We start from the raw sequence: 228,399 nt of genomic DNA, 5'->3' as shown, positions 1-228,399 counted from the left end.
CCTGGAACGCTCGGTCAACGGCACACCGGGCCTGGTGGCCCGGAGCGGGGGCACCGTCCTGACGGTCGCGTCGTTGGAGATCGCCGACGGCCGCGTCACCCGCCTGTGGGTGGTCCGCAACCCGGAGAAGCTGCGCCCCTGGCTGCACGACGCCTGAGGGAGGGCTCGCGTCAGACGGCCCCGATGGCGGTGAGCTGCTCGGCCAGTTTGTCGACGGACTGGAAGGTCGCGCCGATCAGTGCCACGTGCTTCCACCTCAGCACACCGTCCGGGCCGATGAGGAACACCGAGCGGCGCACCCCGATACCGGGCGCGGCGACCCCGTACGCGCGGGCGACCGCGCGGTCCGCGTCGGCCAGCAGCGGCATCCGCAGCCCCCGGCCGCGGGCGAAGCTCTCGTGACTGTCCACACCCTGTGGACTGATTCCCCAGACGTCCGCGCCGAGCCCCTCGAAGACCTCCAGACCCGAGGAGTACGAGCAGAGCTGCCGGGTGCAGACCGCCGTGTTGTCGCCGGGATAGAAGGCGAGGATCAGCGCCCGGCCCGGCGCGCTGTCGCGGAAGTAGTCCCGGCGCACGAACTCCTCGCCCACGAGCTCCCCACCCGGGAGGGTGAACTCCGGTGCCGGGGCGCCGATCTGAGGACCTGATGCCATGATGTCTCCTTCGTCCGGGGAATGTTCGCGGCGAGGTGCCCGCCGCGCAGGGGTTCCTACGAGAATGTGCCCAGGTGCTCCGCACGAGCATGCTCCTCGTAAGGGCGAACCGTCCCACCACCCAGGAGGTGCGCGTGGCCCCGCAGATGCCCTCGGCAGCGGTGCTCGTCCTGCACGGCGGCCGGGCCAGAGGGACCGAGCCGCCGCCGCCCGGCCTGCTCAACCTCCCCGGCCTGCGGATGTGGCCGTTCATCCGGTCCCTCGTCCGGGCGACCGGGGAACGCGCGAGCGGGGAACCGAGGACCGGAGAACGGCCGCCCGGCGAACACGCGACCGGCGAACCGGCGATCGGCGGGCGCCGCGGTGACGGGAGCCCCTGGGGCCCCGTACTGGTGCGCCGGGTGCGGTACGGCCACCGGGGGTGGAACGGCGAGCGGGACGACGCCTTCCACGACGCGGTGCAGGCCCTGGACGAGCTCCAGGACGAGGCGGGTGACCTGCCGGTGATCCTGCTCGGCCACTCCATGGGTGCCCGCGCCGCCCTGCGCGCCGGAGGCCACCCCCTGGTCCGCGGGGTCGTCGGGCTCGCCCCCTGGTGCCCGCCCGGCGACCCGGTCACCCAGCTCGCCGGGCGGGACGTGGTCCTCCTGCACAGCACCCGCGACCGGGTCACCAGCCCGCAGGCCACCCAGTCCCTGGCCACCCGCGCCCGGCGCGCCGGAGCCCGTACCTGCCTGATCACCGTGCGGGGCAGCGACCACGCGATGATCCGCCGCGCCCCCGCCTGGCACCGCACCACGACCGCGCTCGTCACCGGACTGCTGGGCCTGACCCCGGTGCCCCACGCGGTCGCGGAGGTCCTGCGGCTCCCCGTGAGCGCGGAGGCCACGGCCGGAACGCTGGACTTCGACGGACTCCCCGCCCGCTGACCCCCGGGCCCGGGGGCCCCGCGTCTGCGGATGCGGGGCCCCCGGGCGCGGCAGACGATGGTAATCCGGCAGGCCACGAGCGAGCGGGCGACGACGGCGGGAGATTCCGGTGGAGGGCAGAACCGACGAGCGACCGCCGCCCGAGCCTCCCGGGGGCCCCGGCCCGGATGCGGTCGCCCCGGCCGGCCTCGACGCCGTGGCCGCCTTCGCCGGAGGCTCCCCCGCCGGGGTGGCGGTCTTCGACACCCGTCTGCGGTACGTCTACGTGAACCCGGCCCTCGAAGCGTTCAACGGCCTCTCCGCCGCCGCCCACCTCGGCCGCACGGTCCAGGAGGTGCTGCCGCAACTCGACGCCCGCGACCACGTCATGCGCCTCGTCCTCCGGGACGGGAAGCCCCGCACGTCCATGACCCAGGGCCAGTCCTGGGGCGTCTCCCGGCACGAGGAGCGCTACTGGCAGGCCGCCTACCACCGGCTGGAGCAGAACGGGGCTCCGATCGGTGTCCTGTGCGTCCTGGTGGAGATGAGCGAGGTCAAGAACGAGGAACGGGATCTCGAACGCGCCCGCAGGCACCTCACACTCCTCTCGACGGCCGCCGTCAACATCGGGACCACTCTCGACATGGACACCACCTGCCAGGAACTCGCCCGCTTCGTCGTCCCCGCGCTCGCCGACTTTGCCGCGGTGGAGGTCTTCCCGCCCGACATCGGGCACACCGTCCGCCAGGCCCCGCCCGGCGTCCTGCGGATGCGGCGTGCCGGTTTCGCCGCCGCCCCCGCCTACCAGGGCGGAGCCGCGGTCTTCAGCAACACGGGCGAGTACATCGACTACGCGGAGGACGCGACCGTCTCCCGGTGCCTGGCCGCGGGCGAGCCCGTCGTCATGGACCTCGGGGAAGGGAACGAGTTCGGCCGGGCCGACGCCCGAGCCGACCTGATCGCCGCCTACCGGGCCTCCGGCCTGCGCACCGCCCTCGTCGTCCCGCTCGCCGCCCGGGGCGTGTCCCTCGGGGCACTGAGCCTGGTCCGCTCGAAGGAGTCGCGGCCCTTCGACGACGAGGACGTGCTCGTCGCCGTGGAACTCGCCGGCCGGGCCGCCACCGACCTCGACCACGCCCGCCGCTACGCCCGCGAACACACCATCGCCCGAGAGCTCCAGGCCTCCCTGCTCTCCGAACCGCGCGGAGCCCACCCGCACGTGGAGGTCGCCACCCGTTATCTGCCCGCCGACCGGGGCGCGGTGGTGGGCGGCGACTGGTTCGACGTCGTACCCCTGCACGACGGGCGCCACCTCAAGGCGATGGGCGACGTCATGGGCCACGGCGTGGAAGCCGCGGTGGCGATGAGCCACTACCGCTCGCTGCTGCGGCTGCTCGCGGGCGAGGACCTGCCCCCGCACCGCATCCTGGAGCAACTCGACGCCATGGTGCAGCGATCGGGCCTGGACCGGGCCGCCACCTGCCTGCTCGCCGTGGTCGACCGCTACGCCGGGATGTGCGAGGTGGCGAGCGCCGGACACCTCCCGCCCGTCTTCATCGACCCCGGCGCGAACCGCTCACGGGTGGTGCCCGTGAAGCCCGGCCCGCCGCTGGGCATGGGGTTCGGCGGCTACCGCACCGACGCCGTGCCGTGCGGCCCCGGCACCGTCCTCTTCATGTACACGGACGGGCTGGTGGAACGCCGGGGCGAGGACATCGACGTCTCCGTACGCCGCCTCTCGACGCTGACCATGCCGGAGAGCGGCGACCTGGAAGACCTGCTGGACGAGGCCATCGACCGGTTCGGCGAGGGCGCCGACGACGACATCGCCGTCCTCGCCTCGCGCATCCGGGAGGACACCGGCTTCGGCCGGTGGACGGCCGACTCCGCCAGGACCCGGCGGCCCTTCCGCCCGACCGGGCCGAAACTCGTCGACGGCCCCCGCCCCGCCGCCGGTCCACGCCTGATGGGAGGCTGACGCACGGCCCGGACCGGCCGGGCGTCAGCCCAGCTCCAGACTGGTGAGCCCGTACACCCCGCCCCGGTCGAACTCAGGTACCGGCCCCGCGTACATTCGGGCCGTCCCGAACGACGGCTCCAGACCCAGCTGCTCCGCCAGCCGCACCCCCACGGGGTTGATGTCGGGCACGTCCACCGCCACCGGCGTCCCCGGCGCGGCGGCGGCGAGGGCGCCGAGCAGTGCCGCCGCCACGTCCGGCGAAGCCGCGTACAGCGGGCCCACCCGGGACGCGGCACGGCAGGCCCGCACCACCCCGAACCCCTCGACCGCGCCGTCCTCCTCCCGCACCACGACGAGCGCCGTCCGCCGCGGAGCGGTGATCCACGCCGCGAGGAACGCCTCGCGCGGGGCCGGGAAGAACCGCCGGTCGTACGCCGCCAGCCGGTCGAAGGGCACCGAGCGGGCGTCGGCCAGCCGCAGCCCCGGCGGGAGCACCGCCCCGGCCGCCGGGAACCCCTCGTACCGCGCGTTGCTCCACTCCGTACGGAAGCCCGACCTGCGGTAGTTGGCCTGCTGGTCGGGTACGCCGTCGAGCCCGATGGTGCGCCCGCTGAGGCGCGCCGTACCGGCCCGCCAGGTGCGCAGGCCGTAGCCCTGCCCGCGCAGGTGGGGGCGGGTGAGGTAGAAGCCGAGGAAGGCGTAGCCGGAGCCGTAGCGGACGACCGACACGGAGGTGGCGGGCTCCCCGTCGAGCCGGCCGAGGAGGAAGCCGCAGGGGTCCGCCGTGAAGAACGGGCCCTCGTCGGCGAGCCCCGGGTTCCATCCCTCCTCGTGGGCCCAGGCGGCCAGGGTGGGCATGTCGTCGGCGCTCGCGGTGGTGATCTCGAAGGTGGACACGGACCAGTCGTACCCCGGGCAGGCCCGGGCACCGGGGCCATTCCGCCGGATTCCGGGCCCCATGCGCCCGGCGCGCCCCCGGAAACTGCCCTAAGGAGTGGCGTGCGCGGACTGCGGTTTACGCCGCAGCTGGCGCACCACGATGGCGACCGCGGTGATCATCGGCAGCAGCCCGGCGACGGCGTCGGCGGCGAGCAGCTTGTCCGCCCGCCCCGTGGTGCGGCGGACCCGCTTGACCGCACGGAAGATCGCGAGGGCACTCGTCCCGACCTTGAGCAGCAGGCGTCCCTTGGAGGGACCCGCCGCTGCGGACTTCTCCGCCCCCTCGGCGCCCCCGAAGTCGCCGGACGCCTCATGCTTCCCGTGCTTTCCGCGGGGGCCGTGCTTCTGCGGCGTCACGGCCTTCCGGGACCTCTTTCCGGACATCTGTGCGTCCCTCCTGACGGCACCGGCCGGACCCGTGCGCGCGGCCCGGACTCGTACGCGTTCCACGTAACCGGCCCTGCGCGCCGCCCGCAAACGCGGCCCGCGCCCCCGCGTGGGCCACGCGGCGATCCACGCCGTGGGCCACGCCGTGATCCACCGTGTGAGCCGCCGCCAAGTAGTCCCGGACGCGGACGGGTTCGGGCCGGAAACATGACGTAGCCCTTCACGACGGGGGATGCGTGAAGGGCTACGTCATGCATTATGGCCCGCCCCGCGTCCGGCGACAACTGACCGGTAGGTCAGCTCAGTTCGACCGTCCGGTCGGTCGTCCGGCGCGCGACGCGCGACGCGCGAGAGGCCCGGCCCGGGAGTCGGTGGCGCGGGTCGTCCCGGACGGCGCGACGGATGCGCGCGCGGGACAGCAAGGAGGCGAAGAAACCCTCGCTCCACGAGACGGGAAAAACTGTCGCGGCTACGATAGAGGTGACTGATCTGGACACAAGTGTTCTGGGACTCGCAGGCGTCCCCGGGGAGCGGACAGGCCGCCCTCCCGGTCCCTCGCGTGGTCCCGGAAGAGGTGCTATGCCCCCGGAAGCCACACATCACGTCGTCGACCGGCTGGACGACGACGACTACCCCGCGTACACGATGGGGAGGGCCGCCGAGATGATCGGCGCGACACCCGCCTTCCTGCGGGCGCTCGGAGACGCCCGCCTGATCACGCCCCTGCGGTCCGAGGGCGGCCACCGCCGCTACTCGCGCTATCAGCTCCGCGTCGCCGCCCGCGCCCGCGAGCTGGTGGACAGCGGGACGCCGGTGGAGGCGGCCTGCAGGATCGTGATCCTGGAGGACCAGCTCGAAGACGCGCTCCGCCTCAACGAGGAGCTGCGCGCGGGCCGTGGCGGCCGGCGCGCGGACGGTTCCGGGGGGTCCGGAAGGTCCGAAGGGGGCGAAGGTCCCGGCGAGTCCTGAATATCTGCTTCCGCCGAAGCAGATATACGGACAATGAGCGAGGAGAATTTATGGCGCCCCGGGCGGAACGTAATTACGTACCGCCCTCTTTTGCTTGCATCGTGCTACGGTTGTTGAAGTTGCAGTTGTGGTTCCCAAGAACTTCACGCGCTCTTGCCGGTCGTACACCGGTGGGTGCGGTTTTGTATTTCCGGTATTCATCCCGGACGGGGTAATCATCACGGCGACGTTGGACACGCACAGTGCGTGTCTGCGGGTTATGCCCCCAAGGAGACTGACATGGCTACTGGAACCGTGAAGTGGTTCAACTCGGAAAAGGGCTTCGGCTTCATCGAGCAGGACGGTGGCGGCGCTGACGTCTTCGCCCACTACTCGAACATCGCCGCCCAGGGCTTCCGTGAGCTGCAGGAGGGCCAGAAGGTGAACTTCGACATCACCCAGGGCCAGAAGGGCCCGCAGGCCGAGAACATCACTCCTGCCTGATCTCGCGCAGACGTTCCACGCAGCTGGGGCCCGCACCTTGGGGTGCGGGCCCCGGCTCGTTGGCGTTTCCGGCCGTGCGGGATGATGTCCCTGGGCCGGATTTCTTTTTCGCCCGTTCATCCGGCGTTTCCCGTTTTTCGACAGGAGTTCCGCTCCCGGTTCTCCTGTTTCCGTATTTGTCCCGTTCATCGGCTCGTTCTTGCGATTCTGGGCGCCCTTTCGGTCGTCGCTCTTCACAGAGAATCCCTCGATACGTGCCCATCGAGGAAAGGTTCTCCATGAACCGCGATCGCACGCCCCGCTCGAACGACAGGTTTTCCCGCACCCGATCCGGTGGTTCCGGCTCCTCCTCCGGCGGTGGCTCCGGCTTCGGCGGAGGCCCGAGGTATTCCGGCGGAGGCCGTCCCGGCGGCTCCGGCGGCGGACCGCGCCGCTCCGGCGGCCAGGGCAGCCGCAGGCCCGCGGGCAGGAGCGAGTTCGCCCTGCCCGTCACGATCAACCCGGGTCTCCCGGCCGTCGAGGCCTTCGACGAGATGGAGCTGCCCGCGCCCCTGAAGGCGACGCTCGTCGTCGAGGGCGTCACCGTGCCGTTCCCGATCCAGGCGGCCACCCTCCCCAACTCGCTCGCCGGACGCGACGTCCTCGGCCGCGGCCGTACCGGCTCCGGCAAGACGCTGGCCTTCGGCCTCGCCCTGCTGGCCCGTACCGAGGGCCGCCGCGCGGACGCCCGCAGGCCGCTCGCCCTGGTCCTCGTACCCACCCGTGAGCTGGCGCAGCAGGTGACCGACGCGCTCACCCCGTACGCCCGGTCGCTGAAGCTGCGGCTCGCCACCGTCGTCGGCGGCATGTCGATCGGCCGGCAGGCCAGCGCGCTGCGCGGCGGTGCCGAAGTCGTCGTCGCCACGCCGGGCCGGCTCAAGGACCTCATCGAGCGCGGCGACTGCAAGCTCGACCGGGTCACCATCACGGTGCTCGACGAGGCCGACCAGATGGCCGACATGGGCTTCATGCCGCAGGTCACCGAGCTGCTCGACCAGGTGAACCCGGAGGGGCAGCGGATGCTCTTCTCGGCCACCCTCGACAAGAACGTCGACCTGCTGGTCCGTCGCTACCTGCACGACCCGGTCGTGCACTCCGTCGACCCGGCCGCCGGTGCCGTCACCACGATGGAGCACCACGTGCTCTACGTGCAGGGCGCCGACAAGTACGCCACCACCACGGAGATCGCCGCCCGCGAGGGTCGCGTGATCATGTTCCTGGACACCAAGCACGCCGTGGACCGGCTCACCGACCACCTGCTGGCCAGCGGTGTCCGGGCCGCCGCGCTGCACGGCGGCAAGTCGCAGCCGCAGCGCACCCGCACCCTGGACCGTTTCAAGACCGGGCACGTCACCGTGCTGGTCGCCACGAACGTCGCGGCGCGCGGCATCCACGTCGACAACCTCGACCTCGTCGTCAACGTCGACCCGCCGAGCGACCACAAGGACTACCTGCACCGTGGCGGGCGTACCGCGCGCGCCGGTGAGTCCGGCAGCGTCGTCACGCTGGTGCTGCCCAACCAGCGCCGCGAGATGACCCGCCTGATGCAGGACGCGGGCATCACCCCGCAGATCGCCCAGGTCCGGTCCGGTGAGGCCGAGCTGAGCCGGATCACCGGCGCCCGGACCCCGTCCGGTGTCCCGGTCGTCATCAGCAGCCCGCCGTCCGAGCGCCCCAAGTCCTCCGGCAAGTCCCGCGGCGGTGCCTTCATGGGCCGCGGGCGGGGTCCCGGCGCCGGGGCCCGCTCGGGCTCCGGCCGCAGCCGCCGTACCGACCTGGCGACGCCGGAGGCACGCGCCGCAGCCGCGGTGCGCCGCACCAACCGCGCCGCGTAGGCACCTCGCACGCACGGACAGCGCCCCCGCCCGTCCGGTCCTCGTGACCGGTGGGCGGGGGCGTTCGCGTGTGCGGGCCTCAGGACTTCCGGGCGGGCTTCCGGACGGTTTCGGCCGTGCCCTCCGCGTCCAGGTGCGGCAGCAGGCGGTCCAGCCACCGGGGGGTCCACCAGGCGGCCCGGCCCAGCAGCGTCATCACGGCGGGCACGAGCAGCAGCCGTACGACGGTCGCGTCGATGAGCACGCTGGCGGCGAGGCCCAGGCCCAGCATCTTCACCACGATGTCGTCGCTGATCAGGAACGCCGCGAAGACGCTCACCATGATCAGCGCCGCGCAGGTGATGACCCGGGCGGTGATCTCCAGCGCGTGCGCCACGCTCCCCCGGGGGTCGCCGGTACGCAGCCAGGCCTCGTGGATGCGGGAGAGCAGGAAGATCTCGTAGTCCATGCTCAGCCCGAAGACGATCGCGAACATCATCATCGGGACGTAGCTCTCGATCGGCACGTCCCCCGACACGCCGAGCGCCGGGCCGCCCCAGCCCCACTGGAAGACGGCGACCACGACCCCGTACGAGGCGGCGATCGAGAGCACGTTGAGCACCGCCGCCTTCACGGCGACGAGCAGCCCCCGGAAGACGACCAGGATCACCAGGAACGCGAGGCCCACCACCACCAGGATGATCAACGGCAGCCGGCCGGCGACGATGTCGAGGAAGTCGACCTGGGCGGCGGTGGTGCCGGTGACGTACGTCCGCGCCTTGTAGCCCTCGACCGCCTTCGGCAGGACCGTGTCGGTCAGGTCGTCGGTGAGGGCGGTGGTCCGCTCGTCCTGCGGGGCGGCGACGGAGTACGCGGTCGCGGTCAGCACGTCCCCGTCCGAAGTGGCCGTGAGCGGGGTGATCTTCGCGGCGTCGGTCACCCCGGTGAGGGCCTTCTGGGCCTGCGAGGAGAGCGCCGCCCGGTCCGCCTGCGGTACGTCGCTCTGGTCGACGACGAGGGTCAGCGGGCCGTTGGAGCCGGGGCCGAAGGCGGACGACATCAGGTCGTACGCACGCCGGTCGGTGAACGACTTCGGGTCGGCGCCGTCGCCGATGTGCCCCAACTGGATGAAGAACAGCGGGCCAGCCAGAACCGCGAGCACCACCACCCCGACGGCCAGGAACCACCAGGGCCGCCGCTCCACCCGCTCCGCGTACCGGTGCCGGCCGCCTCGCGCGCTCCCGCCCGGCGCCGCGTCCGTCTCGGCGATCGGGGTACGGACCCGGATACGGTCGATGTGCCGGCCGATCAGCCCGAGGAGGGCGGGAACCAGGGTGAGCGCGCCCAGCACCGCCGTGACCACGGTGACGGCCGCCGCCAGGCCCAGCTTCCCGATGAAGCCGATGCCGGACACCCAGAGCCCGGACAGCGCGATGATCACCGTGCAGCCCGACAGCAGCACCGCGCGCCCGCTGGTCGCGGCCGCGTTCCCGGCGGCGGTGGCCGGGGGCCGCCCGTCGACGAGGTTCTGCCGGTGCCGGGTCACCAGGAAGAGCGCGTAGTCGATGCCGACCCCGATGCCGATCATCGTGGCGAGCGTCGGAGACACCGTGGCGAACGTCCACACGGAAGCCAGCAGTCCCAGCAGCGCCAGCCCGCACACCGCGCAGAACAGCGCCGTGACCAGTGGCAGCAGCGCGGCGAACAGGCTGCCGAAGCCGATCAGCAGCACCAGGATCGCCACCCCGAAACCGATCGCCTCGCTGGTGCGGTCGTTCGCCCCGGGGCGCGCGAGTTCGCCGAGCGGCCCCCCGTACTCCACCTGCGCCCCGGCCGAACGCAGCGGCTGCACCGCCTGGTCCACACCGTGCAGATAGTCCGAGCCGAGCGTCGAGGGCTGCACGGCGAAACGGACCGTGAGGTACGCCGTCTTCCCGTCCGTCGAGAGCGGACCGGTGTTCGGGGTACCGGTGGGCGGCGGGGTCGGCTGGGTGCCGGGCGGCGGCAGCGGGTTCTGGACGGAGAGCACCTCCGGCAGCTTCTGGAGGCTGCCGACCGCGGAGGAGACCTGGTCGGAGAGGTCGGTGAGGGGCGCGTCCGCGTCGTGCAGCACGATCTGGCTGCTGTACCCGCCGGCGGACGGGGCGTGCGCCTTGAGGACGTCCAACCCGTCCTGGGACTGCGTACCGGGGAGCGAGAAGTCGTCGGAGTAGTCGCCGCCGTACGCGTGGACGAGCGCCTGCAGCCCCGCCAGGGCCACCACCCACAGCACCAGCACGACCACGAAGTGCCGGGCGCACCACGCACCGAGGCGGCGCAGCCCGCCGGTGGGGCGCCGCGTCCCGTCCGCGCGGCGCGGGGGCGGGACGGCCATCGCGGACGGTGACGACGGCATGGGACCTCCCGGTGGCCTGCTGGCGGGCGTGCGTCCTGGCGGAGACCTGGTGACGTCCCAGTCAAGGAGCGTTCGCGGGCGGGGGCACGTGGGGTCGTCCGAACGGGCGGGTGCGGGGGAGACCGGGCTGTGCGGGGCGGGCGCGGAACGGCGGGGGCGCGCGGGGTGACCGTCCCGGCCCCGACGACCGCGGGACGTACCGGGCGTGTCCGTCCCCGTGCCGGGCGGCGGGCTCTTGCAGGATGCGAACGGTGGACAACCCCGGCACCCTCATCCTGATCATGGCCATGGCCGCCCTGGCGCCGCTGCTCACCGCCTCCGCCTCGCGGTTGCTCTCCGTCCCCGTGGTGATCTTCGAGATCCTGCTGGGCATCCTGGTCGGTCCGGACGTCCTCGGCCTCGCCCACCACGACCAGGTGATCGACGCCCTCTCCGACCTGGGCCTCTCCATGCTGATCTTCCTGGCGGGGTACGAGATCCGGTTCGGGGACGTCGGGGTACCGGTCCTGCGCCGGGCGGGCGGCGCCTGGCTGATCTCGCTCGCCCTCGGACTGGGCGTCTCCCTCGCGATCAACAGCGGTGACCTGGCCCGGAGCCTGGTCATCGGTACGGCGCTGACCAGCACCGCGCTCGGCGCCGTCCTGCCCATCCTGCGGGACTCGGGGCGGCTGGAAGGCCGGTTCGGGGCGGTGGTCACCGGGTTCTGCGCGGTCGGCGAATTCGGCCCGATCATCGCGATGGCCCTGCTCTTCAGCGGCCGGAGCCCCGGCGTGGCGAGCGTGGTGCTGGTCCTGTTCGCCCTGGTGACGGCAGGTGCCGTGTGGTGGGCGTCCCGGCCCCGGCCGCCCTGGTTCGGCCGCATCGTGGCCGCGACCCTGCACAGCAGCGCCCAGTTCGCGGTGCGCTTCGTGATGCTGCTGCTCGCCGCGATGCTGGGCCTCTCCGAGCTCTTCGGCCTGGACACCCTCCTCGGCGCGTTCGCCGCCGGCCTGCTGACCCGGCTCGTCCTGACGGGCTCGGTGCCGGAGAGCAGCGAGGTGATCCTCTCCAAGGTCGAAGCCATCGGCTTCGGTTTCCTCGTGCCGTTCTTCTACGTCGTCACCGGCATCGACTTCGACCTGAAGGCCCTGCTGGACGGCGGGCGCGCGTTGGCGCTGCTCCCGGTGTTCCTGCTCCTCTTCGTGCTCGTACGCGGCGGCCCCGTCTGGCTGCTCGCCCCGCGCGACCTGTCCTCCGGCGCGGAGCGCGGGGCGCTCGCCCTGTACGCGGCCACCTGCCTGCCGCTCGTCGTCGCGATCACCACCATCGGGCTCGACGAGAAGGCGATCAGCACCGGGGAGGGGGCGGCCCTGGTCGGCGCGGCGATGGTGTCCGTCCTGGTGTTCCCGCTGGTGGCGCCCTGGCTGTTGGCCCGTCGGGAAGGGCCGGGCGCGGGAGCCGGGGGCGCACGGGCCGACCGGGGCGGCGAGGCCTGGTGAAGCCCGCGCCCGGACGGGCCTCGCGGCCCGCTCCGTACAACCGCGCAGGTCATCGGGGCGGAGCCGGCGCGGGCGCCGTGCGTCACCCGGTTGCCCGGCTCTCCTGCGAAGTCCGGCGGGGCGACGCAGGGTGGACCCATGTGGTCCCGCCGACTGGCCGCAGGAGCCGTACTCCTGACGCTGGCCTTCCTGATACTCCGGGACGGCCCGGCCGGGCACGCCCCTCACGAGCGCGCCGCCGCCGTCGCCCCGGAACCGATACGGGTGCCCGCCGAACCCAGGATCGTCAGCCGAGCCGCCTGGCACGCCGACGAATCGATCGTGAAGGAGAAGGCGGTGTACACCGGGGCCGCCCGGGCCGTCTTCATCCACCACACGAACAACGGCAACCGCTACGACTGCGACGACGCCCCCGACATGCTGCGGGCCGTCCAGTCCGACCACGTCAACGACGAGGGCTGGGACGACATCGGCTACAACTTCGTCGTCGACCGCTGCGGCACCATCTACGAGGGCCGCGCCGGCGGAGTCACCCGCCCGGTGCGCGGCGCCCACACCAAGGGCTTCAACGCGGACACCGTCGGCATAGCCGCTCTCGGCACCTTCACCGACCCGGACACCCCCGTGCCGCAGCCGATGCTCGACGCGATCGAGCGCATCGCCGCTTGGAAGCTGCGCCCGGGCACCGACCCGCGCGGCGAGGTCGTCCTGGTCTCCACCAACAGCGAGAGCCTCTACCCCAAGGGCAACTCCGCCGATCTGCAGGTCATTTCGGGCCACCGCGACAGCTACGGCACCGACTGCCCGGGCGAAGCGCTGTACGCCAAGCTCCCCGAGATCCGCGAGCGGACCGCCGAACTGCGCGAGGCCGCCAGCGGCAGCGCGGACCTGCTACCCGCCGAGGCGCAGGCGCGGAAGCAGGCCGCCGGGGGGTGAGGGACGTCGTCGTCCTCAGCCCTCCGCCCGCTCCGCCGCGCTGCGCTCGACGCAGAACTCGTTGCCCTCGGGATCGAGCAGGGTCACCCACCCGGCCCCGCCCGGCTTGCGGTGGTCCTCGTACAGCGTGGCCCCGAGACCGATCAGCCGGGCCACCTCCTCGTCCCGGGTGCGGTCCCGCGGCCGGAGGTCGAGGTGCAGCCGGTTCTTGACGGCCTTCTTGTCCTCGACCCGGATGAACAGCAGCCCGTGCGCGCCGGCGTGGACCGAGGCCTCCGGGTCCCCCGGAAAGTCGTCGGCGGCGAGCTCACCGCCCAACGCGGAGGCCCAGAAGCCCGCGAGTGCGTACGGATCGGCGCAGTCGATGGTGATGTGACGGATGGCGGAAGTCATGGGGCCACCCGATCACGTCACGGCCTGGGGTGTGAGGGGTATGCGGTGAGAGAGCGGCTCAGCGGGCGATCGTCCCCGTGGTTGCCCGAATCGTGCCCTTGGCCTCCGCGCGCTCGCGTGCGTCAGGGCTGTCTCCTGACGGCTCCGGGTGCGAAGGGCAGAGGTACTTCCTGGGCGCCCTCGTGACCGCTACCGTGCCCGCGCCGCCTGCGTGCCGTTGGTTTTGGCGTAGTGGTGGGCGGCGGCGACGGAGGCCATGAGTTCGGCGTCCAGGAGGGACGGGTCGGCCAGGCGGGTCGGGGCGGCGTACGAGGCGAAGAGGGCCTTGGTCACGCGGAGGGCGGACTCCGGGCGGCGGACGATCGGCCTGGTCCAGTCGCTGACGGCCCGGTCGAGTTCGGCCTCGGGGACGACCTTCTGCAGGACCGAGAGTTCGTACGCCTCCTGGGCGTCGAAGACGCGGCCGGTGAGGATCAGTTCGCGGGCGCGGGCGGCGCCGATCTCGTTGATCAGGCGGGGGAGCACGCCGCCCCAGGCGGTGGGCAGGCCGAGGGCCAGCTCGGGGAGGCGGAAGGTGGTGGTGTCCGCGCCGACGCGCAGGTCGCAGGCGAGGGCGAGGGCGACGCCGGCGCCGATGACCTTGCCCTGGACGCGGGCGACGGTGACCGCGGGGTTGGCCGTGAGGGCTTCGCAGACGCGGCGGGCCTTGTCGCCGGCGATCCGGATGCCGCGTCCGGTGGGGTCCTCGTCGAGCCAGTCCGCGAACTCGTGCCGGTCGCCGCCGAGGCTGAAGTCCTCTCCGGCGCCGCTCAGGACCAGGACGCGTACCTCGGGGTCCGGCACGGCGAGGACGGTCAGCAGGTCGTCCAGCATCGCCTCGCTGACAGCGTTGCCCTCGTCCGGCCGGTTCAGCTCGATCCGGAGGACGGGCCCCTCGCGGTGGGTGCGCACGGTGGTGGTGCGGCGTCCGTAGGGCGAGAGGAAGTCGGAAAGCGGGAGTTTCATATCGTCACATTCATATCGTCACGCCGAGAGAGGTCACGCGCCGGAAGACCATCCGGGAGGCGTACGTGGCAGGGGTGGTGACCCGGAGATCCGGGAAGCGGTCGAGGAGCTGGACGAGGAGCGAGCGGGCCTCCAGCCGGGCGAGGGCCGCGCCCAGGCAGTAGTGGACGCCGCCGCCGAAGGTGAGGTGGCTGCCCCGGCGCCCGATGTCGAAGGTGTGCGGGTCCTCGTTGCGGCGCGGGTCGTGGTTGGCCGCTCCGTACATGACGTGGACCATGGCGTCCTTGGGGATCGTGACGCCCGCGAGTTCGGTCTCCGCGGCGGCGACCCGGGTGTTGATGTGTATCGGCGGGTCGTAGCGGAGCACCTCCTCCAGCGCGTCGTCGATCCGCTCGGGGTGCGCGCCCAGCTCCGCCCAGCGTTCCGGGTCGCCGGCCAGCAGCGACACCAGGGAGGAGAGCAGGGTCGCGGTGGTCTCCAGGGAGGCGATGGTGACGAACATGGTGAGCCGGTACAGGATCTCGTCCGCCGCCTCCCGGTCCGGTTCCATCGCGTCCCAGGTGTGGATCCAGCCGGTGAGGACGTCGTGGGCGGGCCGGTCGCGGCGTTCCTGGACGAGCTGGGTGAAGTACTTCCGCAGGTGGGCGGTGGCGTCGGCGGAGACGGCCAGCTCGCTGCGGGTCGGCAGCAACTCCTGGGCGTGCACCTGGTTGTGGGTGATCTCCAGGATGTGGGCGTAGTCCTCGGCGGGGATGCCGAGCCAGCCGCCGATGGTGGAGATCGGGAGCCGGTCGCTCACCAGGGAGACGAAGTCGGCCTCGCCACCGCCTTCGAGCGCCCCGGCGAGGTCGTCGAGGAGCCGCCCGGCGTGCTCCTCGACCTGCGGGGTGAGCCGCTCGATCGTCGTACGGTCGAAGAGGTTGCCGAGACTGCGGCGCTGGCAGGTGTGCTCCGGGGCGTTGAGGCGCGCCAGGGTCTTGGTCATCTCCTGGGTGGCGACGGCGTCCCAGCGTCCGGCGTCCTCCTGGCGTTCCTGCCAGGCGAAGTCGGGGGCCAGCCAGCCGCGTCCCTTGAGCACCTGGTTCGCGGAATCGAAGCCGGTGACGAAGTACCCGCCCCACGGAGCGGGGACCACGTCACCCATGGCTCTCAATTCCGCGAGCAGGGGATAGGGATCCTCCTGCCCTTGCGGGGATTTGAGTTTTCGCAGCAGGGCGACCAAGGCCCGGCGGTCGACGACGGGCTTGTCGGTGCCACTGCTCGTGCTCACGGAGAGTTCCTGTTCCTGGGCTGATGGTTACCGCCCAGAACCTACCCGCGGGCATATCCCGGCCATGCGCTGATCATTGTTGGTCATGTCACAGGGATATGCCTCAGGAATGGTCAATTCATACTCGGAACACGTCGAGGAACGAACTCCACCAGCCCTTGTTCTTCTTGGTCGTCTCGGCCGCGTGGTGACGGGGCGTCACCTGTGCGGCCTCGGTGGAAGTCCTTGTCGTGGAGGCATTCTGATGATGCGTCACACCATGGCGGGCCGCGGTCGGGGTGAAGACCACCGGCAGGGACGCCAGCGCCCGGTGGAAAGGCCCCGGCCGCCATTCGACCGCGGACGGGTGCACCGCGAGAGCGATGTCCGGTACGGAGTTGAGCACCTTCTCGATGGCGGTGAGGGCGATCAACTGGGCCGGGGACTTCGCCGGGCACACGTGCGGGCCGGCGCCCCAGGCGAGGTGGGCGCCCTTGGCCATGGTTTCGCGAGCGGCGTTGAGATCCGGGTCGCTGTTGGCCGCCGCGAAACTGATCAGTACGGGCGTCCCCGCGAGAAGGATCATGCCGTTCAGGTCGACGTCCTGAACGGGGTAGTGCGTCGCATAGTTGGCGATCGGCGGGTTGTTCCAGAGCACTCCGTCGATGGCGTCCTCCACCAGGAGGCCGCCTCCCCGGTAGCCGCCCTGGCCCGTGTCGCCCGACAACATGGCGAGCAGGGCGTTGGCTATCAGGTTGCGCTCGGGTTCGACGCCCGCGCCCATCAGCATGACGAGCTGGTCCTTCAGCTCCTCGTCGCTGAGGCCGGCCGGGTGCTGGATGAGCCAGGAGGTGATGTCCTCACCGGGCTGCCGTCGCTTGAGCGCGACGAGCTCCATCAGGCACTCCGTCAGGCGGGCGTTGGCACGCAGCACGTCCTCGCCGTCGAAGATGGCCGACATGTCACGGGTCAGCCGGTCGCCGATGTCGCCGGGGCAGCCGAAGAGCTGGTTGAAGAGCAGCAGCGGCAGCAGCTTCGCGTAGTCGCCGAGGAGGTCGGCGCTGCCCCGCTCGATGAACTGGTCGACCAGGTAGTCCCCGATGCGCTCCACGTCCCGCCGCAGCCGGCTGGGGTTCAGCCGGGCGAGGCTCTCGGTGACCGCCTTGCGCAGCCGGAGGTGCTCGGTGCCGTCCGTGAAGAGGCAGTTGGGCCGGTACGCCATCATCGGCAGGACCGGGCTGTCGAGCGGCACCTGCCCTTCGCGCAGCGCCACCCACCGCCGGGAGTCCCGCGCGAAGAGCGACGGGTTCTGCAGGACCCGGAGCGCCGCCTCGTGCTGGACCACCAGAGTGGCCTCCACACCGGGGGCCAGCTCGATCGGGGCGGCGGGACCGTGGGCGCGCAGCGCGTCGTACACACGATGCGGATCGGCCGCGAACTCCGGGCCGTAGAGCGACGTCTGCCGCCCCTGGTGCATCGGGCACCCGGAGGGGGCGCCCTGCGAGTTGGCTCCCGGCGACGGGTCCATGTGTCTTCCTCGGTGTGAAGGCGGGCCGGAACAGGCCCGTGGGGGGTGGAGCGTTGAAGGGGCGGGCCGGGCGGGTGTCCGACCATGCGACGCGCATGGTCGGACACCCGCCTAGGCGACGCGGGCGAGCAGGTGTTGCACCAGCGTGATCAGGGCCTTGGCGGAGGACTTCTGGTCACGGGCGTCGCAGTGGATCACCGGAGTGTCCGGCAGCAGGTCGAGCGCCTCACGCAGCTCGTCCTCGCCGTGCTGCGTCGCCGGGTCGAAGCTGTTCACGGCGACCGCGTACTCCAGGCCGTACCGCTCGACCAGGTCGATCACCGGGAAGGTGTCGGCGAGCCGGCCCGGGTCGATCAGCAGCAGCGCGCCGAGCGATCCGCGGGCCATGTCCTCCCAGAGCTGGACGAACCGCTGCTGCCCGGGGGTACCGAACAGGTACAGCACCAGTTCGTCGCTGAGCGTCAGACGGCCGAAGTCCAGCGCGACCGTCGTGGTCTCCTTGCCGGGAGCGCTCCGCAGGTCGTCCAGGTGGGCGGCGGCCTGCGTCATCCGCTCCTCGGTCCGCAGCGGGGTGATCTCGGAGAGCGTGCCGATGAGCGTCGTCTTGCCCACGGCGAAATGTCCGACGACGAGGATCTTCGCCGCGCGCTGGACCGCGTCCGGCACATAGATGTTCTCAGCCGAAGCGGACGTGGAGTCCATGCAACACCTCTTCGAGGATCTTCCGGTCGACGAGCTGGGCGGCGGGCGGGGCCTTGCGCCGGATCAGGTGGCCCTGTTCCGCTAAATCCTGGAGCAGCAGCCGGGCCACTCCCACGGGTTGCTGGAGGTGGCCGGCCACCTCCGCCACCGAGAGGTAGCCGCCGGAACACAGGTCCCAGATCGCCCGGACCTCGGGACCCGCCTGGGCGGGCATCTCCCGGTCCGGGGCGATGGTGACGAGCGTGACGAGGGAGAGCGCATCGGCGTCGGGCAGACCGCGCCCGCCGGTGATGACGTACGAGCGGACGAATCCGCTGGAGACGGCCTCTTCCTCGCCCCGGGCCGTCATGCGTCGCTTCCCGCCGTCTGGCGAGGAGGTGTGGTCATCGCCTTTCCGACCGCGCCGACCTGCTGCTGCATGCGGAAGGACATCGCTTCCATGTCCACGTCCGCCGCCGCCGCCGCGGCCAGGTACGCGCCGCTGCCCGCCGCTATGAGGAAGATCCAGCCGTCCTCGTACTCCAGCAGCGTCTGCCGCCACTGGCCGGGCGTCCGGGTACCGATGAAGGGGGCGACGGCACGGCTCAGCGACTGCATCGAACTCATGGCGGCGGCGACGGTCTCGGCGTCGTCACGGCCGATGTCGGCCGAGCTGGCGAGCAGCAGGCCGTCGGCGGACACGAGGATCGCGTGTCGGGCGCCGGGGACCTGGAGCACGTCGTCGAGTACCCACGACAGGTCGGGATTCACTGGTTCTCGGTTCCTTCCATCGTCGTCGTGTCACGTCCGGACCGGGTGCCCCGCTGGAACGCGCCGAGCCGGGAGGCCGTCTCTTCGTTGCTGCGCACCAGCGCCGGTTCGGTCGCCGCCGTGGGCAGTACGGAGACCGGGCTCTGGCGGCGGCGCTTGGGCAGGCCGCCGACGGTGGTGGCCGGCGGCGTCGCGGGAGCGACCGGTTCGTGCCGTACGGCGTCGGGGAACAGGGGGGTCGGGGCGGCCGCTGCCGGACGCCCGGTGAGCGACGGCATGGAAGGCGCCGAGGTCTCGCGGGTGACCGGTACGGGGCTCGGCGGTACGTCGCCGGTCAGCAGCTCGTCGGGGAGCAGAACCACCGCGCGTACACCTCCGTAGGGGGATACGGAGTCCACCGACACCTTGAACCCGTAACGGGCGGCCAGCAGGCCGGAGACGGCGAACCCGAACTGAGGGGGAATGCCCAGGCTGGAGACGCTGATCTCCGCGCGGGGGTCGAGCAACGCTCCGGCGCGGTCCTTCTCCTCCTGGCCCATGCCGAGACCGGCGTCGTCCACGATGAGGCAGACGCCCGAGGGGACGGCCTGGATGTTGATCTCGACCGGGGTACCGGGGGCGGAGTAGTTGGTGGCGTTGGCCATCAGCTCGGCGAGGACCACGGCGACCGGCTCGACGGCCTTGCTGACCACCGAGAAGTTCACCTGCCCGTTGATCCGGACCCGGTCGAAGTGCCGGATACGGCCCTGGGCGCTACGGGCCACGTCGAAGACGGAGGCGACGGTCTCGCGGCGGCCGAGCCAGCCGCCGCAGAGCACGGCGATGCCCTGTGCCCGGCGGCCGAACTGGCTGTTGGCGTGGTCGATCGCCATCAGGTCGGCCAGCATCTGCGGGTCGTCCCCGTACTTCGTCTGGGCCTTCTCGATGACGACCTGCTGCTGGTCGGCGAGGCCTTGGAGGGTACGCACGGCCGCCTTGAGGACGGCTTTGGTCTCCTCCTCGGCGTCCTTGCGGACGTCGGACAGCTCCGCGGCGTGCCGGTGCAGAAGCCCGGTCTGCGCGGCCTGCCATTCGTCGCGCTGCCGCCACAGCCCCTCGCGCTCGGTTCTGAGCTCGGAGGCCTGCCTGCGCAGCCGGATATTGGTTTTACGAGCCCGCAACACGGCGCCAACGGCGACCAGTGCTACGACCATCAGTGCCCAGAGGACAGCGTCCTGTGGAAATGTCATGAGACTCACTTCAAGTGCCATGGCTGCGGATACGGCTTGGCGCCCCCGTGCCTGCCGTATTCCCTGGCTCAACGAGCCCTGGACCGCGCCACGCAGGGAATGCCCCTCCGAAGTCGGGGCCGAGGATGTCACCCCTTGCGGAGTGCCCCCTGTACGCCATCAGCCCACTGGAAGTCAGTTGATCTTACATGGGTCACATAAGTAAGTGTGAATTCTTGAACGCCAGTTGCGAGGTCTCGACCGATTGTGCGCATTTATGATCCACCGTCATATGCGCGCGGTGTGCGGGTGGATGTCCGTTCGCGAGGACGAACGGCTCCTTGGTGACACGTGCATCATGCGCGCGCCGGTAACGCGCGGAGGTCGGCGAGGATGCCGCGGGGTGCACGGAAAGTGGCCGCGGGGTGGCATCCGTGGCTGTACGTGGTGGTGACGGGCGAAGCCGGTGGGAGGTGCGGGGGCAGTGGCGGCTGTGTGAAGATTTTGCACAGATGGGGCGAGCCGGTTTCCGGTGGGCGTGTTGGCCGGGTTTCGGACGTGCGGCTCGGCCGGGTCCGGGGGGTGCGGCCGGGCTCTGGGCGTGCGGGTCGGGGCCCGGGTCCGGGTGAGGGGTGCCGGTCGTCGGTTCAGACGGCGATGACGGTCACGCCCGCCTCGCGGAACGCGTCCGCTTCCTCGTCGCCGATGGCGGTGTCGGTCACCAGCACGTCGATGCGGCGCAGTTCGCAGACCCGGGCGAAGGCCCGGCGGCCGATCTTCGAGGAGTCCGCCGCCACGACCACGCGCTGAGCCCGTTCGGCCAGCAGCCGGTTGACGGCTGCCTCGCCCTCGTGATGGACGTACGCCCCGTCCCGGACGTCGATCGCGTTGACGCCCAGTACGGCGACGTCGAGCGTGATCTCCTCCAACACCCCGCGCGCCAGCGGTCCCGTCAGCTCGTACGACTGGGGGCGGGCGACTCCGCCGGTCACCACGGTCTTGATCTGCGGCCGGATCACCAGCTCGTTCGCGATGTTCAGGGCGTTGGTCACCACGGTCAGCGCGGGCGGGGTGCTGCCGCCGGCCGCGCTGTCGCCGCCGATGTCCGTACGCACCGAGAGGCCGCGCGCCACCTCGGTGACGGTCGTGCCGCCGGTCAGGCCCACGACGCCACCGGCCGGCACCAGATCCGCCACGGCGCGGCCGATGCGCTGCTTCTCCGAGGCGTGGCGCGCGGTCTTGTACCGCAGCGGGAGCTCGTAGGAGACCCCGTGCGCGACCGCGCCGCCACGGGTCCGGGTGAGCATCTGCTGCTCGGCGAGCTGGTCCAGGTCCCGGCGGATGGTCGCGGCCGACACCTCCAGCGTCACCGCCGCCTCCTCGACGTCCACCCGGCCGTGCGAGGCGAGCAGTTCCAGCAGGGCGTTCCACCGGGCGTCCCTGGACACAGGCGCTCTCCTCGGATGTGTGTGGCGTACGGGTCTCCGGGCTTCCCCTGGGGCGAAATCCGGACAGCCGCAAGCCTGTCACGAGCAGCGGAAATGTTCGAACGCTGAAAGAAACAGGGTTTTGCATGCTTGAACATGCTCGATAGGAGCGACTAACGTGCACGAACGAGCAAGGGGGGTCGGATGAGGTCGGGTCGGGCACCCCTCGTCGGCCGGTCCCTCGGCAGGTCCACCGGTGGTCCGTCGTCCGTTGGTCCGTCTTCCGGTGGCCCGTCTTCCGGTGGTTCGTCTTCCGGTCGCCTACCGGTCGGTCCCGCAGCACGTCCAGCAGCCCGTCCCCCAGCCCGTCCTCCAGCAAGTCCCCCAGCCCGTCCCTCAGCCAGGAGCGCACTCCGTGACCTTCGTCGAAGCCGAGATCGCCAGTCAGCCCGCCTGCTGGCGCCGCGCCGCCGAGCTGGCGTCCACGCGGGCCGAGGCCCTTCCCACCCACGGTGAACGCGTCGCCGTGGTGGGATGCGGCACCTCCTACTACATGGCGCAGGCCTACGCGGCGCTGCGCGAGGGCAACGGACTCGGCGAGTCCGACGCCTTCGCCGCCTCGGAGTTCCCCTTCGGCCGCCGTTACGACCGGGTCGTGGCGCTCACCCGCTCCGGCACCACCACCGAGGTGCTGGAACTCCTCGGCCGGCTGCACGGCACCACCCGTACCGTCGTGGTCACGGCCGTGCCCAGCGCCGAGGTGCGGGCGGTCTGCGACGACATCGTCGAACTCGCCTTCGCGGACGAGGAATCCGTCGTGCAGACGCGGTTCGCCACCACCGCGCTCACCCTGTTCCGCGCCCATCTGGGGCTGCACACCGACGCCGTGACGACCGACGCCGAGGCCGCCCTCGCCGAACCGCTGCCCGACGGCCTGGTCGACGCCACCCAGCTCTCCTTCCTCGGCCGCGGCTGGACCGTGGGCCTCGCCAACGAGGCCGCGCTGAAGATGAAGGAAGCCTCGCTGGCCTGGACCGAGTCCTACCCGGCCATGGAGTACCGCCACGGACCGATCAGCATCGCCACGGACACCACGGCGACCTGGATGTTCGGCACCGCCCCCGCCGGTCTCCGCGAGCAGCTGCTCGCCACCGGAGCGCGATGGGTGGAGAGCGGTCTGGACCCGCTGGCCGACCTGATCCGCGTCCAGCGGCTCGCCGTCGCCCGCGCGGTCGCCGCCGGCCTCGACCCCGACCGGCCGCGTCACCTGACGCGCTCGGTGGTCCTCCAGGAAGCCTGACCGCGGTGAGCCGGACCGTGGAGAGCGGCGCGGGGGTGGGTGGAGCAGGAGCGAGCGGGGCCGCCGGAGCCCGCCCGCACCTGATGGCCGTGGACGTCGGCGGTACGGGGACCAAGGCGGCCCTGCTCGACTCCACGGGCCGGGCGCGCGAACAGTTCTGGCAGCCCACCGGGCGGGAAGCCGGCCCGGAATCGGTGGTGCGCCGGGTGCTCGATCTCGTGGACGGCCTCTGCCGCCGGGCGTCCGAGGCCGGTTCTCCGGTCTCGGCCGTCGGGCTCGCCGTCCCGGGCATCGTCGACGAAGCCGCCGGTACGGCCCTGCACTCGACCGCCATCGGCTGGCACGACGTCCCCTTCGGCCGACTCGTCCGGGAGCGGACCGGGCTGCCCGTCGCGGTCAGCCACGACGTACGGGCCGGAGGAGTCGCCGAAGCCCGGCTCGGCGCCGGGCGCGCGGAGCGCGACTTCCTGTTCGTCCCGGTCGGTACCGGCATCGCCGCCGCCCTGATCCGCGACGGACGGGCCGTCCCCGGCGCGCACCACCGCTCCGGCGAGATCGGCCACATCGCGGTCCGCCCGGACGGCGAACGCTGCGCATGCGGCGGCGCGGGCTGCGCCGAGCGCTACGCGTCCGCGGCGGCCGTGTCCCGGCGGTACGGGGCGGCTGCGCGATCGCACGCACCGGACGCCGCCGGACCCGCCCTCCGGACGGGCGGCGCCACTTTCGCAACACGTGTGAGGGGCGCGGTGGTCGACGCGGCGGAGGTGGCGCGGCGGGCGGCAGCCGGAGAGCCGGCGGCCCGTGCGGTGTGGGACGAGGCGGTCTCGGCCCTCGCGGACGTCCTGCTCGTCGCCTGTGCGGTGCTGGACCCGCCGTTGATCGTGGTGGGGGGTGGACTCGCGGAGTCCGGTGACCAGTTGCTCGTACCGCTGCGGGAGCGGATGGCCGAACGGGCCACCGTCCAGCGCGTTCCGGCGCTCGTCCGCGCGGAGTTGGGCGACCGGGCGGGCTGCCTGGGCGCCGGGCTGCTGGCGGCGGACCTGCTCGCGGCGGATCTGCCGGCGACGTGCCTGCCCTCGGTGGTCCCGCTGTCGGCCGAGCCGCTGTCCGTGGGCCACCCGTCGGCGGCGGGAGAGGGGGAGAGCCGGTGATCGTCACGCTGACGCCGAACCCCGACCTCGACATCACCTGTACGGTGCCCGGCTTCCGCCCGCACGCCTCGCACCGGGTGACCGAGGTCCATACCCGGGCCGGTGGCAAGGGCGTCAACGCCTCCCGGGTCCCGCACGGGCCCGCCCCGGACCGACCTCCTCGCCGACGCGGTGGCGCTCTCCGCCGCGACCGTACGGGCCCCGCGCGCGGGGGTGTTCGACCGGAGACCTGCCGCGACCTGGCCGGCCGCGTCGAGGTCACCCGGACCGGGCGCCCGTAACTCCTCTTTCCCGTGACGCCGTTCCGCAGTGCTTCCCGTACCCGCAGTGCTTCCCGTATCCGCAGTACTTCCCGTTCGACACCGCATCGGAGACACGCACATGCCCCTCGCAGCCACCGGCGACCTGGTCGCCACCGCAGCCGCCGAGCACCGCGCCGTCGCGGCCTTCAACGTCATCACGCTGGAACACGCCGAGGCGATCGTCGAAGGCGCCGAGCGGGCGGGAACGCCGGTCATCCTCCAGATCAGCGAGAACGCGGTGAAGTTCCACCACGGCCGCCCGGGACCGCTGGCCCGCGCCGCGGCGGAAGCGGCCCAGCAGGCCGGGGTCCGCGTCGCTCTCCACCTCGACCACGTGCACAGCGCCTCCCTGCTCCACCAGGCCGCCGACTGCGGGTTCAGCTCGGTGATGTTCGACGCCTCCCGGCTGCCGTACGAGGAGAACGTGGCGGCCACCCGCTCCGCCGCGCTCTGGGCCCACCGGCACGGGTTGTGGGTGGAGGCGGAACTCGGGCAGGTGGGCGGCAAGAACGGCGAGGAGCCGCTGGACGCGCACGCCCCGGGTGCGCGGACGGACCCGGACGAGGCGCGCGCGTACGTGGAGGCCACCGGGGTCGACGCCCTCGCGGTGGCGGTCGGCAGCTCCCACGCCATGACCGCCCGCACGGCGCGCCTCGACCACGGGCTGCTGGGGCGGCTGAGCGAGGCGCTGGATCTCCCGCTGGTGCTCCACGGCTCCTCGGGCGTACCCGACGCGGAGCTGCGGCAGGCCGTCACCGGCGGCATCTCGAAGATCAACATCGGGACGGCCCTGAACACCGCGATGACCAGCGCGGTGCGGGCCCACCTCGCCGACGACCCCCGGGCCGTGGACCCGCGCGGCTACCTCGGTCTCGGCCGTACGGCGATGAGCCGCACGGTCGCGGCCTTCGTCGGCGTTCTCGAAGGCGCCGCGGCCCCCGTCGTCGCGCAGGCCCCCGCACGCTGAACGGGCGCGAAGTGCTACGGGCCGAGCGGGTCGAGGCCCGGCGCCGGCGGGGTCACAGCGCGTCCGGGCCCCGCTCGCCGGTGCGGACGCGTACGACCGTCTCCACCGGGACCGCCCAGACCTTGCCGTCGCCGACCTTGCCGGTACGGGCCGCGCGGACGACCGCGTCGACGACCGCGTCCGCGTCGGCGTCCTCCACGAGGACCTCGATACGGATCTTGGGCACCAGGTCCACGCGGTACTCGGCGCCCCGGTACACCTCGGTGTGGCCGCGCTGGCGCCCGTAACCGCTGGCCTCCGTGACGGTCAGGCCCTGCACACCGAGCGACTGGAGCACGATCTTCACCTCGTCGAGGCGGTGCGGCTTCACGACCGCGGTGATGAGCTTCATGAGGGCGGATTCCTGTCCTTCTGGTCAACGGCGGGACGAACGGCGGGACGAGCCGCGGAGAGAGCGGCCGGGTGGTGCGCCTGCGGTGCGGCGGCCCCCTGGACGCCGTGATCGTAGGCGCTCTCCGCGTGCACCGTCCGGTCCAGGCCGGTGAGTTCGTCGTCGCTGGAGGCGCGCAGCCCCATCAACCGGTCGATCGCCCTGCCGATCCCGTACGTCACCAGGAAGGTGTACGTGGCCACGACCAGTACCGCCACGGCCTGCTTCAGGAGCAGGGCCGGCCCCCCGCCGTGGAGGAGGCCCTCCGGGCCCCCGGTCATCGTGGACGTGGCGAACAGCCCGATGAGCAGGGTGCCGACGATGCCCCCGACGAAGTGGACCCCCACGACGTCCAGGGAGTCGTCGAAGTCGAACCGGAACTTCCAGGCCACCGCGTACGAGCACACCACGCCCGCCGCCAGGCCGATCCCCGCACCGCCCAGCACCCCGACCGTGCCGCACGCGGGCGTGATCGCCACCAGTCCGGCGACCGCTCCCGACGCCGCGCCGAAGGTGGTCGGGTGGCCGTCGCGCTTCTGCTCGACGAAGAGCCAGCCGAGCAGACCGGTGGACCCCGCGACCAGGGTGTTGAGGACCGCGGCCGCCGCCAGCCCGTCCGCGTGCAGGGCAGAACCGCCGTTGAAGCCCATCCAGCCGAACCAGAGCAGACCGGCACCCAGCATCACCATCGGCAGGTTGTGCGGACGCATCGCCTCCTTCTTGAAGCCGATGCGCGGCCCCAGCACCAGCGCGAGGGCCAGGCCCGAGGCCCCGCAGGCGATCTCCACCACGAGCCCTCCGGCGAAGTCCAGAGCGCCGAGCGACCGCGTGATCCACCCGCCCGGCCCCCAGACCCAGTGCGCGACCGGAACGTATACGGCAAGGGCCCACACCGGTACGAACACCACCCACGCCGCGAACCGCATGCGGTCCGCCACCGCCCCGCTGATCAACGACGCCGCCAGGATCGCGAACGTGAGATGGAAGGTGGCGAACAGCAGGGTGGGAACGCCGTTCGTCAGGTCGCCGGGGCCGATGTCCGCGAGACCCAGGTGGTCGACACCACCGATGAGCCCAGCGAAGGTGTCGTCGCCGAAGACCAGCGAGTAGCCGGCGGTCAGCCAGACGACGGTGACCAGAGCGATCGCCACGAAGCTCATCATCAGCATGTTCAGCACGCTCTTGGCGCGGACCATGCCGCCGTAGAACAGGGCGAGTCCCGGAGTCATCAGCAGGACGAGCGCGGTCGCGGCGAGCAGCCAGGCGGTATCGCCCGTGTCGAGTCCTGCCACACCTGCCGCGGTCGGGGGAACGGGGGTCACGGGGGGTCCCTCCTCGGGGCGGCGTGGGGTTCCGGCGAAGGAGAGAGTCGCGGGCGCGCGTTACGTACGGAGGACGCGCGAGTTTCCGGCGCATTTCATTGCCCGAGGGTGACGGAAGCAACAACGCCCGGTGCGCCGTGGACGGTCGACGGGTGCAGGCGCGCCGCGGGCGGGTCCGCGGAGCCCGCAGGGGCCGGCCCGTCGCGGCCCCGTCGCGGCCCCGTCCCGGCCCCGTCGTGGCGACGGGGTGCGGAGACGGGGCGCGGCGACGTCACGGGGCTCGGTCACGGCATGACCGATTGCCTCCGGAGAGGGCTCGGTCAGGGCGTGACCCGGTTGCCGCCGAAGGTCACCACGAGGCTGCCGTCCGAGGCGAAGGACCAGCCCAGGGCGCCGCTGTACGCGGAGCACCGGGAGCCGTTCGTACCGGACCAGAACTGGTTCGAACCGTCGGCGTCACCCACGGTCTTGTCGTTCGACCCGTCGCCGCTGCGGCAGGAGGTGTTGCCGCGGAACACCGAAGTGCCGCCGTCGAAGGAGAAGTTGCGCTCGGCGTTGTCGATGCTGACGTCGTCCGACAGGGCGATCTCGCCGAGGTTCCTGTTGTAGGTGAAACCGTGGTGGCCGTTGCCGTACGCGATGCTGCGCCGGACGACGTGGTCGACGGGGATGTCGTCGCCGCCGAGCTTGTACCCGTTGCGGTCGCCGTTCGAGTTCACGGTGCCGTCGCTGAGGGTGCCGTTGCCGTACGAGAGCGAGTCCTCGATGGTCACCGGGCCGATGGGGCCCGTGTCGGTCTTCGTGTAGAGGTCCCAGCCGTCGTCGATGTTGTGGTGGGACACGTCGTACCGGAAGACGTTCCCGGGGCCGACGGTCAGCTTCGCCGCGAAGCCGTCGGCGTCCTCTCCGTCGGAGTCGGCGTTGTCGTGGGACTCCGCGCTCAGGATCAGGTTGTCGGACGGCCACTCGTCCTCGGGGGTGTCGGACGCGATCCGCGAGAGCTGGAGCCCCGAGTCGCGGTTGAAGCGGGTCACGGTGTGCTCGATGACGTTGTGGCTGCCGCCGACGAAGATGCCGTTGTCGCCGGCGTGTTCGACCGTGATCCCGTTGACGTGCCAGTACGAGGCGTTCAGCGCGAGGCCCCGGTTGGTGGTGGCCTCGGCCTGAGCGGAGAAGTTCAGCACCGGGGACTCGCCCGGATAGGCGGCGAGCGTGGTGAGGGCGCTCGCCGTGCCGTCGGCGCCCTGCGGGATGGTGATCGTCTGGGCGGACGCGTAGGTGCCGCCGCGCAGATAGATGGTCCCGCCGGAGGTCACGCGGGAGATGGCCGCGGCCAGGGTCGTGGGGGCCGACTCCGTGCCTGCCGCTCCGGCGCTGCCGCCCGGTGCCACGTACAGCGCGCCGGCCGTGAGCGCGGCGGTGCCGCTCGCCGCGGTGGTGCCGTTCGGTCCGGTGGTGCTGCTCGCTCCGGCGGTGAGCGGTAAGGCGGTGGGGGAGGTGGCGCCGTGTGCGGTGGCGCCGGACAGTGCGACCACCGTCCCGGCGAGCACGCCGACGCTTGCGATCAAGGGCTTCCATTGCATGGTTTCGTCTCCAGGTTGACCGGCCCGCCGCAGTGGACGCGCGGCGGGAACCGTGGGGGGAGGAGCGGGGATGAACCGGTTGGAGCCGGTGGGCCGGTCCCCTTTCTGTCGGAGTCACCGTGTGGCAGCGTGGGTTCGCGTCCGTGAACCGCCCTCGCGCGACAGCGACCGGTTCAAGCGGAGCAACCGCCTCCATCGGACAGTAAGTGGATGCCATGTACACGTCAATGGATGTGTACATGATTACTGTCTATGAATATGAACGCGAGGTGCCCGTCGGGGCGCCGGAACGCGAGCGGCGGGAGCGGGCCGCGCGATGATCTCGCGCGGCCCGCTCCCGCCGTGTCCGTTCTTCCCGTGTCCGTCTTTCGGTCTTCGCCCGCCCGTCAGGCGACGCGCGCGACCCGCTCCGACTTCTCGCTCTTCCAGAAGCCGGAGAAGGTGATCCGGTCCTTCGGGAGGCCCGCGCGGACGAGGTGGCGGCGACCCTCGGTGGCGAGGGTGGATTCGCCGACGACGAAGGCGTACCCGGCCGCGTCCACGGTGTCGTGGCGGCGGAGTTCCTCCAGGGCGGCGGCGCCGGGCACCGCGCCCGCGTCGTCGCGGACGACCCAGGTCACCAGGACGCCGGGCGGCCCGTCGAGCGGGCGGCGGTCCTCGGCGAGCGGGACCTCCTGGATGACCCTGCCCACGGTGTCGCGCGGGAGCGAGCGGAGGATGCCGGCCGTGGACGGCAGGCCGCTCTCGTCGGCGACCACGAGCACCTCGGTGGCGTCGTCCGGGTGGTCGAAGATACGGCCCTGGTCCAGCAGGGCGACCGGGTCGCCCGGACGGGCCGCGCACGCCCAGATCGCCGCGCCGCCCTCGGGCTCGCCCTCCGGGCCGAAGTGCACGACGAAGTCGATGTCCATCTCGGCCGCCTCGGGGCGGAAGTCGGCCACCGTGTAGTTGGCGCAGTGCGGGCGCACGTCCTCGGGGAGGGCGAAGTACGGGTCCCACCAGCGCTTCGCGCCGGCGAGCTCCGGCATGACGAACTCCGCCTGGTGCGGTCGGCGCAGGAAGAGGCGGAACCAGTGGTCGTATCCCAGCCAGGGGAAGTCCCCGAGGTTGGCGCCGGTGATCGTCACCCGCTGCATCGACGGGGAGAAACGCTCGCTGCGGACCACTTCGCCGCGGAACAGAACGGGATGCTTCGGCATGAGCCTGGGAGTTTTCGCCACGAAGGAAGGTTAGCCTAAGTTAACTGGACGTCAACAGGTGGCCGCGTGATTCCGTCCGTCCGCCGCCTCCCGCGCCTTCCTCCCGCCGGGTATCGCCCACGTCATCCGCCCGCCCCGCCCACCTGCAACGAACGGGCGAAGTGCTGCAAAAAATCTATAGAGCATCGCTCGTTTGACGAGAAAGCAAGGGAAAACCTCGCGCACGAGCCTTGTGGGCGCCCGCGTGGGGTCCTTACTGTCGCCTCACCTCACGACGCCCGCTCCGCCTCGAACGTCCAGGGCGGTTCGCGCCCGACACGAGAATCGAGCTGGGAATGGCACGAATGGCACGGAGCGGTAAGGCGAGCCGTACCGGGAGCGGTACGGCGGGGGCGGGGCGGAGGACCGTGGCGGCCGTCGTCGCCGCGGCGGGGATCTGCCTCGGGCTCGGCGTCGGTACGACGGCCCAGGCGGACACCGCCACCACGGCCCGGGCGGGCGGCGCGGTTCAACCCGTGGTGACCCGGGCCGGGCTGGACCCCGCGTTGGTCGCGGGCGCGGGCGCGGACCTCGGGTTCGTCGAGCAGGAGGCGGAGAACGCGGTGACAGACGGGAAGGTCATCGGGCCCGACCGGAGCGCGTACACCCTCCCCGCGGAGGCGTCCGGGCGCCGGGCGGTGACCCTGGAGCCGGGCCGGTACGTCGAGTTCACGCTGCCGAGCGCGGCCAACGCGATCACCGTGCGGTACAGCATCCCGGACGCGCCGCACGGCGGCGGCATCACCGCGCCGCTCGACGTGACGGCGGCCCCGTCCGGGCGGGGAAGGGGAGCGGCCCTCCCGACGACGCGGAAGACCCTCACGCTGACGTCCCAGTACTCCTGGCTCTACAACCAGTATCCGTTCTCCGACGACCCGAACGCGGGTCTGCTGCACGAGGACTGGTGGATCACGGAGTGCGGCTGCGTACCCTCCGCCACCAGCCCCGCCCCGGTGATCGGCAAGCCGTTCCGGCCCAGCCACTTCTACGACGAGCAGCGCCTCGCGCTGGGCCGGACGTACCGGGCCGGCGACACCGTCCGGCTGTCCGTACCCGCGCGCGCCGGGGCGGTGGCGACGACCGTCGACGTCCTCGACTCGCAGCTGGTGGCGCCGCCGCGCGTGGTGCCCCTCGCGGCGAACGTGCTCGCCTTCGGCGCCGACCCGACCGGCCGGAGGGACTCGGCAGGCGCGATCGACCGCGCCATCGCCTTCGCCCGGCGCGCCCACCTCACCGTCCACATCCCGCCGGGTACCTACCGGGTCGACCGGCACATCGTCGTGGACGACGTCACGATCGAGGGCGCCGGAAGCTGGTACACGACCATCAAGGGACGCCAAGTCGCCCTGGACACACCGGCCGACGACGGCTCCGTGCACACGGGGGTCGGGTTCTACGGCAAGGACGCGGCAGACGGCGGCAGCCACCACGTCCGGCTCTCGGGCTTCGCCATCGAGGGCGACGTGCGCGAGCGCGTCGACACCGACCAGGTGAACGGCGTCGGCGGGGCGCTCACCGACTCCGTGATCGAGGGGCTCTACGTCCACCACACCAAGGTCGGCATGTGGTTCGACGGCCCCATGTCGAACCTGCGGATCACCGGCAACGTCATCACCGACCAGATCGCCGACGGCATCAACTTCCATACCGGCGTGACGGACTCGGTCATACGGAACAACTTCGTGCGCAACTCCGGCGACGACGCCCTCGCCCTCTGGTCGGAGAGGACGAGCGACGCCCGCAACACCGTCGACCACAACACCGTGCAGTCCCCGGTCCTCGCCAACGGCATCGCGATCTACGGCGGTTCGGACACCACCGTCTCCCACAACCTGGTCGCCGACCCCGTCCGCGAGGGCAGCGCCCTGCACGTGGGCTCCCGCTTCGGCGCCGAGCCCTTCGCCGGGTACCTCCGCTTCACCGGCAACACCACCGTCCGCGCCGGTACGTACGAGCTGAACTGGAACATCGGGCTCGGGGCCATCTGGTTCTACGCCCTGGAGCGGAACATCGACGCGGACGTCCGGGTCACCGGCGACCGGTATCTCGACAGCACCTACAACGCCGTCATGCTGGTCGCCGACTGGCCGGTGAAGGACACGTACAAGATCAGCGGCGTGCACTTCGAGGACGTACGGGTCGACGGCACCGGCACCTCGGTGGTCAGCGCCCGGGCCGCCGGTTCGGCGTCCTTCGAGAACGTGGACGCCCGCAACGTCGGCGCGGTCGGCATCAACAACTGCGGATCGTTCAACTTTCCCGCCACCGGCTCGGAGTTCGCCGTCGAAGACCTCGGCGGCAACGACGGCGGCGGCACCACCGGTCCGTGGTTCGGCGCCTGGCAACTGCCGAACACCCTCACCTGCGACGACCGCCCGCCCGTCGTCGCGCCCCCGGCACCCTCCGCCTGGTGAACTGCCCGGTGGCCCGATCGGAGCGACCCCGCACGTAAGAAGCGCCGCTGCCCGGCCCGACGTTCGGGCCGGGCAGCGTGCCCCGGGCCCGCGCCGCGCGCGTCCGGGGCCCGGCCTTTCCACGGAGTTCACTCGTCCGCCGCCTTCCGCTCGCCCGGAACTGGGACCATCGCGGCCGTCCGGCATCAGTGGATCGCCGTGCACCGTCGCGCAACGGAGGACAGATGGCCCCGAAGAGAACGTACGCCGCACTCGGCGCCCTGGTCGTCGCCGGCGGCCTGCTGGCCGGTACGGGCGCGGCGAGCGCCCACCAGCAGTCGCGGGGGCCGGTCGCCTTCCAGCGCACCGCGACCTACCCGGTCTTCCAGAACCGGCCCACCGGGGAGGACCCGGCCACGGCCACCGTCGCCGAGATCTCCGCGACCAGCGAGGACGGCGAGACCCTCGTCTACACCGACGCGCTCGCCCGCCGCATCGGCTTCCTCGACATCAGCGACCCCGGCGCGCCGCGCGGACTCGGCACGCTGTCCCTGGCCGCACTCGGCGACGCCGAGGACGAACCGACCTCCGTCGCCGTGGTCGGCCCGTACGTCCTCGTCGTGGTCAACACCAGTGCCTCCTTCGCCCAGCCGTCCGGACGCCTCGACGTCATCTCGCTGCGCGACCGCCACCGGGTCACCAGCTTCGACCTGGGCGGCCAGCCGGATTCCGTCGCGATCACCGAGGACGGTCGGTACGCCGCCGTCGCGATAGAGAACGAGCGCGACGAGGAGGCGACCCCGCCCGGCGGCGAGGAGGGCGACCTCCCCCAGGCCCCGGCCGGGTTCGTGCAGATCGTGGACCTCAAGGGCGGCTCGCCGCTGCAGTGGCGCACCCGAGCGGTGCCGTTCACCCGCCCCGACGGCAGTGCGCTCCCCGTGCTGGCCGCCGCCGGCATCGCCGAGCCGACCGACCCGGAGCCGGAGTACGTCTCCGTCAACAGCCGCGACCAACTCGCGGTCACCCTCCAGGAGAACAACGGCATCGCGCTGGTCGACCTGCCGACAGGACGGATCACCAGGGCCTTCAGCGCCGGTACGGACACGGTCACCGGCATCGACACCGTCAAGGACGGCGTGATCGACCAGACCGGATCGATCACCGACGTGCCGCGTGAACCCGACGCCGTCGGCTGGGTCGACGACCGCTACCTGGCGACCGCCAACGAGGGCGACTGGAAGGGCGGCACCCGCGGCTGGTCCGTGTTCGACAGCCGCACCGGGAAAGTCGCGTGGGACGCGGGCAACACCTTCGAGCGGCTCGCCGTCCGCTACGGCCTCCACGACGAGGACCGCTCCGCGAAGAAGGGCACCGAACCCGAAGGCGTGGTGGTCGCCGCCTACCACGGGGTCCGTTACGCCTTCGTGGGCTCGGAGCGGAGCAACTTCGTCGCCGTCTACGACCTGAGCGACCCGACCGCACCCGTCTTCCGGCAGATCCTGCCCACCACCAACGGTCCCGAGGGCCTGCTACCGATCCCGTCCCGGGGCCTCCTCGCGGTCTCCAGCGAGGAGGACGACGCCTCGGTCAACGTACGGGCCTCCGTCAGCCTCTTCCGGCTGGGCGAGGGGACACCGGCGTTCCCCAGCATCCTGTCCGCCTCGGACTCCACCGGCGCCCCCCTCGGCTGGGGCGCGCTCGGCGCCCTCTCCGCCGCCCCCGGCAAGCCGCACGAGCTGTACACCGTGACCGACGCGGCGTACTCCCTCACCCGGATCATGACCATCGACACGGCCCGTGAGCCCGCGGTCATCACCCGCGCCCTCCCGGTCAAGGACGCGACGGGCAAGCCGGTCGGCTACGACGCCGAGGGCATCTACGCCCGCCCCCAGGGCGGGTTCTGGCTCGCGGTGGAGGGCGCCACGGGCGCCGGCAACCAGCTGGTGCGCCTCGACCGCGACGGAACCACCCGCCAGATCGTCCCGCTCCCGGCGGACGTCGCCGCGGGGCTGACGAAGCAGGGCTTCGAAGGCGTCACCGCGACCACCGACCGCCAGGGGCACGAGGTCGTCTGGGCAACCCTGCAACGCGAGGTCAAGGGCGACCCGGCGGGCGTCGTACGCCTCGGCCGGTACGACGTACGGACCGGCACCTGGAGCTGGTACGGGTACCGGATCGGTACCACGACCACCCCGGGCGACTGGATCGGGCTCTCCGAAATCACCGTGGTCGGCGACAAGTTGGCGCTGATCGAGCGCGACAAGCTCAACGGCCCGGCCGCCGTGATCAAGCGGATCCACACCGTGGACCTGCCCAAGTCGGCTTCCGCCACAGGTGCGTTGCAGGTGCTGCCCAAAACGCTCGCCAAGGACGTGCTGCCCGCACTCCGGGCCACGAACGGCTGGACCCAGGAGAAGCTCGAAGGGCTGACCGTGGGTGCGGACGGGCAGGTCTACGCCGTCACCGACAACGACGGCCTCGCGGACGCCACGGGTGAAACGGTGTTCCTGCGGCTGGGGTCGAGCCGGAAGGTCTTCGGGCGGGACTGATCCGCACCGTGGAAGGTGGGGCTGCCCCGGTTCGCCGGAACCGGGGCAGCCCCGTCTCCATGTCAGGAGTCTCGCCTCCGACCGTTCCATGCGCGGGAGTTCGGGTACGCGAAGAAGACGGAAGATCTCGACGGAGGAACAGGGAGAGCGTCATGGCGAAGACGAAGGCATCCGGCACCACGCGTCCGAAGGCGGCCTCGGCGGCCGGGCGGGCCACCAAGGGCAGCACGTCGAAGAGCAGCAGGAAGGCCGCCGCGAGCGCACTGTCCCAGACGTCCGGCAAGGCGGGTTCCGCCGACTCCAAGAAGACCACGTCCCGCGCCGCTTCGGCCGCCGGGAAGACCGTACGCGCCAAGAAGGCGGCGAAGACCGAGAAGCGGGCCGCTGCCAGCGCCCTCTCCCAGACTCCGGCCGCATCGTCACGCAGGCCCGGCAAGAAGGTCCTCACCGCCGCGGCGAAGGTCTTGGCGGACAAGAAGTCCACCAAGGCGGCACGCTCCGAGGCGGCGAGCACCCTCGCCCAAGCAGCGGCGCACGCGCTGAAGTAACGCGTGGCGCGGGCACCGGGAAGGTCTGAGGGGTGTCCCGCGGTTCGTGGTGGAGCTGTCGTCGCGCACCCGCCGGGATCGCGGGACAGCCCTTCAGGCCGTCGTCGGCCCGGGCCTTCCGCCATGGCCGGGTGATCCGGGACGGGCGAACCGCGGAAGACTCCGGTCCTGTCGCGGAACCCCTGCGTTTGTCGCCGCCCACCCGCAGCTTTGTCCCCGATCGGTAACCGACCTTTCTCGCGCGGGCGTTCGCATGTCTTGATGGGTGCACGGCATCGGACAGGCACCGGCGGACACGGCAAAAGGGGCGGGCGGACATGGCAAAGCACAAGGGGAGGGGCTGGTACGGCAAGGTTCTCGCCGCGGCGCTCGGAGTGACCGTGGGAGCCGTCGCCATGTCGATGTGGACCGCGCAGGCCGACACCACCGGGGTGCGGCAGCCGCAGGCGCACGTCTCGGCACCGGCCATCCAGCCCGTGGCCGTGGGCATCGTGCACGCCTCCGACGCCGGAGCCAAGGGCGTCAACATCACCATCGACGACGGACCGGACCCGGTCTGGACGCCGCAGGTGCTGCAACTCCTCAAGGAGAACGGCGTGAAGGCGACGTTCTGCATGGTGGGCACGCAGGCCAAGGCGTACCCGGACCTGGTCAAGGCGGTCGTGGCGGACGGGCACCGGCTGTGCGACCACACGGTCTCGCACGACACCACCATGGACAAGAAGTCCGAGGCCTACCAGCGGCAGCAGATCCTGGACGCCGAACGCATGATCACCGAAGCTTCCGGCGGCGTCCGGCCGATGTACTACCGTGCCCCAGGTGGTGCCTTCACCCCGTACAGCCGGCAACTGGCCGCCTCCCGGGGAATGCGCCCGCTGGGCTGGAACGTCGACACCAAGGACTTCGAGCACCCTGGGGTGGAGACCATCGTCGCGACCGTCAAGAGCGAGATCGCCGACGGCCCGACCATCCTCTTCCACGACGCGGGCGGCGACCGGGCCCAGACCCTGGACGCCCTGCGCGAGGTCCTGCCGTGGCTGAAGGAGCAGGGCTACACCTTCGGCTTCCCGGTCCGGTAGCCCCTGTCGGTGCGGTGTACGGGCCTGTACGGAGGGGCTGTACGGGTCGGTGGAACGTGATGCGGCCGGGCAACGTCGAAGACGCTGCCCGGCCGCTTTCGGCGTCCCGGGCACACACCGAGGCGGGTGCGACGGGGTCCGGGGCGCGGTCGACGTCCCGAGGCCGAGGCCCGCGCACTGGTGCCCGCCAGGAAGCGGGCGACGGCCCCCGCCCCCGTACGGGCGCGGGCCGTTCCCGCCGGAGACGTGAGTCCAGAACCCTGTCGGATTCCGCAGAAGAGATTCTGGGCGGCGCTCTGCCTTTCCGGTTCGGTCGGCCACCGAATTCCCGCTGGAGTCCCATTTCGTCGAAGCGTGTCGATTCGGGCGGCGCGTGCTGAATTCAGGGAGCCGTTTTCCGTGAATGGCGAGCTCTTTCGGCGCTCCGTCGGAGGTGCCGATCAGACCGTCATCACCTGCCCGAAGTGACTGGTAACGAACTCTAGTTGATCATTGTCGTGGTAGAGTATTAACGAATTCACTGAGCGCCCGCGAGTAAAAGGGGAATGGCGTGAACACCGAGAAGGTAACTGCTCGACGTCTTACGGCCGACGAGATTTCAGGCTTGGGAATCCAGGACAGCATTTTTGTTTCGGCAGGGGTGGATGGTCTTCCTCTCGACTGCTATGCCCCGGCTTTCCTCACCGCGCCGGGCAAGGACTTCGAGGGCGGGGCCTTCGTCGCGAAGACGGTATTCGGCGAGGAGGTCCACGTCCTCCCGGAGAACGCCGACGAGGGCGGTCTCTGGGTCGCCGACGAGGCGGGGGAGGCGATCGAGGTTCTGCAGAGCGCCGGCGTCCTGCTGAACCTCGCCCTCTTCGTACCCGGCGGGAGCAAGGAGTCCCTGGACTCGCTCTACTCCTCGGCGCGGGAAGCGTTCGGCGCGGGAGTCGTTCAGCGCTGGAGCGAGGAAGTCGTCGCCGTGCCGGACGTCAAGGTCGACCTGTACGAGGAGCCGGCCCGGGCGCGGAAGGGTGCGAGCGGCCAGAACCGCGACCGGCGTGCCCTGGACATCTACCCCACCCGCGTGCGCTTCCTGGAGCCCAGCGAGGGCTGGAAGTTCATCGTCGAGCCGCACAAGGAGATCGTCGACGACACGCCCACGATCTGACCCGACGGGGGCCCGGAAACTCCGCCCCGGGGCGCGAGCGAGCCCTTCCCGACGGTGAGTTCAGGACCGCGTAGCGGCCACTCGTCGCAGTCGCGGCGCAGTCGCAGTCGTTGTCGGTGTTGTTGTCGGTGTCGGTGTTGTTGTCGGCAGTTCGCCGGAATGCCCGGCCGGGAATCCACCCGGGCGGGCATTCCGCGTGGGCATTCCGGGTGAGCGGAGGCGCACCTGGCCCCGCCCCGTCCGGGCCCGGTGGATCAGCGCAGTCCGGCGAACAGATCGTTCTCGGGCAGGGTCGCGTCGGTGACGTCCTTGACCCGCACGAAGGTCTCCACACCCATCAACTCGCCGAACCTCTCCTTGCCCATCCTGAGGAAGAAGATGTTCTCGCCCTGACTGGCGTGGGCGGCCAGTGCGTCGAACTTCTGGCCGCTGAACGCGGTGGCGTCCACCCACGTGGTGATCTCGTCGTCGGGAAGGCCGATCTCGGCCAGCGCGGCGGCTTCGGCAGGGTCGGGCTCCGGCATGTCCTCCTGGAACTCGGCCATGGTCTCGCCGAACCGCCGCATCATCGAGCGGGGCATGGTCGTCCAGTACACCTTCGGTGTCAGCGCCGTCTCGTCCTGCGCGGTCATCTCCAGCGCGGCCATGGTGATGCGGTGGGCCTGGATGTGGTCGGGGTGTCCGTAGAAGCCGTTCTCGTCGTAGGTGACCACCACATCGGGCCGGTAGTGCCGCATGAGTTCCGCGAGCCGGGCGGCGCCCTCCGCCACAGGGGTCTGCCAGAAGGATCCGGGGGCCTCGTTGGCCGCCCACCCGATCATCCCGGAGTCGGCGTAGTCCAGCATCTCCAGATCGCTGACCTTCAGGACGCCACAGCTCGCTTCGAGCTCCTGGCGACGCATCGAGGCGACGGCCGCCGGATCGTGCCCGGGATCGCCAGGCTTGACGCCTCCCGGTCCGTCCCCGCACCCGCCGTCGGTACAGGTCACGAGAACCGTGCGGATTCCCTCCGCCGCGTACCGCGCGAGCACCCCGCCGGTGCCGGTGGCCTCGTCGTCGGGGTGGGCGTGCACAGCCATGAGCGTCAAGGGGCGGTCAGTCATGAGAGCGGTCCTCCTGCGAGAAGTACGTCGTGGTCCGGGTGCGCGGCCGTACCGCGATCCCGGGCCCGTACGTTCCCGGGGCCGGGACGATCCCGCGGGGGCGGACGACCTCAAGGTCTCCGCCGCCCGTCGCGCGGTGCCGGCCCTTCTCCCGATGCAACCGTGCCGACGGGATCCGCTGTTCCCGGCGCGCCGCTCGACCTTCTCGGAGGACCTTCGTCCTTCGGACCGCGTTCGGCCGGAACGGGCGCACGCGACGGGAGGCGACCGGGGCGTCACGCGCAGGAGGCGTAGGCGCAAAGGCTGCCTACGGGGGCGGGGGCGCCCGAGTGCCCGCGGTGAGCGATCCCGCCCGGTGCTCAGGGGCCGAGGGAACACCTGCCGCGACCGGTTCGCGACAGCAGGTGGTGGGGCGCGGAGCCGACGGTGCCGTTCCGGACCGTCAGATGATGACGGGGACGGTCTCGGCGCGGCTGGTGGACCAGTTGGTGACGATGGGCTTGTCGACGGTGGCGGTGTCGGGGAGCTGGAGCTCGGCAGGGTCGGGGTCGTCGTCGGAGGTGGCGATGATGACGGTGTCGAACTCCTTGCCGCCATCGGTGTCGGTGGTCTTGGGGCTGATACCGGTGAACGCGACGGCGGATCCGGTGAGCTTGATGGGGTCCTCGCCGCCCTGTCCGACGGGCGAGGCGACGCCGTCGGTGCCGGAGCCGAAGCCCACACTGGGGGTGTTGACGTCCAGATAGCAGGTGATACCCGACTTCGCCTTGGCGGTGACCAGGTAGTAGCCGCCGGCCTGGGTCTCCGAGGTGACCGTGAAGTCCAGGTCGTTGGTGCCGCAGGACTGCCCGTAACCGCTCTTCCCGCCGTCACCGGAAGCGGCGGTCTTGTCGTCGGCTCCGCCCGAGCCGGAGGACTCGCCGGAAGAGGTGCTGCTGGCTCCGGAGCCGCTGGAGCCGGACGCGGCGGCGGAGGGACTGCCGTCGGAGGAAGGGCTGTCGCTGCCGGCCGAGGGAGCCGAGGAACTGCCGGCGCCCTCGACATCGTCGCCGCTGCACGCGGTGGAGGTGGCGGCGAGGGCCGTCACGGCCGCGACGGCGAGGAAGAGACGGGTGGAACGGGCGGCGAGACGCGGACGCATCATGATCTCCAGCGGCTATTCGGTTCCGGTGCTTCCTGTGGGTACGGATGACACTAGGGCGGGCTCGATCTTGAAACGATGCGGGACATGTCCGGGTTCTGTCTCAGCGGATTCCCCCCACGAACCGGTGTCGGCTCTCCTCCCACCCGGCTCACGAGGTGCTCCGAAACCGACCGGGGCACGGCGCGTGGTGCGGGCGGGCTCGTCACCAGTCGGTCAGGTCGACCGCGCGGACACAGTGGGGATCGGACGGGTCCGGCACCCGGCGTTCCTCTTCCTCGACGAGCGAGGGCAGGGCCGCCAGCAGGGCGGTCAGCGCGCCGGTGAGCCGTACGTCGACCGCGATCACCGGACCGACGTCTCCGGGGACGGCGACGTAGAGCCGCAGGCCGTCCCGTCCGGTGAAGAGGAACCCGCAGAGTGCCGGGCTGGGCGGGGAATCGACGAACGGCCGACCCAGCGTGCGCAGCACGCGCAGCGCTTGATCCGTACGGGTGGGATCGGCCGGTTCGAGGGAGGAGGTGTCCACCAGCGCCAGGGGGATGCCCATCACGGTCGCGTCCGTGCGGGGGAAGGCTCCGTCCACCAGCGTGCGTACCCACCCGAGCACCAGCGGTGCCGTCACCGGCTCCCCGGCCTCGTCCGACAACGGAAGCTCGTAGGCGACCAGTTCGTGCGCGGCCACCGCCCCCGCGGCTCCGGTCACGATCCGGACCGAATTCCGCACCGGCAGCACACCGCGCAGGAACGTGTCTCCGGCGAGGGGCGCCGCGGTGTGGTCGAGAAGGAAGCGCGTCACGTACGCCTGCTGGTCGACGGTCTCCCCGCTGATGCTGTCCACTCCTGCGCACCTCCGATGCGATGGGTTCCGCTACTTCTGTGCGGGTCGTCCGAGTTGGCGTACGGTCCATCCGGCCATGCGCCAGGCGTCGGCGTCGACGAGGTTGCGGAGGTCGACGAGGACCGGGGCCGCGACCAGGGGGGCGAGGGCCTTGGGGTCGGCCTCGCGGAAGTGGGGCCACTCGGTCGCCAGGACGACCAGTTCGGCGCTCTGGACGGAGGTGTTCAGGTCTTCGGCGTAGTCGAGTTCGGGGTTGCGGCGCAGCGCGGTGGGGTTGGCGTGCGGGTCGTGGACGGTGACGGTCGCGCCCCGCTGGTGCATGAGGGCGGCGACGGCGAGGGCGGGTGATTCGCGGACGTCGTTGGTGCCGGCCTTGAAGGAGGCGCCCCAGACGGTGACGCGTACCCCGTCGACCGGTCGGCCGAGGGTCTGCTCGACGAGCTTCAGGGCGGCGGCGGGCCGGGACTCGTTGACCTCCTCCGCGGCCCGCAGCATGGTCGCGGCCTCGGCGGCTCCCAGGGCGCGGGCGGAGGCGGTGAAGGCGCGGACGTCCTTCGGGAGGCAGCCGCCGCCGTATCCGGGGCCGGCGTTGAGGCCGCCGCGGCCGATGCGCGGGTCGACGCCGATGGCCTCGATCAGCTGTTGGACGTCGGCCCCTGCCGCGTCGCACATGTCGGCGACGCCGTTGATGAAGGAGATCTTCATGCCGAGGTACGCGTTGGCGGCGCCCTTGAGGAGTTCTGCGGTGGCCGGGTCGGTCACGAACAGCGGGATGCCGTTGGCCAGGAGGGGTGCGTAGACCTCCCGTACGACGTCCTCCGCTCGGGCCGAGGGGACGCCGACGACGATCCGGTCGGGCCGCAGGGTGTCGTCGATGGCATGGCCTTCGCGGAGGAACTCGGGGTTCCAGACGACCTCCACGTCCACACCGGCCGGGGAGAGGCGCGCGAGGAGAGCGCCGAGGTCCCGCGCGGTGCCCACGGTGACCGTGGACTTGCCGATGACGACGGCCGGGCGGGTCAGGTGCGGCGCGAGGGCGCGGGCCACGCCGAAGACCTGCCCGGTGTCGTAGCTGCGCCCGTCGGCGTCGATGGGCGTGCCCACCGCGAGGAAGTGGACGTCGGCGAACTCGGCCGCCTCGGCCAGGCTGGTCGTGAACCGCAGACGCCCCGAGGCGGTGTGGATGGCGAGGAGTTCGGGCAGGCCCTCCTCGTAGATGGGGCTGTCGCCCGCGTTGAGGCGGTCGATCTTCGCCCGATCCAGGTCCACGCCGATGACCTCGTGGCCGATCTCGGCCATGGCGGCGGCGTGCGGGATGCCCAGGTGACCGCAACCGATGACGGATACGCGCATGGGACCGACGCTCCTCTCCCTGTCGTCGCCCGCCCGGGGAATCCGGGCCGGCCGGGTCCGTCACGCTAGCGTTCGCCCGGGGCGTCGTCGTCTTCGCGCAGGTGGATCACCCGGACTGCCGCTTCCGCAGGTTGACGGGAGTGGGCGCCGACTCGGCGCCGGTCGAACGGCGGCACACCCCGTGAACGTGCGGGCAGGGCGACGGTGGGTGCGCCTGCCGCCGAGAGATCCCCATGCCGCCGCAACGAGTGTGGACTCGGGCTGGTCGCACGCGGGGCGGCCGGCACACGTTGACGGACCGTCACCGCCCCAGCGCTGCTCCCCCGTTCACATGCACGATCTGCGCCGTCATGTACGCCGCTTCAGGTGACGCCACATAGTGCACCGCGGCGGCGATGTCCGAGGGGCGGCCCGCCTGGCCCGTCAGTGACTGCTTGGTCCGGGTGGCGACGAACTCGGGCGTGGCCCGGTCGCCGAAGAACTCGGTGTCGGCGACAAAGCCTGGAGCGACCGCGTTCACGGTGATGCCCTGCGGGCCGAGCTTCTGCGCCAGGTCGACGGTGTAGGCGTTGACGGTGGCCTTGGAGCCGCCGTACGAACCGGGGCCGCGCAGCGCGGCGATGGACGACATCTGGACGATCCGGCCGCCGGGCCGGGTGAGGTGCGGCAGCAATCCTTCGGTGAGCAGCACTGCGGTGAGCACGTTGGCCTCGAAGTTGCGGCGGAAGCTGTCCGCGACGCCTTCGAGGGTGCCGTCGTGGGCCGGTGCGACGTTGCCGCCGGCGTTGGCGACGATCACGTCGACCTGCGCGCCGCCCGCGGTGCAGAACTCCACGGCTCTGCGGGCCTGGCCGGGATCGCTCAGATCGGCGGCGACCCAGGAGGCCGTTCCCGCACCATGCGCGGCGTCGAGCTCTCCGGCGGCCCTCTCCAGGGGCTCCTCGCGCCGCCCGATGAGGATGACGTGGTCGCCGTCCGCCGCAAAGACCTCGGCCACCGCCCGCCCGATCCCCGTACCGCCACCCGACACCACGACCCTGCGCTGCCCCACGATCCCACCCCAAGTCCTCGTGTATGAACGATGGTCACATCTTTGCCCGGCGACGGTACGACTGCCTGTCTTCGGCGTCAACGGGCAGGTGCCGCAGGCTCCTCACCCGGATGACGGAGCTCCGCCTCGCACTCTCCGTGGCGGCTGACCGGATCGGTGACGATCAGGCGCGCGGAGAGCGGGTCTGCTTCCAGAGCGCTGACCCGCCACCCGTGTTGTTCCAGGCGGGCGCGCACGGCAGCGGCGATGTCCTCCATGCGATCGGGGTTCTCGGTCGCGACGTCAAGGTCTTGGCTGAGCCGGTCGACGAGGCCGTGCGCCTGGACCGCCTGACCGCCGGTGAGTGGCAGAGGGTATGCGACGGCTACGGCGAGCACGTCCGCGAGGAGGCGACGGTGCAGGTCGGTGAGGTTCACGCAGCAGCCTGGGGGCTGTGAGCCAGCTCGTCGAAGGAGCGTTCCCAGACTTCACGGACATCACGGCTGATCAGTGTGTGCAGGGTGGGCCACAGGCTGACGAGGAGGCCGTGATTGAGGAACCGGACCAGATCGTCGTGCTGGCCTTCGGCCAACACGAGCCGGTAGTAGCTCATCCGCAGCCGGGGCTGGTCGAGGTCGAACGTGGTCAGGCCCGACCACGCCAGGTGAAGCGGCAGGCTCACTGTGCCGTGCTCGGGGCCGGCGAGCTCGGAGAGTGCTGCCGGCGCGCGCCGGGCGAACTTGGCGCGGCGGAGACCGGAAATGCTGGGCTGTGATGCCGTACGTCGACCCACCAGGGGGAGCCCATCTGGGCCGACCGGACGGTGACAAGGTGCCGCATACAGAGAAACCCCGAGCCGTTGGCCTGGGGCTTTCCAGTGGAGCGGGTGACGAGAATCGAACTCGCGCTCTGAGCTTGGGAATCAGCGGTGCTCGGGCCACTCAATGGGGCTCTGGCCTGCGCCTTTCGGTTAGGCGGCGTGGATGGCGATGGTCTCTGAAAGCCGTTCCTGACCGATGTTGCCCGCTCTGATGGGCACGGATGGGGCACGACGGCTGGGTACCTTCGGCTCAGATCGAGACGATGCGGACCTGGCTGCCGCAGAGCTTGGCCATGTCGTCGCTGTCGGAGGTCAGCAGGGCGACAGGTTTCGGCTGCCGCAGCGCGACCTCGGCGACCGTGGCGTCGATGGCGTACTTGTGCCCGTGCAGCCCCGCGCTTTTGAGCAGCTCCGCTGCTGCTTTGGCCGCTTGCTCGGTGACCGGTTCCACCTTGACGCGGGACAGTGTCCAGTTCAGACGCGGCATATTGGTCCGTGCGTGGCTGACTTCCACGATGGTGTTCGCCCCGATCACGAGGTCGGCTCCCATGTCGTGGAAGACCTGCAGCATCGCGAGGAGTTTGCGGTCCTGCGCGATCCAGGCGGAGAGCCCTTCCGAGTCCAGGACGAGCGTCTCGATGCGCTCGCTCATGCCGCGTCCGCGCCCTTGGAGGTGCCGACGGCACCAAAGATCTTAGAGCGGGCCTCCGCGAGCTCCTCGTCGCTGAAGTGACCGTGTTCTTCCTCGTGGCGGCGGAGATCGTCGCCCAGGAGCTGGTGCCGGATCTGGCGGGCCACGGCTTCCGCCACGTAGCCGGAGACGTTGTCCGTGAGCTTGCGGAGCTCCGCCACCTGGTCGCTGGGGAGCGTGACGGTGATGCGCGTCGTGGAGGACATGCACTAAGCATACCGGGGTATGCGCGTGGAATCGCGTGGTTCCTGCCCTGAGGAGGGCCAGGATCTCCTGTACTGGCCGAAGCCGCAGACCTTGCGGAGGCAGCGAGCGCTGGGCGATGATCCCATGGCCGGCCGGCGGATGTCCGTAGTGTCAGGGTGCGTGACTGTCGGCCTTCACCAGTTGGTCAGATCGACCCTGTGGACACAATGAGGGTCGGACAGGTCTGCCGCCCAGCGTTCCTCTTCGTCGAGGAGTGAGGGCAAGGCGGCCAGCAGGGCGGTCAGCGCGCCATCGAGCCGGATGTCGGCCGCGATCACGCCGCGCGCCTTCTCGGAGGCGAGGTAGAGCCGCATGCTGTCCCGCCCGGTGAAGAGGAACCCGCAGAGCGCGGGGCTGGGCGGGATCTCCACGTACGGCCAGGCCAATGCGCGCAGTACCCGTAGCGCTTGATCCGTGCGGGTCGGGTCGGCCGGTTCGAGGTCGACGGTGTCCACCGTCACCAGGGGCATGCCCATCACGGTGGTGTCCGTGCAGGGGACGGCGAGGGATGCGAGCGTGCGTGTCCACCCGAGCACCAACGGTGCGGTCACTGGCTCCTCGTCGTCCGTCAACGGCACTTCATAGGCGACCAGCCCATGCCCGTCCACCGCGTCGGCGGCTCCGGCCACGACCCGGATCGAATCGGGCATGGGCAGCACGCCGCGCAGGAAGGTCCCACCGACGAGGGGCGCCGCTGTGTAGTCGAGAAGGAAGCGCGTGAGGTACGCCTGCTGTTCGACTGTCTCCTTGGCGAGGTTGCTCACTCGTTGATCCAATTCGGACACTTGGTCATGCCCTTGCAGTAGGCCGTGACGACGCCGACCTTCTTACCCGTACCAGCGTCGTACTCGCCGTCGGTAGTACGGCGGGTGTATTGGACAATGACCACGATATTTACCAGCTTGGTACCGTTTCGGGCGACTCCGTAGTACTCGAGCCTCCCTCCGCTCTTCCTGTCCACTCTTCCGGCCAAGGCTGCGTCGACCACCCGGCACTTCTTGATGTTGTGCTTGCCGGAAAAGTGGTTCCAGCCGAGCTCGCCGTTGCCGTAACGCGTGGGGATGACACGCCCCTCCGGATCCGCCTGCTCGCACTTCACCCTCTTGTCCCAGTGCCGCACCGTCGACGCCTCGGCCGCCGGCGCGACCACAAGACAACTGCCGGCGACCGTAGCCGCCACCACGTTGATCATCCTCATGGCCGGACCGTGCCACCCGACGGCGCGGTGTAGTCCTCCCCCGCGAACAGAATCGATTTTCTCGCCGATGCATGTGCCCGATGCGTGGTGTGAAGCTGACGGGAGCTACAGAGAACGAGCTGAACAACAAGAAAGGCCCCGGTCATTGACCTGGGCCTTCTTCGTGGAGCGGGTGACGAGAATCGAACTCGCGCTCTGAGCTTGGGAATCAGTGGTTTCCGAACCGTTGAAGTCGCCCTGACCTGCGCTTTCGCATGGGTCGGGATGCATTGCTAGGCGCTCTGGGGGCCGCACCTGACCGCTATTGTCCGCTCCGCTGGGCACGGATGGGGCACAGGGGTGGGCGGTGCGACGATCCAGGCCGAGAGTCGTTCCGATTCCAGGACGCGGTTTCGACGCGCTCGCTCACCGAGGACTCAGCCCTTCGAGTAGTCCCTGCGGTCGCGGATTGACTCGTAGGCGGTCTCGTCCATCCGGTGGCACCAAGGGGCGCGCTCTCCAGGGAAGCGGATCCTGGACGCGTTCTCCCAGCTAGCTGTCTCCACGTGGGCGAGTCGGCGGGAGCGCACAATCTCAAGAGCTGGCATGAGGTCTGTGTCCCGGCTCGCGATGATCACGGCGTCAACTTGATGCGTCATGGCCTCCGTGATCACGTCACAGGCCAACTGCACGTCGATGCCTTTCTCGCGTGCGGGAAGGTCGGGCCAGTCGTGCGGGTAGCGCAGTGGTCTACGACAGACGATCGCCCCATCGCGTTCCCAGACGGCCGCCTGACGGTCGTTCGCGGCGGCGGCATTGGGATCGTTTCGTGGGTCAGGCCGGCCCCGGTAGACGCGGACGCTCAGGAGACGCGAAGGTCTCTTCCGCTTGGCCACGAGCGCTCGTGCGAACGCGCATGGATCGATGTGGCCCTCTTTGGTAGGTGAACCCCAGGGCAGGAAGGCCTCGCGCGCCGAAAGGTGGACATTCTGATAGTCGATGAAGACTGCAACACGTTCGAGAGGCGGGGCAGGTAGCGGCCCCCTAGACGCCGATGTAAGAGACTCCTCCACTACATACCTCCCCCGAGATAAAAAAAGCCCCGCCAATCCCAAAGGAGGGCGGGGAGCAATGAAGCAAAGGTACACGGCCCGGCCCGCTCTAGCAACATGCTCGACAGCTGGGGGGTGGGAGGGGCTGGTGTGGCCAGGGAGCGCACCTCGGGGTCCCCGTAGGCGCATACAGAAGGGACACGCTCCGGCGTCAGGCTTGCTGCTGGTGCGCGTGGTGCGATGCCCCCTGAGCTGCATCGCGCCGCTGCTGGGATGGTGCTGATCGAGCAGGCCATCACTGGACCACCCAGGGAGGGCCCGCCTCAGATCGTTTGGGAGAGGGCCCTCGTTACGCTTGATGCTTGGTCTGTCGGCCTATGCAGTGTGCCGTCCCGCCTGCGCAGCGGTCAGAATGTCCCGAAACCGCGCGCACGGCATGGCTCGACACATACCCTGGCAGCCATCCACTGCTGGAGGGGCCCTGTGATTCTCCGAGAATTTCTCTACGTTGACACCGATAAAGTGCGTGCAATGCTTGCCCAGTTGGACGGTGGAGTCGCAGAGGAATCACGGCTGACCGAACGCACAGAAAAAAGGACGACTGTGGGCCCGCGTGTGGCGGCGCAGCATTTTCAAGGCTCCTCTGGTGAGGAGTATACGAACAAGTCGCTTGGTGATGCTCTTTTTCCGATGCTTGAGGATGCTCTAGAGTCGGAAGGGGTGCTTAGTGATATTTCGCTGGAAGTTTCCGATATTGACAAGTGGAATCGTGGCGATATCAAGAATTCCTTTCCCTCGGGCTCTCTCGTCAGGGTTACGGCAACGGGGTCATTTTTCGATGCGCGCTATGTTGCTGCCGCTTTTTCTGCGTTCGCTTCCGTGAACGCAGGACTGGCCGGGTTGGGCTTTTCTCCCGGTGGCGCACCTGCTGTGCCGACGAGAGGGAAGCAGGGGCAGGCCAAGGGTGGTGCGGGTGGGCAATCTCGTCCATCCAAGGCCGCCTCGGCCTCGGCCTCCGCAGAGCTAGAAGATCAGATCCCGGAGTTTCCCTCAATCGACGGCATCGATAGAACCACCCTGCGTTCTTTCGTCCAGGTCTCAAGAGGAGTATTTAGTCCCGGGCTTCACATCAACTTGACTCCGGCGAAGGATGTGCTGATTAGTGCGCGCCTTCAGGAGGGGAGGCAATACCTCGACAGTGAAGCTGACATTCTTCTCGCCCGCTATGGTGCAGAGCCTCAGGAATTGACGCTCGTGGGGAGCATCGGGAGCTATGGGACGGAGGAGAAAGATCTGCCCGATCAGAACTTCATGAAGGAAAGCGGAGTTATGAGTCGTGGTGCTTTTGCGGAGGTTATGAACTCGCAGATGCGTAGCTTGGGGAGGATTGGGTTTATCGATCTCCCTCAGCACCCCGGATTTTCTTTGATTCCTTTCGCCGTGTATCGGTCCATCCCTAGGACTCGTAGGGTCGCGCCCGCCATACGCTGAGGCCCGTCGGCCTTGTTGAATCACTTCCAACCCCAGCTCCCATACCGGAGTCTTGAGCGCCCCTGCCGGAGGCATCCTCTTGCAGGCAGCCACGATGCCCCACGGGCCTACACAGCGGGCGGGCGTCGGCGGCTGCGCCGAGCGGGCCGAAGGCAGGAGCGCGGGCGCTCTCTGATCAGCCATGACGCGACGTTCCCCGCATTGGGGCTAATCCCAGGAGAATGCCTCGATCGCGGTGAATGCCAGCTCGCGGAAGGCGTCGCGGACTTCGATCAATGGGTACCGGTCGCGCGTGAAGTACAGCTTGTTGGTCAGAAGGACGGCCCAACGGCTGGCGGCGGGGGAAATCCACATGCCTGTGCCGGTGAACCCGTAATGAACCCACACATCGTCGCTGTCCACCGTGCCGGGTGCCGGGTGCCAGAACAGGCCGCGGGCGGGTTCATGGCCGCCGGTCTGGATGGTGAGCGACTGGGTGGTCCAGACGGGGCTGAAGCCGACAGCGGGGCCAGATGTCGCAGGGTCCAGCATGTGGCGGAGGAAGCCCGCCAAGTCATCCAGGACGGTGAAGGCGCCGGCGATGCCGCAGACCCCGCCCAGTAGCCGGGCGGAGAAGTCGTGGGCGACGCCCTTCAGATGAGTGTCGGTGTCCTGCTCAAGTTCGGTGGGGGCGCTGCGGGCGACGAGTTCGGCAGGCAGCGGGCCGAAGCGGGTGGTGTTCATGCCGAGGGGGCGCCAGGTCCGTTCGGTGGCGAGCTGGTCCAGGGGCATGCCCGAGAGGTGTTCGGCGAGGAAGCCGAGGATCAGGGCGGCGCGGTCGGTGTACTCGACGGCCTCGCCCGGTGGCCGGTGCAGCGGCTCGCGTAGGACGCCTCTGCGGATGTCGGCGTGGTCCGTGCCGTACTGGTTCTTCAGCTGGGCCCGGAGGGGAACGCCGGCGGTGTGGGTCAGCAACTGCCGTGCGGTGACCCGCCCGAGCTCGTACTCCGTGACCTCGGGCCAGTACGTACCCAGCCGGGCGTCGAGGTCGAGGCGGCCGTCCTCCCACAGTGCTCCGACCGATGACCAGACGGCGAGGATCTTGGTGAGGCTGGCGGCGTCGAAGACGGTGTCCAGGCGCATCCGGTGTTCCGGTTCGTCCGGGTCTAGGACGCCCGTGCTGCCGCTGGCTTGGATGCCGGTGGAGTCCCCCACGGCCCAGACCGCACCGGGGTAGACCTTGTTCCCGACGCCTTCGTCCAGCAGGGCTTGAATGCGGTCGATCATGGTCTCCCTTTTCGTGGCCGTGGGGTCTCCGTTGCCCAGGGTAGGGACGCTGCCGCAGCAGCCGATGGTTCGACGCGGCGTGCTAGCTGAGCACTTGGCGGCCGAGCGCGTGGAGAGCGGCTTGGGTGGCGGAGAGGGGGTACCGGCGGGCGTTGGCGAGACCTGCTGCCCGCAGTGCTGGCAACACGCCGCTGGAGGTGCGCAGGCGCTGGAGGTCTCGGGCTACGGCTCCGGGGCGGCCGAAGTCGGTGGGTGCTGCGGAGGCGCCGAGTGCCTCGTTCAGCCCGGGCACGGGTTGGTAGAGGACGGGGAGTCCGCACGCCTGGGCTTCGAGGGCGACCAGGCCCATGGCCTCCAGGGTGGTGGACGGCATGACGAGGAGGTCGTGGTCCGCGAAGGCTTTCCACAGCTGTGGTCGGCGGAGCCAGCCGAGGTAGCGGGCTCGGATGCCGGCTCGCCGGAACAGGGGTGCCAGCGACTGGTATTCGCTCTGCGGCGCGGCGATGCTCAGCTCGATCCCCTGCGCGGGGGCCAGGCTCTTGATGAGGGCTTCGCCGCCTTTCTCGGGCGTGAGCCGACCGGCGTATAGGAGGCGCAGGTGGCTCGTCGGGGTGCTCGTCGTTCGTGCGGGCGGGCTGGTGATGAGGTGGTCGGGGATTCCCCAGGGGATATGGACGATCTTCCGGTGGTCGGTCTTCGGGGCCAGCTTGAGGAGGCGGTCCGCCATCGCGTGGGTGGGGACCACGATCGCGTCGGATGCCCGCGCCGTCTCGCGCAGGACTCGGAGCTGGTCGCGGTGGCCTTCGGCGAAGAGCAGGTCGGTGCCGTGGACCAGGGCGATCCTCGCGTGGGCCGGCAGGGCCCGCATCAGGGCCGGGGTGGCTCCGAAGGCGAGGTGTTGCAGGTGCAGGACGTCGATCCTGGACGGGTCGATCGCCTGCCGGAGGGCCGCACGGAGTTCGGCTACGTACCTGCCGAAGGCGGGGCCGTCCAGGCACTTTCCTCGTACGGACAGCAGCTCCAGGCCGGCCCGGAGGCTCGGAGCGGCGCCCTCGGGGGCGAGCATGAACGCTTGGGCCGGGATGCCGGGGCGGTTGCCGGTGTAGAGGTCCAGGAAGAGTTCGACGCTTCCGCCGGGGCTGCCGGCGGGCAGGTCGAGGGCTGTGGCGACCATGGGGTTCACGACTGGCCTCCCTGCATCTCTTCGTAGAGACGGGAGGTCTCGATCCCCGCGCTGGAGCGGTACTTGAGGCCGAGCTGCTGGTAGCTCGCCGCGATGCCGAAGGTCTGGTGGAAGGTGACCTTCCCGAAGACCATGAGCGGGTAGATCCGTACGGGACGGGCCGCGCGGATCTCCAGTGTCCACCGGATGGCGTGGCCCTGGTGGCCGAGCGGGGCGGAGACGTGGACCCATATCCCGAGGGCGCCGATGCTCCGGCTGCCGTTGAGGAACTGCGCGTACGTCTCCGATCCGGTCCTCTCGTGTGTGACGCCGAGGTATAGGACGCCGGGGGCGAGGACGTAGCCCTCCGGTGGGATGCTGATCTCGCGGGTGGGGGTGCGGGAGGCCGCGTCGAGGTCGCCGTCGCAGATGCGCAGGGTGTCGCCGAGCCGCCAGTCGTAGGCGTTCGGCGAGAGGTGCGCGGGATCGTAGGGCTCGATGGTGAGGGCGCCGTCGGCCCGTGCCGCGGCGATGGCCGGGCCGGTGAGGATCACGACTCCGCCGATCTGGCCGGCGGGAGGTCGCGCCAGTACGCGGAGGGCTGCGGGCCCGTGGCCGCCTGGTACTTGCCTGAGTACAGGTCGACGGGGCCGGCCGCGACGAAGAACATGATCTGCCCGATCTTCATGCCCGGGTACACGCGTAAGGGGCGGACGGCGGACAGCATCAGCGTCCACTGCCCGTGGAATCCGATGTCGCCGATCGGCGCGGTGATCTCGACGAACAGTCCCAGTCGGCCCACCGAGGAGCGGCCGAACAGCAGCGGTACGAAGGAGTCGGAGCCGACTTCTTCGAGGGTGTGGCCGAGGTAGAGCTCGCCGGGCTGGAGGACGTAGCCGCTCTCGTCGATCAGTACTTCCGCCGTGGGGTTGGGGCGGTGGCTGTCGATGACCGGGGTCGTGTAGGTCAGTAGGGTCGGGCCGAGCCGGACGTTGTAGCTGTTGGGGTTGACCTGGTTCTGGTCGAACGGGGCGATGCGTAAGCGCCCGTCGACCGTGGCCGTGGTGATCTCGGGACCGGTCAGGATCACGGTCTTCCTCCTTCGGTCAGGACGTGCTGGACGGCTTGGCCGAGGGGGATGGCGGCCTGCCTGGGGTGTCCGCCGAAGTACGCGTCGGCGAGGTAGCCGGTGGTCAGGAGGGACCGGGTACCGGGCGGCAGCGGTGCCGGTGCGGTGGCCAGGGGACCGGCCTGCGTGGACAGGCGCATCAGCAGAGCATCGACCTGGTGCTGATCGTCGGGCAGCGCGACGTGGACGAGTTGGTTGTCGAACGGTTCGGTGGCGAGCAGGTCGCCCCTGGTGAGCGTGGTGCCGAGGCGGACGGGGCGGAGCGCGGTCTCGTTGAGGACGACCGCTTCCGCTCCCAGGCCCGTACGCAGTCGTTCGACGACCTCCGCGACCAGCTCGGCCCGGTCGGGGACGCGGTCCCGGTAATCACGAGCGACCGTACCGAGGGGTGCCGCCAAGCGCCGACGCAGGCTTTCGATCTCGTCGAGAATCGGCTCCAAGCCGGGTGGGGAGGGAGTGGCCGCTGGCGGCAGGAGAACCGACCGGCCGCTCCAGCCGCCCTCTTCCACGCTCGCGAGCGCGTAGCCGACCGCCAGTTCATGGCCCTTGAGGACCAGGGTGTCGCCCAAGCGGACGGGACCGTACTGGTCGCTGTGGCAGTGTCCAGCGAAGATCACGTCCAGGAACGGGCAGGCTTCGGCGATCTTCAGGTCCTCGGCGAATCCGGAGTGGCTGAGCAGGACCCAGGAGTCCACCTCGTGGTGGTGGGCGAGCATCAACTCCCTGAGCGCCCTGACCGGGTCGGTGACGCGGTGGCCGGTCCGGTCGGCGAACGGGACGGCGTTGAACGCCTGGACGCCCATCACGCCGGTCACCGCGACCCGCCGGCCACCGATCGTGGCCAGGTGGATGCGCCGGAACAGGGCGCTCCCGCTGGCGTCGTCCACCACGTTCGCGCAGACGGTGAGCCGGTGGAGGTTCGGTTCGAAGTAGTGCGACCAGCCGTGGTTCCCGGGGGCGATCGCGTCGTACAGGGTGGTGAGGATCTCGCGCTCGACCTGTCCGCCGCCCAGCCGGTAGTACCCGCTGCCCTCGAAGAAGTCACCGCTGTCGACGACGAGTGCCTCGGAACGGGCCGCGTGCAGGCGGGCCAGCAGAGGCGCGACGCCGTCGAAGGCGGAGTGGACATCGGTCGTGGCCACGATGCGCCGCAAGGTCCGGGTCACGGCGTGACCTCGCAGATGTCGGCGCCGAGGGCGCGGAGCTTGGCGGGGAGGTCGGCGTGTCCCCGGCGGAGCTGCTGGAGCCCTCCGAGGGTGGTGACGCCGCGTGCGGTGAGTCCGGCGATGAGGAGGGCCGAGCCGGTCCGGATGTCGGTGGACTCCACCCCCGCGCCGGTCAGGCGCTGCGGGCCGGTGAGGCGGCACTGGGTGGCGGAGATCTGGTCGATGTCGGCGCCCAGCGCTGCGAGTTGGGGGACCAGGTTGCCGTGGCGGCCAGGGTTGATCGTGTCCGCGAAGAGGTGCGTGCCGGGCAGTCCAAGGGCCAGCGCCATGAGCGCGGGCTCGAAGTCCGCGTCCAGGCCGCCGGGGGAGAGGGAGGCGATGGCGCGCAGGGAGTGGCCGGTCGGCTGCATGTTCCGGGCGTGAACCGTGAGGGCGTTCTCCTGCACGGCCACCGGCACGCCGAGCCAACGCAGAGCGGCCACGACGGGCGCGACGTCCTCGCCGCGTACGCCCTCGATGCGGCCGTGGCCGCCCGTGGCAGCGAGCGCGCAGGCGAGCGTGCCTGCCTCGATCTTGTCGCCGGGAACAGCCCAGCTGATGGAGCCCTCCACGGAGGCCGCAGTCGGCGGGGTGAGGGCGATCAAGCGCTCGGTGGCCTGTGTTCCCCATCCTGCCGACTTCACCGCGCGCAGAACGCTGGTGACCTCGGGAGACAGGTTCGGAAGGCCCAGCCGTAACGGTCGGCCCGCGACCACGGCTCGCAGGATCGCGGCGACCGTCGCGCCGCGCGAGCGGAAGGGCAGCATCACCGAGACGGAGTCGGTACGGGCGCTCCCGGCCACCACGCTGTAACCGCGGGCATCCACCGCGTACCGGTCACCGAACGCCTCGTACATCCTGAAGTGCTGCTCCATCCCACGATCCCCGATCCGGCACCCGCCCGGCCACGGCAGGACGGCCCGCCCGTGAGTGGCGAGCAGGGCTGGCACCAGGTAATACGAGGCGCGGATGCGGCCCGCGGTCTCGAACAACTCCGGGGCGATGGTCCCGATGCCGCCGCCCATGAACAGGACCGTGCTCGGGTCGCCGACCGTACGTGTCAGCCGGTGCCCGGTCTGCTGCACCAGCGTGAGCATGGCCTGCACGTCGGCGCTGGTGGGGACGTTGCTGAGCTGTACCGGCCGACGCAGGGCCGCAGCCGCTGCGAGGAGTGGCAGAGCGGCGTTCTTGGAACCGTCGACGCTCACAGCCCCAGCGAGTGGCGGGCCGGGATGGATCGCGATCACCTCGGCCGTGGTGGCAGGGATCTGGGTGAGGGACATGGTCATCTCCTTGGAAGCAGGGCGTGTACGGCCGCGTCGGGACATGCGGGCGGCGCGGGCACCGCGATCTCGGCCCAGCACCGCTTCCCGGAAGCGGTCGCCTCGACGTCGTGACGGGCGGCCAGCGCCGCCACGATGGGCAGGCCGCGTCCGGTCTCGTCATCCGCACCGGGCAGGCCGGCCTTCGGAAGTACGGGACTGGAGTCGCAGACCTCGATGCGCACCCGGCCGTCGTTCAGCTCCGCGGCCACCGAAATGGGGCCGTGTCCGGCATGACGTACGGCGTTGGTCAGCAGCTCGCTGGTCACCAGCGCCACGTTCTCCAGCACCTCGTCGGCGCCATCCAGCCGCCAGTCACGAACCCCCGCGACGACCCGGTGTCGGGAGTCGGTGACGGCGTACGGCGTGCCGGTTACGGAAAAGCTGAAGCGAAGCGGTTCCACAGGAGTGCCTCCCGGTCGAGTGCGGCCTGACCAGAGAACCGTCCGAGGCGGTGAGCGGGATTGCCCGGCTGCCCGCTCCGCATGGCTTATGCAGAAGCTGCATGACCGCCAAGTGCGCGGTGACTTACGCTCGGTTGAGAAGGCAGGATCGGGCGCGGCGAAAGGGGCCGTGGCACAGATGACCGATGCGCACGACGAGGCGAGACGGCTCGGCGAGGTGCTCCGCCGAGCGCGCGTGCTCGCCAAGCGGTCCCAGACGGACGTTGCTGCCGCGCTCGGCTATCACCAGTCGAAGGTGAGCCGACTTGAACAGGGGAAGGGCACCGAGGACTCCCAGGTATTGCGTTCCATCGCACGGGAGTTGGGTATCCCCTTATCCTCCGTCGGCCTGGCCGACGTTCCCGATGCCAGCGACTCCCACGCCGAGACAGATGACATGCATCGCCGTACGTTCCTTGCCACCAGCTTGGCCACGCTCGCGTCGCCGCCTTCCTCGTCCCACGGCTACGGCGCCCTTGTGCACGCGCTCCTCCCCGGACCGTTCCCTCCGGCAGGGGGCGAGACGCAAGACCTCTCCCAACTCGGCAAACGTGTCTCAGACGTTCGTCGTCTTCTCTACGCCTGCGACTACACGGATCTGGAGCGAACTCTCCCCGCTCTGATCACGGATCTCCGTCACGCGGCGACTGGTTCGGACGAGGCGACGGCTCTGCTGGCCACTGCCTACCAGACCTCCGCTAGCCTGCTGCTCAAACTCGGCGACCAGGGCAACGCGTGGCTGGCGGTGGGCCGCGCGATGGCCGAGGCGGAACGCAGCGGTGACCCGGTCGTCCTGGCTTCCAGCGTTCGCGTCCACGCACACCTGCTCGCCCGCGAGAAGCACACGTCCCAAGCCATCACCCTGGTCCGGCACACTGCCGACCAGCTCACCGGCGCCTACGACCAGCGGCCCCCGCGCTACTTGGCCGCGCTCGGCCTGCTTCTGCTGCGTGGCGTTACCGCCGCGAGCAGCGCGGGCGACCGCTCGGCAACCCGCGACTTCCTTACGGAGGCCAAGGAGGTCTCTCGTTTCGTCACCCTTGACCACTCCGACGCCTGGGCCAACTTCAGCCCGACGAACGTCAGCCTCCACGGTGTCAGCGCCGCGGTGGCCTTCGGTGACGCCGGGCTCGCCTTGGAGGCGGCCCGCCCGCTCATGCGACGGCACATTCCCGCCCCCGAGCGACGGGCTGCTCTCTGGGTCGAGACGGCTCGCGCGTACAGCCAGCAGGGCCGTCTCGACCAGGGGTACCAGGCGCTCCGTATCGCCGAGAGCTGCGCGGCCCAGGATGTTCGCCGCCCGGCCATCCGGGAGCTGGTCGCGGACATGGCCGCTCGTGACCGTCGTCGTACGCTGCCCGAACTGCACTCGTTCAGCCGTCAACTGGGAGTCCCCGCATGAGTGAGCAGCCCGGCCAGCAGGCCAAGAAGCCCTTTCTCTACATCGTCGTGTGCGGGTCGGGCATCGCCGGTGATGTCGGCCGTCTGATCGGTGCGGCCCAGGAAGCCGGTTGGGGCGTGGGCGTCGTCGCCACCCCGCAGGGCCTGAGCTTCATCGACGCGGAAGCGATCGAGGCGCAGACCGGGTACCCGATCCGCTCGGCATGGCGCTCTCCCACCGCTCCCCAGCCACTCCCGGCCCCGGACGCGATCGCCGTCGTCCCGGCGACGTTCAACACGATCAACAAGTGGGCGGCCGGCATCTCCGACACCCTCGCGCTCGGCATCCTCTGCGAGTCCTACGGCCTCGGTACCCCGACTGCTGCCCTGCCCTATGTGAACTCCGCCCAGGCCACCCATCCCGCGTACGCCGAGAGCCTGCGGAAGCTGCGCGCGATGGGCATCCTCATCGGCTCCTACGAGCCCCACCGCCCCAAGGCCGGTGGCGGCGCGGACCGCTTCAACTGGGAGGAAGCACTCGACCTGCTCACCCCTGCAGTGGCTACCAAGCAGTGATCGCTGCTGTCGGCACAGCAAATAAGCCGTAGGTTGACGGCGTGGGCTCCAGGTCCAAGGAGGCCCGCGCGCCGACGGTCTGGAGCGGTGACTTCGCAAGCAGGAAGCTCACCTGCCCGGCACCAACTCCAGGAGCCGACCCACACGATGCCAACCGCCGACAAGGATTGCAGCCAACACGGCGCACCCCAGGATGAGTGCCGGACGCAGGTCGTCGTTCACTCCTAGCTTGGGCAGAGCAGCGGAGGCCGCCACGGCAGATGTCATGGCGGCGATGAGGGCCACAGCCACGTGGATTGACTCCCGGACTGTTGTGCGTGCAGCGGAAACGGGTTCGATGTTCACCAGTGACTCCGCTGGCAGCATGGACCCAATGCGGCCCTCCGCACACCGTTCGCCGATCTCCGCCAGCATGGCACCCAGACGGGGCAGCGCCGTCTCTGGCTGGACGTCCATCCGTAGAGACTCAGCACGGAGCGCGCCCGCGACCTGCGACGCATGCGTACGTGCTGCCGGCCTCCTGGCGGAACGGCGAGGCGTGGTACCTGTGTGTCGATAGGCACGCAGGATGGCGCCTTCGGTCGCGCGGAGGCCAAGGTCAAGCTCTCGAAGCTGTGACGCGCGTTGTCCGGGCTGCTGTCTGTATGCCTTGGCACAGAGGTCTAGCGTTTCCACGGCCCGGATGGTCGCCCGGTGGCGCAAGACCGCGCCTCGTGCTGGGCGTCGCTTGATTAGCCACCAGAGCGGGGGAAGCAGTGCTGCCAACATAGTGATCATGACGATCAGGGCGTCCCACCCCTGCGATGGCTGATTTGCAGCTTCGGGGCGCAGAACCCATAGGAAGTGCGTCGCAGCCCGTGAGATTGACTCGATGCCGAGTGCCGAGGCTAGGTCGTGGACGACTTCCGCGGAGAACTTGATCAGCCTCACGCCGAGCCAAAGGGCGAGGAGCGTGAGGGCTATGGAACCGTACGAGGCTGTTTCCAGAGTTGGCCGAGTGTCCCGCAGCGCCCGTCGGGTGTGTGGAAGCCTCCGCTCCGCCACTTCCAGTGCTTGGAGTGACGAGGTGAGGCTGCGGAGACGGGTGCCGATAACGCGCTGGTTGACGCGGAGGCGCCAGGATTCAAGCCGTAACCGGGTCTGCGCAACACGCGGAAATAACTGCTGGGCGGTCGTGCGGGCCAGGCTCAAGGCATCCCCTACATCGGTGTGGATAAGTAGATGGTGCCGGGAACAGGCGAGTGGTTGTGCCGTCTCACCCAAATGAACTCGGGTGGGATGGGCGTTTGGATGGACCGGAGTGTCGTCGGCCCCGCAGTTCTCCGCGTAGTGCGGTGCGCACGCGTAACTCGCTGGGGCGGTTTCCGGGCTGGCGGTGCAGGGCTGGGTCCCTCAACCCTGCAGGCCGCTGTGTTCACTCAGTGAACACAGCGGCCGTTCTCCGAGTGAACACGACCGCTGTTCACTGAATGAACGGGATGCGCCTTGCTCCGTCTCGGAACAGGCTGGCTGATCAACGCCGTCGCCTGTGTGGCGGCTGTTGCTGCGAGGCGGCCGGTGTGGCTGCTGCCGGACGGCTCGTGACGGTGGGGACCCGGGTGGTGCTGCGGGCCATGGCTGCCTGGGCGCGGAGCCCAGGTGTGTGGCGTTGGCCAAGGCGGTGGACGCGCCAGGTCAGGGTGCGGGCGGGGTTGCGGGAGCCGTCGAGGGCACGTTGGCCGAGGGCCCGGTCGAGGACGATGGTCGGGTTGTGGCCGGCTGCTTCCGCGTCGGCGAGGACCGTGGCGAGGGCGTCCCAGGCGGGGTCCTGGAGGATGAGTTCGGCGTGATCGGGGGCGGCCTGCCGGAGGTGGCGGGCGTAACGCTGTTGGGTCTGGTCGCTGGGGGCGCGGCGAGCGAGATCATCCAGAACCGGGACGGCGACGCGGGCGTACGCGGTCTGGAGCTGGACGAGGGCCTGCTGGGCAGCTGCCTCCTGCTGGCTGTGCTGGTGCGTGCGGTGCCAGTGCCTCGCGAACGCCACGGCGATCAGGGCAGCGTCCAGCAGCATCACCAGCCCTGCCCCATCTCGTGCGGCGGCTGGAGTGCGCAGGATCGTCTGGATGCTGCTGCGCAGGACGCGAGCGCTGTCCAGGTCGGCAGCGATACGGGAGCGGGTGGCCCGTTCGAAGAGGACGGCGGCCCGTTCGAGTTCGGTCCTCACCGTGGCCGGTGCGATGAGTGGCAGCAGGTCGAGGGCTCCGCCGAGGGCGACGAGCTGGCCTTGCGCGGTGTCGTCGCCGCTGTGGGTGAGGTGGTGAGGGATGCGTTCGGTGGCGGCGGCGGCCTGGTGCCAGTGGTCGGCCGGCCGGGCGGTGACCAGTTCGGGGCCGGTGTTGGTGATGCGGTGGCGGATCTTGGGCAGGGAGAGATCGCCTGCGAGGGTGGAGCCGGAGAACCAGACCGGCTCGCCGTGCTTGTTGAGGTCGCCGGGCAGGGAAACGCTGTAGCCGAGGATGTCGCCGGAGGGCCCGGTCTTGGGGCGCACGTTCACCCCGGTCACGTCCAACAGGGCGAAGAACTCCGCCTCGCTGGAGGCGGCGGACACCGCTTGCCGCACGCGCATGCGCAGGATCTCGCGGGTCGTGGTGTCCTGGCCCTGGCGCTTGGCCTTGAAGTGTTCCCTGCTGGTGGGGCGTTTGGCGGCGGTGCCGTCGCCGGCGTTGAGGCGGCGCAGGCCGAGGTCGGCTTCGATCTTGCGGGCTTCGCGTTGGACGGCGCGGATGTCGTGGTCGCGGCGGGGGCGGCGGCCGTCTTGGCGTACGAGGGTCGAGGCGATGTGGATGTGGTCGTCGGCGTGGCGGACGGCCACCCAGCGGCAGGCTTCCTCATCACCTTCGGGAGCGATGCCGGCAGCTGCCACGATCCGTCGGGCGATGTCCGCCCACTGGTCGTCGCTCAGGATCGGATCCTCGGGCGCTGCCCGGACCGGGCAGTGCCACACCGTGGTGGTCGGCGCCCCGTCGCCGAGCATGTGCACGGGCTGATCGAGCTGCGCGGCGAGCTGGTCCTCGACGGTCTTCGGGGTGCGGTGGGGGCTACGGCCGGGGTCGGGGGCAAAGCCGTTCCAGGACGCCACAAGGTGCGGGTCCGTGTGCTCGTTGGCGCGGCCCGGTCCGTAGAGGTAGCCGATGAGGCGCCGTGTGGCGCGGTCGCCCTTGCCCAAGATGATCTTTGGGATCATGGGCTCACCGTCCGTTGGTCACCTGGGCGACCGCCATGTCCACGTCGGCTATGGACGCCTCGATGTGGCGCAACAGCCGCCACACCATTTCCGCGTCGGGCCATGAGGCGTCCTGGTTGAGGTGGCGGGTGAGCTGGTTGAGGTTGTTGCCGATCTTGGCAAGCTGCCCGTTGGCTGCCATCAGCGCCTTGACCATGGCGCGGTAGTCGGCGACCGCGGTGGTCGGGTCGTCGGAGCGGGCAGCGGCGAGTGAGCTCTCGGCGACATAGCCGCCGACTGCCATACGGCTGAGGCGGGCGGCTGACACGAGGAGAGCGAACTCGTCATCGCTGTAGCGGGGGTGGGTCCGCTTCTCGCGCTGCGTGGGTTCGCGAAGGCGGCGGCGGGGTGTCGGAGACTGTGCGGCCACCTCCCGAGTCGGCTCCCCCGGGCCGGCAGCCTCCGGCGCCTTCGCGGCGACGGATGCCTCCGCCTCCCCTGGGGCGGAGGCCGGGTAAGGACTCCTTACCCGACAACTTGCTGCGCCTGTGGCCGGGGTGGACTGCATCTGCTGCTGAGATGTCGAAGGTTCGTGGTCGAGGTCGTGGATGTGCATGCGTGGCTCCTGCTGGGGCTGGTGAGGGGGCCCGCCTGTCCCGAGGCGGGCAGGGGAGAGGCGGGCCGGGCTGGTGGTTGCGGGCAGTGACGGGGCTCAGCCGGTCTTGGGTGTGGCCTCGTCGCGTTCGGTCTGGAGGAGGTCCTTGACCTGGTCGAGGCGGCTCCGGGAGATGCTGAAGTTCCGGTCCCGGATCTCCCTTTCAACGTTGCGGCGCGAGACGCGGTCGGCTCGTCCGAGGGGAGCGGCGCGGCCGATTGCGAGGGCCTGTTCCAGGGAGATGCTCGATCCGTTGTTTTGTGGCTTCCCGGGGCGCGGTGTGGCGGCCTCTGTTGCCTTCTCCGCGACCGGTTTCGGCGTGTCCTCGGCAGTCGGTGCCTGTGCCGGGTTGCTGGGAGCTTGGTGCTCGGCGGAGTTGTGGCGGTTGCCGGGGTTGTGGCGGTCGGGGGTGGCGGGACGACGGGCCACGAGGAGGTAGAAGTGAACGGCTCCGGCCAAGGCGAGTGGAGCGATGGCGGACATGACCCCGACGGTGACGTCGTCGAGGGCGAGCGTGGCGGTGCGGTCCTGCTGGTTGAGGCGGACGGCGTGCAGGACGTTGGCCCAGATGCTCGTGGCGGTGGCGACACCGACCAGCGCGGAGACGTACAGGCGGGCGGACAGAGGTGCTGTCCGCAGGACGAGCAGGGCGCCGATTCCGATGGCGATGAACCCGTCGATCACGAGGGGGAAGGCGTAGGTGAGCGCGCGGTGAATGTGGCTCGCGGCGGCCATCTGGCGCAGGGCGTCGTAGGAGAGCGCGAAGGCTGCCACGGCGAGCAGTGCCACGCCCGTGCGGATCGCGGCGGCCAGCGGCGGCGGGGCCGCGGACGAGGCTGCCGAAGCGGTGGGGGAGGACAAGGTGGTGCTCCAGGTACAAGGTGTGGCTGAGGTGGCTCTCTGGGGGTGGGAGACCCGTCGCAACTCGTCCCGTGCCTGTTCAGGTCTGGTACGGGTCGGGCGATGATGTCGAGTCGACTGGTCGTCGGCCCGCGACTCGTCACCGCGCTGACCTGCCCGGGGACGAGTCGCGACGGGTCGTGCCGGGTCAGGCGCCGGCCGTGGCTTCCGGCGCGGGCTCGGGGCAGTACCGCGCCCAGGAGTCGGCGAACTGCTGGCGGGCGAAGCCCTTTGCCTGGACGTTGCCGTGGAAGCGGCGGGTGGCCGAACTGATGCCGTACTCCTTGAGAAGGAGCTGCAAACCCCGTGGGGTCAGGCCGTTGGCCGTGTACTCCGGCCAGGGTGTCTCGTCGTCGCTGTTGAGGACATCGAGGAGACGGCCGGTACGGAGTGCCGGAGGGTTGCCTTCGGTGGCGAAGGCGCGGCGGACGTCGGCCAGGAGGCGGATGCTCAGGCTGCTGCGGTCCTGGTCCTGCTCGGCTTCCTGCTTCGCCATGATCTGGCATGCGGTACGGACGAGCTGAGGCCACCGGCCGCCCGCGAGGTCGGCGACGGAGACGAGCGGCTGCCAGGTGTCGGCGGCGCGGTCCTCGACCGGCATGGCCGGTGTCAGCTCCATCGCGTCCGCGTGGAGCGGGGCCAGCCAGGCGGCGAGTCGGTCGCGTACTTCGTGGAGGGGCGGGGTGTCGCGGAAGGTACGGAACTCCGCCACCTTCTCGCCCGGCCTGCGGCGGCGCATCCGGATGACGATCGACCGGTCCATGATCGTGTCGGGCAGGTCGCCGATGCCCGCGAGGGCCGCCATGGCGAAGGTCGGGAACTTCGCGACCTCATGATTGGGCCCGGAGACCCGGAGGGTGGGGCGGTTGCGCTGGTGCCCCGCGTTGAGCAGGCCGCGCATCTCCTCATTCTTCTCCGCGACCTTCGCGGACCCGAAGAGCGTGTCGGCCTCGTCGACCAGCAGGGTGGGCGGGGTGTCGGTGATCGACCGGAACACTGCGGCTGCCGAGGCGTTCACCGTGATCAGCGGATTGTGGACGCTCTCGGTGATCACGTCCAGCAGCCTCGACTTGCCGCATCGCTTGGCCGGACCCACGACAGCCAGGCGCGGAGCGTGCTGCCACGCGGTCTGGAGATGCGTCGCCGCGACCCACAGCGCCACGGCCGTGAAGGCTTCCTCGCTCGGAAGAACGACGTAGCGGCGAATCTGCTCCCGAAGGTCCACCAGCACCCCCTCGCCCTCGGACGCCGGAGCAGGATCGGGCTCGGCTTCGGGCGGCGCGAGCGTGGCGGGGCGGCCGGGCACGGCTACTGGCGGCCACACGGCAGAGTTGGTCGGAAGGGATGGCGTGCCCGAGGCGGGATCGTCCATACTGGACATGAAGCTCCTCTGCTTGCGGGCCAATGGGACGGCAATCCCGGCCTCGCAGGTCAGTCGTTCAGGGATGGGCGGCATGAGGTTTGCGCTTTGAGCCCCTCGGTGTTGGTTCACCGGGGGGCTTTTTGTGCGTTGGGGCTGGTTGAAGGCATGCCTCAACGGATCGGTGCGGTTCGCTGAGGTGCTTCACGGTACCACGGACTATGCCGATCGCATAGAGCTATGCGATCGGCAGAACGGATGTTAATCTTGTTCCATGCCGCACAACCGGCGGCGCACGCAGCGAACGGGAGGAGGGGCGATGGCGGATGACGAGGAACCCTCCGAGGGGGTTCTCCTCAGCAGCGAGGACAACGCCGCCGTGCGGGTCAAGCTCGAACGCGAGAAGCGCGGCTGGAGCACGACCACACTGTCGGAACGCTTGAACGAGGCCGGCTTCGACATGAACCCGTCCGCGGTCTGGCGCATCGAGAACCGCAAGCGTCGCATCAACCTCGACGAGGCCATCGGGTTCGCCGAAGTCTTCGGCGTCCCGCTCACCAACTTCGTCGGGCCGCCCAGTCTGGCGACCATGGGTCGGGCCATGGAGCTGATCGACAACGTCGTCGCGGCCTACAGAGCCTCCCACCGTGCCAACCACGAGGCCCGGAAGGCCCGGGACCAACTCGATGCCTACCTGGCCACGCACCCGGACATCCGCAACGAAGCCGACGTGATGGTCTCCAACGCCATCGCCGTCGAGATGGCGAAAGCCAACGAGGAGTACGGGCCCACCTCCGACGCTTAGATGGCCCGCTCCACCTGTCGCAGTAGGAACGCAAACCCCCACTGCGGCTGTACCGCCCATCCCATCCCTGAACGACACGAGGCCAGGCGCGGGGTTGCCGCCCCATCCGCCGGCCGGAACCGGAGCACTCACTTGCGCCCTTCGGCGATACCGCACGCCCCCGTTCAGCGCCCGCGACCGCAGGGGGAGGTGACCACCACCGACGCCCTTCTGACCGTGGAGCAGGCCGCCGACCGCCTCGGCACCGGCGTGCGCTTCATCCGGCGCCTCATTCAGGAACGCCGCATCCGCTACGTCAAACTCGGCAAGCCCGTACGGATACCCGAGAGCGCCCTCGCCGCGTACATCGAGGAACGCACCGTTCCGACCATCAGCAACGCGCGCTCCCGCTTCGGGAAGGCTGTCTGATGGCGGCCCGCAAGCCGCAGCGGCGACGTGAATTCGGCACCGTCCGTCAACTTCCCTCGGGGCGCTGGCAGGCGCGGTACTGGGCTCCGGACGGGAGTCGACGCACCGCGCCGGAGACCTTCGAGTCGCGTACCGACGCCCAGACCTGGCTCACGCTCACGCAGGCGGACATCGAGCGTAAGCACTGGGTGGACCCCGATGCCGGAGCGGTCGACTTCGAGACGTACGCGATGAAGTGGGTCAAGGAGCGTGGACTCTCCGCCACCACGGAGGAGTTGTACCGAAGGCTCCTGCGGCTGCACCTGCTGCCCGAGTTCGCCACGGTGAACCTGGATGCCATCACGCCGCCACGCGTGCGCACCTGGCGGGCCGAGCGGCTGGAGGCGACCGGTGCGACAACCGTCGCCAAGTCCTACCGCCTCCTCAAGGCCATCATGGAGACGGCGGCCGACGACGAGCTGATCCGCCGCAATCCGTGCCGGATCAGGGGCGCCGGCAGCGAGCGGGCCCGAGAACGGCCTACGGCCACCGTCGAACAGGTCGACGCGCTCGCCGACGCCATGGGGCCGAGGTGGCGGCTGATGGTCTACTTCGGTGCCTACGGGCCGATGCGACCGGAGGAGCAGGCCGCCCTTCGGCGGTCCGACGTCACCCTCGAACCGCTCGCGGTGAAGATCCGTGACGCTGCTCCCGAACTGACCACCGGCCGCCGCGTCGAAGGCGACACGAAGTCGGCCGCCGGAAGGCGAACCGTCTTCCTTCCAGCCTTCCTGCACATTGAGGTGAAGCGCCACCTCGACTGGTACGCCCACAAGGAACCCGACGGACTCCTCTTTGTCGGGGAGAAAGGCGCTCCTTTCCGCCGGTCCACCTTCGGCCGCAAGTGGCGCAGGGCCCGCGCCCTGGTCGGCCTGGAGGAGGGCTTCCGCTTTTACGACCTCCGCCACACCGGCCACACGCTGTCCACCCAGTCGGGCGCCACGCTCAAGGACACGATGGTCCGCGCCGGGCAGTCCTCGGAGAAGGCAGCGCTGATCTACCAGCACTCCGACGGGGAGCGGCAGCGGGAGGTTGCTGGCGGCATCGACGCGCGCGTCCGCGCCGCCCGTGAGAAGGCGGCAGCCACGTAGCACAGACAACTTAGGGAGCGTCATGCCCCCTCAGGGTGGGGCCCGGTGCCCCACCCTGAGGCATTGGCGCTGTTCCGGGACCGAGCGGCCTCTGCTCCGCCACCGATTGCATCATCTGTCGCTCCGGCCGCAAGAGGAGAGGTGGAAAGGCTGCGTTTGCGACAGAAGTTGGGACAGGCGTCGAACCCGCATGCCAGTCCCGGGTTACACGCCATGGAGGGATAACTACTGGCACGTGTGCTCTCGTGATGGATTAGGCTATTCGAAATACAGTTCGCTTACATTTCGAAGCCTTCGAGCCATCTATCAACGGCGTCTGGCGGCCAAAAGTGATTCGAAAATAACTTCCCGACCCCTTCCTTCCAGGTCATTCGCCGATCTATCTTCGAAAGTGATGGTTTGATCGGGTCGGAAGGTGGGTCGTTTTTCCGTCTGTTACAGGCCAAGAACATCAATTCGATTGTTCGTTGTAGTTCCACCCTGCACCCTGATCTCTCCAAATCGGTTGGATCAGGTGGGGGTGCGGGCATGACGGAAGCGTTCAACGTCATCGAGGTGGCGACGAGTGGCGCGGGGGTGTTGGCGGCCGAGATGGCCAGGTCGAGCTGGCAGGGCGTGCGCGGCGCGTTGGTGTCTTTCTTCCGAGGAGGCAATGAGGCGACGGCCGCAGACGAACTTCGCGTGCTGGATCTCCACCAGGGGCGACTGTTGGAGACGCCTGAAGCTGATCGCGAGCGAGTGCGCGAGGAGATCTGCCGGGAGCTGTTCATTCAGTTGAAGGGCTTCCTCGTGAAGTACCCCGAGATGGCGGTCGACCTCATGGCGCTTGTGCATGAGCGGGAGCGCGCCAGCGGTGAGGCAAGCTCGGGGCCGCGAATGGTCGCGGAGAACAACACCCACAGCCAGGTCATCATGACCGGCAGTTCGATCTTCGGTGGCACCTTCACCTATCGAGCGGAGGAGTCCAAGTGACGGGTGCCTTTGATGACGGAATCCCAGACTGGGTACGGCCTCAGCGCGCCGGGCATCGGCCTGCGGATTCAACTCAGCCAGCTGATCTCGAGAGCGCGTCGGGAGAGGACTCCGCCCATCCGCACGGCGCGGACATGTCCGGGCCGACGTCCACGACCGACGCGAAGGACGAGGGCCCGGATGCGCCGGAGGAATACCCGGAAGCATTGCAATCTAGGCTGAACGTCTCCGGCAACCACAACGCGTTCGTTGTGGCGGCTCTTGGTTCGGTGTTCCTTTCGACGGGCAAACAACCGCTCACCGTCACCGACCTGTCCGAGTTCGAGCTGAAGGCGGCTAGCCAGGGGTGGGTGTCGAAGGACGCGGACGATCTGCCGGTTACGGCTGCGGACGAAGCGATCAAGATTCTATCCGTGCCGGGTAGCGCGTTGGCGGTGATCGCAGGCCCTCCGGAACACGGCAAGAGGGCTGCCGGTATCCGGGCCCTATGGCGGACCGCACTCTCGCGGCAGGCCAGGGAGGGGTCGATGGAGCTGAAGGAGATTGAACCCGACTGGGAGGACCCCGCAGAACCAGACTGCTCCGTACTCCCCGACGCAGCTCATACCGGGTACCTGCTGGACGTCGAAGACGAGATGGCTGGTTGGGTGAACCCGGACCGGGTGGCCGGCGCATTAGCCGTCCACGCGGAGAGGCTGGCGAAAATCGGATCATGCTTGGTCGTGATCGCTGATGAGAGGGTCTGGCCTCAGGTAGCCACGCATACCGCGGCCCTTATCCGCGTGAAGAACAGGCCGTCGGCCCAGTTGGTGGCCCGCACTCACCTGGAATACGTGTACGACCTGCCTGGCCGGGCCAACCAAGTCACAGTCGATCGCGCCAACCCCGAGGCAACCCCCGCAGCCCAGTTGCTTAACGCTGAGTCCACACCGGCGGACGGAGCCCGGTTGGCTGCCCTTCTGGCGACTTCAGACGGCTCACCGGCGAGCGTCAAGACGGCGGCGAGCAGATTCCAGGAGTGGTCCACCGATGTCAGCGCGGTGTTTGCGGCCACGACACAGATGCCCGAAGACAGGGCGCTGCTCATTGCCGCGGTATTCCTCAGTGGCGAAGACGCCCTCACGATGCAGGAGGGCGCCCAGGCGCTGCTAGGGGATCATGGGCGGGACGGTGTGCGTGAGATCCTCACCGGGCCGGACCTCAGCGACAGACTCAAATCGGTCAAGGCAAAGGTGTCGGGCCGGCAAGCGTCCTTTGACCACCGGCCGGGGTATGCCAGGGCAGTGCTTCTGCACCTGTGGCGGCAGCGTCCCGACATCCACACACATCTTCTGAGCTGGCTGGACCTGCTGGTGACGGACCGGGCACGCGGCACGAAACGCCTGGAGAAGATCAGCGATCTGCTGGTCGAGCTGGCCATCGCCGAGAATGACATTCGCGTGGTGGAGACCATCAAGAGCTGGATTGGGGTTAGCAACGACGACCGGCACTTGCGATTGATCGCCAGCGTCCTGAGCCGGACGGCACAAGCTGACCGGCTGGGTCCTTCCGTTCGGACGAAGCTCCTCGAATGGGCGCAGGACGGTGAGGAACCTTTGGCGCGGGTGGTGGCCCTGGTTTGTCAGACCGACTTTGCGCGGCATTACCCCCGGCAGGCGCTGGTGCGTATCCAGCACGTCCTGGGGAGGACAGAACGGGACACCGCTGTCATGGAGGCGGACGCGGCGCTGCGCGCCATGGCGGCCACGGAGGAGCAGTTGCCGACCGTCTGGCGCATGGTGAACGCTTGGGCTGCCAAGCGAGGCAACACCGCCGGGAGTCGGGCATTCCTGGCCGTCATCAACCCGCAGACGGACCCGTACGCTCTGCAGGTCACCCTTGCCTCGGCCGCGGCTGACCCGGTTGTTGCGGACGCACTGGTCACTGGCTGGAGCACCGCGCTGGAGAACCGAGCCGTCGATCAGGAGTGTCGGGCGCTGATTGACCGGTGGGCACATGCGAGAGCGGACGGCACTGTGCCTCGTGAGCATGTCACGGGGATCCTCGGGCGGGTCATCTCCAGGTATCTGACGGCCGCGCCAGTCTCCGCTCTGCTGATCGGTGAGCCGGGAGTCGCCTATGACGCCGCAGTCATCGAGTTGCGTGGTGAACTCAGGCATATTTCGCAGGCTGACCCGTGGTTGGCAACCGAGGACAGCAGGGAGCCGTAGGTCGTGGGCTGGAGAAAGCAGGATCCTCCTGATCCTCGTGAGGAGCTCCAGGCTTTAATAGAGAGCTTCGAGGCTCGGCTGGAGAGCGCGCACGCGGGTATCGCCTTTCAGGTGGTCTTCCATGTGCAGGTCCAGAGCGTGGCCGCGCCCTTGATGGATGCGGGAGGGACGGCCCGTGCGGTCCGCATTGCGTTGCGGCACGAGGCGGCAGATGTTCTTCGGCGGCTGCCCGCGGCCGACCTCCACTCCGTTCAGGACCTGCTGGCACGGGAAATGGCTCGCAGTCATACGCTGGTCGACCCTGAGGTCCGGTACGGCGCTCGCGTGCACGTGTCGTTACTCACAGGAGACCAGGCTGCCGTAGAGGCGCTGTTGGTTGCCCAACGCGAGCAATCAAAGGCCACTGCTATCCGGCGACAGGAAGCCGAGGACCTCGCAGAGGAGCTCTCCGATCCCGCCGGGGTCATGGCGCGATGGGTCGCGACCGACGTAACTGACTGGCCGAAGCGCGCGACCGAAGCCAAGGCACTGGCCGAGCTGTTCGCTTCCTACCGTCCGCCAGGGCGCCACGGCGTCGAGTACGCGCTCGTAGAGGCGGTTCGGGAGTTTCTGGCCTCCTTCCCCGAGCCGGCACAGAAGCGGATGGTCTACGGTCTGTTAGGTGCTGGAATGCGTAAGGCCGAACGGCCCGCCCACGCAGCAAAGGTTGAGGAGATCGCAGAGGCCATCACCGGGAAACTGGCGCCACCCGGAGGCGCCAGGTGAACACTGCAGTCCTCCGCGGCACTTCGGAGGTCCGGTGGTAGCCGGCGAATTCTGGCGCTGGACGCTTTCGCCCCGGACCAGCTTCCTCGCCTGGAGACGCTCCCGAGTTAGCAGCGACACCATCTCCTTCGATATCGCGTGGAGGCAAATCCGCGTCCTTCGGTACCCAGAAGAGGGTGGGTATCAGAGGGCCGGACACCTTCCCCCTCCACCTTGGCCTGGTGCGTGTCAAAGGCATGGGCCTGACTGAGTCGTAAGCCAGCGGCCGGCGGGTCCTTGCAGCCGACCGCTGGGGCGCGACCCGTCAGGCCGTATCTGTGCCTTGGCGGCAACACACCTCCAGGTTGAGGTGGGTTGCCGCCTGCCTTTCGGATGACGAAGTCAGATACTTGCCGTGCTTGTGGTGCGCGTCACGCGGAGGGCGTCTACGGGTGACACAGCGGCATGTGGGCGTGATGCAGCAGCGGGCGTTCTGGAGGTTGGGGCACGCGGAGGGCACGCCACCCCTCAACTGGTCTAGACAACAAGAAAGGCCCCGGTCATTGACCTGGGCCTTCTTCGTGGAGCGGGTGACGAGAATCGAACTCGCGCTCTGAGCTTGGGAAGCTCATGTTCTACCATTAAACTACACCCGCAATGCTCGCCGATGATCGGCTGTGCATGCTCGCACACTGTACCTCATGGCTGGACCCCGGCGAATCCGTCGCGGGTCCTTTCGGCGTTTCGGGGGGCTTGTCGGGGTGTGGGTGGGTGGGGCGGGGGCGTGGGGTTGACGGGTGTGCGGTGGGCGGGAGTTGGGGCGTAGGTTGGAGCGGAGCGGCGTGTGGAGTGGGTCCTGTTCATCCCCTAATGTGTGGCTTTCTCGTTCGAGGCCGGCTGGTTGGGAAGGGACTTGATGGAGTCGTTGAAGGCAGTGGAGTCGCTCAAGGCTGTGGAGGCGGGGGAGCGCACGGTCGTCCGTTGCGCGGAGGGGCACGTGTTCGCCACGTCGACGTTCCCGATGCAGCAGCTCGGGTCGGACCGGATCGGGCCCGGGCGGCTGATCCGGTGCCCGCGGTGCGCGCGGCTGCGCAGCTCGGTTCCGGTGGCGCCGGCGAAGCGGTAGCCGGCAAGGCGGTACCGGTACCTGGCGCGGCAGCCGGTAAGAGCCGTAGCCGGTGAGCCGGTCCCCGGGGCGTCCGGGAGGGGAACCGGGGCGGCGGGGGGTGTCGTCGGTGGTGGGGCAGGCGCGCGGGTGTGGTCCGGTTGGGGCGGGCTCGCGCGTTCTGCGTATCCTCGGATCGTGCTTCTCTCTGACAAAGACCTCCGGAACGAGATCGACAGCGGTCGGGTCCGTATCGACCCGTTCGACCCGTCGATGGTTCAGCCTTCGAGCATCGATGTGCGGCTGGACCGCTACTTCCGGGTGTTCGAGAACCACCGCTACCCCCACATCGACCCCGCGGTCGAGCAGCCCGACCTGACCCGTACGGTCGAGCCGGAGGGGGACGAGCCGTTCATCCTGCACCCCGGTGAGTTCGTGCTCGCGTCGACGTACGAGGTCATCACGCTGCCGGACGACCTGGCCTCGCGGCTGGAGGGGAAGAGCTCGCTCGGGCGGCTCGGGCTGGTGACGCACTCCACCGCCGGGTTCATCGACCCCGGGTTCTCGGGGCACGTGACGCTGGAGCTGTCGAATCTGGCGACGCTGCCGATAAAGCTGTGGCCGGGGATGAAGATCGGGCAGTTGTGCATGTTCCGGCTGACCTCGCCGTCGGAGTTCCCCTACGGTTCGGAGCGGTACGGCTCCCGTTACCAGGGGCAGCGGGGCCCGACGGCTTCGCGTTCGTACCTGAACTTCCACCGGACCCAGGTCTGACGGGTCCGGCAGGTCTGACACGGAGGACGCCGAGATGACGGGCATGGCAGCCGCGGAGGACCGGGAGAACCTGACCTACGAGGGGTTCGGGCTCGCCGTGCGCGAGCTCGCCCAGGCGGTCGCCGACGACGGGTTCGAGCCCGACGTGGTGCTGAGCATCGCGCGGGGCGGCGTGTTCGTGGCCGGTGGCCTGGCGTACGCGCTGGACTGCAAGAACATCCACCTGGTGAACGTGGAGTTCTACACCGGCGTGGGCACCACCCTGGAGATGCCGGTCATGCTGGCGCCGGTCCCGAACGTCGTGGATTTCACGCGCAAGAAGGTGCTGATCGCCGACGACGTCGCCGACACCGGCAAGACGCTGAAGCTGGTCCGCGACTTCTGCCTGGACCACGTCGCCGAGGTGCGCAGCGCGGTGATCTTCGAGAAGCCGCAGTCGCTCGTGAGGTGCGAGTACGTGTGGAAGAGGACCGACCGCTGGATCAACTTCCCGTGGAGTGTCTTGCCTCCAGTACATAGGTTGGGCGAGGGGCCCAAGCTGAACCGGGAGGCCCTCTAGGGGTGTTACGTGGTCGGTGCCGGCTCCGAGTTGACCTGGTTGTCGGTGCCGACTGATATGCTTCTGCCGTCCACTTCCGGTCCATCCTGAGCTTCGGACCACAGAGCCGAAGACCCCGCTAACCAGGGGGTTAGCACCACCGGATCGGAAGTCGACATGGCAGATCTGCGAAAGCCGGATGATCAAGAAGAGCAACCGCGTGGTCCGAAGCGAAGCCTGATAAGGGCCGAGATCGTGATTGCAGCGCTCTCCGCGATCGCGGCACTCGCAGGCTGTGTGGAACAGCTGGCGCGATAGAGGCGCCAAACGCTAGGTGGTGGGCCGGACGATGTGCCAGGGCAGCAAAGCGGGCCCGGCCGTTAGATAGTCGGCCGGACCCGCTTAACGACTCCACGCGATGAGCCCGGCCTCGGTCTAGACCACCGAGGTTGGGCTCTTTGCTTGGAGCCAGCCCGTGTGACCTGCGCAGACTCGGCCGATTGGATGGCAGTTAGCGAGTACCTAGTTTGCAGGTCTATAGCCCAGACTATAGCCCGCACGTCCCAGCTGGCCCTATCTGGCCCTCGCCGATCGTCCGGACGGCTTCCAGCGTCCCCGTCCCGCCCTCGGGCGACCAACCGGCCCGGACCCTCCGTTGGGGGACTCAGGTGGACGTGCGGCCGATCGGCGCGGACAACGCGAACGACGACCTCACCGAACAGGCGGTCGCCGCGTACGTGGCGAAGTACGCCACCAAAGCGGCCGAGACGACCGGCATCGTGGACCGGCGCATCGGGGAACTCGCCAGGTTTTCGACTCCTGAGGAGCCGCCACGCGTGACGAAGGGCCCGGACCGTTTCCACCGTCCGGGCCCTTCGTCGTACGCGTGACGCCGCTCAGATCGTGCCGAGCTTGAGGATGGAGAGCAGGCCGATCAGCTGGATCGCCGAGGCGCCCAGGGCCTTGGGCCACGGCAGGTCGTGGGACTTGCTCACCATGGAGGTGAAGAGCGCTCCGGCGGCCAGCAGGGTGATCCAGCCGACGATCTGGACGAACGAGTTCTCGCCGCCCAGGAAGAGGGCGAAGAGCAGCCGGGGGGCGTCGGTGATCGACATGATCAGCATGGAGAGACCCACGGTGGGCTGCCATGCTCCGTCGCCGCCGAGCTGGCGGGCCAGGGTGTGGGTCACCGCGCCGAGGACCAGGCCACCGACGACGAAACCGAGTCCGGTGAAGAGGACGTACGGGACGGCCGTGGAGATGGTGGCGTTGATGGCCTCTTCGCGGGCCTGGTCGAAGCCGAACAGCGCCAGCAGCCCGTAGACGAAGGTGACGATCAGGGCGGGGCCCCAGACGGGGTAGTCCCGCATCTGCCAGAACGTCGCGCCGGGCCGCAGCACGATGCCCGACAGCAGGTCCTTCCATCCCAGGCGCGGTCCGGCCGGCTGGGATGGGGCGTCGCCCGCCTGGTAGGTGCCGCCGGCGGTGTACGGGTCGTCGCCGACGCTGAACGCCTGCGTGTGCCCCGGGTTGTTCGCGTACGGGTCGTGGCGCGGCGCCTCCTGGTACGGGTCGCCGAAGTACTCCGGCTCGCCGTGTCCGCCCGGCTGCTGCTGCTGCTGTCCGCCCGGCTGCCGCGGTCCGCGTCCCTCGTTGCCGCGGGGCGCGCTGGTGTAGCCGCCGCCGTTGCCGTACGGGTCCGCGCGGGGCGTGCCGTACTGCGGCGGGGCGGGCGTGCCGCCCGCCTGCGGCCACTGCTGAGCGCCGTACGGGGGCTGTGGTGCCTGCCCTCCGTACGACTGCCGCTGCTGCGGTTGCCGCGCTTGCTGCGGTTGTTGCGGGGTGCGGTTGTCCCGGCCGCGTCCGATCCTGAATCCAGCCACGTGATCGAACGTACCTGGTCCCCGGGGCAACGGGTGCGGGAGCGGGGGGACCGGGACGGCTTTGCGGCTGAGCTGTGACATCCCGTACGGGTATACGGGCCGACCCCGTACGGGTGAATTCCGGGTGCTGGTGCGTGAGGTACGCGAGAAGCGGCCGGTCCTGCCCCCGAGGCAGGTCCGACCGCTTCTCGCTGTGCGGGTGGTGGTGCGTTACGCGGCCGGTTCCGGCTCGGGCTCCGGCTGGGGCTCGGGCTCCGGCTCGACGGGCTTCTTCACGGACTCCAGCAGGAGCTGCGAGACGTCCACGACCTGGATCGACTCCTTGGCCTTGCCGTCGTTCTTCTTGCCGTTGACCGAGTCGGTCAGCATGACGAGGCAGAACGGGCAGGCCGTCGAGACGATGTCCGGGTTGAGGGAGAGGGCCTCGTCGACACGCTCGTTGTTGATGCGCTTGCCGATCCGCTCCTCCATCCACATCCGCGCGCCGCCGGCGCCGCAGCAGAAGCCGCGCTCCTTGTGGCGGTGCATCTCCTCGTTCCGCAGGCCCGGAACGCTCTTGATGATCTCGCGCGGCGGTGTGTAGACCTTGTTGTGACGGCCCAGGTAGCAGGGGTCGTGGTAGGTGATCAGGCCCTCGACCGGGGTCACCGGCACGAGCTTGCCCTCGTCCACCAGGTGCTGGAGCAGCTGCGTGTGGTGGATGACCTCGTACTCGCCGCCGAGCTGCGGGTACTCGTTGGCGATGGTGTTGAAGCAGTGCGGGCAGGTGGCGACGATCTTCTTCGTCGCCTTCGCCTTCTTGGTCGAGTCGTCGTCATCGTCCTCGCCGAACGCCATGTTCAGCATCGCGACGTTCTCCTGGCCGAGCTGCTGGAAGAGCGGCTCGTTGCCGAGGCGGCGGGCGGAGTCTCCGGTGCACTTCTCGTCGCCGCCCATGATCGCGAACTTCACGCCCGCGATGTGGAGCAGCTCGGCGAAGGCCTTGGTGGTCTTCTTCGCCCGGTCCTCCAGGGCGCCGGCGCAGCCGACCCAGTAGAGGTAGTCGACCTCGGTGAGGTCCTCGACGTCCTTGCCGACGATCGGGACCTCGAAGTCGACCTCCTTGGTCCACTCGACGCGCTGCTTCTTGGCGAGCCCCCAGGGGTTGCCCTTCTTCTCCAGGTTCTTGAGCATCGTGCCCGCCTCGGACGGGAACGCGGACTCGATCATCACCTGGTAGCGGCGCATGTCGACGATGTGGTCGATGTGCTCGATGTCGACCGGGCACTGCTCGACGCAGGCGCCGCAGGTCGTGCAGGACCAGAGCACGTCCGGGTCGATGACACCGTTCTCTTCCGCTGTGCCGATCAGCGGGCGCTCGGCCTCGGCGAGAGCGGCGGCCGGGACGTCCTTGAGCTGCTCCTCGGTCGCCTTCTCGTTGCCCTCGGCGTCCTTGCCGCCGCCGGCCAGCAGGTACGGCGCCTTGGCGTGCGCGTGGTCGCGCAGGGACATGATCAGGAGCTTCGGGGAGAGCGGCTTGCCGGTGTTCCAGGCGGGGCACTGCGACTGGCAGCGACCGCACTCGGTGCAGGTGGAGAAGTCGAGGATGCCCTTCCAGGAGAACTGCTCGACCTGGGAGACACCGAAGACGTCGTCCTCGCCCGGGTCCTCGAAGTCGATCTCCTTGCCGCCGCTGGTCATCGGCTTGAGCTCGCCGAGCGCGACGGCTCCGTCCGCGTTCCGCTTGAACCAGATGTTCGGGAAGGCGAGGAAGCGGTGCCAGGCGACACCCATGTTGGTGTTGAGCCCGACGGTGATGGCCCAGCCCATGGTGACGCCGAGCTTGATCATCGCGGTGAGGTAGACGAGGTTCTGCAGCGTGCCCAGGCTCAGGCCCTTGAAGGCGGCGACCAGGGGGTACGAGGCGAAGTACGCGGCCTCGTAGCCGTCCACGTGGTGCAGCGCGCCTTCGAGGCCGCGCAGGGTCATGATCGCGAGGCCGATGACGAGGATGACCGCCTCGACGAAGTACGCCTGGCCCATCTTGGAGCCCGCGAAGCGGGACTTGCGGCCCGGACGGGTCGGCAGGTTCAGCTGGCGGATCGCGATGAGGACGAGGATGCCCACCGTCGTCGCGAGGGCGATGAACTCCGTGTACGCCTCGTACGGCAGCCAGCCGCCGAGGACCGGGAGCACCCAGTCGGCCTTGAACAGCTGTCCGTAGGCCGTGACGATGGTCAGACCCAGCGTCAGGAAGCCGACGGCGACGAACCAGTGCGCGACGCCGACGATGCCCCACCGGTTCATCCGGGTGTGGCCGACGAACTCCTTGGCCAGGGTGATCGTGCGGTTCTTGGGGTCGTCGGTGCGGCTGCCCGCGGGGACCGGCTGTCCGAGGCGGACGAACCGGTAGATCTGCGCGACGGCTCGGGAAATGAGCGCAACGCCGACCACGGTCAGCACCAGCGACACGATGATCGCGGCGAGTTGCATGTAAGGGCTCCTCGGGCCTGCGAGGGTGGGATTTTGACACTACTAAGCAGTAACTTAATCAGTCTGTGCTGACCCTATCCACTTATTCCAGTGGGCTGTAGCCGGGCAGCCGGTGATCTGTGTCGCTCAGGCTGCCCTTGGCCCGCCGGGCCGTTCCGCGGAGGGTCGCGCGCACAGGAGTGTGCACGGATTCGGCCAGAATTGCCAGGTCGAGCCCGATTCGCTGGTATTGGGTCCGGGTCAGCGCCAGGGCCTGGGCGTAGTGCAGATCGAGCAGCGCCGTCTCGTCCCAGGGCATCCCGGAGCGGGCGCGCACCTGCGCGAGCCCGGTCAGCCCGGGGCGCAGCTCCAGCCGCCAGCGGCGCGGCCCGCCGTCCAGGAGCCGGGGGTCGTCCGGCGCGAGCGGGGCCGGGCCGACCAGTGACAGCTCCCCCCGGACGACGTGCACCAGCCGGGAGAGCACGTCGAGCCGGAGCCGCCGGGTGCGCAGCGACCGCAGGACGAAGGTGCGCCCGCCGAGGCCGGCCCGGGTGCTCCGGTCGACCACCGCGCCGGGGCCGTGCCGTACGGCGAGGGCGAGTGCGGCGGCCAGCAGTGCGGGAGCCGTCAGCAGCAGCAGGGCCGAGCCGAGGACCACGTCCAGCAGCCGTTTGGGCCCGCCGTCGAGGGGCAGGGGCGGTGCCGGTGGCCGTACGGGGAGCCGCGTCGGCGGCCGTACCCCGTGGGGCGGCGGTACGGGCCTTCCGCGCGGGGAGGGGTTCAGGGGCCGGACCGGCCGGGCCGCCTGGAGCGACTGCCACCATGCGCCGCCGCTCTGTCTGTAGCGCCGCTGCCTCGCGTTCCGCATCGCGCCCGCCCGGGTTTCGGAGTTCGGTGGGATCCGGGCCGGTACGTTTTGACCGGCTCTCGGCATTTTGTGACAGAACAATCCCACGGTGCGATGGTGGGACGGGGGGAGTGGCGCGCCGTTTCCCGCGTGTCTCACCGGTGGTCCGCCGGGCGCCCCGCCGGAGCCTCCCGGAGCCCCGCCCGAGGGCAGGGGCCGTGCGGCGGGTGGGGTGCGTGAGGCGGGCGGCGATCCATGGCCGACAGGCCGGAAGGTCGCGCACGGCTCTGAGCTGCGCGTTCATCATCTGGCGCCTGGGATCGGCACTTAAGTTGAGTCGAGATGACTCAGGTCCGTTGACTCTTCGGCGGGTGTCATGCATCCTTGAGTCAGATCCGCTCAAGTAGTTCTTCAGGAGGAATCGAAATGGCACGTGCGGTCGGCATCGACCTGGGCACGACTAACTCCGTCGTCAGCGTTCTCGAAGGCGGCGAGCCCACCGTCATCACCAACGCCGAAGGCGCCAGGACCACGCCGTCCGTCGTCGCCTTCGCGAAGAACGGCGAGGTGCTCGTCGGCGAGGTGGCCAAGCGTCAGGCCGTCACCAACGTCGACAGGACCATCCGCTCCGTCAAGCGCCACATGGGCACTGACTGGAAGATCGACCTCGACGGCAAGAGCTTCAACCCGCAGCAGATGAGCGCCTTCATCCTGCAGAAGCTGAAGCGCGACGCCGAGGCGTACCTGGGCGAGAAGGTGACCGACGCGGTCATCACCGTCCCGGCGTACTTCAACGACTCCGAGCGTCAGGCGACGAAGGAGGCCGGTGAGATCGCGGGCCTCAACGTCCTGCGCATCGTCAACGAGCCGACCGCCGCCGCGCTGGCGTACGGCCTCGACAAGGACGACCAGACGATCCTCGTCTTCGACCTCGGTGGCGGCACCTTCGACGTGTCGCTCCTGGAGATCGGTGACGGCGTCGTCGAGGTGAAGGCCACCAACGGTGACAACCACCTCGGTGGTGACGACTGGGACCAGCGCGTCGTCGACCACCTGGTGAAGCAGTTCGCCAACGGCCACGGCGTGGACCTGTCCAAGGACAAGATGGCTCTCCAGCGTCTCCGCGAGGCCGCGGAGAAGGCGAAGATCGAGCTCTCGTCCTCGACCGAGACCACGATCAACCTGCCCTACATCACGGCGTCCGCCGAGGGCCCGCTGCACCTGGACGAGAAGCTCACGCGCTCCCAGTTCCAGCAGCTGACCGCCGACCTGCTGGACCGGTGCAAGAGCCCGTTCCACAACGTCATCAAGGACGCGGGCATCGCGCTCTCCGAGATCGACCACGTCGTTCTCGTCGGTGGCTCGACCCGTATGCCGGCCGTCGCCGAGCTCGTCAAGGAGCTGACCGGTGGCCAGGACGCCAACAAGGGCGTGAACCCGGACGAGGTCGTCGCCATCGGCGCCTCGCTCCAGGCCGGTGTCCTGAAGGGTGAGGTCAAGGACGTCCTGCTCCTCGACGTCACCCCGCTGTCCCTCGGTATCGAGACCAAGGGCGGCATCATGACCAAGCTCATCGAGCGGAACACGACGATCCCGACCAAGCGGTCCGAGATCTTCACCACCGCCGAGGACAACCAGCCCTCCGTGCAGATCCAGGTCTACCAGGGCGAGCGCGAGATCGCGGCGTACAACAAGAAGCTCGGGATGTTCGAGCTGACGGGCCTGCCGCCGGCCCCGCGCGGCGTGCCGCAGATCGAGGTCACCTTCGACATCGACGCCAACGGCATCATGCACGTCGGAGCCAAGGACCTCGGCACCGGCAAGGAGCAGAAGATGACCGTCACCGGTGGCTCCTCGCTGCCGAAGGACGAGGTCAACCGGATGCGTGAAGAGGCCGAGCAGTACGCCGACGAGGACCACCGTCGTCGTGAGGCCGCCGAGTCGCGCAACCAGGGCGAGCAGCTCGTCTACCAGACGGAGAAGTTCCTCAAGGACAACGAGGACAAGGTTCCCGGCGACGTCAAGACGGAGGTGGAGACCGCGCTCGGCGAGCTGAAGGAGAAGCTCAAGGGCGAGGACACCGCCGAGATCCGTACGGCCACCGAGAAGGTCGCGGCCGTCTCCCAGAAGCTGGGCCAGGCGATGTACGCCAACACCCAGGCCGATGGCGCGGCCGCCGGTGAGCCCGGTGCCGAGCAGGCCCGTCCGGCCGACGACGACGTCGTCGACGCCGAGATCGTGGACGACGAGAAGGACAGCAAGGGCGGTGCGGTGTGACGGAGGAGACCCCGGACTTCGAAGAGAAGCCCGACGTCCCTTCCGGCGCCACCTCCGACGACGCCGAGCCGAAGGCCGCCTCCGAGGAGGCGGCCCCGGCCGGGGACGCTGACCAGACAGCAGGCCTGACCGCACAGCTGGACCAGGTGCGCACGGCGCTCTCCGAGCGCACCGCGGACCTCCAGCGGCTGCAGGCCGAGTACCAGAACTACCGTCGCCGCGTCGAGCGGGACCGGGTCACGGTCAAGGAGATCGCCTCGGCGAACCTCCTGACCGAGCTCCTCCCCGTCCTCGACGACGTCGGCCGGGCCCGCGAGCACGGCGAGCTCGTCGGCGGCTTCAAGTCGGTGGCCGACTCCCTGGAGTCGATCGTCACCAAGCTGGGTCTCCAGCAGTTCGGCGAGGAGGGCGAGCCCTTCGACCCGACGATCCACGAAGCCCTGATGCACAGCTACGCGCCGGACGTCACGGAGACGACCTGCGTGGCGATCCTGCAGCCGGGGTACCGCTTCGGCGAGCGCACCATCCGCCCCGCGCGGGTCGCCGTCGCGGAGCCGCAGCCGGGCGCCACGCCCGCGGCGGCCAAGGAAGAGCAGGCAGACGACGAGGAGAGCGGTGGACCTGAGGAGGTCTGACATCACGTCGGACCACTCGGTCGCACACCGACCGGCCGGGCGGCCGGCCCCAGGGCCGGCCGCCAGGGCCTTTCACAGGGACCGGTGCGGCCCGGGGAGCGACAGTGCTCCCCGTGAGCCGGACATGTCCCGCGCGAGAGGCCGACGGCCGATCGTCCGGAAGGAGGGACGTCGATGAGCACGAAGGACTTCGTCGAGAAGGACTACTACAAGGTCCTCGGCGTCCCGAAGGACGCCACCGACGCCGAGATCAAGAAGGCGTACCGGAAGCTCGCCCGCGAGTTCCACCCGGACGCCAACAAGGGTGACGCCAAGGCCGAGGAGCGCTTCAAGGAGATCTCCGAGGCGAACGACGTCCTCGGGGACGCCAAGCGGCGCAAGGAGTACGACGAGGCGCGCGCCCTCTTCGGCAACGGCGGGTTCCGGCCCGGTCCCGGTGCCGGAGGCGGTTTCCCCGGAGGTTTCGACCTGGGGGACCTCTTCGGAGGTACCCAGGGCGGCCCCGGAGGCCAGGGCGCCGGCGGATTCGGCGGCGGGGGAGGCCTCGGCGACGTGTTCGGCGGGCTCTTCAACCGCGGTGGCGGCGCCGGTACCCGCGTCCAGCCGCGCCGGGGCCAGGACATCGAGACCGAGGTGACGCTCAGCTTCACCGAGGCCGTCGACGGGGCCACGGTCCCGCTGCGGATGTCCAGCCAGGCGCCCTGCAAGGCGTGCTCCGGCACCGGCGACAAGAACGGCACCCCGCGGGTCTGCCCGACCTGTGTCGGTACGGGGCAGGTCTCGCGCGGCAGCGGTGGCGGGTTCTCGCTCACCGACCCGTGCGTGGACTGCAAGGGCCGCGGACTGATCGCCGAGAACCCCTGCGAGGTCTGCAAGGGGAGCGGACGCGCCAAGTCCGCCCGCACCATGCAGGTCCGCATCCCGGCGGGCGTCTCCGACGGGCAGCGCATCCGGCTGCGCGGCAAGGGCGGCCAGGGCGAGCGCGGCGGTCCGGCCGGCGACCTCTACGTCGCCGTCCACGTGGACGCGCACCCGGTCTTCGGCCGCAAGGGCGACAACCTCACCGTCACGGTGCCCGTCACCTTCCCGGAGGCGGCACTCGGCGGCGAGGTGAAGGTGCCCACCCTCGGTGGCCCTCCGGTCACCCTCAAGGTCCCCGCAGGTACCCCGAACGGGCGTACGATGCGCGCCCGTGGAAAGGGCGCCGTGCGCAAGGACGGCACCCGGGGCGACCTCCTCGTCACCGTGGAGGTCGCGGTGCCCACGGAGCTGGGCGACGAAGCCAGAGAAGCGCTGGAGGCCTACCGCAAGGCGACCGCGGCCCAGGACCCGCGGGCCGACCTGTTCCAGGCCGCGAAGGGAGCTTGAGATGGACGGCCGCCGACGTAACCCGTACGAACTGACCGATGAGACCCCGGTGTACGTGATTTCGATCGCGGCCCAGCTCTCGGGTCTGCACCCGCAGACGCTCCGTCAGTACGACCGCCTCGGTCTGGTCTCCCCGGACCGCACGGCCGGCCGTGGACGGCGTTACTCGGCCCGTGACATCGAACTGCTGCGCAATGTGCAGCAGTTGTCCCAGGACGAGGGCATCAACCTGGCCGGCATCAAGCGCATCATCGAGCTGGAGAACCAGGTCGCCGCGCTCCAGCAGCGCGTCGTCGAGCTCTCCGCCGCGGTGGACGGGGCGGCGGTCGCCATGCGGCAGGCCGAGGCCCAGGTGCACGCCTCGTACCGACGCGACCTCGTGCCGTACCAGGACGTGCAGCAGACCAGCGCGCTGGTCGTCTGGCGGCCGAAGCGGCCGAAGGACTGAGAGCGGGGGGACGGGCGCGTGCCGCCCGTCCCGCCCGTGGGCCCGTCACCGGTGATGCCGGTGGACGGGCCCTTTCCGTGTGCGGCGGCGCGTTCCGGGACGGCCCGCCCCTGGTGCGTCGGGCGGGGGCCCGCCCCGCCGGTGGCGCGCCGGGTGTCAGTCCTCGCTGAGGATTCCCGACTGGGCTATCAGGAAGCCGAGTTGGGCGCGGCTGCTGCTGCCGAGCGTGGCGGCGAGCTTCGCGATGTGCGCCCGGCAGGTCCGGACGTTCATCCCGAGCCGACGGGCGATCGAGTCGTCCACGTGTCCCTCGACGAGGAGGTGGGCGATGGAACGCTGGACGGCGCTGATCCCGTCCGGCGTGGGCTCGTACCGGATCTCCTCCAGCAGCGGGGTGGCGCGGGTCCAGAACTTCTCGAAGACCGACGCCAGGTACGCGACCAGCCCCGGATGGCGGAGTTCCAGGGCGACTTGGCGGTCGTCCTGGGCCGGGATGAAGGCGACCGAGCGGTCGAAGACGATGAGTCGCTCGATGAGTTCCTCGGACGTCCTGATCTCGACGTTCGCGTCGGCGATGCGTTCCGCGTAGGCCAGGGTGCTGGGGCTGTAGCGGACCGTGTGCTGGTACAACGTCCGCATGCGGATGCCTCGGTGGACGACGGAGAGGCCGCGCTCCAGGGCCTTTCCGAGCCGGTCCTCGTTCCTTCCGCCGCCGGGCTGGATGGTGAGGACCTCGGTGCGGCACTCCGCGGTGGCGACGTCGAGGGCGCCGTTGATCCGGTTCACGCCCTCCAGCACGGTGATGGCGTGGGTGGCCGGCGGTCCCTGCGCGCTGATGTCCATGAAAGGCTCGAAGGACTGGGCGAGCCGCACCGAGTGGCGCCTGCGTTCCTGTATCTCGCGCTCCAGGGGATTCACATGCTGTGCGAGCGCGGTGGAGGGCGGCACGGGGCGCAGCCAGTCCGGGTCGTCGGGGTCGGCGTGCAGCAGGGCGAACTCCATCAGGCACGGAGCCGGTTCGACCTCGTCGCGCGCGATCCGTCCGGAGCGGAGCGCGCCCGAGTAGAGACGTTTGCCGTCCTCACACAGTTCGGTGATCCCATGAGGATGTGTCGTTTTCGTGTCTCTTGTGATCATTTCTCCACCCCCCAGGTTCCTGAACATGCAAGAACATGATGCATCGAGTCTGTGGTGTTCACAGGGTCGCGTGAGACATCGTCTTAGGAGCGGGGGAGATGAATCCACAAGTGAGGACGAAGCCGATTATGGATAAGCGAATGCTTCGCTCGGTGCTTGCCGCCTCGTTCGTCGCAGCCTTGGGTTTCGGGCTGGTGGGCGCGGGCGACATCGGCTGGGACAGTGAGGCGGCTGCTGTCCCGGGGGACATTGGCTGGAGCGGCGAAGCTTCGGTGACGCCCGGTGACATCGGCTGGGATTCGCTGAACAAGGTCCAGCGTGACATCGGTTGGGCCGTGCAGGCGTCGGCGACCGGTGACATCGGCTGGGACTCGTTGAACAAGGTCCAGCGTGACATCGGTTGGGCCGTGCAGGCGTCGGCGACCGGTGACATCGGCTGGGACTCGCTGAACAAGGTCCAGGGCGACATCGGCTGGGATTCACTGAACAAGGTCCAGGGCGACATCGGCTGGGACGCGCTTCCGGCTTCCGCAGACGCATGACCACCCCGCCGGACGACCGGATCTTCCGGCGCGAGATGGCTTCGGCCTATCGCTCGGGGTGGCACTTCGTCGACCTGCTCACCGCTCTGCCGGGCCCGGGTGACTCGTTGATGGTCACCTTGCTCGGTGAGCCCGTGGTCGTCGTGATGGAGGAGGGCGAGGAGATCCGCGCCTACCGCTGTCTGCGCAGGCCGCGCGGCGCCCCACAGCCCGTGCGCTGCGAAGTGAGGTACGGCATGATCTTCGTCAATCTGGACCAGCGCGACCACGAACTGTTCGACCCCGAGACCATTTCCGCCACCCCCCGAAGCGCCTGAGCGATCCCCCGAACCACCACATCGCTCAAGCGCGTCCCCCACACAGCGGCGCCACCGTGACCTGACACGGTGGCGCCGCTGTGCTTGTGCCGGGCACGTCCCGGACTGGTGACCGGGCCGGCGCCCGGCCCCGTCCCGAAGCGGCGTCGGCCTTCGCCGCCGTCAGGCCCGGCCGAGGGCCCTGTCCAGGGCGATCTCGATGACGACACGCGTCGGGTTGGCCCTCGGCTCCCGCCCGTAGCGCTCGGTGTGACGGCGTTCGGCGTCCTCGACGACCTCCCGCTCCGTACGGACCGTCGCGCGCCCCTCCAGCGTCGCCCAGCGGGCGCGGTGCATCTGGCAGACCGCGACCCGTGCCCCCTCGGGTCCCGCCGCCCGGACGTGGGCGACCTTCCGGCTGCCGCCGTCGGTGATGACGCGGGCCAGACCCGCCTCGGGGTCGTACGTCACGCAGACGGGGACGACGTGCGGGGTGCCGTCCGGTCGGAGGGTGGTCAGGGTGCAGAGGTGGTACTCGCGCCAGAAGGCGAGGTACTCGGGGCTGGGGTCGCGTACGTCGTGGGCCATGGCCGAAGCGTAGGAGCTGCCCCCGCGAGCCCTCCGCCGGTGCCTTCGTGGCGCCCGGTATCCTCGAAACTCAGCCTTGAGTGGAATAGACTCAACTTTGTGCACGTTGGTCGAATCATGGACCAGGTGCCGTGCCTGGGCAGGACGCGATCGTCGAGGAGGAGACAGCGCACGTGGACGCCGAGCTGACGAACAAGAGCAGGGACGCCCTCACCGCGGCCACCAGCAGGGCCGTGAAGGACGGACACCCCGATCTGACCCCCGCACACCTGCTGCTCGCGCTGCTCGCGGGTGAAGACAACGAGAACATCATCGATCTGCTGGTCGCCGTCGAGGCGGACCAGGCCGCGGTACGCACGGAGACCGAGCGACTGCTCGGCGCGCTGCCCCGCGTCACCGGTTCCACCGTGGCGCCGCCGCAGCCCGACCGTGAGCTGCTCGCCGTCGTCAGCGACGCCGCGCGGCGCGCCAAGGACCTCGGTGACGAATACGTCTCGACCGAGCACCTGCTGATCGCGGTCGCCGAGAAGGGTGGCCGGGTCGGTGAGATCCTCGGTGCGCAGGGGGCCGGTGCGAAAAAGCTGCTGGCCGCGTTCGAGAAGAGCAGGGGAGGGCGACGGGTGACCACACCCGACCCGGAGGGTCAGTACAAGGCCCTGGAGAAGTTCGGTACGGACTTCACGGCGGCGGCCCGCGAGGGCAAGCTCGACCCGGTCATCGGCCGGGATCAGGAGATCCGCCGCGTCGTACAGGTGCTGTCGCGCCGTACGAAGAACAACCCGGTCCTCATCGGTGAACCCGGTGTCGGCAAGACCGCCGTGGTGGAAGGGCTCGCCCAGCGCATCGTCAAGGGCGACGTGCCCGAGTCGCTGCGCGACAAGCGGCTCGTCTCCCTCGACCTCGGGGCGATGGTCGCGGGCGCCAAGTACCGGGGCGAGTTCGAGGAGCGGCTGAAGACCGTCCTCTCCGAGATCAAGGAGAGCGACGGCAAGGTCATCACCTTCATCGACGAGCTGCACACCGTCGTCGGCGCGGGCGCCGGAGGCGACTCCGCCATGGACGCGGGCAACATGCTCAAGCCCATGCTGGCCCGCGGTGAACTGCGGATGGTCGGCGCGACCACGCTCGACGAGTACCGCGAGCGGATCGAGAAGGACCCCGCCCTGGAGCGCCGCTTCCAGCAGGTGCTGGTCGCCGAGCCCAGCGTCGAGGACACCATCGCGATCCTGCGCGGGCTCAAGGGGCGTTACGAGGCGCACCACAAGGTCTCCATCGCGGACGCCGCGCTGGTGGCCGCCGCGACCCTGTCCGACCGCTACATCACCTCCCGCTTCCTCCCGGACAAGGCGATCGACCTCGTGGACGAGGCCGCCTCCCGGCTGCGCATGGAGATCGACTCCTCGCCCGTCGAGATCGACGAGCTGCAACGCGCCGTGGACCGCCTCCACATGGAGGAGCTCGCGCTGAAGAACGAGACCGACCCCGCCTCCCGGCAGCGGCTGGAGAAGCTCCGCCGCGACCTCGCGGACAAGGAGGAGGAGCTGCGCGGTCTCAACGCCCGCTGGGAGAAGGAGAAGCAGGGCCTCAACCGGGTCGGTGAGCTGAAGGAGCGTCTCGACGACCTGCGCGGCCAGGCCGAACGCGCCCAGCGCGACGGCGACTTCGACACCGCGTCCAAGCTGCTGTACGGCGAGATCCCCGGCCTGGAGCGCGAGTTGGAGGAGGCCACCGAGGCCGAGCAGGTGGCGGCCGAGGCGCCCAAGGAGACCCTCGTCAAGGACGAGGTCGGCTCCGACGACATCGCCGACGTGGTCGGCGCCTGGACGGGCATCCCGGCCGGCCGCCTGCTGGAGGGCGAGACGCAGAAGCTGCTGCGGATGGAGGACGAACTCGGCAAGCGCCTGATCGGCCAGAGCGAGGCCGTCCGCGCGGTGTCGGACGCGGTGCGCCGCACCCGGGCCGGGATCGCCGACCCGGACCGTCCGACCGGCTCCTTCCTCTTCCTCGGCCCCACCGGCGTCGGCAAGACCGAGCTGGCCAAGGCGCTCGCGGACTTCCTCTTCGACGACGAACGGGCCATGGTCCGCGTCGACATGAGCGAGTACAGCGAGAAGCACAGCGTCGCGCGGCTCGTCGGTGCCCCGCCCGGGTACGTCGGTTACGAGGAGGGCGGCCAGCTCACGGAGGCGGTCCGCCGCCGCCCGTACAGCGTCGTGCTGCTCGACGAGGTGGAGAAGGCCCACCCGGAGGTCTTCGACATCCTGCTCCAGGTGCTGGACGACGGCCGGCTCACGGACGGCCAGGGCCGGACGGTGGACTTCCGCAACACCATCCTGATCCTGACGTCCAACCTCGGCAGTCAGTTCCTGGTCGACCCGCTGCTCAAGCCCGAGGCCAAGAAGGAGCGGGTGCTGGAGGTCGTACGGGCCTCGTTCAAGCCGGAGTTCCTGAACCGGCTGGACGACCTGGTCGTCTTCTCCGCACTCACCGGCGACGAACTCGCCCACATCGCGGGGCTCCAGATCGGCCGCCTCGCCAAGCGGCTCGCCGACCGGCAGCTCGCCCTCGACGTCACCCCGGCCGCGCTGGCCTGGCTCGCCGAGAAGGGCAACGACCCGGCTTACGGCGCCCGGCCGCTGCGCCGCCTCATCCAGACGGCGATCGGCGACCAGCTCGCCCGGGAGATCCTCGCGGGCGAGATCGCGGACGGCGACACCGTACGGGTGGACGTGCCCGGGGACGGCTCCGAGGCCGGCCTGATCGTGGGCGCGGCGGGCTGACGGTCCCGGTCCGGAATCAGCGGTGTCCGGCGACCGCCGGACACCGCCCGATCCGCCCGATCCGCCCGGACACCGCGAGCGTGCTTCAGACGTCGAAGGGGTGGACGTGTACGAGGACGGTGCCGTCGTCCTCGTACACGGCCGTCATGTCGGCGGCCAGGGCCCGGCCGTGCGGCTGGTCGCCGAACTGAAGATTGCCGCAGGCGTCGACACCGTCGTCGCAGAGGTCCGTGGCGTACCAGGGGTCCGCGATTGCGGGGAACGCCGTGGCCAGCCAGTCGTCCAGTGCCGTCCGGGTGATCCGGAAGCGGATGTCGTACCCCGCGTCCAGCCAGCTGTTCTCCTCCAGGCACTTCCGGTCGTGCGCGGCCTCGGGCAGCGGGGTGCCGAGGAACCGCACCGCCTCGTCGCAGGTGACGGCGGGCTTCCCGAGTTCCCCGCCGGTCACCGCGGAGAACACGGCCTGGCCGACGAGGAGGATCGCCATCGTGGCCGGGACCACCGCGATGCCGAGCAGCACGGCCCAGAACCACGGGTGCGCCCGCCGGCTCCCCCGTACCGACTCCCGCGCTGCTCCGGGCGGCTGTATACGGTCGTCCACGGCGTACTCCTGTCCGAACCGGCCGCGCAGGACCGGTGAAGGGCTCCGGCCGCGGAAGACGCGGTCCGGCTCCCGGAGGTTCCCGGTCCGCCGACGGCGGACCGGTCCTTTCCGCCGGCAGCGGATCGCCCCCGCCGGGGGTTGCCATTCCCCGCCCGCCATGGGAGAGGATGGCGTACAACCGCACGAAGGGAAATTACGGTGAGCATCGATCCGTCCTCGATTCCTAATTTCGGGGGCCAGCCCGAACCGCAGGCGGCAGGACCGGAGGGCCCCGTCGTCCCTGACCAGGACCTCGTCAAGCAGCTCCTGGAGCAGATGGAGCTCAAGTTCGTCGTCGACGACGAGGGCGACCTCGCGGCGCCGTGGGAAGAGTTCCGCACGTACTTCATGTTCCGTGGCGAGGCGGACCAGCAGGTCTTCTCGGTGCGGACGTTCTACGACCGCCCGCACGACCTGGACCAGCGCGCCGTCCTGCTGGACGCGATCGACGACTGGAACCGCCGCACCCTGTGGCCGAAGGTCTACACGCACTCCCACGAGGGCGAGGAGGGCGAGGCCGGTTCGGTCCGCCTGATCGGTGAGGCGCAGATGCTCATCGGTACCGGCGTCGCCCTGGAGCACTTCGTCTCCTCCACGGTGAGCTGGGTCCGCGCCTCCATCGAGTTCGACAAGTGGCTCGTCGAGCGCCTCGGCCTCGCGCCGGCCGAGGAGAAGTCCGAAGGGGCCGACGAGACGCCCGAAGGCTGACCGCCTTCGTCTCCGTTCGCGGGACGCACCCGCACGACGCCCGCGCGCGTCACGCACGACGCCCGGCCGGGGCGGCGATCACCACGACCGCCGCCCCGGCCGTCGGCGTTTTCGGGCGTGTAAGGGCACCTTCACGGCGGTCACGGCCCCGGGGCGGCGATCCGTCGACCACCGGGCATCAGGACCACGTGATTCCGCCGGGCATCGAGGAAGCGCTGAACAAGCACCTCACGGGCACCACCCGCGTCACCTTCCTCGGCAAGGCGTCGCACTCGGCGTTCCTGCGCGCTTCCTGACGCACGCCCCGTCTGCCGCCCGGCCGCCCCGGGCGGCGGACGGCCCCGATGCTTCGAGCGGCGGGTGGCGGCCACCGCGCTCCGGGCGCCGGATCAGCGGTTCCGCAACCCGGCCAGCCTTGCGACCGCCCCTTCCAGCACACCCTTCCGCTTGCAGAAGGCGAAGGCATGCGCATCGAAGGCCGGACGGTCTCTTGAAATCAGATCGTGATCTGAGTAAGCTCTGATTATGTCTACCGTGCGTCTGGACGCAGAAACGGAATCCGTTTCCTTCACCGATCTCTCCCGCAATCCCAAGGGCGTTGCCGCCAGAGCCGCTGCCCTGGGACGGCTTCGGGTCACCCATCGGGACGCGCCGGACATGGTGCTGACCACGGCTGTACGCGCGGAGGGTGCGGAGGAGAACCTGACCACCGCCTCGCGGCTCTTCCTCGCGCTGATGAAGCAGGACGACGGCGCCAGGGCGCTCCTCCTCGCACTGCCCGAAGTGTTTCCGTGGGCACGGCACCTGGACGCGGAAGAGATTCGGGCTTTCACCGTCGAGCTGATTGAAGCGTTGTCGGACGCCGCCGAACTGGGGGCGGGGGAGACCGTGCACCGCGCGATCGTCTCCTGGCGAGCCACGGCACGCATCAATGCCGATCCCGAGCAGCTCAGGGAATCGCTGCGTGCGCTCGATGGTGATGACCTCGGCCAGGTCGAGGTGCGTGGGTGAGCCCGAAGAAAGGAGACCGAGTGAGCGTTCCGCCCCTCAACGGGTGGAACGTCGTCTTCGGGACCACAGAGGCGGTGACGGGCTGGGAGGAACTGTGTCGCGTGGCCCTGCCGAGCGCGCATCGCTGCCTGGACGCTCTCCGGAGCGACCCTCTGACCCGGTCCAACTGGAATCGCCAGCATCAGTTGCGCGGCAGGCACGCCACCAAAGTGTGGAAGGGCTCCGACCTGGACCAGTGGGAGTACGAGGTCACCAGCGGTGGTCGAGTGCGCTACCTGGTCAGCGTGGAGACTTCCACCGTGATCCTCGTGTACGCCTCTCCGCGGCATCCGAAAGACACCGAGTGAACTGTGGTCGCTTCGGGAGCGGGGCTTGAGCAGGTCCCGCCCCCCGGAGCGAACCGGCGGCGCTCTCTTCGCGCCCTCTGTCAGACCGCCAATCGCTTGAGGCGGGCAACCGCCTCTTCCAGCACACCCTCCCGCTTGCAGAACGCGAAACGGACCTGGGTGCGGCCGGCTTCCCGGTCGTCGTAGAAGACGGCGTTGGGGACGGCGACGACCCCCGCGCGTTCCGGGAGGGAGCGGCAGAACGCGATGCCGTCCTTCTCGCCCAGGGAGGCCACGTCGGTGGTGACGAAGTAGGTGCCCTGGGGGCGGTAGACCTCGAAGCCGGCCGCGGTGAGGCCGTCGGCGAGGAGGTCGCGCTTGGCGCGCAGGTCCTCCCGGAAGCCGGTGTAGAAGGCGTCGCCAAGCGCCAGGGCCTCGGCGACGGCGTACTGGAGGGGGCCGCCGCTGACGAAGGTGAGGTACTGCTTCGCGGTGCGGACGGCGGTGACGAGGGCGGCGGAGCCGGTGACCCAGCCGATCTTCCAGCCGGTGTACGAGAAGGTCTTGCCGGCCGAGGAGATGGAGACCGTACGGTCGCGCATCCCGGGCAGGGAGATGAGGGGGACGTGGTCCCCGTCGAACGCGAGGTGCTCGTAGACCTCGTCGGTGACGACCAGGAGGTCGTGCTCGACGGCGAGTTCGGCGATGGCGGCCAGTTCCCCGGGGGTGAGGACCATGCCCGTCGGGTTGTGCGGGCTGTTCAGGAGCAGCAGCCGGGTGCGCGGGGTGACGGCGTCCCGGAGCGCGTCCAGATCGGGCCGGAAGTCCGGGGCCCGCAGGGTGAGCGGGACGCGGACACCGCCGGCCATGGCGATGCAGGCGGCGTACGAGTCGTAGAAGGGCTCGAAGGCGATGACCTCGTCGCCCGGCTCCAGGAGGGCCAGCATGCTCGCGGCGATGGCCTCGGTGGCGCCCGCGGTGACCAGGACTTCGGTGTCGGGGTCGAAGTCGAGGCCGTAGAAGCGCTGCTGGTGGCCGGCGACGGCGGTACGCAGTTCGGGGACGCCGGGACCGGGCGGGTACTGGTTGCCCTTGCCTTCACGCAACGCCCGGACGGCGGCCTCGCGGATCTCCTCGGGGCCGTCGGTGTCGGGGAAGCCTTGCCCCAGGTTGATGGCGCCGGTCGTGAGCGCGAGGGCCGACATCTCCGCGAAGATCGTCGTCCCGTGCCCGTCCAGCCTGCGGTTCAGCAGCGGCCTGGTGTTCATGTCTCCACCGTTCTCACTCGGGTGTCCGTCGAGCCTCTGGGGCCCATCCTGGCCCATCGGCCGCCCCGCGCCGGCGGCTGCGCGGTCGGTTCCCGCGGACGCCTCCGGACCGGGGCGACGGGAGGAGCGTACGGGGCGGCGAAGAGCCTGCCGGCAAGCTCTGGAGTTGCTCAAGTCCGCTTTGGCGTGGATGCGGCCGGGGCATCCAGTGGGCAACCGGACAGGTCCGGTGGGCGGCGGGGGCCGCTCGGGGGACGAAAGGATGTGAGGGCGTGACGTACGTCCTGGTGGGGCTGATCGTGCTGGCGGTGGCGGGGGTCGTCGTGACGGCCGTGCGGTGGTCGGGGAGGACCCGGCCGGTGTCCTCCGCGCGCGGCGGACGGGCCGGCGGTGTCGCGGCGCGGGGCGGACCGCGCGGGTACTCGGTGAGTACGCGGAAGACGCGTCGCTCGTCGTCGGGCAGGCAGTCGTCGGGGGACAGCAGCTGGTGGGCGGGTGACTCCGGCGGTTCGTCCGACAGCGGCCACTCCGGGCACTCGGGCGGGCACTCCGGCGGCCACTCGTGCGGCGGCGGCCACTCGTGCGGCGGCGGCGGTTGCGGCGGCGGCGGCGACTGACGCGTGTGCGACCCGCCCGGTGAGTCCGGGTGGAGGGGAAGGGCGGGTCCCGGCCGGAGTTGATCAACTCCGGCCGGGACCCGCCCTGTTGTGGATCTTCGATGCGGCCGGGTGGGTCGGGAGGCGCGCGGGGGCGTTCTGGTTGAACAGTTGAGCTGTATTGCCCCCCAGGGGATGGAAACCACGTCAAGTTGGTCAAAAACGCGGTGAGTACGGCGTAGTTCGTGATTCCCTCGTTTGACAGAACATTTCAGCCCACGGACCCCAGTTGGGCCGGATCGGGCGCTTCCCACCTCCTCCACGTCAGTCCTCCGGTGGCGCCCCCTGCTCATGTGTCCCTGCGTTTGCGGAGCCGACCCATGCTCACGTCCCTTCAGACGGCCTATTCCGACACCCGCGCTGCCGATCTGGCGTGGGCGCTCGGCAGGGAGCCGCTGCCCGCCCTCGCCGTGCTGGATCTCCAGCTAGGCGGCGCCACCATGCAGTTGAGGCTGCTCGGCGCCTCGCATCAGGTCCTGCTGGAGGAGGGCGGCGGCACCTGTTCGGAGACCGTGGCCTGTCTCCCGGGCAGCCGCACCCCGCTGCCCCTGGGGGTGGCCGAGCAACTCGGCGACCGGGAGTACGAGTTCGCCGCACGCGTGGAGACGCTGGGCGAGGTGCAGTTCGCGGCGCGGGCACAGGAACTGCTCGCCCTGGTGGCCGAGCACCCGCACGGTCTGGCGGGCACTTTTCCGGGCAGCCCGTACGCCTTCACCGCGATGCTGGCACAGCGCTCCGAGGGGCAGGTGCGGTGGCGTACCTGGCACGCGTACCCGCAGGAAGGGCAGTTGGTCGTCACGAGGACCCGGTTCGGGGTGCGGATTCCGGCGCTGCCCGGGGGCGCGGTGCGTCCCGGGGCGGTGGCGGGAGTGCCCGGTGTCCCGGCGCTGATGGCGCAGCCGACGCGCGGCAGGACGGCGGTCTTTCCGGTCGCTTCCACCGTCGCGGCGGCCGGTGCCTCCGCGTCCGTCGCCCCGGCCGTCTCCGCCGCGTCCGGTGTGCCCGTCCTGTCGCTCTGAGATGACCGAAAAGCGTGCGGCGTGCGGGGCGTTGGTGCACGCCGGTGGGCTTTCGGCGCGCGCCGGGCGCTCGCTCCGGAGCCTCATGTGCACCCTTGCGGGTGACAAGGTGCGAAGGAATCGTGACGTAGCGTTTTGGGCATGATCGACCAGCAGGTGCCCCTTGTCCGGGGTGCGGCGCCCCTCCCCGTACACCCGCGGACCGGCCGCTTCCTCGTGCTGGCCTCCGTGTTCGTCTGCGCCGCCTGCGGCCTGGTGTACGAACTCGAACTGGTCGCCATGGCCTCGTACTTGATCGGCGACTCCGTGACGCAGGCGTCGGTGGTGCTCTCCGTGATGGTCTTCGCGATGGGGATCGGCTCGCTCCTCGCGAAACGTTTGCGCTGTCACGCCGCCGTGGGATTCGCCCTCATCGAGGTGGCGCTCGCGCTGGTCGGCGGGTTCTCCGCGCTGGTGCTGTACGCCTCCTTCGCCTGGCTCGGGGAGTCACGCGTCGCGCTGGTCGGGTTCTCGGTGGCGATCGGCGTCCTGATCGGGGCGGAGATCCCGCTGCTGATGACGCTGATCCAGCGGGTCGACCGGCAGGACGCGGGCGGGACCGTCGCCGACCTGTTCGCGGCGGACTACGTGGGTGCTCTGGTGGGCGGACTGGCCTTCCCCTTCCTGCTGCTGCCGATGCTGGGGCAGCTGACCGGCGCGCTGTTCACCGGCGCGGTCAACGCGGCGGCGGGCGGGGCCCTGATCCTCTGGCTCTTCCGCCGCGACCTCACCGCACGGTCCCGCTGGCTCCTCGTCCTCGCCGGGCTCTGCGCGATGGCCCTCCTGGCCACCGCCACCCTGCTGGTGGACGACTTCGAGAGGGCCGCGCGCCGGGCGGTGTACGGGAACGAGGTGCGGGTCGCGGTGCGGACCGGGGTGCAGGAGGTCGTCCTCACCGGCGCGGGGCGCGACTCCCTCGACCTCTACCTCGACGGCCGGCTGCGGGTCAGGGCGCGCGACGAGTTCCGGTACCACGAGGCCCTCGTGCACCCCGCGATGAAGGGGCCGCACGCCCGGGTGCTCGTCCTCGGCGGCGGTGACGGGCTGGCCGCCCGCGAGGCGCTGCGCTACCCCGACGTGACCGGGGTGACGGTGGTCGAGCTGGACCCGGGGGTCACCCGCCTGGCCCGCACCGACCCCGCGCTCTCCGCTCTCAACGGCCGCGCCTACGAGGACCCGCGGCTGACGGCGGTCACGGCGGACGCGTTCAGCTGGCTGAGGACCGCCCACGAGCGCTACGACGTGGTCATATCCGATCTGCCGGACCCGGGCATCACGGCGAGCACCAAGCTCTACTCGGCCGAGTTCTACGGCCTGGTCCGGCGGGTGGTCGCCCCCGGCGGCCGGTTCGTGGTGCACGCGGGGCCGCCGGGGAAGCGCCCGCACAGCTACTGGACGGTGGACGCGTCCGTACGCGCCGGTGGCATGGCCACCCGCCCGTACCGGGTTCTCGGGCGGCGGTCCGGGTTCGCGAGCCCGGACCGGGTGCCGGGCCACACGGACGCCGCGGAGGACTGGGGCTTCGTGCTGGCGGCTCCGGGCGGGGCGGCGCCCGTGCTGGGGCTCGGCCCCGGGACCCCCGCCCTGCGGTCGCTCGACGCGGAGAGGCTCGCGGCCGCCGGACGGGCCGCGGAGGGGATCCGGGTGCCGGACCGGCCGCCGTCCACGCTGCTGCATCCGCGCTACGCGTCGGAGACCTGACGCGAGGGCCGGAGCGTGAGTAGGCTCGGTTTCATGGAGCATGAGGTGTTCGTTCCGGTTCCGGTCGCGTCCCTGCGGAGCGCGCTCGGCGACCCCGCCCGGGTGGCACGCTGCGTCCCGTCCCTCCAGCAGGACGCGGGTGCGTCCGAGGCGCTCGCCGGCCGGCTGAGGTTCCGGGTGGACGGCCACACGATCACCTACCGGGGCGCCCTGGAGCTGACCGCGACGGACGAGTACACCGTCTCGGTCACCGGGGAGGGCGCGGCCGCCCGGGGCGCCGGCTCGGTGAAGCTGGCCCTGACGATCACCCTCGACGACTCGGCCGGGGGCGCCGCCGCGAGCGAGACCGGGTGCGCCGCCCCGGGCGCACCGGGCACGACGATTCGCTACACCGGCACGGCCACGGGGGACGGACGGCTCGCCGAACTGGACGCCGAGGCCGTGCACGCCGCCGCCCGCCGACTGCTCGACCGCTTCACCCAGCAGCTCGTCACGGAGAGCCTGGGCACCCACGAGACCCCTGAGGACCATGCGGCTCAGGCGTCCGATGAGACCGGGGAGGGGCGCGAGGCTCCCGGGGCATCCGGGACGCCCGGCTCGTCCGGCGGTGAGGGCGGCAAGGGCTCCGGCGCTCCCGCCGGCACAGCCCCCGGCACCGCTCCGTACGAGGACACCGACACCAGCACCGGCATCGAGGCGCGGGCGGACGCCGAGACACGTCCGGACCGGGGCGAGGCTGCTTCACCGTCCGACGAGGGTGCCGGGCCGCTCTTCGACGCTCCGGTGCCGCCCTCCTCGCTCGACGCGGGCGCCGACATCGAGTTCGCCGTCCCGGACGAGCCGCCGGCCGAGGCCGCGCACGCCCGGCGCACCATGATCGGGCGGAGCGCCGAGGAGGTGGACCACGCGCCGCCGCGCGGCCGGTACGCGCCCGTGCCCTCGCCGGAGACCACCAACGCCTCCACCACCCTGCGGTGGGCGGCCCCGGCGGCGGTCCTCGCCCTCGCCTCCGCCGTGGTGGTGGGGCGGGCACTGCGGCGGAGGCGATGAGGCGCCGGTGCGGTCGCAGCACCTGACGCCGGGCATCGATCCGCCACGAAGGGCGGGTCGACCCCTTAGGGTCGTTCCGTGAGTAGTGAGAAGAGCGTCCGGCTGACAGCCGGCGACGCCGAGTTGACCATCGACCCCGTCCGAGGGTGCCGTATCACCAGCCTGCGGATCGGGGGCACCGAACTGCTGCGGCAGGGTGAGCGGTACGGCTGCTTCCCCATGGTGCCGTGGGTCGGCAGAACCGCGTACGGCGAGTTCCGCAACGGCGACACGGTGCACACCCTGCCGCTCAATTCGCCGCCGCACGCCATCCACGGCACCGGTCGCGACACCTCCTGGACCACCGCGCGGGAGCTGGAGGGCGAGGCCGCCTTCTACTACGACCTCGCCGAACCATGGCCGTACCAGGGGCGGGTGACGCAGACCTTCGAACTCTCCGGGGACGCTCTGACGCTCCGGATGTCCGTGGAGACGGCAGGCGACTCCTTCCCGGCGCAGGCGGGCTGGCACCCCTGGTTCCTGCGCAACATCGGTGGCCAGGACGCCCGGCTCTCCTTCGACGCCGCCTGGCAGGAGGAGCGCGGTGCGGACCACATGCCGACCGGACAGCGCATCGAACCGCTCCCCGGCCCCTGGGACGACTGCTTCGGGATGCCGGACGGGGTCAAGGCCACGGTCACCTGGCCGGAGCAGCTGGAGCTGACGGTCACCAGCCGCGACGAGTGGGTCGTGATCTACGACGAGCAGGACGAGGCGCTCTGCGTGGAGCCCCAGTCCGGCCCGCCGAACGGGCTGAACTCCACTCCGCGCCTGGTCACACCGATCGAGCCGCTGGAGATGGCGACCACCTGGAGCTGGGCTCGGCTCTGAGGAAGCCGGCTCCGCCACGTACTCTCGACGGTATGACTGACGTACGCGCTGACCTGCTCCAGCAGATCAAGGACAAGGCCGTGGTGCACGGCAAGGTGACCCTCTCCTCGGGTCTGGAAGCCGACTGGTACATCGACCTGCGCCGGATCACGCTGGACGGCAAGGCCGCGCCGCTGGTCGGCCAGGTCATGCTCGACGCCACCGCCGAGCTGGACTTCGACTGCGTCGGCGGTCTGACCCTGGGCGCCGACCCGGTCGCCACCTCGATGCTGCACGCCTCCGCGGCGCGCGGGAAGTCGCTGGACGCCTTCGTCGTCCGCAAGGCGCAGAAGGCGCACGGGATGCAGCGCCGCATCGAGGGCACCGACGTCAAGGGCCGCCGCTGCCTGGTGGTCGAGGACACCTCGACCACCGGTGGATCGCCGCTGACCGCCGTCGAGGCCGTCCGCGAGGCCGGTGGCGAGGTCGTCGCCGTCGCCGTGATCGTGGAGCGGGGCGCCGCCCCGGCCATCGCCGAGGCGGGACTGCCGTACCTGCACGTTTACTCGGTCGCCGATCTCGACCTGGCCTGAGTCGCCGAGGGCGAGTTGATGCTCTGACCTGCGCTTTTCTCCGGGGTGCACTGTTTCACGTGAAACAGTGCACCCCGGTCCCGTTTCTACGGGGGTCCTCCGGGTGGAGTCCCCGCAGGAGTCTGGGAAGATGGGCACGACGATGACGTCGCCCCCAGGTCAGGGACCAGCACTGCACACCCGCACATCCCAAGGAGCGGACAGATGCCCATCGCAACCCCCGAGGTCTACGCCGAGATGCTCGACCAGGCGAAGGCAGGCAAGTTCGCCTACCCGGCCATCAACGTGACCTCGACCCAGACGCTCCACGCGGCTCTGCGCGGTTTCGCCGAGGCCGAGAGCGACGGCATCGTCCAGATCTCCACCGGTGGTGCGGAGTTCCTGGGCGGTCAGTACAACAAGGACATGGTGACGGGCGCCGTGGCCCTCGCCGAGTTCGCGCACATCGTCGCTGCCAAGTACGACATCACCGTCGCGCTGCACACCGACCACTGCCCCAAGGACAAGCTGGACGGCTACGTCCGCCCGCTGCTCGACATCTCCGCCGAGCGCGTCGCCAAGGGCCTCAACCCGCTGTTCCAGTCCCACATGTGGGATGGCTCGGCCGAGACCCTCGCCGACAACCTGGCCATCGGTCAGGAGCTGCTCGCGAAGGCCGCCGCCGCGAAGATCATCCTTGAGGTCGAGATCACCCCGACCGGTGGCGAGGAAGACGGCGTCACGCACGAGATCAACGACGAGCTGTACACCACCGTCGACGACGCGCTGCGTACCGCCGAGGCGCTCGGCCTGGGCGAGAAGGGCCGCTACCTGCTGGCCGCCTCCTTCGGCAACGTCCACGGCGTCTACAAGCCGGGCAACGTCGTGCTCCGCCCCGAGCTCCTGAAGGACCTCCAGGAGGGCGTCGGCGCCAAGTACGGCAAGACCTCCCCGTTCGACTTCGTCTTCCACGGCGGCTCCGGCTCCACCGCGCAGGAGATCGCCACCGCGCTGGAGAACGGCGTCGTGAAGATGAACCTCGACACCGACACCCAGTACGCCTTCACTCGCCCGATCGCCGACCACATGTTCAGCAACTACGACGGCGTGCTGAAGGTCGACGGCGAGGTCGGCAACAAGAAGACCTACGACCCCCGCACCTGGGGCAAGTCCGCCGAGGCGGGCATGGCCGTGCGTGTCACCGAGGCCTGCGCCAACCTGCGCTCCACGGGCACCAAGCTGAAGTAAGCGCGGACGGGGCCGGGCCGTGTCGGACACGGCCCGGCGGTCCCGTCCCGCGTGCGTGGCGGGCCCGACGCTCCTGGGTGATCCCCGGGAGGTCGGGCCCGCGGCGTGTGCGGCTCCGGGCGGAGCACCCTGGTCCGGTCGCGGGCGAGGGACCGCACCCGGACCGTACGGACCCCGTGAACGACCGAACCGTGTGAGGTACCGCTGTGAGTCCGTCCTACGACTTCGACGCCGTCGTCGACCGCCGGGGTACCTGGAGCGTGCAGTGGGACGGGGTCGCCGACCGGTTCGGGGTGGACGGGCTGCTGCCGTTCACCATCTCCGACATGGACTTCCGGACCGCGCCCGAGGTGCTGGACGCGCTGCGTGCCCGGATCGACCACGGGGTGTTCGGGTACACCGACTGGCAGCAGGACGACTTCCGTTCGGCGATCGCCCACTGGTACGCCACCCGCTACGGCACCGCCATCGACACCGGGCAGCTCGTCTACGGCCCCTCCGTGCTCAACCAGCTCTCCCAGTTGCTGCGGATGTGGACCGGACCCGGCGACGCGGTGGTCACCCACACCCCGACGTACGACGGCTTCCGCAAGGCGATCCTCGGTCTGGGGCGGGAGATGCGCGGGGTGCCGGTCGGTGACGACGCGGCCCTGGAGCGGGAACTCGCCCGCCCGGACGCCAAGGTGCTGCTGCTCTGCTCGCCCCACAACCCCACCGGGCGGGTGTGGACGGAGGCAGAGCTCACGCGGACGGCCGAACTGGCCGCACACCACGGGGTGCTGGTGATCAGCGACGAGATCCACGCGGACTTCGCGCACGACGGGTACCGCCACGTGCCGTGGACCCGGGTGGCGGACCGGGGGCCCGCGCGCTGGGCGCTCATCACCTCCGGGTCCAAATCCTTCAACTTCCCCGGGCTGACCGGCTCGTACGGGCTGATCGGTGACCCGGCGGACCGCGCCGAGTACCTGCGGCGGATGGCGACGGCGGAAGGGCTGGAGTCTCCGGCGGTGCTCGCGCTGACCGCCCACATCACGGCGTACCGCGCGTGCGGGCCGTGGCTCGACGCCGTCCGCGCCTACATCGCCGGGAACCTCGCCCTGGTCGAGGAGCGGCTGCGCGCCGCCTTCCCGGAGCTGGGCTGGCGCCCGCCGCAGGCCGGTTACCTCGCCTGGATCGACCTGAGGCCGCTCGGCCTGGACGACGACGCCCTCCAGCGGGTGCTGATCGAGCGGGAGAAGGTCGCCATCATGCCGGGCGGGGTCTACGGCGCGGACGGCTTCGTACGGCTCAACGTGGGCTGCCCGCGCACCAAGGCGGAAGCGGGCGTCGACGCGCTGGTCCGGGCGATCCGCTCGCTGCGGTAGCCGCTGCGGGCGTACGGGGACGCGGTCGGCGGCGGCCGGTGCCCACTGGCCGCTCCGGCGGGCAGCGGCGATGCTGCCCCCATGGGTGAGACACCCGAGGAACCCCGCACGCCCCGAGACCACCGACCCGCCGAGGACCTCCCGCCCGAACAGGCGGGCGCCACGGGCGAGGCGGGGGGCACCGGTGCGCCGAAGGCCGCCGGGGCGATCCGGGCCGCCTCGGCCCCGGGGCGGTGGATCGTGCTGACCACCGTGCTCGGCTCCGGCATGGCGATGCTGGACTCCACCGTCATCAACGTGGCGCTGCCCCGGATCGGCCAGGACCTCGGCACCGACCTCGCGGCGCTCCAGTGGACCGTCAACGCCTACATGCTGACCCTCGCCGGGCTGATCCTGCTGGGAGGGGCGCTCGGCGACCGGTACGGGCGGCGGCGGGTCTTCGTCGTCGGTGTGGTCTGGTTCGCCCTCGCCTCGCTGGTCTGCGCCGTCGCACCGAACGCCGCCGTGCTGATCGCGGCGCGCGCCTTCCAGGGGATCGGCGGGGCGCTGCTCACCCCGGGATCGCTGGCGCTCATCCAGGCGAGCTTCCACCCGGACGACCGGGCGCGTGCGGTCGGGCTCTGGTCCGGCTTCGGCGGGGTGGGCGCGGCCATCGGGCCGTTCGTGGGCGGCTGGCTCGTCGACGGGCCGGGCTGGCGGTGGGTCTTCCTGCTCAACCTGCCGGTCGCCGCGCTCTGCGTCCCCGTCGCCCTGCGCCATGTGCCCGAGTCGCGGGACCCGCGCGCCCACGGGCGCTTCGACGTCCTCGGGGCGGTGCTCGCCGCCGTGGCGCTGGCCCTGGTGACGTACGCGCTGATCGAGGCGCCGGGGAGCGGTGCCTCGCCCGCGGTGATCGGGGCGGCGGTGGGCGGGGTACTGCTGGGGGCGGCGTTCGTCCGGGTGGAACGGCGGCGGCGGGACCCCATGGTGCCTCCGGCGATCTTCCGCTCTCGGCTGTTCACGGTGGTCAACCTGGTGACGTTCTGCGTGTACGCGGCGCTGGGCGGGTTCTTCTTCCTCTCCGCGATCCAGCTCCAGGTCGTCGCCGGATACTCGGCGCTCGGTGCCGGCACCGCGCTGCTCCCGACGACCGTGCTGATGCTCTTCTTCTCGGCCGCCTCCGGCGAACTGGGCCACCGCATCGGCCCCCGCATCCCGCTCACCGTCGGCCCGCTGCTGGCTGCCGCGGGCATGCTGCTCATGCTGCGGGTCGGGCCAGGGAGCGCTTCCGTGACCGGGTACCTGAGCGAGGTGCTGCCCGCCGTGGTGGTGCTGGGCCTGGGGCTGGTCACCCTGGTCGCGCCGCTCACCGCGACCGTGCTGGCGGCGGTGGACACCGGGCAGGCGGGGCTGGCCAGTGGCATCAACAACGCCGCCGCCCGTGCCGCCGGGCTGATCGCGGTCGCCGCGCTGCCGCTGCTGGCCGGCATGGGCCCGGAGGCGTACCGGCAGGCGGGGGAGTTCGCCGCGACCTTCCGGCGGGCGATGCCGATGTGCGCGGGGCTCCTGGTGGCGGGGGCGGTGCTCGCCTTCTGCGCGGTACGGACACCGGCGGCAGCCCCGGTACCGGCCCCGGACACGGACACCGGCCGGGGCGTCGGCAGGGACACCGGCAGGGAACGGCCCGAGGGCGGCGGGGCCCATCCGGCGCAGGGACCCTGTCGGCCGGAGTGCACCGTGCACTGCGGGGTCGTGGCGCCGCCCCTGGAGCCCGCCCGGCGACGGCCCGGGGAGTGACGGGGCGCAGCGCCCGCGGGCGTACCGGTGGGGGTGCGGGCGCGGCGCCGGGCGGTGTCCCACGACGGCGGGGTGCCAGGCACACTGGGACCCATGTCCATCCACGAGAACCTGCTCGGGGGCCCCGCCCCGACCCATCTGCCCGACGACCCGGAGCCGCGCGGGCTGCTCGCCGGCGGCACCCCGCCCGCCGAGGTCGCGGCGAAGTACCCCACCTCCTCGCTCGCTTGGGCGCAACTGGCCGACGACGCCTTCGAGGGCGGCCGGGTCATCGAGTCGTACGCCTACGCCCGCACCGGCTACCACCGCGGGCTCGACGCCCTGCGCCGGGCCGGCTGGAAGGGCCACGGGCCCGTCCCGTTCGAGCACGAGCCCAACCGCGGCTTCCTGCGCGCCCTGCACGCCCTCGCGCGTGCCGCCGGGGCCATCGGGGAGCAGGAGGAGTACGAGCGCTGCTCGACCTTCCTGCGCGACTCCTCGCCGACCGCCGCCGACATCCTGGGCTGATCCCACCAGGAGGCGCTGGCGCCCTTTCGTGCCCGCTCACCGGCCCGCAGCCCGCTTTGTCGGCTGCGGGCCGGTATGCGTACGGGAGCGTCCGGACCGCGGCCCCGGCCTCGCGATCGAGGAGGTCCCGGCCGAGCCACCAGCCCGCTTCCGGCTCTGGGCCGTGCCTGCCCGTTCCGCCTAGGATGCGCCGCAGGGGACCGGAGCCCACCCAGCTAGGACGGGGCGGACCGCTACCCGGAGGCTCGTGCCGAGGAGACAGAGATGTCGGCGAAACACCCCGACCCCGAAGAGACCGGTGCGGAGACCCCGTACCTCGACTTCGCGGGAACGACTCCCTACGAGGACTACGTCCAGGCGGACGTCCTCACCCATTTGCAGCAATTGCGCTCCGACGATCCCGGCGAGATGGTCTTCCTCGTCACCACCCAGGTCATGGAGTTGTGGTTCACCGTCCTGGTCCACGAGTGGGAGACGGCGGCGCTCGCCCTGCGCGAGGACCGGCTGCCGGTCGCGCGGGACGCCCTGAAGCGCTCGCTGCGCCAGCTGGAGGCCCTGAACGCGTCCTGGCGCCCGCTGGCCCAGCTCACCCCCGCCCAGTTCAACTCCTACCGGAGTTCGCTCGGCGAGGGCTCCGGCTTCCAGTCGGCGATGTACCGGCGGATGGAGTTCCTGCTCGGTGACAAGTCCGCCTCCATGCTCGTACCGCACCGGGGTTCCCCGCGCGTGTACGCCGAGCTGGAGAAGGCGCTGAGCCAGCCGAGCCTCTACGACGAGGCGCTGGCGCTGCTCGCGCGGCGCGGCCACCCGGTACCGCGGTCGGTCCTCGACCGGGATCTGCGGCAGAAGTACGAGCCCTCCCCGGTGATCGAGGCCGTCTGGGCGCGGATATACGCCGACCCGGAGAAGTACGACGAACTGGTGCGCCTCGGCGAGCTGCTCACGGACGTCGGCGAGCTGGTCTGGCGCTGGCGCAACGACCACTTGGTGGCGACCCGGCGCGCCATGGGCTCGAAGACCGGAACCGGCGGCTCAGCCGGGGTGGCGTGGCTGGAGAAGCGCGCGCAGAAGACCGTGTTCCCCGAACTCTGGACGGCCCGCAGTCATGTCTGAGACCAACCACCGCCTGTTGGCGGACCGTGCGGCCAAGCTGGACGCCGCCGACGAACTCGCCGATCTGCGCGAGCTGTTCACCCTCGACGAGGGCGTTTATCTGGACGGCAACTCGCTCGGCGCGCTGCCCGTCCACGTGCCCGACCGGCTGCACGACGTCCTCACCCGCGAATGGGGCGAGCTGCGCATCAGGTCCTGGGACGAGAGCGGCTGGTGGACCGCGCCCGAGCGGGTCGGCGACCGCATCGCGCCGATCGTCGGCGCGGCGCCGGGCCGGATCGTGGTGGGCGACTCCACCAGCGTCAACGTCTTCAAGGCGCTGGTCGCCGCGACCCGGCTCGCACCGGGCGGGCGGGACGAGATCGTTGTCGACGCCTCGACATTCCCCACCGACGGCTACATCGCCGGATCGGCCGCCCGGATGACCGGGCACCGGATCGTCCCGGTCGACCCCGCCGACGTGCCGGGTGCCGTCAACTCGCGAACGGCGGCGGTGTTGTTGAACCATGTCGACTACCGCACCGGCCGGCTGCACGACCTGCCCACGCTCACCGCCGCCGTGCAGCGCGCGGGGGCCGTCGTGGTCTGGGACCTCTGCCACAGCGCCGGTGCGCTGCCGGTCGGCCTGGACGAGCACGGCGTGGACCTGGCGGTCGGCTGCACGTACAAGTACCTGAACGGCGGCCCGGGTTCGCCTGCCTACCTGTACGTCGCCGAGCGCCACCAGAGTGTCTTCGACTCCCCGCTGCCGGGGTGGAACTCGCACGCCGACCCGTTCGGCATGACCGCCGGTTTCGAGCCCGCCGAGGGCGCCGTCCGGGGCCGGGTCGGCACGCCCGACATCCTCTCGATGCTGGCGCTGGAGTCCGCCCTCGACGTCTGGGACGGGGTGCCGATCGAGGCCGTACGCGCCAAGTCCCTCGCCCTGACGGACTTCTTCCTGGAGTGCGTCGAGGCGTACGCCCCCGGGGGCCGCGTCGTCTCGGTGACCCCGGCGGCGCACGGCGAGCGGGGCAGCCAGGTCGCGCTGCGGTGTGCCGAGGCCGAGCCGGTGATGCGCGAACTGATCGCCCGGGGCGTCGTCGGCGACCTGCGCCGTCCCGACGTGCTCCGGTTCGGGTTCACCCCGCTGTACGTCGGCTTCGCCGATGCGGAGCGGGCCGCCCGGGTGCTCGCCGGGGTGCTGGCGGACGTCCCGGCGGGGGCCGTGGCGAAGGGGTGACGGCGCCGGAGCGGCTCCGGACGGAGCCGGGGCGGACCCGCTCCGTCCGGAGACCGCTCCAGGGCCTGGTACGGTCCCCGCAGGTCGGACAAGTGGGGCAGCCCAAAGGATGGTTGGAGCAACAATGTCGGATTCCGCCGCGCGCGATCGGGACGCCGTAGAGGAGAAGTCGGCGTTCGCCCATGCGGAGATCGCCCCCGACCGGACCGTCGCCTACGGGGACCACCCCGACCAGGTCATCGACCTCTGGGCTCCGGCGCACGGGTGGACCAACATGCCGCTCGTCGTCCTGCTCCACGGCGGCGCCTGGCGCGCTCCGTACGACCGCCGTCACGTGTCGCCGCTCGCCGCGTTCCTCACCGACCGCGGCTTCGCCGTCGCGAGTGTGGAGTACCGGCGCGGAGCGGACCCGTCCTCGGCGGGGGAGGGGAACGCGGCGGGGGAGGGGAACGCGGCGGGCCGCTGGCCCGAGACCTTCGACGACGTGGCCGCCGCGATGGACGCCATCCCTGCCGTCGCGGCACGGGAGTTGCCGGAGGCGGACCTGCGGCGGATCGTCGTCACCGGGCACTCGGCGGGCGGCCACCTCGCGCTCTGGGCGGCTGCCCGGCATGTGCTGCCCGAGGGGTCGCCGTGGCGGCTGCCCGAACCTCCGCCGCTGCGCGGGGTGGTGGCGCTGGCACCGATCGCCGATCTGCTGACCGCCGCGAAGCTCGGCATCTGCTCCGGGGCCGTCCACGAACTCCTGGGTGGTGAGGAGGGGTTCGCCGAACGGCGCCCGCACGTCGACCCCGCAGTGCTGCTGCCCACCGGGATCGCCACCCACATCGTGCAGGGGTGCGACGACATCGTCGTGCCGCAGTCGGTCGCGGAGGCGTTCGTCGCGGCGGCGGCGACGGCGGGGGAGACGGTCGGGCTGACCCTGCTGGACGAGATCGGCCACTTCCCGCTCATCGACCCCTCGACGGACGCCTGCGCGCTGGTGGCGGAGGAGCTGGAACAGCTCGCCTGGTGACGTGCGCGTCCGGCGGACTCCGGCGGGGTGGTCCCGAACGGCGGATCAGCGCTCCGGGCGCAGATGGGTCCGCCGGCCGTCACGGTCGAAGATCGCGAGGATCTCCGCCGGGCCGCCCCGCGCGCCGAAGGCGTGCGGGACCATCGTGGAGAACTCCGCCGCCTCGCCCGTCTCGACCGTGATGGTCCGCTCCCCCAGCAGCAGCACGACGGTGCCGGAGAGCACGGTGAACCAGTCCTTGCCGCCCGGGTGGACCTTCAGTTCGTCCCGCCCGTGCCGCGGCTCGGGCGCAGTGACGCTCATCCGGACCACGGTGACGCCCGGCTGTCCGCCCTCCCGGTTCAGCAGCCAGGTGGTCGTCCCGCACTCCGTGTCGTGCTGCGGGCGGATCACCACGTCCTCGTCCGAGACCGACTCCACCAGCGTGTCCAGGGTCGTCCCCAGGGCGCGCGCGATCGAGCCGAGCTGATCGAGGCCGATCCGCCGGTGGCCGGTCTCGATGCGGCTCAGGGTGGACGGGCTGAGGAAACAGCGCGCGGCCAGATCGTCGAGCGACCAGCCCTGGGCGGTCCGGAGGCCGCGTATCCGTTTGCGGACCAGGGAGTCGAGTGCGCCGTCTTGCGTCATACGCAAGATGCTATGCCTTCGACGCAAGGCGTGCGTAGGCTCGACGCATGGACGACAACAACGCGCACCAGCACGGGCACGGCCACCGGCAGGGCCACCAGGGCGGACACGCCCCGGGCCACCAGCACGGCCACCAGCACGGCTCCGGTCATGGGCACGGCCCGCAGGACGCCGACTTCTCGGTACTCACCGAGATGCTCGACCTCGACGCCGAGGTGCTGCACGAGCACCTGGACGAGCTGACCGGCTGGATCGAGGAGCTGTCCGGCGGGACGGCGGAGAAGCCCGGCGGGCGGGACCTCCGGGTGCTCGACCTGGGCAGCGGCACCGGCGCGGGCACCTTCGCCCTGCTCCAGCGCTTCCCCGGCGCCGACGTCACCGCCGTGGACGCGTCGCCCGCGATGGCCGCCCGGCTGGAGGAGAAGGCCGCCGCGCTCGGGGTCGCCGACCGCGTCCGTACCGTGGTGGCCGACCTCGACACCGAGGCCCTGCCCGCCGGGCCCTTCGACCTGGTGTGGGCCTCCGCCTCGCTCCACCACCTGGCCGACCCGGCCGGCGTCCTGGCCCAGGTCCGCGAGGTGCTGAGGCCCGGCGGGCTCATGGTCGCGGTCGAGCTCGAAGGCTTCCCCCGCTTCCTCCCCGACGACCTCGGCATCGGCCGCCCCGGTCTGGAGGAGCGCTGCCACACGGCCCAGGCCGAGGGGCGGAAGGCCGCCGGGATGCACATGAGCGAGGACTGGGGTGCCCGCCTGCGCGGGGCCGGGCTCGACGTGGTGGCCGAGCGGGTCGTCGCCATCGACCTGGCCGCCCCGCTGCCCGCCGCCACCGGCCGCTACGTGCTGGCCTCCCTCACCCGGGTCCGGTCCGCGCTGGAGGACGTACTCGACGCCCAGGACCTCGCCACCCTGGACGCGCTCACCGACGCGGACGGCCCGCACGGGGTGCTGCGCCGCGACGACCTCACCGTGTGCACCGAGCGGAACGTCTGGGTGGCCGCCCGCGGGTGAGTCCGTAGGCGGGTCCCGTGGGCCAGTCAGTAGTCCCTGAGACGGAGGCGTGCGGATCCGCTTCCGTGGGGACGACCCCGGCCCGCGCCTCCCCCTACCGTGAGCACGTGACCGAGACCCGAGCCCAGACGAAGACCAGAACACCGGAGTTCCAGGCGGCGGCGAGTGCGCTGGGCGGCCTGCGGCAGGATCTCCTGAAGGACGTGTTCGCCTACCGCCCGCTGCCCCCGCTCGACGACCACGGGCCGCTGATGGGCCTGCTCCCGGCGAATGTGCGGAAGAAGCTGGTGTGGACCCCGCACGCGCTGGTCCTGGGGGCCGCGCTGATCTGCGTACTGCTCGGAACAGCCTGGTCCGGCAGCGAGTCGATCGTCGGTGTGGTGCCGGCCATCCCCGTCGCGCTGACGCTGGTCCGGCCCGTGGCCGCTTTCTGGGGTTCCATGGCGGCCACGGTGGTGGTCGCCATGGCCGGTGACGTCTGGCCGTGGGGAGCGAGCAGCCTGTGGGGCCATCTGGTGGTACTCGTGGTCGTCGCGGCCCGTACCCGGCGGCGTACCGCGCCCTGGATGTGGACGCTCACGCTGCTGTTGGGCCTCATGATGGAGTACTTCGGTGGGTACCACGCCAATTCGACCGCCTTCCCCATGGTCGTCACGTCCGCGCTCGCCCTGCTCGTGGTGACCGTCGTCCAGGTCCGGCGCGACGCGCGGCGCGAGGTGAGCGAGGCCGAACGGGAGGTGACGGTCCAGCGCACCGTCACGGCCGTCGAACGCGACCGGCGCACGCTGCTGGAGGAGCGCACCACCATCGCCCGCGAGCTGCACGACGTGGTCGCCCACCACATGTCCGTCGTGGCGATCCAGGCCGAGGCCGCGCCGTACCGGGTGCAGAACCCGCCGCCCGAGCTGGAGCAGGCGTTCGTCACCATCCGCGAGAACGCGGTGGCCGCGCTCACCGAACTGCGCCGGGTGCTCGGTGTCGTACGGGCCGAGGACCAGGAGGCGCCGGACGCCCCGCAGCCCACGCTCGCCCGGCTCGACCGGCTGCTCGACAACGTCCGCGAGGCGGGGCTGGAGACGGAGAAGACGGTCACCGGGGCGGTCCGCGAACTGCCCCAGGGCGTCGAGCTGTCGGCCTACCGGATCGTCCAGGAGGCGCTGAGCAACACCCTGCGCCACGCGCCGGGCGCCCCCGCCGTCGTCGAGATCGCCTACGTCCTCGGCGGGCTCGGGGTACGGGTGGTCAACGGGCCGCCCGCCGAGCCGGTCAAGGCCTCCCCCGGCGCCGGGCACGGCATCACCGGGATGCGCGAGCGGATCGCCATGCTGGCGGGCGAGATGACCGCCGGGGCGACCGAGGAGGGCGGTTACGAGGTCGCCGCCTTCATCCCCGTGCCCCGGGCGGCGGAGCCCGCCGAAAGCGCGGACGGACCCGTCGACGAGGACCGGGAGGCCGCCGCGTGAGCGACATCCGGGTCCTGATCGTCGACGACCAGATGCTGGTCCGCGAGGGCTTCTCGGTACTGCTCAACGCCATGCCCGGGATCGAGGTCGTCGGCGAGGCGGTGGACGGGCGCCAGGCGGTCGGGCGCACCGCCGAACTCGCCCCGGACGTCGTGCTGATGGACATCCGGATGCCGGAGATGAACGGCATCGAGGCCACCCGGGAGATCGTCGCCGCCGACGCGGACGCCAAGGTACTGGTCCTCACCACCTTCGACCTCGACGAGTACGTCTACCAGGCCCTGCGCGCCGGGGCCTCGGGCTTCCTGCTCAAGGACGCCTCCGCCCGCCAACTTGCTGAAGGGGTACGGGTGGTGGCCTCAGGTGAGGCGCTCCTCGCGCCCACCGTGACGCGCCGGCTGATCACCGAGTTCGCCAAGCTGGCCCAGGCACCGAGACCCCCGGCCCTGGCCCGGATCGGGGACCTCACCGAACGCGAGACGGAGGTGCTGGTGCTGGTCGCGCAGGGGTTCTCCAACGCGGAGATCGCCGCCCACCTGGTGGTCGCCGAATCCACCGTCAAGACCCACGTGAGCCGGGTCCTGGTGAAGCTCGGGCTGCGCGACCGCACCCAGGCGGCGGTCTTCGCGTACGAGGCACGGCTGGTCACGCCGGGGTGAGGGCTGCCCGCACGTGCGTCGCGCAACCGCCAGGAATCCCGGGACAGCCCTCAGGGGTCCGGCCGCTCGGTGGGCCGGCCTGCCGGTAGCGTCGGGCCATGCACGTGTCCTTCGACCCCTGGTCACCCGCGTTCGTCGCCGACCCGTACCCCGCCTACGCCGCCCTGCGCGCCGCCGGCCGGGTCCACTGTTTCGAGCCGACCCGGCAGTGGCTGATCCCGCACCACGCCGACGTGTCGGCTCTGCTCCGCGACCGGCGGCTCGGCCGGACGTATCTGCACCGCTTCACCCACGAGGAGTTCGGCGTCACCCCGCCGCCCGCCGCGCACGAGCCGTTCACCACCCTCAACGGCCAGGGGCTGCTCGACCTGGAGGCGCCCGACCACACCCGCATCCGGCGTCTCGTCTCCAAGGCGTTCACGCCCCGCACGGTGGAGCGGCTCGCGCCGACCGTGCGGCGGCTGGCGGCCGAGCTGGTCGACGCGTTCGTGGCCGAGGGCGGCGGCGACCTGCTCGCGGCCGTCGCCGAACCGCTGCCGGTCGCCGTGATCGCCGAGATGCTGGGCGTCCCGGAGTCCGACCGGCCGCTGCTGCGCCCCTGGTCGGCCGCGATCTGCGGGATGTTCGAGCTGAACCCGTCGGAGGAGACCGCGCGGGCGGCCGTCCTGGCGTCCACCGAGTTCTCCGCGTATCTGCGCGAACTCATCGCCGTGCGGCGGGAGAAGCCGGGCGAGGACCTGATCTCGGGGCTCATCGCCGCCCACGACGAGGACGAACGGCTCACCGAACAGGAGATGGTCTCCACGTGTGTGCTGCTGCTCAACGCGGGCCACGAGGCGACCGTCAACACCACCGTGAACGGCTGGCGCACCCTCTTCCACCACCCCGGGCAGCTCGCCGCGCTCCGGGCCGACCACGGCCTGTTGTCCACAGCCGTGGAAGAACTCCTGCGGTACGACACCCCGTTGCAGATGTTCGAGCGCTGGGTGCTGGACGACATCGAGATCGGCGGCACCGTCGTCCCGCGCGGCTCCGAGGTCGCGCTGCTCTTCGGCTCCGCCAACCGCGACCCGGAGCGTTTCACCGACCCGGACACCCTCGACCTGACCCGCCCGGACAACCCGCACGTCACCTTCGGCGCGGGCATCCACTACTGCCTCGGTGCCCCACTGGCGCGCGTCGAACTGGCAGCTTCCTTCGGTGAGTTGTTGCGCAGGGCGCCGGGGATGCGGCTGGTCGAGGAGCCTGAGTGGCACCCGGGGTACGTGATCCGCGGGCTGAAGGGCCTGCACGTGGAGGTGTGATCCTCGCGGGCCGAGGTGCCTGCGGGGAGGGGTCTCACCCCCGCAGGTCCCGGCGGCGCAGCGCGGTGAGGCCCGCCGCCACCAGGGCCGCCGCCCCCGCGGTCAGGCCGGACAAGGCCCATCCCCGCAGCCCCTCCCCCGGGAGCTTCGGCAGATGGGCGAAGGGCGACACGTCCAACACCGCCTGGGGAAGCCCGGCTGCCGGGCCGATCCAGCCGAGGACCAGGCAGAGCCCGGCCGCACCCCAGGAGCCGGCGGCGGCGATCCGGGGCGCCGCCCCGTACAGCAGCACGGCCACCCCGCCCAGCAGCCAGATCGCGGGGAGCTGGACCAGGGCGGCGCCGAGCACGGCAGGCAGGCGGTGGCCGTAACCGGCGGCGAGGCCCAAGCCGCCCGCGCCCACCACGGCGACCGCGCCGCCGAAGGCGAAGAGCAGGTGCCCACCGGCCCAGGCGGTACGGGAGGCGCCCGCCACGAGCACGGGCTCGGCCCGGCCGCCGGTCTCCTCGGCGAGCGGCCGGAGCGCCGAGGAGACCACGTACAGGGCGGCGACCATGCCGAGCATCCCGGCCATCGCGGCGAGGAACGCGTCGGTCAGCCCGGCCGCGCCGCCCATCCGCCCGATGATCTCCCGCGTCTTCTGGTTGTCGCCGACGAGATCCGCCGCGCCGCCCGCCAGCCGGCCGAAGACGAGCCCGACCACCGCGAAGGACGCCGTCCATCCGGCCAGTGGGCCGCGTTGGAGCCGCAGCGCCAGCCCGTACGGCGTGGCGATCCGGCCGGTCGCGGGTCCCGGGCGGGTCGCGAACAGGCCGCTGCCCAGGTCCCGTCGGGCGGCGAACGCGAAGGCGAGAGCCAGCAGCGCGGCGGTACCGGCGGCGAAGAGGAGGAGTACCCACCAGCGTTCGCCGGCGTACGCACGGGTGTTCTCCACCCAGCCGAAGGGGGAGAGCCGGGTCAGGGCGGAGGAACCGCCGGTGCTCGCCGCGTCACCGGCGGCCTTCAGGACGAACGCGGCGCCGAGAGCGGCGGCGGTCACGCCCTTCGCGGCACGCGCGGTCCCGGTGAACTGGGCGGCGACGGCGGCGAGGGCGCCGAAGAGCAGCCCCGTCCCGGCGACCGCGAGGCCCAGCGCGTACGCGCCGGTACCGCCGCACCCGGCGGCCGTCAGGAGGAGCACCACGAGGGCGGCGAGCGCCAGATCGGCCACCGTGGCGGCGAGGAGCGCGGCGGTCAGCGGGGCACGGCGGCCCACCGGCGCGGCGGAGAGCATCTCCTGGCGTCCGGTCTCCTCCTCCTCGCGGGTGTGCCGCACGACGACGATCAGCGACATCACCGCTGCCAGCCCGGCCCCGAATCCGCCCATCCGCCAGGCGACGAGCGCACCGGCCGAGTCGCCGAGGACGGGGCCGTACAGCGCCCGGAGGCTCCCGTTGGCGTTCGTCGAGGCGGCGAGGCCGACGCGGTCGGCGACGGTCGGGTAGAGGGCGGCGAACGAGCCGGCCACGGAGGCGAACGAGCCGCCGATCGCCAGCAGCCACACGGGGACCATCACGCGGTCGCGGCGGAGTGCGAGGCGCAGCAGAACTCCGGTTCCGGCGAACCGGACCGAGTGGGCGTGGTGGTGGGTGCCGGTGGCGCCGGGGCGGGGGAGCGCGCCCGAGGCGTCCGTGGCCGTCGCCGAGGTCATCGCCCCGCCGTCCCGTCCGCGTCGCGGTCCCGAGTGGGGTGTCCGGTCACGGAGTCGGCTGCCGGGGCGTTGTCCACCGCCTCGCCGTTCGTCGCCTCGCCGTTCGTCGCCTGGCCGTTCGTCGCCTGGCCGTCCGTCGCCTCGCCGTCCGCCGTGTAATGGCGCAGGAAGAGTTCCTCCAGCGTCGGCGGGGCGCAGTTCAGAGCGCGTACTCCGGCGGCCGCGAGGGCGGCGAGTACGGCGTCGAGCTTGTCGGTGTCCACCTGGCAGGTGATCCGGCCGCCCCGCGCCTCGTACCCGTGGACTCCGGGGAGAGCCGCCAACCCGTCGGGTACGGCGACGAGTTCGGCGGTGATGCCGGTACGCGTCAGATGCCGCATCCCGGTCAGTGATCCCGTCTCGACCGTGCGGCCCCGGCGGATGATGCTCACCCGGTCGCAGAGGGTCTCGACCTCGCTGAGGAGGTGGCTGGAGAGCAGCACCGTGCACCCCCGGTCGCGTGCCCCGGTGACACAGTCGCGGAACACCGACTCCATCAACGGGTCGAGTCCGCTGGTCGGTTCGTCCAGGATCAGCAGTTCGGCGTCGGAGGCGAACGCGGCGACCAAGGCGACCTTCTGACGGTTGCCCTTGGAGTACGTACGCCCCTTCTTCGCCGGGTCCAGCTCGAAGCGGCGCACCAGCGCGTCGCGCCGGGTGCGGTCGAGTCCGCCGCGCAGCCGGCCGTAGAGGTCGATGACCTCGCCGCCGGTGAGGTTCCGCCAGAGCGTGACGTCGCCCGGGACGTACGCGAGCCTGCGGTGCAGGGCGACCGCGTCCTGCCAGGGGTCCTGGCCGAACAGCCGCGCGGTGCCGGAGTCGGCGCGCAGCAGGCCGAGCAGGACACGGATGGCGGTGGACTTCCCGGCGCCGTTGGGGCCGAGGAATCCATGCACCTCCCCCTGGTCCACGGTGAGTTCGAGACCGTCCAGTGCGGGGGTCCGGCCGAACGACTTGTGCAGTGCGGACACGGAGATGGCCGTCGTCATGGCTCTGAAAATACGCGGGTTTCACAAAGTTCTGAAGTTAAGGAACCGTATAAAGTCGAGATGCGCCTGACACCGGGAGCCAGGGCGTGCGGAAGTGGGCGGAACACCCTCGGGAGTGGGCGGAACACCCCTGACATCCCCTGGAGGACCGGCCGGAGGGCCGGATCGGGAGGACGGAACGGCGATGGGCGAGAGTGCGGGCGGTACGGGCGGCAGCGGCGCCGGACCGGATTCCGGAGAGCGTCCGGGCGCGGGTGCCAGGGACGGGGAGGCCGTCTCGCGGTTCGTCGAGCGGTTCGCGGCCGACATGACGGAAGCCGGCATGCAGCGCATGGCCTCACGGGTCTTCGCCGCGCTCCTCGCCGACGACGACGCCACCATGACCTCGGCCGAACTCGCCTGCGAGCTCCGGATCAGCCCGGCCGCCGTCTCCGGCGCGATCGGGTACCTCACCCAGGTCGGCATGGTCGGCCGGGAGCGCGAACCGGGCTCCCGACGCGACCGGTACCGGCTCCACCACGAGATCTGGTACACCACCTTCGCCGGACGCGACCGGGTCATGACCCGCTGGGAGCAGACCCTCCGCGACGGGGCCCGCTCCCTCGGCGAGGGCACCCCGGCGGGCGCGCGGCTCGCGGAGACGGCGGAGTTCTTCGCGTTCGTCCAGGACGAGATCGTCACGATGATGGAGCGCTGGAAGGCCCGTCAGGAGTCCCGCCGGGGAGCCGCCGGGCCGGAGGCGGGATTGACCGCCGACCGCTGAACCGCCGACCGCTGAATGTGGCCCGCTGAACGTGGCCCGCTGGAACGTGGCTTGTTGGACCGTGGACGACCGCCGTGGAGGCATCGCATGAAGACTTGGCCCGCGCGGCGACGCACCGCCGTACTGGGCGGCGCCGTCCTCGCCGGAGTGCTGGCCCTGGCCGGCGGCGCCGAGGCGTTCGCCCGGCACGTGGTGGACGGGCGGGTGGAGAAGCTGGCCGGTGAACGGCTCGGCGCCGAGGTGACGGCCGACACCGACGGCTGGGGTCTCGTGGCGCTCACCCGCGGCGAGCTGGGCACCCTCACCCTGCATGCGGACGATGCCACGCTCGACGGTTTCGACGGAGTCACGGTCGACGCGGAACTCACGGACCTCACCGCTCCCGAGGGAGGCGGCCGGGCCTCGGTGTCCGGCAGCAGCGCCCGCGCCGAGATACCGGCCGAGGCCCTGCGCGGCCGGGTCGCGGCGGCCGGCGGCGCGTTCGGAGCGATGGTCGGCGGTGTCGAACCCCGGCCGGCCGACGGGACGCTGCGGATCTCCCTGGGCGGGGGCGGCCTCGGACGGGCCGACATCCGGCCCGAGCTGCGCGACGGTACCGTCCGCTTCACCCTGACCGGCGCGTCGATGTTCGGTGTCGCCGCCCCGAAGTCCGTGACCGACACCATCGAGTCCGCCCTCACCGCTCTGACGGCTGACGGTACGGGCGGCGGTACGGGGGCGACCGCCTCGGATCGCGCGGCGGACGCGCTGGGCCTGCGCCCCACCGCCGTCACGGTCACGCAGGACGGGCTGCGGGTGGATCTGCGGGGCGGACCTGCCGAGTTCGACACGGCCTAGAAGGCTTCGACACGGCCTAGAAGGCAAGGGGCGGTGAGCCCGTCCCTGTCGGTCGCCGGGCCCGCGTCCTCCTGGGTTCAGGCCGCGGCCTCGGCCGCCGGGACCATCAGCCCCCAGGCGTTCGCCCACACCGTCCACGTCCGCCGCCGGACCGGGCCGTGGAGCTCTATGTCGGCGCGGTAGCGGAAATCGGGGCCGGAGACCGTGACCGCCTTGGCTTCCGCCGTCACGGTCTCGCCGCTCGACGCGCGCACGACCACCTCGGCCAGGCCGCCGCCGTTCAGCGAGGTCACGGTGACGGCCTCCACAGCCCGGTCCAGATCGTTGAGGAGGACGCCGTCGGCCTCCACCCGCAGGCGGTAGCCGGTGACCCCGGTCGTGGCCGTCGGCGGGAGGGGACGGACCAGGGTGCGGACCAGCGAGACGCAGCTGTCCCAGACGGCCGTGACGCCCGAGTGGGCGGGAGACGCCGTGCCGTCCGTGCCCTGACCGGGGTCGGAAGGCGGCGCCGGGACGTCCACGGCGCCCAGGACCACACCGTCGCTGTCGTCGACGAGCAGGTCGAGACGGTGCACCGCCCCGTCCAGCGCCGTCCGCGCCGCCGCCACCGCGCCGCGCGGCACACCGAGGGAGTGGGCGAGCCGCAGAGCGGGCGGGGCGCCGACGGGGACGAGCGCCAGGGCGCTGTCGGCCAGCTCCCGGTCCCGGTGCAACTGGGCCACCGCGCGGAGCAGGGCATGGTCGTCGCCGATGACCACCGGCCGCCTGCTGCCCCGCCGGGACAGGGCGCGGGCGAACTCCTCCGGGGTGTCCGGAAGGGAGATCTTGGCGTGCGCTCCGGCGTTCAGCACGTCCTTCGCGATACGGACGGACTCGCCGTCGGTCCGGCGGGCAACCGGGTCGATGACCACCAGCAGCTGGTGGCCGTCGTCGCCGGGGGGCTCTGCAGCCGACACCTCGGTCCTTCCTCGGGTAGCATCTTGGTGCAAGAGCCCCTTGCGCTATTGCGCCAGGGGCTTCGTCTATTCCGGGGCACCCGGTTCGACGGCTCAGGCTTTGTCGTACATCGTCGTATGGCAAGTACGACCTTTACGTACGCCCCTGACCTTGGACATGCCCCGCCCGGAAGGGGTGTACGCCTGTGCCCGCACTTGTGCTGCTCGGTGCTCAGTGGGGTGACGAGGGCAAGGGGAAGGCCACCGATCTCCTCGGTGGATCCGTCGACTATGTGGTGCGATACCAGGGCGGCAACAACGCCGGTCACACGGTTGTCGTAGGCGACCAGAAGTACGCACTGCATCTCCTCCCCTCCGGAATCCTGTCGCCGGGTTGTACCCCGGTGATCGGTAACGGTGTCGTGGTCGACCCGGCCGTGCTGCTCTCCGAGCTGAGTGGACTGAACGACCGTGGCGTCGACACGTCCAAGCTCCTGATCAGCGGCAACGCTCATTTGATCACTCCGTACAACGTCACGCTCGACAAGGTGTCCGAACGCTTCCTCGGCAAGCGGAAGATCGGCACGACCGGCCGTGGAATCGGCCCGACGTATGCGGACAAGATCAACCGTGTCGGTATTCGCGTCCAGGACCTCTACGACGAGTCGATCCTCGTCCAGAAGGTCGAGGCGGCCCTGGAGCAGAAGAACCAGCTTCTGGCCAAGGTCTTCAACCGCCGCGCGATCGAGGCCGAGGGCATCGTCGAGGAGATGCTCCAGTACGCGGAGCAGATCAAGCCGTACGTCGCCGACACGACGCTGATCCTCAACAACGCCATCGACGAGGGCAAGGTCGTCCTGTTCGAGGGCGGCCAGGGCACTCTGCTCGACGTCGACCACGGCACGTACCCCTTCGTCACCTCGTCCAACCCGACCGCGGGCGGCGCCTGCACCGGTGCGGGCGTGGGCCCGACGAAGATCAGCCGGGTCATCGGCATCCTGAAGGCGTACACCACGCGCGTCGGCTCCGGCCCGTTCCCGACGGAGCTGCTGGACGCGGACGGAGAGGCGCTGCGCCGCATCGGTGGCGAGCGCGGTGTCACCACCGGCCGTGACCGTCGCTGCGGCTGGTTCGACGCTCCGATCGCGCGGTACGCGACCCGGGTCAACGGCCTGACGGACTTCTTCCTCACCAAGCTCGACGTGCTCACCGGCTGGGAGCAGATCCCGGTCTGCGTGGCGTACGAGATCGACGGCAAGCGCGTCGAGGAGCTGCCCTACAACCAGACCGACTTCCACCACGCGAAGCCGATCTACGAGAACCTGCCGGGCTGGTCCGAGGACATCACCAAGGCGAAGACCTTCTCCGACCTGCCGAAGAACGCGCAGGCCTACGTGAAGGCGCTGGAGGAGATGTCGGGTGCACCGATCTCCGCGATCGGCGTCGGCCCCGGCCGCACCGAGACGATCGAGATCAACTCGTTCCTGTAGGGGTTCTCGCGGGAGCACCGTACGACGACGGCCGCGGGCCGGGACACCTTCCGTGCCCCGGCCCGCGGCCGTTCCGGTTCCCGGTACGTTCCGCTTTCCCGGTCCCGGCGGTGGCCGTCAGGGGCCGTCGCCGCACAGCGGGTACGCCTGCGGGGCCGAGCAGGGCAGGTGGCCGTGCTCGCGCAGGGCCTGCTGGCCGTGGCTGTTCACGTAGTCGAGGAAGCGGGCCGCGAGCGAGTCGGCTGCCGGTTCTCGGTAGGTGTACGCGTACTCGACCACCCAGTACGGGTAACCGTTCGTGGTGATCTTTCCGGGGGACGGTTCCTTGCCGCCGATGGTGACGCGGTGCAGCCCCTTCGGCGCGGCCGCCCCGGTGCGCAGTTCGCTGTAGCCGATCGCTCCGTCGACGGACCCGACCGTGCGCAGCACCTCGTCGGTGCTGCCCAGTTCGCACCGGGTGACCAGCGCCTTCGGGTCGTCGGAGGTGCGGCAGTCGCGGGAGGACGTGGGGATGGGCTCGTTGCCGTCCAGCACCCGGCGCTGGAGAGCCACCCGGGTGCCCGAGTTCGCGTCCCGGCTGACGAGCCGGATCTCCAGGTCGGGGTTGCCGGGGAAGTGGTTCCAGTTCCGGATCTCGCCCCGGTAGATCCGCCGTACGTCGTCGAGCGACAGATCCTTCAGGCGCACCTTGTCGTTGACGACGAGGGAGAACAACACCACGGCGACCCTGCTGTTCTCGCTCAGTCGCGGGTAGCCGCCGGGCTTCGGGTCGTCGGAGAAGACGACCGTGGCGGGTGAGGCGCCGCGTTCGGCGAGGAGGCGGACCCCGGCGTCGCTGCCGTGCATGTCCACGTCGATCGAGGAGCCCTCGCACGCCTGCGTGTAGAGCTTCGCCAGTTCGGTCACGGCCGGCTGGAAGGCGGTGGATCCCGCCACCCGCAGGGAGCCCTTGGCGCATTCGACCGGCGGCGGGGTGCGGTCGAGCACCAGGATGATCGAGGAGAGCGTGACGACCCCGAGGGTCAGGGCCACGGTGATGAACCGGGCCGCCCGGCTGAACACCGGCGGCTTCTCGTCGGGGCGGGCCGCGCTGTTGACCCGTACGTCCCCGTCCCGGATGCCGCCGACGACCCGGATCGGGCTGCCCACCTCGCCGCCGGTGAGCAGCACGAGGAGTTTGAAGTGCTGGTGGCGGTTGAGGGGCACGCGCGGAAGCCGGATGAGACCGCCCTCCTGACGCATCCCGGCGGCCGGGGTGAAGTGCTCCATCAGATGGCCGGACTCGACGGGCTGAGTGACGGCTGTCCCGCGCACCGTCCGGTCGCCGAACTCCACGGTCAGACCGTGCCGGTCGATGCCGGTGTAGTCGTCGCGGGAGATGGACTGCGAACCGTCGTTCTCGATGCGCAGCAGGACGAGGGTGGCGTCCGACATGTCGGGGGTCTCGTCGAAGAGTCCCAGCCGGACGTTGACGCCGCTGCCGATCGGGGTGTCCATCTGGACCCGGTACCCGATGCGCCGCTGGGCCGGGACGCGTCGTTCGTACCAGATCACCCCCACGGAGACCAGCACGCCGACCGCGGCGGTCGCGACGGCCACGACGTTCTCGGCGGTGAACCAACTCACGGCTGCCTCGCACTCCTTCGTGCGTACCGGCGGGGCGCGCACCGGCGCGCCCTCGGGCGGCCCACCGTACGAGGGGGAGAGCGGGGGCGGGGGTGCGGAGCGAGTGTTGTCGGCCGGTGTTCGCCTCTTGTTCAACTGGCGCCCGGACACGGTCCGTTCGCCCCGGCACTGGCCCTGCGTGCGGCGACCGGGGGTGGATCGGAGGGCTCTCGCGGGAGGTCAGAAGACCCGGTAGTACTCGCCGGGTTCGTCGTCCTCGCCGACCGCGCTCATGCCGTGCACCAGCAGCCGTTCGCGGCCCTGATAGGTGTCGACCCGCAGGTACTGCGAGCCGTCGGAGAAGCAGTCGGGGTCGGAGCGGTCCACCGGCGAGAGCGTGTCCGGCCCGGCGATCAGCAGGCCGCCCACGCCGCCCACGCCGCCCACGCCGCCCACGCCTCCGACGCGGGCAGTGCTCGCGCAGTCGACGGGGTCGGGGGCCGGGAGCCCGGTGTCGAAGTCCAGCTTGGGAGTTCTCGATACGTACCGGACGAGCGGTGCGCCCACCGGCCCCTGCGTGACGGTGAGGTCGTACTGGTACGGACGCCTGGGCCGGGGGCCCGGCTCGGGGGCGCGCATCCAGTGTCCGAGGAAGGTGGCCGGAACGGCGCGGGGGCCGCCCGCGGCGCGACGGAACGTCGCGTGGACCGCCCCGGACGTCCACTCCATGACGTCGGGCGAGCGCACGGCCAGCGTCTGACGGCCGACCGGAGTGCACCGGCCCGCGGGGACGCCGGTGGTCACATCGCTCTCGTCGAACACGATGTGTTCCTCGTCGGCGCCGACGAGGACGGACCGGCCCACGCAGAGGCGCTCGCCGAAGACCTGGACGTAGGTGGCGGTCCGGTGGCCCCTGGTGCCCTGCTCGATCTCGATCCGGCGGGTCTCGTACGGGGCGTTCTCGGCGCCCCTGAGCACGCCCTCCCAGGCACCGAGGTAGACCTCGGGGACGTCTCCGGGGCCGGAGTTTCCCCGGGGGCGGGGGCCATTGTCGCCGAAGTCGTCGCTGCTGCCGTGGTCGCGGGCGTCGATGTCGCGGGTGGCGGTGTTGTCGGTGTTATTGGTGTTGTCGTCGTCCTTCGCGAGGTCGGCGGATTCGCCGAGACCGACGAATCCGCCCAGGCTGCCGAACCCGCCGGAGGCGTAGTAGTGGAGGGCCAGGCCCGAGCCGAGGAGTCCGGTGACCGCACAGGCGGCGACCAGTGCGGAACGCCTCCGGAGGTGGCCGTTCCCCTGAGCCTGGGGGCTGGACGCGGGGTGCGCTTCCGGCTTTGGTACCGGGGGCGTCGGCCGGGGCGCTGCCCGGGGTGTTGGCCGGGGTGTCGGCCGGTCGTCGGGCGGGGTGGGTGTGGGGTCGACGCTCTCGGGGACGGGCGTGTCCGTGTCCAGCAGGCGGGCCGCCTGGGAACCGAGTACGGCCAGGAGTTCGGGCGGCAGCCAGGCCTCGGGCTGCCCGTCCCGCCGAGCCGGAGCCGACCGGGCCAGCGCTTCGGCGGTGGGGCGGCGGCCCGGGTCCCGGTCCAGACAGGACCGCACCAGTGGGACGAGCTCGGCGGGCAGCGCGGTCAGGTCCGGCTCGTCGTTCGCGATCCGGAACATGATCGCGTGCACCCCGCTGTCGGATGCTCCGAAGGGCTGCACCCCGGTCGCCGCGTACGCGAGGACCGCACCGACGCAGAAGATGTCCGAGGCGGCGGTGACCTTCTCGCCCCTCACCTGCTCGGGCGACATGAAGCCCGGGGAGCCGATCACCGCGCCGGTGCTGGTCAAGCCGCCGTCCGTGACCGTCTCCACGGCACGGGCGACACCGAAGTCGATGATGCGGGGGCCGTCCACGGTGAGCAGGATGTTGGACGGCTTCAGGTCGCGGTGGACGAGGCCCACCGCGTGGATGTGGATCAGCGCCCGCCCGAGCCCGGCGGCCAGGAAGCGCACGGAGGCCACGGGCAACGGCCTCGCGTCCGGCTTGGCTTCGGGTGTGCCGTGCTCGGCGGCACCCCGGCGCTGCCCGCCGTCCTGCGCGTGCTCGTCCTGGACGGGTCGGTCCTGGACGGGTCCGTCCTGTCCGAGTCCGTCCCGCGTGAGTCCGTCCTGGGTGAGCCCACCCCGTGTGAGCCCGTCCGGTGCGCGTTGGTCCCCCATGTGCTGGTCCCACCCGTGCTGATCCTGTGCGGGCTTGTCCCGTCGCGGACGCCGGTCGCCCACGACGGTGCGGAGCGAGGGGCCGGGTACGTACGCGATCGCCACCCACGGCAGCGCGGCTTCCGTGTCCGCCGCGATTACCGGAGCGGTGCCGGCGTCGCCGACGCGTTCCAGCGCGGCGACCTCCCGGGCGAACCGGATCCGGAACTCGTCCACCACCGCGAACTGGGCGTGCACGACCTTCACCGCCACGGTCCGCCCGCTCTCCGAGCGGGCGAGATAGACGCGTCCCATACCTCCCGTGCCGAGCCGCCCCAGCAGCCGGAACGGGCCCACACGAGGGGGATCTTGCGGAGTCAGCGGGTCCACGTCCGGGATACTCGCACACCGGTCGGCCGAGCAGCGCGGTCCCGCGCCCCGATGGCCGAAGCGGAATCTGCCGGGCGTGCTCCGCGTCCAAGGGAATCCGCTCGGATGATCGAGCTTCGGAGCCGATCGTTCTCTCGAACTGAGTTGCGGTGGAGGGGCTCCGGTGGAGGTGGAGCGGTCCGAATTCTTTGGTGTCATGGAGCACCGCCCGGCGGCGGGCTGCCCTCAACGCACGGACGTATAGGGCCTGTTGGGGACGGGTGCAAGGCATCTGGTGAACCGGTGGTCCGGCGCGGGGCTCCCCGGCGAGGGGTGGAGGAAGCTTGGTCCAGACCTTGACAGGTCCAGACCATTCTCGCTTGAGTGTCCGCACCCCCACAACACGGCGCGCCTCCGGACCGGTCAGAAGTCAGGACGCAGCGTCGCACCGAAGGAGTGATCACGTGTTCCGACGCGTCATGGGACTTCTCGCCGCAGCGGCGGCCGTAGCGGCAACAGTCGTCGTCCTCCCCGCAGGTACGGCCTCCGCGGCGACCTGTGCCCCCGCCTGGAACTCCTCGTCCGTCTACTGGGGTGGCGACTCGGCCTCCCGAGGCGGACACAACTGGACCGCCAAGTGGTGGACCCAGAACGAAATTCCCGGCACCACCGATGTCTGGTCCGACGCCGGCACCTGTGGCACCGGCGGCACCACCGACCCCGGCACGCCGAGCACCTCCGGCTTCGTCGTCAGTGAGTCGCAGTTCAACCAGATGTTCCCGAGCCGGAACTCCTTCTACACGTACTCCGGTCTGACCGCCGCCCTGAGCGCCTACCCGGGCTTCGCCAACACGGGCAGTGACACGGTCAAGCGCCAGGAGGCGGCGGCCTTCCTCGCCAACGTCAACCACGAGACCGGCGGGCTGGTGTACGTGGTCGAGCAGAACACGGCCAACTACTCGCACTACTGCGACACCTCGCAGTCCTACGGCTGCCCGGCGGGCCAGTCCGCGTACTACGGCCGCGGTCCGATCCAGCTGAGCTGGAACTTCAACTACAAGGCCGCGGGTGACGCCCTGGGCATCAACCTGCTGTCCAACCCCAACCTCGTCCAGACGGACGCAGCCGTCGCCTGGAAGACCGCCCTCTGGTACTGGAACACCCAGAGCGGCCCGGGCACGATGACCCCGCACAACGCCATGGTCAACGGTGCCGGGTTCGGCGAGACCATCCGCTCCATCAACGGCTCCATCGAGTGCAACGGCGGTAACCCCGCCCAGGTCCAGAGCCGCATCAACTCGTACCAGTCGTTCACCTCGATCCTGGGTGTCACCCCCGGCTCGAACCTGAGTTGCTGATCCCCTTCTCCCTTCGGGGCCGCCCCCCGAACCGCTTGCGCTCCACCGTCTCCACCTCCTCCTTCGCATGACCGGGCGGGGGGTGCGACCGGCCACCGGCCGTGCCGCACCCCCCGCTTCGGCGTTCCGGAGGCAACGTTGGCAAGATCCGTGTGCATGACACCCGAGACGTCCGACCACGGCAGCCTGCCCACCCCCACCACGACCGCCGAGCGCGTCGCCCTCGTCGACCGTGTGCTCGGCCTGCCGTTCCCGCAGGGCGACGAGGCGGAAGACAGCGGGGTACGGAGCAGCGGTCCCGGACATCACCTGCTCATCCTGCGGGCGAGCGAGGACTTCTGGGACGGGCCGCACGAGGAGACGGCGGAACCGGCCGAGGAGGAGATCGAGGCCGAGTTCAGTGCCGTGGCGACCGCACTCACCGAGCGCTGGGGCGAGCCCGAGACGATCGACCTGTGGCCCTGGCTGGCGGGTGACGACGAGACGGAGATGGCTTCCACGGCTCCCGAACCCTTGGGGCAGCTCTGCAACCTGGCCGGCAGCATGCAGGTCTGGCGCATTGCCGGCACCAGCCGCTGGCTCGGCCTCACGGTGGGTCAGGCCGACCCGGAGTTCCCGATCTGGCTGCTTGCCGCAGTCGGTGAGGTCGAGGTCCTGGATGCCGGGGCCCCGGGCGAGGAGACGTCCGGGGGCGGCGAATCCTCCGCGCTCTGAGCCCGCGCCCGGGGCCGCCCGGCGGGGGAACCCGGCCGGGCTCTCGACCTGTTGACGGCGGTGGAGAGGTGCCAGGGCCGGCCTTTCAGGACCGGCGCTCGCCGAACTGCCACAGCACGTGTACGACGCGGAGCACCGCGAGCACTCCCCCGACCGAGACCCCGGTGATGAGCAGGATCTTGTCGATGGTGGGTGAGAGGTCCCAGACGGCTGCGGGGCCGGCGATCGCGGCGAACACGACGGCTCCGAGGAAGCACGCGCTGAGCAGCGCGTAGCCGATCTCCACGGTGATCTCGTCCCGGTCCTGCTGGCTGCGTCTCCCCGTTTCCATGACCAAAGAGTGGCAGCGGGCGCGGCACGGGTCCAGTGCTTGGGGCCGGCGCTGAGGCCTGGGCCAGGGCCGGGGCCCGGGCCGAGGCCGGGGCTGACGCTGGGGAGGAGGGGCGGTGGGGCGCCGGGGCGGTGGCCGCTGGTGAGCCCTCCGGTGAGGGATGGATTCCGGAATGGCGTCAACGGATGCCCCGTAAATTCCGCGAGAAACAGATGAGATCGCGTGTGTGGGGCGGAGTTGCTGGGGCAACAGAAGCTCTGGAGGTTGATAATCATGGTTCCCCTGCTTCTCGTTCTTCTTCTGGCCGTCATTCTTTTCGGTGCGGGATTCGCGCTCAAGGCGCTGTGGATCGTCGCAGCGATCGTCCTTGTTCTCTGGCTGATCGGGTTCGTGGCCCGTCCGAAGGGTGGCAGCCACCGCTGGTACCGGTGGTAGTTCGTACGAACCACCGGAATGACGCAGGTACTGAACGAAGAGGGTCCACTCCCGATGGGTGGGCCCTTTTCGGCGTTCTCCCTGTCTCAAGCGGTGAATGGAAGGGCAATCCGGGTGTCCGTAAAGCGATATGGGTTGGCGTCGGACGAGTTTGTTGAAAATGAGGGGAGAGTGGGGCGCATGAGCTCCGGGATGCCGGGCAGGCGAAGTTCAGGACGGGAGCCGCTCGTAGGGCGGAGGATCCCGTCCCGCTGAGCAAGTCATCACCTTCCGGCAACGAGAGAGGAAGCCGTAGAGATGAGCGAGAACATCTGGGGCTACCAGCCCACGGCCGGCCACACCGCCGGCGTCGATCTGATCGGCTACAAGGTCGAAGCGACCGACGGCAGCATCGGCAAGGTCGACAAGCACTCCGACGAGGTCGGCTCCTCCTACCTGGTCGTCGACACCGGGGTCTGGATCTTCGGCAGGCACGTACTGCTTCCGGCAGGCACGGTGCGCCGGGTCGATCCGGAGGAGAAGAAGGTCTACGTGGACCTCGACAAGGAGCAGATCAAGAGCGCTCCGGAGTTCGACAAGGATTCCCACTTGGGGAACCCCGAGTTCTTCGAGACCACGGGCGAGCACTACGGGCGGCACCGTCGCATCTGACGCCGGCGTGCGTCAGAACGCGAACGGGTCCCCGCGCCACGTGACTTCCTTCCGTCCGGGAGATCGCTCCCGACAGGAATTCGCGGAAGTGAGACCGCCGCACGCGGTCACCGGAACCCAGCGGGTCGGATCGGGCAGAACCACTCTGCCTGGTCCGGCCCGCTTTCCGTGCGCCTGATTGGTTCGCCTGGGGGCCTGTTCCGGCGAGTGCGCGCCGGGCCGAATTCCTCGACTGCGAGAGCGGTGCGATCTTCTCTCGCGGCGATCCCCCGGGGGGATGCGTTCCTTCCTGTCGGCGTTCGGAATGCGGGATGCGTACGGCCGGTCTCGATACGTGGTGGAATTCGGGCGCGGATAGGGCGGCTGATTGGTTCAGGTGAGGCCCGTCGGTGAGCATCTCCGCGATGGGCACCACCGATTCGGGCGGCCCGGGTACGGCGGGGACGGGGCGCGGTCTCCACCCGGGGCGAATTTCCCCATGAAGTGCGCTCCGGCCGCTCCCTTTTGCTCGGAGCGTGCCCAAACTCCGGAACCTGCCCGAAGGGCTGAGATCAAGGTGCGGTCCGATGTCCGCGAAGACGGTTGTCGGCTCCCCCCGTGTGCCTGGGACGAGATGACTCCGCACGATCCCGCCGGGGTATTCGCCCGGCCCGCTGCTCGGCGCCATGCCCGGCGCCATGCCCGGTCTGCCACTGCCGGACGCCCTGGCCATTCCGCCGTACGACATCCGCGTGGCGAGCGCGCCGAGCAGCGTGAGGGCGACGGCTCGGATGAGTGCCGACGAGCCGGACGCCGTTGTGCTCGAACTCTTCATCGTGGTGCCTTTCCTTCCCGTCGGCCGCCTCTGACGAGGGGAGCCGACGTGCTTGGTCCGTCACTCCTTTACAGAGCGACGCCCAGTGGGAAAGGTTGAGGAACCGGAAGCCCACATCGCACGAACGAGTGACGCGCACACGGCGCGACCTCGCCGTGCCTGTGCCTTCGCCTGTGCTGTGGCCTGGGCCTATGCCGGGGGCTGGGCCCCGATGCCGACACCGATTCCGTTACGGGTGCCGGATCTGCCGCGAGTTCCTGGGCGCCTGGGCGGTCAGTCGATCAAATCGCTGAGCGTCACGTACAGCACGACCCGGTCGGTGCGGTGGGTGTTCAGGCCGACGCACAGGTCCCGCCGGTCGAGCAGCCAGCCGTTGGGACGGCACTTCTCGTGGGTGATGCCGAGACGGCGGACTATTTCCTGGTAGGACAGACCGTTCTCGCTGCCGATCGTCAGCAGGCGGTAGCAGTTACCGGAACCGCACCCCTCGCTCTGTGACTCAACGGTCAGCCCTGCGGGCAGTGCCGGTACGGCGGATGCGGCTGGTGTCGAGGCCCCGGTCAGTACGAGGGCGTAGAGCAAGGAGGCGACCAGGGTGACCGCGAACTGTGTGCCCAGGACGCCGATCGCCCCGCTGCGGCGGGTCGCCCAGGTGTGCTGATCGGGCGCCGTCCCCTCCTGCGAGCGCTCCCAGACAGCCCCGGCCGCGACGATCAGCGGCGCGACGGCCGCGAAGACGAGGTGGGCGTCGGGCCTCGGTGGCCCCGTCAGCCAGAGGTGCTGGACGGCCACGAGCAGCCCGCCGGCTACTGCCAGCGCCAGGGCGACGGCTGTCCTCACGAGAGGGGTTCGCGCGATGCGCCACCACACCATCAGGGGGAGGACGGCATAGGCGAGACCCACCAGTGTCCATGCGAGGGCTTGCACGAGGTGGCGGCCTCTCTGGGCGAGTACCGGTACGACAACAGGTCGAGCGGCGGTACGACGGATGCGGCTGTGGCTCCAGCCGACTGGGGGACGCCGTAGGACGGTTGCCCGGTTCCTACAGGTGCGGGGGCCGGCAGGCGCAACTGATGGCAACGGAGTGGGGGTTTGGCCGGCTCGGCCGTGCAGGGTGTGGTGAACCGGCCGGGACGCGAGCGATGTTGACGGGTGTGGGGGTGTGTGGCTGCCGAGTCTGAGCCGGTGAGGCCGGCCCGGAACCCGACTGGTGCCGGACGAACCCGCAGGTCAGGAAGAGCGCTTCCCGCTCGTGCGGGGATGGTCCCGTGCGCAGGACGTGGAGGCGGTCCAGGTCGGGATGCTTCCTGCTCGTGCGGGGCTCGGTCCGGGAGCTACCCGTACCCGCGCGCCCCGGCGGGACGCCCCCGCGGTCCGCCGACCCGTACCACCGACTTCGTGCACCGTGGTCATGGAGTGCCGCAGCTCGCACCCCCTACGCTCACCGGCATGACCGCTGAAGCCCCTCGTGGCCCCCGAGACCCGTTCGTCGACCAGGCCGCCGGTGCGGCCGTGAAGGCTGCCGATCGGGCGCACGTCTTCCATTCCTGGTCCGCGCAGGGCCTTCTCGATCCGCTCGCCGTGGCGGGGGCGAAGGGCTCGTACTTCTGGGACTACGAAGGGAACCGGTACCTCGACTTCACGAGCGGTCTCGTCTTCACCAACATCGGCTATCAGCACCCGGTCGTCGTGGCCGCGATCCAGGAGCAGGCGGGCAAACTCGCCACCTTCGCGCCCGCGTTCGCGATCGAGGCCCGGTCCGAGGCGGCGCGGCTGATCGCCTCCCACACCCCGGGCGACCTGGACAAGATCTTCTTCACCAACGGTGGAGCCGAGGCGGTCGAGAACGCCGTGCGGATGGCGCGGGTGCACACCGGCCGTACCAAGGTGCTTTCCGCGTACCGCTCGTACCACGGAGCCACCTCGGCCGCGATCAACCTCACCGGCGACCCGCGCCGTTGGGCGTCCGACAACGGTTCGGCGGGGGTGGTGCGGTTCTGGGCGCCCTTCCTCTACCGCTCGTCGTTCCACGCGACGACCGAGGCGGAGGAGTGCGCCCGCGCCCTTCAGCATCTGGAGGACACCATCGCCTTCGAGGGCCCCGGCACGATCGCGGCGATCGTGCTGGAGACCATCCCCGGCACGGCGGGCATCATGACCCCGCCGCCCGGTTACCTTCCGGGCGTGCGCGAGATCTGCGACCGGTACGGCATCGTCTTCGTGCTGGACGAGGTGATGGCCGGCTTCGGACGTACCGGGGAGTGGTTCGCGGCCGACCACTACGGGGTGGTGCCCGACCTGATGACCTTCGCCAAGGGCGTCAACTCCGGGTACGTGCCGCTCGGCGGGGTGGCGATCAACGCCGAGATCGCGGCCACCTTCGAGACCCGCCCCTACCCCGGCGGGCTCACCTACTCCGGCCACCCGCTGGCCTGTGCCGCCGCTGTCGCCACGATCCGGTTGATGGAGGAGGAGAAGGTGGTGGAGGGTGCCGCGCGGCTCGGCGAGAAGGTGCTCGGACCGGGACTGCGTGAGCTGGCCGAGCACCACCCCTCGGTCGGCGAGGTACGGGGCGTCGGCGCGTTCTGGGCCCTGGAACTGGTACGGAACCGGGAGACGCGCGAGCCGCTCGTCCCGTACAACGCGACGGGGGAGGCCGCGGCGCCGATGGCCGCCTTCGGGGCGGCGGCGAAGGCGCGGGGGCTGTGGCCCTTCATCAACATGAACCGCACCCACGTCGTGCCGCCCTGCAACGTCAGCGACGCCGAGGCACTGGAGGGTCTCGCGGCGTTGGACGAAGCACTGACGGTCGCGGACGGCTACACGGCATGAACGGGACGTGACCGGAGCCGCCGCCGACTCCGGGCTCCGGGTTCCGGGCTTCGACGGCAAGCGTCCGAGTCGGCACCCATGGCGAACGGGTCGGTGCCAGACCGGAACGATCCGGCACCAGCCGATCCCGCCCCCGGCACCCGGCCGATCCAGCACCGACGCTGACGCCGACTGAGCTATTGGCGGGAGAAATGCCTGATATCGGTGCGACGTACAGGAGAATTTCCCGCCAAAAGCGACGCGACCCCGCACCTGTCCCCGTATCACCCACTCTGCCCGCCCTGCCCGGATCCGGGCAGGGCGGGCCTGCCTTAAGGTGTCCCGAACAGAAAAATGGGGAGGGAACGGGATGAGCCCGAGCGGAGGTGTGACCCGCAACACGCTGCGCCGCCAGATCTCCGGTGCGCTGCGTGACGAAGTGCTCGCGGGGCGTCTGCCGTCGGGCAAGGAGTTCACCGTCAAGCAGATCGCCGAGCAGTACGGGGTCTCCGCGACGCCCGTCCGCGAGGCGCTCTTCGACCTCGCCTCGCAGGGCCTCCTCGTCTCCGACGAACACCGTGGATTCCAGGTACGCGCCTTCAGCGCCGGGGATTACCACTCCATCGTGCAGGCTCGTTCTGTCATCGTGGAGGGCATCTTCAGCGGCTGTCATCCGATCACGGTCCGGGGCGACGCGATGACCTCTCTCCGGCGCCGCGCCTCCGAGGCCGCACGTGCCGCGAGGGGCGGCGACCTCGACGTGCTGGTCGGCTACGACCTGCGATTCTGGCGCGAATTGAGCGCGTTCGTCGGCAACCCGAACATCAGCGACTTCCTCGCGACCCTCCGCGTCCAGGGCTGGGTTTTTCTGGTGCACCGGCTGCGGACGAGCGCGGAACGGGACCGCCTGCTCTGGCTCGACCACGAGGCACTCGCCGAAGCCGTCGCCGCCGGGGACCGGGCGACGGTGCTGGCGATCCTGCGCGCGTACTACGCACGGGAACAGGAATGGGCGGACCGGCTCCTGATCGCCGAGCTGAGCGCGACGGACGGTCGCTGAGGCGTCCCGGCCCCGGCCTCACCTGGTTCCGGGCCTCGGCCCCACCCTGCGCCGCTCCCTGAGGCGGCGGGGCCTCTGTGACTTCCTGCGGCCCCTGCGACCCCTGGGGCAGCGCGCCCCCGTGGTGTCCGTATCCGTCCCGATCCCGTGACCGCAGAGACCCTGTGCGCGGCCCACCTGCCGCATTACGCTGTCCCGACGAGCGCCCAACCCCGTGTGAGAGCGAGACTTCGTGGCCTGTGATCTGTGGCTCGTCCCCCTCGTCGATGTGCTGTGCCACAGCCCCGACAACCCCTTCGCCGAAGAGATCGCCGTCTTCGACAACGCGCTCGGGGAGGCCGGTCTCCCGCCCGTCCCCGTGTTCGCGTACATGCCGGGCCTCACCGGGGACGTGGCCCCGGTCGCGGGCTTCGACTACGAGGCGCTGCACTTTCTGCGCCGGGCCTATCTGCTCCAGCTCAGCGGCCTGGCGGTCACTCCCGTCGACGCGCTGGGCGGGGACTACGAGCAACTCCTGGAGATGTTCGAGCAGAGCGCTCAGCAGTCGCACCTGGTCTGGCACTTCGACCACGCGGGGGCGTACGTCCCGGTGGACTTCCCCGCCCCCCTCTCCAACGACGCTCTGCTGGAGGGCGGCGGTCCGCTCGGGTCCTCGCACGGCCTGCTGCGCGAACTGGAGTTCGTCGCCGCGTCCCTCGGCATCGACCCCGGGAACCCGCCGGCTCCGCCCACGCCGCCCACCCGGCCCACCGAGCTGGAGGAGCCGGCCGAGCCGATCGCGTACGACGAGAGCCCGTTCGCCCGGGAGCGGCACGTCTGGCTGGGCCTGCACGCGGCGGCGACCCGCAGCCTCGCGCAGGGCTCGATGATCATCTTCAGCTGACGGCGACGACGGCAGCACCGACCGCACCGACCGCACGGGCAGTACCGGTTGCACGAACCAACAACGACCACGGCGACCACGGTGACAGCAACGACCACGGCGACCCCGGTGACCACGGCGACCCCGGTGACAGCGGCGACCCCGGTGACAGCGGCGCCTTCACCGGGGCGGCTCCGGCGGTCGCTGCCGGGGCATGTTCGGCCGGGTCACCGAGGGGATCGAAAAGCGGCCCGGCGGCCCGGTCTGCTCGCCCCGGCCGATGCCGGCGCCCGTCGCCAGCGACTGCATCCCCATGGGGGCGGGCCCGGCGCGGAACTCCACCATCCAGTCCGCCGTCTCGGACCGTACGAGTTCTGTGATGTCCTCGGAGAACCGGCGCAGTACCCCGAGGCAGCGCTCGGCCGCCTCGCTGGCGGTGCCCTCGGTCGGGCCCAGTACCTCGCGTACGGACTCCGAGGCCCAGTCGAACTGGAGCACCTGGAGCCTGCGCTGTACGGCTTGCGCGGTGGCCAGATCCCTTATCCAGCCGGAGGTCAGGCCGAAGTACCGGTCACAGGCCATGCAGGCGGCACCGAGCAGCAGCGAGAAGTAGCCGTACCCCGCCGAGCCGTTCAGCGCGCCCGTCAGGTCGAGCAGCGGCAGCGTCGCGCCCGCGACGACGCCGACCGAGGTGCCGACGCGCAGCCCGCGTGCGCCGCGCCGCTTCCCTGCGCGGTCCTTCAAGTACCAGGCGGCCGTCTCCAGCGCCCCCGTCTCGACCCACCGGTACAGCTCGTCGAGGCGTTCGGCGGGCTCGCCCCAGTCGCCGAGCGGAAAGGGACGTGCGGCGAGATCGCGCCCCGGTCGCGCCGGGCTGCCCGGGTCCGGGGTGGAATGCGTAATTCCGGCGCTGTCACCGGACGTCCCCGCAGCGGATTCCTTACGGGGCGGCCCCTCGGGCGGCATCTCCGGCTGGCTCACCGGGGCACTCCTCTGCACTCTGCGTGGAACTACGGAGGGTCTGTCTCGGGTATCTCCACTGACTTCCATCGACTCCGCCGACTGGCTCGCTGCGCCGGCGCCGACGACCGGTCGCGCTGACTCTGCGTTACCGGCGGTGCGATTGTGTGTGGCGGTACGCATGCCCTTCCTACCGCCGAATGGTGGGCCGTGGGAGCGAAAACGCGGCATTACAGCGTGCTGTCGGCCTCTGGTCAGGTATAGGGCGTTCTCTCAGCGCCGCAAATCTCACTCGAAAGAGTTGCGTCCGATGGGTGGAGCGGGGCACCCGGCGAGCACGTAGGCTCGTTTTAACCAAACATCCGCCCTCGAAAAGCCCAGGAGTGACCATGATTCCCGGTGGTGGTCAGCCCAATATGCAGCAGCTGCTCCAGCAGGCCCAGAAGATGCAGCAGGATCTCGCGGCGGCCCAGGAGGAGCTGGCGCGGACCGAGGTGGAGGGGCAGGCGGGTGGTGGTCTGGTGAAGGCCACGGTGAACGGCTCCGGCGAGCTGCGCGCCCTCGTGATCGATCCCAAGGCGGTGGACCCCGAGGACACCGAGACCCTGGCCGATCTCGTCGTCGCGGCGGTCCAGGCGGCCAACGAGAACGCCACCGCGCTCCAGCAGCAGAAGCTGGGCCCGCTGGCGCAGGGCCTGGGCGGCATGCCCGGACTTCCGTTCTGAACCGACGTACGAGCGGGCCGAACCGGCTCCCGGGCGGGCCGAGTCGGCTCCCGGTCGAGCCCAGCGGGCTCCCGCGCTGAGCCGTCCGGCACCTCTATTGGTACCCGCGCGTACCCACTACGGTACGAGCAGGGTTTGAAGGAAAGGCGTTCCGTTGTACGAAGGCGTTGTTCAGGACCTCATCGACGAACTGGGCAGGCTCCCGGGCGTCGGTCCCAAGAGCGCGCAGCGGATCGCCTTCCACGTTCTGCAGGCGGAGCCGACCGATGTGAGGCGCCTCGCCCATGCCCTCCTGGAGGTCAAGGACAAGGTCCGCTTCTGTTCGATCTGCGGCAATGTCGCGCAGCAGGAGCAGTGCAACATCTGTCGCGACACCCGCCGCGACCTGACGGTCATCTGTGTGGTCGAGGAGCCGAAGGACGTCGTCGCGATCGAGCGGACCCGTGAGTTCCGGGGGCGCTACCACGTGCTCGGCGGCGCGATCAGCCCCATCGAGGGTGTAGGCCCCGACGATCTGCGCATCCGCGAGTTGCTGGCGCGGCTTGCCGACGGTTCCATCACGGAGCTGATCCTGGCGACCGACCCGAACCTTGAGGGTGAGGCCACCGCGACGTACCTGGCGCGGATGATCAAGCCGATGGGGCTCCGAGTCACCCGTCTCGCCAGTGGTCTGCCGGTGGGCGGCGACCTGGAGTACGCGGACGAAGTGACCCTGGGCCGCGCCTTCGAGGGGAGACGGCTTCTCGATGTCTGACGCGGGTACGTTGCAGAGGTTCCAGCCAACCGCCGTTCGTGCAGGTGCCCACGGGAGGTTCCCTCGATGTCTGACGCCACGCTGAACTCCGTCACGCAGGACCCGGACGACTTCGCCGTCCAGATCGCGGACCAGATCAAGACGTTCATCGTCGCGGTCACCGAGGTGTCCAAGGTCCAAGAGCCGGAGGAGGCCGTTCCGGTACTCCTCCTCCAGGTGTCGCAACTGCTGCTCGCGGGCGGCCGGCTCGGAGCGTACGAGGACATTCTCCCGGACGAGCGGTACGAGCCCGACCTGGGCGCCGAGCCCGACGCGGACGGGCTGCGGGAGCGTTTCGCCGCGCTGCTGGAGCCCATCGACGTCTACTCCGAGGTCTTCGACCCGTACGAGCCCCGCAAGGCACCCGTGCCGCACCGGATCTCCGACGACCTGGCGGACCTGGTCACCGACCTCGGTCACGGTCTCGCCCACTACGAGGCGGGCCGTACGGCCGAAGCACTGTGGTGGTGGCAGTTCTCGTACTTCTCCAACTGGGGCTCGACGGCCTCCGCGACCCTGCGGGCGCTCCAGTCGCTGATCGCGCACATCCGTCTCAATCAGCCGCTGGCGGAGCTGGACGGGCTGGACACCGACCAGGACCCGGGCGACGACGACCTCGCCGAGGCCGCGGGTCTGGTGATGGTCCAGGAGATCGCGGGCCCGCTGGGGCTGCGCCCCGTGAAGTAGCTGCCGGAGCCGGAGGGGCTGGGACGCGGAAGCGCGCACCGGCCTCTCGGTCCGGGCGGCGGGCCGGGGACGCGGAAGCGCGCACCGGCCGCTTCTGGCTCCGTGTCGGGGGCGCGGTAGCCCGCACCAGCCTCTGGTGCGGGCCGGGGCCCGGCGGGTCAGACCGCCGACCAGCCGTTGTCCACGGCGAGGATCACGCCGTTGATGTTGCTGGCCGCGTCCGAGGCGAGGAAGACGATCGCCGCGGCCTGCTCCTCGGCGGTGGCCGGCTTGCCGACGTTGCCCATGTAGGAGCCGAGGACGGCCGGGCCGAGCGCGTCGCGGTCGGCGTTCACCTGGATGTTGGTGATGGTGCCGCCCGGGGCGATGGCGTTGGTGCGCACGCCCTGGGCGCGGTACATGACGGCGGTCGACTTGGTGAGGCCCGCGATTCCGTGCTTCGACGCGGTGTACGCGGCGCCCGCGGCCGAGCCGCGCAGGCTCGCCTCCGACGCGGTGTTCACGATCGCGCCCTTTCCGGCCGCCAGCATGTGCGGGAGCGCGGCCCGGGTCAGCAGGAACGGCGCGGTGAGGTTGATGCGGATGACCCGCTCCCACTCGGAGTCCGTGACGTCCGCCGCCGCCGACATGGAGTCCATGATCCCTGCGTTGTTGACGAGCACGTCCAGGCCGCCGAAGGTCTCCACGGCGGTGCGCACGACCTCGTCCACCACGGTCTGCTCGCTCAGGTCGCCCACCACCACGACAGCCGTGCCGCCGTCCGCCGCGATGTCGGCGAGGGTCTGCCCGGCCCGCTCCTTGTCCAGGTCGGCGACGAGGACCTTCGCGCCCTGAGCGGCGAACCGGAGGGCGGTGGCCCGGCCGATGCCGCTGCCCGCGCCGGTGACGACGACGCTGCGGTCCTGGAAGTCGGTGGTGCTCATGGTGGTGCTCCCTTGCCTGGATGTTCCCTCTCGGACTGTACGGTTTTTTGGCGCGTGGTGCCAGAAAGTCGCTACGCGCCATATTGCGGAGATCGTTAGGGTGGTCCCATGGGAGACGCTCCGACCTCTGCCGCGCGGTCCGCCCGCCCGGGCCGCCCGCCCCTGACCGAGCGCCGAAAGGCGGCCACCCGGCTGGAGATCGCGGAGGTCGCGGTGAGGCTTTTCGCGGAGAAGGGCGTCGCGGCCACCTCCGCCGACGAGATCGCCGCAGAAGCCGGCGTCTCGACCCGCACGCTCTGGCGGTACTTCCCGACCAAGGAGGCGTGTGTGCAGCCGCTGCTCGCGGTCGGCGTCGACTCGCTCGCCGAGGCGCTCCGCGCGGGCTCCGGACACGAACCGCTCATCGACGCGCTGGAGGCCATGCGGCCCGACACCATGCGCCCGACCGCCGGTTCGGCGGACGTACTCAGCCTGGTGCGGCTCACCCGCACCGAACCGGGGCTCCGGGCCGTGTGGCTCCAGACCCATCTGGAAGCCGAGCCGGTCCTCGCGGAAGCCATCGCCCAGCGCACCGGGGAGTCCCCGGACGCACTCGCGCCCCGGGTCGCCGCCGCGATGATCAACGTCGCGCTGCGGGTCGCCGCCGAGGACTACGCCTGGAATCCGGAGCGCTCGGACCGCGCCCTGGACGAGGTCGCGCGCGAGGCGTTGCGGATCGCGGCGGAGGCCCTGCGGCAGGGCTGAGGCTCCGGCTCGCTCCGGAAGGGCCGGCGGAATCCGGGCGCGGTGGGGGGCCCGGCCCGTACGGTCGGCCCATGAAGAGGACCACGCCGGGCAGGCCGGTGTCCGTGGAGGCGGTGTTCCCCGAACTGGCCGCGTGGCGGGGCCGGACGACGCGTCTGCACCCCAGGCCGGGGCGCCCCGGTGCGCGGGACAGCCATGTCGGCGGGCCGATGCTGTGGCCGGACGGCGATGCGTGGCCGGTCTGCCGCGAGCCGCACCTGCCGGAGGCGGAGGGGTATGCGCCGGACGAGATCCGCAGGGCGCGGGCTGCGGGTGTGCCCCCGTCCGGCCGACCGTGGCCCCGCGTCGGAGCGGACGGGCCCGTCCCGTTCGTCGGGCTCGCCCAACTCTTCCGCCGTGACGTCCCGGGGCTGGCGGCAGGGCCCGGCGGCGCCGACCTGGTGCAGCTCTTCCGTTGTCCCCTCGCCCACGGGCCGCACCACGAACCCCGTTACCGCCTGCACTGGCGACGGGCCGAGGAGGCCGAGCGAGCGGGGCGGTTCCTCACCGCACCACCCGAAGTGGCCCTGCTCCGCTGGGAGCACGAGCTTCCCGAGCCGTGCGTCCTGCACCCGGAGGAGGTGGACACCTATCCCTGGGCGGAAGAGGGCTCGCTGCCCGCCGAGTCGATCGCGCGCATCGACGCCTGGGACGAGGCGCAGGAGCGGGAACACGGTCCGGACGCCCTCAGCTACCAGTACGACCTCTCGATACCGCCCGGCTGGCGGGTCGGTGGCTTTCCCAGTTGGGCCTCGACGGGGCCGATGGTCGTCGAATGCGCCTCGTGCGGGGCCCCGATGCGCCTGCTGCTGACCGCCGAGGGCTACGAGACGCAGGGGCCTTCCTGTAGCTGGGTGCCGCTGGAGGACCGCGACCGGTTCCGGCGGGACGGGGCATCGAGCCGGGTCGGGATGTCGATCCGGGGCGGCGATGCCGTGATCCGGCCCACCCGGCTCCGCTTCGGCCGGGACCGGGACCTGATGGTCTTCGTCTGCCCGGCCGATGGGGAGCATCCGCCCCGGTGGGCGCTCTCCTGACGGTCATTCGGAACATGTGTCGCCCCCCGCCCCACGGACGAGTGATTTCCAGGGCAGTTGGTTGCCGTTCGAATCTGACGGTGTTTTCGCAGGTCCGCCCGGAGCTCAAGCCCCGAGCCCCGGGCTCCGAGTTGCGGGCTCCGAGCCTCGAACTCCGAGCCGCCTTTTGTAGGAATGGGTGGTCAGGTTCAATCCCACCCACCCACCCTCCCTTCCCGCCAAGGCCCGCGCGTCCGGGCGCGGATGGGGTGCGGCCGGAGGGGGACGGGAGCGCGGATGACACCTGAGGGTGGCTTTCCGTGATCGGCTTGCGCCGGAGCGTAGTGAAGCTCTACGTTCGCGATGAGCAACCTCAAACCTCAGAAAACGGACGACCCCGGCGGTGTGGCAACACCGACCCGGGGTCTGACCGCAACCAGATCGAGAGGATTCGATCCGTCATGGCTAGCGCCAACATTAGTGCCGCCCTGCGCCCACCTGCCCATCCCATGGCGAAAGCCGGGTACGGCAAGCGCCACGCACCCGACCAAGCGCCCCGGCATGCCCGCGACTTCAGGCACCTGGCGCCCCGGGAGGCGGCCATCGGTGCGTACATCGACCGGTTGCCCGAAGGTGCCGCGATCGGCTACAAGACCCTCGCCGAGGAGCTCCCCGACTACGGCCAGCAGGCCTGCCGCAGCGCCCTCGACCGGCTGACCCGTGAAGGCCATCTCCGTCGCATCAAGGTCCACTTGACCGGCGTCAACGGCACCAGGCACTGGGTGACCCGGACGTACTTCTCCCGTACCGCGCGGAACGCGGCCTGGTGGGCGGAGCTCGTACGGTTCGTGCGCGGCATCGACGTGACCGGCCAGCCGGCCGCCCCGACGACGGTGCCCCCTGCGGGGGTTCCGGAGGTGGATGCCCCGAGCGCGGGCGCTCCGCACGCGGAGGTCCCGGGCGCGCGGGTGCCGGGCGCGGCGCCCTGGCACTCCGCGCGGCCGGCGGATGCGGGGGCCCCGATCGAGCCGGCCACCGGTGCGGTCCCGCCGCCCGCCGGGTTCCCCGCTGCCGGGCTCCCCACGGCTGAACTCCCCGATGGTGCCGCCTCTGTGTTCGCCTCGCTCGGCGACCTGATGGCGGGCCGGATGGACGCCCCGCCGCCCGGCTCCGCCGCCGCCCTGGCCCGGGAGGCCGGGTCGAGGGCGCCGCGCTCCCCGGCGTACGACGTACTCGCCGCGCTCGGCGCCCGCGACCCCCGGCTCCAGCTCTCCGACGGTGAGTGCGTGGAGCTGGAACCCCTGGTCGGCGAGTGGCTGGACCGGGGCGTGGACCGCGACCGGATCGCCCACGCCCTCGCGGCGGGGCTCCCGGCGTCGGTGCATTCCGCCGTCGCCTTCCTGCGTAAACGACTGGAGAACAAGATGCCGCCCACCCAGCAGCCCGGCCCGCACGCGTCGTACCCGGCGCACGAGGAGATCGCCGGGGCCGTGATGATGTGCCTCTTCTGCGACGAGGACGAGACCACCACCACCCTGGTCGACGGGATCTGCGCGGACTGCCGCGCCGACATCGACCGCGACGAGGCGAGCGGTGCCACCGGCGACGTCCCCGACACCTTCCTCGCACGCCCCCGGCAGCAGCCGGACGTCGCCGCCCGGGTCGCGGAACTGCGCGCGGCGTCGGGGCGCCCGATGGCGGTGCCGGTACCGCGCCGGAGGTGAGGGAATCGCCGATCTTCCGCTGACCTGCGAGATCTTCCCGTGTGGCGTGCATCGAAATTCTGAGCGCCCGTCAGCGAGCGTTGGTAGCCTCCCTCGACTCGTGATCATCACGGGTGGAGGACCGGGGAGGGGCGGCGGACATGCCGGAGAGCATCAGACGGAGACACTTCGTGGGGAGAGGCGGTTCACGGTGGCTCGCAGGAGCGGCCTGCGGAGCCGTACTCGCGTTGACGGCCTCGGGGGTGGCCGTCGCTGTGGACAACCTGCCACCGCTCCAGCCGGGCGCGGCCGACCTGGAGACCGGTTCAAAGCCCTGCGTCTCGGGCGCGGACCGTCCCGTCGTGACGTGGGCACCGGCGCTGCACGCCGTACTCAACGACCCGGCCGAGGACAACGCCCCCGGCCGGGACGACACCGTCAACGCCGAGTTCGAAGTGTGGTGGACCGACCCGGACGGAGTGGAACAGCGGCTCCGTGACGTCGCCTCCCCCTACCTGCCGTCCGGCTCCACGTTCTCCTGGGACACCTCCTTCGACGGCCCCCTGCCCGCCGACACCGTCATCTCCTGGCACGTACGTGCCCACGACGGCACCGCCGTGTCCGAATGGAGCGACGAGGGCACGAGTGCCTGCGAGTTCGTCATCGACACCGTGGCGCCGCAGGCCCCGGTGGTGACCTCTGCGGAGTTCCCCGAGAACGTGTTCCGCAGCGGGGGAGTGGGTACGTACGGCACCTTCCGGTTCTCGTCCCCGGTGGACGACGACGTCGTCTCTTACCGCTACACGCTCCTGGGGTACCCCGGTGTGCACGTCGCTGCAACGGGCCCGGAGCACACGGCGGAAGTGCGCCTGCTCGCCACGGATTCGAATCAAAGGCTCGAGGTCGAGGCGTTCGACAAGGCGGGACACGGCAGCGGCACGACCAACTACAACTTCTATCCGTCGTTCGCGAGCGCCCCTGTCGCCGAGTGGCAGCTCGCCGACGTGGCGGGCACCCGGTCCGCCGCAGCGGTCAGCGGAACGGCCGCACGCGCCGGAACCGGCGCCGTGTTCGGAGCACCCGCGCCGGAAGGCACCGCGCTGACCTCCACCGTCTCGCTCGACGGTACCGGCCACGGCTTCCTCACCCCGGGCGCACCGGTCGTGGACACCACCAAGACCTTCGCCGTGGGCGGCTGGGTACGCCCCGGCGCCACCGACCGCACCATGACCGTCGCCTCCCAGGACGCCGACGGCGCCCCCGCCTTCACCCTCGGCCTGCGGCCCGGTGACGACGGCGCACAGTGGTCCTTCGGGGCGGGCGCACACCGTGTCACCGGCGGCACCCCGGAGGCCGACAGCTGGTCCTACGTCCTCGGGCTGTACGACGCCGAGACCGGCCTCGCGCACCTCTACGTCAACGGGAAGGAAACGGGCATTCCCGCCGCGATCGACCCGGCCCGGGTGACCGGTGCCTTCCAGATCGGCCGCGCACGGGGCAAGGCCGGATACCGCGACCGCTGGCAGGGCGAGATCGGCGACCTCCGGGCCTGGGACCGGGTCGTCGTGCCCGCCGAGATCACCCAGCTCGCCCTGGTCGAGGTGGTCCGGGCGACGGAGACCGCCCGTTGGTCGATGGAGACCGGCACGGAGGGCAAGACCCCCTCATCGGTGGGCGCGGACCAGCCGCTGAGCCTGGAGGGGGGCGCTCACCTCTACCGGTGGCCGTCGCCGGACGACTGGTGTGATCTCTACCCGGAGTGCTTCCCGGACAAGGACCCCCTTCGGGGCTACGCCGACCTCGCGCTCGACGGGGTGGACGACTACGCCGCCACCGCCCAGCCGGTCGTCGACACCGCCCGCAGCTACACCGTCGCGGCCGTCGTCATGCTCGACCACGTGACCGCCGACGACGCCGCCATGACGCTCTTCTCCCAGGGCAACGACGACGGAACGGCGGCCTTCGAGGTCCGCTACGTGCCCGCCACCCAGCAGTGGGAACTGCGCGTCTCTCACGCGGGGACCCCCGAAGCCGAGGTGACGACCGTGAGCGCCGCTGCCCCGCCCGGCGGCCTGCACCGGGTGGGAGTGGTGCACGACACGGTGAACGGCCGGGTCGCGCTGTACGTGGACGCCCAGGAGACCGGTGCGAGCGTGGCCTTCCGTTCCGGCTGGACGAGCACCGGCGGCCTCCAGATCGGTCGGGGCCCGGTGCAGGGCGGCTGGGGCTCGTACCTGCGGGGTTCGGTGGACGACATCCACGTGTTCGACGGAGCGCTCCCGGGCCTCGAGGTCCGCGACCTCGGCTTCGGGTGACCCCGTGCGGGTTCGGGCGCGAGGCGTTCCCGGCTTGCGGAGCCGGTACGGAACGTGTGGGCTGGACCACAGACGCGCGTGACGGCCGGTGAGGTGGGCATAGGCCCCGTACGAGCGGCCCGGGTCGACACGCCGGACCAGGTGGTGGGCGGGACATCTCACCATCTGGTAAGGACGGGGAGATTCCGGGCCGCTCGTTAAACTGAGCCGACCGCAGTAACGGAATGAGCGAGGAGCGCACGTGGGCCTGGTCGTGCAGAAGTACGGAGGCTCATCCGTAGCCGATGCCGAGGGCATCAAGCGCGTCGCCAAGCGAGTCGTCGATGCCAAGAAGAGCGGCAACCAGGTGGTTGTCGTGGTGTCCGCGATGGGCGACACGACGGACGAGCTGATCGATCTCGCCGAACAGGTGTCTCCGATGCCTGCCGGGCGTGAGTTCGACATGCTACTGACCGCCGGAGAGCGGATCTCCATGGCCCTGCTGGCGATGGCGATCAAAAACCTGGGCCACGAGGCCCAGTCGTTCACGGGCAGCCAGGCCGGTGTCATCACCGACTCCGTCCACAACAAGGCGCGCATCATCGATGTCACGCCCGGCCGCATCCGGACCTCGATCGACGAAGGCAACATCGCCATCGTCGCCGGGTTCCAGGGCGTGAGCCAGGAGGGCAAGAACATCACCACCCTCGGCCGCGGTGGGTCCGACACCACCGCCGTCGCCCTCGCCGCGGCGCTGGAAGCCGAGGTCTGCGAGATCTACACCGACGTGGACGGCGTCTTCACCGCCGACCCCCGGGTCGTCAAGAAGGCCCAGAAGATCGAGTGGATCTCCTTCGAGGACATGCTGGAGCTGGCCGCGTCCGGCTCCAAGGTGCTGCTGCACCGCTGCGTCGAGTACGCACGCCGATACAACATCCCGATCCACGTCCGCTCGTCCTTCTCCGGACTGCGCGGTACCTGGGTCAGCAACGAGCCGCAAGGGGACCAGCAGGTGGAGCACGCGATCATCTCCGGAGTCGCCCATGACGTCTCCGAGGCCAAGATCACCGTCGTCGGCGTCCCCGACAAGCCGGGCGAGGCCGCCGCGATCTTCCGCACCATCGCCAACGCGGAAGTCAACATCGACATGGTGGTGCAGAACGTCTCCGCCGCCGCGACGGGGCTGACGGACATCTCCTTCACCCTTCCCAAGGCCGAGGGCCGCAAGGCCATCGACGCCCTGGAGCGGGCCAAGGGCACCATCGGCTTCGACTCGCTGCGCTACGACGACCAGATCGCCAAGATCTCGCTGGTCGGCGCGGGCATGAAGACGAACCCGGGCGTCACCGCCGGATTCTTCGAGGCGCTCTCCGACGCCGGTGTGAACATCGAGCTGATCTCGACCTCCGAGATCCGCATCTCGGTCGTCACCCGCGCCGACGACGTCAACGAGGCCGTGCGCGCCGTGCACACCGCCTTCGGTCTCGACAGCGACTCCGACGAGGCCGTCGTCTACGGAGGCACCGGCCGATGACCGCACGCCGTCCCTCGCTCGCGGTCGTCGGTGCGACCGGGGCGAGCGGCGGCGTCATGCTCCAGATCCTTTCGCAGCACGCGGACGTCTGGGGCGAGGTGAAGCTGATCGCCTCACCGCGTTCGGCCGGCCGCAAGCTGGCCGTGCGCGGCGAGGAGAAGGAAGTCCTCCCGATCACCGAGGACGCCTTCGACGGCGTCGACATCGCCGTCTTCCTGGTGCCCGCAAAGGTCGCGGCCCTCTGGGCGCCCGTCGCCGCGTCCCGGGGCGCAGCCGTGGTCGACGGCTCCGCCGCCTTCCGCCTCGACCAAGACGTGCCCCTGGTCGTCCCCGAGGTCAACCCGCACGCGGCCCGCACCCGCCCGCGCGGAATCGTCGCCTCACCGGACTGCACCACCCTCTCGCTGATCGTTCCGGTGGGCGCACTGCACGCCGCCTTCGGCCTCCGCGAACTGACCGTCTCCACCTACCAGGCCGTGAGCGGCCGGGGCCGCGACGGTGTCGCCGCCCTGCGCGAGGAACTCGGCCTCGTGGCCGCCGGCCTCGCCGCCGGTACGGAGCTGGGCACCCGCCCCGGAGACGTACGCCGCGCCCTCGGCGACCGGCCCACCAGCCCGTTCCCCGCCCCCGTCGCGTTGAACGTCGTGCCCTGGGCCGGCACGGACGCGGGCGACGGCTGGTCCTCCGAGGAACTCTCCATCCGCGACGAATGCCGCAAGATCCTCGGCCTGCCCCAACTGCGTACCGCCATCACCTGCGTGTACGTCCCCGTCGTCACCACGCACTCGATGTCCGTCCACGCGCGCTTCGAGAACGAGGTCACCGTCGACCGGGCGCACGAGATCCTGGCCACCGCCCCCGGCGTCGTCCTCTTCGACAGCCCCGCCGCAGGCGACTTCCCGACCCCGGCGGACGTGGTGGGCACCGACCCCACCTGGGTCGGCCGGGTACGCCGCTCCCTGGACGACCCGCAGGGTCTGGAGATGTTCCTCTGCGGGGACAACCTGCGAAAAGGCGGGGCCCTGAATGTGGCCCAGATCGCCGAATCGCTGGCGGCTTCCATGGCCGGCTCCTGAATCCCGTCCCCGGTTTCCCTCCCGGGTTTCTCCTCTGGCGAATCTCGCGCGGGTTCCCGCGAGGATCTTCCGGCGGATCTTTCTGACGGTGTTCGGCTCTTCCTGACGGTGTTACGGGCGGAGTTTCGCCGTGTGTGCGGGGTGAGGCTCCAGCTGCTTCCAGCTGCTTCTGATGCGGATCCGCCGGTCCGTGCTGTTCCGCGCCGGTCCGCGCTTTGCACGCCGGTCCGCGCTGGTCCGAGGCCGGTCCTGGGCTGTTTCCGGGGCGGTCCGGGGCGGTCCGGGCTGTTTCCGGAGCTGTTTCCGGGGCGTCGAATTTGCTACGGCATCGAAATGTCTGGTCGAAAGAGTTTTGTGGGATCTGTGAAGGTCACATGTTCAATTCGGCTCCCTTAACCCCTTGAGCTGGGGCGTTGTCGTATCCGACGATGACTCTGTGGTCCTGTGCAACCGTGAGTCGGCTGTTCGGCGTCTTCGTCGTCACTTCTTGCGCGACGGGCGCACCAATAGGGCAATTGGGGAAGAGCGGGTACGTATGAGGGCGAGTCGCAGAGAGCTGAACGCGCTGCCGCACGCGTACAACCCTGATGGGGGGCAGCGTGTCCAACTTGCGTGGCAGAGGTTCTCGAAATTCCGGTGGTCGGCTCGCTGCGAGGGCTGTCCGTGCGCCCTCCCCGCAAGCCCCGTGCGGTCGGCGGCATGCCGGTGATCGCCCCGCTGACCGCTGCGAGCGCGACGAGCCCCGTAAGGCTCCCCTCGCAGCGCGAGGGTGCTGAAGAGGCGGTGGTGGCGGGAACGACGGTCGACCATCTGACCGAGACCTACCGCGCCCACTACCGTTCGCTGCTCGGCCTCGCCGCGCTGCTGCTGGACGACACGGCCTCCTGCGAGGACGTCGTACAGGAGGCGTTCATCCGCGTGCACTCGGCCCGCACCCGGGTGCGGGAACCCGAGAAGACGCTCGCCTACCTCCGGCAGACGGTCGTCAACCTCTCCCGCTCCGCGCTCCGCCGCCGCATCCTCGGGCTGAAGCTGCTCTCCAAGCCCATGCCCGACATGGCCAGCGCGGAAGAGGGGGCGTACGACCAACTGGAGCGGGACGCGCTGATCAAGGCGATGAAGGGCCTCCAGCGGCGTCAGCGGGAAGTGCTGGTGCTGCGCTACTTCGCGGACATGACGGAAGCGCAGGTCGCCGATACCCTCGGTATCTCCCTGGGCTCGGTCAAGGCGTACGGTTCGCGCGGGATCGCCGCTCTGCGTCTCGTGATGGAGGCGCAGGCATGAGTGGTCGCCCCTTCAGCCACGAACCGGACCGGACGGGAAGCGGAACTGTGAACCACGGGCCGAACACGAGCCACGGGCCGAGCGTGAATCCCGGCCCCGAGCGCTCTGCCGAGCCGTCCGGAAGCGCCGGCCCGAGCGGGCGGGCCGGTCAGGCCGAGCCGACCGCCGAGCAGGCCGAGCCGGCTGCCGAACAGGCCGAGCCGGCTGCCGAACAGGCCGAGCCGGCTGCCGAACAGGCCGAGCCTGCCGAGCCGACCGGCCGTACGCGCGGAGGCGACGAGGAGCACCGCCCTCCGGTACACACACCGTCCGGCCGGTATGCGGGGGTCCCCGGTCCTGCCCCGACCGACGAGGCCGACGACGCGCGTGGCGGTGGCGGCGTGACTGGCGACGCGACCGGCGAGGTCACCGGCGACGCGACCGGCGAGGTCACCGGCGACGCTTCCGAGCAGCACGACCAGGCGCCCCGCTCGCGCGACGACCTGTCCCGCCCCCGCGAGAAGGCGCCCAGCTCCTACGACGGCGCCCCCGTCACCGGCACCCTGACCCAGCTCTTCCCGGCCCGCACCCCGGCCGTCGGCTTCGGCCGGGGCATCGGCTCCGTCGCGGCGAGCGGCGACGGCATCGACCTGAGCGGCATCGACATGAGCGGCGGCTTGAACGGTGGTGGCTTGAGAGAGGGTGGCTTGAGCGGTAGCGGGTCGGGTGGCCGCCTGTTGCGGGGCAGCGGTCCGGGCGGGGGCCCGGTCGAGGCAGGAGACGAGGACGACACGACCGACGAACAGGTGCTCCGGCGCCTGCTGCGGGGAGCCGTCCACGACCTCGAACCCGCCGAGAACGCACTGGACCAGCTGCACCGGGCCGTACCCGCCCGCCGTGCGCGACGCCGCCAGGCCGTCGTCGGCGCGGCTGCCGCGGCCCTGCTGATCGGTACCGCCGTGCCCGCCCTCCTGCACGTGGCGAACTCCGGGAGTGTCGCCACCGCGGCCCCCTCCCTCGCCGGGCACGGCCAGAACTCCCAGAGCCAACAGGGCGACGCTTCCGGGGCAGCCGTGGGGGAGAAGCCGAGCGCGGGACAGCCCGCGCAGGGCGCCGACGGCCGGCACGAAGGAATACCGGACCCCAGCGGCACACCTACCGCGACCGACGCCCCGGCGGACTCCGACAGCGCTCACTCCGGGGCCGTCAGCGAGGAGGAGCTCGCCTCGATCGCCGCCCTGCCCGCCTGCGCGCCCGATCAGCTCGGCGTCGCCTCGGCGTCCACCGGGTCGGCGGACGCGAACGGCACGGTCTACGGCAGCTTCCGGATCTCCAACACCTCCGCCACGGACTGCTCGGTCAGCACCGCGGGCACGGTGGCCTTCACGACCACGGGCGCCGCGGACGCGACGAAGATCGCGGTCGTGCAGCACGTCGCGGGCGACCCCGCAGCCGGGCTGCCCGACCCCGCCGCCGAGGCCGCGGCCATGCTGCTGAAGCCCTGGATGTCCTACGAGGTGAAGTTCGCCTTCGTGCCGAGCGACACCTGTCCCACCGCCACCGCCCCCACACCCACGCCGACCGAGAGCCCCACCGGTACGGGTACGGGGGAGGACCAGGCGTCGAGCGTCGAGACCCAGTCCCTGACAGCTCAGTCCCTGACAGCTCAGTCCCTGACAACTCAGTCGCTTACGGCGGACGCTGTCCCGTCCGAGGGGACCATCGCCGTGACACACACCCCCGAGGCGGGTGCGCCGGCCGCGGAGACCACGATCACCCACGCCTGCGCGGGCACGATCTACCGGACCGGCATCCTCGCCGCTTCGTAACCGACGAGGCCGGGGCCTGGGCCGACGAGGCCGGGGCCTGGGCCGACGAGGCCGGGGCCTGGGCCGACGAGGCCGGGGCCTGGGCCGACGAGGCCGGGGCCTGGGCCGACGAGGCCGGTGCCGGGCCCGATGAGCCCGGGCCCGATGAGCCTGTGGGGCCCGCGCGGGGTCACCCGCTGCGGGGCGTCGTCCCGGAAGAGGTGCCGACGGGTTCACCCGGTCCGGCGGTGACCGCCGTTGACCCGGCTACGGCGTCCATGGTGGCGGCGGGGTCGGGGACCAGGCCCAGCGCGACGTCCCGGGCCGCTTCGGCCTCGCGCCGCAGCAGGCGGAACCACATGAAGAGCACGAACGCCGCGAAGACGAACCACTCCCCGGTGTAGCCGAGGTTCTGGAAGGCCTTCAGGTCCAGCCCGTTGCCCTCCACCGCGGCGGCCGGGACCGCCCGCATTCCGTTGCCGGAGTCGTCCGCGCCTCCGATGCCGCTCGCGGGGAGCGTCACCCAGGCGTCGTACACGTCGTACGGCACGAGGTTCACCAGCGACGCCGCGCTGATGATGCCGAGTTCCCCCTCGGGGAGCCCGCCCGCGCTGTTCACACCCTGGCTGGTGGCACTCTCCGAAGCCTGGAGGTCGCCGGTCACCGTGATCTCGCCGGTGGGGGCCGGAGGGACCGTGTTGTTCTTCCGCGCCTGTTCCGTCCCGCCGGGCATCCAGCCGCGTACGACGGGCAGCGCCTTGCCGCCGTCCGTACGCAGCAGGTCCAGGACGTAGAAGCCGTCGCGGTCGTCCAGTTCACGCCCAGGGACCAGGAACTGGTCCGCGAACGTCCCCGTCGCCGTGGCGGGGCGGCCGGACGTGACGGTGTCCACGGGCAGCAGAGAGTCCAGCGGCTTCGCCCGGCGGGTGCCCGGGTCCGGCTGCTTCTCGGCCTGTTCGTGCGACTGCACGCGGTCCTCGAAGCGGCCGAGCTGCCAGGTGCCCATGAACACGCAGAACGGAATGGCCAGCACGACGAAGAGGTTGATCCCCCACCATCGCGGGGTCAGCAGGAACCGGTACACCCCATTACCGTACGGTCCCCGCTCCGCCGACCGGGAGCGGGGGCCGACCATTTATCCGGCCCTTACGCGTGTGCGGCGGTGTCCGCCTCCGACTTCCGCGCCTCGGGGAGATGGCGCAACGCGAAGTCCAGCTCCAGTCCCACCTGCTTGATCCGCTCCTCCACCACCAGCGAGCCATGACCCGCGTCGTAGCGGTAGACCTCGTGCACCGCGCCCCGGGCCTTCAGCCGGTCCACGTAATTCTCCACCTGGCGGATGGGGCAGCGCGGATCGTTGACGCCCGCCGAGATGTACACCGGGGCGCGCACCGCGTCGACGTACGTCAGCGGCGACGACGCCTCGAACCGCTCGGGCACCTCCTCCGGAGTGCCGCCGAGCAAAGTGCGGTCCATCGCCTTCAGGGCCTCCATCTCGTCGTGGTACGCCGTGACGTAGTCCGCCACCGGGACGGCGGCCAGGCCCAGCGCCCAGGCGTCCGGCTGGGTGCCGAGACCGAGCAGGGTCAGATACCCGCCCCAGGACCCACCGGCCAGGATCAGGCGGTCCGGATCGGCGAGGCCCGACCCGACGGCCCACTCCCGGACCGCCGCGATGTCCTCCAGCTCGATCAGCCCCACCCGGTGCTTCAGAGCGTCGGTCCAGGCCCGGCCGTACCCCGTGGAGCCCCGGTAGTTCACCCGCACGACGGCGAAGCCGTGGTCCACCCAGGCGGCCGGGCCCGAGGCGAACGCGTCGCTGTCGTGCCACGTCGGTCCGCCGTGGATCTCGAAGATCGTGGGGAACGGGCCCTCGCCCGAGGCGGGCGTCTGCACCAATGCGTGGACGCGCCCGCCCGGCCCGTCCACCCACACGTCCCGCACCGGCACCGAGGAGGGAGCCTTAGGACCCGGCGGGTCCAGGACCACCGCGCCCGTGGTGGAGCGGACGACCGGTGGCAGGGCGGCCGAGGACCAGAGGTACTCCACCGTCCCGTCCGGACGGGCCGTGGCACCCGACACCGAACCGGCGGGCGTCTCCACCCGCACCGGCTCCGGCCCGCCCGGCTCATGGCGCCACAGCTCGCTGCGGGCCTCGAAGTCGTGCTCGACCAGGATCGCGGAGCCGTCCGGATACCACTGGGCGCCCACGTCCCCGGGGAGATCGATCTCCAGCTCCGTCTCCGTCCCCGCGACCGGGTCCCAGATCATCGGCTCCCAGCGCCCCCGCCGCTGGTGCCCGATCAGCAGCCGGGTGTCGCCGGCGACCGGAGCGAACCCCATCACCGCCAGACCCAGCTCCTTCGTGCCGCCCTCGGTGTCGTCGAGCTCGGCCACCGTCGACCCGTCCGGTCGCACCACACGCAACGCCGAATGCATCGCGTCGCCGTGCTCCGTGTGCTCCAGAGCGATCAGGCTGCCGTCGTGCGACAGATCGCCCACCCCGGCCGACTCCCGGTGCCGGTAGATCTCCACGATGCCCGCGCCGCCCGGTCGGGCCAGATGGATCGTCGTGCCGTCCTCGTCGGTGGAGCGGCCGACTACAGCGGTGCCGTCCCGCCCGATCGCGAGACCCGCCGGATACGACGGTTCCAGCCCCGGCACCGCCGGAACGTCCTCACCACCGCCGAACGGCTGCCGCATCCAGATGCCGAACTCGTCGCCGTCCTTGTCGCTGAACCACCAGATCTCGGAGCCGTCCGGGGTCAGCGTGCCGTCGGTCGTGCCGTTCGGCCGGTCGGTCACCTGCCGCTGCTGACCGGTCGACCGGTCCCACGTGTACAGCTCGTACGTGCCGGTCGCGTTGGACACGAAGAGCGAGCGCTCCGGGGCGTCCTCCGCCCAGTCGGGCAGGGAGACCCGGGGTGCGCGGAACCGCTGCTCCCAGTCCGGAGAGGTCGAGGCGTTCTGTGTGTCGCTCATGCCCCCATCCAACCCGAAAGGCGGTCCTGGACGCACGGCCCTTCGTCTCCCCGCGAAATCATCCGGAACCCCGGCCCGCGCATGTTTCGCTCGTCGGACATCACCGACCTGTGTTCCCCGGCCGGCATCACCGAGCGGACAGTGCGGCGACGCGCGGTGTTCCGCACTGCCGCGCGGCTCTTTCAGCCCGCGAGCAACGTCCTCGCGGCCTTGATCACCGGCAGCCCCGCTTCGCCGACCGGGGCAGCGGTGCCGGTGATGCTCCGCACCAGGGTCCGCCGCGCTTCCGGGGTCGGCTCCGTGGCATCGACCCGGCCGCCGCGTCCACCTCGCATCAACCAGGCGATGGTCCGAACGATGAACTTCCGTACGGCCGCGCCCTTGTCGGCCGTCAGCTTCCGCCGGGTCGACCGTCAGCTTCCGCCGGCCGACCGTCAGCTTCCGCAATGCCGACGTGGGACATGCTGCGCATGTGGATACGCCCAGCCCCCGCCCGTAACACGCCTTCGTCGGCTGTCACTTGGTCCGCCACCGGACCTCCGGCCCATGGCGGGCACGGGGCCCGGGGCGTAGCGAAAACGACGCGCGAAGGGAGAGGGAAGTGACCACCTCCGTCGTCTTCCGGTCACCCGGGGTGCGGAGTGCGCGTCTTCCGGGCCGGTCGAGGCCGGAACGCGCGCGCGGTGGGACGCGCGCCGTGCCTGCGGCAGGGAGGGGCCGGCGCAGGTCGCCGCTCTTGCCGATCGGCGTTTTCGCAGGTCGGAGCGATTGTCAGTGGCGGGGTCCAGACTCGTTCCATGACTGCAGAGATGAGCGCGGGCACGGTCTCGACCGCTGTTCTGCGCAAGGCCGTGGAGACGTACTGGACCGCCGCCGACGCCCGCGACTGGGAGGCGTTCGCGGCCACGCTCGACGACGACGTCGTGTTCGAAGTGCCGCAGACCCGCGAGGTGGTCCGGGGCAAGGAGAGATGCGTGCGGTTCAACCGGGAGTACCCGGGCGACTGGCACGTGCGGATCGACCGGATCGTGGCAGACCTGCCCGAGCACCCGGCCGGCGCGGGTGGGTCCGGACTCGGTGGGCAGGCCGCCGCGCGCACGCTGTTCACCGTGGGGGGCGCGGAGTTGGACGGCATCCACTTCTTCTCGTTCGACACCAGGGGCCGCATCACCGCCGTCACCGACTTCTGGCCGGAGCCGTACGAGCCGCCGACCGGCCGCGAACACCTCGTCGAGCGCGTCTGATCCGGGATTCGCCGCGCGCCCATGGCCGCCGCGTACCCGCCCGAGGGAGGCGCAACGACACAGGGCTCCCGCGCCGGCCTGCGGCGGAGGAGCCCTGTGCGTGTGGGGGGTGGCGTCCTGGGAGGGCTTTGGGCTTGGTCAGGCTGGTGCGGGGGAAGCGCGGCCGGCGCGGGGTCCAGTGCCGCGGGAAGAGCTAAACCGCCGAGCGGAAGGCGGGCAGGTAGCCGCTCGACTGGCCGGCGGCCTTCGGGTGGTAGGAGTTGTAGACGGGCAGCGTGACGCTGTTGAGCCAGGGGTCGCCGGAGCAGAGCTCGTGGCCGGTGAACTCGTCCACCACGCTGGAGTAGGTGAACCCGGCGTTGGCCGCGCGCTTGGCGATCACGGAGTTCAGCACGTCCGCCCCGTTGTTGATCGCCTTCCGCGAGTTCTCGCTGAGGCCCAGGATGCAGCTGCCCGCCAGCTTGTAGAAGTGCGGGTAGCCCAGGACCACCACGTGCGCCGAAGGCGCCTTCGCGTGGATGGAACCGTAGAGGGAGTCGAGGCTGCCCGGCAGGACGTTCTGCGCCTTCGTGATGGCCGCGTTCACGCTGCTCACGCAGGTGGCCTCGCTCGACAGCACGCAGGTCTGCATGACATCGGCGAAGCCGACGTCGTTGCCGCCCGCCGAGATGCTGACCAGCGCGGTCGATGAGCTGAGCGCACTCAGCTGGCCGCTCGCGACGGTCGACGTCGTCGCACCCGAACACGCGACGAAGGCGAAGGAGGAAGGCGAGTTGGCGGCGGCCCAGAGGTACGGGTACGCCTTGGTCGAACGGTGGCAGTCGCCACTGTCCGAGATGTAGCTGCCGGCGCCGACCCCGGAGGAGTAGGAGTCGCCGAGAGCGACGTAACCGCCCGTAGCGGCGGAGGCCGGCTGAGCGGCTCCCAGCGCGGCGACGGCTGCGATGGCCAGAGTGGATACGGACGCCCAGAATCTACGCACTGACATGGCCGGTGGCCCCTTCGGAGGGTGGGGGGTGTGAGGGGAGTTCGTGGAGCAGACAGTTTTTAGCAGCTCGAAGTACCGGCCGGTAATGGCTGTGCGAGAAGTCGTCTGATATGCCCGAATGATCGTTCGGTAGCCGTAGCTCCGCGCGTAGATAAACCCTGAACACTGGTCAAAATCGGGGCACTTGCGGGCGCAGCGCGAGCGCGCGTGCCGTGGGGCGGGCTGTCACTGGAGGGGGCGTTGGGGTGGGTCGGTGGTCCTCCGACGCGGCTGACGGTGCGCCGAAAACCACTCGCACGGGTGGGGTGGGCCCCGCCTGCGACGACGCCCGCAGGTGACGTCCCGCATCGGGCGCATCCCTGGGGGCCGCGGTACCGGGGTCACTCTCCGTCGTCGCGCGCCCGTGTGCCGCCCTTCGACCGAACCGGCGACCCATCGCGCTCCCGGCGCAGGCGGGGCCTGCCGCAGGACCGGTCGTGGCCTGCTCCTGCATCGGCAGGAGTCCGCGGCGGATGGCCGCGGCCCCCGAGAGCACCTCGACCGGCGCTCCCGAGGCGTGGGCCTGGGCGGAGCGGTGCCGCTCGGCGAGGGCGGCCATCAGGGATTCGACCTGGTGCAGGGATGGCCGCCGTGAGGGGAGCGGCCAGTTCCTCGGTCAGCGGCGCGGGCTCGCTGTCGGGGCGGTCCACGAGGAGGCGGTGGAGGGAGTCCTCCGGGCAGAGGGAGTCCTCCAGCAGGTCCGGTGGTCCGCCCCCTTGCCGTCGCCCTCACAACTGTGCTGATCGCGATATCCGTTGATCATCTTGCGGAGCAGGTCTGTGGATAACAGCTGCTCGCCCCTCACGGCACGTCGGTAGGGTGGCCGGTATGTCTGATGCTCCGGTTCGTGTCCGTTTCGCCCCGTCCCCCACCGGCATGTTCCACGTCGGCGGCGCGCGCTCCGCCCTCTACAACTGGGCGGTCGCCCGACAGACCGGTGGCACCTTCGTCCTGCGCGTCGAAGACACCGACGCGGCCCGGAACAAGCCCGAGTGGACCGACGGGATCATCAACGCCCTGGCTGCCATCGGCATCCACGAGGACGACCCGGCCTTCGAGGGCCCCTACTTCCAGTCGCACAACGCCGCTCGCCACACCGAGGCCGGACTGCGGTTGTACGACGCCGGCCGCGCGTACTACTGCGACTGCACGCGCGAGCAGCTCAAGGAGCGCACCGGCTCGGAACACCTCGGATACGACGGCCACTGCCGTGAGCGGGGTCTTGTCCACGAGGAAGGGCGGGCGCTCCGCTTCCGTACCCCGGACGAGGGCGAGACCGTCGTGACCGACCTGGTGCGCGGCGCGCCCGCGTTCCCGAACAGCGCCATCGAGGACTTCGTGATCGCCCGGGGCGACGGCTCCCCGGTCTTCCTGATCGCCAACGTCGTCGACGACTTGGACGAGGGGGTCACCCTGGTGGTCCGGGGCGAGGAGCACCTCTCCAACACGCCGAAGCAGCAGCTGCTGTGGGAAGCGCTCGGCGCCGAACCGCCCCGCTGGGCGCACCTTCCGGTGATCGTCAACGAGAAGCGCCAGAAGCTCTCCAAGCGCCGGGACAAGGTGGCGCTGGAGGACTACCTCGCCGAGGGCTTCCTCCCCGCGGCGATGGTCAACTACCTCATGCTGCTCGGCTGGGGCCCCGGCGGGGACCGGGAGATCCTCCCCTACGAGGAGATGGAGCAGCTCTTCCGCATCGAGGACGTCAACACCTCACCGGCGTTCTTCGACGTGAAGAAGCTGACCGCCTTCAACGGCGAGTACATCCGCGCGCTCGCACCGGAGCAGTTCGCCGCAGCCTGTGCGCCGTGGCTGGTCGCCCCGCACGCTCCCTGGGACCCGGCGGCCTTCGACACGGCCGTCTTCGAGGCGGCGGCCCCGTTCGCGCAGACCCGGCTGGCGATCCTGTCCGAGATCACGGCCTGCGTCGACTTCCTCTTCCTGGCCGAGCCGGTCCGCGACGAGGCGTCGTGGGCCAAGGCGATGAAGCCAGGTGCGGACGCCATCCTGCGGGACGCCCGTGCCGCCCTCGCCACCGCCGCGTGGCAGGCGGACGACCTGAAGTCGGCACTGGTCGAGGTCGGCGAGCAGCACGGACTGAAACTGGGCAAGGCCCAGGCACCCATCCGCGTCGCACTCACCGGCCGCACGGTCGGGCTGCCGCTCTTCGAGTCCATGGAGCTCCTCGGCCGCGAGCGTGCCCTCGGCCGTCTGGACGCGGCTTACCAGAAGTTGGCCGTCCAGTCGTCATCCCGTAATGGATGAGGGCTCACGATCTGCCCGTCCTGGTTGTACCGTTGCGTTCACGTAGCAACCATCTGGGCCGGGCGGGCGGCGTGCGAGCGTCCACGGCTGACACGAGGAAGGCGGGCTCGGCATGCTCCGCAACGGACTGGAACCCTGGCACCTGCTGATCCTGGCGGTCATCGTCATCGCCCTCTTCGGATCGAAGAAGCTCCCGGAGGCCGCGCGGGCCCTGGGCAAGTCGGCGCGCATCCTGAAGAGCGAGGCGCAGGCGATGAAGAACGACAACGCCCCCGCGCCCCAGGTCACGGTCACCGAGCCTGCCCAGCCCGCACCGGCGCCCGCCGCCGCGATGACCGAGCCGCGCCCCGCCGACCTCTGACCGCGCCCACGCCCCCTGCCCGCCGGTCCTCGTGACCGCGGGGCAGGGGGCGAGGTCTGCCCGGTTCCTCGATGCCGCCCGTACGTATCAGGGGCTGGCGGCGTCGAACCCGTACGCCACGGGCTCGTCCTGCGCATAGGGGTCGCGGCGGTACACGTACAACGCGTCCACCATGAATTCTTCGCCGTCCGGGGATTCGACGCGGCAGGGACGCGTCACCTGAAGGACCGGTGGCTGGTCGGGAACCCGCATCCGAAGACCATCAGCAGGTCCTCCGGCGAGTTCGGCTGTCTCCCACATCGTCGCAGTGTGAAGATCCATGCCCACGACTTTACGGGCTCTCCCGCACCCCTTTGGTGAGCATCGAACAACCGCTACGTCTTCTTACTGTGCAGGTCACCGCTACCGTCGCTGCCGTCGCCCCCGCCCCAGTCGCCGCTGCCGTCACTGTCTCGCAGCTGTCCGCTCGTGCGGCGACGGAGTTCCCGCGGTCCGGCGTCGAAGGCCGGGGCCCGAACCTTGTGAAGGCGGGGCCGTCGCGCTCGCGTCCGCAGCAGTTCGGCGTCCGTGATCACTGGGTGACCGAGAGGCTCCCGTCGACGCCGTCGCTGCGGTGGCCCGCGGGCGACCGGGCGTTCCACCCGGGCCACCGAGCGCCTCGGCCGGCCCGCGTGTGCCCAGCGCCGTGAAAGGCTGTGGCATGCCCCGTCACCTGCGGTTCTTCGTCGAATACGGCGTCGACACCGCAGTGGCCGGGCCCCTCGGGCATGCCTGATGTGGACAGCCCCTTCGGGTATCCCGCCGCCCCGGGGAGTCTGCCCCTCACTCCGGGTACCAGCCGTGAGCTCACCAGGCTCGCCGACCTGTACCAGTCCTCACTCGCCTGGAATCACCCGGCGGGCCCCTCGCCCTGGACCCGCGAGCGGCAGGAATCGTTCCGGCGTGAGGCCGACGGGGGATTGGAGACGTTGCGCCGAGAGCTGGGGGACGACTGGACGGCCGGGGACCTACGGCACTGACGGAAGGCGTGGTGGCCGACTGGCCGACGGGAGCGCGCGGTCGCATCGCACCGAGGTCGCTGCGTCGCAGGGCCAGCCGTGTCCAGGCGTTCCAAGATCACACCCAGCTCACACCCAACATCTGGACCAGGAAACAAGCAGGGCCGGTCTCCCCGAAGGGAAACCGGCCCTGACCTGGTGTTTCAGCTGTCGGGGTGGCGGGATTTGAACCCACGACCTCTTCGTCCCGAACGAAGCGCGCTGCCAAGCTGCGCTACACCCCGATGTCCACCGGTCTCCCGGCGACATCGATTACTTTAGCCCACCCGCGCCCGGAGACGAAATCCGGTTACCGGCGGGCCCCGGTCCGATCTCGGAGGCGGGGGCGCACGTGGTCCAGGGCGATGAGCAGGGAGGCCAGGACCACGAGGAGCAGGGAGAGGGCGAAAGCGTGGGCGAGGACCTCCGAGTAGCCGTACGTGTCCACGTTCAGGAAGGGGTACGGGTAGCGGGGGCCGGCGTCGGGGGCGAGCAGGGTGCCCCGGGCCAGCACGAAGGCCAGGTACGCGACGGCGCAGAGCAGCCACTGCGGCAGGAAGCGCAGGCGCAGCGTCCGGGCAGGGGTCAGCAGGAGCCAGTCCAGGGTTACGGCGACGGGCAGGGCCGTGTGCAGCAGCGCTTGTGAGACGGCCCGAGCGCCCGTGGGCGGGGCGGCGGGAGAGCCGGCGGCGGAGTAGCCGAAGCTGTTGTCGGTCAGGATCAGGTGGTACGTCAGGCCGATGATCACCGCGACGAGGAGTGCGCCCCCCGTGAGGTGCGGGGACGCCGGTCCGCGACCTGTCCAGGAGCGGAACGAGGACCACCCGAAGACCCCGGCGACCGCGACGTTCGCCTGGAAGGTGAACCGGCTCAGCAACTCCAGCGGCGCACCGGTCGTCGCCAATTCGATCGTGAGGCCGCAGATCGCCGCCGCGCACACCAGCGCCCGGAACACGGCGGCCGTCCGGCGGGGGGTGCGGGCGCCCCGCAGAAACGCGTCCTCCGCCCGGGGTCTGGGCAGCGTCGCGGTTTTCGGGGCGGCGGTCATGGCCTCACCGTAAAGGCGGGTTTCCCGGGCCGCGATTCATCCGTGGCGGATGGGCCCGGGCTGATCCGCCACGGCTGGGAGTCGAGCGAATCAGGCTCCGCCCGTCACGCCCGCGGGGTCAGCGTGAGCAGGGTCGCCTCCGGGGGGCAGGCGAAGCGGACCGGGGTGTAGCGGTTCGTGCCGCAGCCGGCCGAGACGTGGAGGTAGGCCCGGTTGCCGTCCGCCGTGTGGCTGGAGAGGCCCTTCACCCGGTCGGTGTCCAGGTCGCAGTTGGTGACCAGTGCGCCGTAGAAGGGAATGCAGAGCTGCCCGCCGTGCGTGTGACCGGCCAGGATCAGCGGGTAGCCGTCCTTCGTGAACGCGTCCAGCGAGCGCAGGTACGGGGCATGGACCACGCCGATGGAGAGGTCGGCACCCGTCTCGGGGCCGCCGGAGACCTCGGCGTACCTGTCCCGCTTGATGTGGGGGTCGTCCAGGCCGGTGAACGCGATGTCCAGACCGTCGAGCTTCAGCCGTCCGCGGGTGTTGGAGAGACCGATCCAACCCGCGTCGTCGAACGCGTCGCGCATCGGCTCCCACGGGTTGTGGACCACGTTCGTCGCCGGGGCGTTCCCGTTGAGCCCGTGCTTCCCCGCCGCCTTCTCTTTGAGATAGCGCACGGGGTTGCGGAGTTTGGGGCCGTAGTAGTCGTTCGAGCCGAAGACATAGACCCCCGGGAGCTCCATGAGGGGGCCCAGCGCGTCCAGCAGCTCGGGCACCGCCTCGGGGTCCGAGAGGTTGTCGCCCGTGTTGACGACGAAGTCCGGGCGGAGCCCGGCCAGGGACTGGAGCCAGGCGCGCTTCTTGCGCTGGCCGCTGACCATGTGGACGTCCGAGATCTGGAGTACGCGCAACGGGCGTGCACCGGGCGGGAGTACCGGTACGGTCACCCGGCGGAGGCGGAACGAGCGGGCTTCGAACCCCGCGGCGTAGGCGAGACCGGCGGCGCCGACCGCCGCACCGGCCGCAGCGACTTTCAGGGGAACTCCGTAGCGTGCGCGCATGCGCCCATCGTCGCAGACCCGGCCCGGTGGGGGTCCGGCGGAGGAGGGAAAACAAACGGGCGCCCCGGACCGCGTACCTGACACAATCGAGTCATGACCACGCTCAAGTCCAAGCTCAAGGAAGACCTCACCACCGCCATGAAGGCGCGCGACGAGCTGACCTCGTCCACCCTTCGGCTGACCCTCACCGCGATCACCAAGGAGGAGGTGAGCGGGAAGACCGCTCGCGAACTCTCCGACGACGAGGTGCAGAAGGTCATCGCCAAGGAGGCGAAGAAGCGCCGCGAGGCGGCGGAGGCCTTCGCCCAGGGCGGGCGGACGGAGCAGGCCGAGCGGGAGAAGGCCGAGGGCGAACTGCTCGACGCGTACCTGCCCAAGCAGCTCTCCGACGAAGAGCTCGACTCGATCGTCGGCTCCGCCGTGGCGGAGGCGAAGGCCGCCGGTGCCGAGGGCCCCCGCGCCATGGGCGCCGTGATGAAGATCGTCAGCCCGAAGGTCGCGGGTCTCGCCGAGGGCGGCCGGGTCGCCGCCGCGGTGAAGAAGTCCCTCGCGGGCTGAACCACTCGCGGGTCGAACCCTCGTGGGGCGAACCGCCCGTGACTCGAAGGCTCGTGGGCTGACCTTCGCGGGTGGGACTTCGCGGGCTCCCCGGGCCGGGCCCCGAACGACAGAAGGTGGGGCGCCCGTTGACCGGGGCGCCCCACCTTCTGTCGTTCGCCGGACGGTAGGCGCCTGTCTGCCGCCTACCGTCCGGCCATGGCGCGGGACGGGGTGGGTGGCCCGAGGCCGCCCCTCCGTCACGGCCCGTTGCCGCCTGCGTCCTGACCGCCGTGCCGGCCGCCCTGGTTGCCCTGGTTGCCGCCGAGGAAGTCCGGCAGCACGGTGATGCCGGGCGTCGGGGTGGAGTCGTCGCCGGTGTCGTCGCCTTCCTCGTCGCGGCCCTTGTTCTTGTCCTTGTCGCCCTTCTCCTCACCGCGCGGGACCGCGACGGTGTTGAAGGAGGGGGTCTCACCGGCATCGAGGGCGCCGGTCATCGCGATCTTCCAGATCGGGCCGGGCAGACAGCCACCACAGACCTTGTCGTAGTACTGTCCGCCGATCGTGATGTCGTACATCGGGATCTTCTTGCCGATGTCGGCACCGACCCAGACGGCCGTCGACAGGTTCGGGGTGTAGCCGACGAACCAGGCGTCCTTGCGGTCGTTCGTCGTACCGGTCTTGCCCGCGTTGTCACGGTCACTCAGCCCGGCCGCCGTACCGGTGCCGTCCTCGACGACACCCTTCAGCATCTGGTTGACCGTGTCCGCGGTCTTCTCGCTCATCGCCTGCGAACAGCTCGACTTCGGAACGGCGAGCTTCTTGCCGTTGGCGTCGGTGATCGACTGGATGGCGATCGGGGTGCAGTACGTGCCGCGGTTGGCGAACGTCGCGTACGTGGCGGCCATGCCGAGCGGGGTGCTCTCCGCGCCACCGAGGGTGATCGAGGGGTCCTCGCCGAGGGTCTTGCCGTCCCCGCGGGCGTAGCCGACCTTCTTCGCCATCTGGACGGTGTTGCAGAGGCCGGCCTTCTGCTCCAGCTTCGCGAAGTAGGTGTTGATGGACTTGCCGAGGGCGCTGGTCATGTCCCAGGTGCCCTTCTCCTCGTCCGTCTCGTTCCCCACGAGCCAGTCCTTGTCCATCGCGATGGCGCCCGAACAGGTGGTGAAGGACTGCCTCGGCAGCGTGATCTCGTGATCCGTGGTGAAGGACTGGGCCGGGCTGATGCCCTTCTCCAGAGCCGCCGCCGCCGTGATCGGCTTGAAGGTCGAGCCGACCTGGAAGCCGTAGGTGGAGCCGCCCATCGCGGAGCCGACGGCGAGGTTGAGAACCGTCTCGTGCTTCTTCTGGTCCAGGCCGTAGGGGCGGGACTGGCCCATCGAGAGGATCTTGCCGGTGCCGGGCTCGACCTGGACCACCGAGGCGGCGACCTTGTCGGTCTTGTCGACCTTCGCGGTGGCGGCCTCGTCGGCGGCCTCCTGGGCGCGCGGGGAGAGCGTGGTCTTTATCGTCAGACCGCCGAGGTTCCAGAGCTTCGACCGGTCCTCGCTCGTCTTTCCGAAGGTGGGATCGGAGAGGATGACCTTGCGTACGTAGTCGCAGAAGAAGCCCGCGCCGCTGACGGCGGTGATGCAGCCGTTCTGCGGGGTCTTGACCTTCAGCTTGATCGGCGCCGCCATGGCCTTGTCGGCCTCGGCCTGCGAGACGCTGCCGGTCGCGGCCATGCGCGCGAGGACCGTGTTGCGGCGCTTGGTCGCCTCTTCCTCGTCGTTGACGGGGTCGTACCGGCTGGGCGACTGGACGATGCCGGCGAGGAGCGCGGCCTCCTCCAGCTTCAGGTCCTTGGCGTGCTTGGAGAAGTACCGCTGGGAGGCGGCCTCCACGCCGTAGGCCTGCTGTCCGAAGAACGTGATGTTGAGGTAGTTCTCGAGGATCTTCTTCTTGCCGAGCTCCTCTTCGACCTGGATCGCGTACTTCAGCTCACGGACCTTGCGGCCCAGGGTCTGCTGGGTGGCCTCGGCGACCTTCTCCGGGTCGTCGCCCGCCTCCTCGACGAACACGTTCTTCACGTACTGCTGGGTGAGGGTCGACGCGCCTTCCGCCGTCCCGCCCGACTGCACGTTGCGGTTCATCGCGCGCAGGATGCCCTTGAGGTCGACCGCCCCGTGCTCGTAGAAGCGGGAGTCCTCGATCGCGACGATCGCGTTCTGCATGTACGGGGAGATGTCCTTGAGCGGCACGACGGTGCGGTCGCGGGAGTACACCGTCGCGATGGCACCCCCGTCGGCATCCAGGATCGTGGTGCGCTGGCTGAGCGGTGGTGTCTTGAGGTTGGCGGGGATCTCGTCGAATCCCTCGACCGTCCCCTTGGCGGCGAGGCCCAGTGCGCCCGCGGCCGGCAGTGCGATGCCTGCCAGCACAGCTCCGGAGAGCGCGGCGACACCGAGGAACTTGGCGGCCTGCTGGGTCGTGGTGAGACCCCCGCCCGAGCGCTTTTTTGGCATGGGGGCAGCCTAATCCGTATCCCTGTACGTTCCGATGGAGCAGGCTCCGCTCGGGATGTTCAGGTACCAACCCGTTACGAGAAGCGGGTTTGAGAGACCGATTCCGCACGTCACAAGCGTGCGGGCGGGGCGGCGGAGGTCTGGGGGCGCGCTGCGGCGCAGACCTGTCACGCAGGCGTGCGCCGGCGTGACGGCACGGCGTAGTGGCTACGTTGTCATTCGCCGGACACGCGCGCATCCCTTGGCCTAAGCTGCACTCAACTGTCACAGCAGTCCGGCCCCGTATCAACCCCCACGCACGCGCTGTATGCGTCCCCCCGCTCGGTGCCCGTGCATGAGGACCACGCGCAAGGCGTCCCCGAAAACGCCTGGTGTGTCATGGAGAGTCCGTTGCAACTCGGGTGTACTGTCCCGATTTTGCACAGTTGGCCTCGCATGTCCTCGCGTCACTCCCCTGGGTGATCTGCTGCGTACGCATAGTCCGTTCGGGCCATTCAAGATTGGGCCCGAAGGGGGTGTTGTGCTCGTGGCCGCTTCCGTAACGTCCTCAACTGGCAGCGGTGAATATGCCGCTGCCGCCGTGGGGGAGCCTCAATTCGGGAGAGGACGGCGCCGGCATGGGCTGGGTAACCGACTGGAGTGCGCAGGCAGCCTGCCGCACTACCGATCCGGACGAGCTGTTCGTACAAGGGGCAGCACAGAACAGGGCCAAGGCGGTGTGCACCGGATGCCCGGTGCGGACGGAGTGCCTGGCCGACGCGCTCGACAACCACGTCGAGTTCGGCGTGTGGGGCGGCATGACGGAGCGGGAGCGCCGGGCACTGCTGCGCCGCCGCCCCACCGTCACGTCCTGGCGGCGTCTGCTGGAGACCGCGCGCAGTGAGTACGAGCGCTCGACCGGCATGCTGCCCGGGGTCATCGAGATGGACGACGACGACTTCCAGGAGACGTACGCCGCAGTGGGGTAACGCTCAGGGCCCGCAACCCGGTTGGGCTGATGGGCCGACAGGGGGACACAGCTGTCGATGTCCCCGTACGGAGTCGCGCGAACGCGCCGTACGGGGGATGCTCCGGGCGAACCGGGGCCGTGCCACGGTCGGGCGTGCCCGCTTTCCGCTCCCGTGCCACGGCCGACCGGTGCCGGTGCCAGTGAGGCGAACGCTTCCGCGCGGGCGCGTACGTGCCCGGCCTCGTGTTTCCGCAGACCCACGAGGTCCTGCGCGCCTGATCACGGGTGCGCGATCGGCACGGTCGGGCGGTGGCCCGGGTGCTCAGGCCGGCCCGGCGGGATCGCGGCCCGCGGCGCCGGCCGCGAGGCGGTCGCCCACGGTCCGCAGGCCCGCCAGATCGTGCACGTCGCCCGGCAGCGCGGCCACCTCCGTCACCAGGACCTCCGGGTGGGCGGCGGTGAAGTGCTCGCGGGTGAGCCGCTCGCGGGCCACGACCTGCATGCGTTCGGCGTGCAGGCGCAGCAGTCCTTCGGTGAGTTCCTCGATCGCGACCACGGGGACCGCCGGTGCGCCGTCCTTGCCGGTAAGGGGGGAGGACTCAGCGGATTCGGGGGATGCCTCGGGAGAGAGGGCTACCGCCGGGTCACGAAGACCAGTCTTCCCGGCAGCCTGATCCACCATGCTCGCCGCCTCAAGATTTTCGGCGGCGGCGAGCGCCTGCTCGGCGGTCAGGCGCGAGGCCTCGCTGCCGTGCGCCCGGTTGAGCACCAGCCCCGCCAGTGGCATGCGTTCGGCGGCGAGCCGCTCCACGAAGTACGCCGCCTCGCGCAGCGCGTCCCGCTCCGGAGTCGCGACCACCAGGAACGCGGTCCCCGGGGCCTGGAGCAGCTGGTAGGTGGCGTCCGCCCGCGTACGGAACCCGCCGAACATCGAGTCCATCGCGGCCACGAACGTCTGTACGTCCCGGAGGAACTGGCCGCCCAACAGCTTTCCGAGCGTGCCCGTCATCATCGACATGCCCACGTTGAGGAACTTCATCCCGGCCCGGCCGCCCATCTTCGCCGGCGCCATCAGCAGTCGGATGAAGGTGCCGTCCAGGAACGACCCGAGCCGTTTCGGCGCGTCCAGGAAGTCCAGGGCGGAGCGCGAGGGCGGGGTGTCGACGATGATCAGGTCCCATTCGTCGCGCGCCCTCAGCTGCCCGAGCTTCTCCATCGCCATGTACTCCTGCGTGCCCGCGAACCCGGCCGACAGGGACTGGTAGAAGGGGTTCTCCAGGATGGCGCGGGCCCGCTCGGCGTCCGCGTGCGCCTCGACCGTCTCGTCGAAGGTCCGCTTCATGTCGAGCATCATGGCGTGCAGTTCGCCCTCGCCGGCGATGTCCTCGACCCGGCGCGGGACGTTGTCGAGCCGGTCGATGCCCATGGACTGGGCGAGCCGTCGCGCCGGGTCGATGGTGAGGACGACCACCTTGCGCCCGCGCTCCGCCGCCCGTACACCGAGCGCCGCGGCCGTGGTCGTCTTGCCGACACCGCCGGAGCCGCAGCACACCACGATCCGGATGCCGGGGTCGTCGAGCAGCGCGTCGGTGTCGAGGCCCGGCGCGCGCACCGGGCCGCTCGCCGCTTCCGTACCGTCCACCGGCTCGGTACCGTCCACCGCTTCCGTGCCGCCCACCGCTCGCGCGCCGCCCCCGCCCGTCGGGCCGGGTGCGGCGCCGGACGCCCGCGTCATGATGCCTCCTCTTCCCCTGCGCCCTGTTTGCGGAGCTCCCCGGCCAGGACGTGCAGTGCGGCGAGGTCGATGCCCTCGCCCATCAGCGGCAGCTCGTCCGTGGGCAGCCCGAGCCCGGCCAGTACGGCCCGCTGCTCGCGTTCCAGGCCGACCCGCTGCGCGTGCTCGGCCGCCTGCGCGATCAGCGGGCGGACCAGGGCCGCCGACCCGGTGACGCCGGCCCGGGTCAGCGTCTTCGCGATCTCCTTGCGGCGCGCGCCCGACGCGGTGCTCAGCGCTTCCTCGTCGAGCAGGTGGGGGCGGACCATGTTGACGATCACCCGGCCCACCGGGAGCTGGGCGCCGCGCAGTTCCTCGATGCCGTCCGCGGTCTCCTGCACCGGCATCTCCTCCAGCAGGGTCACCAGATGGACCGCGGTGTCGGGGGACTTGAGGACCCGCATCACGGACTGCGCCTGGTGGTGTATCGGGCCGATCCGGGCCAGCCCGGCCACCTCGTCGTTGACGTTGAGGAAGCGGGTGATCCGGCCGGTGGGCGGCGCGTCCATGATCACGTGGTCGTAGACGAAACGACCCTGCTTGTCCTTACGGCGCACGGCTTCGCACGCCTTGCCGGTCAGCAGGACGTCGCGGACTCCGGGCGCGATGGTGGTGGCGAAGTCGATCGCGCCGAGTTTCTTGAGTGCCCGGCCCGCGCTGCCGAGCTTGTAGAACATCTGGAGGTAGTCGAGGAGCGCCTGCTCGGCGTCGATGGCCAGCGCGAACACCTCGCCACCACCCGGCACGTCGGCGATCCTGCGTTCCTCGTATGGAGTGGCGCTCGCGCCGAAAAGCTCGGCGATGCCGCCGCGTCCCTCCACCTCCACGAGGAGGGTGCGCCGGCCCTCGGCCGCGAGGGCGAGCGCGAGGGCGGCGGCCACCGTCGTCTTACCGGTGCCGCCCTTGCCGCTGACGACCTGGAACCTGCTCACGCTTCGAGCCTAACCAGTAGGTCGCCGGCCTACGCACGGGAGCGCCCGTGCCAGGCATTACAGTCGGGCCATGACCAAGTGGGAATACGCGACCGTGCCGCTCCTCGTGCACGCGACCAAGCAGATTCTGGACACCTGGGGCGAGGACGGCTGGGAGCTGGTCCAGGTCGTGCCCGGGCCGAACAACCCCGAGCAGCTCGTGGCCTACCTGAAGCGGGAGAAGGCATAGTGGCGGGCACCGTCGAGGCGAGGATCGCCGAGCTCGGGCTCGCCCTGCCGGACGTCGTTCCGCCGCTGGCCACTTATCAGCCGGCCGTGCAGTCCGGGGTGTACGTGTACACCTCGGGCCAGCTGCCGATGGTCGAGGGCCGGCTCGGTGTGACCGGCAAGGTCGGCGGCGAGGTGACGGCCGAGGAGGCCAAGGACCTCGCCCGGGTCTGCGCGCTCAACGCCCTCGCGGCCGTGAAGTCGGTCGTCGGCGACCTGGACCGGATCGCCCGGGTCGTCAAGGTCGTCGGGTTCGTCGCCTCCGCCTCCGACTTCACCGGACAGCCCGGCGTGATCAACGGCGCCAGCGAGCTGCTGGGCGAGGTGCTCGGCGACAAGGGCGTGCACGCCCGCAGCGCCGTCGGCGTCGCGGTACTGCCGCTCGACGCTCCGGTCGAGGTCGAGATCCAGGTCGAGCTGGTCTCCGCCTGACCGCAGGTCCCCGCTCTTCCGTCCCGTCCGGTCCTTCGGGGCCGGGCGGGATCTTTTCGTACCCGCTGCGGGATTCGAGAGGGATCGTGCATTCCCCTCTCGAACAAATCAGCCGATCCGGATAGCCTCCGGCCATGTCCCAAGGTCAGTGGTACCCACCGGAATGGCCCGACCGGATCAGAGCCCTCGCCACGGGCGAGCTGACGGCCGTGGTTCCCCGGCGCGCCGCCACCGTGATGCTGCTGCGGGATTCCGCGGACGCCGGCACCGGGGCGGGAGCCGGCACCGGGGCGGAGGCCGCCGGCGCCGGGCCGGCCGTCCACATGCTGCGACGCCGTACCACCATGGCCTTCGCCGGAGGCGCGTACGCCTATCCGGGCGGCGGGGTGGACCCGCGCGACGACGACCACGTGGTCGGCTGGGCCGGACCGTCCCTGGAGAGCTGGGCCGCACGACTCGGTGTCCCGAGCGCGGCTGAGGCCCAGGCCATCGTGTGCGCGGCCGTCCGGGAGACCTTCGAAGAGGCCGGCGTTCTGCTCGCGGGCCCCACCCCCGACACCGTCGTCGGCGACACCACGGGCGCGGACTGGGAGGCGGACCGCGCGGCGCTCGTCGCCCGGGACATCTCCTTCGCCGGGTTCCTGGAGCGCCGGCGGCTCGTCCTGCGCTCCGACCTGCTGGGCGCCTGGGCCCGGTGGATCACCCCGGAGTTCGAGACCCGGCGCTACGACACCTGGTTCTTCGTCGCGGCGCTCCCGGCGGGCCAGCTCACCCGGAACGTCTCGACCGAGGCCGACCGGTCGGTGTGGATCACCCCCGCCGACGCCACCGCGGGCCACGCGAGCGGCGAGCTGCAGATGATGCCGCCCACCGTGACCACCCTGCGTTCGCTCCTGCCGTACCGGACGGCCGGAGAGGCGCTGAGGGCGGCCGGGGCCCAGGACCTCGCCCCCGTGCTCGCGCGAGCACGGCTGGAGGGCGACGAGCTGGTGCTGATCTGGCCGGGACACGACGAACTCACCACCCCCGTCCCGCCCGCGGGACCCCGAGCCGGAGGAACGGCATGAGCGACGCCGCACTGCTGCCCGGACAGCCCCGCGGGCAGGTCGTCTCCGGCCCCGCCACTGCCCGCGCGGTCAACGTCCTGGCCCCCAACGCCTCCGCGATGACCCTGGACGGCACCAACACCTGGATCCTGGCCGAACCGGACTCGGACCTCGCGGTCGTCGTGGACCCGGGACCGCTGGACGACACCCACCTGCGCGCCGTGATCGACACCGCCGCCCGGGCCGGCCGGCGCATCGCGCTCACCCTGCTCACGCACGGCCACCCGGACCACGCCGAAGGCGCGGCCCGCTTCGCCGCACTGACGCGCACGAAAGTACGCGCGCTCGACCCCGCGCTGCGGCTCGGCGATGAAGGACTGGCGACCGGGGACGTCGTCACCACCGGAGGGCTCGAACTCCGGGTCGTCCCCACGCCCGGACACACCGCCGACTCGCTCTCGTTCCACCTGCCCGCGGACGGCGCGGTGCTGACCGGCGACACCATCCTCGGCCGGGGTACGACCGTCGTCGCGCATCCGGACGGACGGCTCGGCGACTACCTCGACACTCTGCGGCGGCTGCGCTCGCTGACCACGGACGACGGGGTCCACACGGTCCTGCCGGGCCACGGTCCGGTGCTGGAGGACGCCCAGGGGGCGGTGGAGTTCTACCTCGCGCACCGTGCCCACCGGCTGGCCCAGGTGGAGACGGCCGTGGAGTCGGGGCTGCTCACGCCGTCCGAGGTGGTCGCCCGGGTCTACGCGGACGTGGACCGGTCCCTGTGGCCTGCGGCCGAGCTGTCCGTACGGGCACAGCTGGAGTACCTGGGCGAGCACGGGCTGATCTGAGCCGCCCCGGCCGGTGGGCCCGTCCTCCGCCGAGGGACCACCATTCCGGGAACGGCCGAGAGGCCCTGCCGTGACGGCAGGGCCTCTTCGAGCGGCTTCAGTGGGTGCGGTCGCCGCCCCTGCGCGGTACGGCTACGGGAGCCGCCGGGGCAGTACGTGGGGTCAGCGCGAGCGCTTCGCCAGACGCTCGACGTCGAGCAGGATCACGGCGCGGGCCTCCAGGCGGAGCCAGCCGCGGCCCGCGAAGTCCGCGAGTGCCTTGTTGACCGTCTCGCGGGAGGCGCCGACCAGCTGGGCCAGCTCCTCCTGGGTGAGGTCGTGGACGACGTGGATGCCTTCCTCGGACTGGACGCCGAAGCGGCGCGACAGGTCCAGGAGGGCGCGGGCCACACGGCCCGGCACGTCGGAGAAGACCAGGTCGGACATCTGGTCGTTGGTCTTGCGCAGGCGGCGGGCGACGGCGCGCAGCAACGCGGTGGCGACCTCCGGCCGGGCGTTCAGCCAGGGCTGCAGATCGCCGTGGCCGAGACCGAGCAGCTTGACCTCGGTGAGCGCCGTGGCGGTGGCCGTACGCGGACCCGGGTCGAACAGCGACAGCTCACCGATCAGCTCACCCGGACCGAGGACGGCGAGCATGTTCTCGCGCCCGTCGGGGGAGGTGCGGTGGAGCTTCACCTTGCCGTCGGTGACCACGTACAGGCGGTCGCCGGGGTCACCCTCGTGGAAAAGCGCGTCTCCGCGCGCGAGGGTCACCTCACTCATCGAGGCGCGGAGTTCCGCGGCCTGCTCGTCATCGAGCGCCGCGAAAAGCGGGGCGCGTCGTAGAACGTCGTCCACGAGATCTCTCCTTGTCGGCCTGCTCAGGGAACCGTGGTCCCCATCATGCCGGACGGTAAAACAGTGCGATCAATCACAAACCAGTTTGACGCACGAGCGGCCCGGATCGTACGGCAGGGGGCCGATCGGGGGTGGAAACCCGCTGACAGGGGCGAATCCGAGGGGCGGGCCATAGGCTGACCGGGTGTCCGGAAAGCTGCTGGGAGCGAAGGCCGAGGGGGCCGCCGAGGTGTCGGAAAAGCGAGATTCAGCTGTGGGCGAACACGCCTCGGGGGCGCCGCGGAAGGCACGTCCGGCTGGGCAGAAGCCCGCCGGACCGTCGAAGCCCGCCGTGCGGAAGCCTGCCGCTTCCAAGCCTGCCGTGCCGAAGTCCGCGGCGTCGAAGTCCGCGGCGTCGAAGCCTCCGGCCTCGAAGCCCGTACGGGCCAAGCAGGCCAAGCCCGAGTCGCATCTGGCGATGGTCCGCCGTGCCCGGCGGATCAACCGTGAGCTGGCCGAGGTCTATCCGTACGCTCATCCGGAACTGGACTTCCGCAATCCCTTCGAGCTGCTCGTCGCCACCGTGCTCTCCGCGCAGACCACCGACCTGAGGGTCAACCAGACCACCCCCGCGCTCTTCGCCGCCTACCCCACCCCCGAGGACATGGCGGCCGCCGTCCCGGAGGACATGGAGGAGCTGATCCGGCCGACCGGGTTCTTCCGGGCGAAGACCAGGTCGCTCCTCGGCCTCTCGGCGGCGATCCGGGACAACTTCGGCGGCGAGGTGCCCGGTCGGCTCGATGACCTGGTGACCTTGCCCGGCGTCGGCCGCAAGACGGCCAACGTGGTCCTCGGCAACGCCTTCGGGGTCCCCGGCATCACCGTCGACACCCACTTCGGCCGACTGGTACGCCGGTGGAAGTGGACCGACGAGGAAGACCCGGTGAAGGTCGAGGCGGTGGTCGCCGAGATCTTCCCGAAGAGCGAGTGGACGATGCTCTCGCACCGGGTCGTCTTCCACGGCCGCCGGATCTGCCACTCCCGCAAGCCCGCGTGCGGCGCGTGTCCGATCGCGCCGCTCTGCCCCTCGTACGGCGAGGGGGAGACGGACCCTGCGAGGGCCGGGAAGCTGCTGAAGTACGAGAAGGGTGGCTATCCCGGACAGCGCCTGAGCCCGCCCGCCGACTATCCGGGCGAACCCGCGCCGGGATTGGGCGGGCGGGAGGCGGCCGCGCAGGAAGCCGCCCTGGCGTCCGCGCGGGAGGACGCCGGCGGGGACGCGGCGGGCCGGGCCGCGCGTGGATCGAAGACCGCGCCGGGTGCGGGAGCCGAATGAGGGAGAACCCGCCCCGTGCTTTACGGCGGGCCGGTCCCGGCGCGGCAGGCAGCTCCCGCGCGCCCGGCGGCCGTCGTCGCGGAACGCGCCGCTCGTCCCCCGTACGGATGAGGCCGGAACGAATTGGCAGATGACAGGCGTTGTGAGAAACCGGGGGTGCCCATGACCTGTACACCGAGCACGACGCGGCCGACGAGTGCCGCGCAGACGGACGGCGGGACGCACCGGCCGGGCGAGCGACTCGTCCCCGGGGACGCGGTCGCCGTCACCACCCGGGGCATGCCGTCCTGGCTCGACCCGGTCGCCGAGGCCGCGCGCGATGTCCGGCCGCAGCAACTGAGCCGCTTCCTGCCGCCGGAGAGCGGTGCCGGGCGCCAGTCGGCCGTGCTCATCCTCTTCGGCGAGGGCGAACGCGGACCCGAGCTGCTGTTGATGGAGCGCGCCGGAACCCTGCGCTCGCACGCGGGGCAGACGGCGTTCCCGGGCGGCGCCCTCGACCCCGAGGACGGCGATCAGGCGACCATCGGCCCGCTCAGGGCGGCGCTTCGGGAGGCCGAGGAGGAGACCGGTCTCGACCCGCGGGGTGTCCAGATCTTCAGCGTGCTGCCCCGGCTCTACATTCCGGTCAGCAGCTTCGTGGTGACCCCGGTGCTCGGCTGGTGGCGGACGCCGAGCCCCGTCCGTGCGGTGGACGCCGCCGAGACGGCCCGGGTCTTCACCGTCCCCGTGGCCGATCTCACGGACCCGGCCAACCGGGTGATCACCAAGCATCCGAGCGGCTTCATGGGCCCCGCGTTCCTGGTCGAGGACGCCCTGGTCTGGGGGTTCACCGCAGGTCTGATCGACCGGATCCTCCACTTCGCGGGCTGGGAACGCCCCTGGGACAGGACCAGGCAGGTGCCGCTCGACTGGCACGCATGACAGGCTGGCTCCCCTGCTGGGCTGTTCCGGGCCCCCGGACCCCGTCACCCGACGGGCCAGGTGACGAATCTGTGAGGCTATAGACGGTGAACGTGCTGGACATCCTGCTGCTCGTCGGCGCCGTGTGGTTCGCGGTCATCGGCTACCGCCAGGGTTTCGTCGTCGGCATCCTGTCCGTGATCGGCTTCCTGGGGGGAGGACTGGCCGCGGTCTACCTGCTGCCTGTCCTCTGGGACAGGGTCACGGCCAACTCCGAGGTCTCCTCCACGGCGGCCGTGGTGGCGGTCGTGATCGTGATCGTGTGCGCGTCGGTCGGTCAGGCGTGCACCACCCACCTCGGCAACAAGCTCCGCGGCCACATCACCTGGTCGCCCGCGCGCGCCGTGGACGCCACCGGTGGCGCGCTGGTCAACGTGGCCGCGATGCTGCTGGTCGCCTGGCTGATCGGATCAGCGCTGGCGGGCACGTCACTTCCCACTCTGGGCAAGCAGGTCCGCAACTCATCCGTCCTGCTCGGAGTCTCCCGCGTGATGCCCGAGCAGACGTCGACCTGGTTCAACGACTTCTCGTCGGTCCTCTCCCAGAACGGCTTCCCACAGGTCTTCAGCCCGTTCGCCGACGAGCCGATCACCGCGGTCGAGCCCCCGGACCCGGCCTTGACGGGCAGTCCCGTGGTGGCCCGCGCGAAGAAGTCCGTCGTCAAGGTCGTCGGCATGGCCCCGAGCTGCGGGAAGGTCCTCGAAGGCACCGGCTTCGTCTTCGCGGACGGGCGTGTCATGACCAACGCCCACGTCGTCGGCGGCGTCGACGAGCCCACCGTGCAGGTCGGCGGTGAGGGACAGGTGTACGACGCGAAGGTCGTCCTCTACGACTGGCAGCGTGACATCGCCGTGCTCGACGTTCCGGAACTCCGGGCAACCGCACTGGAATTCACCGAGACCGACGCCAAGACAGGTGACAGCGCCATCGTGGCCGGCTTCCCGGAGAACGGCGGATACGACGTCCGCTCCGCACGGGTCCGCGGCCGCATCGAGCCGGACGGCCCCGACATCTACCACCGGGGCACCGTCCGCCGCGACGTGTACTCGCTCTACGCGCTCGTACGCGAGGGCAACTCCGGCGGTCCCCTGCTCACTCCGGACGGCCAGGTGTACGGGGTGGTGTTCGCCAAGTCCCGCGACGACGCCGACACCGGTTACGTGCTGACCGCCGACGAGATCAGCGAGGACATCGACGCCGGCCGCACGGCCTTCCAGCAGGTCGACACCCAGGGATGCGCCCTCTGAGAGCTTCCCCCGAGGCGGGTCTCCCGCCGCGTCGGCCGAGGCTTGCCCGTCACGAGGGGAGACCTCGGCCCGGGCGCCGCGGTCGCCCGCCTCCCGCGCGGGAGGCGGTCATCGCCGGGTAGCGGCCGGTGGGTGCGCCGTGGTCGGGCGCGGGGTGCCGGCTATGTGCGGGGTGCCGGCTATGCGCGGGGTGCCGGCTATGCGCGGGGATGGCGCAGACGCGCCGATACCCAGCGGGCCCGGCGGCGAAGGATGCGGGGAATGCCGAGCCGAGGATCGTGTATGACCTGCACGGTATGCACCTGGCCCGTAGGGCCGCCCCCCTCATGAGTGCTCACCGCGGCAGTGGCGGTCGAGCGGCGGTTGCGTGCTGCGTCACCGAAGTCGTGCGTCCAGCCCATACCCCGACGTCTGCCCGTGACCCATGGTCGGTAATCGTGGAGAAGCAAGCCAATTGGCCTATGCGCGCGGCACGTGGCCGTTCGCCGCACACCTGTACGCATCGGGTCAGCGATCGGGCTCGGGATCCTTGAGCCAGTTGATGAGTTCGGCCGAGAAGGCCGCCGGATCCTCCTCGTGCGGGAAGTGCCCGAGACCGTCGAAAAGTCGCCACCGGTAGGGCGCCTCGACGTACTCGCCTGATCCCGCCGAACTCCGGGTGCGCATCGCCGGATCGAGTGAACCGTGAAGGTGCAGAGTGGGTACCCGGACCGGCCTCTTCATGCGCCGGTAGAACTGCACGCCGTCCGGCCGGGCCAGCGACCGCACCATCCACCGGTACGGCTCCACCGAACAGTGTGCCGTCGACGGGACGCACATCGCGCGGCGGTAGACGTCCAGCGTCGGCTCGTCCGGGAACGCGATGTCGTTCGGTCCCGCCCACTCCTCGATCAACCGGCCCACCAAGCCGCCCTCGTCCGCGACGAGCTGACGTTCCGGCAGCCAGGGCCGCTGAAAGCCCCAGACGTACGACCCCGCCCTGGTCTGGGCGGGGTCCGAGAGCATGGAGGAACGCCAGCGGCGCGGGTGCGGCATCGAGGACACCACGAGGCGCCGCACCAGCTTCGGCCGCATCACGGCCGCCGTCCACGCGAGGTATCCGCCCATGTCGTGGCCGACCAGGGCAGCGTCGGGCTCACCGAGCGAGCGGATCACGCCGGTGACGTCGAGTGCCAGGTTGGCAGGGTCGTAGCCCCTGGGCGTGCGGTCGCTTCCCCCGACGCCCCGCAGGTCCATCGCGACGGCGCGGAAGCCCGCCTCGGCGAGCGCGGGCAGTTGGTGGCGCCAGGTCCACCAGAACTGCGGGAATCCGTGCAGCAGGAGCACGAGCGGGCCCGAGCCCATCTCCGCGATGTGGAACCGCGCTCCGTTGGCAGCCACGTCACGGTGCGTCCAGGGGCCGTCCAGCCGTACCGGACCGCCGGACGTCGAGGGGCGGCCGCCACCGGTCGGGACGACCGGAACCGCCGGACCGGGCGCCGCGGCGCCCGTCGCGCGGCCGGGCCCGGAGCCGTCCGGGGTGGACCCGGACGACTCCGGCGCCGGACGCGCGTTGCCTGCCGTGCCGAATGCGCTGCTTTCGGGGACCGTCATGCCGAAGAGCGTCCCACAGCGGACGACTTGTCCTGAACCGGGCTCTTCTCGACGGCCTTGTCCGCGAGGGAGGAACCGCCGATCGCGGCACGGGACGGACCGGGCGCCACGACCGGGCGGGGGTGTGGCTTGACGCCCTGAAGGACGGCCGCGCTCTGCTTCGCGGACGCGATCGACTTCTCCGGGGGCTTGACCTTCTTGAACTTGGCGACCGCGAACAGCGCCAGGAGTACGCCCAGCAGGATGAAGGCGCCACCGACGATCAGGAACGACCAGGCGAGCCCCAGGCCCAGGTTGTGGATGCCGTACGCCGCCGCGAAGCTCAGCGTCGGGATCGCGAACAGGAGCAGGACGCCCGCGATGATGCCGGCGGCGCTCCCCATGACGCCGCGTTTGACGTCCTGGCGTACCTCGGCCTTGGCCAAAGCGATTTCGTCGTGCACCAGTGCGGACATCTCGGCGGTCGCCGAGGCGACCAGCTGTCCCAGACTGCGGTCCGCGCTGCCCACGAAATTGCCGGGGTCGCTCATCCCTGACTCCCTCTCCTCTTCAACACATCCGGTGACAGATCATGCCGGACTGTCCGGCTTGTTGCGCGCTGCCCCCGCCCGTTCGGCGAGACGGCGGTGTTCGGCAGCCCTCCGTTCGTGGAGGGCTGCCATCCGCAGGTGGTACCCGGGATCGTCCTGCTCGTAGATGTCGGGAATCCCCGACGCGTCCTCGTCCCGCTCCTCCGCCTCGTACAGAGCCCGGTGGACGCGTACCCGGAGTTTGAGCAGTACACCGGAGATTACGGCGGCGAAGAGCGAAGCGAGCAGAACGGACGCCTTGACCTCGTTGATCGTTTCCTCGTCGCCCGCGAAGGCGAGTTCACCGATGAGCAGGGAGACGGTGAAACCGATGCCGGCCAGCGAGGCGACCGCGAAGACGTCCGCCCAGGCCAGGTCCGGGTTGAGCTCGGCCCTGGTGAAGCGGGTGGCGAGGCGGGCGCCGCCATAGATGCCGACGGTCTTGCCGACGACCAGACCGAGGACCACACCGATCGTCTCGGGCCGGGTGAAGACTTCGGCGAGCACGTCGCCCCGCAGGCTGACCCCGGCCGAGAAGAGGGCGAACAGCGGGACCGCGAGCCCGGCGGAGAGCGGGCGCACCAGGTGTTCGACGTGCTCGCCGGGAGAACGCTCCTCGCCCTCGCGCCGGGTACAGCGCAGCATCAGCCCCATGGCGACGCCCGCGATGGTGGCGTGGACGCCGCTGTTGTACATGAGCCCCCAGATGAGGAGGGCCAGCGGTACGTACACCCACCAGCCACGGACCTCGAAGTGGAGCAGGGCCCGGAAGAGGACCAGCCCGAGCGCGGCGCCGCCCAACGCCAGGAAGTCGACCGAGTCGGTGAAGAACACCGCGATGATCAGAATCGCGAAGAGGTCGTCCACGACGGCCAGCGTCAGCAGGAACGCGCGGAGCGCCGCCGGCAGCGAGGTGCCGAGGACGGCCAGTACGGCGAGCGCGAAGGCGATGTCGGTCGCGGTCGGTACGGCCCAGCCGCCCAGGTTGCCCCCGCCGAGGGCGTTGGTGGTGACGTAGACGAGCGCGGGCACCGCCATGCCGCACAGCGCCGCGACGACGGGCAGGGCGGCCGTCCTGGGATCGCGGAGTTCGCCCGCGACCAGCTCGCGCTTGAGCTCCGCGCCCGCGACGAAGAAGAAGACGGCGAGCAGGCCGTCGGCGGCCCAGTGCTCCACGGAGAGGTGGAGACCGAGAACCGCCGGGCCGAAGTGGTAGTCGCTGACGGCCGTGTAGGACGCGCCGAGTGCATTGGCCCAGACGAGTGCCGCGATGGCCGCGACCAGCAGGACGACTCCGCCGACCGTCTCCGTGCGCAGCGCGTCCGTCAGGTAGGTCCGCTCGGGCAGCGACAGACGGCCCAGCAGGGTCGGCCGTGGGGCCGTGGGGGCAGCGACGGACGGGGGCGCGGGGGCAGGTCCCGACGATCCGGATGCCGACGATCCGGATGCCGGGGAGTCGGATGCCGGGGAGTCGGATGTGTCCGCCGGGTTGGGTGAGTCCGGTGAGTCCGGTGAGTCCGGGGACTGCGGGGTATGGCGGGGCTCGGCCACGGGAGAAACCTCCGGTATCGGGGCGGCGACGAGGACATGGCTGACGCACTCGCCGACCAGACTTCCCGGCACCCCTATGAAGATCTTCTCCGCTTCTGCGCGGACACGGCCACTGTAGACCGCCTTGTCCCAAGCCGGAGGGGCATCCCGCGCGTCGCGGGATGCCCCTCGGAGCCGTACAGCTGTTTCTTGCCCTCAGGCCCTCTCGGGGACCAGGCCCTCTCGGGGGCCAGGCTCCTTCTGGAGGCCAGGCCCCTCGGGGACTCAGTCCTCGGAGGCCGCCTTGGGGAACTCGGCCTGGATGAGGGACATCACCGACGGATCGGTGAGGGTGGTGACGTCGCCCAGCTCACGGTTCTCGGCCTTGTCGCGCAGCAGGCGGCGCATGATCTTGCCGGAGCGGGTCTTCGGCAGCTCCGCCACCGGCAGCACGCGCTTCGGCTTGGCGATCGGGCCGAGCACGGTACCGACGTGGTTGCGCAGCTCCGTCAGCAGCTCGTCGGAGGAGGTCGCCGTCCCACGCAGGATGACGAACGCGACGATCGCCTGACCGGTCGTCTCGTCGGCCGCGCCGACCACCGCCGCCTCGGCGACCGCCGGGTGCGACACGAGAGCCGACTCGACCTCGGTGGTCGAGATGTTGTGGCCGGAGACGAGCATGACGTCGTCGACCCGGCCGAGCAGCCAGACGTCGCCGTCATCGTCCTTCTTGGCGCCGTCGCCCGCGAAGTACTTGCCCTCGAACCGCGACCAGTAGGTGTCGATGAAGCGCTGGTCGTCGCCCCAGATGGTGCGGAGCATCGACGGCCACGGCTCGGTGAGGACGAGGTAGCCGCCCCCACCGTCCGGGACCTCACGGGCCTCGTCGTCGACGACCGTGGCGGAGATCCCGGGCAGGGCGCGCTGGGCGGAGCCGGGCTTCGTCGCGGTGACGCCGGGCAGCGGCGAGATCATCATCGCGCCGGTCTCGGTCTGCCACCAGGTGTCCACGACGGGGCACTTGTCGGCGCCGATGTGCTTGCGGTACCAGACCCACGCCTCGGGGTTGATCGGCTCGCCGACCGAGCCGAGGACGCGCAGGCTGCTCAGGTCGAACTTGGCGGGGATGTCGTCCCCCCACTTCATGAACGTCCGGATCGCGGTCGGCGCGGTGTAGAGGATCGACACGCCGTACTTCTGCACGATCTCCCAGAACCGGCCCTGGTGCGGGGTGTCCGGGGTGCCCTCGTACATGACCTGGGTGGCGCCGTTCGCCAGCGGCCCGTAGACGATGTACGAGTGGCCGGTGACCCAGCCGATGTCGGCCGTGCACCAGTAGACGTCGGTCTCGGGCTTGAGGTCGAAGACGGCGTGGTGGGTGTAGGCCGCCTGGGTGAGGTAGCCGCCGGAGGTGTGCAGGATGCCCTTCGGCTTACCCGTGGTCCCCGAGGTGTACAGGATGAAGAGCGGCTGCTCGGCCTCGAAGGCCTCGGGGGTGTGCTCGGCGGACTGGCGGCCGGTGATCTCGTCCCACCAGATGTCGCGGCCCTCGGTCCACGCGGTGTCCTGACCGGTGCGGCGTACGACCACGACGTGCTCGACGCTCTCGATACGTGACACGGCGTCGTCCACCGCGGGCTTCAGCGCGGACGGCTTGCCGCGGCGGTATCCGCCGTCGGCGGTGACGACGACCTTGGCGTCGGCGTCCTGGATACGGGCGGCGATGGCGTCGGCGGAGAAGCCGCCGAAGACGACCGAGTGGGCGGCGCCGATGCGGGCGCAGGCCAGCATCGTGATGGCGGCCTCGGGGATCATCGGGAGGTAGACGGCGACCCGGTCGCCCTTGCCGACGCCCAGCTCCGTCAGTGCGTTGGCGGCCCGGGAGACCTCGTCCTTCAGCTCCGCGTAGGTGATCGCCCGGCTGTCGCCCGGCTCGCCCTCGAAGTGGATGGCGACCCGGTCGCCGTTGCCCGCCTCCACATGGCGGTCCACGCAGTTGTACGCGACGTTGAGCGTGCCGTCCGCGAACCACTTCGCGAACGGCGGATTGCTCCAGTCCAGCGTCTCGGTCGGCTCGGTGGCCCAGGTGAGGCGGCGGGCCTGCTCGGCCCAGAAGCCCAGCCGGTCCGCGGCTGCCTGTTCGTATGCCTCCGCCGTGACATTGGCGTTCGCGGCCAGCTCGGCCGGCGGCTCGAACCGGCGCTCTTCCCGCAGCAGGTTGGCCAGGCTTTCGTTGCTCACGACATCTCCCATTCCCAGGGTGACCGTTGTGTCCCGGGGCATAGCTCATCAGGCGAAAGGCCGAGTGACAAGTGTCTGCCGGGAATTGGTTTAGACCTATCCATCGTGTATGGAGGAGATCCGCCGACCGCCCCGCCGACGCGGCAGGGCACCGGTACGGGACGCCGTACCGACTCCTGCCGCGCCTGCGGACGGGAAGCTGAACCACAAGGTCTCACGGGCCCGGGGTGCCGCTGGTTCAGACGAGGCTGTGTCTGGCCTCCTCGTGCCCGGAACCGTCCTCAGGAACCCCCGCCGCAGGGCGTGACGCAACCGGATCCGCGCCCTCCGGATCGGCTGTCTCCGGACCGATGCCGATCCCCGGAGCCACCCGCTCGAAGACCTCGTCCGGGCCCGAGCCGGAACTGACTCCCTCCGTCAGGAGGTAGGCCTGCGCCTCGCCGACGTGGAAGTACATCCCCTGCAGCTGGAGGGTGCCGTCCGCCAGCCGGCGCGCCACCGACTCGTGCGCGCGGAGGTGGTCGAGCTGCTGGACGACATTGGTCAGGCAGAGCTGCTCCACCGCGTCGGTGGGCATCCGGCCGGAGATGCGCGCCCACGGCTGGTCGCGGGAGGACATGCGGTCCAGGCTCGGCAGCCCGTGCCGCAGCCACCGCCACAGGGGCGTGGTCCTCGGCGTCCCCGGCTCGGCGCCGAGAAGTGCCTGCATGGCGCCACAGCCGGAGTGCCCGCAGACGGTGATGGACCCGACCCGCAGGACGTCCACCGCGTACTCGATCGCCGCCGCCACCGAGTCGTCACCGCCGCCGTCGGAACCCGCTCCCGGTGGGGGCACCAGATTGCCCACGTTGCGCACGGTGAACAGATCGCCAGGCCCGCTCGACGTGATCATGCTGGTGACGAGGCGGGAGTCCGCACAGGTCAGGAACAGCTGGGACGGCCGCTGGCCCTCCGCCGCGAGGCGGGCGAGCTCCTCGCGGACCAGCGGGGCCGTATTCAGCTGGAAGGAACTGATACCGCTCAGCAGGCTGTGCGCGCCGCCGCGCCTCACCGTTCCGACGGGCTCCGAGCCGGGTCCGGCCGCTTCGGCCGAGAGCGAAGCGGTTGCAGCCCCGGGGCGCCCCGGATGCGTGTGCGGGCGTTCCGCCGCAGTGGTGGGCTGGTGGGGACGGTCGTGGCAGTGGTGGTTGCGCCAGGGTGTCCACGGGCGGCAGCAGGAGTGCGCCGCCGAAGCGGGTTCCGCGATCCGCCCTCCCGATCTGCCGGTGAAGACGATGTTGCCACCGTGGGCGACCTGAGTGGTGCGCCAGTCCTGGATGGCCTCGTAGGCCGCGTGGTCCATGAAAAAACCGTCCAGTTCGACGATCGCGTCGACGCCTTGGGGGAGTTGGTTGAGTACGCGGCTGAGTCTCGGCACCGCGAGGAAGGTCAACTGACCGCGCACGATCACCAGGAAGCGCCCGTCGCTCTCGGTCACGGAGATGCGGGTACGGGCCAGCCGGTGCAGTGCCATTCCTACGGCCGCCGTGATGCCGATCGCGACGCCGGCCAGCACGCCGAACACGACGACACCGGTGATCGTCGCCCCGTAGACGAGGAATTCGCGGTGCCGGTGGACATTCCTGATGTGGGCGTAGTTCACCATCTGAATGCCGACGACCATGACGAGGGCGGCCAGCGCGGCGAGCGGAATCCACTCGAGCACGGAGACCAGGAAGCCGGCCGCGAGCAGCACCCAGACACCGTGCAGCACGGTCGCCGCGCGGCCGGTGGCACCGGCGCGGACGTTCGCCGAACTGCGCACGGCACCACCGGAGATCGGGAGTCCGCCGAGCAGCCCGGCCAGCGTGTTGGTGATGCCCTGGGCCCGCAACTCGCGGTCCAGGTCGGAGCGGGCGACATGGGCCGGGGGCATGTCCGGCTGCCGCGAGGAGTGTTCGGCCGTGCGGTCGGCGGTCAGCTTGTCCACCGCCACGGCCGCCAGGAGCGATTCGAGGCTGCCCACCAGCATCACGGTGAACATGGCGGTGGCGAGGGCGAGTACCGGACCTCGGGGCATCTCGGGAAGGGCGTGCGAGCTCCACGAGGGCAGGTCCACCCGGCTGATGCGGGGCGCGGCGACGGCCGCCACCGCCGTGGCTACGGCGACCGACGCGAGCGCGGCCGGAATCTTTCGGAGCGCACGACCGGCGGCACCGGGGATCCGTGGCCACAACACCAGCAGGGCGATGGTCAGGGCTCCGATCAGGGGGGCGGCCGGGCTGATCCGCGCCAACTGTTCGGGAAGGGCGAGGGCGTTGTCCATCGCGGAGCTCTGCGGAGAACCGCCGAGGACGATGTGCAACTGGGCGAGTGCGATGGCCACGCCGATCCCGGCGAGAGTGCCGTGGACGATCGCGGGGCTGACCGCGAGGGCCCCGCGTGCCGCTCTCACGGAACCCAGCAGGATCTGGAGCAGCCCGGCCCCGATGGTGATGGCGCAGGTCGTGCGCCAGCCGTAGATCTGGATCAACTCGGCTGTTACGACGGTCAGTCCGGCGGACGGTCCGCTGACCTGGAGCGGGGTGCCGCCGATCAGGCCGGCGACGATGCCGCCGATCGCGGCGGAGATGAGGCCGGCCTCCAGTGGTGCGTCCATGGCGACGGCGAGACCGAGCGACATGGGGACGGCGATGAGGAAGACCGTGATCGACGCGGAGAGGTCGCCCGCGGTGACGCGGAAGCGAGGGCCTCGGCGCGGCGGCGGGCTGTGGGGCCTCTTCTCCCCCGAGGTGCGGGGGAGGTGAGAGCCGAGGTGGTTTCGGATGTTTCGGATGGGTACGCAGGCAGGCATTCCCGTCTCCTCCGGGGCAGCGCGGTCGCGGAACGTGGGGACGCGGCCGTGGGTCACGGCGTGCAGCGGCGGGATTTCTCAACTCTAGGTAAACGAATCGTAATGCAGAGTAAAGAATTGTGGTCCACATATCAGGCAAATGGCCGACAGGATCACCCAATGCAGTGAATAAGCATCTTTTCATTCGGCCTGTCGCTCTGAGGCATTCGGGCTGCGTGTGAACGTGACCGCGCCAGTCGGCACATTCCACGCAATCGAGCCGCAAGGAAGAGGTGGGCGGATGATCGCCGCCACGAAGAGAGTCGCCCTGGGGGTCACCACCGCAGCCGTGTTCGCCGCTCTGGCCGGGTGTTCCGGCGCCGGAGCCGGGGCGTCCGGAGCCGGAGCCGAGACGGCGCACGGCGCCAAGGAGAAGCCCGACGGGCAGAACGCGCCGGCGCCGGGCGCCGCCGCCCAGCTGATCGGGGACGGTTCCACGGCGTTCACGGGTGCTCAGCCCCACCTCCCGGTCGCCAAGCGTCTCGCGCCGGGGCAGAAGCCTCCGCAGTTCGTGGTGTTCTCCTGGGACGGCGCCGGCGAGGACAGCCAGAAGCTCTTCTCCCACTTCCGCGGCGTCGCCAAGAAGTACGGCGCGAAGATGACGTACTTCCTCAGCGGGGTCTATCTGCTGCCCGAGGAGAAGAAGGGCCTGTACGACCCGCCCCAGCACTCGCCCGGCAGCTCGGACATCGGCTTCAACGACACCAAGGGCATCCACGACACCCTCAGTGAGGTGCGGGCGGCGTGGGCGGAAGGCAACGAGATCGGCACCCACTTCAACGGCCACTTCTGCGGCCCGGACGGTGGTGGCGGTACCTGGTCGGTGGACGAGTGGAGGAGCGAGATCCGCCAGGCCAAGTCCTTCGTGAAGAACTGGAAGACGAACGACCCGGAGCTCAAGTCCGAGGCCCCGCTCCCCTTCGACTACGACAAGGAACTCGTCGGCGGCCGCACTCCGTGCCTCGAAGGTCAGAAGAACATGGTCGCCGCCGCGCGGGACCTGGGATTCCGCTACGACTCCAGCGGCATCAACAACCAGGTGTGGCCCGCGAAGAAGGATGGCCTGTGGGACCTCTCGCTCCAGCTCGTGCCCGTCCCGGGGCGCGACTTCGAGACGCTCTCCATGGACTACAACTTCATGTTCAACCAGTCCGGCGTCACTCAGGGCGACCCGGCGGAGCACGAGTACTGGGGCGACCAGATGCGTGACGGCCTGCTGGAAGCCTTCGACCGGTCCTACGACGGGAACCGCGCGCCGCTGATCATCGGCAACCACTTCGAGTCCTGGAACGGCGGCACCTACATGCGCGCCGTCGAGGAGACGATCGCGTCCGTCTGCACCAAGCCGGACGTGCGGTGTGTCTCCTTCCGCCAGCTCGCCGACTGGCTGGACGCCCAGGACCCGGCGGTGCTGGCCAAGCTCGGAACGCTCGGTGTCGGGGAGGCTCCGAAGGGCGGCTGGCCGTCCTACCTCACGGCACCCGCGGCCGCCGCCGGCGGCGAGCCGATGAACCCCGCAGGGAGGGGTGCCGCGAAGGGCACGGCGAAGGACGCGAAGGAGAAGTAACGTTTCTTCGTGCGCCGTAACGTTGCGTCATGCGTCATGCGTCATGCGTCATGCGTCGTGCGTCGGGCCGTGCGAGGGCGGGACCGCTGCGGGTTGTCCGCGCGGGTCCCGCCCCTCGTTGTGGCCGTACCGGCCGGACCGCGGTCGTCGCTCGTCACACGGGAGCGACCGCACCCGTCACCAGGCGGTCGTCGAGCGTGAACGCGGGATCGACCTGGGCGGCCAGATCGGCGCCCGTTTTCTCATTGCCCCAGCTCTCCGCGTTCTTCAGATGGAAGTGGACCATCTGGCGCGTGTACCGCTCCCGGTCGCGCAGTTCGTACGAGTCCTCGGCCGCGTCCTGGAGGGCTTGGAGCGCCATCCTGTTGTCGGCCTCCAACAGTTCGAAGCGGTCCGGCCGGCCCTTCTCCATCGCACGCACCCAGTCGGAGTGGCCGACTCCGACGAGCAGGTCCTCGCCGACCTCCGAGCGCAGGAAATCCAGGTCCTCCGGGCCCTGAACCTTGTTGCCGACCACCCGGAGCGTCACGCCGAAGTCCCGCGCGTACTCCTTGTACTGGCGGTACACCGATACGCCCTTCCGGGTCGGTTCGGCGATCAGGAACGTCATGTCGAACCGGGTGAACATCCCCGAGGCGAACGAGTCGGATCCGGCGGTCATGTCGACCACGACGTACTCGTCCGGGCCGTCGACCATGTGGTTGAGGCAGAGCTCCACCGCGCCCACCTTGGAGTGGTAGCAGGCCACCCCGAGGTCCGCCTCGTCGAACGCACCCGTGGCCATCAGGCGGATGTCGCCGTCGTCGAGGCGCACCGTGCGCGCGCAGGCGTCGTAGACCGGGTTGTCCTCGCAGACGCGCAGCAGGCGCGACCCCTCGCCGGGCGGCGTGGTCTTGATCATCGTCTCGGCGGAGGCGATCCGCGGGTTGCTGCCGCGTAGGTAGTCCTTGATCAGCGGCAGTTCGGCACCCATCGACGGGAGCGCTGCCGCCTCCTGCTCGTCGAGGCCCAGCGCGGCCCCGAGGTGCTGGTTGATGTCGGCGTCCACGGCGATGACATGGGCTTCGTTGGCGGCGAGGTGGCGGATGAAGAGAGAGGACAGCGTGGTCTTGCCGCTGCCGCCCTTCCCTACGAAAGCGATCTTCATGTTCACCTAGGGTAGTCGCAGCATCGCGCAAAGTCGTCGCGCTTCGTGAAGAACAACACGTGGGGGTGGCGAGGGTGTATGGGGCGCGTAGCCTCGCTACTTATGAGTACGACTGCCTCGGACCCGCTCGCCGCTCTCGCCGCCCTGCCAGGGGTCCCCGACTCCGTGGGCTCGGTCCGCAAGGCCGTGGACCAGGTCTACGGCCACCGCGTGATGCGCCGCCGGAGCAACGAGGTGACCTCGGAGGCCGCGCTGCGCGGAGCGCGTGGTTCGGCGGCGCTGTCGGGCGCCGACTGGAACCTCGAAGAGGTGCGCCGCCGTACCGACTTCAGCGGCGATTCCGAGGCGCGGACGGTGGGCGCTGCGCTGCGCCTCACGGCCGAAGCCGGTCAACTGCTCTCCATCTGGCGGCAGTCGCCCCTGCGGGTACTGGCCAGACTCCACCTGGTGGCCGCCGGAGGCGCGACCCCCGACGACGCGGTGGGCCGGCCCCGGCTGGCCGGGGAGACGGTGGACGAGCCACTGGTGGAGGCACCTCTGCCGGATGCCGACGAGGTGGCCGGGCGACTCGAAGGGCTGTCGCGGCTCATCATCGACGGCAGTACCGCGCCCGCCCTGGTCACCTCCGCGATCGTGCACGGCGAACTCCTCGCGCTGCGTCCCTTCGGTTCGTGCAACGGGCTGGTGGCCCGGACCGCCGAGCGCATCGTGCTGATCGGCAGCGGCTTGGACCCGAAGTCGATCTGCCCGGCCGAGGTCGGCCATGCGGAGCAGGGCCGGGCCGCCTACGTGGCGGCGTTCGAGGGGTACTTGTCGGGTACGCCCGAGGGGATGGCGGCCTGGATCGCGCACTGCGGGCGTGCGGTGGAACTGGGCGTCAGGGAGTCGACAGCGGTCTGCGAGGCGCTGCAGCGCGGCGCTGCCTGACCGTCTGCGCAAGGGTGGGCCCGGTGGGCGAAGAGTTGCGGCGGTACCGGAAACCGGTACCGCCGCTGGCACGTCCGCCGGGTTACCAAGCGTCCTCGATCTATGCCCATCAGGTCGGGTACTTTGCCCGTCACCTGGTGCGGCTGGCCCGTAATCGACGGGTCGACGTCGCGTGGGTGCCCAACTTCGATGCGCGGTCCGTGGGGCCTTGCTGCGTGAAAGGTCATCCTCTCGGATGTCCTCGGTCTCGCGGGCCGTTGACTCCTTTGTACTCCTGGAGCGGGGTAAGCGGTACCCCAGGCTCCACTTCTTTACTTTCGCGTTCAAGCACTCACCGACGCGGATGGGGAATCGACCGGCGGATACGAGCTGTCTGAGCCCTGTCCGCGCCGAGGCCTCCGTGCCCCGGGCGGCAGCCGGGCGTCGGTCAGGCAGAGGCGGTGGCCGCCGCGCGTCGCCGCGTGGCGTACCAGACGAGCCCGGCGGTGGCGGCAGCCGCTCCCACGGCCGCGGCGGCGACGAGCGCCGGACGCGGCGGCAGTGAGAAGGAGGGCAGCCGCTGCTTGAGCCGGACCGGGCGGTCGAACACGAGAACCGGCCACTGTCTTGCGCCGGCCTCACGTCGCAGAGCCCGGTCCGGGTTCACGGCGTGGGGATGGCCGACCGACTCCAGCATCGGGACGTCGGTGGCGGAGTCGCTGTAGGCGTAGCAGCGGGAGAGGTCGTACCCCTCCGACGCGGCCAGTTCCTTGACGGCCTCGGCCTTGGTCGGGCCGTAGGCGTAGTACTCGACCTCGCCGGTGAAACAGCCGTCGTCGCCGACGACCATCCGGGTCGCCACCACCCGGTCGGCCCCGAGCAGTTCACCGATGGGCTCCACCACCTCGGCGCCCGACGTGGAGACGATCACCACGTCACGTCCCGCGGCGTGGTGCTCCTCGATGAGCGTGGCTGCCTCGTCGTAGATGATCGGGTCGATCAGGTCGTGCAGGGTCTCGGCGACGATCTCCTTGACCTGTGCCACGTTCCACCCCTTGCAGAGCGCGGAGAGATATTCACGCATCCCCTCCATCTGATCGTGATCCGCGCCTCCGGCGAGGAACACGAACTGTGCGTACGCCGTGCGCAGCACTGCGCGGCGGTTGATCAGACCGCCTTGGTAGAAGGACTTGCTGAAGGCCAGCGTCGAAGACTTCGCAATGACCGTCTTGTCCAGGTCGAAGAAGGCGGCGGTGCGCGGCGAGAAGCGGTTTTCCACAAGGCTGAGCATAGGGGGCCTCCATTCGGCTCAAACTCCGGTGCGTGGGTTTGCCTGGCCAGGTGGTCGGGTACACCATGGAAGTCACGGATCGTTCGCGACCGTGCTAACCCGGTCCGGCTCCTCCCCCCCGAGTCGGCCGTGGGCACGACCCCCGCTCTCCCCCCCGGCGGGGGTCGTCGCACGTCCAGGTGTTTTTCCCCGGAATCGTGCGGCATTTCCCTCTTGTTCTCCGGGATCGCGGTCCTGAACGAGCGCGTCTGCTCACAGCCTTGCATGTGACTGTGCGTAGTGAAAGGGGTGCGCTCCGGATATCCCCGATTCGGGTGACCGAGTTATTCACAGCGCGCGAGTTGTCCACAGTTCTCCATCAAGATCCACATCTTTTTCCGTGAGATCGCAAGGTGATTCCACCCGTGAAGTCCGCGGGTTCCGGAATCGCCTGTCCCGGATTGTTGCGGGGCTGGCGTGAACGGTGCTCAAGGAGCTGTGAGAAGGGGGTGGGGATCGTGAACCGTTCCCATGCGCGACAAGGACGAGGAATCCCGGTCGCCGAAGGGCGATGCGGCGTACCGCTGATCGTGACCGAAGACGTCGATCTGCTCGACGATCTGCTGCGTCTCTGCGCGGCAGCGGGAGCAGAACCGGAAGTTCTCCACGGCGCGCCGGAGGACCGTGAGGTGTGGCGGCAGGCGCCGCTGGTCCTGGTGGGCGACGACGCGGTCAAGCGGTGCCGCGGACTCGTACGGCGCCGCGGAGTGATGCTGGTCGGGCGGGATCAGGACTCGCCCGACGTCTGGCGGCACGCGGTCGAGATCGGCGCCGAGCACGTACTGGGACTGCCCGAAGCCGAGGGCTGGCTCATCGAGCAGCTCGCCAACGCGACGGAGGGGGCAGGACGCCCCGCGCTCACCGTGGCGGTCGTGGGTGGCAGGGGTGGGGCAGGTGCGTCGACGCTCGCTTGCGCGCTCGCCGTGACCGCCGCCCGGGCGGGACTGCGGACCACGCTGATCGACGGCGATCCGCTGGGAGGCGGCCTCGACGTCCTGTTGGGAGGGGAGCGTGCCGAGGGCCGGAGATGGCCCGACTTCGCCCACACCAGGGGCCGGCTCGGCGGTGGGGTCCTGGAGGACTCGCTGCCCGCCCTGCACGGACTGCGTGTGCTCAGCCGGGGGCGCGAGTGCGGCGCTGTCGTACCGCCTCAGGCGGTGCGGTCGGTGCTCGCGGCCGCTCGGCGGCCGGGCGGGGTGGTGGTCGTGGACCTGCCCCGCCAGGTGGACGAGGGGGTCGCGGAAGCGCTCCGTCAGGCGGACCTCGGGCTGTTGGTCGTGCCAGGTGAACTGCGCGCCGTGGCAGCAGCGAAGTGCGTGGCGTCGGCGGTCGGCACGACCCTGGACGATCTGAGGGTGGTGGCCCGGGCACCGTTCGCCCCTGGCCTGGACGGTCCCTGGGTGGCCCGCGCGCTCGCTCTGCCGCTTCTGGGAGAACTCCCGGTGGAACCGGGGGCGGCGGCGCATCAGGACGGTCTCCTTCCACCGGGGGCGGGGCCACGAGGTCCTCTCGCCCGGTTCTGCACCGCGTTCTGGGAGAAGACGTACGTCGGCGGTCGTCCCGTTCCTGCAGGAGGGGTGTCATGACCGAGAGGCTGCTGGACGCCGTGCGGCAGCGGCTGGCGCTCAGTGGGGAGGTGCCGACCCCGGCGGGCGTGGCCGCCGCCGTCCGGGCGCAGGACCTACTGATGGGGGACCAGGAAATCCTGGGTGCGGCGGCCGAGCTACGCGGTGAGCTGGTCGGCACGGGAGTGCTGGAGTCTCTGCTGGCCGACTCGGAGGTGACCGATGTCCTCGTCTCCGCGCCCGATCGGGTATGGGTGGACCGGGGCGGTGGCCTGGAGTTGACCGGTGTCACCTTCTCCGACGCCGCAGCGGTGCGGAGGCTCGCGCAGCGTCTCGCGGCGGTTGCCGGCCGACGACTGGACGACGCCCGGCCCTGGGTGGACGCGCGGCTGCCGGACGGGACGCGGATGCACGCCGTACTGCCCCCGGTGTCCGTGGGGTCGACCTGCCTCTCCCTGCGTGTCGTCCGTCCGCGGGCGTTCAGCCTGGAGGAGCTCGTCCGGGCGGGGACGGTGCCGCCGGGCGGCGACCGGATGCTGCGAAGCCTGGTGCGTGCCCGCGTCTCCTACCTCATCAGCGGGGGCACCGGCGCGGGGAAGACCACCCTGCTGTCGAGTCTGCTGGGAGAGGTGGGCGCGCACGAACGGATCGTGCTGGCCGAGGACTCGGCCGAACTGCGTCCGGACCACCCGCACGTGGTGCGGCTGGAGTCCCGGCCCGCCAACCAGGAGGGGGCGGGTCTGGTGACACTTCGGGACCTGGTCCGCCAGGCGTTGCGCATGCGTCCGGACCGGCTGGTCGTGGGCGAGGTGCGAGGAGCCGAAGTGACGGATCTGCTGGCTGCGTTGAACACGGGGCATGAGGGCGGGTGCGGGACGGTGCACGCCAACGCCGCGTCGCACGTGCCCGCTCGCCTGGAGGCGCTGGGGACGGCGGCAGGGCTCGACCGGCCTTCGCTGCACAGCCAGTTGGCCGCAGCGTTGTCGGTGGTGATCCACCTGGCGCGTGACCGGACGGGGCGTCGGCGTCTGGCCGAGGTCCATGTGCTGGAACGCGATTCCGACGGGCTCGTGTTCACCGTACCCGCGCTGACGGGCGGGGCGGACGGCTTCGTGCGGGCCGCGGGCTGGCAGAAGCTGGCCGCGCTCGTCGGGGGTGCCTGGTGACCGGGGCGGAGCCGGCCTGCGCGACGTGGGGAGCGGCGGCCTGCGTGGCTCTTGCGGTCTGGTTGGTCGTACGCCGTGGTGGCGGCGGGACGGCGAGGGCGAGGTGCGCGGAAGCGGTACGCGGTGCCTCGGGCGTCGGTGGTGGAAACGCGGTCAGGCCGGCGGCAGTGGCGCCGAGCGCGGCGATGCGGCGCACACGGCCGGGTGAGCTGCTGACGCGGCGGCGCGAATGGGTCTGTGTCCCGGCCGCCGTGGCACTCGCGGTCCTCGGGGAGTCGTGGCTGCCGCTGGTCGCGGGCGCCGCGGCCGTGCCCCTGGTACGGCGGTGGCTGCGGGGGCGGGCCGAGCGGACCGCGTACGAGCGGTCGGACGAGGCGGTCACGGCGCTCTGCGGGGCGGTCGTCGGTGAACTGCGGGCCGGTCGCGAACCGGTACAGGCGTTGATCCGTGCGGTACGCGAGACGCGTGGTCTGGGTGCCGCCGAGCCACTGGTGCTCGCCGCGGCGCGGTTCGGCGGCGATGTACCTGGTGCGCTGCACCGTGCGTCCCGGAAGCCGGGGCCGGCGTCGCTGGCCGGGATCGCGGCGTGCTGGCGGGTGTCGGCGGACGGCGGCGCCGGACTCGCGGCGGGGCTGGACCGTCTGGACGGGGCGCTGCGGGCGGAGCGACGGCGCAGGGAGGAACTGCGGGCCCGGCTCGCCGGAGCCTGGTCGACGGTGGTGGTGCTGGCTCTGCTGCCGTTGGCGGGGCTGGGGATGGGTGCCGCGCTGGGGGCCGATCCCCTCCGCGTCCTGCTGCACACTCCGGCGGGACTGTTCTGCCTGGCGGCCGGGCTGTTGCTGGAGACGGCCGGGCTCTGCTGGGCCGGGCGGATCGTGCGGGCGGGGGCCGCGGGATGAACGCCGCATCCGGAGAAGTTGTCCACAGCCTGGGGATCTGGCTCGGTGCAGGTGCGGCGTCCCTGTGCGCGGGGCTGTCCGCGACCGGGAACCGTCGGGAACGGACCCGGCGGAAGCGATGCGCCGTGCTCCTCGGAGAGCCGGACCACGACGAGGGCTCGTCGGGCGGGGAACGGGCACAGCGAGTGCTGTCCCGACCGGCCTCGGGGCTCCGTGACGCTGTGAGGCGGTGGGGAGAACCGGTCGGTGCGGGGCTGGTGGTGTGGATTCTCGCGGGCGGGGTCATGGGAATCGTGGCCGGCGCGGGGGCGGCCGCTTCCGTGTGGCGCTTCCGGCGGGGCGCACGGGCCCGGCGCCCGGAGGGCTCCGGGGAGCCGGCCGCGGACGAGCTTTCGGCGGCCCGGCAGCTTCCGCTGGCAGCGGATCTCCTGGCCGCCTGCATCTCCGCCGGTGCCGGCCCGCAGCAGGCCGCCGAGGCCGTGGGGGAGTCGCTCCGGGGACCAGTCGGCGAGCGACTGGTCCGCGCCGCCGCCGAGATCCGCCTCGGCGGCGACCCCACCCGGGCATGGGGCCTTCTCGGGGAGATCCCGGGGGCGGGTCCGCTGGCCCGCTGCCTGGACCGTGCCAGTGAGACCGGGGCTCCGGCCGCGGAGCCGGTCGCCCGGCTGGCCGACGCCATGCGATCCGCTCGCGCCGACGCCGCCGTGGCGAGGGCCCAGCGCGCGAGCGTGCTGATCACGGCTCCGGTGGGGCTCTGCTTCCTCCCCGCCTTCCTGGCGGTGGGGGTCGCCCCGGTGATCGTCGGCCTGGCGGGAGGGATTCTGCACGCCGGCTGAAACGGCGCGTGGGTCTGTTTTTCTCACGGGCGCACCGTCGGTGCGCCGGTTGTCCGACCGTGCCCGTCGAAGGGCGGCACGAGAACTGAGATGAGTGTCGCCATGGGCATCGAAACGAGTGGAGAAGTCTCCGGGACCACGCTCGGTGGACGGGAGCGGGGACGGGGACGTGGCCGACACGGACGGCACGTCCTGGGCAGAGCGGCGCGGCCGGTGCGATGTCGGTTCCGCCTGCTCGTGCAGGAGTTCGGGAAGAGAGGCGTCGAGTGGTGGGGCTGGTGGTCCCGCCGGTTCGGCCGGTCCGACCGCGGGATGACCACCTCCGAGTACGCGATGGGGACGATCGCCGCCTGCGCGTTCGCCGCCGTGCTCTACAAGGTGGTCAACAGCGCAGCGGTGCAGGACGCCTTGCAGTCGCTGATCAAGGGCGCGCTCGATGGATCGTTCTGAGCGGGGATACGGCGCGGAACGGGAGCGGCGGAGGGGCGGGATCGTTGTTCGGGCCCGGTGCGGTGGCGGGGACACGGGCTCGGTCACCGCAGAGGCGGCGATGGCGCTGCCGGCGCTGGTGGCCCTCGCCCTGGTGCTGGTCTGGGCTCTGGTGGCGGCCGCCGACCAGATCCGGTGCGTGGACGCGGCCCGGGCCGGTGCGAGGGCCGCTGCGCGTTCGGAGCCGGAAGCCGTGGTGCGGGAGGCTGCCCGCACCGCGGCGCCCGCCCGGGCGCGGGTCGTCGTACGGAGGGAGGGCTCGCTCTGGCGCGTACGCGTGGAGGCTCCCACACCCGGGCCGCGCGCCCTGGCGCTCACCCTGAGCGCCGAGGCGGCAGCCCTGGCCGAGGACACGGTGGGGGTCGGTGCCGGGAACGCGCCTCCCGCGTCCGGAGGCAGCGGGGACGCCGCCTCGGACGCGGGAGGCGGCGGGTTCGCCGGGGACGCCGTCGGGACCGCGGAGACCGATGGAGGCGCGCCATGAACCCCCTCGGTGGCCGTCACCGTGATCGGAGGCGCGGTGATCGAAGGCGCCGTGATCAGGGAGTGGCGACCGTGTGGGTGGCCTTGACGGTGGCCACGCTGTGCGCGGTGTGCCTGGTGATCCTCGCGTTCGGCCAGGCCGTCGCGGCCCGGCACCGTGCCGGTGGGGCGGCGGACCTGGCCGCCCTCGCCGCGGCCGACCGCGCTCTCCACGGAACCGGTGCCGCCTGCACGGCGGCCCGGCGGGTAGCGGGCGCGCAAGGCGCCACGCTGGTGCGGTGCTCGGTGCGGGGAGAGATCGCCGACGTGACGGCCCGGGTGGCTTTCGGGCCGTACGCGCCGGAGGTCAGGTCCCGTGCGGGTCCTCCAGGGCCTCTGGGCTCTCCGGGGCTTCCGGGTCCTCCGGGGAGCCTGGTGGTGCCGATCGCCCCTCCGGCGCAGGGAGGCCCTGCGGCACGGGAGGGCCCGCGGGGGCGGCCCTGAGCAGTTCGGTCAGGAGACGTACCGCCCCCCGCTTGTGCAGGGGCTCGTTGCCGTTGCCGCACTTGGGGGACTGGATGCAGGAAGGGCAGCCCGCCTCGCATTCGCAGGACGCGATGGCTTCGCGGGTCGCGGTCAGCCAGGCGCGGGCGGTGTGAAAGGCGCGTTCGGCGAACCCCGCGCCGCCGGGGTGGCCGTCGTACACGAAGACGGTGGGCAGCAGGGTGTCCGGGTGCAACGGTACGGAGACTCCGCCGATGTCCCAGCGGTCGCAGGTGGCGAACAGGGGGAGCATCCCGATCGAGGCGTGTTCGGCGGCGTGCAGCGCACCGCCGAGGATCTCCGGATTGATCCGTGCGGCGTCGAGCTGGTCCTCGGTGACGGTCCACCAGACGGCCCGGGTGCGCAGGGTGCGGGGCGGCAGTTCGAGCTTGGTCTCGCCCAGTACCTCCCCGGTGATCAGCTTCCGGCGCAGGAAGGAGACGACCTGGTTGGTGACTTCGACGGAGCCGTAACAGAGACGGCCGTCCCCCCAGGGGATCGCGGTGTCGGTCTCCAGGACGGTGATGGCCGTGGTGTCGCGGGCGTTGGTCGAGTACGGCGGATTCGCTTCCTCCACGAGAGCGACGGAGTCCTCCAGATCCAGCTTCCGGACCAGGTAGGTGCGTCCCTGGTGGAGGTGGACGGCTCCCTCGTGCACCGCGGTGTGGGAGGCGGCCTCGTCGACGGTACCCAGCAGCCTGCCGGTGCCCTCCTCGACGATCTGCACCGGCCGGCCTCCGCCGCCCCGGATGTCGGTGAGGTCGGCGGCGCGTTCGCGGCGGGTCCAGTGCCAGCCGGCCGCCCGTCTGCGCAGCAGTTTCGCGGCCTCCAGCTGAGGCAGCAGTTCGGGCACGGTGGGACCGAAGAGTTCGATGTCGCCGTCGGTGAGAGGCAGTTCCGCGGCCGCCGCGCACAGATGGGGGGCGAGTACGTAGGGGTTGTCCGGGTCCAGCACGGTCGACTCCACCGGCTGGTGGAACAGGGCCTCCGGATGGTGCACGAGGAAGGTGTCCAGCGGATCGTCCCGCGCCACCAGTACGGCCAGGGCGCCCCGGCCCGAACGGCCGGCGCGGCCCGCCTGCTGCCAGAGGGAGGCCCGGGTACCCGGGTAGCCGGAGATGACGACGGCGTCCAGACCGGAGACGTCGATCCCCAGTTCGAGGGCGGTGGTGGCGGACAGGCCCAGGAGTTCGCCGGAGTGCAGGGCACGCTCCAGCGCGCGCCGTTCCTCCGGCAGATAGCCACCCCGGTAGGCGGCGACCCGTCCCGGCAGCGAGCGGTCGACCTCGGCCAGCCGCTCCTTGGCGATCACGGAGATGAGCTCCGCGCCCCGCCGGGAGCGGACGAAGGCGACCGTACGGACACCCTGGAGGGTCAGGTCGGTGAGCAGGTCGGCGGTCTCGGCGGTGGCGGTACGCCGCACGGGCGCACCCTTCTCGCCACGCATCTCGGTGAGCGGTGGCTCCCAGAGGGCGAAGACCAGTTCGCCGCGGGGCGAGGCGTCGTCGGAGATCTCCTTGACCGGCAGGCCGGTGAGCCGGCCTGCCGCGACCGAGGGCTCGGCCGCGGTCGCGGAGGCGAGCAGGAAGACCGGATCGGAGCCGTACCGCGCGCACAGCCGGCGCAAGCGGCGCAGGACTTGGGCGACGTGCGAGCCGAAGACGCCCCGGTACGTGTGGCACTCGTCGATGACGACGAAGCGCAGAGCGCGCAGGAAGGAGGCCCAGCGGGGATGGGACGGCAGGATTCCCCGGTGCAGCATGTCGGGGTTGGTGAGGACGTAGTTGGCGTACTGGCGCACCCACTCACGTTCCTCGACGGGCGTGTCGCCGTCGTAGACGGCGGGCCTGACCGCGTTGCCGAGCGGCGAGGCGAGGCTCTTCACCGACCGGCGCTGATCGGCCGCGAGCGCCTTCGTGGGCGAGAGGTAGAGCGCGGTCGCCGCACGTCCGTTCGGGGCCTCGGAACCGTCGAGCAGCGCGCTGAGGACCGGGGCGAGATAGGCGAGCGACTTTCCGGACGCCGTGCCGGTGGCGATCACCACGGATTCGCCGTCGAGAGCGGATTCGGCCGCAGCCGCCTGATGGACCCACGGATGGTCGATCCCGGCGCGCCCGATCGCCGCGATCACTTCTGGCCGGATGCGATCCGGCCAGATGGCATGGGTTCCCGGTCGCGGGGGCAAGTGCTCCGTATGAGTGATGCGCGCGGCCCGGCCCGCCCCTGCGGCGAGCCGGGCGAGGATCATGTCGGGAGAGGGGCGGGAGTCTCCGCTCTCGGTGGGTCCGCTGGGGCGGTGATTCTTGGCCATCGGCACCGAGTGTGTCACTGGCGTGACGGACAATGGTCCCAAGGCGTCGTGCATGGCTGCTGGTAAGTGATTGAATGCCATCGCGGCTGGCGATCCGTCCCCTGGCTCCGTCGGGGAGACCGAGGGGCGACCGCTCGATAGCAAGGTGCTGGAGGATCCGTGGACCTGTCCCTGTCGACTCGCAATGTGTCCGGCCCTGGTGGCGACCGTACGGTCGTCGAGGTCGGTGGCGAGATTGATGTGTATACCGCGCCCAAGCTGCGCGAGCAGTTGGTCGAGTTGGTGAATGACGGCAGTTACCACCTGGTTGTCGACATGGAGGGTGTCGACTTCCTCGACTCCACCGGTCTCGGCGTGCTGGTGGGCGGCCTGAAGCGTGTCCGGGCCCATGAGGGCTCGCTGCGCCTGGTCTGCAACCAGGAGCGCATTCTCAAGATCTTCCGGATCACGGGCCTGACCAAGGTGTTTCCGATTCACACCACGGTCGACGAGGCTGTCGCCGCCACCGACTGACGTCGGAACGGACCGTCGGCCCCGGTCGGCGGACCGTGGACGGCCCGGACGGCGGCAGCCGCGCCGGGCCGCGCTGAGCGGACGGCCGACCGAGAGGTCGGCCGTCCGCTCAGCGGGCTCCGGAAGGACCAGGGGTGCGGGCGCCACGCCCGGGCCCTCTGAGACGCACGCCCTACGTTCGAGGGGGATCTCATGGCCACCGTTGAACTCCGCTTCAGCGCACAGCCTGAACATGTCCGGACGGCCCGCCTGGTGGCAGCCGCAGTGGCACGCCGGGCCGGCGTCGACGAGGCGGTGCTCGACGAGGTCAGACTCGCGGTCGGCGAGGCCTGCAGCCGTGCTGTCGGGCTGCACCACGCTCACGGCATCGACACCCCGGTGGCCGTGGTGCTGACGGACGAGGAGAAGTCGTTCTCCATCGAGGTCGGCGACGATGTGCCAGGTTTGGGAAGCGATGCCGCAGGCGCTGTTCCCGGCGCACGCCGGGCCGCGTCGGTCGTACCGGTAGGGCTCGACGAACCGGAGCCGGATCCGGACGGTGAAGGTGAGGACGAAATGGGTCTTGCCGTCATCAGGGGCCTGGTCGACGACGTGGAGGTCCGGTCGGGGGCGAACGGCGGCGTGATCCGGATGACCTGGCCCACCGCACACGCGGTGGTCTTTCCCTGATCGATTCTCCCGGCGGCCGCCCACATCGCGCACGGGCCTGTCGGGGTCGTTGAGACCGTCGAAGCCCGATGTGCGCGAAGGCCGCGATGTTCGCGCAGGCGGCGCCTCGTTCCCCGGGTGCGAGCGCTCTCTTTCTGGTGCCTGTCGCGGCTGCGAGGGCGGGTGCAGGTGCTGGCTGAGCACGGGGCTCACCCCTCCCATCTCCCCTCGCCTCGTGGCGCATTCTCTTCGGCGGGCCTCGCGCTCCCGCACCCCACTCTCCCGCCCCGTGCGCCAGGTATCTCCGCGACGCCGTCCGCGACCTCATGCCCATCCGTACTGCCGCCCCATCCGTACTGCGGCCCTGTCCGTACCGGGGGCCCCATTCGTACCGGGGGCCCTATCCGTACCGTGACCCCGGCGGGACGCGAACCCCTGCGGAATCACCAGGGACCGCGAGGGACCGCGAGGAATCACAGGGAGCCACGAGGACCGCGAAGGACCACGGGGAAGCCATGAGGGACCGTGCGGAACCTTGGGTGATCGGTGGGGAATCCTCAGATGTACCAGCGACCGAAAGGTGATGCGCGGTCACGTGTGCTGTGCGGAACGAAGACTGACGCACGAACCGCCGTACGGGCCGGGCGCGGGCTCCGCGCGCGTGGGACCTTCATCCGTTCGGGTGAATATGTGGTTGCTGTCCGCAGGGCCGTCCGCATGGTCGGCGCGGCCGCGGAGGGTGAGTTGAATCTCCTCCGCTCCTCTTGATGCAAATGGCTGCAAATGTGCACGTAGCGGGAGACCGCCGCCCGGATGTCGCCCACTTGGCGTGTAAGTTCCGGGGCCGAGAGCCTTGGAAGGGACCGATTCGGTGAACAAGAAGCTTGCGGCCGCACTGTCCGGCGGTGCGGTACTCGTACTGGCGCTGACGGGTTGCAGCGACGACAGCAACGACGAGGTCGACGACTGGGCCAAGAAGGTGTGCGACCAGATCCAGCCGCAGTTGCAGAAGATCGCGGACGCCAACGCCGCCATCCAGGAGCAGACCGCGGACAACAGCCAGCCCGCCGACGTGCAGAGGACCGACTCGGCCGCCTTCCAGCAGATCTCGGAGGCGTACAAGGCGCTCGGCTCGGCCGTGGACTCGGCCGGCGCCCCGCCCGTCGACGACGGCGAGGCCACGCAGCAGGAGGCGGTGAAGGGGCTCAACGCCTCCTCCGCGGCGTACGCGAAGCTCAAGAGCGAGGTGGACGCGCTCGACACCGAGGACCAGGCGAAGTTCGCCGACGGTCTCAAGGACATCGCCGACGAGCTGAAGAACACCAGCAGCAGCGGTGCCGACGCCCTGAACAAGCTGCAGTCCGGCGAGGTCGGGAGCGCCATGGCCAAGCAGGACAGCTGCAAGAGCCCCGCGGCCTCCTCCTCCCCCGGATCGGGCGCCCCGGCCTCCAAGGCCAAGGCCTCGTAGTCGTCGTAGCCCGCGTGGCTTCCGTGCGTCGTCGGACGCGTGGGCCCGGTCCGCCGTCGTGGTGGCCGGGCCGCTGCCGTTGTCGGTGGGAGCGGCGACAATGGGGGCGTGAGTACGAAGAGCCCCTCAGCACCGACAAGCCCCTCGGGGCCCCGCCTGCCGCAGTCCGAGCACGTTCCCGCGCTCCGTGAGGCACTGCTCGCAGCCGCGTTCACCGCGGACGGACTCCTGGAACTGCTCGGCGCACCGGCCTACGCGGCCCTCGCGCGGGCCGAGACGGTCCCCGCGCTGCGCGCCACCCGGGGCGACACCGCGCTCGACACGCTGGTGCGGCTCTTCCTTCTTCAGCGGCCCGTTCCGGTGGCTCGGGCGGAAGCGGCGCTTCCCCTCGCCCTCTGCCTGGCGGACGGCTGGGTGCGCGAGGCGGACGGCGAGGTGCGGGCGACCGTCGACGTCCGCCCGTACGGCGGCCCCGAGGGCGAGGACTGGTTCATCGTCTCCGACCTCGGTTGCGCCGTCGGAGGCGCGGGCGGCATCGGATCGCACGAGGAAGGAGTCGTCCTCGGGGTCGGTGGCGCGTCCACGACACTCGCCGGGATCACGGTCCGTACCGCGGTGGCCTCCGCCCTCGACCTGGGAACGGGCTCCGGTATCCAGGCGCTCCACGCGGCGCAGCACGCCACGCGCGTCACCGCCACCGACCTCAACCCGCGCGCCCTGGACTTCACACGGCTCACGCTCGCCCTCTCCGGCGCCGCCCCGGCCGATCTGCGGGAGGGCTCCCTCTTCGAGCCGGTCGCCGGGGAGACCTACGACCTGATTGTCTCGAATCCGCCGTTCGTCATCTCTCCCGGCGCCCGCCTCACCTACCGCGACGGCGGGATGGGCGGCGACGACCTCTGCCGCACCCTGGTCCAGCAGTCGGGCGACCGGCTGAACGACGGCGGGTACGCCCAGTTCCTCGCCAACTGGCAGCACGTGGAAGGCGAGGAGTGGCAGGACCGGCTCCGTTCCTGGGTGCCGGTCGGCTGCGACGCCTGGATCGTGCAGCGGGAGGTGCAGGACATCACCCAGTACGCCGAGCTGTGGCTGCGCGACAGCGGTGACCATCGCTCCGATCCGGCCGAGTACACCGCCCGGTACGAGGCCTGGCTCGACGAGTTCGAGGAGCGCGGGACCACCGCGGTCGGATTTGGCTGGATCACCCTCCGCAAGTCCGCCGCGGCCGTCGCCGGGAATCCGTCGGTCGTCGTGGAGGAGTGGCCGCACTCGATCGAGCAGCCCCTCGGGCCTGCCGTCCTCGCGCACTTCGCCCGCCAGGACTATCTGCGCGCCCAGGACGACGCCTCGCTGCTCGCGGGACACTTCACACTCGCCGAGGAGGTCGTGCAGGAGCAGGTCGGGCTGCCGGGCGCGGAGGACCCCGAGCACGTGGTGCTGCGTCAGCACCGCGGCATGCGACGGGCCACCAAGGTCGACTCGGTGGGCGCAGGGTTCGCCGGCGTCTGCGACGGTTCGCTGCCGGCCGGCCGCATTCTCGACGCCATCGCCCAGTTGATGGGTGAGGACCCGGTGCTGCTGCGGGACCGTACCCCCCGGGCGATCAGGCTCCTGGTCGAGGAGGGCTTCCTGGAGCCGGTGAACCCGGGCGCCGACAGGACCGGAAGCACGGCCTGAGCGGGCGCACCCGGCCTGAGCAGGCGCGTGGCCGAGGACGGCGCCCGGCGCGCCCGGCTTGAGCGGACGGCGCCCGGCGTGAGCGGACGGCGCCCCGCATGAGCGGGCGCACCCGGCCTGAGCAGGGGGTACGCGCCGGTCGCGTCGTGCGTTCCCAGCGGGGGCCGACCGTCCGGCGCCCCCCGGCGGCTACCTCGGGCCCGTTGTTCACCCTGGGTTCGCGTGGCCGACGCCCGGGGGTGGCAGCCTCCCCCTGCGCGTCCCGAGGGCGAGCCGGCCCCGTTCGGGTCCGGCCGACCGGGGCCACCGGGCCCGGTGTGCGGGCCAGGACAGGGGTGCGGAGCCATGGAGAGCGGACCGGCGGCCATCGGGGGATCGGTCTTCGCGTTGTTCGGCGCCGCGCTACTCATCTGGACGGGGGCGCGCACGGCCCGGCGCGCGCCGGTGGCCTTGGGAGTGAGCCCCGTACCCGCCGCCGTGCTTTCGACGGTCTTCGGCCTACTTTTCCTCGTCCTCGGCGTGTGGATCCTCACCGGCTTCTGATCGAATCCGGCGTGTCGGTCGCGCGGGCCGGGAGTCCGCAGGACCGCCCGGACCGGACCCCGCAGCACCTCTCTTCACGTCTGCTCCGCACCTTCTTCGCGCGGCCTCCGCACCCCTTTTCCGGTGTCTCGAAACCCGCGGGCAGCGGCCGCACCCGGTGGGGAAGGGACAGTCCGGGCGGCAGGAATGCCGGAAGTCGGGTTACCGTTCGAGTGGCCGTTGCGGGCTTTTGCCGTTTGACACGGGGGCGGGTTGTACCGTCACACTCCGCAGCGACAGCACCTTCAGTGGCTTCCGAGCCGCCGTGTGGATGCGCATCGAGTGCCGACCGGAGAGAAGAGCGAAGTTGTCCCCGACCAGCGAGACCGCAAAGGGCGGCCGCCGACTCGTCATCGTCGAGTCGCCTGCCAAGGCGAAGACGATCAAGGGCTATCTCGGCCCCGGATACGTCGTCGAGGCGAGCGTCGGGCACATCCGCGACCTCCCGAACGGCGCGGCCGAGGTTCCCGACGAGTACACCGGCGAGGTCCGGCGGCTCGGGGTCGACGTCGAGCACGACTTCCAGCCCGTCTACGTCGTCAACGCGGACAAGAAGGCCCAGGTCAGGAAGCTCAAGCAGCTGCTGGCCGAGTCCGACGAACTCTTCCTCGCCACCGATGAGGACCGCGAGGGCGAAGCCATCGCGTGGCACCTGCAGGAAGTCCTCAAGCCCAAGGTCCCGGTCCACCGGATGGTCTTCCACGAGATCACCAAGGACGCGATCCGGGCCGCCGTCGCCAACCCGCGTGAGCTCAACCAGCGCATGGTCGACGCCCAGGAGACCCGCCGCATCCTCGACCGCCTCTACGGCTACGAGGTCTCGCCGGTCCTGTGGAAGAAGGTCATGCCCCGGCTTTCGGCGGGCCGCGTCCAGTCCGTCGCCACCCGGCTCGTCGTCGAGCGGGAGCGCGAGCGCATCGCCTTCCGCTCCGCCTCGTACTGGGACCTGACGGGCACCTTCGCCACCGGCCGCACCGGTGACGCCTCGGACCCGTCCACCCTGATCGCCCGTCTCAGCGCGGTCGACGGGCGGCGTGTCGCCCAGGGCCGCGACTTCGGTGCGGACGGACAGCTGAAGGCCGCTTCCGGCCAGGTCATGCACCTGGACGAGACGAACGCCCGCGCCTTGGCCGCCGCCCTCGCCGACTCCGCCTTCGCGGTCCGCTCGGTCGAGTCGAAGCCGTACCGCCGCTCGCCGTACGCCCCGTTCCGTACGACCACGCTCCAGCAGGAGGCGAGCCGCAAGCTCGGCTTCGGGGCGAAGGCCACCATGCAGGTCGCGCAGAAGCTGTACGAGAACGGCTTCATCACCTACATGCGTACGGACTCCACGACCCTCTCGGACACGGCGATCACCGCCGCCCGGGCGCAGGTCACCGAGCTGTACGGCGCGAACTACCTGCCGGAGAAGCCGCGCACCTACGCCGTGAAGGTCAAGAACGCCCAGGAGGCGCACGAGGCGATCCGCCCCTCCGGCGACCGCTTCCGCACCCCGGCCGAGACCGGCCTGAGCGGTGACCAGTTCCGTCTGTACGAGCTGATCTGGAAGCGGACCGTCGCGTCCCAGATGAAGGACGCGGTCGGCAACTCCGTCACCGTCAAGATCGTCGGCCGGGCGAGCGACGGCCGGGACGCCGAGTTCTCCGCCTCCGGCAAGACGATCACCTTCCACGGCTTCATGAAGGCGTACGTCGAGGGCGCCGACGACCCGAACGCCGAGCTCGACGACCGCGAGCGCAGGCTGCCGCAGGTCGCCGAGGGCGACGCGCTCTCGGCCGAGGAGATCACCGCCGACGGCCACTCCACGAAGCCGCCGGCCCGCTACACCGAGGCTTCGCTGGTCAAGGAGCTCGAAGAGCGCGAGATCGGCCGCCCGTCGACGTACGCCTCGATCATCGGGACGATCCTCGACCGCGGTTACGTCTTCAAGAAGGGCACGGCGCTCGTCCCGTCCTTCCTCTCCTTCGCCGTCGTCAACCTGCTGGAGAAGCACTTCGGCCGGCTCGTCGACTACGACTTCACCGCCCGCATGGAGGACGACCTCGACCGCATCGCGCGGGGCGAGGCCCAGTCCGTGCCGTGGCTGAAGCGTTTTTACTTCGGCGCGGGCGAGGACACCACCGGTGCCGGTACGGCCTCCGACGCGGGCAACGGCGACGGCGACCACCTCGGCGGCCTGAAGGAGCTCGTCACCGACCTCGGCGCCATCGACGCCCGGGAGATCTCCTCGTTCCCCGTCGGCAACGACATCAAGCTCCGCGTCGGCCGGTACGGCCCGTACATCGAGCGCGGCGAGAAGGACTCCGAGGGCCACCAGCGGGCCGACGTCCCCGACGACCTGGCTCCGGACGAGCTCTCCGTCGAGTACGCGGAGGAACTGCTGGCCAAGCCGAGCGGCGACTTCGAGCTGGGCGCCGACCCGGTGTCCGGCAACCAGATCATCGCCAAGGACGGCCGGTACGGCCCGTACGTCACCGAGGTGCTGCCCGAGGGCACGCCGAAGACCGGCAAGAACGCGGTGAAGCCGCGTACGGCCTCCCTCTTCAAGTCGATGTCGCTCGACACGGTGACGCTGGCCGACGCGCTCAAGCTGATGTCGCTGCCGCGCGTCGTCGGCCAGGACGCGGAGGGCGTCGAGATCACCGCGCAGAACGGCCGCTACGGCCCGTACCTGAAGAAGGGGACGGACTCGCGGTCGCTCACCTCCGAGGACCAGCTCTTCGACATCACCCTCGACGAGGCCCTCGCCATCTACGCGCAGCCCAAGCAGCGCGGTCGGGCCGCCGCCAAGCCTCCGCTGAAGGAACTGGGCACCGACCCGGTCAGCGGGGCCCCGGTGGTCGTGAAGGACGGGCGCTTCGGCGCGTACGTCACGGACGGCGAGACGAACGCGACCCTGCGTACCGGCGACAGCGTCGAGGAGCTCACACCCGAGCGCGGGTACGAGCTGCTCGCCGAGAAGCGTGCCAAGGGACCCGTCAAGAAGAAGACGGCCGCGAAGAAGGCACCTGCCAAGAAGGCCACCACGGCGAAGAAGGCCCCGGCCAAGAAGACGACGGCCGCGGCGAAGAAGACCACCGCCGCGAAGAAGACCACGACCGCGAAGAAGACCACGGCGGCGAAGAAGGCGACGAGCGCCGCCGCCCCCTCCGCCACGTCCACGGAGGACTGAGCCGGCCCTCCGCGCGGTACGGCCTGCCCCGCACCCGCGACACGCCCGTCCGCCGCCCCCGGTTTTCCGACCGGGGGCGGCGGACGTGTGTCCGGGGCTCCTCCCCCTCAGGGGTGGTTTCCGGACGGCCCGGGGGACAGGCGGCGGCGCGAACCGGGCGGCTTCCGTCCCGGAAATCACAGAGTTGGCACATGGTCGTATGTTCGACCGGGGCAACGGCGACCGTACGGCTGCCGATAGGCTGGACGGATGACGCGAGCCGAGCAGCCAACGGTCGTGAGCCCCACCTCCGACACACTTGCCGCAGACTCACGCGAGCGCGCCCTACGGGCCCTGCTGCGCATCCAGCCGCTGAGGCGGTTGTGGAGCGCCCAGCTCGTCGGCGGGATCGGCGACGCACTCGCCGTCCTCGTGCTGGTGCTGTTGTCGCTGCAAGCAGCGGTCCTGGAGGGCTCATTCGGCACCGGATACCGCGGGGCGGCCTTCGCCGTCGCCGCCGTCTTCGGTGTCCGGATCTTTTCCGCCTTGCTCTTCGGAGCCGTACTCCTGGGGCCGTTGACGTCGCTCACGGCACCGGGCGGGGTACTGGACCGGCGATGGCTGATGATCGGCGTCGACGGGCTACGACTCGCGCTGCTGGTCATCGCGCCGCTCTGGATCGACTGGACGCCGGACAACGCGCTCCTGATGATCCTGATCACCGTCTTCGTGACCGGGGCCGGGGAACGCCTGTGGGCGGTGGCCAAGGAGAGCGCGGCCCCCGCGCTGCTGCCGGCCCCGCCGATCGAGGGCGCGGCGGTACGCCCGCTCCCCGACCACCTCGACGCGCTGCGCCGGCTCTCCCTGCGTACGGACTTCCTCGCGGTGCCCGCCGCCGCTGTCGTCCTGCTGGTGGCCACCCTGGCCGGCAACCTCCTGGGCGCGGGGCTGGACTGGTTCTCGGTGCACCAGGCGGCTCTCGGCTCGTACGTCGCCGCCGGACTGTTCTCGGCCTCCATCTCGACCCTGTACTTCCTCGAACTGCCGGGCTTCCCCACGCCCCGGCCGCGTTCCCCGCTGGAGGGACTGCGCCGACGGACCGCCGGGGCGGACGGGGCCGGTGGCGGCAGGGGCCGTACCGGCGCCCTCCCGCTGACCGTCGCCGCCAGCGCGGCCGTCGCCGGAGCGATCGCGGCTGCCGCGGGCGCCGCGGTGCTCCAGGCGGCGGACCTGGGCGGCGGACCCGCCACGTACGCGCTGCTGATCCTCGGACTGACCGGCGGCACCGCCCTCGGTGTCCGTACCGCCGTCAAGGTGCTGCCCGCACTGTCGCGTCGCCGGCTGTTCGCCCTCGCGCTCGCCCTCACCGGCGTGGCGCTGCTGGTGCTCGGCCTGGTGCCGGACACGGCGACCGGGCTGATGATCGCCCTGTTCGCCGGCTGGACCGCCGGAATCGCCGCCCACACCGGCCACGCCCTGATCGACCAGGAGACCGAGGAGCCGCGGCGGGCGAAGACCACCGAGCACCTTCAGGCGGTCGTCCGGGTGGCCGTCGCGTTCGGCGCCGTCGCCGGACCGCTGCTGGCCGCCGCGTTCGGCCGGCACCGCCTCGTCGCCGGGGACTTCGTCTTCGCTCACGGCGGCGCCGCCTTCGCCCTGATGCTCATCGGCGCCCTGCTGCTGCCCGTCGCCGCGCTCGTCCTCGCCAAGACGGACGACCGGGCGGGCGTCCCGCTCCGGCGCGACCTGCGGGAGGCGCTGCGCGGAGGCGACCCGGCCGTCGCACCCGCCGCCACCGGATTCTTCATCGCCCTGGAGGGCGGCGACGGTGCCGGGAAGTCCACCCAGGTCGAGGCACTCGCCTCGTGGATCCGGGCCAAGGGCCACGAGGTCGTCGTGACCCGCGAACCGGGGGCCACCCCGGTCGGCAAGCGGCTTCGTTCGATCCTCCTCGACGTGTCGTCGGCCGGACTCTCGAACCGTGCCGAGGCCCTGTTGTACGCCGCCGACCGCGCCGAGCACGTCGACTCCGTCGTCCGCCCGGCCCTGGAACGTGGCGCGGTGGTCATCTCGGACCGCTACATCGACTCGTCCGTCGCCTACCAGGGCGCCGGACGGGACCTCTCGCCCGTCGAGATCGCCCGCGTCTCGCGCTGGGCGACCACCGGGCTCGTCCCGCATCTGACGGTGCTGCTGGACGTCGACCCCGCCACCGCGCGCGAGCGGTTCACCGAGGCGCCGGACCGGCTGGAGTCCGAGCCCCCGGAATTCCACGCCCGGGTGCGTTCCGGCTTCCTGACCCTCGCCGCCGCCGACCCGGTCCGGTACCTCGTCGTGGACGCGGGCCAGGAGCCGGCGGCCATCACGACCGTCGTGCGCCACCGGCTCGACCGGGTCCTGCCGCTCTCCGAGGCCGAGATCAAGGCCCAGGAAGAGGCGCGCAAGGCGGCCGAGGAGGAGGCCCGGCGCAAGGCGGAGGAAGAGGCCGCCCGCAAGGCGGAGGAGGAGCGGCTGGAGCGCGAGCGCCAGGCGCAGCTCGCCAAGCTCCGTGCCGAGGAGGAGGAGCGCAAGCAGCGCGAGCTGGAGGAGGCCCGCCAGGCCGAGGCCGAGCGCCAGGCCGAAGAGGCCCGGCAGCGCGCCGAGGAGCTCCGCCTCCGCGAGGAGGAGGACCGCCGCCGGCGCGAGGCGGAGGAGAAGGCGCGCGAGGCCGAGCAGGAGCGGCTGCGCCTCCAGGCCGCCGAGGAGGCCCGGCTCCGCAAGGAGGCCGAGGAGCTCCGGCTGGAGAAGCAGCGCAAGGCCGAGGAGGCCTTGGTGCGTGCCGAGGCCGCCCGCCGCCGGGCCGAGGAGGAGGCCGCCGAGCGCGCGGCGGCCGAAGCCGCCGCCCGGGCGAAGGCGGAGGCCGCGGCCCGCGCGGAGGCGGAGCGGGTGGCCGCCGAGCGCGCCGAGGCCGCGCGCAAGGCGGAGGCGGCGCGTGCGGAGGCCGCGCGTGCGGTCCGGGACCCGTGGACGAAGTCGGGATCCGTGGGTGCGGGCGGCGCTTCCAGCGCGTCCGGCACCTCTGGTGGCTCCCGTGCCTCGGGCGACGAGCTGACGGTGCCCACACCGATGGTGAACCCGAACGAGGTCACCCAGCAGGTCCCGAAGGTGCGGCCGGCCCAGGGCGAGCCGGACTCGTCCTCGGGCGGTGCCGCCGGCCGGGACGGATCGCGCGGCGCCGAGCGGCGGGCGGGGTCCGCCGGGACGGCGGAGAACGACGAGACCACCGTGCTTCCCGCGTACCGCGAGGAGGCGGACGAGGCGGACGAGGCGGACGAGGCGGACGAGGCGGACGAGACCACTGTCCTTCCGGCTTACCGCCCCGACGCTCCGGCCGACCGTGTTCCCCGGGGCGTCTTCCGGGACGAGGACCCGGCGCCCTCCGCCGCGGAGAGCGAGGCCGAGCGGACCCGCGAGCTGCCGCAGATCAGCGGCGATCCGGCCGCCGACCGGGCCGCGTACGAGCAGGCGGCCCGTCCGCGCCGGCCGCGTCCGGACTGGGCCGAGGAGACCCCGCTGGACGATCTGCCGACGCTCGCCGACGAGCTGCTCGGCGGACATGACGACGACCCGGACGGTTTCGGCAAGGGCCGTCGGCGCCCGCGCCGCTGACGGTCGCCCCGCCGTACGAGTACGGCGGGATGGACGCCCCCCGGACCGGATCACCGGACCGGGGGGCGTTCGCGTCTCCCGGGAGGGGCCCCGGAATCGGTACGGCGTCGGGATTGTCGGTGGGGTCCGCCACAATGGAAGCGCGCGGTCACGCCTCCTGCTTCTCGCACAGCAGGACGGCAGGCGCGCCGTACGCCTCCGGTTCTCGTCACCGCAGGACCGCACGACACCACCGGAAGGGCGGTGACCATGTCCGTATGGGACGACCTGGTCGGTCAGGACCGGGTGCAGGAGCAGCTCTCGGCTGCCGCCCGTGACGCCGACGTCCTGGTCACCGCGACGGCCCTGCGCGAGCCCGTGCCCCCGGGCTCGAAGATGACGCACGCCTGGCTGTTCACCGGACCGCCCGGTTCCGGCAGGTCCACCGCCGCCCGGGCCTTCGCCGCAGCCCTCCAGTGCACCAGCCCCGACCGGGCCCTGGGCGGCGCACCCGGCTGCGGGTTCTGCGACGGCTGCCACACCAGCCTCATCGGCACCCACGCCGATGTCGAGGTGATCCGCACGGACCTGCTCTCCATCGGTGTGAAGGAGACCCGTGACCTGGTGCGCCGCGCCCAGCTCTCGCCCGCCGTGGGCCGCTGGCAGGTCATCGTCCTGGAGGACGCCGACCGCCTGACCGAGGGCGCGGGGAACGTCCTGCTCAAAGCCGTGGAGGAGCCCGCCCCGCGCACGGTGTGGCTGCTCTGCGCGCCTTCGCTGGAGGACGTGCTGCCCACGATCCGTTCCCGCTGCCGCCACCTCACGCTGAGCACGCCCCCGGTGGAGGCGGTGGCGGACGTCCTCATCCGCCGCGACGGCATCGACCCGGAGCGCGCCCACTCCGCGGCCCGTGCGACCCAGGGCCACATCGGGCGCGCCCGCCGACTGGCGACGGACGAGCGGGCGCGGGCCCGTCGGGCCGCCGTGCTCAAGGTCCCGCTGCGCGTCGCGGACGTGGGCGGCTGCCTCAAGGCGGCGCAGGAGCTGATCGACACGGCCGCCGAGGACGCCAAGCAGGTCGCCGAGGAGGTCGACGTCAAGGAGACCGAGGAGATGAAGGCGGCGCTCGGGGCGGCCGCGGGCGGCCGGATGCCGCGTGGCACGGCGGGCGTGATGAAGGATCTGGAGGACAAGCAGAAGCGGCGCAGGACGCGTACCCAGCGCGACAGCCTCGATCTCGCCCTCACCGATCTCACCGGCTTCTACCGCGATGTGCTGGCCCTTCAGATGGGCTCGCGGATCGCCCTCGCCAACACCGACGTACGGGACGCGCTCGACCGGATCGCCGAGTCCTCCGGGCCGTCGCAGACACTGCGCCGTATCGAGGCGGTGATCGCCTGCCGACGCGCGCTCGACCGGAACGTCGCGCCGCTGCTGGCGGTCGAGGCGATGACGATGGCGCTGCGCGCGGGCTGAGCGCGGGCTGAGCGTGCGGGCTGGGCGCGGGTGGGGGCGCACGCGCACCGCGTCGGATGCCGCACCTCCCGTTCACCCGAATGAGGAGGAAATCAGACGACTCGTCACCCCTCGACTACGCTCCGGGCATGGACTCCAGGCGCCTGCTCCAGACCCTCGCCATCGGGCTCGGCACTGCCGGGCTGCTCGTCTCCGGCTGCACGAGCGGTGGTTCGACGCCCAGCGCGTCCGCCGTCGGCTCCTCGGCGACCGTGGCCGCCAAGGACCTCGCCCCCTACTACGCGCAGAAGCTGAAGTGGGGCGAGTGCGGCGTCGAAGGCTTCCAGTGCGCGACGATGAAGGCGCCGAGGAACTACCAGAAGCCCGGTGACGGGGACATCGATCTGGCCGTCTCCCGGAAGAAGGCGACCGGGCCGGGTGAGCGGATCGGCTCCCTCCTGGTGAACCCGGGCGGCCCCGGCGGCTCGGCCGTCGAGTACCTCCAGGGGTACGCGGCCCTCGGCTACCCCGCACAGGTCCGCGCCCGGTACGACATGGTGGCCGTCGACCCGCGCGGAGTGGCCCGCAGCGAGCCCGTCGAATGCCTGACCGGCAAGGAGATGGACGCGTTCACCCAGGTGGACCTCACGCCGGACGACGAGGCGGAGACCGAGAAGCTGAGCGCCGCCTTCGAGAAGTTCGCCGACGGCTGCGAGAAGCGCTCCGGCGAGATCCTCCCGTACGTCTCCACCGTCGACTCGGCGCGCGACATGGACATCCTGCGCGAGATCCTGGGCGACGAGAAGCTGCACTATGTGGGCGCCTCGTACGGTACGTACCTGGGCGCGATCTACGCCGACCTGTTCCCGGACCGGGTGGGGCGCCTGGTCCTGGACGGGGCGCTGGACCCGTCGCTGCCCGCCGTCGACGTCAACCGCGACCAGACGGCCGGCTTCGAGGGCGCCTTCGAGTCCTTCGCTGCGGACTGCGTGAAGCAGAAGGACTGCCCGCTGGGCACGGGGAGCACGGCCGACGCCGCGGCGGAGCTGAAGAAGCTCTTCGAGGACCTGGACGCCCATCCGGTGCCGACCGGCGAGGACCGGAAGCTGGGCGAGTCCCTCGGGACGACGGGTGTGATCGCCGCCATGTACGACGAGTCCGCGTGGCCCCAGCTCCGCGAGGCCGTCGCGGGTGCCCAGCACGGCGACGGCTCCGGGCTGCTCGCCCTCTCCGACAGCTACTACGAGCGCTCGCCCGACGGCTCGTACGCCAACCTCATGTACGCCAACTACGCGGTGAACTGCCTCGACCTGCCCGCCGCCTTCTCCGACAGCTCCGCCGTGGAGAAGGCCGTCCCGAGCTTCGAGAAGGCCTCCCCGGTCTTCGGCAAGAACTTCGCGTGGGCCGCCCTGAACTGCGCGTACTGGCCGGTCGACCCCACCGGCACCCCGCACGCGACCCACGCGAAGGGCGCCGACCCCATCCTCGTCGTCGGCACCACCCGGGACCCGGCCACCCCGTACAAGTGGGCCGTCTCCCTCGCCGACCAGCTCACCTCCGGCACCCTGCTCACCTACGACGGCGACGGCCACACCGCGTACGGCCGGGGCAGCGACTGCATCGACACCGCGATCAACCGGTACCTGCTGGAGGGCAACGTCCCCAAGAAGGGCACCACGTGCACCTGAGTGGGCCCCCCGCGTCCCGCCCCGCACCGGCACTCCCCAGGACCGCCCTGACCTGCGAGGAGGGCCTGTGGGGCGGGTGGTACGGAGCACCGTCGGAAACTGTGTAGACTTGGCCCCGCTGCTGATCGCACCATGGTGCGACAGGGCGTGCCGCCTTAGCTCAGTTGGCCAGAGCAACGCACTCGTAATGCGTAGGTCTCGGGTTCGAATCCCGAAGGCGGCTCTGTGAAAGCCTCAGGACTCACTCGCCGTGACCTGGGGCTTTTGCTTTTTTCCGCGCTCTCCTGGGTGGTCGCTCCCTCGTGTCGCGGGCGCCACGACCGCCCCGCCGGGCAGCCGTTGGCCAAGCGGCCCGGACGGGGGCGGTTGCAGCGGTCAGCGCGCGTGGCACTTGTTCACACGATCTCTCTCGGGCCGTGTACGCGGCTCAGCCGAGGACTTCGACCTGCGCGGTGAGAAGCAGATCGCGGCTGGAGCGGCCGATGCGCAGCCGGTGGGCGCCGGGCGTGGTCCGCCATGTGCCGAGGACGGCGTCCCACGTCTGAAGGGCTCGACGGGGGACGCTGACGGTGGCTTCCACGGATGTGCCGGCCGCGCAGTGGACGACGGTGAATCCGCTCAGCGTCCTGACGGGGCGGGTGGGGTCGTCGACGGGTGCTTCCAGATACACCTGTACGACCTCGTGGCCGTCCCGGGGGCCCGTATTGGCCAGCAGCACCCGGACGTCGATGTCCTGGCCCGCCGCCACGGTGCGGGGGGCGTGGACGCGTTCGTAGGTCCATGTGGTCCACCCGAGACCGTGCCCGAAGGGGTACGCGGGAGTGGCGTCGGCGCGGTCCCAGCCGCGGTGCCCGACGTGCAGGCCCTCGCTGTAGTCCACGAAGCCGTCCACGGGGATCGCGTGCGGTACCGGACTGTCCTCGGCGCGGCTCGGCAGCGTCCACGGGAGCCGCCCGGTCGCCTCCGCACGCCCGAGCAGCACGTCCGCCAGGGCGTGGCCGGCTTCCTGGCCGGGAAGCCAGGCCCACAGGATCGTGTTCACCTCCGTCGCCCACGGCAGCAGTACCGGCGCTCCCGCGTTCACCACCACGACGGTCCGCGGGTTCGCCGCGGCCACTCTGCGGACCAGCTCGTTCTGGTGGCCCGGCAGGTCGAGGGTCGTACGGTCCCACCCCTCGGACTCGGACTCCTCGTTGGTGCCGACGACGACGACGGCGATCTCGGCCCGCTCGGCGGCCAGGACCGCCTCGGCGATCTCCGACTCCCGCGAAGGGCCCGGCGGGAGGTGGCGGAACCTGGCACTGATGAGACGGCCGAAACCGCCGGCGTCGATGACGGAGAGTTCGGCCTCCAGCTCGACCCGGCGCGTCCCGCCGTCCACGACGATCTCGATGACCGGACCCGTGGGGTGGTTGACGCTGGAGTCCAGCATCAGTTCCACGCCGCGATCGTCCTCCGCGTGGTCGCGGAGCTCTCCGTCGACGCGTACCCGGTAGCGGCCGACGGCACCGATCTCCAGCTGGTGCGTTCCGGGCTCGGAGAGGCTGAGCACCGATCGCAGGACGACGCGGCTCGTTCCCGGCGGGAAGCCGTAGTGCGGGGCCCAGTCGCTCGCCGCTCGGAGGTCACTTCCCAGCAGCCGTCCGGAGGGGTCGAAGAAGGAGGCGCGGATGCCGGGGCCGGTGCCGTCCGGGTCCGTGGCGAGGTCCTCGACGGCCAGCAGGGGCAGGTGGTCACGTGCGTCGCCACCCCGGTGAACGCTCAGTTCGACGTCCGGTGGCAGTGCGGCCCGCAACCCGTCCACGAAGTTCACGGTCCGCTGCGGAGTCACGTAGGCGCTGCCGCCCCCCTGGAAGTAGGTGGCTTCGGCGTTGTGCCCGATCAGGGCGATCCGGCGGCCGGCGACGGGGGACAGCGGTACGAGATCTCGCTCATTGCGCAGCACCACCATGCCGCGGGCGGCGGTCTCGCGGAGCAGGGCGATCTCCGACTCCGAGGGAGCGGGCGGGGGCGGGTCCGCCGCCACGGGGGCCGTTCCGGGTTCCCAGGGATCGGTCAGGCGTCCTACCCGGGACGCCAGGCGCAGGAGGCGTACCACTTTGTCGTCGATGACCGACTCGTCGACCTTGCCCGCCCGTACCGCCTCGGCCAGGGCGGGCCCCCAGGGGCCGAGGGGCCCCGGCATGACGAGATCCAGGCCTCCGTTGGCGGACTCCACGGCGGACTTGGTCGAGGCCCAGTCGCTGATCACCACGCCGGTGAACTCCCAGTCGCCCTTGAGGACCCCTCTGAGCATGCGTGAGTTCTCGGTCATCGGGGCGGCCTCGACACCGTCGTCCAGCCCCGAGTAGGCGGCCATGACGGTCCACGCCCCGCCGTCCAGGACGGTGGTCTCGAAGGGGTTCAGGTAGATCTCGCGAAGGGTCGGCTCGTCGAGCCGCGCGAGGTATCGGGTGCGGTCCGTCTCGGACTCGTTGGCCACGAAGTGCTTGACGCACGCGGCCACCCCACGGGCCTGGAGGCCCCTGACGAGTCCGGCGGCCAACTCGCCGGTCAGCAAGGGGTCCTCGGCGAAGTATTCGAAGTGCCGCCCGGCGACGGGGGTGCGCTGGAGGTTGACCAGGGGCGCGAGCAGTACGTGGACACCCTTGCGGTGGGCTTCGGCGGCGAAGAGACCTCCCATCCGCTCGGCGAGTTCCCTGTCCCAGGTGGCGCCCAGGGCGCTCGGTGCAGGGGCGAGCAGCGAATGGCCGGGACCGACGCCGTGCTGGCCGCGTACTCCCTGGGGGCCGTCGGTGACGACGATCCGCCGCAGACCCAGCCGGGGTTCCTCCGCCAGAGCGGAGTGGCTGACCCCGGTGAGCAGGGCCACTTTGCGGTCCAGGTCGAGTCCGCCCACCCGGCTTCGCAGTTCCACCTCGTCGTCGGGGAGGACCGGCAGAGGGGGACGGGGCGGGCCGAACGCAGAGACCACGGTGAACCTCCGTAGGAGAAGGGGATGGAAGGAACGCGGTGCGGGAGAGTCCGTGACGCCGGTCCTTCAGCCGCCCGGACTGCGGTACATGCGCAGGCTCCGCTTCCAGAGCGATTTCGCGGCGAAGAAGGCGAGAAGCCCCACGAGCGGGGACAGCAGAGTGAGCGGTGCGCTGATGCCGGAATCGTGCACGTCGCCGACCAGTACAGCGGCCGGAAGATACGCGACGAAGGCCACGGGGAGGACGAAGGTGAACGTCAGCCGGAGTGCGCCGGGAAAGATGGTGAGGGGGTAGTTCCCGAACGTCGCCATCAGGTCGCCCACCCAGCTGCTGAGCGTGTCCGAACCGGGAAAACGGAGCGAGACGCAGGCCAGGGCCGTCTGGACGGCCGCTTCGAGCAGCACTCCACCGAGCAGGGCGGCCACGAGGAACAGAATCGCCCCGGGTGTCCATGCGAGGGAGAGCCTCTTCGTGGCGGCCACGAACAACGCGACGGCCACCGTCATGTCGCCGAAGGCGTTGATGCAGCACGAACTCAGCAAGACCTGGCTGTACACCGGGAACGGGCGCACGAGAAAGCCGTCGATCTTCCCGTCGTGCACCAGGAACGGGACCCTCATCACGTTGAAGAAGAACAGGACGAAGAAGGAGTGGCAGAACATCCGCATGCTCACGATGAGCAGGAGTCCGCCGGCCGACCAGCCGCCCAGGCCGGGGAATTGGGTGATCAGCACGGAGGTGAAGATCACCACTGACGCCTGCCAGGCGATCCCGTTGCACACTTCGAGGGCGAACTCACCGCGGTACTGCAACCGCGCCCGGAGGTTCAGGGCGGTGATGCGGCCGTAGATGCGCAGATAGCGCCGGAAACGCCGCACGGGCGAGGCGCGGAACTCGGTGACGGCCATGGTGTTCAGCCTCCTTGGATCTCTAGCCGCCGGGAGGCGAACCACCAGATCACGCGGACGAGCAGTCCCAGGCAGACGCACCACGCCAACTGGACGGAGAGCTGGTGGGGGGCGCTGCTCAGATCGGTGCGGCCGATGTAGAAGGACAGCGGTGTGGAGATGATGGCCTGGAAGGGCAGGACGGACGACAGGGTGGCGAGCCACCCGGGAAAGAAGAAGACGGGGACGAAGACACCCGACATCAGGTCGTGGACGAAGTTGTACATCAGCGTGACGCTGTTGTTGGCGGTGAGCCAGAAGCAGAGCAGGTCGACGAGGGTCGCCAGGTAGTACGCGATCACCTGGCCCAGGAGGGCGCTGGTGAGGAAGACCGCGGCCACCGCCGCGGAGGAAGGCGGCGAAGCCAGCCCCGCCAGCGTCGCGATCACGAGTCCCGCCAGGGCGAAGGAGCCGCCCATGACCATCTCTCCCGTGGCCCGGAGCCGGTGGAACCGGTGTGCAGGCAGCGGCCTGACGAACCAGTAGAGGATGGAGCCGCTGCGTACGAGGTGGGAGACGTTGTCGTCGCTGTACGCCCTCGCGTTCCAGCGGACCCGGCTGAAGAGAATGGCGACCGTCGAGTAGGTCACCACGTTCGCGACGTCCATGTCCGCCACGGTGTCCCGGGCGGCATAGGCGGCGTTCCAGAGCCAGTAGAAGAGGAGGACCTGGACCGACGTCATGACCATGCCGCCGAGGATCCGGCCCGACCGGGAGAGTTCGGTCAGCGGAATCAGCCGGACGGCCTTCCACGCGGCGGGGCGCCGGGGCCGCGGGGCCGTGCGGATCGCGTTCGTCATACGGGGTTGTCCTCCAGCCTCAGGTGTTGCTGCGAGGCTTCCCGGTACACCGTCCGCATCAGATCCTCCAGACTCTGCTCCTCGACGGAGAAGTCCGCGACCGGGTACCGCTCGATCAGCGCGCGGATGACCTCTCTCCGCGTGGTGTCCGGTGCGAGCTTGAGGGTCGCGCGCCGTCCGTCGTGGGTGACGGTGTGCGCGTCGGCGACCACGATCTCGCCGACGGATTCCGTGAACGTCACGTGCACCAGCGCCGTGCTGCCGTAGGCCTCGCCGAGTTCCTTGATCCCGCCGTCGAACATGATGCGACCGTGGTCGATCAGTGCCACCCGCTGCGTGAGGTGCGCGACTTCGGTCATGTCATGGGTGGTCAGCACCACCGTGCGTTCCCGCTCGGAGACCTCGCGCAGCAGGAACTCGCGTACCTGCTCCTTCACGACCACGTCCATGCCGATCGTCGGTTCGTCGAGGAACACGATCTGCGGATCGTGGAGGAGCGCGGCGGCGAGGTCGCAGCGCACGCGCTGGCCGAGCGAGAGCTGACGCACGGGGGAGTCCCAGAAGCGCGAGAGTTCGAGGACGTCGTCGAACTCCCGCATGCGTGCGCGGTGATCGTCGGCCGGCACGTCGTAGATGTCCCGGAGGATTTCGAGGGACTCCCGGGCCGGCAGGTCCCACCACAACTGGGTCCGCTGGCCGAAGACGACGCCGATGCTGCGGGCGTTCCGCTCACGGTCCGCGTGCGGCACCCGGCCGGCGACCCGGAGTTCCCCGGCGGTCGGGCGGATGATTCCGGTCATCATCTTGATCATGGTGGACTTCCCGGCACCGTTGGTCCCGAGGAAGGCCAGCAGCTCACCTCGTTCCACGGTGAGGGAGACGTCGTCGACCGCGGTGCGAAGCTGCCGCTCCGGTGCGAAGAAGGAACGGACACGTGCCCCGAACCCCTTCGCGGGCTGGACCACGGAGTACACCTTGGACACGTTGCGGGCCACAATCGCGGCGTCGTCATTGACACGTGGCATTACTGAAGCACCCCGTCGAATCGGCGATCATGCATGAGTCGTCCCCTCGGCCGGCCGTCCCGCTACGGCAGGACGGCGATGCCTCCGGACGTCGGCCGTGGGTGCTGGAGCGCCACGAGATCGATCTCCGCGGCCACCCTGGGACCGGCCGGGAACGAGGTGGTGGCCCGGCGGAGCACCATATCGGCGTAGGCCGTCCGGCACCGGTCGTACGCGCGCCCGTCCGCCTCGTGGGACCCGCCGACCCGGTGCGGCGTCACCCACCGGGTGACTGCCGCCGACCGGTAGTCCTCCCAGGACCCGGCCCATGTGCCGGGATCCCGGCTGACGTTCAGCGCGAGCGGGTCGGCTTCCGACAGGGACGCGGAGACGGGCAGCACCAAGCGGCCGGTGGGCGCCGGGACGTCCGTGGCCCGGACGTCCCGCGCGGGCAGCGCGTCGAACCAGCGCTCGCAGCGGTCCAGCGCCTCGATCACCTCCGGCGCCAGGGCCTCTGCGCCCCGGTGGGCCGCCTCGCGCGCGGCTGCGGCGGCGCGGCTCACGAAGTCGTGGTTCCTGGCCCCGAACCGTTCGTTGACGCTGCCGATCACCATGAGCATCGAGACGGACACCCGCTCGCAGGCGAGCATGGTGAGGGTGGTCCTGGGGCCGGGCACCGGGGGGCCGGGCAGCGCGATTTCGAGGTCGCCGAAGGGGGAGACGGCCAGATACTCCCGCGTGGCCGCCTCGTCCGCCCCGCACACGGCGCAGCGATCGACCAGCAGATGGATCCGCGGAACGGTGGCGGTGAGCATGAGGAGGGTGCGCGCCTCGCGCAGGGCCATGCGCTCGAGGACGGACGCGGGTTCACCGATGGGGTCGGCGTACGTACTCAACTGAGCGCCTTCTTCCGCTGGTCACCGAGGGGCGGGAGGCCCTTCTCCTGTCCGGCCCGCCGGGTGGCGGCGGCCAGGGCGGCGAGCCCCAGTGCGACGAGTGCCGCGCGACCGGAAGGGCTCACGGTCCGGTCGTCGCGCGTACTGAGCCCGCAGTCGACCCATGAGGCGACCGCCCCCTCGCGCACCAAGGGGTCCGGGCGCAGCCCGTCGGGCGCACATCGCGCGGTGTCCAGCCCCAACAGGTAGCAGGCCGCCCACATCTCGGCCGCGGTCGCGGAGGGGACCCGGCCCTGGCACAGGTCGGCGGCGAGTGCCGGTCCCGCGCCGGTGGACAGGGAACGGTGCATGTCGTCGAGGACCAGCTCCGGGGGCGCTCCGACGAGGGACGACCACTGGTACCAGCCGGTCACCGTGTGCCGTGGCGGTTCGCCCGAGTGCGGGACGATGAACCGTACGACGCACGACGAACTCCGGAAGGAGACGACGTGCTGCCAGTCGGACGAGCCGCGGGCACGCATGGGTCCGCCCTTGTCGGCGACCGGTGCAGCCGTCCAGTAGCCGGGCGGGGCGGTCCAGCCCTGCGCGGGGACCGCGGCACGCCGGACTCCGTGACTCTCGTTTCCCGCGACGCTGACGTCGTCGCTGTGCTCGACGAGTTGCGGAACCGTGGCGAAGACGGGGTAGTCGCGTTCCCGGCAGAAGCGGTCGATGAGCGCGTCGTCGTCCCGTGTGGTGTCCGGGATCCGGCTGAGGTAGTCCGCGAGGTCGAGTGCCTTCTCCGTCGGCATCAACAGGCCCTGAGCAGGCACGAACTCGCCTGGCACCAGGGGTGCCCAGGGTGAGCCCGCGACGGCTGCCTGACGAGCCGCGTAGGAGTTGTTCGGAGATCCCCAGGGGACGAACAGGGAGATGATGTCGGTGGGGCGGGCCGCCACCGCGTCCCGGAGAGCGCCGACGCAGGCGGGTCCCATGGTCACGTCGTCCTGGAACACCAGATGGTGGGTCGCTCCCGGCGTGACTGCGGCCCAGGCCAGTTTCGCCGTCCGGAGCGGGCTCGGTGGTCCGGCCGGATCCGGATCGGTCACCGTCCGGGGGGCCAGTGCCCGCGTCGACCGCAGCGTACGGCGCAACTGCGGGACCCTGGACGGGTGATGCATCACGACCGAGCCGATGCGGACACCGGCCGGACCACGAACGTTCATGCGCACTCTCCGTGCTGTCGTGAACGGGTGCCTACCTTGAAACGGACCCTGAGTCCGCGAGCTCGCCGGCCAGCCGGGCGGAAAGGGCGAGGATGGTCAGCGCCGGATTCGCCGCACCGGTACGGGGGAAGGTCGCCGGGCCCGTCACATAGAGCCCGTCCACCGACCGCACGCGCGCGTGCTCGTCCACCACCGCGCCGCCGAGCGGAAGCGTCCCGGCCTCGTGCTGCTCCGACCCTATGGGGAAGGAGTAGGTCGCCGGGACCCCCGGAACACGGAGCGTGTCTCCGATGACGAGCCGTTCGGCCAGGTCCTCGGAACCGAACGGTTCGTCGAAGTGGAGTCGTGTGCCGCTGACACCCGCCTCGCCGCACAGCTCCTCGTAGAGGCGCTGCAGCTCGCGCTGCTGATCGAGCGTCATCCGCGTGTCCGCCTCGCTCAGGCCGCCGGCTACGAACGTGGGCCAGGGCAGGTCCGCCCCGGGCTCGCACCACACCCGGCCGGTCGCGCTCCGCGTCTGCTCGCCCATGCAGTAGCAGTCGACGACCATGAGGCCGTGCTCGTTCATGCGCGCGCCGAGGAACAGGCTCGACCGCAGATCCGCGTCCGCCCGGGACAGGAAGAGCCCGCCGGACTCGGCGAGTGCCGCCATCGACTTCGGGGCGGCGGCGGGGTCGAAGGCCACCACGAACCCCTGGGCGAGTTTGTCGACCAGGCCCGTCAGTTCCACGGGGCCCGAGGAGTCCGCGCGGTGCAGGGCCTGGAGGACCAGCCGGCTGTTCTCGACGGTTCCCGCCGCGAGCACGATCTTCGGCGCGGCGATCACCCGCCGGACACCGTTCTCTTCCACGAGCAGCCCGGTGATCCGGTCCTGGTCGGTCGCGACGGCGACGGCGTGGCAGTCGGAGACGACCTCGACGGACTCGGGCCAGTCGCCCAGCGGGGAGTACGCCTGCCAGCGCTGTCCGTCCGGTGAGGTGCGCACCGCCCGGGGCGCCTCGTCGAACCGGTGGCCGCCCAGGTCGACGGCCCGGCCGTCGGACAGCGCGGCGGTACCCGTCCACTGCCTCAGTTCTTCGGTGGCCTCGTGGTACAGGGACTGTCCGCCGCGCCACGACACGGTCAGGTCGTCGACCACCGAGCGCGGCCACGATCCGTCGTCCAGCGCCCAGGGCTCGATCGGCACCGCCACCCCGCCCCAGTAGAGCGAGCGCCCGCCGAGCCGGCGACGCAGGCCGGCGATCCCGCGGTACGCGGAGTCCGTGGCCTGGTACGGCTGCCAGAAATGGGGGTCCGCCGTCGGGTCCAGCCACATGGTGTGGGCCTGCTGAGGGTCGTTCACCCAGCGGTAGTGGTCCCGTCCCGCGTCGGGGCCCGACTCGATCACGAGGACCCGGCCCGCACGGGAGTCCGCCAGCCGACGGGCCAGCGCGAGTCCCGCGAGCCCTGCCCCGACGATGATCACGTCAGCCGATTCGGATATCCGGTGGTCGCGGTTTCCCGCTGAGCCGACAGGAGTGGACATTATCCCCCAATTCCGGTGTTAATCCTGGATGCGCGATATTGCGGATGCCTTAGGCGATTACCGTGAAGAAGTCTTTGGCGAGTACATTCAATCGAATTGCAGAATGTTTCCGGCGGTGATTCCTGATAATGCCAGTACGTTAACATGGGCTCTGCGGGCTTGGCTATAATCTTTCGGATTCCGCGCGGTCGGAAACGTGACCGTTCGGGACGGCAGGTGATCTGCGGCAAATGAGGACCGCGGGCGGGTATCGCGCTCTTGTCGCCTCCGTCCCTCCGTCGCCACCCTCGTACGAGGAGCCCGCCGGCCGGAGAAGGCCGCCCGCCCGAACGTGATACTCGATCACCGTCCGGCCGTCCGCGGTGGTGAGGGGAACGGTCCGGTCGGCGCCGCCGGTCAGGGCCGCCGGGCACCGGCTGTACCGGGCGGCCCGCGGATGTGGCCGCACGACCGTCGCCGCGGCGCCGGAGCGTCTCGCGGCGGCCGCGGTGCAGGGGCCGGCGGGCCGCGCGGCGCTCGCGTTTCTGCCGGTGTATCCGCATCTCCTCCCGCACGTCTGGCCGAAACCGTGTGAACCCCAAACGGTCACGTCAAAACTGTGCTTGTGTCCGATGCGCCCGCAAACCGGTCCGGTGTTGTCGACAAGGGCCGTCCCGCAATTCCTGGCGGGTGCGCGACGACAGCTACGGCACCTCGCCGCGTTGTCGGAACGTCCCGCTGCATCCCGTATGCGGACGCCCCTCCGCGTTGCGATGCACCGCATCTGACGCCGCGCATCGATCCACCACGAATTGCGGGTCAACCCTTGGTCTTTCGTAGCCCTCATTCCCCGTCCCGGAGAGTGAGTCATCGGCGCTCCGGTCGGGGCCGACGACTTCCGCGTGCCCCGCATCGCAGAGGCCGTGACCCCTGCTTCTTTACCTCGGGGTATATTTCTTGACTCGTGAACACCACTCTGAAGCGTTGGCATGTCGGCAGCCCCTCCGATGAGGTAATCCCGGACGGCGTCGTGGCATTCGGTTCGGCCGAGGCGGCCGAGGCGGCCGTGCGGGTGCCGCGGGTCGTCGGCTTCCACCAGGCGATGGCCGAGCCCCTCCCTCGTGCCGAGGAGGTCCACATCGGCCTGCCGACCTACCGGGGCAAGAGTTTCCAGCCGGTGCTGGCCTGGCTGGCGGCCACCCGGCTCGCGGCTCCCGGCGCCCGCGTCGTCTGGCAGGTGGACAAGCAGCAGGGGCCGGATTCGGTGCGCCGGCTGCTCGAGTCCCTGGGCTGGCGCATCGAGCAGGTCAAGCGGGGCAGGCAGCGGCTGCTGAGCGGGATCGCGCCCGCCGAGGCCGAGCTGCCCGAGCCCCGGCACTTCACCGCACGCGTGGCCGGCGCCGAGTTGACCTTCGCCGCCGACTACGGCGTCTTCTCGCCGGGAGAGGTCGACGCCGGCACGGCCCTGCTCCTCGAGGCGGCCCTGCGCTGCGACCCGGTGGAGAGCGTCGCCGACATCGGCACCGGTTACGGCCCGTTGGCGATCGGCCTGCTGCGGGGCGGGATCGCGCGCCGTGCGCTGGTCACCGACGTGGACTGTGTCGCCCTGTGGCTGGCACGGCACAACGCGCGGCTCAACGGCACGGAGATCGAGGCGAGGTGGACTCCCGACCCGGGCACCGTGGAGGCCACGCCGCTCACCGTGTGCAACGTCCCCACCCACATCGACGCGGAGGCGACCCGGCTCCTCATGGACCGCCTGCTGGAGCGCGCGAAGACGGGGCGGCTCCTGGCGGTGGTGCACGCCAGTCTCGAATCGCGGTACGTGGCGCACTTCCGCCGCGCGGGCATGGACCCGTCCCGGTTCCCCGGGCCGGCTCACGTCGTGCTCGGCGCGGGAGCCTGACCAGGCTCTCATCGGCCCGTGCGAGCCCAGGGCGGAGGGTCGCCCCGACACTGGACGTGTCGGGGCGATCCCGACGACGCGGCGAGCGTGCGTGCCAGGCGTCGCCGGACAGGCGGGACTTGCGCCACACGCCCTGACGTTCCCCCGTCCTGCCACAGGTGTTCACATCCCTCCGCTACACGTGGCCCGGCACGTCCGCCGGCTGAAGGCTCACCCCGTGAGACAGGGCGGCGGCCGCGTACGCGGTGAGGAGGTTCCGCTGCGGCCCCGTCAGGGCGTTGCGGAACCGCGCGTCGAGGGCTGCCGGGCCGATGGTGGAGACCGCGATCCTGCGGACCGGGTCGGTCAGCCATTCCTCGACGGTGAACGGTGCGGTGTCTTCAGGAGACCGTTGCCGGACGATCGATTCGACCTGCCATCCCAACAGAAGGCAGTGGATCCACAGTTCCCTGCCCAAGCCGTCGCCGAACAGGCGGGCCACCTCCTTCCACCCCTGCGCCGAGTAACGGCGTTCCGCCAAGGCCGAGACGCGGTCCACCACGGGTGACGAGGCGGCCGACAGGGCATCCCCCCACAGCAGGTGCTCCCTGCGGCGGATCCCTCCGGAATCGTGGTCCAGGAGGAGATGCGAGAGCCCGAAGCGCATGTACGGCAGGAAGGGCACGCCGGTCAGCGTCCATCCCCCGGCGAGCCGGCCGGCGGCGTCCGGAGCGGCGGTGTAGCAGGCGGCGCGGCGCATGCCCTGCGAGTCGTTGCCGACCAGGCTGGCGTCCCCCAGGTGCTCGAAGAGGTTGGGGACGGTGATCAACGCCCGGCAGCCGCTGGCGCGTACGAAGGAGGACAGGGCTTCGTCGTCCAGGCCGTGGTCCATCGACCGGGCGTGGGCGACGAACGCGGCGGCCAGGCCGGCCGGCATCACCACGGCCAGCGTGGGGAAGTACTCCTCCGGAACGGCCTCGGCCCAGCTCGCTCCGGCCAGGGCGGCCAGCCGTACCATCGCGCCGTTGCGCGAGTCCCAGTTCGCGTACAGCGCGATGACGCTGTCCGGGTGGCTCCTGACGGCGACAGCCAGTTCCGGCAGGATCGGCTCGGCCGCCACATCGTCCTGGACGAGGATCTGGTGTGTGCCGTCCACGGGGAAGGTGGACCAGGCGACCAGGGCCGTCCGCAGCGGAGCCGGCCCGGCGCCGGGGTCGGGGTCGAGAACCACTCGGTCGAATCCGAGGGAATGCGCGAGACCTCGCGCGTATGCCTCGCGCGCAGGATGCGCCATGACCACACTCTTGAGCCTGACTGTGGTCTCCATCGTCATCCTCCAGGGCTGCTGTACTGGTTGAGGCTCGCTTTCCACAGCACCTGCGTCAGGGAGAAGAGCGCGATCCCCAGCAGCGGCGAGAGAACGGCGCCCCAGTGCAGGATTCCGTCCGAGGGAATCTGTCCCAGGACGACCGACAGGGGAAGGAAGGCGACGAAGGCGAGCGGAAGCCCGAATGTGAGGGCGGCCTTGACGGGCACGGGAAAAATGCTGAGCGGATAGCTTCCGAAGGTCGACATGAGTTCGTCCACCCAGACGGAGAATCCGTCGGAGCCGGGTCGGCGAATGCCCAGGCACGCGATCGCCGTGTGCAGCGCGCCTTCGAGGAGCGCGCCCGAGACGACGGCGACGGCCAGGTACACCACGTGCAGCAGGGTCCACGTGATCGTGACGTGGCCCAGTGCCCAGGCCAGGAGGCCGCCGGCGACCAGCAGGTCACCGAGCGCGTGGACGCCGAAGGAGCTGGTGAGCACCTGGAGGTAGACGGGCAGCGGCCGCGTCAGGTAGCCGTCGAACTTCCCGTCCAGCACCATGAACGGGACCTTCACCACGTTGGAGAAGACGAGGGCGAAGATCGCGTGACTCAGCATGCGCATGCTCGCCATCATCAGGATCTCGCCGCTCGACCACCCGGCCATACCGGGAAATCTGGCCAGGATGACCGTGGCGAAAACGAGGATGGACGTCTGCCAGAGGATGCCGTTGAAGATCTCCAGCAGAAATTCTCCCCGGTACTGCATACGAGCCCGGATGTTCAGCACGGTGGAGCGGACGACGAAGCGGACGAGGGTGGGACAGTCCATGCCGTTCACCCGCCCTGGACCATGATGCGGAACGAGGCGCGGCGCCAGAGAACCCTCGCGCATACGGCGAGAACCGCGCACCAGAAGAACTGGACGGCGAACAGATAGCCGCTCGATGCGACCGGTTCGCGTCCTACGTAGAGGGAGAGCGGCGAGTAGATCGCTGCCTTGAACGGGAGCACCGACGCGAGTCCGTTCAGCCAGGAAGGAAACAGCCACAGGGGGAGCAGGGCTCCGGACAGGAGGTCCTGCGCAAAGGCGTAGATGTGTTTCATGCTGTCATTCGTGACCATCCAGAAACAGACCAGGTCGAGGAGGAGGCCCAGGTAGTAGAGAATGATCTGTCCCACAGCTATGCCGATCAGGGACAATACGCCGGCGGCAGCACTGTCGGGAGGGCGGACGATGCCTACGGCGAGACAGACGAGAAAACCCAGGAGCGCGATGGATCCGCCGAGGGCGATCTCGCCGACTCCGCGGATCAGGTAATACTGACGCGCTTCGAGGGGGCGGACGAACCAGTAGGCGATGGTGCCTTCGCGGATTCGGGCAGGAATCGACTCACGGGAATACGAACGGGCGGTCCAGCGTACTCGGCTCAGCAGTACGGCGAGCGCGGAGTAGGTCACCGTCTGCGCGCTTTCTGATCCGCCGGCCGTGTACAGCGCCTTCCACAGCCAGTAGTACAGACTGATCTGAATGCCGATCATGACGCATCGACCGACGATGCGGCCCGGGTACGAAAGCTCCGTGGCGGGAATGAGGCCGCTGACGCGCCATGAGGCAGGCCTCATGAGGAGATTGTCAGACACGCGAACGACTCCGGGCCTGGCTCCGGTACACCGACCGCATGAGCTCTTCCAGATCCCCGCCGTGGACCGAGATGTCCGTCACCGTGTAGGTCTCGATCAGCTGACGGATCACGCTCTGCGCGGTGGCGTCCGCGTCCAGGCGGAGGCTGGCGGCCCGCCCGTCCCACTCGGTCACGGTGGCACCGAGGACCGTCGGCTCGGCCGGCGCGTTCTCGAGGACCGCCTTGATCACCTGGGAGGGCATGTGGTTCGCCTTGAGTTCGCGGATGGTGCCGTCGAAGGCGATGGCCCCCTGGTTCACCAGGATCACGCGCTCGGTCAGCTTCTCCACCTCGCCCATGTCGTGCGTGGTGAGCACGACGGTACGCCCGCGGCTCTCCACCTGGTGGCGGAGGAACTCGCGGACCTGTTCCTTGACCACGACGTCCATTCCGATGGTGGGCTCGTCCAGGAAGACGACGCGGGGATCGTGGAGCATGGCCGCGGCCAGATCGCAACGGACCCGTTGTCCCAGGGACAGGTGGCGGACCGGGGTGTGCCAGAAGGCCGAGAGTTCCAGCACCCGGTCGAACTCGGCGATTCGCTTGTCGAAATCTGCCTCGGAAACCCCGAACACATCACGCAGGAGGCGGAGTGAGTCCAGGGCCGGCAGATCCCACCAGAGCTGGGTGCGCTGACCGAATACCACGCCGATCATCCTGGCGTTGCGCCGACGGTCTTCGGTGGGCGCACGGCCGGTGACGAGCAGTTCGCCCGAGGTCGGCGTCAGAATTCCGGTCAGCATTTTGATGGTGGTCGATTTCCCCGCACCGTTCGGTCCGAGGAGAGCGACGAATTCGCCGTACTGGACATCGAGCGAGACGTCGCTGACGACTTCCTTCCACTCGTGGGAAGGCGCTACCAGCGAGCGCAGCCGCCCCCATGCGCCCTGAGCGGGGATGGCCACCGGGAATGCTTTGCAGAGCCCACGGGCGTGGATGGCGCTCCCGGCTTCTCGGTTGTCCAATGCGTACTCCGACTGCTCGGCATCGGTGCGCGGCGTCCAGAAGGGGACACTTGCGGAACCTGGGCGATCTTGGTTGGGACAGACGATAGGTCAGGCGCGTCGGAGAGTGAACCCGATTACGCGTTCACCATCCTGCATGTCAGCAAGCTGTCGCGGGGAATCCGCCCTATCGCTTGAACCACTCGGAGCTGTAGCCTGACGCCATCCCTGGTAATTCTCTTGGGTGGTACGGAGGAAAAGACCCCAATGAAGATAAAACTGGACCATCTGCGCGTCGACGTGCGCGACATGGAGGTTGCCGAAAAGTTTTACCGCGAGGCTCTCGGCTTCGAGACCGTCGTGCGTTTCGAATTGCCTGACGGGGTGATTCAGCAGATGGGCCCGGGAGGCGTTCCGCCGGGGGTGGAACTCACCATGAAGGAGGGCCTGGAGCCCAAGCCGAGTGCCACCGAGCACATCTGCTTCCAGGTCGACGACGTGATCGCCTGGACGGAGCGGGTCCGGGAGGCCGGCTACACGGTCGACCGGGAACCCTTCAAGATCGGCGATGAAGGTCTGTCGTTCGTCCGGGACCCCGACGGGCACCTCATCGAGTTCAACGACTTCAACGGGCGTTAAGGGCTGTCCCGCCATTCCTGGCGGGTGCGCGACGACGGCTACGGCATCTCGCCGCGTTGTCGGGATCGCCCCGATGCGTCCAGTATCGGGGCGTTCCTCCGCCCTGTGCGCTCGCGCGCACCGGACGCCGCCTGACCCGCCCTCCGGGTGGACGGCGCCACTTCCGGAACAAGCCCATCGCCTGCCCGGCGCGCCGGGAGGTGGGACGGCCCGTGGCCCCGGCGGAACCGAAACCGCCGCGGCCACGGGCCGTCCTGCGTGCGCGCGCCCGCGGCGTCACCGTCCCGCCCCCCTCTCTCCGAGGTGCCTCTGGCATATGCCGATCCGGAGCCGACTGGTATAGACCAAGATGCACGCCCGTGAGTACTATCCCGACTGGCATGCCGTGTCGTCCATGACGTATGCGTGAACTGGGGATCAGCGATGCGTGAAACTGTCGGGCGCCGCTCCGCGCGGCAGGAGTCGTCGGAGGTACGACCGTCGGAGAACGGCGGCACATGTCCCGACGGTTTCGCTTCCGCCGGCGACGGCCGGACCCCTATGGATCCGGACGGCCCGGCGTCGTCGCTCGTCGACGACGAGATGGTGGCCGTGTACACGCTGCTTCTTGAGGGCCACCACAACAGTCTCCCGGAGCTGCAGCAGGAGTTGCGCTGGAGTGAGCAGGCGGTCAGCGAGGTTCTGACGCGTCTCATCGGCATGCGTCTGGTCCGCCTGCGGGAGACCGGCCACGGATACGTCGCCAACCGGCCCCACGCCGTCGCGGCCCAGGCGGTCAGTTCGCTGAAGTCGCGCGTTCACTCCCTGCAGAGCCAGGCGGAGCAGATCCGCGGCAACCTGGACCCGCTCATGCCGCTCTACCGGGCCGCCAGTGGTCACCGGCGGCCCGGTGAACTGGCGGACGTCCTCCCTGACCGGGAGAGCAGGCAGGCCATGCTGGACGAGGCCGCCGCCGCGTGCGACACGGGTCTGCGCATCATCCACGTCCACGACGACACGGACCCGGAGGACGGTGGCCGCGGGCCGCTGCGGGAGGCGGCGCTCCTCGAACGGGGCGTCACCGTACAGGTGCTGTACCCGCACTCGCTCTGGTACAGCCGGAGACGCAGTGCGTACGCGGAGCGGCTCAAGGCCGCGGGCGCGGACGTCCGGACCTCGCGCGACGTGGTCAGCGGGGTCACCATCTTCGACCGTCGGGTGGCGTTCATCGCGAACGGCGAGGGGGCGGAGGGCGACGGAGGCGTCAGCCTGTTGCACGACGCCGGTCTGGTGGCACTTCTGCACGAGGTCTTCGACTTCTTCTGGGAGGGTGCCGCACTGGTCCACCCCGGTGGCGGCCAGGGACCCGAGGAACAGCAGGCGGTGGAGGCGACCAAACGAAGCATCGTCCGGCTCCTGATCCAGGGACACCGCGACGAGACCATCGCCCGCAGGCTCAGCATCTCCGTCCGCACCTGCCGTCGGCACATCGCGGAGATCATGGAGTCCACCGGGTCGAACAGCAGGTTCCAGGCCGGCTATCTCATGGCAGGCCGACAGCTTCTCGACGGCCAGGACTGAGGCCGTGGACGGCCCGCCCACCCTCCCCGCCCGCGAGCCGCAACGCGGGCGAGGGGGGTCCTGCGGTCAGCTCATCGGTCCGCCGGCGGTTGCAGCTCGATGACCCGGTGCTCCCACAGACTCAGCAGCTCTTCGGCCAGCGCGCCCCCGCCATCGGCTTCCGCGCTCACCCCGGAAGAGGCGAGCGAGCGAGGAGAGGCGGCTACGGAGGTGAGGAAGTCGAACATCTCCTCGGACACCGGAAGGGAACGCGCGCCGGCGTACTGGTAGGTCGCCACCAGCTCGACGGAGGGACGCGCGCCCTGTGCCCGGTGCGTTCCGCGTAGTTCGGCGGCGGGGTGGAAGGAGACCGCGCTGTTCAGCAGCGCGTCCGTCATGTCCGCCCGGCGCTTGATGAGGTGGCCCGGGAGGACGGCGGCGTCCAGCGTGGTCGTCAGCAGGCAGCGCACCACGTCCCGGACCGACTGGACTATCGGCTCGGCGAAGTTGTTGAACGACGTGTTCAGGACGACCGGGGTGCCCGTGCGGTCGCGGAACTCGGAGATGATGTCCCACATCACCGGATTGCGTTCCTGGAAGACCGTCTGCACGCGTGCGGTGCCGTCCACGTGCGTGACCGCGGGCAGCCGCTCCCGCCACTCGGGACGCACGTCGACGACGTACGACATCGATTCGAGAGAGGCGTCGGTGGCGGTCAGGTCGAAGACCTCTGCGGCGTCCTCGGCCAGCACCGCGGGGGCGAACGGCCGGAAGCCCTCCCGCTTCTTGATCATCGCGTTGACCCGGTCACGGTTCTCGGCCAGGCGGGGGTCGGCCAGGATGCTCCGGTGGCCCAGGGCCCGCGGTCCGAATTCGGAGCGCCCGTGGGCCCAGCCGATGACCTGGCCCGCGGCGATCGCGTCCGCCGCGGTCTTCGCCTCCGTACCCTCGGGCAGGTCCTCGGCGGTGAGGAACGGCTGCCAGCGCCGTACCTCGTCCGCGACGGCGGCCCGGTCTCCGAGGTCGGGGCCGAGGAACACGTTGCGGAGCCGCCCGCCCTTGCGGCTGCCCGTCAGTTGCGCCTGGCGGAACTGGGCGGCGCCGGCCGACGCGCCGGCGTCGTGGGAAGCCGGGTGCACGAAGACGTTCTGGAAGATCTCGGACTGCAGGACGCGTCCGTTGGCGGAGGAGTTGTGTGCCACGCCACCGGACAGACACAGACTCCGTGCTCCCGTCTCCTTCGCCCAGTGGCGGAGCAGGTGGAGTTCGACGTCCTCCAGGGCCCCCTGGAGGGCGGCCGCGAGATCGGAGTCCTGCTGGCGGATCTTCTCGCCACGACGGCGCGGCGAGAACCCGGTCGCCATGAGGTGCTCCAGGACACCCTTGCTGTCCATGCTGAAGTCACCGTCGTCGGACAGCGTGTAGAACTTCCGCATCTCGTCCCGGTACACGGCGGCGTCGCCGTACGGAGCCAGGCCCATGACCTTGTACTCGTCGAAGCGGCGGAAGCCCATCAACGGGAGGAGCGAGAGGTACAGGTGTCCGAGGGAGTCGGCCGCCGGATAGCTGCGCAACAGCTCCAGTTCGCCCTTGGAGCCGCTGAACACCGAGACGCTCTCCGCCTCGCCGTTGCCGTCGATGACCACGGCGAGACTGTCGTCGAACCCGGAATCCGAGTAGGCGCCGAAAGCGTGGGCCACGTGGTGGCGGACGAAGGCGATCTCGGAGTCCTCGAAGTCCCGGCCGAGCGCTTCGGCCAGCCGCGTGCGCAGCAGCTCCCGGGCAGAGAGGGCGGGAACACCCGGGAACTTCAGGTACTCGTAGCGGAGTTCGAGGTCGGCGTAGTCCTCCCCGAAGAAGAACGCGACCTCCTGTACCTCACTGGGCTTGATCCCCGCCAGGTCCAGGCAGGCGCGAGCGGCCTGCGCCGGGAACTTGTTGGAGTGCTTGATCCGGTTGAGCCGCTCTTCCTCGACAGCCGCGACGACGACTCCGTCGACCACGACCGCGGCGGTCGAGTCGTGGAAGAGCCACTCGGGTACATCCGGCATGAAGCTGCCGGAGAGATCGGCGAAACTACCGGTGATGCCGAGCGTGATCACGCAAAGTACCTTCCATCAGGGCCGGTCGGGCGGAGGCGGGGATTGGGGGTCACTGATCAGACGGCCGATTCGGTCAGTACGTCGAAACCGTCGTACCAGCGACGGGTGTCGCGGTCGCCCAGCGTGCGGGGGTTGAACCACTCCCAGCGGTACGAGCTGTCGTCCGAGGTCTCACGGTGGAAGGTGTGGAAGCCCTCGCGCTGCCTGCGTGCTTCCCGGAAGCTCTGGCCGAAGGCGCACTTGGCGCAGATGGCCGCCTCCTCGTTCCGCTCGCGGAAGGCGCGTGCCGCCGGCTTGTCCCAGATCTCCTCCAGCGTCTCCTTCCGGAGATCGCCGAGGACGAGTTCACCGTCGTAGTCGTGGCAGCACGGAACGACTCGGCCGTCCCAGAGCACCGCCACCGACTTCCACGGCCGGGTGCACGGGGCGGTGTAGCCGGGCGAGGTGTGCTCCCCCAGTTCGGCGACCGTCTCGTCGTCGAAGTCCCAGCGCTCCAGGCGGATCACGACCCCGCGGTCGACGCCCACGTCGGCGCAGTAGGCGAGGAAGGCGTCCGCCTCGGCCTGGTTGGCGCGCATGTTGATCATCTGGAGCGTCATGGTCGTGTTGTAGCCGTGCTCGTCGCGCATCCGCACCAGTTCGCGCAGGTTGCGGTCGGCGACGTCCAGGCGGGCTGCCCGACCGCGGATCGACTTGTACACCTCCGGGTCCAGGGAGTCCAGGGACAGGACCAGGTTGGAGATGCCGGCGGCCAGGATGGCTTCCGCGCGCTTGGGCAGCAGGCTCGGGGGATTGCAGGACAGGCCCGTCTTGATGTTGTGGCTCTGCGCGATCCTGATCGCGTCCGGGAGCCCCCGGTGCAGCAGTGACTCACCGAAGTGGTGCAGCGCCAGGAAGCTCGTGTGCCCGCTGATCTGCGACATCACCGAATCGAAGAGTTCCAGGCTCATGTCGCCCAGGTCGCGTTCCATCTCCAGCGTCCGGGGACACATCGTGCAGGTGTACGGGCAGCGATTGGTGAGTTCGATCTGCTCGATCTTCGGGAGGCGGTCCACCTGGCGTGACGCGTGTCCGCTGAGGAAGGTGTCCGAGGCGGCCCGGTCCGCGAAGGCGATCTCCAGCTCCTCGGCCACCCGGGGGACGGCGGTGGTCGCCGACGGCGACTCGTAGAGCGCCTGAAGGGCCTCGACGGAGTCCCACCCGGTGACGCTCTGCGCCCCGGTGATGTGGTTCTTCAGTACCGCCGTGTCGTCGACCCGGCGGTAGCTCCAGAACGGAAAGACGTAGGTCATGGGATCAGCCCTCCGCAGGGGAGTCGGACGGCACGACGCCGCCGTGGAACAGGCGCATGCGCAGCTCCTCCACCGTGGTCGGCGGCACGTTCTCGACTCCGAGGTAGCGCTGTGCGCGCTTGTCCAGGCCGGAGAGGACCGAGGCGGGGACAGCCCGGGTGAAGTCCATCTGCGGCCGGTACCAGTGGCTCGTGAACAGGGTCTTGATGAGGGTGCGCTGATCGTCGGAGTTGTTCGTGCCGGCGCAGTGCCAGATGCGCGCGTCGAAGACCACGGCGTCGCCGGGCTCGACCTCCAGCGGGACCGAGGCGGGTGCCATGGTGTCGGGGTCCGGCTCCTCGACCAGGCTGAGGTGACTGCCGGGAACGACCCAGGTGGACCCGTTCTTCTCGCGCACCTGGTCGACGTAGTAGAGGACGTTGACGCCGGGAATCTTGTGCGCGGGGAAGTCGACGCCGGTGACGTCCATCAGGTCGGTGTGGTAGTCCCAGGGGTACCGTCCCTGGCCGGGGAAGAGGGTCAGCGCGTCGAAGCAGTTGAGGATGGCCCGCGGGCCGAGGAGCTTGTCCACGATGTCCAGCGCGGGCGAGGTCTCCAGCAGCTGGCCGAAGGCGCCGTCGGCCGCCAGGTTCCGCAGCGCGCCGCGCTCCCTGATCTCGACCAGCCGGTCCGCTCCCCAGGTCTCGTCGTCCTCGCGCAGCATGCGGCGCAGCGCCGCGCTGATCTCCGTCGTCGATTCCTTGTCCAAGGCGCCCGGCAGGATGACGTAACCGCTCGTCGCTATTTCGGCCAAGGCGGATGTGATGTCTGTTGAACTC

Annotated in this window: 198 protein-coding genes, 3 tRNA genes and 5 pseudogenes (2 of these 206 running past the window's edge); 113 read left to right on the top strand and 93 right to left on the bottom strand. The window is 70.7% G+C overall.

Annotated elements, in window-relative coordinates:
* On the top strand, positions 1-157 hold the 3' portion of the coding sequence (gene sigJ, locus OHT52_RS13820) for an RNA polymerase sigma factor SigJ (protein WP_328720444.1). It extends 755 nt beyond the left edge of the window; only the last 157 of its 912 coding nucleotides appear in the window; the start codon falls outside the window, past its left edge; the stop codon is at positions 155-157.
* Positions 158-170: 13 nt separating this feature from the next.
* On the opposite strand, the gene OHT52_RS13815 is transcribed toward sigJ, so the two are convergent.
* Positions 171-656, bottom strand: coding sequence for a peroxiredoxin (locus OHT52_RS13815; RefSeq protein ID WP_328720443.1), 486 nt, complete (start codon positions 654-656; stop codon positions 171-173).
* 134 nt (positions 657-790) lie between these two features.
* Between OHT52_RS13815 and OHT52_RS13810 the strand changes: the two genes are divergently transcribed.
* Together OHT52_RS13810 and OHT52_RS13805 are read left to right on the top strand one after the other, a co-directional pair.
* Positions 791-1,585, top strand: coding sequence for an alpha/beta hydrolase (locus OHT52_RS13810; protein ID WP_328723731.1), 795 nt, complete (start codon positions 791-793; stop codon positions 1,583-1,585).
* A gap of 196 nt (positions 1,586-1,781) precedes the next feature.
* Positions 1,782-3,542, top strand: coding sequence for a SpoIIE family protein phosphatase (locus tag OHT52_RS13805; protein WP_328723730.1), 1,761 nt, complete (start codon positions 1,782-1,784; stop codon positions 3,540-3,542).
* Positions 3,543-3,566: 24 nt separating this feature from the next.
* Here OHT52_RS13805 and OHT52_RS13800 read toward each other — a convergent pair whose 3' ends face one another.
* Positions 3,567-4,382: a GNAT family N-acetyltransferase gene (locus OHT52_RS13800; RefSeq protein WP_443046789.1), complete on the bottom strand. Its 816-nt coding sequence runs from the start codon at positions 4,380-4,382 to the stop codon at positions 3,567-3,569.
* A 129-nt stretch (positions 4,383-4,511) separates the two neighbouring features.
* Positions 4,512-4,847, bottom strand: coding sequence for a hypothetical protein (locus tag OHT52_RS13795; RefSeq protein ID WP_328720441.1), 336 nt, complete (start codon positions 4,845-4,847; stop codon positions 4,512-4,514).
* 582 nt (positions 4,848-5,429) lie between these two features.
* Between OHT52_RS13795 and OHT52_RS13790 the strand changes: the two genes are divergently transcribed.
* The 3 genes from OHT52_RS13790 (at position 5,430) to OHT52_RS13780 (ending at position 8,176) form a co-directional block, all read left to right on the top strand.
* Positions 5,430-5,819, top strand: a complete 390-nt coding sequence (locus tag OHT52_RS13790) for a MerR family transcriptional regulator (RefSeq protein ID WP_328720440.1) — start codon at positions 5,430-5,432, stop codon at positions 5,817-5,819.
* 279 nt (positions 5,820-6,098) lie between these two features.
* Positions 6,099-6,302, top strand: a complete 204-nt coding sequence (locus tag OHT52_RS13785; protein WP_266706811.1) for a cold-shock protein — start codon at positions 6,099-6,101, stop codon at positions 6,300-6,302.
* Between the two features lie 278 nt (positions 6,303-6,580).
* Positions 6,581-8,176, top strand: a complete 1,596-nt coding sequence (locus OHT52_RS13780) for a DEAD/DEAH box helicase (protein WP_328720439.1) — start codon at positions 6,581-6,583, stop codon at positions 8,174-8,176.
* 79 nt (positions 8,177-8,255) lie between these two features.
* Here OHT52_RS13780 and OHT52_RS13775 read toward each other — a convergent pair whose 3' ends face one another.
* On the bottom strand, positions 8,256-10,550 hold the full coding sequence (locus OHT52_RS13775) for an MMPL family transporter (protein ID WP_443046576.1): 2,295 nt from the start codon (positions 10,548-10,550) through the stop codon (positions 8,256-8,258).
* 251 nt (positions 10,551-10,801) lie between these two features.
* Between OHT52_RS13775 and OHT52_RS13770 the strand changes: the two genes are divergently transcribed.
* Both OHT52_RS13770 and OHT52_RS13765 read left to right on the top strand, forming a co-directional pair.
* Positions 10,802-12,028 carry a cation:proton antiporter gene (locus tag OHT52_RS13770; protein WP_328720438.1) on the top strand — a complete coding sequence of 409 codons (1,227 nt, stop codon included), beginning with the start codon at positions 10,802-10,804 and terminating at the stop codon, positions 12,026-12,028.
* 138 nt (positions 12,029-12,166) lie between these two features.
* Positions 12,167-12,964: a peptidoglycan recognition protein family protein gene (locus tag OHT52_RS13765; RefSeq protein ID WP_328720437.1), complete on the top strand. Its 798-nt coding sequence runs from the start codon at positions 12,167-12,169 to the stop codon at positions 12,962-12,964.
* A 15-nt stretch (positions 12,965-12,979) separates the two neighbouring features.
* Here the strand turns inward: OHT52_RS13765 and OHT52_RS13760 are convergent, their stop codons facing one another.
* The 9 genes from OHT52_RS13760 to OHT52_RS13720 form a co-directional block, all read right to left on the bottom strand.
* Complete coding sequence (locus tag OHT52_RS13760) at positions 12,980-13,357, bottom strand: VOC family protein (RefSeq protein WP_328720436.1); 378 nt, start codon at positions 13,355-13,357, stop codon at positions 12,980-12,982.
* A gap of 189 nt (positions 13,358-13,546) precedes the next feature.
* Complete coding sequence (locus OHT52_RS13755; RefSeq protein WP_328720435.1) at positions 13,547-14,362, bottom strand: enoyl-CoA hydratase/isomerase family protein; 816 nt, start codon at positions 14,360-14,362, stop codon at positions 13,547-13,549.
* 10 nt (positions 14,363-14,372) lie between these two features.
* Positions 14,373-15,506, bottom strand: coding sequence for a cytochrome P450 (locus OHT52_RS13750; protein ID WP_328723728.1), 1,134 nt, complete (start codon positions 15,504-15,506; stop codon positions 14,373-14,375).
* A 244-nt stretch (positions 15,507-15,750) separates the two neighbouring features.
* Positions 15,751-17,139 carry a cytochrome P450 gene (locus tag OHT52_RS13745; RefSeq protein WP_328720434.1) on the bottom strand — a complete coding sequence of 463 codons (1,389 nt, stop codon included), beginning with the start codon at positions 17,137-17,139 and terminating at the stop codon, positions 15,751-15,753.
* 111 nt (positions 17,140-17,250) lie between these two features.
* Positions 17,251-17,841 (bottom strand): GTP-binding protein, encoded by a 591-nt coding sequence (locus OHT52_RS13740; protein WP_328720433.1) that lies wholly within the window; start codon positions 17,839-17,841, stop codon positions 17,251-17,253.
* Positions 17,816-18,190 carry a DUF742 domain-containing protein gene (locus OHT52_RS13735; protein ID WP_328720432.1) on the bottom strand — a complete coding sequence of 125 codons (375 nt, stop codon included), beginning with the start codon at positions 18,188-18,190 and terminating at the stop codon, positions 17,816-17,818. The genes OHT52_RS13740 and OHT52_RS13735 overlap by 26 nt, the downstream gene beginning before the upstream one ends.
* The gene (locus tag OHT52_RS13730; protein ID WP_275493012.1) at positions 18,187-18,591 is read right to left on the bottom strand and encodes a roadblock/LC7 domain-containing protein; all 405 of its coding nucleotides are present in this window, start codon (positions 18,589-18,591) and stop codon (positions 18,187-18,189) included. The genes OHT52_RS13735 and OHT52_RS13730 overlap by 4 nt, the downstream gene beginning before the upstream one ends.
* On the bottom strand, positions 18,588-19,820 hold the full coding sequence (locus tag OHT52_RS13725; protein WP_328720431.1) for an ATP-binding protein: 1,233 nt from the start codon (positions 19,818-19,820) through the stop codon (positions 18,588-18,590). Before OHT52_RS13725 ends, OHT52_RS13730 begins: the two co-directional genes overlap by 4 nt.
* Before the next feature lie 626 nt (positions 19,821-20,446).
* Entirely contained in the window at positions 20,447-21,247 is an 801-nt protein-coding gene (locus tag OHT52_RS13720) for a DeoR/GlpR family DNA-binding transcription regulator (RefSeq protein WP_328720430.1), read from the bottom strand.
* Between the two features lie 394 nt (positions 21,248-21,641).
* On the opposite strand from OHT52_RS13720, the gene OHT52_RS13715 reads away from it, so the two are divergent.
* From OHT52_RS13715 to OHT52_RS13700, 4 genes and pseudogenes are all read left to right on the top strand, one after another.
* Positions 21,642-22,526, top strand: coding sequence for an SIS domain-containing protein (locus OHT52_RS13715; protein WP_328720429.1), 885 nt, complete (start codon positions 21,642-21,644; stop codon positions 22,524-22,526).
* 5 nt (positions 22,527-22,531) lie between these two features.
* Positions 22,532-23,677, top strand: coding sequence for an ROK family protein (locus tag OHT52_RS13710; protein ID WP_328720428.1), 1,146 nt, complete (start codon positions 22,532-22,534; stop codon positions 23,675-23,677).
* Positions 23,674-23,808, top strand: a pseudogene (locus tag OHT52_RS13705) (1-phosphofructokinase); the annotation flags it as partial. The gene OHT52_RS13710 and the pseudogene OHT52_RS13705, both read left to right, overlap by 4 nt.
* A gap of 250 nt (positions 23,809-24,058) precedes the next feature.
* Complete coding sequence (locus tag OHT52_RS13700) at positions 24,059-24,946, top strand: class II fructose-bisphosphate aldolase (protein WP_328720427.1); 888 nt, start codon at positions 24,059-24,061, stop codon at positions 24,944-24,946.
* A 52-nt stretch (positions 24,947-24,998) separates the two neighbouring features.
* Here OHT52_RS13700 and OHT52_RS13695 read toward each other — a convergent pair whose 3' ends face one another.
* From OHT52_RS13695 to OHT52_RS13680, 4 genes are all read right to left on the bottom strand, one after another.
* Positions 24,999-25,337, bottom strand: a complete 339-nt coding sequence (locus OHT52_RS13695; RefSeq protein ID WP_328720426.1) for a P-II family nitrogen regulator — start codon at positions 25,335-25,337, stop codon at positions 24,999-25,001.
* Positions 25,334-26,698: an ammonium transporter gene (locus OHT52_RS13690; RefSeq protein WP_328720425.1), complete on the bottom strand. Its 1,365-nt coding sequence runs from the start codon at positions 26,696-26,698 to the stop codon at positions 25,334-25,336. Before OHT52_RS13690 ends, OHT52_RS13695 begins: the two co-directional genes overlap by 4 nt.
* A 320-nt stretch (positions 26,699-27,018) precedes the next feature.
* Positions 27,019-28,281, bottom strand: coding sequence for a right-handed parallel beta-helix repeat-containing protein (locus OHT52_RS13685; RefSeq protein ID WP_328720424.1), 1,263 nt, complete (start codon positions 28,279-28,281; stop codon positions 27,019-27,021).
* Between the two features lie 386 nt (positions 28,282-28,667).
* Positions 28,668-29,501 (bottom strand): siderophore-interacting protein, encoded by an 834-nt coding sequence (locus OHT52_RS13680; protein ID WP_328720423.1) that lies wholly within the window; start codon positions 29,499-29,501, stop codon positions 28,668-28,670.
* Between the two features lie 323 nt (positions 29,502-29,824).
* On the opposite strand from OHT52_RS13680, the gene OHT52_RS13675 reads away from it, so the two are divergent.
* The 5 genes from OHT52_RS13675 (at position 29,825) to OHT52_RS13655 (ending at position 37,238) form a co-directional block, all read left to right on the top strand.
* Positions 29,825-31,933, top strand: a complete 2,109-nt coding sequence (locus OHT52_RS13675) for a glycosyl hydrolase family 28-related protein (protein ID WP_328723727.1) — start codon at positions 29,825-29,827, stop codon at positions 31,931-31,933.
* A gap of 224 nt (positions 31,934-32,157) precedes the next feature.
* Positions 32,158-34,461, top strand: coding sequence for an esterase-like activity of phytase family protein (locus tag OHT52_RS13670; protein ID WP_328720422.1), 2,304 nt, complete (start codon positions 32,158-32,160; stop codon positions 34,459-34,461).
* A 152-nt stretch (positions 34,462-34,613) separates the two neighbouring features.
* Positions 34,614-35,009, top strand: coding sequence for a hypothetical protein (locus tag OHT52_RS13665; protein WP_328720421.1), 396 nt, complete (start codon positions 34,614-34,616; stop codon positions 35,007-35,009).
* Positions 35,010-35,326: 317 nt separating this feature from the next.
* Positions 35,327-36,088 (top strand): polysaccharide deacetylase family protein, encoded by a 762-nt coding sequence (locus tag OHT52_RS13660; protein ID WP_328720420.1) that lies wholly within the window; start codon positions 35,327-35,329, stop codon positions 36,086-36,088.
* A 550-nt stretch (positions 36,089-36,638) separates the two neighbouring features.
* The gene (locus OHT52_RS13655; RefSeq protein ID WP_328720419.1) at positions 36,639-37,238 is read left to right on the top strand and encodes a hypothetical protein; all 600 of its coding nucleotides are present in this window, start codon (positions 36,639-36,641) and stop codon (positions 37,236-37,238) included.
* Between the two features lie 254 nt (positions 37,239-37,492).
* Here the strand turns inward: OHT52_RS13655 and OHT52_RS13650 are convergent, their stop codons facing one another.
* The 12 genes and pseudogenes from OHT52_RS13650 to OHT52_RS13595 form a co-directional block, all read right to left on the bottom strand.
* Positions 37,493-38,341: a PIG-L family deacetylase gene (locus OHT52_RS13650; protein WP_328720418.1), complete on the bottom strand. Its 849-nt coding sequence runs from the start codon at positions 38,339-38,341 to the stop codon at positions 37,493-37,495.
* A 442-nt stretch (positions 38,342-38,783) separates the two neighbouring features.
* The gene (locus tag OHT52_RS13645) at positions 38,784-39,482 is read right to left on the bottom strand and encodes a hypothetical protein (RefSeq protein ID WP_328723726.1); all 699 of its coding nucleotides are present in this window, start codon (positions 39,480-39,482) and stop codon (positions 38,784-38,786) included.
* Positions 39,483-39,687: 205 nt separating this feature from the next.
* The gene (locus tag OHT52_RS13640; RefSeq protein ID WP_328720417.1) at positions 39,688-40,323 is read right to left on the bottom strand and encodes a hypothetical protein; all 636 of its coding nucleotides are present in this window, start codon (positions 40,321-40,323) and stop codon (positions 39,688-39,690) included.
* Positions 40,324-40,353: 30 nt separating this feature from the next.
* Positions 40,354-41,676 (bottom strand): UDP-glucose dehydrogenase family protein, encoded by a 1,323-nt coding sequence (locus OHT52_RS13635; protein WP_328720416.1) that lies wholly within the window; start codon positions 41,674-41,676, stop codon positions 40,354-40,356.
* A 301-nt stretch (positions 41,677-41,977) separates the two neighbouring features.
* Complete coding sequence (locus OHT52_RS13630; protein ID WP_328720415.1) at positions 41,978-42,727, bottom strand: SDR family NAD(P)-dependent oxidoreductase; 750 nt, start codon at positions 42,725-42,727, stop codon at positions 41,978-41,980.
* Between the two features lie 116 nt (positions 42,728-42,843).
* Positions 42,844-43,143, bottom strand: a pseudogene (locus OHT52_RS13625) (hypothetical protein); the annotation flags it as partial.
* Entirely contained in the window at positions 43,140-43,499 is a 360-nt protein-coding gene (locus tag OHT52_RS13620; RefSeq protein ID WP_328720414.1) for a transcriptional regulator, read from the bottom strand. The gene OHT52_RS13620 and the pseudogene OHT52_RS13625, both read right to left, overlap by 4 nt.
* A gap of 277 nt (positions 43,500-43,776) precedes the next feature.
* On the bottom strand, positions 43,777-44,178 hold the full coding sequence (locus OHT52_RS13615) for a DNA-binding protein (RefSeq protein WP_328720413.1): 402 nt from the start codon (positions 44,176-44,178) through the stop codon (positions 43,777-43,779).
* The gene (locus tag OHT52_RS13610; protein WP_328720412.1) at positions 44,175-44,423 is read right to left on the bottom strand and encodes a type II toxin-antitoxin system CcdA family antitoxin; all 249 of its coding nucleotides are present in this window, start codon (positions 44,421-44,423) and stop codon (positions 44,175-44,177) included. The genes OHT52_RS13615 and OHT52_RS13610 overlap by 4 nt, the downstream gene beginning before the upstream one ends.
* 174 nt (positions 44,424-44,597) lie before the next feature.
* Positions 44,598-45,227 (bottom strand): hypothetical protein, encoded by a 630-nt coding sequence (locus tag OHT52_RS13605; protein WP_328720411.1) that lies wholly within the window; start codon positions 45,225-45,227, stop codon positions 44,598-44,600.
* On the bottom strand, positions 45,224-45,661 hold the full coding sequence (locus OHT52_RS13600; protein WP_328720410.1) for a hypothetical protein: 438 nt from the start codon (positions 45,659-45,661) through the stop codon (positions 45,224-45,226). The genes OHT52_RS13605 and OHT52_RS13600 overlap by 4 nt, the downstream gene beginning before the upstream one ends.
* A 416-nt stretch (positions 45,662-46,077) precedes the next feature.
* Positions 46,078-46,713 carry an NYN domain-containing protein gene (locus OHT52_RS13595; RefSeq protein WP_328720409.1) on the bottom strand — a complete coding sequence of 212 codons (636 nt, stop codon included), beginning with the start codon at positions 46,711-46,713 and terminating at the stop codon, positions 46,078-46,080.
* Between the two features lie 219 nt (positions 46,714-46,932).
* Between OHT52_RS13595 and OHT52_RS13590 the strand changes: the two genes are divergently transcribed.
* A complete protein-coding gene (locus tag OHT52_RS13590) occupies positions 46,933-48,183 on the top strand; it encodes a DUF6414 family protein (protein WP_443046575.1) in 1,251 nt (416 codons plus the stop codon).
* A gap of 207 nt (positions 48,184-48,390) precedes the next feature.
* Here OHT52_RS13590 and OHT52_RS13585 read toward each other — a convergent pair whose 3' ends face one another.
* The 7 genes from OHT52_RS13585 to OHT52_RS13555 form a co-directional block, all read right to left on the bottom strand.
* Positions 48,391-49,449: a serine hydrolase domain-containing protein gene (locus OHT52_RS13585; RefSeq protein WP_328720407.1), complete on the bottom strand. Its 1,059-nt coding sequence runs from the start codon at positions 49,447-49,449 to the stop codon at positions 48,391-48,393.
* An 82-nt stretch (positions 49,450-49,531) separates the two neighbouring features.
* Positions 49,532-50,623: a glycosyltransferase family 4 protein gene (locus OHT52_RS13580; RefSeq protein ID WP_328723725.1), complete on the bottom strand. Its 1,092-nt coding sequence runs from the start codon at positions 50,621-50,623 to the stop codon at positions 49,532-49,534.
* A 5-nt stretch (positions 50,624-50,628) separates the two neighbouring features.
* The gene (locus tag OHT52_RS13575; RefSeq protein ID WP_328720406.1) at positions 50,629-51,165 is read right to left on the bottom strand and encodes a dCTP deaminase; all 537 of its coding nucleotides are present in this window, start codon (positions 51,163-51,165) and stop codon (positions 50,629-50,631) included.
* Positions 51,162-51,701 carry a dCTP deaminase gene (gene dcd / locus OHT52_RS13570; protein ID WP_328720405.1) on the bottom strand — a complete coding sequence of 180 codons (540 nt, stop codon included), beginning with the start codon at positions 51,699-51,701 and terminating at the stop codon, positions 51,162-51,164. The genes OHT52_RS13575 and dcd (OHT52_RS13570) overlap by 4 nt, the downstream gene beginning before the upstream one ends.
* Entirely contained in the window at positions 51,698-52,906 is a 1,209-nt protein-coding gene (locus OHT52_RS13565) for a metallophosphoesterase (protein ID WP_328720404.1), read from the bottom strand. The genes dcd (OHT52_RS13570) and OHT52_RS13565 overlap by 4 nt, the downstream gene beginning before the upstream one ends.
* On the bottom strand, positions 52,903-54,228 hold the full coding sequence (locus OHT52_RS13560; protein WP_328720403.1) for a UDP-N-acetylglucosamine 1-carboxyvinyltransferase: 1,326 nt from the start codon (positions 54,226-54,228) through the stop codon (positions 52,903-52,905). The genes OHT52_RS13565 and OHT52_RS13560 overlap by 4 nt, the downstream gene beginning before the upstream one ends.
* A 2-nt stretch (positions 54,229-54,230) precedes the next feature.
* Positions 54,231-54,671 (bottom strand): ATP-binding protein, encoded by a 441-nt coding sequence (locus OHT52_RS13555; protein WP_328720402.1) that lies wholly within the window; start codon positions 54,669-54,671, stop codon positions 54,231-54,233.
* Positions 54,672-54,849: 178 nt separating this feature from the next.
* On the opposite strand from OHT52_RS13555, the gene OHT52_RS13550 reads away from it, so the two are divergent.
* Both OHT52_RS13550 and OHT52_RS13545 read left to right on the top strand, forming a co-directional pair.
* Positions 54,850-56,112 carry a helix-turn-helix domain-containing protein gene (locus OHT52_RS13550; RefSeq protein WP_328720401.1) on the top strand — a complete coding sequence of 421 codons (1,263 nt, stop codon included), beginning with the start codon at positions 54,850-54,852 and terminating at the stop codon, positions 56,110-56,112.
* Complete coding sequence (locus tag OHT52_RS13545) at positions 56,109-56,666, top strand: flavoprotein (RefSeq protein ID WP_328720400.1); 558 nt, start codon at positions 56,109-56,111, stop codon at positions 56,664-56,666. Before OHT52_RS13550 ends, OHT52_RS13545 begins: the two co-directional genes overlap by 4 nt.
* A 1,513-nt stretch (positions 56,667-58,179) precedes the next feature.
* Here OHT52_RS13545 and OHT52_RS13540 read toward each other — a convergent pair.
* The 4 genes from OHT52_RS13540 to OHT52_RS13525 form a co-directional block, all read right to left on the bottom strand.
* On the bottom strand, positions 58,180-59,889 hold the full coding sequence (locus OHT52_RS13540; RefSeq protein WP_328720399.1) for a mobilization protein: 1,710 nt from the start codon (positions 59,887-59,889) through the stop codon (positions 58,180-58,182).
* 4 nt (positions 59,890-59,893) lie between these two features.
* The gene (locus OHT52_RS31465) at positions 59,894-60,436 is read right to left on the bottom strand and encodes a MobC family plasmid mobilization relaxosome protein (protein WP_443046788.1); all 543 of its coding nucleotides are present in this window, start codon (positions 60,434-60,436) and stop codon (positions 59,894-59,896) included.
* A gap of 144 nt (positions 60,437-60,580) precedes the next feature.
* Positions 60,581-61,384, bottom strand: coding sequence for a DUF2637 domain-containing protein (locus tag OHT52_RS13530; protein ID WP_328720397.1), 804 nt, complete (start codon positions 61,382-61,384; stop codon positions 60,581-60,583).
* Positions 61,385-61,571: 187 nt separating this feature from the next.
* A complete protein-coding gene (locus tag OHT52_RS13525; protein ID WP_328723724.1) occupies positions 61,572-62,795 on the bottom strand; it encodes a DUF3631 domain-containing protein in 1,224 nt (407 codons plus the stop codon).
* Between the two features lie 307 nt (positions 62,796-63,102).
* Here OHT52_RS13525 and OHT52_RS13520 point away from each other — a divergent pair, with 307 nt between their 5' ends.
* The 6 genes from OHT52_RS13520 (at position 63,103) to OHT52_RS13495 (ending at position 69,073) form a co-directional block, all read left to right on the top strand.
* Positions 63,103-63,588, top strand: coding sequence for a helix-turn-helix domain-containing protein (locus OHT52_RS13520; protein ID WP_328720396.1), 486 nt, complete (start codon positions 63,103-63,105; stop codon positions 63,586-63,588).
* Between the two features lie 189 nt (positions 63,589-63,777).
* A complete protein-coding gene (locus OHT52_RS13515) occupies positions 63,778-63,996 on the top strand; it encodes a helix-turn-helix domain-containing protein (RefSeq protein WP_328720395.1) in 219 nt (72 codons plus the stop codon).
* Positions 63,996-65,126, top strand: a complete 1,131-nt coding sequence (locus OHT52_RS13510) for a tyrosine-type recombinase/integrase (protein ID WP_328720394.1) — start codon at positions 63,996-63,998, stop codon at positions 65,124-65,126. The genes OHT52_RS13515 and OHT52_RS13510 overlap by 1 nt, the downstream gene beginning before the upstream one ends.
* A gap of 528 nt (positions 65,127-65,654) precedes the next feature.
* The gene (locus OHT52_RS13505) at positions 65,655-66,098 is read left to right on the top strand and encodes a hypothetical protein (protein WP_328720393.1); all 444 of its coding nucleotides are present in this window, start codon (positions 65,655-65,657) and stop codon (positions 66,096-66,098) included.
* 134 nt (positions 66,099-66,232) lie between these two features.
* Positions 66,233-68,308 carry a hypothetical protein gene (locus OHT52_RS13500; protein WP_328720392.1) on the top strand — a complete coding sequence of 692 codons (2,076 nt, stop codon included), beginning with the start codon at positions 66,233-66,235 and terminating at the stop codon, positions 68,306-68,308.
* A 3-nt stretch (positions 68,309-68,311) separates the two neighbouring features.
* Positions 68,312-69,073 (top strand): hypothetical protein, encoded by a 762-nt coding sequence (locus OHT52_RS13495; RefSeq protein ID WP_328720391.1) that lies wholly within the window; start codon positions 68,312-68,314, stop codon positions 69,071-69,073.
* Positions 69,074-69,634: 561 nt separating this feature from the next.
* On the opposite strand, the gene OHT52_RS13490 is transcribed toward OHT52_RS13495, so the two are convergent.
* Positions 69,635-69,708, bottom strand: a tRNA-Gly gene (locus OHT52_RS13490).
* Between the two features lie 260 nt (positions 69,709-69,968).
* Between OHT52_RS13490 and OHT52_RS13485 the strand changes: the two genes are divergently transcribed.
* From OHT52_RS13485 to OHT52_RS13470, 4 genes and pseudogenes are all read left to right on the top strand, one after another.
* A complete protein-coding gene (locus OHT52_RS13485; protein ID WP_328723999.1) occupies positions 69,969-70,178 on the top strand; it encodes a hypothetical protein in 210 nt (69 codons plus the stop codon).
* A 177-nt stretch (positions 70,179-70,355) separates the two neighbouring features.
* Complete coding sequence (gene dcd / locus OHT52_RS13480) at positions 70,356-70,931, top strand: dCTP deaminase (RefSeq protein ID WP_266706996.1); 576 nt, start codon at positions 70,356-70,358, stop codon at positions 70,929-70,931.
* 43 nt (positions 70,932-70,974) lie between these two features.
* Complete coding sequence (locus OHT52_RS13475; RefSeq protein ID WP_328723723.1) at positions 70,975-71,490, top strand: phosphoribosyltransferase; 516 nt, start codon at positions 70,975-70,977, stop codon at positions 71,488-71,490.
* Between the two features lie 542 nt (positions 71,491-72,032).
* Positions 72,033-72,308: pseudogene (locus tag OHT52_RS13470) on the top strand (replication initiator); the annotation flags it as partial.
* A 57-nt stretch (positions 72,309-72,365) separates the two neighbouring features.
* Here OHT52_RS13470 and OHT52_RS13465 read toward each other — a convergent pair.
* The 3 genes from OHT52_RS13465 to OHT52_RS13455 form a co-directional block, all read right to left on the bottom strand.
* Positions 72,366-73,352, bottom strand: coding sequence for a Yip1 family protein (locus OHT52_RS13465; protein WP_328720390.1), 987 nt, complete (start codon positions 73,350-73,352; stop codon positions 72,366-72,368).
* 210 nt (positions 73,353-73,562) lie between these two features.
* Positions 73,563-75,824, bottom strand: a complete 2,262-nt coding sequence (locus OHT52_RS13460; protein WP_328720389.1) for a (Fe-S)-binding protein — start codon at positions 75,822-75,824, stop codon at positions 73,563-73,565.
* Positions 75,825-75,906: 82 nt separating this feature from the next.
* Positions 75,907-76,671, bottom strand: a complete 765-nt coding sequence (locus OHT52_RS13455) for a sugar transferase (protein ID WP_328720388.1) — start codon at positions 76,669-76,671, stop codon at positions 75,907-75,909.
* 405 nt (positions 76,672-77,076) lie between these two features.
* On the opposite strand from OHT52_RS13455, the gene dnaK reads away from it, so the two are divergent.
* From dnaK to OHT52_RS13435, 4 genes are all read left to right on the top strand, one after another.
* Positions 77,077-78,927: a molecular chaperone DnaK gene (gene dnaK / locus OHT52_RS13450; RefSeq protein ID WP_328720387.1), complete on the top strand. Its 1,851-nt coding sequence runs from the start codon at positions 77,077-77,079 to the stop codon at positions 78,925-78,927.
* Positions 78,924-79,562 carry a nucleotide exchange factor GrpE gene (gene grpE / locus OHT52_RS13445; protein WP_328720386.1) on the top strand — a complete coding sequence of 213 codons (639 nt, stop codon included), beginning with the start codon at positions 78,924-78,926 and terminating at the stop codon, positions 79,560-79,562. Before dnaK ends, grpE begins: the two co-directional genes overlap by 4 nt.
* 174 nt (positions 79,563-79,736) lie before the next feature.
* Positions 79,737-80,930, top strand: coding sequence for a molecular chaperone DnaJ (dnaJ, locus tag OHT52_RS13440; protein WP_328720385.1), 1,194 nt, complete (start codon positions 79,737-79,739; stop codon positions 80,928-80,930).
* Position 80,931: 1 nt separating this feature from the next.
* The gene (locus tag OHT52_RS13435; RefSeq protein WP_328720384.1) at positions 80,932-81,378 is read left to right on the top strand and encodes a heat shock protein transcriptional repressor HspR; all 447 of its coding nucleotides are present in this window, start codon (positions 80,932-80,934) and stop codon (positions 81,376-81,378) included.
* 156 nt (positions 81,379-81,534) lie between these two features.
* Here the strand turns inward: OHT52_RS13435 and OHT52_RS13430 are convergent, their stop codons facing one another.
* Positions 81,535-82,515: a helix-turn-helix transcriptional regulator gene (locus OHT52_RS13430; protein WP_328720383.1), complete on the bottom strand. Its 981-nt coding sequence runs from the start codon at positions 82,513-82,515 to the stop codon at positions 81,535-81,537.
* Between the two features lie 98 nt (positions 82,516-82,613).
* Here OHT52_RS13430 and OHT52_RS13425 point away from each other — a divergent pair, with 98 nt between their 5' ends.
* Together OHT52_RS13425 and OHT52_RS13420 are read left to right on the top strand one after the other, a co-directional pair.
* Positions 82,614-83,057, top strand: coding sequence for a hypothetical protein (locus OHT52_RS13425; RefSeq protein ID WP_328720382.1), 444 nt, complete (start codon positions 82,614-82,616; stop codon positions 83,055-83,057).
* Positions 83,054-83,374 (top strand): (2Fe-2S)-binding protein, encoded by a 321-nt coding sequence (locus OHT52_RS13420; protein ID WP_266707018.1) that lies wholly within the window; start codon positions 83,054-83,056, stop codon positions 83,372-83,374. The genes OHT52_RS13425 and OHT52_RS13420 overlap by 4 nt, the downstream gene beginning before the upstream one ends.
* A gap of 162 nt (positions 83,375-83,536) precedes the next feature.
* Here OHT52_RS13420 and OHT52_RS13415 read toward each other — a convergent pair whose 3' ends face one another.
* Positions 83,537-83,941 carry a pyridoxamine 5'-phosphate oxidase family protein gene (locus OHT52_RS13415; RefSeq protein WP_328720381.1) on the bottom strand — a complete coding sequence of 135 codons (405 nt, stop codon included), beginning with the start codon at positions 83,939-83,941 and terminating at the stop codon, positions 83,537-83,539.
* Between the two features lie 173 nt (positions 83,942-84,114).
* On the opposite strand from OHT52_RS13415, the gene clpB reads away from it, so the two are divergent.
* The gene (gene clpB / locus OHT52_RS13410; RefSeq protein WP_328723722.1) at positions 84,115-86,721 is read left to right on the top strand and encodes an ATP-dependent chaperone ClpB; all 2,607 of its coding nucleotides are present in this window, start codon (positions 84,115-84,117) and stop codon (positions 86,719-86,721) included.
* Between the two features lie 85 nt (positions 86,722-86,806).
* On the opposite strand, the gene OHT52_RS13405 is transcribed toward clpB, so the two are convergent.
* Positions 86,807-87,322, bottom strand: a complete 516-nt coding sequence (locus tag OHT52_RS13405; RefSeq protein WP_328720380.1) for a hypothetical protein — start codon at positions 87,320-87,322, stop codon at positions 86,807-86,809.
* Positions 87,323-87,523: 201 nt separating this feature from the next.
* Here OHT52_RS13405 and OHT52_RS13400 point away from each other — a divergent pair, with 201 nt between their 5' ends.
* The 3 genes from OHT52_RS13400 (at position 87,524) to OHT52_RS13390 (ending at position 89,430) form a co-directional block, all read left to right on the top strand.
* Positions 87,524-88,072 carry a YbjN domain-containing protein gene (locus tag OHT52_RS13400; protein ID WP_328720379.1) on the top strand — a complete coding sequence of 183 codons (549 nt, stop codon included), beginning with the start codon at positions 87,524-87,526 and terminating at the stop codon, positions 88,070-88,072.
* Positions 88,073-88,597: 525 nt separating this feature from the next.
* Positions 88,598-89,083: a prevent-host-death family protein gene (locus tag OHT52_RS13395; protein WP_328720378.1), complete on the top strand. Its 486-nt coding sequence runs from the start codon at positions 88,598-88,600 to the stop codon at positions 89,081-89,083.
* 20 nt (positions 89,084-89,103) lie between these two features.
* Complete coding sequence (locus tag OHT52_RS13390; RefSeq protein WP_328720377.1) at positions 89,104-89,430, top strand: hypothetical protein; 327 nt, start codon at positions 89,104-89,106, stop codon at positions 89,428-89,430.
* Positions 89,431-89,510: 80 nt separating this feature from the next.
* Here OHT52_RS13390 and OHT52_RS13385 read toward each other — a convergent pair whose 3' ends face one another.
* Positions 89,511-90,677 carry a pyridoxal phosphate-dependent aminotransferase gene (locus OHT52_RS13385; RefSeq protein ID WP_328720376.1) on the bottom strand — a complete coding sequence of 389 codons (1,167 nt, stop codon included), beginning with the start codon at positions 90,675-90,677 and terminating at the stop codon, positions 89,511-89,513.
* 272 nt (positions 90,678-90,949) lie between these two features.
* Here OHT52_RS13385 and OHT52_RS13380 point away from each other — a divergent pair, with 272 nt between their 5' ends.
* The 13 genes and pseudogenes from OHT52_RS13380 (at position 90,950) to OHT52_RS13320 (ending at position 104,811) form a co-directional block, all read left to right on the top strand.
* Positions 90,950-91,294, top strand: a complete 345-nt coding sequence (locus OHT52_RS13380) for a hypothetical protein (protein ID WP_328720375.1) — start codon at positions 90,950-90,952, stop codon at positions 91,292-91,294.
* A gap of 359 nt (positions 91,295-91,653) precedes the next feature.
* Positions 91,654-92,163 (top strand): annotated as a pseudogene (locus OHT52_RS13375) (DUF2617 family protein); the annotation flags it as partial.
* A gap of 330 nt (positions 92,164-92,493) precedes the next feature.
* A complete protein-coding gene (locus OHT52_RS13370; RefSeq protein WP_328720374.1) occupies positions 92,494-94,092 on the top strand; it encodes a polyamine aminopropyltransferase in 1,599 nt (532 codons plus the stop codon).
* Positions 94,093-94,125: 33 nt separating this feature from the next.
* Complete coding sequence (locus OHT52_RS13365) at positions 94,126-95,142, top strand: SRPBCC domain-containing protein (protein WP_328720373.1); 1,017 nt, start codon at positions 94,126-94,128, stop codon at positions 95,140-95,142.
* 78 nt (positions 95,143-95,220) lie between these two features.
* On the top strand, positions 95,221-96,012 hold the full coding sequence (locus OHT52_RS13360) for an aldose epimerase family protein (protein ID WP_328720372.1): 792 nt from the start codon (positions 95,221-95,223) through the stop codon (positions 96,010-96,012).
* 32 nt (positions 96,013-96,044) lie between these two features.
* Positions 96,045-96,584 (top strand): orotate phosphoribosyltransferase, encoded by a 540-nt coding sequence (gene pyrE / locus OHT52_RS13355; RefSeq protein ID WP_328720371.1) that lies wholly within the window; start codon positions 96,045-96,047, stop codon positions 96,582-96,584.
* Between the two features lie 204 nt (positions 96,585-96,788).
* Positions 96,789-97,811 carry a class II fructose-bisphosphate aldolase gene (fbaA, locus tag OHT52_RS13350; RefSeq protein WP_328720370.1) on the top strand — a complete coding sequence of 341 codons (1,023 nt, stop codon included), beginning with the start codon at positions 96,789-96,791 and terminating at the stop codon, positions 97,809-97,811.
* Positions 97,812-98,017: 206 nt separating this feature from the next.
* Positions 98,018-99,178 (top strand): MalY/PatB family protein, encoded by a 1,161-nt coding sequence (locus tag OHT52_RS13345; RefSeq protein WP_328720369.1) that lies wholly within the window; start codon positions 98,018-98,020, stop codon positions 99,176-99,178.
* 81 nt (positions 99,179-99,259) lie between these two features.
* On the top strand, positions 99,260-100,954 hold the full coding sequence (locus tag OHT52_RS13340; protein WP_328720368.1) for an MFS transporter: 1,695 nt from the start codon (positions 99,260-99,262) through the stop codon (positions 100,952-100,954).
* Positions 100,955-101,047: 93 nt separating this feature from the next.
* Positions 101,048-101,461: a DUF3151 domain-containing protein gene (locus OHT52_RS13335; RefSeq protein WP_328720367.1), complete on the top strand. Its 414-nt coding sequence runs from the start codon at positions 101,048-101,050 to the stop codon at positions 101,459-101,461.
* A gap of 264 nt (positions 101,462-101,725) precedes the next feature.
* Positions 101,726-102,574 carry a tryptophan 2,3-dioxygenase family protein gene (locus OHT52_RS13330; protein ID WP_328720366.1) on the top strand — a complete coding sequence of 283 codons (849 nt, stop codon included), beginning with the start codon at positions 101,726-101,728 and terminating at the stop codon, positions 102,572-102,574.
* Positions 102,567-103,796: a kynureninase gene (gene kynU, locus OHT52_RS13325; protein ID WP_328720365.1), complete on the top strand. Its 1,230-nt coding sequence runs from the start codon at positions 102,567-102,569 to the stop codon at positions 103,794-103,796. The genes OHT52_RS13330 and kynU overlap by 8 nt, the downstream gene beginning before the upstream one ends.
* 124 nt (positions 103,797-103,920) lie before the next feature.
* The gene (locus OHT52_RS13320) at positions 103,921-104,811 is read left to right on the top strand and encodes an alpha/beta hydrolase (RefSeq protein WP_328720364.1); all 891 of its coding nucleotides are present in this window, start codon (positions 103,921-103,923) and stop codon (positions 104,809-104,811) included.
* Positions 104,812-104,856: 45 nt separating this feature from the next.
* Here the strand turns inward: OHT52_RS13320 and OHT52_RS13315 are convergent, their stop codons facing one another.
* Positions 104,857-105,438 carry an XRE family transcriptional regulator gene (locus OHT52_RS13315; protein ID WP_328720363.1) on the bottom strand — a complete coding sequence of 194 codons (582 nt, stop codon included), beginning with the start codon at positions 105,436-105,438 and terminating at the stop codon, positions 104,857-104,859.
* A 47-nt stretch (positions 105,439-105,485) separates the two neighbouring features.
* On the opposite strand from OHT52_RS13315, the gene OHT52_RS13310 reads away from it, so the two are divergent.
* From OHT52_RS13310 to OHT52_RS13295, 4 genes are all read left to right on the top strand, one after another.
* Positions 105,486-106,445, top strand: a complete 960-nt coding sequence (locus OHT52_RS13310; protein WP_328720362.1) for a class I SAM-dependent methyltransferase — start codon at positions 105,486-105,488, stop codon at positions 106,443-106,445.
* A 107-nt stretch (positions 106,446-106,552) separates the two neighbouring features.
* Positions 106,553-107,908 (top strand): sensor histidine kinase, encoded by a 1,356-nt coding sequence (locus OHT52_RS13305; RefSeq protein ID WP_328720361.1) that lies wholly within the window; start codon positions 106,553-106,555, stop codon positions 107,906-107,908.
* Entirely contained in the window at positions 107,905-108,567 is a 663-nt protein-coding gene (locus OHT52_RS13300; RefSeq protein WP_328720360.1) for a response regulator transcription factor, read from the top strand. Before OHT52_RS13305 ends, OHT52_RS13300 begins: the two co-directional genes overlap by 4 nt.
* Positions 108,568-108,665: 98 nt before the next feature.
* Positions 108,666-109,871, top strand: coding sequence for a cytochrome P450 (locus OHT52_RS13295; protein ID WP_328720359.1), 1,206 nt, complete (start codon positions 108,666-108,668; stop codon positions 109,869-109,871).
* A 34-nt stretch (positions 109,872-109,905) separates the two neighbouring features.
* Here OHT52_RS13295 and OHT52_RS13290 read toward each other — a convergent pair whose 3' ends face one another.
* Both OHT52_RS13290 and OHT52_RS13285 read right to left on the bottom strand, forming a co-directional pair.
* Complete coding sequence (locus tag OHT52_RS13290) at positions 109,906-111,561, bottom strand: ABC transporter permease (RefSeq protein ID WP_443046573.1); 1,656 nt, start codon at positions 111,559-111,561, stop codon at positions 109,906-109,908.
* Complete coding sequence (locus tag OHT52_RS13285) at positions 111,558-112,589, bottom strand: ABC transporter ATP-binding protein (RefSeq protein ID WP_328720358.1); 1,032 nt, start codon at positions 112,587-112,589, stop codon at positions 111,558-111,560. The genes OHT52_RS13290 and OHT52_RS13285 overlap by 4 nt, the downstream gene beginning before the upstream one ends.
* Positions 112,590-112,773: 184 nt before the next feature.
* Between OHT52_RS13285 and OHT52_RS13280 the strand changes: the two genes are divergently transcribed.
* Together OHT52_RS13280 and OHT52_RS13275 are read left to right on the top strand one after the other, a co-directional pair.
* Positions 112,774-113,352: a GbsR/MarR family transcriptional regulator gene (locus OHT52_RS13280; RefSeq protein WP_443046572.1), complete on the top strand. Its 579-nt coding sequence runs from the start codon at positions 112,774-112,776 to the stop codon at positions 113,350-113,352.
* Between the two features lie 87 nt (positions 113,353-113,439).
* Positions 113,440-114,189, top strand: a complete 750-nt coding sequence (locus OHT52_RS13275) for a hypothetical protein (RefSeq protein WP_328720357.1) — start codon at positions 113,440-113,442, stop codon at positions 114,187-114,189.
* 77 nt (positions 114,190-114,266) lie between these two features.
* On the opposite strand, the gene OHT52_RS13270 is transcribed toward OHT52_RS13275, so the two are convergent.
* A complete protein-coding gene (locus OHT52_RS13270; protein WP_328720356.1) occupies positions 114,267-115,145 on the bottom strand; it encodes a diacylglycerol kinase in 879 nt (292 codons plus the stop codon).
* Positions 115,146-115,330: 185 nt separating this feature from the next.
* On the opposite strand from OHT52_RS13270, the gene OHT52_RS13265 reads away from it, so the two are divergent.
* Positions 115,331-116,614, top strand: coding sequence for an adenylosuccinate synthase (locus OHT52_RS13265; protein WP_328720355.1), 1,284 nt, complete (start codon positions 115,331-115,333; stop codon positions 116,612-116,614).
* 117 nt (positions 116,615-116,731) lie between these two features.
* Here OHT52_RS13265 and OHT52_RS13260 read toward each other — a convergent pair whose 3' ends face one another.
* Together OHT52_RS13260 and OHT52_RS13255 are read right to left on the bottom strand one after the other, a co-directional pair.
* Positions 116,732-118,240, bottom strand: coding sequence for a PstS family phosphate ABC transporter substrate-binding protein (locus OHT52_RS13260; RefSeq protein WP_328720354.1), 1,509 nt, complete (start codon positions 118,238-118,240; stop codon positions 116,732-116,734).
* Between the two features lie 219 nt (positions 118,241-118,459).
* Entirely contained in the window at positions 118,460-120,715 is a 2,256-nt protein-coding gene (locus OHT52_RS13255; RefSeq protein WP_443046571.1) for a serine/threonine-protein kinase, read from the bottom strand.
* Between the two features lie 518 nt (positions 120,716-121,233).
* Here OHT52_RS13255 and OHT52_RS13250 point away from each other — a divergent pair.
* Positions 121,234-122,127, top strand: a complete 894-nt coding sequence (locus OHT52_RS13250; RefSeq protein ID WP_328720352.1) for a glycoside hydrolase family 19 protein — start codon at positions 121,234-121,236, stop codon at positions 122,125-122,127.
* A gap of 156 nt (positions 122,128-122,283) precedes the next feature.
* Positions 122,284-122,841: a hypothetical protein gene (locus tag OHT52_RS13245; protein ID WP_328720351.1), complete on the top strand. Its 558-nt coding sequence runs from the start codon at positions 122,284-122,286 to the stop codon at positions 122,839-122,841.
* Positions 122,842-122,926: 85 nt separating this feature from the next.
* Here the strand turns inward: OHT52_RS13245 and OHT52_RS13240 are convergent, their stop codons facing one another.
* On the bottom strand, positions 122,927-123,172 hold the full coding sequence (locus OHT52_RS13240) for a DUF6332 family protein (protein WP_328720350.1): 246 nt from the start codon (positions 123,170-123,172) through the stop codon (positions 122,927-122,929).
* Between the two features lie 273 nt (positions 123,173-123,445).
* Between OHT52_RS13240 and OHT52_RS13235 the strand changes: the two genes are divergently transcribed.
* From OHT52_RS13235 to OHT52_RS13225, 3 genes are all read left to right on the top strand, one after another.
* A complete protein-coding gene (locus tag OHT52_RS13235) occupies positions 123,446-123,607 on the top strand; it encodes a hydrophobic protein (RefSeq protein ID WP_266707077.1) in 162 nt (53 codons plus the stop codon).
* A gap of 297 nt (positions 123,608-123,904) precedes the next feature.
* Positions 123,905-124,258 carry a PRC-barrel domain-containing protein gene (locus OHT52_RS13230; protein ID WP_328720349.1) on the top strand — a complete coding sequence of 118 codons (354 nt, stop codon included), beginning with the start codon at positions 123,905-123,907 and terminating at the stop codon, positions 124,256-124,258.
* A 677-nt stretch (positions 124,259-124,935) separates the two neighbouring features.
* Complete coding sequence (locus tag OHT52_RS13225) at positions 124,936-125,106, top strand: hypothetical protein (protein WP_328720348.1); 171 nt, start codon at positions 124,936-124,938, stop codon at positions 125,104-125,106.
* 239 nt (positions 125,107-125,345) lie between these two features.
* Here OHT52_RS13225 and OHT52_RS13220 read toward each other — a convergent pair whose 3' ends face one another.
* Positions 125,346-125,999, bottom strand: a complete 654-nt coding sequence (locus OHT52_RS13220; RefSeq protein ID WP_328720347.1) for an MFS transporter — start codon at positions 125,997-125,999, stop codon at positions 125,346-125,348.
* Positions 126,000-126,521: 522 nt separating this feature from the next.
* Between OHT52_RS13220 and OHT52_RS13215 the strand changes: the two genes are divergently transcribed.
* The 3 genes from OHT52_RS13215 (at position 126,522) to OHT52_RS13205 (ending at position 129,826) form a co-directional block, all read left to right on the top strand.
* Entirely contained in the window at positions 126,522-127,904 is a 1,383-nt protein-coding gene (locus OHT52_RS13215; RefSeq protein ID WP_328720346.1) for an aspartate aminotransferase family protein, read from the top strand.
* Between the two features lie 349 nt (positions 127,905-128,253).
* Positions 128,254-128,943: a GntR family transcriptional regulator gene (locus OHT52_RS13210; RefSeq protein WP_328720345.1), complete on the top strand. Its 690-nt coding sequence runs from the start codon at positions 128,254-128,256 to the stop codon at positions 128,941-128,943.
* A gap of 232 nt (positions 128,944-129,175) precedes the next feature.
* On the top strand, positions 129,176-129,826 hold the full coding sequence (locus OHT52_RS13205; protein ID WP_328720344.1) for a hypothetical protein: 651 nt from the start codon (positions 129,176-129,178) through the stop codon (positions 129,824-129,826).
* A gap of 159 nt (positions 129,827-129,985) precedes the next feature.
* On the opposite strand, the gene OHT52_RS13200 is transcribed toward OHT52_RS13205, so the two are convergent.
* Entirely contained in the window at positions 129,986-130,786 is an 801-nt protein-coding gene (locus OHT52_RS13200) for an SLATT domain-containing protein (protein ID WP_328720343.1), read from the bottom strand.
* Between the two features lie 368 nt (positions 130,787-131,154).
* On the opposite strand from OHT52_RS13200, the gene OHT52_RS13195 reads away from it, so the two are divergent.
* The 3 genes from OHT52_RS13195 (at position 131,155) to OHT52_RS13185 (ending at position 132,970) form a co-directional block, all read left to right on the top strand.
* A complete protein-coding gene (locus OHT52_RS13195; protein ID WP_328720342.1) occupies positions 131,155-131,490 on the top strand; it encodes a YbaB/EbfC family nucleoid-associated protein in 336 nt (111 codons plus the stop codon).
* Between the two features lie 154 nt (positions 131,491-131,644).
* A complete protein-coding gene (recR, locus tag OHT52_RS13190) occupies positions 131,645-132,244 on the top strand; it encodes a recombination mediator RecR (protein ID WP_328720341.1) in 600 nt (199 codons plus the stop codon).
* Positions 132,245-132,310: 66 nt separating this feature from the next.
* Positions 132,311-132,970, top strand: coding sequence for a DUF5063 domain-containing protein (locus tag OHT52_RS13185; RefSeq protein WP_328720340.1), 660 nt, complete (start codon positions 132,311-132,313; stop codon positions 132,968-132,970).
* 158 nt (positions 132,971-133,128) lie between these two features.
* On the opposite strand, the gene OHT52_RS13180 is transcribed toward OHT52_RS13185, so the two are convergent.
* Complete coding sequence (locus OHT52_RS13180) at positions 133,129-133,893, bottom strand: SDR family NAD(P)-dependent oxidoreductase (protein ID WP_328720339.1); 765 nt, start codon at positions 133,891-133,893, stop codon at positions 133,129-133,131.
* Positions 133,894-134,001: 108 nt separating this feature from the next.
* Between OHT52_RS13180 and OHT52_RS13175 the strand changes: the two genes are divergently transcribed.
* The 8 genes from OHT52_RS13175 to OHT52_RS13140 all read left to right on the top strand — a co-directional run bounded on the left by OHT52_RS13175 (position 134,002) and on the right by OHT52_RS13140 (position 145,391).
* On the top strand, positions 134,002-134,637 hold the full coding sequence (locus tag OHT52_RS13175; protein ID WP_328720338.1) for a TetR/AcrR family transcriptional regulator: 636 nt from the start codon (positions 134,002-134,004) through the stop codon (positions 134,635-134,637).
* Between the two features lie 71 nt (positions 134,638-134,708).
* Positions 134,709-135,713 (top strand): hypothetical protein, encoded by a 1,005-nt coding sequence (locus OHT52_RS13170; RefSeq protein WP_328720337.1) that lies wholly within the window; start codon positions 134,709-134,711, stop codon positions 135,711-135,713.
* Between the two features lie 488 nt (positions 135,714-136,201).
* Positions 136,202-137,416 (top strand): hypothetical protein, encoded by a 1,215-nt coding sequence (locus OHT52_RS13165; RefSeq protein WP_328720336.1) that lies wholly within the window; start codon positions 136,202-136,204, stop codon positions 137,414-137,416.
* 254 nt (positions 137,417-137,670) lie between these two features.
* Positions 137,671-139,710 (top strand): LamG domain-containing protein, encoded by a 2,040-nt coding sequence (locus OHT52_RS13160; RefSeq protein WP_328720335.1) that lies wholly within the window; start codon positions 137,671-137,673, stop codon positions 139,708-139,710.
* A gap of 241 nt (positions 139,711-139,951) precedes the next feature.
* Entirely contained in the window at positions 139,952-141,223 is a 1,272-nt protein-coding gene (locus OHT52_RS13155) for an aspartate kinase (protein ID WP_266707105.1), read from the top strand.
* Complete coding sequence (locus OHT52_RS13150) at positions 141,220-142,299, top strand: aspartate-semialdehyde dehydrogenase (RefSeq protein ID WP_328720334.1); 1,080 nt, start codon at positions 141,220-141,222, stop codon at positions 142,297-142,299. The genes OHT52_RS13155 and OHT52_RS13150 overlap by 4 nt, the downstream gene beginning before the upstream one ends.
* A gap of 699 nt (positions 142,300-142,998) precedes the next feature.
* Positions 142,999-143,583: a SigE family RNA polymerase sigma factor gene (locus OHT52_RS13145; protein ID WP_328723719.1), complete on the top strand. Its 585-nt coding sequence runs from the start codon at positions 142,999-143,001 to the stop codon at positions 143,581-143,583.
* 83 nt (positions 143,584-143,666) lie between these two features.
* On the top strand, positions 143,667-145,391 hold the full coding sequence (locus OHT52_RS13140; RefSeq protein ID WP_328720333.1) for a hypothetical protein: 1,725 nt from the start codon (positions 143,667-143,669) through the stop codon (positions 145,389-145,391).
* A gap of 169 nt (positions 145,392-145,560) precedes the next feature.
* Here the strand turns inward: OHT52_RS13140 and OHT52_RS13135 are convergent, their stop codons facing one another.
* The 3 genes from OHT52_RS13135 to OHT52_RS13125 all read right to left on the bottom strand — a co-directional run bounded on the left by OHT52_RS13135 (position 145,561) and on the right by OHT52_RS13125 (position 148,687).
* A complete protein-coding gene (locus OHT52_RS13135; RefSeq protein WP_328720332.1) occupies positions 145,561-146,454 on the bottom strand; it encodes an SURF1 family protein in 894 nt (297 codons plus the stop codon).
* Positions 146,455-146,516: 62 nt separating this feature from the next.
* The gene (locus OHT52_RS13130) at positions 146,517-148,352 is read right to left on the bottom strand and encodes a S9 family peptidase (RefSeq protein WP_328720331.1); all 1,836 of its coding nucleotides are present in this window, start codon (positions 148,350-148,352) and stop codon (positions 146,517-146,519) included.
* A gap of 182 nt (positions 148,353-148,534) precedes the next feature.
* Entirely contained in the window at positions 148,535-148,687 is a 153-nt protein-coding gene (locus tag OHT52_RS13125; RefSeq protein ID WP_328720330.1) for a hypothetical protein, read from the bottom strand.
* A 462-nt stretch (positions 148,688-149,149) separates the two neighbouring features.
* Here OHT52_RS13125 and OHT52_RS13120 point away from each other — a divergent pair, with 462 nt between their 5' ends.
* Complete coding sequence (locus OHT52_RS13120) at positions 149,150-149,596, top strand: nuclear transport factor 2 family protein (protein WP_328720329.1); 447 nt, start codon at positions 149,150-149,152, stop codon at positions 149,594-149,596.
* A 193-nt stretch (positions 149,597-149,789) separates the two neighbouring features.
* On the opposite strand, the gene OHT52_RS13115 is transcribed toward OHT52_RS13120, so the two are convergent.
* Positions 149,790-150,584, bottom strand: a complete 795-nt coding sequence (locus OHT52_RS13115) for an SGNH/GDSL hydrolase family protein (protein WP_328720328.1) — start codon at positions 150,582-150,584, stop codon at positions 149,790-149,792.
* A 915-nt stretch (positions 150,585-151,499) separates the two neighbouring features.
* On the opposite strand from OHT52_RS13115, the gene gltX reads away from it, so the two are divergent.
* The gene (gltX, locus tag OHT52_RS13110; protein WP_328723718.1) at positions 151,500-152,885 is read left to right on the top strand and encodes a glutamate--tRNA ligase; all 1,386 of its coding nucleotides are present in this window, start codon (positions 151,500-151,502) and stop codon (positions 152,883-152,885) included.
* A 112-nt stretch (positions 152,886-152,997) separates the two neighbouring features.
* Complete coding sequence (gene tatA / locus OHT52_RS13105) at positions 152,998-153,246, top strand: Sec-independent protein translocase subunit TatA (protein ID WP_328720327.1); 249 nt, start codon at positions 152,998-153,000, stop codon at positions 153,244-153,246.
* Between the two features lie 87 nt (positions 153,247-153,333).
* On the opposite strand, the gene OHT52_RS13100 is transcribed toward tatA, so the two are convergent.
* From OHT52_RS13100 to OHT52_RS13085, 4 genes are all read right to left on the bottom strand, one after another.
* A complete protein-coding gene (locus OHT52_RS13100) occupies positions 153,334-153,567 on the bottom strand; it encodes a hypothetical protein (RefSeq protein WP_328720326.1) in 234 nt (77 codons plus the stop codon).
* 887 nt (positions 153,568-154,454) lie between these two features.
* Positions 154,455-154,528: transfer RNA gene (locus tag OHT52_RS13095), tRNA-Pro, on the bottom strand.
* Between the two features lie 65 nt (positions 154,529-154,593).
* Positions 154,594-155,331, bottom strand: a complete 738-nt coding sequence (locus tag OHT52_RS13090; protein WP_328720325.1) for a Pr6Pr family membrane protein — start codon at positions 155,329-155,331, stop codon at positions 154,594-154,596.
* A gap of 104 nt (positions 155,332-155,435) precedes the next feature.
* Positions 155,436-156,374, bottom strand: coding sequence for a metallophosphoesterase (locus OHT52_RS13085; protein ID WP_328720324.1), 939 nt, complete (start codon positions 156,372-156,374; stop codon positions 155,436-155,438).
* A 93-nt stretch (positions 156,375-156,467) separates the two neighbouring features.
* Between OHT52_RS13085 and OHT52_RS13080 the strand changes: the two genes are divergently transcribed.
* Positions 156,468-156,932 carry a GatB/YqeY domain-containing protein gene (locus OHT52_RS13080; RefSeq protein ID WP_328720323.1) on the top strand — a complete coding sequence of 155 codons (465 nt, stop codon included), beginning with the start codon at positions 156,468-156,470 and terminating at the stop codon, positions 156,930-156,932.
* Positions 156,933-157,171: 239 nt separating this feature from the next.
* On the opposite strand, the gene OHT52_RS13075 is transcribed toward OHT52_RS13080, so the two are convergent.
* A complete protein-coding gene (locus OHT52_RS13075) occupies positions 157,172-159,415 on the bottom strand; it encodes a transglycosylase domain-containing protein (RefSeq protein WP_328720322.1) in 2,244 nt (747 codons plus the stop codon).
* Between the two features lie 617 nt (positions 159,416-160,032).
* On the opposite strand from OHT52_RS13075, the gene OHT52_RS13070 reads away from it, so the two are divergent.
* Complete coding sequence (locus tag OHT52_RS13070; RefSeq protein WP_328720321.1) at positions 160,033-160,383, top strand: WhiB family transcriptional regulator; 351 nt, start codon at positions 160,033-160,035, stop codon at positions 160,381-160,383.
* Between the two features lie 303 nt (positions 160,384-160,686).
* On the opposite strand, the gene OHT52_RS13065 is transcribed toward OHT52_RS13070, so the two are convergent.
* A complete protein-coding gene (locus OHT52_RS13065) occupies positions 160,687-162,099 on the bottom strand; it encodes an ArsA family ATPase (RefSeq protein ID WP_328720320.1) in 1,413 nt (470 codons plus the stop codon).
* Positions 162,096-163,070, bottom strand: coding sequence for an ArsA-related P-loop ATPase (locus tag OHT52_RS13060; RefSeq protein WP_328720319.1), 975 nt, complete (start codon positions 163,068-163,070; stop codon positions 162,096-162,098). Before OHT52_RS13060 ends, OHT52_RS13065 begins: the two co-directional genes overlap by 4 nt.
* Before the next feature lie 70 nt (positions 163,071-163,140).
* Here OHT52_RS13060 and OHT52_RS13055 point away from each other — a divergent pair, with 70 nt between their 5' ends.
* The 4 genes from OHT52_RS13055 to OHT52_RS13040 all read left to right on the top strand — a co-directional run bounded on the left by OHT52_RS13055 (position 163,141) and on the right by OHT52_RS13040 (position 165,663).
* Positions 163,141-163,299, top strand: coding sequence for a DUF4177 domain-containing protein (locus OHT52_RS13055; RefSeq protein WP_003967454.1), 159 nt, complete (start codon positions 163,141-163,143; stop codon positions 163,297-163,299).
* Complete coding sequence (locus OHT52_RS13050) at positions 163,299-163,769, top strand: RidA family protein (RefSeq protein ID WP_328720318.1); 471 nt, start codon at positions 163,299-163,301, stop codon at positions 163,767-163,769. Before OHT52_RS13055 ends, OHT52_RS13050 begins: the two co-directional genes overlap by 1 nt.
* 134 nt (positions 163,770-163,903) lie before the next feature.
* A complete protein-coding gene (locus OHT52_RS13045) occupies positions 163,904-164,836 on the top strand; it encodes an NUDIX hydrolase (protein WP_328720317.1) in 933 nt (310 codons plus the stop codon).
* Positions 164,833-165,663 (top strand): MBL fold metallo-hydrolase, encoded by an 831-nt coding sequence (locus OHT52_RS13040; protein WP_328720316.1) that lies wholly within the window; start codon positions 164,833-164,835, stop codon positions 165,661-165,663. The genes OHT52_RS13045 and OHT52_RS13040 overlap by 4 nt, the downstream gene beginning before the upstream one ends.
* 162 nt (positions 165,664-165,825) lie before the next feature.
* On the opposite strand, the gene OHT52_RS13035 is transcribed toward OHT52_RS13040, so the two are convergent.
* A complete protein-coding gene (locus OHT52_RS13035; protein ID WP_150489041.1) occupies positions 165,826-166,500 on the bottom strand; it encodes a Crp/Fnr family transcriptional regulator in 675 nt (224 codons plus the stop codon).
* A 361-nt stretch (positions 166,501-166,861) separates the two neighbouring features.
* On the opposite strand from OHT52_RS13035, the gene nth reads away from it, so the two are divergent.
* The 3 genes from nth to OHT52_RS13020 all read left to right on the top strand — a co-directional run bounded on the left by nth (position 166,862) and on the right by OHT52_RS13020 (position 170,022).
* A complete protein-coding gene (nth, locus tag OHT52_RS13030) occupies positions 166,862-167,815 on the top strand; it encodes an endonuclease III (protein WP_328720315.1) in 954 nt (317 codons plus the stop codon).
* A 162-nt stretch (positions 167,816-167,977) separates the two neighbouring features.
* Positions 167,978-168,736 carry an NUDIX hydrolase gene (locus tag OHT52_RS13025; protein ID WP_443046570.1) on the top strand — a complete coding sequence of 253 codons (759 nt, stop codon included), beginning with the start codon at positions 167,978-167,980 and terminating at the stop codon, positions 168,734-168,736.
* Between the two features lie 86 nt (positions 168,737-168,822).
* A complete protein-coding gene (locus OHT52_RS13020) occupies positions 168,823-170,022 on the top strand; it encodes a MarP family serine protease (protein WP_328720314.1) in 1,200 nt (399 codons plus the stop codon).
* Between the two features lie 197 nt (positions 170,023-170,219).
* Here the strand turns inward: OHT52_RS13020 and OHT52_RS13015 are convergent, their stop codons facing one another.
* From OHT52_RS13015 to OHT52_RS12990, 6 genes are all read right to left on the bottom strand, one after another.
* Complete coding sequence (locus OHT52_RS13015; protein ID WP_328720313.1) at positions 170,220-170,423, bottom strand: hypothetical protein; 204 nt, start codon at positions 170,421-170,423, stop codon at positions 170,220-170,222.
* Between the two features lie 106 nt (positions 170,424-170,529).
* Positions 170,530-171,615, bottom strand: coding sequence for an alpha/beta fold hydrolase (locus OHT52_RS13010; RefSeq protein ID WP_328720312.1), 1,086 nt, complete (start codon positions 171,613-171,615; stop codon positions 170,530-170,532).
* Positions 171,612-172,145 (bottom strand): phage holin family protein, encoded by a 534-nt coding sequence (locus OHT52_RS13005; RefSeq protein ID WP_328720311.1) that lies wholly within the window; start codon positions 172,143-172,145, stop codon positions 171,612-171,614. The genes OHT52_RS13010 and OHT52_RS13005 overlap by 4 nt, the downstream gene beginning before the upstream one ends.
* A gap of 39 nt (positions 172,146-172,184) precedes the next feature.
* Positions 172,185-173,549: a Na+/H+ antiporter NhaA gene (gene nhaA, locus OHT52_RS13000; protein ID WP_328723716.1), complete on the bottom strand. Its 1,365-nt coding sequence runs from the start codon at positions 173,547-173,549 to the stop codon at positions 172,185-172,187.
* A gap of 450 nt (positions 173,550-173,999) precedes the next feature.
* Positions 174,000-175,997: an acetate--CoA ligase gene (gene acs, locus OHT52_RS12995; RefSeq protein WP_328720310.1), complete on the bottom strand. Its 1,998-nt coding sequence runs from the start codon at positions 175,995-175,997 to the stop codon at positions 174,000-174,002.
* A gap of 196 nt (positions 175,998-176,193) precedes the next feature.
* Positions 176,194-178,788 (bottom strand): bifunctional SulP family inorganic anion transporter/carbonic anhydrase, encoded by a 2,595-nt coding sequence (locus OHT52_RS12990; RefSeq protein ID WP_328720309.1) that lies wholly within the window; start codon positions 178,786-178,788, stop codon positions 176,194-176,196.
* A gap of 280 nt (positions 178,789-179,068) precedes the next feature.
* Here OHT52_RS12990 and OHT52_RS12985 point away from each other — a divergent pair, with 280 nt between their 5' ends.
* Positions 179,069-180,394 carry a hypothetical protein gene (locus OHT52_RS12985; protein ID WP_328720308.1) on the top strand — a complete coding sequence of 442 codons (1,326 nt, stop codon included), beginning with the start codon at positions 179,069-179,071 and terminating at the stop codon, positions 180,392-180,394.
* 154 nt (positions 180,395-180,548) lie between these two features.
* Here the strand turns inward: OHT52_RS12985 and OHT52_RS12980 are convergent, their stop codons facing one another.
* Entirely contained in the window at positions 180,549-181,541 is a 993-nt protein-coding gene (locus tag OHT52_RS12980; RefSeq protein WP_328720307.1) for an ATP-binding protein, read from the bottom strand.
* Positions 181,542-181,643: 102 nt separating this feature from the next.
* On the opposite strand from OHT52_RS12980, the gene OHT52_RS12975 reads away from it, so the two are divergent.
* Positions 181,644-182,468, top strand: coding sequence for an oxidoreductase (locus OHT52_RS12975; protein ID WP_328720306.1), 825 nt, complete (start codon positions 181,644-181,646; stop codon positions 182,466-182,468).
* Positions 182,469-182,895: 427 nt separating this feature from the next.
* Here OHT52_RS12975 and OHT52_RS12970 read toward each other — a convergent pair whose 3' ends face one another.
* The gene (locus OHT52_RS12970; protein ID WP_328720305.1) at positions 182,896-183,738 is read right to left on the bottom strand and encodes an HAD family hydrolase; all 843 of its coding nucleotides are present in this window, start codon (positions 183,736-183,738) and stop codon (positions 182,896-182,898) included.
* A 569-nt stretch (positions 183,739-184,307) separates the two neighbouring features.
* On the opposite strand from OHT52_RS12970, the gene ssd reads away from it, so the two are divergent.
* From ssd to OHT52_RS12935, 7 genes and pseudogenes are all read left to right on the top strand, one after another.
* A complete protein-coding gene (gene ssd, locus OHT52_RS12965) occupies positions 184,308-185,363 on the top strand; it encodes a septum site-determining protein Ssd (RefSeq protein ID WP_328720304.1) in 1,056 nt (351 codons plus the stop codon).
* Complete coding sequence (locus tag OHT52_RS12960; RefSeq protein ID WP_328720303.1) at positions 185,360-186,508, top strand: TadA family conjugal transfer-associated ATPase; 1,149 nt, start codon at positions 185,360-185,362, stop codon at positions 186,506-186,508. The genes ssd and OHT52_RS12960 overlap by 4 nt, the downstream gene beginning before the upstream one ends.
* On the top strand, positions 186,505-187,407 hold the full coding sequence (locus OHT52_RS12955; RefSeq protein ID WP_443046567.1) for a type II secretion system F family protein: 903 nt from the start codon (positions 186,505-186,507) through the stop codon (positions 187,405-187,407). The genes OHT52_RS12960 and OHT52_RS12955 overlap by 4 nt, the downstream gene beginning before the upstream one ends.
* Before the next feature lie 221 nt (positions 187,408-187,628).
* Positions 187,629-188,243, top strand: a complete 615-nt coding sequence (locus OHT52_RS12950; protein WP_443046566.1) for a type II secretion system F family protein — start codon at positions 187,629-187,631, stop codon at positions 188,241-188,243.
* Between the two features lie 237 nt (positions 188,244-188,480).
* Positions 188,481-188,693: a DUF4244 domain-containing protein gene (locus tag OHT52_RS12945; protein ID WP_328720300.1), complete on the top strand. Its 213-nt coding sequence runs from the start codon at positions 188,481-188,483 to the stop codon at positions 188,691-188,693.
* Entirely contained in the window at positions 188,680-189,216 is a 537-nt protein-coding gene (locus OHT52_RS12940; RefSeq protein ID WP_328720299.1) for a TadE family type IV pilus minor pilin, read from the top strand. The genes OHT52_RS12945 and OHT52_RS12940 overlap by 14 nt, the downstream gene beginning before the upstream one ends.
* Positions 189,213-189,521 (top strand): annotated as a pseudogene (locus OHT52_RS12935) (Rv3654c family TadE-like protein); the annotation flags it as partial. The gene OHT52_RS12940 and the pseudogene OHT52_RS12935, both read left to right, overlap by 4 nt.
* 40 nt (positions 189,522-189,561) lie before the next feature.
* Here OHT52_RS12935 and OHT52_RS12930 read toward each other — a convergent pair.
* Positions 189,562-192,129: a DEAD/DEAH box helicase gene (locus OHT52_RS12930; RefSeq protein ID WP_328720298.1), complete on the bottom strand. Its 2,568-nt coding sequence runs from the start codon at positions 192,127-192,129 to the stop codon at positions 189,562-189,564.
* A 78-nt stretch (positions 192,130-192,207) separates the two neighbouring features.
* Here OHT52_RS12930 and OHT52_RS12925 point away from each other — a divergent pair, with 78 nt between their 5' ends.
* The 10 genes from OHT52_RS12925 (at position 192,208) to OHT52_RS12880 (ending at position 207,080) form a co-directional block, all read left to right on the top strand.
* The gene (locus tag OHT52_RS12925; protein ID WP_003967428.1) at positions 192,208-192,561 is read left to right on the top strand and encodes an STAS domain-containing protein; all 354 of its coding nucleotides are present in this window, start codon (positions 192,208-192,210) and stop codon (positions 192,559-192,561) included.
* 192 nt (positions 192,562-192,753) lie between these two features.
* Positions 192,754-193,230: an ATP-binding protein gene (locus OHT52_RS12920; protein WP_328720297.1), complete on the top strand. Its 477-nt coding sequence runs from the start codon at positions 192,754-192,756 to the stop codon at positions 193,228-193,230.
* 850 nt (positions 193,231-194,080) lie between these two features.
* Positions 194,081-194,677 (top strand): small secreted protein, encoded by a 597-nt coding sequence (locus tag OHT52_RS12915; RefSeq protein WP_328720296.1) that lies wholly within the window; start codon positions 194,081-194,083, stop codon positions 194,675-194,677.
* A 156-nt stretch (positions 194,678-194,833) separates the two neighbouring features.
* Positions 194,834-196,354 (top strand): class I SAM-dependent methyltransferase, encoded by a 1,521-nt coding sequence (locus OHT52_RS12910; RefSeq protein ID WP_328723715.1) that lies wholly within the window; start codon positions 194,834-194,836, stop codon positions 196,352-196,354.
* A gap of 345 nt (positions 196,355-196,699) precedes the next feature.
* Positions 196,700-196,897 (top strand): hypothetical protein, encoded by a 198-nt coding sequence (locus OHT52_RS12905; RefSeq protein ID WP_328720295.1) that lies wholly within the window; start codon positions 196,700-196,702, stop codon positions 196,895-196,897.
* Between the two features lie 346 nt (positions 196,898-197,243).
* The gene (gene topA / locus OHT52_RS12900) at positions 197,244-200,108 is read left to right on the top strand and encodes a type I DNA topoisomerase (RefSeq protein WP_328720294.1); all 2,865 of its coding nucleotides are present in this window, start codon (positions 197,244-197,246) and stop codon (positions 200,106-200,108) included.
* A 249-nt stretch (positions 200,109-200,357) separates the two neighbouring features.
* The gene (gene tmk / locus OHT52_RS12895; protein ID WP_328720293.1) at positions 200,358-203,735 is read left to right on the top strand and encodes a dTMP kinase; all 3,378 of its coding nucleotides are present in this window, start codon (positions 200,358-200,360) and stop codon (positions 203,733-203,735) included.
* Positions 203,736-203,984: 249 nt separating this feature from the next.
* Positions 203,985-205,190, top strand: a complete 1,206-nt coding sequence (locus tag OHT52_RS12890; protein WP_328720292.1) for a DNA polymerase III subunit delta' — start codon at positions 203,985-203,987, stop codon at positions 205,188-205,190.
* A gap of 128 nt (positions 205,191-205,318) precedes the next feature.
* Positions 205,319-206,857 (top strand): alpha/beta hydrolase, encoded by a 1,539-nt coding sequence (locus tag OHT52_RS12885; protein ID WP_328720291.1) that lies wholly within the window; start codon positions 205,319-205,321, stop codon positions 206,855-206,857.
* A gap of 149 nt (positions 206,858-207,006) precedes the next feature.
* Positions 207,007-207,080 (top strand) — tRNA-Thr (locus OHT52_RS12880).
* A gap of 204 nt (positions 207,081-207,284) precedes the next feature.
* Here the strand turns inward: OHT52_RS12880 and OHT52_RS12875 are convergent.
* The 7 genes from OHT52_RS12875 to OHT52_RS12845 form a co-directional block, all read right to left on the bottom strand.
* Positions 207,285-209,831 carry a beta-glucosidase family protein gene (locus OHT52_RS12875; protein WP_328720290.1) on the bottom strand — a complete coding sequence of 849 codons (2,547 nt, stop codon included), beginning with the start codon at positions 209,829-209,831 and terminating at the stop codon, positions 207,285-207,287.
* A 66-nt stretch (positions 209,832-209,897) separates the two neighbouring features.
* Positions 209,898-210,740 (bottom strand): ABC transporter permease, encoded by an 843-nt coding sequence (locus OHT52_RS12870; protein WP_328720289.1) that lies wholly within the window; start codon positions 210,738-210,740, stop codon positions 209,898-209,900.
* A gap of 5 nt (positions 210,741-210,745) precedes the next feature.
* Entirely contained in the window at positions 210,746-211,579 is an 834-nt protein-coding gene (locus OHT52_RS12865; protein ID WP_328720288.1) for an ABC transporter permease, read from the bottom strand.
* A complete protein-coding gene (locus tag OHT52_RS12860; RefSeq protein ID WP_328720287.1) occupies positions 211,576-212,604 on the bottom strand; it encodes an ABC transporter ATP-binding protein in 1,029 nt (342 codons plus the stop codon). The genes OHT52_RS12865 and OHT52_RS12860 overlap by 4 nt, the downstream gene beginning before the upstream one ends.
* 62 nt (positions 212,605-212,666) lie before the next feature.
* Positions 212,667-213,479, bottom strand: a complete 813-nt coding sequence (locus tag OHT52_RS12855) for a hypothetical protein (RefSeq protein ID WP_328720286.1) — start codon at positions 213,477-213,479, stop codon at positions 212,667-212,669.
* Positions 213,476-214,684 carry a hypothetical protein gene (locus OHT52_RS12850; RefSeq protein WP_328720285.1) on the bottom strand — a complete coding sequence of 403 codons (1,209 nt, stop codon included), beginning with the start codon at positions 214,682-214,684 and terminating at the stop codon, positions 213,476-213,478. The genes OHT52_RS12855 and OHT52_RS12850 overlap by 4 nt, the downstream gene beginning before the upstream one ends.
* Before the next feature lie 31 nt (positions 214,685-214,715).
* Positions 214,716-216,149, bottom strand: coding sequence for a GMC oxidoreductase (locus tag OHT52_RS12845; protein WP_328720284.1), 1,434 nt, complete (start codon positions 216,147-216,149; stop codon positions 214,716-214,718).
* Between the two features lie 1,003 nt (positions 216,150-217,152).
* Here OHT52_RS12845 and OHT52_RS12840 point away from each other — a divergent pair.
* Positions 217,153-218,094: a methyltransferase gene (locus OHT52_RS12840; protein WP_328720283.1), complete on the top strand. Its 942-nt coding sequence runs from the start codon at positions 217,153-217,155 to the stop codon at positions 218,092-218,094.
* A 175-nt stretch (positions 218,095-218,269) separates the two neighbouring features.
* Here the strand turns inward: OHT52_RS12840 and OHT52_RS12835 are convergent, their stop codons facing one another.
* Genes OHT52_RS12835 through OHT52_RS12820 form a run of 4 tightly spaced genes read right to left on the bottom strand, consistent with a single transcriptional unit; the run spans position 218,270 to position 221,970 of the window.
* Complete coding sequence (locus OHT52_RS12835) at positions 218,270-219,400, bottom strand: hypothetical protein (protein WP_328720282.1); 1,131 nt, start codon at positions 219,398-219,400, stop codon at positions 218,270-218,272.
* A gap of 2 nt (positions 219,401-219,402) precedes the next feature.
* Entirely contained in the window at positions 219,403-220,212 is an 810-nt protein-coding gene (locus OHT52_RS12830) for an ABC transporter permease (protein ID WP_328720281.1), read from the bottom strand.
* A 5-nt stretch (positions 220,213-220,217) separates the two neighbouring features.
* Positions 220,218-221,024, bottom strand: a complete 807-nt coding sequence (locus OHT52_RS12825; protein WP_328720280.1) for an ABC transporter permease — start codon at positions 221,022-221,024, stop codon at positions 220,218-220,220.
* Positions 221,017-221,970 carry an ABC transporter ATP-binding protein gene (locus OHT52_RS12820; RefSeq protein ID WP_328720279.1) on the bottom strand — a complete coding sequence of 318 codons (954 nt, stop codon included), beginning with the start codon at positions 221,968-221,970 and terminating at the stop codon, positions 221,017-221,019. Before OHT52_RS12820 ends, OHT52_RS12825 begins: the two co-directional genes overlap by 8 nt.
* 306 nt (positions 221,971-222,276) lie before the next feature.
* Here OHT52_RS12820 and OHT52_RS12815 point away from each other — a divergent pair, with 306 nt between their 5' ends.
* Positions 222,277-222,648, top strand: a complete 372-nt coding sequence (locus OHT52_RS12815) for a VOC family protein (protein ID WP_328720278.1) — start codon at positions 222,277-222,279, stop codon at positions 222,646-222,648.
* A 423-nt stretch (positions 222,649-223,071) separates the two neighbouring features.
* Positions 223,072-224,208: a helix-turn-helix transcriptional regulator gene (locus OHT52_RS12810; protein ID WP_328720277.1), complete on the top strand. Its 1,137-nt coding sequence runs from the start codon at positions 223,072-223,074 to the stop codon at positions 224,206-224,208.
* 71 nt (positions 224,209-224,279) lie between these two features.
* Here OHT52_RS12810 and OHT52_RS12805 read toward each other — a convergent pair whose 3' ends face one another.
* The 3 genes in view from OHT52_RS12805 to OHT52_RS12795 are tightly spaced (at most 56 nt apart) and all read right to left on the bottom strand, a layout consistent with a single transcriptional unit that may run on beyond the window.
* Positions 224,280-226,289 (bottom strand): carbamoyltransferase family protein, encoded by a 2,010-nt coding sequence (locus OHT52_RS12805; RefSeq protein ID WP_328720276.1) that lies wholly within the window; start codon positions 226,287-226,289, stop codon positions 224,280-224,282.
* Between the two features lie 56 nt (positions 226,290-226,345).
* The gene (locus OHT52_RS12800) at positions 226,346-227,581 is read right to left on the bottom strand and encodes a radical SAM/SPASM domain-containing protein (protein WP_328720275.1); all 1,236 of its coding nucleotides are present in this window, start codon (positions 227,579-227,581) and stop codon (positions 226,346-226,348) included.
* Between the two features lie 4 nt (positions 227,582-227,585).
* On the bottom strand, positions 227,586-228,399 hold the 3' portion of the coding sequence (locus OHT52_RS12795; protein WP_328720274.1) for a phytanoyl-CoA dioxygenase family protein. 2 nt of this gene lie beyond the right edge of the window; only the last 814 of its 816 coding nucleotides appear in the window; only part of the start codon is in view: it crosses the right edge, with 1 base visible at position 228,399; the stop codon is at positions 227,586-227,588.

This window comes from Streptomyces sp. NBC_00247, assembly GCF_036188265.1.
Classification (GTDB): Bacteria; Actinomycetota; Actinomycetes; order Streptomycetales; family Streptomycetaceae; genus Streptomyces.
Note: the sequence above shows the minus strand (reverse complement) of the source record. Positions and strands in the feature narration are given on the sequence as shown.

What these genes read in the sequence shown, in the direction of transcription:
- OHT52_RS13340 (WP_328720368.1), top strand. Translation starts at nt 99,260, where the DNA reads ATGGGTGAGACACCCGAGGAACCCCGCACGCCCCGAGACCACCGACCC.
- pyrE (WP_328720371.1), top strand. Translation starts at nt 96,045, where the DNA reads ATGACTGACGTACGCGCTGACCTGCTCCAGCAGATCAAGGACAAGGCC.
- OHT52_RS13610 (WP_328720412.1), bottom strand. Translation starts at nt 44,423, where the DNA reads ATGTCCTCCACGACGCGCATCACCGTCACGCTCCCCAGCGACCAGGTG.
- OHT52_RS13600 (WP_328720410.1), bottom strand. Translation starts at nt 45,661, where the DNA reads ATGAGGATGATCAACGTGGTGGCGGCTACGGTCGCCGGCAGTTGTCTT.
- OHT52_RS13580 (WP_328723725.1), bottom strand. Translation starts at nt 50,623, where the DNA reads ATGGTCGCCACAGCCCTCGACCTGCCCGCCGGCAGCCCCGGCGGAAGC.
- OHT52_RS12960 (WP_328720303.1), top strand. Translation starts at nt 185,360, where the DNA reads ATGACCGAGAGGCTGCTGGACGCCGTGCGGCAGCGGCTGGCGCTCAGT.
- dnaJ (WP_328720385.1), top strand. Translation starts at nt 79,737, where the DNA reads ATGAGCACGAAGGACTTCGTCGAGAAGGACTACTACAAGGTCCTCGGC.
- OHT52_RS13740 (WP_328720433.1), bottom strand. Translation starts at nt 17,841, where the DNA reads ATGGACTCCACGTCCGCTTCGGCTGAGAACATCTATGTGCCGGACGCG.
- OHT52_RS13395 (WP_328720378.1), top strand. Translation starts at nt 88,598, where the DNA reads ATGTCTACCGTGCGTCTGGACGCAGAAACGGAATCCGTTTCCTTCACC.
- OHT52_RS13780 (WP_328720439.1), top strand. Translation starts at nt 6,581, where the DNA reads ATGAACCGCGATCGCACGCCCCGCTCGAACGACAGGTTTTCCCGCACC.
- OHT52_RS13315 (WP_328720363.1), bottom strand. Translation starts at nt 105,438, where the DNA reads ATGACGCAAGACGGCGCACTCGACTCCCTGGTCCGCAAACGGATACGC.
- OHT52_RS13765 (WP_328720437.1), top strand. Translation starts at nt 12,167, where the DNA reads ATGTGGTCCCGCCGACTGGCCGCAGGAGCCGTACTCCTGACGCTGGCC.
- OHT52_RS13235 (WP_266707077.1), top strand. Translation starts at nt 123,446, where the DNA reads ATGGTTCCCCTGCTTCTCGTTCTTCTTCTGGCCGTCATTCTTTTCGGT.
- OHT52_RS12870 (WP_328720289.1), bottom strand. Translation starts at nt 210,740, where the DNA reads ATGGCCGTCACCGAGTTCCGCGCCTCGCCCGTGCGGCGTTTCCGGCGC.
- OHT52_RS13430 (WP_328720383.1), bottom strand. Translation starts at nt 82,515, where the DNA reads ATGATCACAAGAGACACGAAAACGACACATCCTCATGGGATCACCGAA.
- OHT52_RS13660 (WP_328720420.1), top strand. Translation starts at nt 35,327, where the DNA reads ATGGCAAAGCACAAGGGGAGGGGCTGGTACGGCAAGGTTCTCGCCGCG.
- OHT52_RS12850 (WP_328720285.1), bottom strand. Translation starts at nt 214,684, where the DNA reads ATGAACGTTCGTGGTCCGGCCGGTGTCCGCATCGGCTCGGTCGTGATG.
- OHT52_RS13065 (WP_328720320.1), bottom strand. Translation starts at nt 162,099, where the DNA reads ATGACGCGGGCGTCCGGCGCCGCACCCGGCCCGACGGGCGGGGGCGGC.
- OHT52_RS13290 (WP_443046573.1), bottom strand. Translation starts at nt 111,561, where the DNA reads ATGACCTCGGCGACGGCCACGGACGCCTCGGGCGCGCTCCCCCGCCCC.
- OHT52_RS13635 (WP_328720416.1), bottom strand. Translation starts at nt 41,676, where the DNA reads ATGCGCGTATCCGTCATCGGTTGCGGTCACCTGGGCATCCCGCACGCC.
- OHT52_RS12830 (WP_328720281.1), bottom strand. Translation starts at nt 220,212, where the DNA reads ATGGACTGTCCCACCCTCGTCCGCTTCGTCGTCCGCTCCACCGTGCTG.
- OHT52_RS13755 (WP_328720435.1), bottom strand. Translation starts at nt 14,362, where the DNA reads ATGAAACTCCCGCTTTCCGACTTCCTCTCGCCCTACGGACGCCGCACC.
- OHT52_RS13745 (WP_328720434.1), bottom strand. Translation starts at nt 17,139, where the DNA reads ATGGACCCGTCGCCGGGAGCCAACTCGCAGGGCGCCCCCTCCGGGTGC.
- OHT52_RS13320 (WP_328720364.1), top strand. Translation starts at nt 103,921, where the DNA reads ATGTCGGATTCCGCCGCGCGCGATCGGGACGCCGTAGAGGAGAAGTCG.
- OHT52_RS13210 (WP_328720345.1), top strand. Translation starts at nt 128,254, where the DNA reads ATGAGCCCGAGCGGAGGTGTGACCCGCAACACGCTGCGCCGCCAGATC.
- OHT52_RS13460 (WP_328720389.1), bottom strand. Translation starts at nt 75,824, where the DNA reads ATGCAACTCGCCGCGATCATCGTGTCGCTGGTGCTGACCGTGGTCGGC.
- OHT52_RS13145 (WP_328723719.1), top strand. Translation starts at nt 142,999, where the DNA reads ATGCCGGTGATCGCCCCGCTGACCGCTGCGAGCGCGACGAGCCCCGTA.
- OHT52_RS13540 (WP_328720399.1), bottom strand. Translation starts at nt 59,889, where the DNA reads ATGATCCCAAAGATCATCTTGGGCAAGGGCGACCGCGCCACACGGCGC.
- OHT52_RS13330 (WP_328720366.1), top strand. Translation starts at nt 101,726, where the DNA reads ATGTCGGCGAAACACCCCGACCCCGAAGAGACCGGTGCGGAGACCCCG.
- OHT52_RS13505 (WP_328720393.1), top strand. Translation starts at nt 65,655, where the DNA reads ATGACGGAAGCGTTCAACGTCATCGAGGTGGCGACGAGTGGCGCGGGG.
- OHT52_RS13750 (WP_328723728.1), bottom strand. Translation starts at nt 15,506, where the DNA reads ATGGGTGACGTGGTCCCCGCTCCGTGGGGCGGGTACTTCGTCACCGGC.
- OHT52_RS13365 (WP_328720373.1), top strand. Translation starts at nt 94,126, where the DNA reads ATGGAGCATGAGGTGTTCGTTCCGGTTCCGGTCGCGTCCCTGCGGAGC.
- OHT52_RS13280 (WP_443046572.1), top strand. Translation starts at nt 112,774, where the DNA reads ATGGGCGAGAGTGCGGGCGGTACGGGCGGCAGCGGCGCCGGACCGGAT.
- OHT52_RS13685 (WP_328720424.1), bottom strand. Translation starts at nt 28,281, where the DNA reads ATGCAATGGAAGCCCTTGATCGCAAGCGTCGGCGTGCTCGCCGGGACG.
- gltX (WP_328723718.1), top strand. Translation starts at nt 151,500, where the DNA reads ATGTTCCACGTCGGCGGCGCGCGCTCCGCCCTCTACAACTGGGCGGTC.
- OHT52_RS12885 (WP_328720291.1), top strand. Translation starts at nt 205,319, where the DNA reads ATGGACTCCAGGCGCCTGCTCCAGACCCTCGCCATCGGGCTCGGCACT.
- OHT52_RS13170 (WP_328720337.1), top strand. Translation starts at nt 134,709, where the DNA reads ATGAAGAGGACCACGCCGGGCAGGCCGGTGTCCGTGGAGGCGGTGTTC.
- OHT52_RS12860 (WP_328720287.1), bottom strand. Translation starts at nt 212,604, where the DNA reads ATGCCACGTGTCAATGACGACGCCGCGATTGTGGCCCGCAACGTGTCC.
- OHT52_RS13645 (WP_328723726.1), bottom strand. Translation starts at nt 39,482, where the DNA reads ATGCGTCCGCGTCTCGCCGCCCGTTCCACCCGTCTCTTCCTCGCCGTC.
- OHT52_RS12930 (WP_328720298.1), bottom strand. Translation starts at nt 192,129, where the DNA reads ATGGCATTCAATCACTTACCAGCAGCCATGCACGACGCCTTGGGACCA.
- OHT52_RS13420 (WP_266707018.1), top strand. Translation starts at nt 83,054, where the DNA reads ATGACCACCCCGCCGGACGACCGGATCTTCCGGCGCGAGATGGCTTCG.
- OHT52_RS13185 (WP_328720340.1), top strand. Translation starts at nt 132,311, where the DNA reads ATGTCTGACGCCACGCTGAACTCCGTCACGCAGGACCCGGACGACTTC.
- OHT52_RS13800 (WP_443046789.1), bottom strand. Translation starts at nt 4,382, where the DNA reads ATGCCCACCCTGGCCGCCTGGGCCCACGAGGAGGGATGGAACCCGGGG.
- OHT52_RS13500 (WP_328720392.1), top strand. Translation starts at nt 66,233, where the DNA reads ATGTCCGGGCCGACGTCCACGACCGACGCGAAGGACGAGGGCCCGGAT.
- OHT52_RS13790 (WP_328720440.1), top strand. Translation starts at nt 5,430, where the DNA reads ATGCCCCCGGAAGCCACACATCACGTCGTCGACCGGCTGGACGACGAC.
- OHT52_RS12815 (WP_328720278.1), top strand. Translation starts at nt 222,277, where the DNA reads ATGAAGATAAAACTGGACCATCTGCGCGTCGACGTGCGCGACATGGAG.
- acs (WP_328720310.1), bottom strand. Translation starts at nt 175,997, where the DNA reads ATGCCCCGGGACACAACGGTCACCCTGGGAATGGGAGATGTCGTGAGC.
- OHT52_RS13215 (WP_328720346.1), top strand. Translation starts at nt 126,522, where the DNA reads ATGACCGCTGAAGCCCCTCGTGGCCCCCGAGACCCGTTCGTCGACCAG.
- OHT52_RS13775 (WP_443046576.1), bottom strand. Translation starts at nt 10,550, where the DNA reads ATGCCGTCGTCACCGTCCGCGATGGCCGTCCCGCCCCCGCGCCGCGCG.
- fbaA (WP_328720370.1), top strand. Translation starts at nt 96,789, where the DNA reads ATGCCCATCGCAACCCCCGAGGTCTACGCCGAGATGCTCGACCAGGCG.
- OHT52_RS13700 (WP_328720427.1), top strand. Translation starts at nt 24,059, where the DNA reads ATGCCCCTCGCAGCCACCGGCGACCTGGTCGCCACCGCAGCCGCCGAG.
- OHT52_RS13075 (WP_328720322.1), bottom strand. Translation starts at nt 159,415, where the DNA reads ATGCCAAAAAAGCGCTCGGGCGGGGGTCTCACCACGACCCAGCAGGCC.
- OHT52_RS13245 (WP_328720351.1), top strand. Translation starts at nt 122,284, where the DNA reads ATGACACCCGAGACGTCCGACCACGGCAGCCTGCCCACCCCCACCACG.
- OHT52_RS12920 (WP_328720297.1), top strand. Translation starts at nt 192,754, where the DNA reads ATGGCCACCGTTGAACTCCGCTTCAGCGCACAGCCTGAACATGTCCGG.
- OHT52_RS13675 (WP_328723727.1), top strand. Translation starts at nt 29,825, where the DNA reads ATGGCACGGAGCGGTAAGGCGAGCCGTACCGGGAGCGGTACGGCGGGG.
- OHT52_RS13085 (WP_328720324.1), bottom strand. Translation starts at nt 156,374, where the DNA reads ATGCGCGCACGCTACGGAGTTCCCCTGAAAGTCGCTGCGGCCGGTGCG.
- OHT52_RS13795 (WP_328720441.1), bottom strand. Translation starts at nt 4,847, where the DNA reads ATGTCCGGAAAGAGGTCCCGGAAGGCCGTGACGCCGCAGAAGCACGGC.
- OHT52_RS13275 (WP_328720357.1), top strand. Translation starts at nt 113,440, where the DNA reads ATGAAGACTTGGCCCGCGCGGCGACGCACCGCCGTACTGGGCGGCGCC.
- OHT52_RS12890 (WP_328720292.1), top strand. Translation starts at nt 203,985, where the DNA reads ATGTCCGTATGGGACGACCTGGTCGGTCAGGACCGGGTGCAGGAGCAG.
- OHT52_RS12810 (WP_328720277.1), top strand. Translation starts at nt 223,072, where the DNA reads ATGCGTGAAACTGTCGGGCGCCGCTCCGCGCGGCAGGAGTCGTCGGAG.
- OHT52_RS13815 (WP_328720443.1), bottom strand. Translation starts at nt 656, where the DNA reads ATGGCATCAGGTCCTCAGATCGGCGCCCCGGCACCGGAGTTCACCCTC.
- OHT52_RS13435 (WP_328720384.1), top strand. Translation starts at nt 80,932, where the DNA reads ATGGACGGCCGCCGACGTAACCCGTACGAACTGACCGATGAGACCCCG.
- OHT52_RS13585 (WP_328720407.1), bottom strand. Translation starts at nt 49,449, where the DNA reads ATGATCGACCGCATTCAAGCCCTGCTGGACGAAGGCGTCGGGAACAAG.
- OHT52_RS13590 (WP_443046575.1), top strand. Translation starts at nt 46,933, where the DNA reads ATGCCCCCTGAGCTGCATCGCGCCGCTGCTGGGATGGTGCTGATCGAG.
- tatA (WP_328720327.1), top strand. Translation starts at nt 152,998, where the DNA reads ATGCTCCGCAACGGACTGGAACCCTGGCACCTGCTGATCCTGGCGGTC.
- OHT52_RS13025 (WP_443046570.1), top strand. Translation starts at nt 167,978, where the DNA reads ATGACCTGTACACCGAGCACGACGCGGCCGACGAGTGCCGCGCAGACG.
- OHT52_RS13545 (WP_328720400.1), top strand. Translation starts at nt 56,109, where the DNA reads ATGAGTGAGCAGCCCGGCCAGCAGGCCAAGAAGCCCTTTCTCTACATC.
- OHT52_RS13090 (WP_328720325.1), bottom strand. Translation starts at nt 155,331, where the DNA reads ATGACCGCCGCCCCGAAAACCGCGACGCTGCCCAGACCCCGGGCGGAG.
- OHT52_RS12980 (WP_328720307.1), bottom strand. Translation starts at nt 181,541, where the DNA reads ATGAAGATCGCTTTCGTAGGGAAGGGCGGCAGCGGCAAGACCACGCTG.
- OHT52_RS13175 (WP_328720338.1), top strand. Translation starts at nt 134,002, where the DNA reads ATGGGAGACGCTCCGACCTCTGCCGCGCGGTCCGCCCGCCCGGGCCGC.
- OHT52_RS13015 (WP_328720313.1), bottom strand. Translation starts at nt 170,423, where the DNA reads ATGGGCTGGACGCACGACTTCGGTGACGCAGCACGCAACCGCCGCTCG.
- OHT52_RS13125 (WP_328720330.1), bottom strand. Translation starts at nt 148,687, where the DNA reads ATGCGAGGTGGACGCGGCGGCCGGGTCGATGCCACGGAGCCGACCCCG.
- OHT52_RS13295 (WP_328720359.1), top strand. Translation starts at nt 108,666, where the DNA reads ATGCACGTGTCCTTCGACCCCTGGTCACCCGCGTTCGTCGCCGACCCG.
- OHT52_RS13695 (WP_328720426.1), bottom strand. Translation starts at nt 25,337, where the DNA reads ATGAAGCTCATCACCGCGGTCGTGAAGCCGCACCGCCTCGACGAGGTG.
- OHT52_RS13285 (WP_328720358.1), bottom strand. Translation starts at nt 112,589, where the DNA reads ATGACGACGGCCATCTCCGTGTCCGCACTGCACAAGTCGTTCGGCCGG.
- OHT52_RS13045 (WP_328720317.1), top strand. Translation starts at nt 163,904, where the DNA reads ATGTCCCAAGGTCAGTGGTACCCACCGGAATGGCCCGACCGGATCAGA.
- OHT52_RS13100 (WP_328720326.1), bottom strand. Translation starts at nt 153,567, where the DNA reads ATGGATCTTCACACTGCGACGATGTGGGAGACAGCCGAACTCGCCGGA.
- OHT52_RS13335 (WP_328720367.1), top strand. Translation starts at nt 101,048, where the DNA reads ATGTCCATCCACGAGAACCTGCTCGGGGGCCCCGCCCCGACCCATCTG.
- OHT52_RS13510 (WP_328720394.1), top strand. Translation starts at nt 63,996, where the DNA reads ATGGCGGCCCGCAAGCCGCAGCGGCGACGTGAATTCGGCACCGTCCGT.
- OHT52_RS13370 (WP_328720374.1), top strand. Translation starts at nt 92,494, where the DNA reads ATGATCGACCAGCAGGTGCCCCTTGTCCGGGGTGCGGCGCCCCTCCCC.
- dnaK (WP_328720387.1), top strand. Translation starts at nt 77,077, where the DNA reads ATGGCACGTGCGGTCGGCATCGACCTGGGCACGACTAACTCCGTCGTC.
- OHT52_RS13385 (WP_328720376.1), bottom strand. Translation starts at nt 90,677, where the DNA reads ATGAACACCAGGCCGCTGCTGAACCGCAGGCTGGACGGGCACGGGACG.
- OHT52_RS13195 (WP_328720342.1), top strand. Translation starts at nt 131,155, where the DNA reads ATGATTCCCGGTGGTGGTCAGCCCAATATGCAGCAGCTGCTCCAGCAG.
- OHT52_RS13475 (WP_328723723.1), top strand. Translation starts at nt 70,975, where the DNA reads ATGGCAGCCGCGGAGGACCGGGAGAACCTGACCTACGAGGGGTTCGGG.
- OHT52_RS31465 (WP_443046788.1), bottom strand. Translation starts at nt 60,436, where the DNA reads ATGCAGTCCACCCCGGCCACAGGCGCAGCAAGTTGTCGGGTAAGGAGT.
- OHT52_RS13425 (WP_328720382.1), top strand. Translation starts at nt 82,614, where the DNA reads ATGAATCCACAAGTGAGGACGAAGCCGATTATGGATAAGCGAATGCTT.
- OHT52_RS13130 (WP_328720331.1), bottom strand. Translation starts at nt 148,352, where the DNA reads ATGAGCGACACACAGAACGCCTCGACCTCTCCGGACTGGGAGCAGCGG.
- kynU (WP_328720365.1), top strand. Translation starts at nt 102,567, where the DNA reads ATGTCTGAGACCAACCACCGCCTGTTGGCGGACCGTGCGGCCAAGCTG.
- OHT52_RS13550 (WP_328720401.1), top strand. Translation starts at nt 54,850, where the DNA reads ATGACCGATGCGCACGACGAGGCGAGACGGCTCGGCGAGGTGCTCCGC.
- OHT52_RS13785 (WP_266706811.1), top strand. Translation starts at nt 6,099, where the DNA reads ATGGCTACTGGAACCGTGAAGTGGTTCAACTCGGAAAAGGGCTTCGGC.
- OHT52_RS12975 (WP_328720306.1), top strand. Translation starts at nt 181,644, where the DNA reads ATGAGTACGACTGCCTCGGACCCGCTCGCCGCTCTCGCCGCCCTGCCA.
- OHT52_RS13055 (WP_003967454.1), top strand. Translation starts at nt 163,141, where the DNA reads ATGACCAAGTGGGAATACGCGACCGTGCCGCTCCTCGTGCACGCGACC.
- OHT52_RS13525 (WP_328723724.1), bottom strand. Translation starts at nt 62,795, where the DNA reads ATGGACGATCCCGCCTCGGGCACGCCATCCCTTCCGACCAACTCTGCC.
- OHT52_RS13735 (WP_328720432.1), bottom strand. Translation starts at nt 18,190, where the DNA reads ATGACGGCCCGGGGCGAGGAAGAGGCCGTCTCCAGCGGATTCGTCCGC.
- OHT52_RS13240 (WP_328720350.1), bottom strand. Translation starts at nt 123,172, where the DNA reads ATGGAAACGGGGAGACGCAGCCAGCAGGACCGGGACGAGATCACCGTG.
- OHT52_RS13180 (WP_328720339.1), bottom strand. Translation starts at nt 133,893, where the DNA reads ATGAGCACCACCGACTTCCAGGACCGCAGCGTCGTCGTCACCGGCGCG.
- OHT52_RS12835 (WP_328720282.1), bottom strand. Translation starts at nt 219,400, where the DNA reads ATGGAGACCACAGTCAGGCTCAAGAGTGTGGTCATGGCGCATCCTGCG.
- OHT52_RS13010 (WP_328720312.1), bottom strand. Translation starts at nt 171,615, where the DNA reads ATGACGGTCCCCGAAAGCAGCGCATTCGGCACGGCAGGCAACGCGCGT.
- OHT52_RS13115 (WP_328720328.1), bottom strand. Translation starts at nt 150,584, where the DNA reads ATGTCAGTGCGTAGATTCTGGGCGTCCGTATCCACTCTGGCCATCGCA.
- OHT52_RS13760 (WP_328720436.1), bottom strand. Translation starts at nt 13,357, where the DNA reads ATGACTTCCGCCATCCGTCACATCACCATCGACTGCGCCGATCCGTAC.
- OHT52_RS12985 (WP_328720308.1), top strand. Translation starts at nt 179,069, where the DNA reads ATGATCGCCGCCACGAAGAGAGTCGCCCTGGGGGTCACCACCGCAGCC.
- OHT52_RS12970 (WP_328720305.1), bottom strand. Translation starts at nt 183,738, where the DNA reads ATGCTCAGCCTTGTGGAAAACCGCTTCTCGCCGCGCACCGCCGCCTTC.
- OHT52_RS13080 (WP_328720323.1), top strand. Translation starts at nt 156,468, where the DNA reads ATGACCACGCTCAAGTCCAAGCTCAAGGAAGACCTCACCACCGCCATG.
- OHT52_RS13725 (WP_328720431.1), bottom strand. Translation starts at nt 19,820, where the DNA reads ATGACATTTCCACAGGACGCTGTCCTCTGGGCACTGATGGTCGTAGCA.
- OHT52_RS13230 (WP_328720349.1), top strand. Translation starts at nt 123,905, where the DNA reads ATGAGCGAGAACATCTGGGGCTACCAGCCCACGGCCGGCCACACCGCC.
- OHT52_RS12800 (WP_328720275.1), bottom strand. Translation starts at nt 227,581, where the DNA reads ATGACCTACGTCTTTCCGTTCTGGAGCTACCGCCGGGTCGACGACACG.
- OHT52_RS13225 (WP_328720348.1), top strand. Translation starts at nt 124,936, where the DNA reads ATGCCCGGTCTGCCACTGCCGGACGCCCTGGCCATTCCGCCGTACGAC.
- OHT52_RS12990 (WP_328720309.1), bottom strand. Translation starts at nt 178,788, where the DNA reads ATGCCTGCCTGCGTACCCATCCGAAACATCCGAAACCACCTCGGCTCT.
- OHT52_RS13120 (WP_328720329.1), top strand. Translation starts at nt 149,150, where the DNA reads ATGACTGCAGAGATGAGCGCGGGCACGGTCTCGACCGCTGTTCTGCGC.
- OHT52_RS12905 (WP_328720295.1), top strand. Translation starts at nt 196,700, where the DNA reads ATGGAGAGCGGACCGGCGGCCATCGGGGGATCGGTCTTCGCGTTGTTC.
- OHT52_RS13415 (WP_328720381.1), bottom strand. Translation starts at nt 83,941, where the DNA reads ATGGCCCACGACGTACGCGACCCCAGCCCCGAGTACCTCGCCTTCTGG.
- OHT52_RS13255 (WP_443046571.1), bottom strand. Translation starts at nt 120,715, where the DNA reads ATGGGACGCGTCTATCTCGCCCGCTCGGAGAGCGGGCGGACCGTGGCG.
- OHT52_RS13665 (WP_328720421.1), top strand. Translation starts at nt 34,614, where the DNA reads ATGGCGAAGACGAAGGCATCCGGCACCACGCGTCCGAAGGCGGCCTCG.
- OHT52_RS13455 (WP_328720388.1), bottom strand. Translation starts at nt 76,671, where the DNA reads ATGCGGAACGCGAGGCAGCGGCGCTACAGACAGAGCGGCGGCGCATGG.
- OHT52_RS12940 (WP_328720299.1), top strand. Translation starts at nt 188,680, where the DNA reads ATGGATCGTTCTGAGCGGGGATACGGCGCGGAACGGGAGCGGCGGAGG.
- OHT52_RS13650 (WP_328720418.1), bottom strand. Translation starts at nt 38,341, where the DNA reads ATGACTGACCGCCCCTTGACGCTCATGGCTGTGCACGCCCACCCCGAC.
- OHT52_RS13615 (WP_328720413.1), bottom strand. Translation starts at nt 44,178, where the DNA reads ATGAGCGAGCGCATCGAGACGCTCGTCCTGGACTCGGAAGGGCTCTCC.
- OHT52_RS13310 (WP_328720362.1), top strand. Translation starts at nt 105,486, where the DNA reads ATGGACGACAACAACGCGCACCAGCACGGGCACGGCCACCGGCAGGGC.
- OHT52_RS12865 (WP_328720288.1), bottom strand. Translation starts at nt 211,579, where the DNA reads ATGACGAACGCGATCCGCACGGCCCCGCGGCCCCGGCGCCCCGCCGCG.
- OHT52_RS13520 (WP_328720396.1), top strand. Translation starts at nt 63,103, where the DNA reads ATGGCGGATGACGAGGAACCCTCCGAGGGGGTTCTCCTCAGCAGCGAG.
- OHT52_RS13670 (WP_328720422.1), top strand. Translation starts at nt 32,158, where the DNA reads ATGGCCCCGAAGAGAACGTACGCCGCACTCGGCGCCCTGGTCGTCGCC.
- OHT52_RS13040 (WP_328720316.1), top strand. Translation starts at nt 164,833, where the DNA reads ATGAGCGACGCCGCACTGCTGCCCGGACAGCCCCGCGGGCAGGTCGTC.
- OHT52_RS13005 (WP_328720311.1), bottom strand. Translation starts at nt 172,145, where the DNA reads ATGAGCGACCCCGGCAATTTCGTGGGCAGCGCGGACCGCAGTCTGGGA.
- OHT52_RS13560 (WP_328720403.1), bottom strand. Translation starts at nt 54,228, where the DNA reads ATGTCCCTCACCCAGATCCCTGCCACCACGGCCGAGGTGATCGCGATC.
- tmk (WP_328720293.1), top strand. Translation starts at nt 200,358, where the DNA reads ATGACGCGAGCCGAGCAGCCAACGGTCGTGAGCCCCACCTCCGACACA.
- OHT52_RS13165 (WP_328720336.1), top strand. Translation starts at nt 136,202, where the DNA reads ATGGCGAAAGCCGGGTACGGCAAGCGCCACGCACCCGACCAAGCGCCC.
- OHT52_RS13485 (WP_328723999.1), top strand. Translation starts at nt 69,969, where the DNA reads ATGGAGTCGTTGAAGGCAGTGGAGTCGCTCAAGGCTGTGGAGGCGGGG.
- OHT52_RS13070 (WP_328720321.1), top strand. Translation starts at nt 160,033, where the DNA reads ATGGGCTGGGTAACCGACTGGAGTGCGCAGGCAGCCTGCCGCACTACC.
- OHT52_RS13150 (WP_328720334.1), top strand. Translation starts at nt 141,220, where the DNA reads ATGACCGCACGCCGTCCCTCGCTCGCGGTCGTCGGTGCGACCGGGGCG.